This window comes from Devosia sp. Leaf420, assembly GCF_001425445.1.
GTDB lineage: Bacteria > Pseudomonadota > Alphaproteobacteria > Rhizobiales > Devosiaceae > Devosia.
Window position 1 is genome coordinate 1 of record NZ_LMQU01000013.1, and the last position, 230,686, is coordinate 230,686.

The following is a 230,686-nucleotide window of genomic DNA, read 5'->3' on the forward strand; positions in this document are numbered from 1 at the left end:
AACCTAGACCCTTGACCGCAGCAGCCGACCCGAAACAAAACTAACAGGCGGGTCACTTCTCAATGGAAAACCCGGGGCACTTCTCGGCGGAAATCAACAGCCAGCACGATGCTGCGGTGCTTCGGCTGCACGCTGCGATCGACGATGACGACGTCTCCCGGGAATATGCGGACATCAATCATGCAATCGCCAACCACGCGCCAGAGGAACGTGGCGGTCGGGTTGGCGATCAAGACCTGGTTCAGATCGATCATATCTTCGATAAAATCGTCCGCAGGGCTGGGGAAGCCCGCGTGGACGGCCTGACCGACGAGAGGCACGCGCAGCGCGATCATGCTCGAGACGGGCACTGGCATGCCGCCGGGTGCCATTACAATTCTCGAGATGCGCATTCCGACTCCTTGGCGGGGGCTGTTGCCAAGGCTCGGATATAGGCACGAACAAATGGAGAACGAAAGTCACGATTGCAGTCTGTGGAGAACTCCATCCTATGAATACAAATTATTTTCAAAACGCCCTTGAACCTCGCATCGATTGAATACATTTTATATTCAAGAGCGACGGAGAGGCCGGCGCGAGGCATCTGAAAGGGCCATAGTGTGACTGAAAATGCATCCATCGAATCCATCCAGATCGGCCGCTGCACGATCACCGAAAGTCTCATTTTCGTTGGGGAAGTCATCGGGGGCGGGACGGGCGGACCGGGAAAGGTTACGAAGTTTGTGGACTTCAATCGGACCGCCCCGCTGTATTTTTTCAAGGACAACCGGAGTGGGTCTAAGCGTTCGGGAACCTGCCTCTGGCAGCTTGAAGCTGACGCGCTTTACCGCATCGATAACGTGGCCATCTCCAGCCGCAACACGGACACATTTTATGTCTCGACGATTGGCGGACAGCCGAAGGAACTGAGCCGGGACGAGTTCAATGCCGAGCGTGCTCGTATCTGGCCGTTGGGCGCTCAACTGGCTGCCGAGGCAGCTGCGCAGTTCAAGATCGACGAAGCGGCACGGATCGAGCGTGAAGCTGCCGAGGCCGAGCGTCGCCGGATCGAAATGGAGGCTCGGCAGGTCGAGACCGAAGCGCTTAAGGAAATCAACGCAGAACGCGCTGCCGAGATCGCCGAGAAGGGGCAGCCTGTCGTCGATGGGTTGCCGGAACTTTCTGGAACACCGAAGCAGATCGCGTATGCGTTGAACATCAGAGCCGCATATGCTGAGAAGCATCCGGACAGCCCATCACTTAAGAAGGGCACCACGGCCAAATACTGGATCGAAAATTATCGCTCGATCCTTTTTAGGTGAGGATCGGTCATGACTCCCGAATACATCGAGGAGATCGCCCGCGCAGTCGTGGGCGATCATAAGGGCTGGCAGGCGCGGTTCGCCGAATCTTCCGGCATCAGTCCAGCCCACCTTAGCAATGTCCTGAAAGGCACCAGACCGGTAACCTCTGATTTCAAAGCAAGGGTGCGCGGCGTCTGTATCGTTCAATCGCTGGCGCTGCGGGAAAGAGCGGATAAAGTCGAGCGCTTCGCGATCGACCTAGGATAGTTGAGGGAAGTGGTGGGCGCGGAGGGACTTGAACCCCCAACCAGAGTGTTATGAGCACTCGGCTCTAACCATTGAGCTACACGCCCGCCGGAGGCCTTGTGCGATATCCGGGGGGATGTCGCAAGACCCCATAAATTGAGCCTACCGGTCCCCGTACTGGTCCCCGAAGTCCTCGAAAGTGGCACCGTGAAGCTTGGAAATCCCAGAAATCATGGTGCGCCCAGAGGGACTTGAACCCCCAACCAGACCGTTATGAGCGGTCGGCTCTAACCAATTGAGCTATAGGCGCGTTGCGTGCCTCTTAGCAGGGTCGGGGCCGCTGTCAAAGGGGGAAGAGGACAGGCTTGTGTCCTTTTCCCGAGCGCGCTAATTTGCGGAACGGTCTGCAGTTCACCGAGGCGTCGCCGTCCCCAAGAGGGAAGCTAAACCTGCGTTCAAATAGAATTCGACGACACCTTGTGCCTCGTCGAAAGCCGGTGACCATCGAGCCGCCCCCATGCGGTTGAGGCATGTTCAGCAAGGATGTGTCATGTCGCGCGAAATTCACGCACTCACTATTTCGGATCTGTCTTCTTTTGCCCGCGCCCTGCGCGAAAGTCTTGGTAAGCGCGAGGCACCGCCGAGCCATGTCGAGATGGTCAATCTTTTGAGCAAGTCGGCAGGGTATCGAAACTATCAGCATTTTCGGGCGCAGGAGGAGCGGCGGAGCGAGGTGCCTAGGCCTGAGCCGGTCGATCATGATTTGATCGAACGGGTGGCTCGGCATTTCGACGGGGCTGGGGTGTTGATGCGCTGGCCGGCCAAGAACAGTCTGCAACCGCTTTGCCTTTGGGCCCTGTGGAGCCGGATGGAGGCGGGGCGGACCTATCCGGACGCGGAGATGACGGCGCTGCTCAATCGCTGGGCGAGTTTTGGCGATCATGCGCTGTTGCGGCGGGCGCTTGTCTCGCTGGGGTATGCCGTGCGCAGCAAGGACGGGCGGATTTATCGCCGGATCGAGCAGAAGCCGCCGGCGGAATTGTCGCCGCTGTTGCGCAGGGTGATGAGAACGCAGGGAGCTGTCTAGGCGGTTTTCTTGACGCCACGCTGGTAGGCGATCTTGGCGGCAAGATTGCCCATGCCCTGAGATTCGCTGAGCTTTACTGTCATCAATCCGGTGGCCTGGCTGCTCATGGATTGGACCTGCGCGAGAGCGGCGGTGCGCTTCTCGCGGTAGTACTTCATCTGCTCATAGCGCGACATCTGGGAGATGGTGCTGATACTGGCCATGGAGAAAGCATGGCAAGAAATGGTTAGCCGGCCCTTAATGCTGCATGACGACGAGGCCGGCGGCGGCGGCCATCATGGCGCCGGCGGTCTTGTTGAGACGGCCAAGAGCCTTTTCGCTGCGGAACATGTCACGGGCGGCTGAGGCGAGCCAAGCATAGCCGCAGCCGATCATCAGCAGAACCACGACGACGATGGCGGTGAGCTCGATGAAGGCGATGGGGTTCATCTGATCGAGCGGGATCACCGTTGGCAGGATGGCGAGATAAAAGACGATGGTCTTGGGATTGCCCATGGTGAGCGAGAAACCAGCAAGGAAGGTCTTGAGCGGGGCTTCGCTCTTCGGCTTCATCTGCTCGGCGCCGGGTTTGGCAGTCCAGAATTTGTACGCGATGTAAAGAAGATAGGCGGCGCCGGCACAGCGGATGATGACGAAGACCGGGCCAAACCAGGTGGCGATGGCCGCGAGGCCGAAAACGGCGAAGACGAAATAGACGAGATCGCCAGCCAAAATCCCCAGAACCATGGGGAAGGCGCCCTTGAAGCCCCCGCCGAGGGCGCGTGCAACGACGGCCGCAACGCCGGGGCCGGGCACGAGCACGGCAATGGCATAGGCAAGGGTGAAGGCGGCGAGGGTGAAGAGGTCCATGGGGCAGTCCGGCAAATGATGCCGGACACTACTCCCGCGCCCGGGGCTTGACCAGTGGGGCGGTTGACGCCCGCGCTGGCCGCGCTATCGTAAAGGGATCGTAACTCGACCGGATGGTGCCGAATGGAACGCTTCTCCACTGCAATGCCGACCTGCCTTGCTCTTGGAGAAACTCTTGTCCATGCCCGTTTCCGTAACGATTGCGAACCTTTCTTATACCGGCCCTGACGGCCACAAACTCTTTTCCGATCTCGATCTGACGTTTGGCCAAGGCCGCACAGGCCTTGTGGGGCGCAATGGCGTGGGCAAAACCACGCTGCTGCGGTTGATCGCGGGCGAACTGACGCCCAGCGCCGGCACGATCGGCGGTACCGGGCGCCTGGGCGTGTTGCGCCAGCAGGTGCAGCCGCGGGAAGGCGAGACCATCGCCGATCTCTTCGGGGTGCGTGCGGCGCTGGCTTTGCTCGCCAAGGCGGTCAGCGGTGATGCGGATATAGATGAACTGGCCGAGGTAGATTGGACGCTCGAGGCGCGGCTCGATGCGGCGCTGGCGCAGTTGGGTCTGCCGGTGACGGCGGAAACGCCGCTCTCTACGCTGTCGGGTGGTCAGCGGACGCGGGCTGCGCTGGCGGCCTTGGTTTTTGTTGAGCCCGATCTGATTCTTCTCGATGAGCCGACCAACAATCTCGATGTCGAGGGGCGACAGGCTGTCGCAGGCTTGCTGAAGGGCTGGCGCGGTGCGGCCCTGATCGTGAGTCACGATCGTGGTTTGCTCGAGGAAGTTGATGCGATTGTTGAGCTGACAAGCCTTGGCGCCAAGACTTATGGCGGCGGGTGGAGCCACTATCGTGAACGCAAGGCGCTGGAGCTCCAGGTGGCGGAGCGGGATCGCGATGTGGCCGAGCGGCAGGTGCGCGATGTGGCGCGCAAAGCGCAGGAGGCGCGGGAGAAGCAGGCCCAGCGCGATGCCGGCGGGCGCCGAAAGGCGGCCAAGGGCGATATGCCGAAAATCATGATGGGTGGCCTGAAGCGCCGCGCGGAAGAAACGGCAGGTGGGCTCGATACGCTGGCTGAGAAAATGGCTGGCGCAGCGCAGGAGCAGGCCGCGGCGGCGCGCGCGAAGATCGAGGTTTTGACGCCGTTCTCGGTGAAGCTGGCGCCAAGCAATCTGCCGCAGGGCAAGGTGGTGTTGCGGGCCAAGGGGGTGAGCGGAGGCTACGAGCCTGAGGCGCCGGTGATCCGCAGTGTGGATCTTGAGATCATCGGGCCGGAGCGGGTGGCTGTAGTTGGGCCAAATGGTTCGGGCAAGACGACGCTGATCAAAATGCTGACCGGGGAATTGACGCCTTTTACCGGGTCGGTGGAGCTTGGCGGGCCACTGGCGCTGCTCGACCAGCAGGTGGGGCTGCTGGATCGGCAGGAGAGCATTGTCGAGAATTTTCGAAGGCTCAATCCCGAGAGTTCGGAGAATGATTGCCGGTCGGTGCTGGCGGCGTTCGGGTTCCGGGCCGATGCGGCGCTGCAGCTGGCGGGCACGCTGAGCGGTGGCGAGATGCTGCGGGCCGGGCTCGCGGCCGCGCTCGGCGGCAAGACGCCGCCGATGCTGCTGGTACTCGATGAACCGACAAACCATCTGGATGTCGAGGCAATCGAGAAGATCGAAGCAGGGCTGCGGGCCTATGATGGCGCGCTGCTGGTCATCAGCCACGATGCGGTATTTTTGGAGAATATCGGGATGACGCGGGAGGTGCGGCTGACCCCCACCTAACCTCCCCCTGGCAGGGGGAGGGACGGACCGGGATTGGCTATGGCAGCCGTGCCAGCCGTTCGGTCAGCAGATCGTAGAAGCGATCGGCGTTGCCGGAGCGGATGTAGCTGGCGTTTTTGGGTTTGTCGGTGACGTGCCAATAGTCGGTGACGGTCATCCCGATCGTGAGTTCGCTTGTCGTTTCGATGGTCACGTTGCACTCGCGGCCTTCGAAGATGGTGGGGTCGATGAGGTAGGCGATGACGGTGGGGTCGTGGAGGGGCGCGCCTTCCCAGCCGTATTTCTTGAGATCGAAGCCTTCGGAGAAGGTCAGCATGTCGTAGACCGCCTGGCCTGACTTGTTGCCGATGGCCTTGATGGCGTTGAGGCGGGCGGGGGTCGACTGCATCTGGTGGGTTACGTCGAGCGGCAAGACGGTGAGCTTGATGCCGCTGCGGAAGACGATATCGGCGGCGTCGGGATCGACATAGATGTTGAATTCGGCCGCCGGGGTGATGTTGCCGACTTCGAAATAGGCGCCGCCCATCATGACGAGTTCGGCGATGCGCTCGGCGATGCGCGGCTCCTTGACGAGGGCCATGGCGATATTGGTCAGGGGCCCGAGTGTGCAAAGGGTGATCGATTTGGGCTTGGCGCTCATCAGTGCATCGATGATGTAATCGACGCCGTGCTGGGGCTGGAGCTCTATCTTGGGGGCTGGAAGGTCGGGGCCGTTGAGACCGGTGTCGCCGTGAACGTGCTCAGCGGTGACGAGGGTGCGGCGCATCGGGCGGGAGCAGCCGGCATAGACGGGGACATCCGGACGGCCCGCAAGTTCGACGATCTTGCGGGCATTGGTGGCGTTGTGGTGGAGCCCGACATTGCCCGCGACGGCAACAACGCCGACGACTTCGAAATCCTCCGGGGAGGCCAGCGCGAGGAGAATGGCGACGGCGTCGTCCTGACCTGGATCGGTGTCGATGATGATCTTGCGCGGCATGGTCTGTCCCTGAAAGCGAAGCGAAAACAAGGGGACATTAGCTGGCGGAGCGGCAATGGTCGACTATCTGGAACAACGGGGGGAGCGTGACGTTGTAGGTGCATAATTTCCAGCACCCAGAAAGAGATCATGCGCACAGGGCCTGCAGGCGAAGACATGGACGAAAGCCAATTCGAGCGCGTGCTCAATAATGCCGCGCGACTCGCGGTGGTGGCGATTGGCGTCGTCGTGCTCCTATTCGTGCTGCAGGCCGGGCAGGTTTTTCTCGCGCCGGTCACGCTCGCGATCGTCATGGGTCTGATGTTTGGGCCGGTTGCGGATCGACTGGAAGCCATCGGCATTCCGCCGGCGCTGTCGGCCGCGGTCGTCGTGCTGTTGCTGCTCGCAATCATTGCGTCGGGGATCGTGCTATTTGCCTTGCCATTGAGCGAATGGGTGGCGCGGGCACCGCTCATCTGGGACAAGCTGCAGGGCCAGTTGGCTAATCTCAAGGAGCCGATGGAGAGCCTTTCAGGGCTGCAGACGCAGATCACCGAGATCTTTGGCGGTGGCGCGGCGATGAGCGTCAATGTCGAGGATGGGAGCGCCATGGCCAGCGTTGCCATGCTCGCGCCGGCGCTTTTGGCGCAAATCCTGATTTTTCTCGCCAGCCTCTATTTCTTCGTTGCGACACGCGACCATATCCGCATCTCGGTGCTGGCGCTTTGCGTGACGCGGCGGATGCGGTGGCGCACGGCCCATGTGTTTCGGGACGTCGAGGCCAAGGTCAGCCGGTTCCTCCTCTCCATAACGTTCATCAATGCCTGCGTCGGCATTGCTGTGACGACCGTGATGTGGCTGATCGGAATGCCATCGCCCATCCTCTGGGGCGCGCTTGCCGCGGTGCTGAACTATATCCCCTATGTGGGACAGGGCACGATGATCCTGATCCTTCTCGCGGTCGGTCTCGGCACGCAAACCGAGTTGCAGCACATCCTGATGCCGGCGCTTTGCTATATGGGCATCAACTTCATCGAGGGGCAGATCGTGACGCCGCACTTCATCGGCCGCACGATGACGCTCAATCCCTTCATTATCTTTCTCTCGATCACCTTCTGGCTTTGGGCCTGGGGACCGGTAGGTGGGCTTGTCGCCGTTCCGACCCTGTTGATTGCGACGTCCATCCTGACGCATGCGCTGCCGAGCAAGCCGGTCAAGCCCAAGCGGCCGGTGCGGCGCACGCGCTATATGAGCGAACGCGAGGTGGTGCTGGCCAATGCTGCGCAGGCGATCCACGAGCAGAAGGAAGAGGCCGAAGACGGCAACGAAAAGCGCAAGCAGGAACGGCTGGAGCCGCCGGACGGCACAGCGCCGACTGGCGTTGAAGCATCGAGCTAGTTTCGTCCGCGCGTGGCTCGTCTGCGTGCAGCCGCCTTGACGGCGCAGGGCCTGCGGCACAAGTGTCTCCCCTAAACGTGCCTTTGGGGGACTAGAATCATGGCAGGTGAAGCAGTGGCGCAGGCCGCCGAGGCGGCACACCACGGGATCGACCTTTTCCCCATCGTTGCCTTGCTGGCGGCCGGTGTCATTGCCGTGCCGATCTTTCGCCGGATCGGTCTTGGGTCCGTATTGGGCTACCTGGCGGCTGGGCTTTTGCTTGGGCCATCGGGCATCGGTTTGATCCGCGATCCGGCCTCGGTGCTGCAATTGGCCGAGCTTGGCGTCGTGATGTTCCTCTTCATTATCGGGCTCGAAATGGAGCCCAGCAAACTCTGGGCGCTGCGCAAGCAGATCTTTGGGCTGGGCGTGATTCAAGTCGTGAGTTGCGGATTGTTGCTGACCGGGGTGGGCGTCGTCCTTGGGTTTTCGCCCGTTGTCGCCTTCATTTTCGGCATGGGCTTCGTGCTGACATCGACGGCCATCGTCATGCAGATCTTGGGCGAGCGGGGCGAACTTGCGAGCGAGGGTGGACAGAAGATGGTCTCCATTCTTCTCCTCGAAGATCTCGCGATCGTGCCGCTGCTCGCCATCGTGGCGCTCTTGGCGCCGACGGGCGAGGACCAGTCGACGGTGACGCGATTGATCGGAGTCGCTGGCGCGATCGGCGCGATCCTTTTGCTGATCTGGCTTGGGCGCCGCGTGATGAACCCCTTCTTTGCGGTTTTGGCCTCGGTCAAGGTGCGCGAAGTGATGACGGCGGCGGCGCTGCTGGTGGTTTTGGGCGCGGCGCTGCTGTTTCAGGTCAGCGGCCTTTCCATGGCCATGGGCGCATTCCTAGCCGGTGTGCTGCTCTCGACCTCGGCCTTTCGGCATCAGCTTGAAGCGGATGTGGAGCCGTTCCGCGGGCTTCTCTTGGGGTTGTTCTTTCTGGCGGTCGGCATGTCGCTCGATCTCGCGACGGTGTCGGACAATTGGCAGATCATCGCGACCTGTGTCGTGCTGTTCATGGCGATCAAGGCGATCGCGATCTATGTCATCGCGCGGGTGTTGAAGTCGGACCATGGCGAGGCGCTGGAGCGCGCGGTGCTGATGGGGCAGGGCGGCGAATTCGCCTTCGTGCTCTACACAACCGCTGTTTCGGCCGGAATCATCGACGCGCCAAGCAATGCGATTTTTACCGCGACCGTCATCATTTCAATGGTGGTGACGCCGTTTGCGCTGATCCTGATGCGCCAGTTCATGCCCAAGAAGGTCGTTTCTTTCGACGGCATCGAAAGGGCCAATGGGCTGTCGAGCCGCGTGCTGATCATCGGTTTCGGCCGCTTTGGCCAAATCGCCAGCCAGCCTCTCTTGGCGATGCACCACTCGGTCTCGATCATCGACAACGACACGGAAATGATCCGTGCTGCAGCTTCAATCGGGTTCAAGGTCTATTATGGTGATGGCACGCGTCTCGACGTGTTGCGCGCTGCGGGCGCCGGGACGGCCGATCTGATCCTTCTTTGCACCGACGACAAGGCACAGACCAACCGGATCGCCGAATTGGTACGGGATCAGTTCCCATTGGCGCGGGTAATGGCGCGCGCTTATGATCGTCAGCACGGCATCGAACTTCTGAGGGCAGGGGTCGAGTATCAGATCCGCGAGACCTTCGAATCGGCCGTCGCATTCGGCGGTGAAGCGGCGGAAATGCTCGGCGCCAGCGAGGAAGAAGCGCACGAAGTGATCGAGGGCGTGCGTGAGCGCGACCGTCGCCGGTTTGAACTGCAGTTCAACGGCGAGGACTGGCGCAACCTTGGACGGCTTCTCCTCAGCAATGCCGAGGATCAGGCCCGCGAAAGCGGAATTACCGTTTCAGAACAAAACGCTGAGGAGGCAGTCGCACAATCGACGCCTCGTACAGGTAACTAATTTCCCTGCCCTTCGAGGGGGCTTTCCGATGCACAAATTAAGTGCAAGAGTGATGCTTCTAGAGGGGAACATCGTCATGAACACTGGATTGCGATATGCCGCAAAAGCCGATCGTCTACGATGCTCCGACGCCAGAGCCCCGCGCCACTACCGTTGAAGCGATTCAAGCCGAGATCCTTGAAAGGCTGATCTATTCAGTCGGTAAGGACCCGATTGTCGCTCGCCCGCATGACTGGCTGCGCGCCGCGATCCTCGCTGTTCGCGACCGGATCATGGACCGCTGGATGGAGAGTTCTCGCGAGACATGGCGGACTTCGCACAAGCGCGTCTATTATCTCAGCCTTGAATTCCTGATCGGCCGGCTCATGCGCGATGCGATGAGCAATGTGGGCCTGATGGAGCCGGTGGCTCAGGCGCTCAAGAACCTCAATGTCGATCTTGGCGACCTGATCAATCTCGAGCCCGACGCAGCGCTGGGCAATGGTGGCCTCGGCCGTCTTGCGGCGTGTTTCCTTGAGTCCATGTCGTCGCTGAAAATCCCGGCTTACGGCTATGGCATTCGCTATGTGCACGGGCTGTTCCGGCAGGAAATGAGCGAGGGCTGGCAGGTCGAATTGCCTGAAGACTGGCTCGCTCACGGCAATCCTTGGGAATTCGAGCGCCGCGAAAGCGCCTATGAAGTCGGCTTTGGCGGTCATGTCGAGCCGGTGACCGATGCCGACGGCACCGTGCGCCAGGAATGGCGACCGAATGAGCATCTGCTTGCGGTGGCCTATGATACGCCGATCGTTGGCTGGCGCGGTTCGCGCGTCAACACGCTGCGACTCTGGAGCGCGCAGCCGATCGATCCGATCCTGCTCGACAAGTTCAACTCGGGCGACCACATCGGCGCGCTTGAAGAAAGCTCGCGCGCAGAAGCGATTACCCGGGTTCTCTACCCCGCCGATTCAACGCCGGCTGGGCAGGAATTGCGGCTGCGGCAGGAGTTCTTCTTCTCCTGCGCCTCGCTCCAGGACATCGTTCGCCGGCATCTTCAGCAATATGGCGATCTCGGCTCGCTGCCGGATAAGGTCGCGATCCAGCTCAATGATACTCACCCCGCGATTTCTGTGGCCGAACTCATGCGCATTCTCGTCGATGAGAATGGCCTTAAATGGGAAGAGGCGTGGAAGCTGACCAAGGGCACGTTTGGTTACACCAACCATACGCTCCTTCCAGAGGCGCTCGAAAGCTGGCCGGTGGCGCTGCTCGAGCGACTGCTGCCCCGGCACATGCAGATCGTCTACCAGATCAACGCTGCGGTTCTGACCGAAGCGCGGGCCAAGGCGTCATTCAGCGACCAGCAGGTTGCGGCAGTGTCGCTCATCGACGAGCATGGCGGGCGTCGCGTCCGCATGGGGCAGTTGGCCTTCGTCGGCTCGCATTCGATCAATGGCGTTTCTGCGCTTCATACCGAACTCATGAAACAGACGGTGTTTGCCGATCTGCACAAGCTCTATCCCGAGCGCATCAACAACAAGACGAACGGCATCACGCCGCGGCGCTGGTTGATGCAGTGCAATCCCGGGCTGACCAAGCTGATCACCGAGCGCATCGGCCCTGAATTCCTCGACGATATCGAGAAGCTGCATCAGCTCGACGCCCATGCGCAGGATCCCGGTTTCCAGAAGCAGTTTGCGGCCGTCAAGCACGCGAACAAAGAGCGGCTGGTCAAGCTCATCAAGGATCGTGTCAACGTCAAGGTTTCGCCCGACGCGCTGTTCGACGTGCAAATCAAGCGCATCCACGAATACAAACGGCAATTGCTCAACATCATTCACGCCGTGGCGCTCTATGATGAAATCCGGGCGCATCCGGAGCGGAACTGGGTGCCTCGAGTCAAGATTTTCGCAGGCAAGGCCGCACCGAGCTACTGGAATGCCAAGCTGATCATCAAGCTTATCAATGACGTGGCACGCGTGATCAACAATGATCCGGCGGTGCGCGGGCTGCTCAAGGTGGTGTTCCTGCCCAATTACAATGTCAGCCTTGCCGAGCTGATCGTGCCGGCCGCCGATCTGTCCGAGCAGATTTCGACGGCGGGCATGGAAGCATCGGGCACCGGCAACATGAAGTTCATGGCCAATGGCGCCTTGACCATCGGCACGATGGACGGCGCCAATGTCGAAATGCACAAGGAAGTCGGCGACGACAACATCTTCATCTTCGGACTTACGACCGAACAGGTGGATGAAAAGCGGGCCAAGGGCGAGGCACCGGCTGAGGTGCTCCAGAGCACGCACCGGCTGCGCGAGGCGCTTGACGCCATATCGTCGGGTGTCTACTCGCCGGACGATCCGAACCGCTATCGCGATCTGATCGGTGGGCTGCGCGACCATGACTGGTTCATGGTGGCCCGCGATTTCGACGCCTATTGGGATGCTCAGGCCAAGGTCGAGAAAACCTGGCTCGACCGATCGCGTTGGGATGCCATGGCCATCCGAAACACCGCCAATGTGGGCTTCTTCTCGTCCGACCGGACCATCAGGCAATATGCCCATGACATCTGGGATGTGCAGACGGCTTGAAAAATAAGTCAGGCCGCGGATCGAATTTCGCTCTGCGGCCTTACCGAATGACGACCACCTGAATGAATTTGGCTGGTCATGGGGGGATGCAAGGCGTGGCAAAAGAAGCTTGGCAGGCTGAGGGCAGGGATATCGAAGACATCGTGGCGGGTCGCCACGGCAATGCCTTCGGCGTTCTCGGACTGCACGAGATAGGCGGGGACTGGGTGCTGCGCGCCTTTATTCCGCATGCGGAGTCAGTCGAGGCCTTCACGCTCGACGACAAGCCGCTTGGCAATCTCTATCCCCGGCATGGCGGTGGTTTTTTCGAAGGCAAGGTGAGCATCGACGCGCGCCAGCCGATCCGGTTCGAGGCCAAGAACGCCGGCGGCGTTTGGACGGTGTTCGATCCGTTTTCCTTCGGTCCCGTGCTCGGGCCGATGGATGATTATTACATCAAGGAAGGCAGCCACCTCAGGCTCTTCGACAAGCTCGGCGCGCACGAGATGGAATTCGAGGGCATCCACGGGACGCATTTTGCGGTGTGGGCGCCTAATGCGAGACGCGTTTCCGTCGTCGGACCGTTCAACCAGTGGGATGGGCGCCGCCACCCGATGCGCAATCGCGATGGGATCTGGGAAGTATTCATCCCGGTTTTGGGCACGGGGACGATCTATAAATATGAAATCGTCGGCGCCGACGGGCAGGTCTTGCCGTTGAAGGCCGATCCGATGGCGCGGCAGGCTGAACTGCGGCCGCGCAATGCGTCGGTGGTTCCTGATCCGACGCCGTTCACCTGGACAGACGATCGCTACATGGAAGAACGGGCCAAGCGCGATTGGCGCCGCTCGCCCATGTCGATCTATGAAGTGCATCTGGGTTCGTGGCGGCGGCGGCCGGATGGCTCGTTCATGAGCTATGACCAGCTTGCCGAGCAGCTTGTGCCCTACGCCGCTGATATGGGTTACACCCATCTCGAATTCATGCCGGTCAGCGAGCACCCCTATGATCCGAGCTGGGGCTATCAGCCGACGGGCATGTTTGCGCCCACGGCGCGCTTTGGCGATCCGGCCGGATTTGCGCGGCTGGTGAACGCGGCGCATGAGGCGGGGCTCGGGGTCATTCTCGATTGGGTGCCGGCGCATTTCCCGACCGACGAATTCGGCCTGGCGCATTTTGACGGCACCGCGCTTTATGAGCATGCCGATCCGCGGCAGGGCTATCATCCTGACTGGAACACCGCGATCTACAATTTTGGGCGCAAGGAGGTTTCCGCCTTCCTGACCAATAGCGCGCTCTATTGGTTCGAGACGTTCCATATCGACGGCATGCGCGTCGATGCGGTGGCGTCCATGCTTTATCTCGATTACTCGCGGCAGGCGGGGCAGTGGGTGCCAAACCAGCATGGCGGCAACGAGAACCTCGATGCGGTGGCGTTCTTGCAGCGCGTCAATGCCGAAGTTTACCGGCAATTCCCCGGCGCTTTCATGATTGCCGAGGAATCGACTTCGTGGCCGGGCGTCAGTGCGCCGACCTATGCGGGCGGGTTGGGGTTCGGGTTCAAGTGGAACATGGGCTTCATGAACGATACGCTGCGGTTCATGAGCCGCAACGCGATCCATCGCCGCTATCACCACAGCGACATGACCTTCGGGTTAGTCTACGCCTTCAGCGAAAACTTCGTCCTGCCGCTCAGCCATGATGAGGTGGTGCATGGCAAGGGTGCGCTCCTGACCAAGATGCCGGGAGACGATTGGCAGCAATTTGCCAATCTGCGGGCCTATCTCGCCTTCATGTGGGGGCACCCGGGCAAGAAGCTTTTGTTCATGGGCCAGGAGTTTGCGCAGCGCGAAGAATGGACCGAGAGCCGCAGCCTTGACTGGTGGCTGCTCGATTCAGCGCCGCACGAAGGGATGCGCCGCCTCGTGGCCGATCTCAATGCGGCCTATCGCAGCCTGCCGGCCTTGCATGAGCGCGATTGCGAGCCGGATGGCTTCGAATGGCTGATCGGCAACGATCAGACCAATACGGTTTTTGCCTGGCTGAGAAAGGCCGAAGGCGCCGACCCGGTCGTCGTCATCTCCAATATGACGCCTGTTCCACGCAGCGGCTATAAAGTGCCGGTGCCGCTGACCGGGCGCTGGGTTGAACGGATCAATACCGATGCGGGTTGGTATGCCGGGGGCAATACCGGCAACCAAGGCGCCGTGACCGCGTATCCCGTCGAGGGCCGACATCTGCCTGCAGAGATGGAAGTTTTCCTGCCGCCGCTGGCGACAGTTTTCCTGAAATACGAGCCTGAATAACACGTTATCGAGTGAATACGTCCCGCGGGAGCGGCGGGCACTAGTGGAGGAAGTGAATGGCTGATTATCGGGCACCGTCGCCATTGGCGCGTGAGGCTATGGCCTATGTTCTGGCTGGCGGACGCGGCACGCGTCTGATGGAACTGACCGACCGGCGCGCCAAGCCCGCCGTCTATTTTGGCGGCAAGTCGCGTATCATCGACTTCGCGCTCTCCAATGCCATCAATTCGGGCATTCGACGCATTTCTGTGGCGACGCAATATCAGGCGCACAGCCTCATTCGCCACCTGCAGCGCGGCTGGAACTTCCTGCGCACCGAGCGCAACGAAAGCTTCGACGTGCTGCCCGCGAGCCAGCGCGTCAAGGAAGACATGTGGTACGCCGGCACGGCCGACGCCGTGTATCAGAACATGGACATCATCGAGGATTACGGTCCGCGCTATATCGTGCTCCTGGCCGGCGACCACATCTACAAGATGGACTACGAAATCATGCTGCGGCAGCACGTCGATACGGGCGCCGACGTGACCATCGGCTGTCTCGAAGTGCCGCGCATGGAAGCGACGGGCTTTGGCGTGATGCATGTCGACGGGCGCGACCGCGTCGTCGATTTCGTCGAAAAGCCCAAAGATCCGCCGGGTATTCCGGACAAGCCGGATATGGCTTTGGCATCAATGGGCATCTATGTGTTCGAGACGCGTTTCCTCATGGAACAGCTCCGTCGCGACGCGGCGACCGAAGGGTCTAGCCGCGATTTCGGCAAGGACATCATCCCCTATATCGTCAAGAACGGCACGGCCTGGGCACACCGATTCCCGCGCTCCTGCGTGCGCTCGAGCAACGAGACGGTTTCCTATTGGCGCGACGTCGGCACGGTCGATGCCTATTGGAAAGCCAATATCGATCTCACCGACATCAATCCGCAGCTCGATCTCTATGATCGCGACTGGCCAATCTGGACCTATGCCGAGATTACGCCGCCGGCCAAGTTCGTGCACGACTTCGACGGACGTCGCGGCTCGGCGGTCAATTCGCTGGTTTCGGGCGATTGCATCATTTCGGGTGGCCATCTGCAGCGCACACTGATGTCGACGGGTTCGCGCGTGCATTCCTATTCAGCGCTCGATGAGGCCGTGGTGCTGCCCTATTGCGATATCGGGCAGAATGCGAGGCTGAGAAAGGTCGTCATTGACCGCGGCGTCAATATCCCGGCGGGTCTCGTCGTGGGCGAAGATCCGGAATTCGATGCCAAGTGGTTCCGGCGGACGGAAGAGGGCGTGACCTTGATCACCCAGGCCATGGTCAACCGCTATCTGGCCGATCGATGATCGAAGTCCTTTCGGTCGCTTCCGAGGTCTATCCGCTCATCAAGACCGGTGGTCTTGCTGACGTCGTCGGCGCTTTGCCGGCGGCTCTGGCGCAAAACGGCGTTTCGATGCGGACATTGCTGCCGGGCTATCCGGCGGTGACGGCAAAGCTCGGCGCGGCGCGCGAGGTCCATCATTTCGATGACCTGTTCGGGGTCACGGGACGGCTGCTGGCCGGGCGCGTCGATGGCATGGACCTGATCGTGCTCGATGCGCCGGTGCTCTATGACCGGCCGGGCAATCCATATGTGGGTCCGGAAGGGTGGGACTGGCCGGACAATTGGAAGCGCTTTGCTGCGCTCTCCTGGGTCGCTTCGGAACTGGGCCTCGGGCTTGTCGAAGGCTATAAGCCGCAGGTCATTCATGCGCATGATTGGCAGGCGGGGCTTGTGCCGGCCTATGTAAAATATGGTCCGTCCTCGACGCTCAAGACCGTGATGACGGTCCACAATATGGCGTTTCAGGGCACCTATGGCTACGATATTTTCCCGCAATTGCGCCTGCCGCAGCATGCGTTTTCGGTGGAAGGTGTCGAATATTATGGTGGGGTCGGTTACCTCAAGGCCGGCGTCGAATGCGCCGATGTGGTGACTACCGTATCGCCGACTTATGCCGCTGAAATCCGCACGCCAGCGTTTGGCATGGGGCTCGATGGGCTCCTGAACAATCGCTCGGAAACCGTCTTCGGCGTGCTCAACGGCATCGATATGGAGGCCTGGAATCCGGCGACGGATATGAGCCTCAAATCGACCTATACCGCCAATTCGCTGATGGGCCGCAATGCCAATAAGGCAGCGATCCAGGAGGCGTTTGGGCTTGAGCCATCGACCGGGCCACTCTTCGCGGTTGTCAGCCGCCTGACCTGGCAGAAGGGCATCGACCTCCTCGTCAACACCATCGACCTTCTGGTCGAGGGTGGCGGGCAGTTGGCGGTGCTGGGTTCGGGCGAGGCCGAGCTCGAGAATGCCGTGCGCGGGGCGGCGATGCGCCATCCTGGGCGGGTGGGTCTCGTTACCGGCTATAATGAGCAATTGAGCCATCTGGTGCAGGGCGGGGCGGATGTGATGGTCGTGCCGTCGCGGTTCGAGCCATGCGGGCTGACCCAGCTTTATGCACTGCGCTATGGATGTATTCCGCTCGTCAGCCGCGTCGGCGGGCTCAATGATACCGTGATCGACGCCAATGTTGCCGCATTGCAGGCAGAAGTCGCGACGGGCGTACAATTTGCGCCACCGAGCGAAGACGCCCTCGCCAATGCCATAAGGCGCACGCTGGCGCTCTTTGCGGATGATAAAACCTGGAAGAAAATGCAGAGACGCGGCATGAAATCGGATGTGAGCTGGGAAACCAGCGCCGCCCGCTATGCCGAACTCTATGCTTCGCTGATTGGACTGAAACGCGATGACACTGCAGACGATTAAGACCACGCCCTATGCCGACCAGAAGCCGGGGACCTCGGGCCTGCGCAAGCGCGTCACGGTCTATCAGCAGCCCAACTATGTCGAGAACTATATCCAGGCGATTTTCGACAGCCTCGAAGGCTTTGCCGGCCAGACCTTGGTGATCGGCGGCGACGGGCGCTATTACAACGATGTCGCCATCCAGAAGGCCATCCGCATTGCGGCGGCCAACGGGTTCGGCAAGGTGCTGGTCGGGCAGGGCGGTCTGCTTTCGACGCCGGCAGCCAGCCATGTCATCCGGCACTACAAGGCCTTTGGCGGGCTGGTGCTCTCGGCCAGCCACAATCCGGGCGGGCCGGAAGGCGATTTCGGCATCAAGTACAATATCGGCAATGGTGGACCGGCGCCCGAAAAGATCACCGATGCGGTGTTCGACCGCACCAAGGTGATCGACAGTTACAAGACGCTCGATACGCCCGATATCGATCTCGGGAAGATCGGCACGCAGCAGATTGGCGACATGGTCGTGGAGGTGATCGATCCGGTCACGGACTATGCCGCGCTGATGGAGACGCTGTTCGATTTCGACGCGATCCGGGCGCTGTTCAAGTCTGGTTTCACCATGACGTTCGACGCCATGAATGCCGTGACCGGACCTTATGCCAAGGCGATTATCGAGGGCATTCTCGGGGCGCCTGCCGGGACAGTGATCAATGGCGTGCCGTCGCCATCGTTCAACGACGGACACCCCGATCCGAACCTTGTCTATTGCAAGGATATGTATGACCTGCTGATGACCCCTGAGGGGCCGGATTTCGGCGCGGCCTCGGATGGGGACGGCGATCGCAACTTGATCATCGGCAAGAACCGCTTTGTGACGCCATCGGATTCGCTGGCCCTCCTGGCCGCGAATGCGCATCTGGCGCCGGGCTACAAGGGCGGGATCGCAGGCATTGCGCGATCGATGCCGACGAGTGCGGCGGCCGATCGTGTCGCCGAAAAGCTCGGCATCGAAATGCACGAGACGCCGACGGGCTGGAAGTTCTTCGGTAACCTCCTCGATGCTGGTCGCGTGACGATCTGTGGCGAGGAAAGCGCCGGCACCGGCTCTGACCATGTGCGCGAGAAGGACGGTCTTTGGGCCGTGCTGCTCTGGCTCAACATTCTCGCTGTGCGCAAGCAGGGTGTCGACGAGATCGTGCGCGAGCATTGGGCGACCTATGGGCGCAACTATTACACGCGCCACGACTATGAAGAGGTCGATAGCGCCATCGCCAATGCGCTGGTCGATGATCTGCGCGGGCGGCTATCGAGCCTGCCCGGCCAGGTGATCGACGGGCTTGAAATCGCCTATGCCGACGACTTCACCTATCATGATCCGGTGGATGGTTCGACGAGCGCCAAGCAGGGCATTCGCATTGGCTTCAAGGATGGCTCGCGCATCGTGCTGCGCCTCTCGGGCACCGGTACGGTCGGGGCGACATTGCGTGTCTATCTCGAGCGATATGAACCAGCCGATGGCCAGCACAACCTGGACACGCAGGAGGCGCTGGCGCCGCTGATCTCGATCATTGAAAAGCTTGCCGGCATCCAAAAGCGCACCGGCCGGAACGAGCCGAGCGTGATCACCTGAGACCAGTTTGTTGAGCGAACCAACACTCGTTCCGGGCGCCGGGAGCATTGCAAAGCTCGGCGCCACCATCACGGAGAACGGCGTCAATTTCGCCGTTTACTCCGAAACTGCCAGTGCCATCTGGGTTTCGCTCTTTGATGAGCAGGACCAGGAAATCGCGCGGGTCGAACTCGACGTACACGAGGACAATATTCGGGCTGGCCTGATTGCCGGCCTTGGCGCTGGTGCCCGCTATGGGCTGCGCGCCGATGGAAGGTATGACGAGGAGCAGGGGTTCTTCTTCGATCCGCAAAAGCTGCTGGTCGATCCCTATGCACGGCGGCTCGACCGGGTCTTTGTGCGCTCGCCGCGTTTGCGGCTTCGACGAGAAGAGGCGGTGGATACGGCGCCGCTGATCCCCAAGGCGATCGTCGTCGGGGAAGGCAATGAAAATGCACTGCCACGTGGGGAGCCGCCGGGCCTTTTTTATGAGCTCAATGTTCGCGGCTTCTCCATGCGCCATCCGAGCGTGCAGGGGCCGCTGCGCGGCACGATCGCGGCGCTGACGACGCAACGTGTAATCGATCATTTCAAGTATCTCGGTGTCGACACCTTGCAGTTGATGCCAGTGGCCGCGTGGATCGACGAAGGGCATCTGCCGGCTCTGGGGCTTACCAATGCCTGGGGTTATAACCCCGTGGCTTATTTCGCCATAGACCCGCGCCTCGCGCCGCGCGGGCCGCAAGAATTGCGCGTGATGACCGATCTCTACCGGGAGAACGGCATCTCGGTGATCCTCGACGTCGTCTATAACCACACCGGCGAAAGCGATGCCGAAGGGCCGATGCTGAGCATGATGGGGCTCGACGCGCAGACCTATTATCGCTTCGTTGAGGTCGATGGGAAGAAGGTGCTGGTCAACGATACCGGCACTGGCAATACGCTGCGGTGCGATCATCCGGCGGTGCAGCGGCTCGTCATCGAGAGCCTCCGCTATTGGGTCGAAGAGCTTGGCGTTTCAGGCTTCCGCTTCGATCTCGCGACAATTTTGGGCCGCGAGCCCGGCTTCAATCCGGACGCCGAAATGCTGCGGCTGATCAAGACCGATCCGGTGTTGAGCCAGTGCATTCTTGTCGCTGAGCCGTGGGACCCCGGGCCGGGCGGCTATGGCTTAGGAAAATTTGGGCCCGAATTCCAGGAACACAACGACACGTTTCGCGATGAGGTGCGTTCGTTCTGGAAGGGCGAGCCCTATACAATAGGGGCGCTGGCGGGGAAGCTTTCTGGATCGGCAGAGGTTTTCAATACGCCGGGCAGGAGCCCGAGCGACAGCGTCAATATGCTGGCGGTGCATGACGGTTTCACGCTGCGCGATCTCGTCAGCTACAACGACAAGCACAATGAGGCCAATGGCGAGAACAATCGCGATGGGCACGGCAACAACCATTCGTGGAATTGCGGCGTCGAGGGCGAGACGGAGGACGAGGGCATCAATGCCGTGCGGCGCCGGGACGTCCGGGCACTGCTCGCGACGCTGTTCTTTTCGCGCGGAACACCGCTGATCCAGCAGGGCGACGAGCTTTATCGCACGCAGCAAGGCAACAATAATGCCTATGCGCAGGACAATGAGATCACGTGGCTCGATTGGGACAATGCCGATGGGGCACTGGTGGATTTCGTCGCGGCTGTGAATGCCTTTCGCAAGGCGCATCCAGCGTTGAGCGCGGACGCGTTCTTCACGGGCCAGGACAAGGACGGCGGGCGCGATGTCGTCTGGCTGCACCCGGACGGGCGCGAGATGACCGAGGGCGACTGGAACGATGCCGGCGCCTCGGTGCTCGGCATGCACCTGCGCTATGAGGGTGACGAGGTGCTGGTGTGGTTCAACCGGCGAATCGATCCTGTGGAAGCCAGGCTGCCGGAGGGCGATTGGGCGCTGGGCATCCAGTCGGATCCGGGATTTGAGGTTTCGGTGTCCGAGAGCGTCGCGAAAGTTGGGCCCCGGTCGGTCGTGGCGCTGGTTCGGCCGTAACGACCGAGTTACGAAAGCTTAGGATAGGCCCCGGCTTTCGCCGGGGTGACGATCTGGGGGTAGGGTGGCGGCTATTCGGCGGCCATGGCCTGGAAGCCGCCGTGTTTTTCGATGAAGCCGATGATCTGGTCGAGGCTTTCGCGGCGGAGGAGGTCGGTGAAGACGTAGGGACGGCCTTCGCGGACTTTTTGGGTGTCGCTTTCCATCACGTCGAGGCTGGCGCCGACATGGGGCGCGAGGTCGGTGTGGGTGATGACCAGAAGATCCGAGCGAGAGATGGCCGGGCCGCCCTTGCGCGGGATTTTTTCGCCCTGGGCGACCGAGATCACATAAATCGTGAGGTCAGCGAGATCGGGCGAGAAGGTCGCGGCGAGATTGTCGCCGCCGCTTTCGATAAGAATGATGTCGAGATCGGGGAATTTGCGGTTGAGATCGTCGATCGCCGCAAGGTTGAGCGAGGCATCTTCGCGGATGGCGGTGTGGGGGCAGCCGCCGGTTTCGACGCCGACGATACGGTCTTCGGAAATGGCCTGGACGCGGGCGAGGATCAGCGCGTCCTCGCGCGTGTAGATGTCATTGGTGACGACGGCCATGGAATAGCGGGTGCGCATGGCCTTTAGCAGCATTTCGCAGAGGGTCGTCTTGCCCGAGCCGACTGGCCCGCCGATGCCGATGCGAAGGGGACCGTTAAGGCTTTTGGTCATGAAATGCTCCGGGGTTCAAAGGAAGCGCAGGACGACAAGGGCGAGAAAGCCGAGGCCGATGGCGAGGCAAAGCGGGGAATAGACGCGGCGGTCGTTGAGCCGGAAATTGGGTTCTGGCGTGAGCTCGGCCCACTTGGCGGTGTAGCCGAGAATGCCGCGGCCAAGGAAAACCACCGCGATAGCCAAGCCGCCGAGATTGAGCAGGGTGCCACCGGAATCGTGGTCGGCCAGCGCCAGGGCGTAGATCGCGGCGGCGGCCGTGGCGAGGGCGATGGAGAGCGAGGCGAGGCGCGGGGGCATGCGCTCGATATCGCGGAAGCCGACGACGGTTTGCGCGAGGAGCTTTTCGTTGCGGATCGGCCAGGTGCGCCCGATCGACCAGACGAAATGGGCGAGCGACACGGTGAAGAGCGCAATGAACAGGAGGGACGCGATGAACATGTTCACGAGCGGAAAATCCTTGTGGGCAGCGTTTCGTGCTGCATCTGGGCGATATCGGCGCCATAGGCGACGCTACCGATTTCGTCCAGTGTGGCATGCTGGCACAGATCGGCGAGTTGGGCGATCTGTGGCTCAAGCGCAGCCATAATGGCAAGGCCATCTGTCTGGCCAATGGGCACGAGGCGCACGGCGACCGAGACCTGGCCGTGCACGGTCGCGGTGAGATAGCCGACGAGTGTGTCGCGCAAAGCAATGGCATGCACGCCGGCAAGGGCGCCAACCGCGATGGGATAGGGGCAGGGTTTCGGGAGGTCGAACGGCGGGTCGACGGGCCATGCCGCAGCAGCGGTAACGAAGGCATTGCCGGTCATCGTGGTTTCGGCGTGGCGTTCGCGGGCTGGGGTTAGGGCGAGGCAGAGATCGGCGAGATCGCGCAGGGTTCTGGGGTCGCGCGGAGCGCGGTGGGCGTGCGCCATGAGGATGGCGTCGGTGCGGAGGGCACCGTGAAGGAGTGCGCCGCTGATCCAATCCTGTGCCGTCAGGCGATCGTGCACCGCGCGGGAGACGATCGCGGTTTCGAGGCCAGCAGACCAGGCAAAGGCCCCGACCGGGAAGGCCGGCGAGAGCCAGGTTAGAAGTTTCTGAAGATCGGCGCTCACGGTCTACCGCGCGAGCAGGGCATGGCCGGGTTCGGCATGGTTGTGACTGTGATAGGCGCCATGTTCGGCAAAGAACGGTTCGGTGACGTCGGTCACCTTCGCGCCGAGGCCTTCAAGCATGCCTTTGAGGACATGGTCGCGCTTGATGAGGATGCGGTCGGCGTCGAGCTGGGCGGGGGTGTGGCGATTGCCGATATGCCAAGCGAGGCGCAGCAGATGAGCCGCGTCCTTGGCGGTCACGGCGTAGAGGATTTCTTTCGCAGCCAGCACTTCGATGATGCGGCCGTCTCCGAGTTCAAGGCCGCCTTGATGGTCAAGCGTCACGGAATTTGGGAAGTCGACCATGACTTCCGTGCCGTTCTTGCCCGTCAGCAGCTTGCGGCGCACCCGGCGCTCGTCATGCGCCAGAGTGATCGTGTCGATGGGGGCGCCGCGGCCGTGATTGGCAGGAAGATGGGCGACGGCACGGTGCATGGACGGCTTATCCTTGGAAATTACGGGGTGTTGCTGGCGGCAAGGCAGGTGGCGAGCGGCGGGGCGCCTTCTTCGGCCTGTAGATCGCTGAGTGTCGCGTCATCGCCCTTGGTCGACCACTCATAGGGGCCAGAGACATAGCGGGCTCCGGACGCGGATACGGTCGTTACGAAGACATGGACTTCGCCTTCGACCGGCACGAGCGCCAGGAAATTGGGCGCGGCGTTGATATATTGGACGCGGAAACCTTCGCCATTGTCGCACTGATAGATGGCGACGGTGCGCTCGATGTCGCTGGCGCTCGAAAGGGTCAGGGTCATGTCGGCGACCGCTGCAGGCGGCGCGACGGGCACCGCGGCTGGCGCGGCTTCGGCCGGAGCTTCGGTCGTGTCCTGAGCCAGCAGCGGAGCGCTGCCGAGGCTGAGCAAGGCGACGGCGAGAATTGTGCGCGCTGAGATCATGGTCTTCCCTCCAATGATGTCGTGATGTCGAACCGTGTCGAACTCAAGCGCACAATCATGGTGTTCGGATGTTCTGGCAACGTCGATCAGGCCCGTCGCAGGAGAAATATCGCGCCGGGAAGCGGCACTTCGCGCTCGAGGCGAATGGGCTGATCGCGCTCGGCGATGATGGTGAGGTCATGGCGGGCCGCGAGGTCGCGAATATAGGCGGCGCCGTGGGCGAAACGGCCGCTGGAGCGGACGGCGATGCCGTCGCCGTCATGGGTTTCGATTGAGAAGGCGATGTGCGCGCCGGGTGAAAGGCGCGGCATGAGCGCCTGAAACAGTGGTTCGATGTCGCCGATATAAATGAACACGTCTGTCGCGACGACGAGGGCATAGGGACCGGCGAGGGCGTCATTGGTAGCGAGAACCGTTGCGGCGTCGCCGACGACGAGGTGACGATAGAGGCCTCGCGCTTCGGCCTTCGCCACCATTTTGTGCGCGATGTCGATCCCGTCGATCGGGTAGGCTGACTGCGGCAGTGCGGCGCCCATGAGGCCGGTGCCGCAGCCGAGATCGAGGGTGGGACCGGTTTGGGCATTGTTCGTGGCCAGAAGATCGGCGATGGCCTGCGGCACGCGATATTCAAGTTTGTCAGTCAGGTGCTCATCGAAGGTTTCGGCGTAGGAATCGAAGAGTTCTGCGACATAGGTTTTGTCGGGCGCGCCCTCTTTGGAAAGCGCGGCCACCATGTGGGCTGCGTAGAGGTCCTTGGGCTGCAATTTGACGGCGCGGGAGAAGCTCTTTAGCGCAGCGTCACTTTGGCCGAGATCGAGCTGGGCCTGGGCGAGTTCGCGGAAAATGCCGCCATCATTTGGGTGCAGCGTCCGACCTTTGTTGAGAAGGTCGAGCGCGTCTTGCGGTTGCTTTAACGCGAGCAGCGCCTGAGCCAGTGCGATGTGGAGTTCGCCCGAGCGGGGCTGCAGTGCAAGGGCCCGGCGGAAGCTGACGGCTGCGATCTCCGCCGCGCCTGTACGCATGGCAAGGCTCCCCATGAGCTTGTGCCCCTGCGGCAGGCCAGGCGCGACATTGACGAGCTCGGCGCTGAGCCGCGCGGCATCGGCAATCTTGCCCTGCCGCTCAAGCTCCTGGCCCTTGGCCAGAAGCTCGGTCGCGCGGAGGGCGAGGATAGGGTTGGTGGGGAGGCCTTTGAGTGTGCCGGTCGGCTTCTTCATCAGAACAGGAAATATCGTTGCGCCATGGGCAGCACCGTAGCTGGTTCGCAGGTGAGAAGTACACCGTCGGCGCGCACTTCGTAGGTTTCGGGATGCACGTCGATATTGGGGGTGGCGGTGTTGAGCTTCATCGAGGCTTTGCCGATGCCGCCGCGGGTGTTTTGGACCGGGAGAAGGTCCTTGTCGACGCCGAGGCGGTTGCGGAGGCCGGCGTCGTGGGCGGCCTGCGAGATGAAGGTGACCGAAGAGCGGCTGACCAGTTTGCCATAAGCGCCGAACATCGGGCGGTAGTGCATCGGCTGCGGCGTTGGGATCGAAGCGTTTGGGTCGCCCATGGGGGCGGCAGCGATGGAGCCGCCGAGGATAACCATTTCGGGCTTTACGCCGAAGAAGGCCGGGTTCCAGAGGACGAGGTCTGCGCGCTTGCCGACTTCGATAGAGCCGATGTGCTGGCTGAGGCCGTGGGCGATGGCGGGATTGATCGTGTATTTGGCGATGTAGCGGCGGACGCGATAATTGTCGTTGTCGCCGGTTTCCTCGGCGAGCTTGCCGCGCTGGCGCTTCATCTTGTCGGCCGTCTGCCAGGTGCGGATCAAGACTTCACCGACGCGGCCCATGGCCTGGCTGTCGGAGGAGATGACCGAAAGAGCGCCCATATCGTGGAGAATGTCTTCGGCCGCGATCGTTTCCTTGCGGATGCGGCTTTCGGCGAAGGCGACGTCTTCCGGGATCGACTGATCGAGGTGGTGGCAGACCATGAGCATATCGAGATGCTCGGCGATGGTGTTGACCGTGTAGGGGCGCGTCGGATTGGTCGAGGAGGGGATGACGGTCGGGAGGCCCGCGACCTTGAGGATATCCGGAGCGTGACCGCCGCCGGCGCCTTCGGTGTGGAAGGCGTGGATGGTGCGGCCCTTGAAGGCGCCGACCGTATCTTCGACGAAGCCGGATTCATTGAGCGTGTCGGTGTGGATCATTACCTGCACGTCATACTCATCGGCGACCGAGAGGCAATTGTCGATGGCGGCGGGGGTCGTGCCCCAATCCTCGTGTAGCTTGAGCGCAGAGGCGCCGGAAAGGATCATCTCGACGAGTGGGGCAGGGACCGAGGCATTGCCCTTGCCGGCCAGCGCCAGGTTCATCGGGAAAGCATCAAAACTTTCGATCATGCGCTCGACATGCCAGGCGCCGGTGCATGTGGTGGCAAGGGTGCCATGGGCCGGGCCCGAACCGCCGCCGAGCATGGTGGTGACGCCCGACATCAGAGCTTCTTCGATCTGCTGGGGGCAGATGAAGTGAATGTGGGCATCCATGCCGCCAGCGGTCAGGATCTTGCCTTCGCCGGCAATGGCTTCGGTCGAGGGGCCGATAATGATGTCGACGCCCGATTGCGTGTCCGGATTGCCAGCCTTGCCGATGCCGACGATGCGGCCGTTCTTGAGGCCAATATCGGCCTTGAAGATGCCGGTATAATCGACGACGAGCGCATTGGTGATGACGGTATCGACGGCCCCCTCGGCGCGGGTGCGCTGGGACTGGCCCATGCCATCGCGGATCACCTTGCCGCCGCCGAATTTTACCTCTTCGCCGTATGTGGTGAAATCCTTTTCGACCTCGATGAAGAGTTCGGTATCGGCCAGGCGCACCTTGTCGCCGGTGGTGGGACCGTACATGTCGGCATAGGTGTCGCGGGAAATACGGGCGGGCATGGCGGCTCCGGTATCAGGAGAAACGGGACGGCAACGGCAAAAGCGCCCGGCCAAGTTTGGCCGTGCGTCTAAGCTGCGTGAAAGCTGTGGTTTTAGAGTCGGTTAGTGTGCGGTCTTGCGAGATTGAGTCTGGTAGACCGCGACCGAGCGATCGATGATGGCATCGAGAATTTTCTCGCCCTCGGCAATTTGCATATCCGAGCGCATGGTCGCCGCGATCAGCGACATGGCGAGCGCCTGAATAGCATAGGCGTGCTTGGTCTTGTCCGCTTGATGGTATTCGTTGCCGCGCTTCTCGAAGATCTTCAGCAGGTCGTTGTAGACCTCTGATGTCATATTGGCTTTCGCCGTGACCCAGTTTTGCTGCTGCAGGCTGGCGGCAATATCGGAGGCCAGATGGCCGATCATGGCCATGGCTTGGCCGTCCTCGCCGCCCGATGTCACGATGTCGCTGACAACCGCTGTAAAGCGCTGCTTGAATTCGGCATTGCGGGCGGCGTTGTCTTTGGTCTGGGCAGTCATGGTCATCCAGGCAAATGGCAGTGGAATTGGTGGTGGTTAAACCATCAATCGCTGCCGATTGCCACGACGAAGACCGGAAAATGCCCAGACGTCTGCGCATGGTTAGAGGGCGCCCATAATCTTTTGGCGGAAGCCGAAAACTTGGCGGTCACCCCCGATCGGGATCAGGCGTACTTTACGGGCTTGGCCTGGCTCAAAGCGCACCGCGGTGCCTGCAGCTATGTCGAGCCGCATGCCGCGGGTCTTTTCCCGATCAAAGCGAAGGCCGGCATTGGTTTCATAGAAGTGGTAGTGCGAGCCGACCTGGATCGGCCGGTCGCCGGTGTTCGCCACTTCGAGGGTCAGTTGCTCTAGCCCTGCATTGAGTTCGATCGTGCCTTGGGCGGGGATGATTTGTCCGGGTATCATGCCGACCTCACGCTGCAAAAGCGAGCCACAGGCCGCCGAGCGCGGTTGCTGCGCCAGCAATGCGGCCGAGTGTCTTGCCACCGAGGCGGGAGAGCGACAGGCCGGCCCCGATGCCGACGAGGTGCAGCACAGCAGTGGCGATGACAAAGCCCAGCGCGAATTGCCAAGCGCCCGCTTCGCCAAGCTCGCCGCCATGGGCATGACCATGGAAGAAGGCGAAGAAGCCGACCATTGCCGCAACGCCCGCGGTCGGGACCGGGAGGGCGAGTGCCACGGCGATGCCGATGAAGATAACCGAGGCGAGGATGACGGGCTCTACGAAGGGCAAGGGCACGCCAGCAATGGCAGCGGCAAAGCCGACGGCCATGGTGCCGACGAAGGCTGCGGGAACAATCCATACCGCGCGGCCGCCCTGCATGGCGGCCCAGAGCCCGACAGCGACCATGGCAAGGATATGGTCGAGGCCGAAAAGGGGATGGCTGAAGCCGGCAGCGAGGGAACCATGTTCGCCGGGGTCAAGATGAGCAAAAGCGGGCATGGTGGCGGCCGCCAGAATGGATAGAGCGATCAGCGCGCGTTTGAACATTTTTGCCTCTTCAGCGAATGGGTTGGTGAACGGTGACGAGCTTGGTGCCGTCTGGGAAAGTGGCTTCGACCTGCACGTCGTGGATCATCTCGGCAATGCCCTCCATGACCTGGGCGCGCGTGATGACATGGGCGCCGGCTTCCATAAGCTCGGATACGGCGCGGCCATCGCGGGCGCCTTCGACGACGAAATCGGTAATCAGTGCAATGGCTTCGGGATGATTGAGTTTGACGCCGCGTTCGAGCCGCTTGCGCGCGACGATCGCGGCCATGGCGATGAGAAGCTTGTCTTTTTCGCGGGGGGTCAGGTTCATCGGCCGTTTTCCTAAAGGTGCCAGAGACGCGGCAGATCGCCGGCGCCAGTCAATTCGATTAGAGTTGGTACAATAAGGCGGCGCAAGGCAAGCCCAGTTGGCGCCATGGCGCGGATGACGAGACGTTCGCCATTGGCGCTGGCCGCGATCATGTCTTTTCCGGTGTGCTGAAGGCGAAGGCGGTCCAATACGATGTTGGCCATATCCGCATTGGCGGCCAAATGGAGAATGGAGGCGAACGCTCGGCAGCCGTCTAGCAGGGACAAACCATCGCGCTCGCTGCCATCGCCCGTCAGGCGGGTTGCTTCGGCATGGAGCAGGCGGTCTCCGCGATAGATGCGCCAATTGTCGGAGAACATGGCATCGCGGGCTTCCTCGCCCATGGCATCGCGGCCGAGAAGGACCGCCTCGATCGCCGTCAGCGTTGCGGCAGGTTCGAGCGTGATGTCGAGCGTACGGCTCAGTTTGCTGCCAGCAAACAGGATTGTCTCTTGCGGCAGCCAATCGAGATGAGCGCCCGCGCCCACGTGGAGTTTGGCTCGGACAAGCGCCGTATCTCCGGTCGAGCGATAGCTGCGTTCGCAGGCCTGAGTGGTGACAACCAGTTTGCCGCGGGGCGAAACTTCGGCGGACCAGTCAATTTGGTCTCCGCCAGTAATACCGCCCGCTGTATTTATCAGCACGGCTTCGAGTGCTTGGGAGTGCGTATGAGGCAGACGTATCTTGCCGCAGCCTTCTTGGAAAAGCGTATCGAGGCAAGTCTTGCCGTCGCGCTGTTTGGTTTTAATGCGCCCAATGCCCCGCGCTCGTTGCATGAGCGAGGTTGGACGAACTGCCTCTAAATTTGGCTTTACGGCGAAATTCATTGCAACGATCTGGCCTCAGCCCCGTTATTTAGGCGAGCAAGCGCTCTTTCATAAAGAATTTTCAAGAGGGTTATAAATGATCAAGTCCGCTCTTTCTGTTCTCGCTCTTACCGTTGCTTTCTCTGGCGCTGCTTTTGCCCAGGGCATGATGATCAATGGCGTCGCTGTTTCCGAAGCCGACCAGCCGGCTGTTCAGGAACGTTGCGACCAGCTTTCCAATGCTGAGGCAACTGAGTCGCTGAGCCCCACCACCAACGCCACCGATGCTTCTTCTGACGCCTCTAGCTCGGGTACCGCAGGTCTCGACGCTACTGTTGATAGCGCTCCTGCTGTTAACGAAGCTCAGGCAGTTACCGCATCGATCGATCTTGACACCATTTCGCTTCAGGCTTGCATCGACGGTGGCTTCACCACCAAGTAAAAGTTCGCTCATCAGCGTCTTTTGGGCACCTGACTTCGGTCAGGTGCCTTTTTTTATACCATCAGGTGCTTGCGTACGTCCGGCCGGTCGAGATCACTGGCCGGGCCCTGATGCATGATTTCGCCGCGGTCCATGACGTAGATGTTGTCGGAGATTTCGCGGCAGAAATCGAGGAATTGTTCGACCAGCAGTATGGTCATGCCCTTTTCGTCGCGGAGAAACTGCAGGGCGCGGCCGATGTCCTTGATGATCGAGGGCTGAATGCCTTCCGTGGGTTCATCGAGAACCAGAACTTTGGGTCGGGTGACCAGAGCGCGACCGATAGCGAGCTGCTGCTGCTGGCCTCCCGAGAGATCGCCGCCCCGCCGTCCAAGCATGGATTTCAGGACAGGGAACAGCTCGAAGATGTAGTCGGGAATGTTTCTGTCGCTGCGGGCGAGGCCGGCATAACCGGTTTCAAGGTTTTCCTTTACCGTCAGCAGCGGGAAAATTTCGCGCCCTTGCGGCACGTAGCCGATGCCCATGCGGGCGCGCTTGTATGGTGGCGTTTTTTTGAGCACGTCGCTGCCGAAAGTTATGGCACCCGATGAGATGTGGTTGATGCCGGTAATGGCGCGGAGGGTCGAGGACTTGCCGACGCCGTTGCGGCCGAGGACGGCCGTGATCTTGCCCGGCTGGCAGTCGATGGAGACGCCCTTGAGCGCCTGCGCGGCTCCGTAATGAAGGTCGATGGTTGAGATCGAGAGTGCTGCGGTCATCGTCCAAGATACCTTTCGATCACGACGGGATTCGCGCTCACCTGGTCGAGTGTCCCCTCCGCCAGGACGGCGCCTTCGGCGAGGCAAACCACGCGCGAACCGAGCTCGCGCACGAAGCTCATGTCGTGCTCGACCACGACCACCGATCTGGTTTGGGCGATTTCGCGCAGCAGTTTCGCGGTCTCCTCGGTTTCGCTGTCGGTCATGCCGGCGACGGGTTCGTCGACGAGCAGGAGCTTAGGATCTTGTGCAACCAGCATGCCAATTTCGAGCCATTGCTTCTGGCCGTGGCTGAGATTGGCCGCTAGCTCGTCCTTGCGGTGGAGCAGGCGAACGGTTTCGAGGATCTCGGTGATGCGGGCCACGTCATCGTCGCTGGCGGTGTAAAACAGCGTTGCAAAGATGCCGCGGGGTTTTCTGAGCGCCATTTCGAGATTGTGCCAAACTGTGTGACTCTCGAAGACGGTGGGCTTTTGAAATTTCCGACCGATGCCGAGATTGGCAATCGCGGCTTCGTCCAACTTGGTAAGGTCCGTGCGACCGTCGAACATGACGTCGCCCGCATCCGGACGCGTCTTGCCGGTGATGATATCCATCATCGTCGTCTTGCCCGCGCCGTTAGGGCCGATGATGGCCAGCATTTCGGTGGGGCGGACGATGATCGAGAGATTGTTGATGGCCTTGAAGCCGTCGAAGGCAACCGAGACGCCGTCGAGATAGAGCATCGTGTCTTGGGCTTTGCTCATGGCTTACTCCGCCGGCCGGGGTTGGGGATTGTCGAAAGTCGACGGGTCTTCGCCGCGTTCGATGTCAGCGGATTGGGTCGGGGTCGGTGCAGCCGGTTCTGCCTTGCGTCGATTGCCGAAGAGTTGCTTCCAGAGCCCGACAATGCCCTTGGGTAGGAACAGGGTGACGAAGATGAAGAGGGCGCCGAGGGCGAAAAGCCAGAATTCGGGCAGGGCGCTGGTGAACCAGGATTTGCCCAGGTTGACGACGATGGCGCCGATGATCGGGCCGATCAGGGTGCCGCGGCCGCCGACGGCGGTCCAGATGACGACTTCGATCGAATTTCCGGGCTCGAATTCGCCGGGATTGATGATGCCGACCTGCGGAACATAGAGGGCGCCGGCAATGCCAGCCATGATGGCCGAGACGGTGAAGGCAAAGAGTTTTACGTATTCGACGCGGTAGCCGATGAAGCGCGTGCGGCTTTCGGCGTCGCGCACGGCGACCATGACTTTTCCCAGTTTGGAATTGACGATCATCGAGCAGACGAGGACTGAAAGCGCGAGAGCGATGGCGGTGGCGGCGAAGAGGACTACGCGAGTTGATTGGGCCTGAACCGGGGCGCCGAGGATGTCCTTGAAGTCGGTAAGGCCGTTATTGCCCCCAAAGCCCATGTCGTTGCGGAAGAAAGCCAGGAGCAGAGCGAAAGTCATCGCCTGGGTGATGATGGAGAGATAGACGCCGGTTACGCGGCTGCGGAAGGCGAAGAAGCCGAAGATGAAAGCGAGGAGGCCGGGCACCAGCACAACCATGGCCATGGCGAACCAGAAATTGTCAAAGCCCATCCAGTACCAGGGCAGCTCCTTCCAATTGAGGAAGACCATGAAGTCGGGGAGCGTCGGATTACCATAGACGCCACGGGTGCCGATCTGGCGCATGAGATACATGCCCATGGCATAGCCGCCGAGCGCGAAGAAGGCGCTGTGGCCGAGCGAGAGAATGCCGCAATAGCCCCAGACGAGGTCCAGCGCGAGGGCGAGGATAGCGTAGCTGAGATATTTGCCGAGAAGCGAGACGAGATAGGTCGGGACATGGCCGAACTGGCCCGGCGGGATGAGGAGGTTGGCCATGGGCACGAAAATCGCCACGGCGAGCAAGATGCCGATAACCCAGATGGCCTTTTTATCGAGGGCGCGGAACAGGGCTTGGGTCAGCATTTTTTTGTACCTTTCATCTGGGCCATTCGAGCGTAGCTCTCATGGCCTTCGCCCCTAAAATCGCTCCACCGGAGCGATTTTGCCTTCCCGGCCGGGTCGAAGCCCCTCATCCGGCGCTGCGCGCCACCTTCTCCCCGAGAGGGAGAAGAATAAGAGGGGAGCACCATTCCTCTCCCACTCGGGGAGAGGGTGGATCGGGCGAAGCCCGAGACAGGTGAGGGGGCTTTAGAACTCATTGCTCGATCGCCCTTCCCTTGAGGGCAAACAGCCCTCTTGGGCGCCGCTGGATGAAGAGGATGATCAGCACGAGGATCAGGATTTTGCCGAGCACCGCGCCGGCATAGGGTTCGAGGAATTTGTTGGCGACGCCGAGCGTCAGCGCGCCGACAAAGGTGCCCCAGAGATTGCCCACGCCACCGAAGACCACGACCATAAAGCTGTCGATGATGTAGTTCTGGCCGAGATTGGGCGAGATGTTATCGATCTGGGTGAGGGCGACACCCGCAAGGCCCGCGATGCCTGAGCCGAGGCCAAACGTCATGGCGTCGACGAAGGGGGTGCGGATGCCCATGGCCGAGGCCATGCGACGGTTCTGGGTGACGGCGCGCATCTGGAGGCCGAGCGGCGTGCGATTGAGGATCAGCAGCAGCATGAAGAAGACGATGAGCGCAAAGATGACGATCCAGAAGCGGTTGTAGGTGATGGCGAGGCCGAAGAAATCGGTGGAGCCGGACATCCAGGTTGGGGCGATGACCATCTGGTTGGTCGGCCCGAAGATCGAGCGCACGGTTTGCTGCAGGATCAGCGACAGGCCCCAAGTAGCGAGGAGCGTTTCAAGCGGACGGCCATAGAGCCAGCGGATGATGCCGCGCTCGATGCCGACGCCGATGGCACCGGTAACGAGGAAGGCGACGGGCAGGGCGATGAGCAGGGAATAGTCGATGAGGCCCGGGAATGACTGGCGGATAACGAGTTGGGTGAGGAAGGTCGTGTACGCGCCAAGCATGACCATTTCGCCATGCGCCATGTTGATGACGCCCATGACACCGAAGGTGATGGCGAGACCGATGGCGGCGAGGAGAAGGACGGAGCCAAGCGAGACGCCGAACCAGACATTTTGTAGCGCAGCCCAGACGGCGCGGCTTTGTTCGAGGCCGGCAATAGCGGATTGGATGATGGGCTTGACCTCGTCGGGCGCGCTGGCAAGGGCGCTGGTGAGGACCGTGATGGCACCGCGGCCGGCGCCCGAGACGATCTGCGGCACAGCAGCCTGCTTTTCTTCGATCGACGCGTCTTCGCTCGATAGGACGGTGATGGCGCGCGCGGTCTGCATGACGCCGAGCACATTGGCATCGGTCTCGGCGGCAATGGCCTCATCGAGGAGCGGTAGCGCGGCCGGATCGGGATTGGCGAGGAAACCCTGCGCCGCGGACAGGCGGGTGCGCGGATTGTCGCTCATCAGCGTCAGGCCACCGAGAGCCGCGGAAATATCGCGCCTGAGGCCGTTGTTGACGCGAATGCGCGAGAGGTCGGCATCGGCGCCGAGGTCCACCGCTTCGCCAGTGAGGGGATCGGTGATGGCGGAGCCGGTCTGGATGACGACGCGGCCGGAGGTTTCGTCGAGATAAAGGTTGCCGTCGCCGAGAGCGGTGAGGACGGGGACAACGGCGGGGTCGCCGGTTGCTGCGAGGTCAGTCACGATCTGGGTAAGTTCGCGCAAATTGGCTTCGCCCATGGCAGCGATGCGGGCGGGAATATCGGTGGTCTGGGCCTGTGCCAAAGTGGAAATGAGAAGCGACAGGGTGAGTAGCGCCAGGCGGAGAAGTTGAGTCAGCATCGCTTGGGAAGTCCTTGTCGCGGTTTAGGAAGTTGAGGGGGTGGTGTATGCCGCCACCCCCTCCCAGCCTCCCCCATCTAGGGGGAGGTGCAGATTTGTGATTGGGGCTAGATCATGCCCACGTCACCAGCCCTACACCTCCCCCTTTGATGGGGGAGGATGGAGGGTGTGACCCCTTTACTGCGCTGGCGTGCCGCCGCAGGTTTTGGTTTCGGTGTTGTAGTTGCCGCAGTTGATGGGGGCGGTCCAATCGGCTTCCAGCATCTTGGATTCCGGCAGGTAGTCGGACCAGGCGTCACCGGCGACGAGGTCGTCGGTCTGCCAGACCACGAAGAACTGGCCGTCGTCCTGGATTTCACCAATCAGCACGGGCTTGGTGATGTGGTGGTTCGGGAGCATCTTGGCCATGCCACCGGTCAGGTTCGGCGTTTCGAGGCCGACGATGTTCTCGATCACGGCGTCGGCGTCGGTCGAGTTGGCCTTTTCGACGGCAGCAACCCAGAGGTTGAAGCCGATCATGTGGGCTTCCATCGGGTCGTTGGTGACGCGGGTGTCCGAGCCGATGAACTTGTGCCAATCGGCGATGAACTTTTCATTTTCGGGCGTATCGACCGACATGAAGTAGTTCCAGGCAGCAAGGTGACCCACGAGCGGGGTGGTATCGAAGCCGGAGAGTTCTTCTTCGCCGACCGAGAAGGCGACGACCGGGATATCTTCGGCCTTGATGCCCTGATTGCCCAGTTCGCGATAGAACGGCACGTTGGCGTCGCCGTTGATGGTCGAAACCACGGCGGTCTTCTTGCCTTCCGAACCAAAGGCCTTGATGTCGGAGACGATGGTCTGCCAATCGGAATGACCGAAGGGCGTGTAGTTGATCATGATGTCTTCTTTGGCGACGCCCTTGTCGAGCAGGTACTGCTCAAGGATCTTGTTGGTCGTCTGCGGATAGACATAGTCGGTGCCGGCGAGGACCCAGCGCTTCACCGAGCCGCCATCTTCGCTCATCAGATAGTCGACGGCCGGGATAGCCTGCTGGTTCGGGGAGGCGCCGGTGTAGAACACGTTGCGCTGGGATTCTTCGCCTTCGTACTGGACGGGGTAGAAGAGCAGCGAGTTCAGTTCTTCAAAGACCGGCAGAACCGATTTACGGCAGACCGAGGTCCAGCAGCCAAAAACCACGTCGACATCGTCGACTTCGATCAGCTGGCGAGCGAGTTCGGCGGCCAGCGGCCAATCCGAAGCGATATCGACCACGACCGGCTCAAGCTGCTTGCCGAGAACGCCGCCCTTGGCATTTTGCTGTTCGATGAGGAACAGCATGGTGTCCTTAAGGGTGGTTTCGGAAATCGCCATCGTGCCCGAGAGCGAGTGAAGAATACCGACCTTGATGGTGTCGTCCTGCGCCTGGGCAGGCACCATTGGCATTGTGAGGCTGCCGGCGAGTGCCGCAGCGAGCAAGGCGCTTTTGGCGCGCGAGAAATTCATGTGTTCGTCCCTCTAGTTTCGTTGAGCCCCAGGAGACAGCCAAGGGAGGCGCCTCGATGGGGTCAACTGAGACGATTTCGGCTTCGCGCCCTATACGTCGATTGACGTAACTGCCGGCACGGGCACCGCGGGGAGGTGGAAAACCACTTTGATCAAACGATGTAGCATGGCTGTCATATGAGACCTTTATGGGCGGGCCGCGAAACCTAACTCAGTGAGGCCGTTCATGATTTCTCTCAAAACCCTGATACGCTCCAGCGCGCTGGGGCTGCTGCTGGCCACGGGCGCCGTGGCCCAGGATGCGCCAGCGCGGCCGACAGGTCTCGGCTTTGAAGGCACAGCGCCGACCGCTGAGAACGTCCCCGCCTATATCGAAAACGGCGCCACCAACCAGCGCGGCGACGCTTGCATGGCAACGGTCGATACCAATGCCGGCGTGCGGCTGCTGTCGGGCTTTCTGAAGGTTTGGGAACCGTCGACGTTGCTGGTCGATGCGGGTGTTGAGGCCGAGGCAAATGGCGATTGCCCCGCGATCGTCAAAAGTGATTGGGACGGCATTCCAGGCTCCGCGACCGATGGCAAAATCCTCGATCAGGCTGTGCATGATCACAACATGGATTATGTCGTGCAGGTGACGGCGTCGCGCAGCGCCCAGCAGGCAATCGGCGCCTATCTCGATGACCGCCGCGGCAAGAATATCAGCATGCTCGATGGGCTCGGCCCGCTTGCAGACGCGTGGAAGAACGGCGCGCATCAGTTCACGACGATCACGCAGGTGCAGCCGGACGCGACGAGCGTCAAATATGATGACCATGGCAATAATCGCGGTCTCGGCAGCGTTGGAAACGAAGAGGCCGAGGTCGATGCCAATGAAGATCTTGGCCTCGCAGTCGATTTCATCAATGCGATGAGCGGCGCTGGTTCGACCGAGCCGGCAAAGCGCTTTTACAAGTATGGCCGTCCGTGGCGTTGGGACAGCGACGTGTTCGTCGTGCCCGCGCTCGAGCCGGCCAAGAGCGGTTCGGCTGGGACGGATGGCGGGTTCCCGAGTGGTCACACGGCTGAAGCCTGGCGCGATGGCCTGGCCATGTCCTATCTGGTGCCGGAGCGTTTTCAGGAAATTCTGACGCGGTCCGTGGAGATGGGCGATAGTCGGATCATCGCCGGCATGCATTCGCCGCTCGATGTGATCGGCGGTCGTATGCTGGGGACGGCGACGGTCGTCTATAATCTCAATCTTGCGGATAATGCCGAGCTCAAGGTCAGCGCCCGCGCACAGGCACTGGCTTGGTTGCAGCGCCAGACCGGCACGGAAACTGAGGCCCAGCTCTATACGGCGGCTCACGCTTGGCCGCTGACCGAGGATCGCTTTGCCGATGCTGAGCTGAACGTCGCCTATGTCGCGCCGCGCCAGTCCTATGGCTTTGAGGCTGTGGCTTCAGACGCAGGGGCCAAGGATGTCGTGCCGACCGGGGCCGAGGTTATGCTCGAAACCCGCCAGCCGTATCTCACTGCCGAACAGCGTCGCGTGGTGATCAAGTCGACGCTGCTGCCAGCCGGTTTCCCGGTCATGGATGATGCCGAGGGTTTTGGCCGTCTCGACTATATCCGTGCGGCTGATGGCTATGGTGCCTTCGATGGGGATGTTACAGTTACCATGGATGCGAGCCTTGGTGGCTTCAATGCCCGTGACACCTGGCGGAATGATATCGTTGGTGCAGGCATGCTGACCAAGGCCGGGAGCGGCGCGCTTACACTTGCGGGTGACAACGGCTTTACCGGTGGTGTTGTCGTCGAAGGCGGCGAACTCGTCGCGGCAAGCCGTTCTGCGCTGGGTGCGGGCGACGTCTATGTCGCGGGCGGCACGCTTGCAGTTGGTGCGAGGGGAGTCGACGTCGGTGGCGATCTGACTGTGCTCGACGATGCCGGTTTGGCGATCCGTGGCCTTGCGGATGAGGCGGTTGCGGTGGCCGTCGAAGGGAATGTGACGCTGCTCGGCGGGACACTCGACATCACGCTTCCTGAATCGGCAGAAGGCGTTACGCTGGTTTCTGCAAGCGGTATCGAAGGCACCTTCAACGAAGTCCGTCTCAATGGCGCGGCTGTCGAAGTGACCTATAGCGCGGATGCCATCACGCTGGCTGCTGCCCAGTAAACTCCGGAGAGGGGCCGGTTCGCCGGCCCATCTTCTCTGCTTGCCAAGTGGCGCTTTTGCCGAGACAATGCCTAAGCGATAACCAATCCTTGGCTTCGGTACTTCTTTAGGCATGCCTCCTCGCCAGCGCATCATTCCCATTCGGCGCGACTATAATCGCTGGGTCGCAAACCAGACTTTGGAAGATTATGCGCTGCGCTTTACCGCGAAATCGGCACGGCGATTCTCGAATGATCGCATCTCGCAGACGGCGATCGGGGCGATATCGTTCCTCGCTTTGGAGGCCATAGGCGGTAGCATTACGTTATCGTATGGGACAACCAATGCGCTGATCGCGATATTCGTCGCGTCCATCGCCATCCTCCTCGTCGGCGTGCCGATTTCGCGTTATGCGACCCGGCATGGGGTGGACGTCGATCTCCTCACCCGTGGCGCGAGTTTTGGCTATATCGGCTCCACCGTCACCTCACTGATCTATGCGAGCTTCACCTTCATACTTTTCGCCATAGAAGCCTCGATCATGTCGAGCGCCTTGCAACTGGCTTTCGGTATTCCGCTCTGGATCGGGCACATCATCTCGGCGCTGATCGTTATTCCGCTGGTGACGCATGGGATCAGGATGATCTCGAGTTTTCAGGTGCTGACGCAGCCGATCTGGATCGTGCTCAATGTCCTGCCCTTCATCTTCATCGCCTTCATGGATTGGGAAAAGTTTGATCTCTGGCGCGCCTTTGCCGGGCTTGGTCAGCCAGAGGGTGCGGCGGGGACGATTTCGCCGTTCGATATCGCCAAGTTCGGCGCGGCCTCGGCGGTCATCCTGGCGCTGATGACCCAGATCGGCGAGCAGGTGGACTTCCTGCGCTTCCTGCCGGCCGAGGGGGCGCCGAAGTGGCGGCAGAAGATCGGGATTTTTCTGGCTGGGGCAGGGTGGGTCGTCGTCGGCGCGCCGAAACTGATCGCGGGGTCGTTCCTGGCGTTTCTGGCACTGTCGACCGGCGTGTCGCCGGATCACGCGTCAGAACCCGGTTACATGTATGCCGTGGCCTTCGACTACATGATCCCCAACCAGTTTGTGGCGCTGATGCTGATGGCGGTGTTCGTCGTCGTCAGCCAGCTCAAGATCAATGTGATGAATGCTTATGCTGGGTCGCTGGCCTGGTCGAATTTCTTCTCGCGGCTGACGCATAGCCATCCCGGGCGGGTGGTGTGGCTCTTGTTCAATGTGGCCATCGCGCTGTTGCTGATGGAGCTCGGGATCTATCGGCTGCTTGAAGAGACGCTGGGGATTTTCTCGATCATTGCCATGGCCTGGCTCTGTTCGATTTCTGCCGATCTATTCGTCAATAAACCGCTCGGGTTGGCGCCGCCGGGGATCGAGTTCAAGCGGGCTCATCTCTATGACATCAATCCCGTTGGTGTGGGGTCGATGGTGCTCTCGGTGAGCATTGCGCTGGCCGCGCACTTTGGAGCCTTTGGCGACATGGCTGCGGCGCTGGCGCCTTATATCGCGCTTATCGTCTGCTTCATTGCCTCGCCCGCCATCGCCTGGGCGACCAAGGGGAAATATTATCTGGCGCGCAAACCGCGAAAGTCTTGGCAGTCGAAAACATCGCTGACCTGCTCGATCTGCGAGCATCCATTCGAGCCCGAAGACATGGCCTGGTGCCCGGCCTATGCGGCGCCGATCTGCTCGCTGTGCTGTTCGCTCGATGCGCGCTGCCATGACATGTGCAAGCCGCATGCGCATTTTCGCGCGCAGACGCATGCTGTGGCCTCAAGCGTGTTGCCGCAATGGGCGATCGAGAAGTTGCAGACGCGGCTCGGGCGCTATGGGATTTCCATGGGGATCGCCACGGCGATCCTGGCCAGCATTCTGGCGCTGATTTATTCGTTCGCGAGCCAATCGGCGCCGGAGACGGCGGAGGTAGTGGGCGGAACGCTCTTGGTCGTCTTCTTCGTCTTTGCGGTGGCGGCGGGGATCATGACTTGGTTCCTGGTGTTGGCGCATGACAGCCGCTTGGTCGCCGAAGAAGAGAGCACGCGGCAGAATACGCTGCTGCTCAAGGAAATCGATGCGCACGGAAAGACAGACGCTGAACTCCAGCGCGCCAAGGAGAAGGCCGAGGCGGCCAATCAGGCAAAGTCGCGCTATGTCGTGGGCCTGAGCCACGAGCTTCGCACGCCACTCAATTCGGTGATGGGCTATGCGCAGATCCTCGAGCGCGATCCGGACGTGCCGGAAAACCGGCGCGGATCTGTGCAGGTGATCAAACGCAGCGCCGAGCATCTGTCCGGGCTGATCGATGGGCTCCTCGATATTTCCAAGATTGAGGCAGGGCGGCTGCACGTCTATTCCAACGAGATCAATATCCAGGATTTTCTCGATCAGATCGTCGACATGTTCAGTCTGCAAGCCGCCGCCAAGGGGCTCGAATTCCGGCATGCACGCGCCAAGGCGCTGCCGCTTTATGTGCGGACCGACGAAAAGCGGCTGCGGCAGATTTTGGTCAATCTCCTGTCCAATGCCATAAAGTTCACCCAGTCAGGGCATGTGAACTTTGACGTCGGCTATCGCATGCAGGTGGCAATATTTACGGTGAGCGATACCGGCAGCGGCATTTCCGCTGACGATCTCGACCATATTTTCGAGCCCTTCGTGCGGGGCGAGGCGGAGCATAACCGGTTCACGCCGGGGCTTGGCCTGGGGCTGACCATTACCAAGCTGCTGACCGAGACGCTGGGCGGCGAGATCACCGTTAGGAGTGCTGTGGGTGAGGGGACCCGATTCCAGGCGCGATTGATGCTGTCCAAGGTCGAGCGGCCGGCTTTGCGACGGGCCGACCCGCGACGCATCACGGGCTATATGGGTGCGGCGCGGACTGTCATGGTTGTCGATGACAATGATGATCATCGCGAGCTGGTGCGCGAAATGCTGTCGCCGCTTGGCTTTGTGGTGCTGATGGCGGAGAGCGGATCGGCATGTCTTGATATGCTGGATGCGGCGGAGCCTGATATGTTCTTCGTCGATATTCGGATGCCGGGGATGAGCGGTTGGGAGCTGGTTTCGGCCCTCAGAGCCCGCGCCATTGCCGCGCCGATCGTCATGCTCTCGGCCAATATTGGCGACGGGGCAGGGCCGGCAAGCGCCGATGCCGGGCACAGTGATACGCTCGCCAAGCCATTTGATCTTGCGCAATTGCTCGACAAGATCAACGCGCACCTGGCGCTTGATTGGGTCTATGACGAGGCCGTGTCGGCAGTGCAGGAGGCCGAAAAGCCCCTGCACTCGCCGGGGATCGAGCACTTGCGCGAATTGGCCAATCTGGGGCAAATCGGGCATGTACGGGGGATAGAGGCGAAGTTGGCGGAATTGGCGAACGAGCCAGACAACGCACCGCTTGTCGCCGCGCTGCGCAAGCGGATGGAAACGTTCGACTTCGACGGCTATGCCGATATTTTGGAGCGGGTCGGTCATGAGCCGCATTGAGAAAGACCAGGACATTGTCCTTCTCGTTGACGACTCGCCAGAATCACTTGGCTTTCTGACCGAGGCGCTGGAGGCTGCGGGCGTTACGGTGCTGGTGGCGCGAAGCGGCGAGATGGCGCTCAATATCGTGCAGCGCGTGGTTCCCGATGTCGTCCTTATGGACGCAGTCATGCCGGGGCTCGACGGGTTCGAGACTTGCCAGAGGCTCAAGTCCATGGCGCCGCTGGCGCATGTCCCCGTTATCTTCATGACTGGTCTGACGGAAACCGAGCATATCGTTCACGCGCTCGAAAGCGGTGGGGTCGACTACTTGGCCAAACCGATCAATGTCGATGAATTGCGGGCGCGGATCCGGGTACATCTTGCCAATGCACGGCGGGCGCAAAGCGCGCGGATCGCGCTCGATGCGGCAGGCCGCCATCTCGTCGCCTTTGGTGCCGATGGGACCGTGTTGTGGTCGACGCCGCAAGCAACGAAGCTGCTTGAAAGCTCGAGCCTTGATCTTGGCCGCGCCGATCGACTCTCGCCAGGATTTTTGCACTGGCTGCTCGAACACGGCGATGGCGCGCCGGGCAGTGGTTTCGATCTTGAAATCGAGAGTGGGCCAAATCTGCAATTTTCGTTTCTGGGTCTCGTTGGTGGGGCCGAATATCTGTTCCGGCTGTCGCACGCCCAGGTGGCCGGACAAGAGGATAATCTGCGCCAGCATTTCAGCCTGACCCAACGCGAGAGCGAGGTGTTGCTCTGGATCGCGCGGGGGAAATCGAACCGCGATATCGGCGAGATTTTGGGCCTTAGCCCACGCACCGTGAACAAGCACCTCGAACAGGTCTACACCAAGCTCGGCGTGGAAAATCGCGCCTCCGCGGCGATCAAGGCTATTCAGGCCATGCAGGCGCTCGACCTCTAACGATCCGCGCAGATCCATTCATGTGAACGGTTTAGCGGGAACCCAACAACACATCTGTCGTTGTGCAGACGAACCGCAATTAACGCGGGACGGGAAATCGTCGCGATCGCTATCGCGGCATGAAAATCGGTTGCGGCGAGGAGGCTGACGCTCCTTCTTGTAGCTCCCGATGGGGCGCGGAACTTCGGTTCCGCGCCTTTTTTGTTCGCCGTCTTACTTTAAAATTTCCAATATTTAAAATCGTTAACCAGTTCATTTTTGTGTAAGTGTTAGTGCGGAACTAGAAGGCGATTTGAATCGTCCCTTCTATGCGGCAATTGGTCGCTAAGATGGAGACGAGTTATGAAAACATCCAAATTTTCGTTGCTTCCTCTGGTCTTGCTTGCGAGTGCAGTAGTACCTGCACACGGCCAGAACTTGCTTGGTGTCATCGGGGCTAGTGGTGAGAATGCTCTCATCACGATTGGCTCCGGCGACGCGTCAGATACCGGCCTCGTCAATGTTGGCGTTGGCGGGGGAAATCAGGTCCTCGATGTTCAAGTCGGTGGCCAACATTCCGATATCGCGCGGACCACTGTCGGGGTCGGTGGCGATAGTCTAGTCGATGCCAATGCGGGCCTGTTGAACGATACTGTGAAAGCCAATGCCACTGTGGGCGGTAGCAGTCTCGCAAATGTGGGCGTGACGATCGGCAATCCGGGAACGCCGGGGAATCCTGGCAACCCGGGGAATCCCGGTAACCCAGGTAACCCTGGCAATCCCGGTAACCCTGGTGGACCGGGCACGATGTTCCCGCCCTCTTTGTCTGCATCCAATGGCGGGAACATGCCGAGCTGCAGCGGGACCAACCCGCGCGAGGTCGAACGCCTGATCCGCAACACGCAGATCGGCGGCAGCTGGCAGAGCGCCAGCAATGTCACGATCCGTCGGGTCGACCTCTGCCCGGAACTGCAGGCCTGGCTTGCTGCCGCCCTGCAGGGTTCGAACCTGCGGTCGGCCATTGCTTCGGACAGCCTACTCAGCGCTTCGCTCGATCGCTCGTCCTATAACACCGATCGTGTGTTTGCGGTCCAGCAGCGCGGCAACCAGTTGACGATGTTCGTTTACTGATCCGACGAGGTGGGCCGTGCGCGGCCCACCTTCTCAAGTGGTGCGAAAGACCGCATAACGGCTCTGCGCGGCGCTTGTCACAAAACTGCAATCCGGTTGTGGCCAATGGAGCCGCACCCGGAGGGACCCGCTGTGAACGACTTCGACCAAAACGCGCGTTTCGAGCAATTCGAGGCTGAACTCAACCGCATCCGCGCCGAGATCACCGACAGTTTCGACGAAGAACTCGAACTACAGTTCGAAGACGACCAGCTTGAAGCCTTAGCCGAAGACGGCGAGCGCGCCGGTCGAAAGTCCCTCGACCGCAATGTCTATTTCCGCGAACTGTTTCGCCTGCAGCACGAACTCGTGCGGCTGCAAGACTGGATTGTGCATAATAAACTGAAGGTTGCGGTCATTTTCGAAGGCCGCGATTCTGCCGGCAAGGGCGGGGCGATCAAGCGCATCACCCAGCGGCTCAATCCGCGCGTTTGCCGCGTCGTCGCGCTTCCCGCGCCATCCGACCGAGAAAAGACCCAATGGTATTTCCAGCGCTATGTGCCGCACCTGCCGGCGGCTGGCGAAATGGTGCTGTTCGATCGCTCCTGGTACAATCGTGCGGGCGTCGAGCGTGTCATGGGGTTCTGCAATCCCGACGAACTGGAAGAGTTCTTCCGTACGGTGCCCGAATTCGAAAAGATGCTGATCCGCTCGGGGATCATCCTGATAAAATTCTGGTTCTCCATCACCAATGAAGAACAGGAATTCCGCTTCCGCATGCGCATCCAAGATCCGCTGAAGCAATGGAAACTATCGCCCATGGACATGGAATCACGCCGCCATTGGGAGGATTATACCAAGGCCAAGGAAGATATGTTGGCGCGGACCCACACGGAAGATTCGCCCTGGTGGGTGGTGCAGGCCGACGACAAGAAGCGCGCACGCCTCAACTGCATCGCCCATCTTCTTGAAGCTATTCCCTATGCCGAAGTGCCCAAGCAGGAAGTCGTGCTGCCCGAGCGCATCCGCCATCCTGACTATCACCGTGGACCCGTGCCGCAGGATATGTATGTGAAGTCGATCTACTAAAGCGCAACGACTTGCCTGCGCTGGCTGAAAAGTCGAAAATGCTGGCGCAGCAAGTCGGAGACCGGTTTTGGCCGAAACCAGCGATATCGTGGGCGGTGGGCCCAAGAAGGTTCTTTATACGCTTTCCACCATCAGCAAGATCGGGGTGGGCAAGGCGGCCAAAGCGCTGACGGCCAAGAATACCTGCAAGGCCTGTGCCTATGGCATGGGTGGCCAGCATGGCGGCATGACCAACGAACTCGATGAGTTTCCCTCGGTCTGCAACAAGTCGGTCCAGGCGCAATCGACCGATATCCAGCCGGCCATTCCTGAGCCGGTGTTTCAGCACACGATTGCGGAACTGGCCGAACTTTCGGGGCGTGAAATGGAGCGTCTGGGGCGGCTCGGCACGCCGCTATTCCGGCGGACGGGATCGGATCGGTTTGAGCCATTGGATTGGGAAGCGGCGCTTGATCATGCCGCGCATCGGCTAGCCGAGACCGATCCGCAGCGGACGTTCTTTTATTCGTCGGGCCGCTCGTCCAATGAGGCCGGGTTTCTGTTCCAACTTCTGGCGCGGGCCTATGGGACGAACAACGTCAACAACTGCTCCTATTATTGCCACCAGGCGACGAGCGAAGGGCTGGCGACTACGATCGGCAAGGGTACGGCGACGGTCGAGCTTGAGGACCTGACGGGCGCGGACCTGATCTTCGTTATCGGGGCCAATCCATCGTCGAACCATCCGCGCTTCATCCACATGCTCAAGAACTGCCGCGAGCGCGGCGGGCAGGTGATCGTCATCAATCCGGCCAAGGAGCCGGGGCTGGTGAGGTTTTCCGTGCCGAAATCGCCCCTCTCCATGCTCAAAGGCGGCAGCGAGATCGCGTCGGATTATCTGCAGCCGCGCATCGGCTCGGACATTGCGCTCCTCAAGGGACTGGTGAAGGCGGTGCTGGAGCAGGGTGCGGAGGACGCGGATTTTATCGCTCGGCATGGGGCGGATTTTGAGGCGTTCGCGCAGGATATCTCGGCGCTGACTTGGGATGAGGTGGTTGCGGCCACTGGTATTGCGCAGAGCGATATCGAGCGCGTCGCGGCGGCCTATGGGCGCTCGAAGGCGGCGGTGTTCGCTTGGGGCATGGGCATGACCCACCATGTTCATGGCACGGCCAATGTCGAGGCCATCGCCAATCTGGCGCTTGTCCGCGGCATGATCGGCAAGCGGTTTGCAGGGCTTTTGCCGCTGCGTGGGCATTCCAATGTGCAGGGGATCGGCACGATCGGGGTGAAGCCTGTGCTGGCCAAAGATGTGCTCAAGCGCATGGAAGAGGTGTTTGGCGTCAGCTTTCCGGAAGAAAAAGGCCTCGATACCATGGCCTGCCTCAAGCGGGCTGAGGCCGGTGAGGTAGATGCGGCCGTGATCATGGGCGGCAATCTTTGGGCTGCGACGCCGAACACGGGCTTCTCGACCCGCGCCATGGGCGCTATCGGGTTCAAGCTCTTTCTCACGACGACGCTCAATCAGGGCCATGTCCATGGGCTGGGCGAGGGCGAGGTGATGATCCTGCCCGTGACGGCACGCGACGAGGAATGGGAGTCGACGACGCAGGAATCGATGTTCAACTTCGTGCGTCTCTCCGATGGCGGTATCAAGCGCATCGGTACGGTACGGCCGGAAAGCTGGATCCTGGGGCAGTTGGGCAAGCGCATGCTGCCCGGTTCACCGATCGATTTCTATGCCTTCTCGGGCCATGCCAAACTGCGCGACGCCATCGCTGCGATCGTACCGGGCATGGAAGAGCTGGCGGACATCGATGTCGCCAAGCGCGAATTCCACATCCGCAATCGCGTGCTGCATGTGCCCGAGTTCGGCACGGCGGACGGGCGCGCGCATTTCGTGGTGACACCGATCCCGCAGCGGCAGGCCGGGGAGTTGATGCTCGCCTCGGTGCGTAGCGAGGGGCAGTTCAATTCGATCATCTACGAAGAAACCGACAGCTATCGCGGCAAGGCGGGACGCTATGCCGTGTTTCTCAGTGCGGGCGATATGGAGGCACGCGGACTGAGCGAGGGGCAAAGGGTGCGGGTTCGCTCTTCAGTGGGCGAGATGGAGGGCGTCGCGACGCGCTTTGATCTGCCGGCAGGCTCGGTGCTGGCCTATTATCCGGAGGCCAATGTGCTGATCGGCACCGAGGTCGATCCGCGTAGCAAAACGCCGGCGTTCAAGTCGGTGCCGGTGAGTGTTGTGGCGGCGTAGAGTTATCTAACCATCACTAAGCCACCGGGTGTCATCCCGGCCTTGAGCCGGGATCCATCTTGAGATCTCAGGATGGGCCTCGGCCTTCGCCGGGGTGACAGCCGATGGTTGGGCTACTTCGCAGCGTCCTCTTCTTTGGCGCCGGGGCCGACGATCAGGACGCTTGGCTCGGCTTCGAAAATGCGCTTGGCGACGGCTTGGACTTGTTCGGCCGTGACAGCCTCGATCGATTGCTGGCGCTCCACCACGTAGTCGAGGGGAAGGCCTTCGATCTGCTGGCTAACCATGGTCGTGGCGATAGCGACCGAAGAGCGGAGCTGATTGATCGGATAGGCGCCGACGAGATAGCGCTTGGTGCGTTCGAGCGCTGCCGGATCGGGACCGTCCGCCGCCATCTTGGCGAGGGTCGTCCGCATCACCTCGATGGCCTCGTTGGCCTGATCGGGGCGGGTCGAGGTGCCGATGGTGAGCGCTTCGGCCTCGGCCAGATTGACGAGGCCACCGGACACGCCATAGCTGAGGCCGCGCTTTTCGCGCACTTCGACATTGAGCTCGGAGAGTAGACTGCCACCGGCCAGCATTTCGGTCATGACGAAGGCGGGGAAGTAGTCCGGGTCGGTTTCGACCACGCCGGGATAGGCGAGGTTGATTGAAGTCTGCGGCAGAGGATAGTCCACCGCAACTTCCTGGCCGAAGCTGAGGGGCGCCGGGGGGATTTCAGCCAGCTTTGGCTCAGCCGGAAGCTTGCTAAAGATCGCGTCGATCATCTTGCCTGCGGCTGCTTCATCGAGTGCGCCGACAATGCCGACCTTGAGCGTCTTGCGGGCAAAAATATCCTTGTGGAACTGGCGCAGGTCGTCCGCCGTGATTGTCTTCAGGCTTGCCTCTGTGCCTTCGAGCGGGCGCGCATATGGATGATTGCCGAAGAGCGTTTCGTTCCACAACCGGCCGGCGGCATAGCCGGGGTCCTGCTTGCGGGCGGCGAGACCGGCGAGGATCTGGTCGCGCATGCGATCGATTGCCGATTGGTCGAAGCGCGGTTCGTTGACGGCCAGCGCCAGCAGATTGGTCGCGTCATCCTTCTGATCGGTCAGCATGCGAGCAAAGCCGGCGAAATAGTCAAAATTGGCGGAAAAGCCCATTTCGAGGCCAGCTTCATCGAGCTTGATCTGGAAAGCGTCACTATCGAGGTCGCCGGCGCCTTCATCGAACAGCGAGGACATCAGCGTTGCAAGGCCCACCTTGTCGGTCGGGTCCTGTGCGGCGCCCCCTTCGAAGGCAAAGCCGATTGTGACGATGGGAACGGTATAGTCTTCGACCATCCAGGCTTCGATGCCGCCGGGGGAGGTGATGGACTTGAAGGCCACCTCGGCCTGGGCCGGCAGGGCAAGGGCGAGCGCGAGGAGCGGCGCCACCAGTGCGGGCAGGGCGCGACGGGTATTCTTGAAAATCGCGATCATGGCTTGGTCTCCGCGGCAGGAGGCAACAGGTAGCCCGTCACCGCAACGGCAGGGCGCAGATATTTGACGGCAACGGCTTTGACCTGTTCGGGCGTTACCGCGCGGATGCGATCGGGCCAGAGCGCGACGTCTTCAACCGAGCGTTCGGTCGTCAGCCACGTGCCATAGGTCTGGGCCATGGCAGACTGATCGTCCTGGGCGAAAATCGTGCTGCGGATGAAGCGGGTTTTGACGCGCTCGAGCTCGGCCTCGGAAATTCCGTTGGCGATCAGTTCGTCCACCTCGGTTGCAACGGCCTTTTCGAGATCGTCGAGCGTATTGCCGGGGCGCGGCACGCCATAGAGCGTGAAGGTGCCATCGTCGAGGGCGCTGCCCCCATAGGCGGCGCCGACCTGGGCGGCCATGCCGGTCTTGACGACAAGCGCCTGATACAGCCGGCTCTGCGGCCCATCGCTCAGAATGGCGGAGAGCACGTCGAGGGCCTCCGCCTCGCCGTTTTCGGCCTGGCGATAGCTCGGGACGAGCCAGGAGCGCGCGAAGTTCGGCAGCGAGACGCGGGCGTCTTCAAGGGTAACGGTGCGGCTCGTGGTAGCAGCCGGCTCCTCGGGGCGGTGGCGTGGCGGCAGGTCCGGACCGCGTTCGACCTTGCCATAGGTGGTCTCGGCCATTGCCTTAACGGCTTCGGCATCGACATCGCCAGCTACGATGACGAGCGCATTGTTGGGCGCGTAAAAGCGATCATAAAAGGCCAGCGCGTCTTCGCGGCTCAGCGTTTCGATCTCGTGTTCCCAGCCGATGACCGGAATACGATAGGGGTGGTTCTGGTAGAGCGTGGCGTTGACCGCTTCGGAGAGAATGGTCCGCGGCTGGGAATCGACGCGCTGGCGCCGCTCGTCGAGGACCACGGCGCGCTCGGAATCGATGACTTCGGGAGCCAGCACGAGGTTCCTCATGCGGTCGGCCTCGATATCCATCATCTCGGCGAGCGCATCGGGCGGGACGGTCTGGAAATAGACGGTCACATCGGCATTGGTGAAGGCGTTGGTTTCCCCGCCAAGTTCGTTGACCTTGCTTTCGAGCGTTCCGGCCGGATATTTCGCCGTCCCCTTGAACATCAGGTGTTCAAGGAAATGCGCGACGCCCGATTGCCCCGCCGGATCGTCGGCGGCGCCCGTGCGATACCACACCATATGGGTCACGACCGGCGCGCGCCGATCGGGAATCACCACGAGTTCAAGTCCATTTTCGAGCATGAAGTGGCTCACCGTAGGCAGCGGAGTTTCCTCAGCTGCCACGGGCAGGGCCGTGAATAGGGCGGCCACAAGGGCAATCATCGGGCGGTGCATGGTTCGGCGCGTTCTCCGTCGGTGGATTTGGCGGCGGCGAGGTTATCCAGATCGGACACAAGCGCAACCGGCAATCCCGTTGCTTATGAAACGATCACGTGTGATCGCCATGAACGCGCACAAGCGCAGATATTGGGCGTGATGATCAAACAACGGGCAGGCTTGGACGTGCTAAATATTTGGGATAGAACAAATATTTACGCAGTGCTTACCATGAGTTGTTAGACTCAATTACAGTCCATCGCGCTGTTCCGAGAATTCCATGTCCAAGCCGGAAGTCCCCGCTTCTCCACGCGCCATGCGCATCGTGATGGACGGCATCAGCCGCGAACTCCATACTTACTCGATCGGCAATCAGCAGATCGTCAAACAAACCAAGCTCCTGGCGGTCAATGCCATTATCGAGGCGGCGCGGGCAGGCGATGCGGGCAAGGGGTTTGCCGTCGTCGCCAATGAAGTCCAGCGGCTCGCTGATAGCGCCGCCGATATCGCGGCGCGGTTTCAGGATGTGCTGGCTGGAAGGCTCAGCATGGGCCGGACCATGTCGGGTACGCTTGTCGATGAAATGGAAGGCGCGCGGCTGACCGATCTGGCGCAGACCCTCGTCCAGCTCATTGTCCGCAATCTCTATGAGCGGACGGCGGACGTGCGCTGGTGGGCGACGGACACGGCCTTTTGGCAAGCGCTGGCGGGTGACGATGCTGCGGCGCGCGATTTTGCCGGTCAGCGGCTCGCAGCGATAAACCGGTTCTATTCGGTCTATTCCGATCTGGTGCTGGCGGACGCGCGGGGCAGGGTGATCGCGAGCGCCAATTCCGCCTTTTCACGCACTATCATTGGCGCGGATTTCTCGCGCGAAACCTGGTTTCGCGAAGCCCTGAAAACGCGGGCGGGCGACGAGTACGCTGTGGGCGAGGTGATGGAAAGCCCGCACCACGATCGCCGCGAAGTGCTGGTCTATTCGACCGCCGTGCGCAGCAATGGCCGCAATGATGGATCGGCCGTCGGCGCGCTCGGCGTCTATTTCGACTGGCAGGCGCAGGGCCGCTCCATCGTCGAGACCGAAGCAGCCTTGCCGCCACAGGTCGCCGAACGAACCGAGGTGATGCTGATAGATGCCAAGGGCCGTGTTATCGCGACCACGCGGCCGCAAAACCGTTTCAGCACATTTTCCCTCCAGAACAATGGCGCCAAGCGCGGCAGTTACCTCTCGCCCAATGGCGATATTGTCGCCTTCGCCCAGACGCTTGGATATCAGGAATATGATGGCCTCGGCTGGTGGGGCGTCATCGTGCAGCGCACCGATTCCGACGACGCGCTGAGGCGCCAGCTCGGGATGGACCGGGGCTGAAAGCAGCCATACAGAGCATCATCGCGCGGAATGACAGGTTCGTGCCCGTTGCTCCCGAATGCTGCTTGCCCTACATAGGCGCCAACTCCCGAAACACCGTCGAAGAGGTTCTTCGCCTATGGCCCGCCAGTTCATCTATCACATGCACGGAATGTCGAAGTCCTATGCGGGCGGCAAGAAGGTGCTCGATAACATCCACCTCTCCTTCTACCCCGATGCCAAGATCGGCATTCTCGGGCCGAATGGCTCGGGTAAATCGACGCTCCTCAAGATCATGGCCGGCATCGACACCGAATTTTCTGGCGAAGCCTGGGCGGCCGATGGCGCCAAGGTCGGCTATCTGCCGCAGGAGCCGCAGCTCGATCCGACGCTGAACGTGCTCGGCAACGTCATGATCGGCGTCAAGGAAAAGAAGGCCATCGTCGACCGGTACAACGAGTTGATGATGGAATACTCGGACGAGACGGCCGACGAAGCCTCCAAGCTCCAGGACCAGATCGACGCGCAGAACCTGTGGGATCTGGAATCGCAGGTCGAAGTCGCCATGGAAGCTCTCGGCTGCCCTCCGGGCGACGCCGAAGTCACCAATCTTTCGGGTGGCGAAAAGCGTCGCGTGGCGCTGTGTGCGCTGCTGCTGTCCAAGCCCGACCTGCTGCTGCTCGACGAACCGACCAACCATCTCGACGCCGAAACCACCGCATGGCTCGAACGCCACCTGCGCGAATTCGAAGGCGCCGTGCTGATCATTACCCACGACCGCTACTTCCTCGACAATGTCACGGGCTGGATTCTCGAGCTCGATCGCGGTCGCGGCGTGCCCTATGAAGGCAACTACTCAGCCTATCTCGATGCCAAGGCCAAGCGCTTTGCGCAGGAAAAGAGCGAAGACGCAGCGCGTGCAAAAGTGCTCGAGCGTGAACGCGAATGGATGGGCCAGAGCCCGCAGGCGCGCCAGTCCAAGTCCAAGGCCCGTCTCAAGGCCTATGACGAATTGGTCAAGATCAACGACGCCCGCACCCAGTCGCACACGGCGCAGATCATCATTCCGCCCGGCGAGCGCTTGGGCCACAACGTCATTGACGTCGAGAACATCTCGAAGTCGTTCGGCGATCGCGTGCTGATCGAAAACCTCAGCTTCAAGCTGCCGCCCGGCGGCATTGTCGGCATCATCGGGCCCAACGGTGCGGGCAAGACCACGCTGTTCAAGATGCTTACCGGCCAGGAGAAGCCCGATAGCGGCTCCGTCACGGTCGCTGAAAACGTGCACCTCGGCTATGTCGACCAGAGCCGCGATACGCTGAGCGCCAACAAGACCGTTTGGGAAGAAATCTCGGGCGGCGACGAAGTGCTGATGCTCGGCAAGCGCGAAATGAACTCGCGCGCTTACACGTCCACCTTCAATTTCAAGGGCGGCGATCAGCAGCAGAAGGTCGGCAATCTTTCGGGTGGCCAGCGCAACCGCGTGCACCTTGCCAAGATGCTGAAGTCGGGGTCGAACGTGCTGCTCCTTGACGAGCCGACCAACGATCTCGACACCGAAACCCTTGCAGCCCTCGAAGAAGCGCTCGAGGAATTCGCCGGCTGCGCCGTGATCATCAGCCACGATCGCATGTTCCTCGATCGTCTGGCGACCCACATGTTGGCCTTTGAAGGCGACAGCCATGTCGAATGGTTCGAAGGCAACTTCCAGGACTACGAAGCGGACAAGGTCCGTCGTCTCGGCGCCGACGCGGTGAACCCGAAGCGGGCGACGTACAAGCCGCTGACGCGGTAATGAGCAAGAGGCGCGGTGAGAACCGCGCCTTTTTCTTTAGCGCCTGAGGATAATCTTTTCTCTTTGGCCGACCGATTAGGCCATTTTTGTCTTATCGCCGAGACATTTGGGCCGTCCTCCGTCGCTTTCTCGACCTGGCCTGTCTAGTATCATGCCAATTCATGTCTTGGAGGATTGCCGTGCGTCTCGCATCATTCGCCGCTGCTGCCGCTTTTGTCGTTGCTGCTCCCGTTTTCGCTCATGCTCAGGATGTCACGCCGCTCGTGACGGCTCAGTGGTTGCTTGAACATGCGGGCGATGAGAATGTGAAGATCATCGACATTCGCGACGAAATCGAAGGCACCGATCTTGGCGATCTGCCTTATGTGGCGGGTGCGGCGGTGGCGCCTTATGCGAGCTATGGCTGGCGCACCGAAGTAGAGGGCGTGCCCGCGCAGATCCCGCCGCCCGAACAGATCGGCAAGCTGATCGGCGATCTCGGCATCGATGGCGACGACCATGTCATCATCCTGCCCTGGGGCACGGATTCGTCCGAGTTCGGCGGTGCGACGCGCGTATACTGGACCTTTAAATATCTCGGCTACGACGCGGTTTCGATCCTTGATGGCGGTTGGCGCCAGTATGATGCGGCGGGCGGCGAGCGCGTTGCCGAAGCGGCTGTGCCGGCCAAGGCCGAATTCCCGGTCAATGTGCGTCCGGAACTGCGCGCTACGACGCCTGATGTGGAAGCGGCGCTGGCTGCAGGTACCAAGCTGATCGATGGACGTCCGGAAGCGCAGTATCTGGGCCAGTCGAAGAGCCCCGTCGTGCGGATCGAAGGCACGATCCCCGGCGCGATCAACCTGCCGCATTCCAAGCTCTACAGCGCTGAATTTGCGAGCTTTGCGCAGCCTGAAACGGTTGCTGCGCTCGAACAGGCGATAGGCCTTGGCAAGGACGAGAAGAATATCGTCTTCTGCAATACCGGCCACTGGGCGTCGATTGCCTGGTTTGCCCTCCATGAAGTGGGCGGTAACAAGAACACAGCCATGTATGACGGCTCGATGGCCGAATGGGCTGCCGATCCGGCCCGTCCGATCCAGTAAGATCGCGACACTTCATCACTGATCGGGATTTGGATGTTGCACCGCAAGGCTGCAGCATCCAAACCTTTTAGACGACCCGAAATAATCGAGAATCATGAGCGATATTTCCGCATCCGTGCCCAAGTTTCTGCCGCCAGCGGCGGTGGATCGATCTCCGCTGTTCATCGCCGCAGCCATGCTGCTTGTCGGCTTTGCCTTCATCACCTGGCAGGTGGACCTGCGTCAGGGCGCGCTGTTCCTGATCGGCGGCGGGCTGGGCGTCGCGCTTTACCATGGCTCGTTCGGCTTTACCGGCGGCTGGAAGCGTATGGTCGTCGAGAAGCGCGGGCGCGGCATGCGGGCGCAGATGCTGACGATCGGCGTTGCAGCGCTCGCCATGATCCCACTCGTCGCGGCAGGCAATATCGGCGGTCAATCCATGGTCGGTGCGATGGCGCCCGTCGGTGTCTCGGTGCTTTTGGGCGCCGGTATTTTTGGCCTTGGCATGCAGCTTGGCGGCGGGTGCGGCTCGGGCACGCTCTTTACTGTCGGCGGCGGCTCGGCGCGCATGCTGGTGACGCTCGTTTTCTTTATCGTCGGTGCGCTGCTGGGCACGGCGCATTTGCCGTTTTGGTTGCAGCAGCCGGCGCTGCCCGCGATCAGCCTTGGCGCCGAACTCGGCGTAGCCTTTGCTCTCGCCGTCACGATCGCCGTACTGGCGCTTGTCGCGCTGATTACGGCGCTGATCGAAAAACGCGTCCACGGTTCGATCGAGGCCGAACCGGCGCCAGCGCGGCAGGGTTGGAACTGGGTTCTTTATGGTCCATGGCCGCTGGTCGGGGCAGGGCTGGTGCTGGCGCTTCTCAATATCGCGACGCTGCTTTTGGCCGGGCACCCCTGGTCGATCACCTATGGGTTTGGGCTCTGGGGCGCCAAGATCGCTTCGGCCGTCGGTATTCCCATCGGTACTTGGGAGTTCTGGACCTGGCCCGCGCAGGCGCAGGCGCTCAATTCGAGCGTCTTGGCCGATAGTGTTTCGGTGATGGATTTCGGTCTGGTTCTGGGCGCGGCCTTAGCGGCGGCGGTTGCCGGCAAATTCGCACCGAAGGCCAAGCTGCCGCTCGGTTCGCTGATTGCGGCCATCATCGGCGGCTTGTTGATGGGGTATGGCGCGCGCCTCTCCTTCGGCTGCAATATCGGGGCGCTTTTCTCCGGTATCGCGACGGGCAGCCTTCATGGCTGGCTGTGGTTCGCTGCGGCCTTTGTCGGCTCGTTCGCGGGTGTGTGGCTGCGGCCGGTTTTTGGTCTTGATGGATTTGCCAAGAAATGAGCACGCGCAACACTCTGCTTTTCGGCGCGGCTCTCGCAGTCACTACCGCTGCCGTGGCCTATGATCATGTGACCAATCCTGTGCCGGCGCGACCATCCGCTCAGGTCGCGGCGAGCAGCGGCTCGGCTGCCCCTTGTGCAGCCGGCGCGGCGCCGTGCGCCGCGGGTGCCGTCGCGCCTTGTGCGGCCGGGGCGCCCGCTGCTCCATGCGCTGCAGGTGCGCCGATGAAGGCTGCGCCTCCGCCGCCGCCAGCCGTGCCGCAGGCAACAAGTCAGAAGGCTTCGCCGCCACCGCCCCCGGCGCAAAGACCGGTTGCGGAGACGAGCGAGCCGGCAAAAGCCGCACCGCCGCCGCCACCCAAGGTGAAGCCTGAGGGTGAAGAAGCGCCCGAGCTCGTCGTGGACGCAAACTGATGGACAGCGAGCGGGATCGCGCGTTGGCGGAGATCGCCTATTGCGAAAGCATCCTCGCCAAGGGCGGTCTCACCGTTCTCAGCGATCTCTTTCGCGGCGTATCGGACATCGCTGCCTGGGATCATTATCCGGCGGGCGATGTGTTCGATCCCGTCAGCGGGTCGCAGTGGTATTATCATTGTCACCCTGCGGAAGAGGGCTCAAGCGAGCACGGCCACTTTCATTGCTTCATCCGCCCCAAGGGTGCGCAAGGGCCAATCCATCATCTCATCGCCGTCGGCGTCGATCAGAACGGCAAGATGTTGCGGCTCTTCACGGTGAACCAGTGGGTCGTCGGTGACGATTGGGCGGATGCTGTTACCATCGTCGGATTACTCGACCGCTTTGATATGGCCATGCCCAGCCCGTCCTACCTCGTCAATCGCTGGCTGACCGCCGTGCTCGTCGCTTACAAGACGGAGATTGAGGGGCTGCTGAATGAGCGCGATAGAGTCCTTGCGGCGCATCCTAATGCCGATGTGCATAACGATCGCAGTCTTGAAGTCACGTCCTCTTTCAGCGTCTAATTAATCTTGCGCTAGGCGGAACCGCAGCGCGGATTCGGCGTTTCGTCGAATGGCTAAGTGGTTTGTGCGTGGCTTTTCTGGGGATGGGGTACACATGGGCGAGGTTGACTACGCACGCATATTCGACGTGCTCCCCAGCCCGTTCATGGTCGTCGATAAAGAACTTCGCTACATCGCGGCAAACCGTGCCTATCTCGAAACAACCGGTCGCAGCTTCGACGAAATCGCTGGGCAAAAGGTTTTCGAACTTTTTCCAAATCCAGGAGAGAGCGGCGATCGCTTAAGGGCATCGATCGATAAGGTTATGGCCACGGGCCAGCCCGATACGCTCGCGTATCTGGCCTATCCCATTTCGCGGAGCTCTGGCGGGGAAGTCGAGAACCGCTATTGGACGGCAGTGCATGTCCCGGTGCTCGATGCCGATGGTTCCGTGAAATACGTGATGCAGAACACGGTCGATGTCACAGAATTCGCGCGCATTCGCGCCGCCGCGACGGTGCCGTTTACCTCGCTCTCCGCCGAGACGCGGTTGATCGAGCGCACGCGCGAAGTCGAAGCGGCCAATGCCGATTTCCGCCGGCTGTTTCAGCAAGCGCCCGCGTTCTTCGCGATTCTGTCCGGGCCCACCCACGTTTTCACCTTTGCATCGGATTCCTACCTACGCCTAGTCGGTGGACGACGCCTTTTGGGCTGTTCTGTCGGCGAGGCGATGCCTGAGGTGCGCGATCAGGGCTTTATCGAATTGCTCGATCGGGTCTTCGTCGAAGGCTATGTGCATCAGGCAGAAGGCGCGCGGCTCATGCTGGTGCGCGACGAGGGCAAAGCGCCAGAGGAGACGTTCCTCGATTTTTCCTATCACCCTATTCGCGATCCCTCGGGCGAGATCACCGGTGTGTTCGTGCAGGGCACGGACCGTACGGAATCCGTGCGTGCGGCACGGCGCCAGCGTCTCTTGATCGATGAGCTCAATCATAGGGTGAACAATACGCTGGCAACCGTGCAGTCGATTGCCGCGCAGACGCTGCGCAGCACCGCCGATACGATCAAGGCGCGGGAAGCGTTTCAGGCGCGCATCCAGGCATTGTCGAAGGCACACAGCATGCTCAGCGACCGAAGCTGGCACGATACCGAGATCGGCCGGCTCGTCTGCCAGGAACTGAGCGCCTATGAAGGCGCGCAGGTGCGCTATGCCGGGCCCGAACTGGTGGTCAATTCCAAATGCACCATCGCGCTGGCCCTGCTGTTGCATGAGCTGGCGACCAATGCGGCAAAGCACGGTGCGCTTTCCGTGCCCGATGGGGTCGTGGCGGTGTCGTGGCGGGAAGATCCTGAAAAGAATTTGGTTTTGGAGTGGTCCGAGAACGGAGGTCCCGCCGTATCCGCCCCGTCACGTCGTGGCTTCGGATCGCGACTTCTCGACACAGTCGTAACCGGTGAACTTGGCGGGCAACTCGATGTCCGCTATGAGCCCACGGGTATCTTCGCGCGCCTCGTCATTCCGCCGGCCGCCTACATCGCTCAGGAGTTGGCCCTTGGCTAAATTTGCTGGAAGCCGGATATTCGTCGTCGAAGACGAGACGCTGGTCCTCTTCAACCTCGAGGACATCCTTACCGATCTCGGCTGCGAAGTTGCCGGGCAGGCCATGCGGCTCGACAAGGCTGTCGAATTGGCAAAGACGGTCGGCGAAGTCGACGCGGCCATTCTCGACGTTAATATCGGCGGGACCACGGTGTTTCCCGCCGCGCAGATCCTCGCGGAGCGGGGCGTGCCATTGCTGTTTGCCACGGGCTATGGCCGCGATGGGCTTCCCGATGAGTGGCAGGGCCATGCCGTCATCGTCAAACCCTATTCGCCGCAGGATGTCGAACGCGCACTCGGACCGCTGCTCGACAAGCAATAGTCGCCTTCGCTTTTACCGTTCGACGCAAAATCCAAGAAAACCCATTGGTTCTGCTGCCATTTCTGCCATAAGCTCGACAGTTAAGGCTCAATGGGCCTTAAAGATCCGGCGTTCTGGGGGAATGCATGAACATCTATTTGACGGGGGCTGCGCTTGCACTTGGCCTTGCCCTCGCGTCACCGTCACTCGCGGCCACCGGCCAATGTTCGCTTACCGGCTTTGGCACCTTCGATTGCGATGTCGAAACCGATGGTAGCGGCCTGACTTTTGGCCTTCCCGATGGCCAGACATTTGCCTTTGCAGCCGTAAACGAAAGCGAAGGCCTCGGCTATCTGATCGCCGCCGATGCTTCACCAGGTCAGCGGCCAGAGGAGCTAGGCGAATTTGCGCCGCTCGCCAATGAGGCTGGTTGCTGGCAGTCCCAGAAGGACGAGACGAAATTCTGCGCCGCGGTGTCGCAATGATCGGCCGCGTTGCCTGCGTGTGCTTCGTTCTTGTCGCAGGAGCCACGGGTGCTTTCGCCAAGGACGCGCGCTGTTTCACCACCGATGACGGCGAATATGATTGCGACTTTGAAGCCACCGACGATGCGGGCAGTTTCCGCATTTCTGCCGAAGGCAAGCCCACCTTCGAGGTCTTTATCGAGGGTGGTCAGGCCTATGCCGGTGCTGTCTTTGAACCGGGTGGTCGCAGTGTTTCGCTGCCGGGGACTTATTTTCGCTCCGAAGAAGATCCAGCCTGCTGGGTGAGCGATGCGACCGAAACCCAAATCTGTGCGTGGTAATGGACGAATTCAGTATTGAGATCGATGGCGCCGAACTGACCGGCGTCGAGCTTGGTGATGGCCTGCCGGTGGTTTTTCTTCACGCCGGCGTTTGCGACAATCGCATGTGGCACGAACAGATGCGTGTGGCCGCCGAGAGTGGCTGGCACGCGATTGCCTATGATCGGCGCGGCTATGGCGACAGCACCAGCCCCGACGAGCCCTTTAGCCATGTCGACGATCTCGAAGCTCTTCTAGACGCCTTCGACATTCACGCCGCCATTTTTGTCGGCTGTTCGCTCGGCGGTGGTCTCGCCATAGATTTTGCCCTGCGCCATCCCGGCCGCGTCATCGGCCTCGTCTTGATCGGCACATCGGTCACCGGCGCACCATGGAGCGCCACCGAGGAAGAGCGCGCCATCGAGATGGTGGAGGAAGACGCCTGGGAGCGGGGCGATCTAGAGTTCATGAACAAGGTGCAGGCGCATGAGTGGCTCGATGGGCCGCGCGCACAGAGCGGCCGTGTCGGCGGGGAGGCGCGGAAGCTCTTTCTCGATATGAACGCCAAGGCGCTGGCAAAGCCCGAACTGACCCAGATCGCGCGCGAGCCGGAGGCCTGGCCGCGCGTGCAGGAGATCACGGCGCCAACCATGCTGATCGTCGGCGATGAGGATTTCACCGCACTGATCGAGCGGCATGAGCATTTGTCCGAAACCATGCCCAATTCATTCGCGGCCGTTCTCGAAGGCGCTGCGCATATTCCGAGCATCGAACAGCCGGCCATGATCAACCGCATGCTCGAGGAGTTTCTCGATGCGTTGGCGGGCGATGAAGGCGAATTCGATGTGGATGAAGAGGGCGAGGAGCCGCTGCCGGAATGAATCCGCCCATGCAGTCAACAGATTGAAAGATAAAGAAAAGGCCGGAGTTTTGCTCCGGCCTTTTGCGTCAGACGGCGATGATGCCATCGAGATGTTTGTCGATGGCAGGCGTCGGGATGTTGGTCAGGTCCTTGTCGAGTTCGGCGACGATTGTTTTCTTCACGTGGTCCGACATGACCTTGCGGAAATTACCCAGTGCGATCGGTGCTGCGGCCACGACGAGGCGGTCGTAGGCGCCTTCGAGGGCCTTTTTATCCAGTACAGCGGCAACGGAGCGCACGAATTCGGCTTCGCGGTGCTGAGCCGGATCGGTCTTGGGCTCCATGGAGGAGCGGGCAGAGCCGCCCGACGAATGGCCGCGGCCCGGCTTGTCGCTATCGATGTCCTGGCTCTGGAGCGGTTCGATGGACCAATCGAGCCCCTTGATGGTCGTTAGGCCCTTGCCTGGTCCATGGTGTTCGAGGACGCGGGCCTGGGTGCCATCGGCGATCAAGATCCAGGTGACGGTCTTTTTCATCTGCTGCTCCTGCAAGTATCTGGTGTGGTCCGCATTGCACGGACCACTCACCAAACGCAGCCAAACGGCAAAAGGTTGGCGTCTCCGATCAGCAAAGGCGGTTGGTGCGATCACAAACTATGATTGGCGGCTCAGTTATTTGGCTGCTAGGTGTGCCTGGCGCCCAAGTGGGGCGGAGTCCTTCCATGACCTTGCCTGAACAGGCTCCCGAAGTCGCCGCAACTACGGCCGCGCCTTTGGTTGCAGATCCCATCCAGAGCCGTAATGGCGTCCTCGCCGCCTTAGCCGCTTACCTCTTCTGGGGTTTCCTGCCGATCCTCTTCCGCGCGCTCGATTCCGTCGGGTCCGTGCTGATCGTGGCGGAGCGCACGCTGTTTTCGCTGGTGCTGCTTGGGATCATTCTTGCCGTCGGTGCAGGATTTCGCGAAGTGCGCCAGCTTCTGACCAATTGGAGGACGCTGCGGATTATCGCGCTTTCGACAGCGCTTCTCGTCGCCAATTGGTTGCTCTATGTTTGGGCGGTCGAGACCGGGCAGGTGCTGGAAGCAAGTTTTGGCTATTTCATCAATCCGCTGGTCAATGTCGCCATCGGCATGATCTTTCTCGGCGAGCGGCAGAACCGGTTGCAGACCATCGCGATCGCAATTGCTGTGGTGGCGATTGGCATCCAAGCGGTTGGGCTCGGGAAATTTCCGTCCATCGCCGTCAGCCTCGCGCTGACCTTTGGGTTTTACGGCTTCTTCCGCAAGACCGCGCCATCGGGTCCGACGTCCGGGCTTTTCGCCGAGACCATGGTCGCCGCGCCGTTTGCACTGGCTTATGTGGCGTTCGATATCGCGACCAAGGGTTTGGGACCGCATGCCGATCCGACCATGATGACGCTGCTGGTGCTGACGGGTCCGGCGACCGCTGTGCCGCTCTTGCTCTTTGCTTATGGGGTGCGCCGCCTGCGTCTAACGACCATCGGCATGTTCCAGTATCTCGCGCCGTCGATCCAGTTTTTGGTGGCGGTCATGCTGTTTGGCGAGCATCTCAACGGCACGCGCCTTGTCAGCTTCGGGCTGATCTGGCTGTCCCTGGCGGTCTTTTCCTATGACAGTTTCCGGCAGCGCGGTGCCAACCGCGCCGCCGCTTAGCGGTCTTAGAACGCCATCTTGGTTGCCGAATCCCAGTGCTCGTCGGCCTTGCCGTCGACGATGCGCCAGGTGTCGTACCAGGTTGTGGTGTATTTCTGGCCCGGATTTGCTGGATCGTCCTCGGTGCGCACTGTGCCGACGGTCACGAGATCGCCCTCGGCCGTCACGAAGACGACCGGTGACTTGATCTTGTCCTCGACCGCAGTCGGCTGAACCTTCAGCGTCTCGGTGAAGAATTTGACGACGCCATCGAGGCCGGAAGCGGCATTGGGATTGTGCTGGATATAGCGTTCGGTGAGCAGATCGCCGGCCTTGTCCCAATTGTTGGCTTCGAGCAGCACGCGGAAGATATCGTAGACCACCTGCTTGTTGGCGTTGAGCTGCGGATCGGTGCTCGTAAAGAGCGCATCCTTGTCGGCGGCTTCCACCACTGCTTCCTGAGCATGGAGTGCGGTTACGCCGGTGATGCTCGTGACGGCCAGGGCAATGGCCATCATGCTGGTTTTCAAATTCATCGTTCTCTCCGTGTCGGCATTGGTCGACCCACGCAGAGAATTAGATATGACGAGGCGCTTCGTTAAGGAGGCACTTTACCGGCTAATAGGAACCTGAGGGTGCGTGCGTGCCGCGCGGATCACCCGGCCGATCTGCTCAAATGTGTCCGTCAGCGGGGTTGCCTCGCGCCAAACCAGAGCCAGTTGCCGCCCGGCCTGCGGGTCGTCGAGCCGGTGGACCGCAATGCGCGGGTCGCTGGCTTCCTTGCGCAGCGCAATCTGGGGCAGCAGCGTCACGCCTTGACCATTGGCGACGAATTCGACGATCGTCGAGAGCGATGTCGCGGCGAAAGTGCGGGTCGAGCGCTCCCCTTCAAGGCGGCAGGCCGAAATAGTCTGGTCGCGAAAGCAGTGACCCTCGTCGAGCAGTAGAATACGCCCAGGCTCGAGAGCCTCGAGCGAAACGGGCCCATCTGGCATTTCCGACTGCGATGTCGCCAGAACGAATGGGTCTTCGAACAGTGGAAAGAGCGCGAGCTTCGGTCCGCCCGGCGGGGGCAGGGAGGCGATCAGCGCCAGGTCCAGCGCGCCGCTCTGCACGCTTTCGAGCATGGCTTCAGTGCGGCTCTCGCTGACGGTGAATTTGATCTGCGGCAGGGCTTCGGTCAGCGCCGGAAAAATCTCCGGCAGCAGATAGGGCGCCACCGTGGGAATGAGCCCGAAGCGGATCGGCCGATCGAGCCGCCCTCCGCGGCGCAAGGCGAAGTCATCGAGCGCTTCTGCAGCAGCTACCGCAGGTTTGGCGCGTTCGATGAAATCGCACCCAAACGGGGTCAGGCGGATGCCTGATTTCAACCGATCGAAAAGCTGTGTCCCGCAAAGCGTTTCGAGCGACAGGATCTGTTGGGAGAGGGCCGGTTGGGAGACGGCGCATTCCTCGGCGGCCTGCCCGAAATGCCCTGTCCGTGCCACAGCCAGCGCGTATTTCATCTGCTTGAGCGTAATCGTCACGATAACTTTTTCCTATCGGTGGAGAAAGAATTATCGATTGGCCGAATGGTTGTCACCTGCTTATAACCCGTTCAGCAGCATAGGAGCCCCCTCATGGACGACACTTTTTCCAATTCTCCCGCCGACGCGTCAGGCGGCAAGTGCCCAGTCGATCATGGTGGTAATGGCGGCAAGGGCCGGGGCGGCGAGGGTCGTGGCCATCGCAACCGCGACTGGTGGCCGACCTCGCTCGATATCGGCATGCTCCACAACAATTCGGACCTGTCGAACCCGATGGGTCCGGACTTCGACTATGCCGAAGAATTCAAGAAACTCGACCTCGCGGCAGTGAAGGCCGACCTCACCGCGCTGATGACCGATTCCAAGGATTGGTGGCCGGCCGACTTCGGGCACTATGGTGGCCTTTTCGTCCGCATGGCCTGGCACAGCGCCGGCACCTATCGCATCACCGACGGCCGTGGCGGCGCCGGCATGGGCCAGCAGCGGTTTGCCCCGCTCAATTCCTGGCCGGACAATGCCAGCCTCGACAAGGCGCGCCGCCTCGTCTGGCCGATCAAGCAGAAATACGGCAACCGGATTTCCTGGGCCGACCTGATGATCCTGACCGGCAACGTTGCCCTCGAATCCATGGGTTTCAAGACCTTTGGTTTCGCCGGTGGCCGTGCCGACGTGTGGGAACCAGAAGAACTCTATTGGGGTCCGGAAGGCACCTGGCTCGGCGATTCCCGCTATTCGGGTGAGCGCCAGCTCGAAGAGCCGCTGGGCGCGGTGCAGATGGGTCTCATCTACGTCAATCCCGAAGGCCCGGCCGGCAATGCCGATCCGATTTCGGCAGCGCGCGACATTCGCGAAACCTTCTCGCGCATGGCGATGAACGACGAAGAAACCGTGGCGCTGATCGCCGGCGGTCACACGTTCGGCAAGACCCATGGCGCGGGCGATCCGTCGCTCGTTGCGGCTGAGCCGGAAGGCGCTGATCTCGAAGACCAGGGCCTTGGCTGGAAGAGCAAGCACGGCACGGGCATAGGCAAGGATGCGATCACCTCGGGCCTCGAAGTCACCTGGACGCAAACGCCGGTCCAGTGGAGCAACTTCTTCTTCGAGAACCTCTTCAAGTATGAGTGGGAACTCTCGGCCAGCCCCGCTGGCGCCAAGCAGTGGGTCGCCAAGACCGACGATGCTGTTATCCCGGACGCGTTCGATACCGCGAAGAAGCATCGCCCCACGATGCTGACGACCGACTTGTCGCTGCGCTTCGATCCGATCTACGAAAAGATCTCGCGCCGCTTCCTCGAAAATCCGGCCGAGTTCGCCGATGCTTTTGCTCGCGCCTGGTTCAAGCTGACTCACCGCGATATGGGCCCCAAGGTCCGCTATCTCGGCCCCGAAGTGCCGGCAGAAGACCTGATCTGGCAGGACGTTATTCCAGCCGTTGATCATCCGCTCGTGGATGACGCCGACATCGCCGTGCTCAAGACCAAGATTCTCGACACCGGTCTTACCGTGTCGGAGCTCGTCGGTACGGCATGGGCCTCCGCTGCCACGTTCCGCGGTTCGGACAAGCGCGGTGGCGCAAATGGTGCGCGCATTCGCCTTGCGCCGCAAAAGGATTGGGAGGTCAACCAGCCGGCCCAGCTCGCCAAGGTTCTTGCCAAGCTCGAAGGCGTGCAGGGCGACTTCAATGCGGCTCAGTCGGGCGGCAAAAAGATCTCGCTGGCCGATCTGATCGTCCTCGCTGGCGGCGTCGGCATCGAAAAGGCGGCCCGCGCGGGTGGCCAGGATATTTCCGTGCCGTTCACGCCGGGTCGCATGGATGCCTCGGAAGAGCAGACGGACGTCCTTTCGTTCCAGGCGCTGCAGCCGCGGGCCGATGGCTTCCGCAACTACTACAACAAGGTCCGCTGCTTCATGCAGCAGGAGGAAGCGCTGGTCGACAAGGCGCAGCTGCTGCGTCTCACCGGCCCGCAGTTGACGGTTCTGCTCGGCGGCCTCCGCGTCCTCAAGGTTGGCGTGAACGATCACGGCGTCCTCACCGATCGTCCGGAAGTGTTGAGCAACGACTTCTTCCTCAATCTCCTCGGCATGGACACCGTCTGGCAGCCCAAGGCGGGCGAGGAGGGCGTTTACACCGGCCACGACCGCGCCACCGGCACCCAGAAATGGACCGGCACGCGCGTCGATCTGATCTTCGGCTCGCACTCCCAGTTGCGCGCGTTTGCCGAGGTCTATGCTCAGGCTGACTCGGCACCGAAGTTCACCAAGGATTTCGTCGCGGCCTGGGTCAAGGTGATGAACGCGGATCGGTTCGACCTCCGCTAAGCCTCTGAAAATCTTCGACGCCCCGGCTTGGTCCGGGGCGTTTTGATTCAGCTTGTGTTAATTTGAATTAATTGCCGGACTTGCCTTTCAGCCATCCCAAGGAGATTTGGCGGCATCGTTTCTACTCATCGTATTTCCCTCCCGGAGAAGAGAATGAGTGGATTCGAGGAAGGGCACCGTGCCGTCGCGAACATTCGCAGGCTGAACGGCGAAAACGGCAAGTCGGAGCGCGACAAGCTGTTCCGCAATATGGCGCGGCTGTTCAGCTACGTTTCCGACCGCTGCGATGACCAGCAGCTTGCCCAATATGACGAGGCGCTCTGTCTTCTCGCCGAACTGGTCGAACTTGAAGCGCGTGCCCATGTCGCGCGCGTTCTCGCCCCGCTCAAGCGCGCGCCGTCGACGGTGGTCTTGAAGCTTGCCAATGACGACATTGAGGTCGCCCGGCCGCTGCTCGAATTCTCCAACGTGCTCAGCGATGATGATCTGATCGACATCATCCAGAACCAATCCGAGGCACACCGCGCCGCGATTGCCGGTCGCGCAGCCGTGGCCGAGCGGGTAGGGGCCGCCATCGTCGAGCACGGCGAAACCGAGTCGGTGCTGCAACTCGTGCGCAATGCAAAGGCTGAACTCGGACGCGCGACGATCGAGAAGCTGGTGGCGCTCGCGGCCGACCACGCGGACCTGGCCGAGGATCTGCGCAATCGCTCGGATATCGATTGGAAATCGCTGCGCGGAGAGATCGAGAGTGCTGCGGACAAAGTCCTTGAAACTCTGGCCGAATCCGAGGGTCACTTCGATCCGGTCACGGCCGACAAAATCAATGCCGTTGTCTATAAGCGCATGCGCAATCGCGCGGGCTTCAATTCGCAGGAGTGGAAGCAGGCCTATAATCAGGTGCGCGCCCTCAGCGAACGCCGGCAGCTCGATGATCGGGCTTTGGCCCGGTTTGCCCGCTTTGGTTATGGTCACCACGTTGCGGCATCCATCTCGGTTTTGCTGCGGGTGCAGCCCGAGATCGTCGTCAAATGGCTCGCGAGCCAGGATTATGCCGCTATCACCGTAGCGCTGCGATCTGCCGGCTTTACTGCCGAGCTCTTTACCGCCTTGACCCCCACGCTGCCTTGGCGTGATCTGCCCACGCCCGAGCATGAGGCGATGATGGCGAGCCGGTTCAAGGTGCTCGACGAGGCTGAAGCGCGCAACATCTTCGAACTTTGGCGCACGCATGGTTTCCGCCGTCGGAATGCCGCGCCAGAGCCGCAAGCGCTTTCCGCCTAGCGCAAAATCTGCTGGACCCGCCGCACGAACCGGATATAAAGATATCTTTATATCATCCGGAGTTCGTCTGGCGTGTCTAGTCTGGTCAATATCTTGAAGGCTGCGGGGGAGAGCACGCGTTTGCGGCTTCTCTCCTTGCTCGCCGATGGCGACCATTCCGTCAAGGACCTGACGGAAATTCTCGATCAGTCGCAGCCTCGCGTCTCCCGCCACCTCAAGCTTCTGGCCGATGCAGGGCTGGTGCAGCGCCATGCGGAAGGCGCCTGGGCCTATTATGGCCTCGCACCCCACGGAGACGGCGCGGAACTGGCGCGGTGGCTGGTTGCACGCATCGACCCGACGGACCCCGCCTATAGCCGCGATCGCAACCGGCAGGCGGTAGCTTTGGCCGATCAACAGGCGCTGGCAACCGCGTACTTTGCCAAGGTCGCTGATAGCTGGGATCTGCTGAAAACCCTCCACGTGCCCGAAGAAGCGGTGGAAGCCGCTTTGCTCGAGGCCATGGCCGGGCGGGTCGTCGATCTGCTGCTCGATCTCGGCACCGGCACCGGGCGCATGCTGGAACTGCTGGCACCGGCCTATAAGCGCGCCATAGGCGTCGATTCGAGCCGGGAGATGCTGGCTGTGGCTCGATCGCGCCTAGCCGCGGCAGGGCTCACACATGCGCAAGTGCGCTTGGGCGATATTGGGTCGCTCGATCCATCCGTCGGTCTCGCCGACGTCGTGGTCATCCATCAGGTGCTGCATTATTTTGATGATCCGGGCCGGATGGTGGCTCAGGCGCGGCGCATGCTGACGCCGGGCGGCGAAATCCTTATCGTCGACTTCGCGCCCCACGATCTCGAATTCTTGCGCACCGAACATGCCCATCGCCGCCTTGGTCTCTCGCGGGAGCAGATGACGGGCTGGGCCGAGACCGCCGGATTAGAGGTTCGATCGGTCCGCGAGTTTCCCAGCAAAAACAAAAAGGACGGCCTGACCGTGTGCCTCTGGCACCTCCAGGACCGCGAGAAAACGGAATAGAGCCATGATTGCCGACGAAAGCCGAGCCAGCCGCCAGACCGCCGACCAGCGTCCGGACCTGCAGATTTCATTCGAGTTCTTCCCGCCCAAGACCGATGCGATGGAAGAAAAGTTCTGGGAATCGATCGGCAAGCTTGCCCCGCTCAAGCCGCGCTTCGTCTCGGTGACCTATGGGGCAGGCGGCTCAACGCGCGAGCGCACGCTGCGCATGGTGCGGCGCATCACGACGGATGCCGGCGTGCCTGCCGCAGCGCATCTCACCTGCGTTGGCGCAACGCGCGATGAAATCAACGAGGTCATCCGCGGCTTTCAGGAGGTCGGTGTCAAGCGCATCGTGGCGCTGCGTGGCGATCCTCCAGAGGGCGTCGGCCAGCCCTTCGTGCCGCATCCCGATGGCTATCAGAACGCGGCCGATCTCGTCGCCGGAATCAAGAAGCTCGGCGATTTCGACATTTCCGTTGCTGCCTATCCTGAAAAGCATCCGCAAAGCCCCAGTTGGGAAGCCGATATCGACAATCTGAAGCGCAAGATCGACAACGGGGCCGATCGCGCCATTACGCAGATGTTCTTCCGCAATTCTGATTACCTGCGGTTTGTCGAGCGCGCCCGCAAGGCAGGCATCACCGCGCCGATCGTGCCGGGTATCCAGCCGATCCATTCCTTCAAGCAAATCTCGGGTTTTGCGGCCCGGTGCGGTGCGTCGATCCCTGATTGGCTGGCAGAGCGGTTCGAAGGGCTCAACGATGATCCCGAGACCCACGCGCTGGTTGCGGCGGCCGTCGCGGCCGAGCAGGTGACCGAGCTTTTGGACGAAGGCGTCACGGAATTTCATTTCTATACGCTAAACCGTTCCAACCTGGTTTTGGCGCTCGCACGGCTCCTCGGCCGCCGTCCAGACTGATCGTTCAGACGGCGTTCACCTTAAGTCGGGCAATATGTTGTGATGCAGTGGTTCATAAAATGGCCACCAAGTTCGCCTTGAACGGCGAGCAAATCGCGACGGAATTCGGAGCCGCAGAGACTTATGAAACTGGATCGCCGCCTGACCAATGGCCTCGCCTGGGCCGGTGCCCTGCTTGTTATTGGCGTTCCGACCGCCGATTATCTCACGGGATCATTTGGCAATTCCGGCAGGCCGAGCGTTGCCGTCGTTGATGCCGAGGCCGAAGCGCCGGTGGCCAATGTGGCCAAGCCCGCCGCGACGTCGACGACGAAACCGCAGTCTGTTGCCAATGCCGATCCGGTTGGCGGCATGCTGCAATCGGGCAAGCCACTGCCGAGCTATATCACTGGCGGCGACGCGCCTGCATCGCCTGCGAAGCCGGTTGCCGCAACGCCAGCAAAACCTGCTGCAGTGGCGCCTGCGACCCAGCAGCCGACCCAGCCGGCCCAGGCATCGACGCCGACTGCGACTCCGGCCCGCCCGACGATCACGACGCCAGATCAGCAGGTTGCAGCCTTGCCCGCCAAGACCGCACCAATGCCGATGCCGCTTTCGATGCGTCCGCGCCCTGTTACGGTGCCTTTGGCCTCCAATCAGCCGCTGATCATCGATCAGCCGACCGTGCCGGCAAATTTGCCGCCAGCGAGCCTGCCTCAGGCACAGCAGACGCAGAATGACTTTGTCACCGCGGATGATCTCAACACTTGGGAGTCCGGCCCCCTCTCGGATTTTCTAGCCAACCGCAATCGTCGCAGCACCGCCAATTATACCGTGCAGCAGAACGTGCCGCCCGCCCCTGTTCCTGCATATGGATACGATTCGAACGGCGTCTGGCTCGATCAAGTGCCGCAGGGCGATCGGCCGGTTGGTCGTTATGAGGACGACGTTATCTATCTCCCGTACTGATCTGTCTTAGCCGGTCAGCTTGCATGCAATCGCCGCAATGGACCGGCAATCTGCTTGGGTTTAATATTCGCGCTCGTCGCCGAGGCGGACTCGGCGACAACAAAAGGCAGACCCATGCTGTGCTGCGTACGCAAAGCGGAAGAAAATCGGGATATCTGGCACAAGCTGGCGAGCTTCCTCGGCTCGTTTTCGCAGCGCACCGGCGTTGTCGGTCACATCGCCAATATTCTTGATCCGGACACTTGGCTGCCGGGCGGCCGTGATGCGGCCTTCACTCTGGCCTTGATCGCGCTCTCGGCCAAGATGGCGGTTGCCGATGGTGCCGTGACAGCATCCGAGGTGCGCGCGTTCAACGCGACCGTCGAGATCACCAAGGGCCAGGAGCCGCAGGTCGAACGGCTGTTCAATCTCGCCAAGCAAGATGTCTCGGGCTACGAATCCTACGCCCGAAAGGTGGCCCGGTTTTTCTCGGATTCTCCGGAAACACTCGAGCACGTGCTTGATGGCCTTTTTTTTATCGCGACGGCTGATGGGCTCGTGCATGAGGCCGAGCTCGATTACCTGCGCTCTGTGAGTTCGATCTTTGGCTTCGACGAAGTAAGGTTCGAGCAGATTGCGTCCCAGCACGTCATGCTGGAAGAGGGCGTCGATCCCTATATCGTGCTCGGCCTGTCGCATGATGCGCCGCCCGAAGAGGTGCGCCGGGTTTATCGCCTGCTCGTGGCCGAGCACCACCCCGATCGGCTTATCGCCAAGGGCGTACCCGGCGAGCTGATCGATGTTGCGACAGCGCGCATGGCCGCAATCAACCTTGCCTATCAGGCGATCACCAAGCCAAAGCCCCAGCCGCTGATTGCCTGATCTTCGCGCTTGACGCGGAGCAGGGCGCCCCTCTACATCGGCGCGCCAGTTGACCGGGTGACCGCTGGCATGAGGGTAACTTCATGCTGGAGGAAAGTCCGGGCTCCTTCGAAACACGGTGACGGCTAACGGCCGCCGGGGGCGACCCCAGGGAAAGTGCCACAGAAAGCAAACCGCCCCGGCATGCCGGGGTAAGGGTGAAAGGGTGCGGTAAGAGCGCACCGGGCCGCTGGCGACAGAGGCCGCACGGTAAACCCCACCGGGAGCAAGACCAAATAGGGATGACGCGGGGCTAGCCCCAGCCGGTTTTGAGGCCATGTCATCCGGGTTGGTTGCACGAGTGGCCTGGCAACAGGCGCCTCAGATGAATGGTCACCACGTCGCGGCAACGCGGCCCTACAGAACCCGGCTTATAGGTCAACTGGCGTTGCCTCTTCCATACATGCCACAGTTTCGCCTCGGGGCTGAACCGGGCTTAATCTACATTGCGCGAAGATTGCAGCGCATTGCCGTAAGTTCATGATTTTAATCATCTTTTTCTCTGTCATGCAATGTTCATGCAATGCTGGCGGCGCATTCTCTGTCTCGTGAACAACACACCAACGGAGACCTCCAAATGAAGAAGATCATCACTCTCGCAATCGCCTCGCTCGTCGTTGCCGGCGTTGCCACCCCATCCTTCGCTGCCACCTCCGGCGCGAACTGCGTGTTCAAGGACAAGGCTCTTTGCACCACTGAATCGCTCTCGCCCACAACTGGCGAAAACTCGTAAGTTTTCCCAGCTTCTGCTGACGTGATTTATGCTTCGGGCTTTCGCCCGGAACTGTCTGCTGACGGCTCGATCTTTGGTTTACCATGACCACTTGATCTGGGCCGTCTCGGACAATTTTTCTATTGCCGGTAAGGTTTTAGAAAATCGACGGCCCTAGGTGTTGGCTCAAGTCAAACACGGGTCTAACAACTATGAAAATCGTTCTCGCCACTCTGATCGCCGTTGCCTTCGGTGCCTCTGTTGCCGCGCCGAGCTTTGCTGCGTCGGTGTCGGACCCGAGCAATTGTTATTTCAAGGACGTATCGCTTTGCGTCACCGAGAGTCTGTCGCCCACGACGGGCGCTGAACCCGTGAGGATCATCAACGTCGTCTAAGGTCGTTCGACCTCTCATCCTTGGAAGCCCCTCGACGAAAGTCTGGGGGCTTTTCGTTGTGTGCAGGGCAGGGTGCGGCAGGCCTTACTCTTGCACATGACGGATCATCGCTTTATGGCGATGCCTTTGGTTTCCGCCGCATATCCGGCGGCACACGCTGTTGGAGTTGAGCGCGATGCCTCTGGCCACCCCGCATTATTTGATCGACGAAGTTGCGCTGGCGAGAAACCTTGCGCTGATCGACCAGTTGCGCGCCGCATCGGGCGCCAAATGCCTCCTTGCGCTCAAATGCTTTGCGACCTGGGCCGCCTTTCCGCAAATCGCCCCACATATGGATGGCACGACCTCGTCCTCGCTTAACGAGGTAAAGCTCGGACGCGAGAAGTTCGCTGGCGAAACGCATGCCTATTCGGTCGCGTGGTCCGATGACGAGATCGACGAATCGATCGCAAATGCCGACAAGATCATCTTCAATTCCTCGTCTCAGCTAAAGCGCTATGCCGATCGCGCGGGGCATCTGCCGATCGGGCTGCGCGTCAATCCCGGCGTCAGCCATTCCCATTTCGATCTCGCCGATCCTGCCCGCGCCTTCAGTCGCCTCGGCGAATGGGATCATGGCCGTATCGAAGCGGCGATGAAAAATGTCTCGGGCTTCATGCTCCACTGCAATTGCGAGAACGACTCGCTCGAAGCCTTTTCGGCTCTTCTGGACGAGATCGAAGCAAAGCTCGGCCACTTCCTCGAGCGGCTCGATTGGGTCAGCCTCGGTGGCGGCATTCATTTCACCAAGCCCGGCTACCCGATCGAGGAATTGGCCGCGCGATTGCGCGTTTTCGCCGCGCGGTTCGGCGTCCAGGTCTATCTCGAGCCGGGCGATACCGTCGTGACCGATACCACCTCGCTTGAGGTCAGCGTGCTCGATGTCGTCGACAACGGAAAAGCCATCGCCATTGTCGATAGCGCCGTCGAAGCCCATATGCTGGATCTGCTCGTATATAGACAGGATGCAGCCGTGGCACCAAACGCGGGTGCGCATCGTTACATCATCGCCGGCAAGTCGTGCCTCGCCGGCGATATCTTCGGCGAATTCGATTTTCCGCAGCCGCTTGATGTGGGCAGCCGTATTTCCCTCCTCAATGCGGGTGGCTACACGATGGTGAAGAAGAACTGGTTCAATGGCGTTGCCATGCCAGCGATCGCCATTCGACGAGAAAATGGCGCAGTCGAACTCATTCGCGAGTTCGGTTACGCCGATTACGTCTCCAGCCTCTCCTGATCGAGGCTGGGCAATATCCACCACCAAGAAGGTGTTTCGTGCCAATTGAAAAAGAACATTCTGATCATCGGTGCCGGAGGTGTCGCGCAGGTTGCAGCCGTTAAGGCTGCCATGCACAACGATATCCTCGGGGATATCAACATTGCCTCCCGCACACTTGAAAAGTGCGAAGCCATCGTCGCCGGCATCGTCGAGCGCAAGGCGCTGAAGCGCCCGGGGCTGATTGCTGCCCATCAGCTCGACGCCATGGATATCGAGGCGACCAAGGCGCTTATCCGCCAGACCAAGAGCCAGATCGTCCTCAATGCCGGCTCGGCCTTTCTCAACATGTCAGTGCTGCGCGCCTGCATCGAAGCGGGCGTTGCCTATATCGATACGGCCATCCATGAAGACCCGTCCAAGGTCTGCGAGCAGCCGCCCTGGTATGGCAATTACGAGTGGAAGCATCGCGAAACGTGCGAGCGCAAGGGCATTACGGCTATCCTCGGCGCTGGCTTCGATCCGGGCGTCGTCAATGCCTATGCCGCACTCGCCGCTCAGCACTATTTCGATGCCATCGACTCCATCGACATCATCGATGTGAACGCTGGCAGCCATGGGCGCTATTTTGCGACGAATTTCGACCCCGAGATCAACTTCCGCGAATTCACCGGCACGGTCTGGAGCTGGCAGAACAGCCAGTGGACACCCAACCAAATGTTCGAGGTCAGCCGTGAGGATGATCTGCCCGTCGTAGGTACGCACAAGACCTATCTGACCGGCCACGACGAAGTGCACTCGCTCTCCGCCAATCTCGGCGTGCCCGACATCCGGTTCTGGATGGGCTTTGGCGAGCACTATATCAACGTGTTTACCGTCCTGAAGAATCTAGGCCTTCTGTCTGAAAAGCCGGTGGTCACTGCCGAGGGCCAGGAAGTCGTGCCGCTCAAGCTGGTCAAGGCCGTGCTGCCCGATCCAGCCTCGCTGGCGCCCGGCTATAGCGGCAAGACCTTCATCGGCAATCTGATCAAGGGCCATCGCGGCGGCGCTGAGACGGAGATGTTGATCTACAATATCTGCGATCATGAAGAGACCTTCGCCGAAACCGGCAGCCAGGCGATCTCCTATACCGCAGGTGTGCCCGCAATTGCCGCGGCCATGCTGGTCGCGCGTGGCGAGTGGGATTGCCACCACATGGCCAATATCGAAGAACTGCCGCCGGTGCCGTTCCTCGAATTGCTCGAAACCATGGGCCTGCCAACGCGTCTGCGCGATGGGGCAGGCGATCGCAGCTTTGCGGTGGACAAGCTGCCGGTTCCCAAGAAGGCGCGGCTCGGGGCGTCGTAGGTCACCCCCTCCCAACCTCCCCCCATCAAGGGGGAGGTGCCGGGCCGGCGGCTTTCAATAGGTTTTGCGTCAAACTCGATTTGACACCTCCCCCTTGATGGGGGAGGCCGGGAGGGGGTGGAGCAACACCCGCAAAAACCCTCAAACGCTGAACGTCACCCGAACGCACGTCCCGCCACCGGCCGTCTCATAGGCGACCTCGGCCTCGAGCGAATGGGCCATGGCCTTAACGATGCGGCTGCCGAGGCCGGTGCCCTGCGGCTTGCCCGTGCCAGTCCAGCCGATGCCGTCGTCTTCGACGCACATTTCCACGACGCCCTCGCGCCGCGTCATGTGGATGCGCACTTCGCCCGCTTCGCGTCCGGCATAGGCGTATTTCAGCGCATTGGTCACGAGCTCGGTCAGCATCACGCCCAGTGACGCGACCTTCTCGGTCGACATCGTAAAAGGCTCGACATCGACCTGCAGCGTCGCCGTCTGGCCCTCGAGCTGCACCGAGGCTTCAAGTTCATCGACCAGCGACTTGATATAGTCGGCAACCTGCACTGAACGGACGTCGTCGCTGGTGTAAAGATGGCGGTGGACGCCTGCGATGGCGTGGATGCGGGCCTGCGTCTCGGAGAGCGCGCGTTTGGCCTCTGCATCGGTCACTGCATTGGCTTGGAGGCCGACAAGAGCCGCCACCATTGCCAGCGAATTGGCGACACGATGATTGACTTCGCCAAGCAGCATTTCCGCGCGTTCTCGCGCCTCGAGAATATCGCGTTCGGCTTTGACCTTGGCGCGGTTGAGACGCACGCGGTCGATGGCATGGTCGATCGCAGTGAGAAGAAGTTCCATGAACTCCTCGCTCAGCGTTTTCGGCACATAATCGGTCGCGCCGGACTTGAGCGCAGCGACGGCAACGTCAGTTTCGGCGGACCCCGTCACATAGACTACCGTTGGCCGGTCTTCGAGCGCGGCGATCTGCGCGAGCACGTCGAGCCCGGTGCCGGTTGGCAGGTAATGGTCGAGCACGACGACGTCGATGCCGCCATTGTGGATCAGCGCTAGGCCTTCTTCGCCGCTCGTCGCGTGATCATAATTATAGCCGCGTCGCTGCATGGCTTTTTCGACCAGCCGGGCGAGCCCGGGGTCGTCATCCACGTAAAGCACATGCGGCGTGCGGTTTGGCATGATCTCAGTCAGCTTCGGGAATTTGCATGACGGAGAAGAAGAGACCGAGCTGGCGGATGGCATTGGCGAATCCGTCATAGTCGACAGGCTTGGTGATGTAGACATTGGCACCCAAGTCATAGCAGCGCTGGATCTCGCGCTGGTCGTCGGTGGTCGTCAGGACGACGACAGGAGAGCGCTTGGTGTGCTCGTTGCCTTTGACCTTTTCGAGGATGTCGATGCCGGTCATGTCGGGCAGGTTGAGATCGAGCAGCACCAGGAGCTGCCGGCCCTTGTTGACCGCGCCCGTGCCGTCGGGGCCGAGGAGATAAGCCAGGGCTTCGGTGCCATTGGTGAAGGGCACGATCTGGTTGGCGACACCGGCGCGCCGGATATTCTTTTCGATGAGGCGCGCATGGCCCTCATCGTCTTCGATCATGATGATCGTGACTGGCCGTGCGTCATTCATTGCCGGAAGTCCCCAAATGGCTACGCAGGTCGCGCGGCAGGTTGATGATGAAAGTCGTGCCCTGGCCCAACGTCGAGCGCAGCGTCACGTCGCCGCCAAGGCTTCGCACCATGGTGCGCACATGGGCAAGGCCAATTCCCTCGCCCGGCTGGGTTTGTTTGCCTGAGCGTCTAAACAGTTCGAACACGCGCTCGTGGTCGGTATCGGCAATGCCGCGGCCATTGTCCTCGACTTCGATCTCGACGCGGTTTCCCGGCACATGGCGAGCGCGGATCGTCACCTTGAGCGGACGCTCCGGCTCCTGATATTTTATGGCATTGTCGAGGAGATTGCCGAGTACCTGTTCGAGCGAAAGCCGGTCGGTCATGATTTTGCCGACGCGGATATCGACATCGATCTTGCCCTCGCCCTCGGCCACCTGATGGTGGAGAGCAGCGCTCGAATTTTCGGCGAGCTCGCGGATATCGACCTGTTCGGGCTTGAGCTGGCGGCGGCCCTCGCGGGAAATCTTGAGAATGGCGTTGATGAGGCCATCCATTTTCCGCGTCGCGGCGCGGATGAAGGAGATTGCCTCGGGCAGCTCCTCGGTCGCCGCCTCCTTGGCCTCGGCAAAATAGGGGTCGGTATCGGCCGGCTTGGCTTCCATATAGGTGCGCAGCGAGCCGATGCTGGTCTCGAGTTCGCTCGTAAAGCCCATGATATTGACGAGCGGCGCGCGCAGATCGTGCGTCACGATATAGGCAAAGCGCTGGATCTCTTCATTGGCTTTGCCAAGATCCGATGTGCGTTCGCGCACGCGCTGTTCGAGCCCGGTATTGGCTTCCTGCACTTCGCGCCGTGCTTTGGCGAGTTCGGCAGTGTAGGAAATGACGGCCCAGATGGCGCCTGACACGACCACCAGAATGATGAGCCCGCCGCCGATCGAGACCCAGCGCAAGGCTTCGATCGTGCTGCGTTGATTGGCGACGCCCTCGGTCAGGCGCGCGTCGATGGCTTCGATAAATCCGTCGACAAAGGCGCGGCTGCGATCCATCGCCTCCTTGCCCTCATTGGTATTGATCAGCGCCACCGCGGCGTCGCGATTGCCGCTGCGGGCCTCGGCGATCGTGCGGTTCATTTCGTCGATCTTGAAGGCGACGTCGGTCTTGAGCTGGGCAAATGGCGCCGCGGCTTCGGGGTAGGGCGCCAGAATTTCGCCCAAACGAGCCAATTGCGCATCGACCAGAGGACGGGCCTCTTCAAATGGCTCGAGATAGGTCTCATCAAGCGTGATGATGTAGCCCCGTTGTCCCGTCTCCATGTCTTGCAATTGCGTGCGCAGGTCGACGATGACGCGTCGCGCGATGCGGCCTTCGATGACTTCGTCGAAATACCCTTGCGAGCGCTCGACCAGCCACACATTCGCGCCCACGATCCCGAGCAGGGCGAGAAGCCCGACGAGCAGGAGCACGGCTGTGGACCTGATGAAGGTCTTGCTGGTGATTGGCATAAAAAATTCCGGTGACGCTTTAACCTTCATCGCCCGAATGGGGGGCGAGGGCAATATAGTAGATTAACTCGCGGCCGGTTTCCCTTTGTTCTCCCGCGACATTCGCCATGGGAAACAGAATCTTAAGCGTCGTCGTGCAAGTTTAGCCACTGTTTGCAAGGTCGGTTGCTGCGACCGAAGGTGGAGTTAAGGTCAGTATGGGCAAGCGTAACCTGCCCGAATCCCCGGTACCCGATGCGCCACACGTGCCTGTCCTGTTGGACGAGGTCGTGGCTGCGTTCGCGCCGATGGCTGGCCGCCGTGTCGTCGATGGCACGTTTGGCGCGGGTGGATATTCGCGCGCTCTGCTCCTTGCGGGTGCCGATGTCGTCGCGATCGATCGTGATCCATCGGTCAAAGTTCATGCAGACCGACTCACTGGCGAATTCCCCGGCCGTTTCCAATTCGTGCCCGGGACATTTTCCGAACTCGATACGCTCGCCGCGCCACACGGGCCCATCAATGGCGTCGTACTCGATATCGGCGTCAGCTCCATGCAGCTCGATGAAAGCGAGCGCGGCTTTTCCTTCATGCGCGAGGGGCCGCTCGATATGCGCATGAGCCAGTCGGGTGAAAGCGCTGCCGATCTGGTCAATGGGCTTGAGCAGGACGCGCTTGCCAATCTCCTCTATGCCTTTGGCGAAGAGCGCAAATCGCGCCGCATTGCGCAGTTCATCGTCGCGGCACGCGAGCAGGCGCCGATCACGACGACGCTCGAACTTGCCCGCATCATCGAAAAGGCCATCGGCCGCAAACCGGGCGACGCGCACCCCGCAACGCGCTCGTTCCAAGCGCTCCGCATTGCCGTCAATGGCGAGTTCGACCAGTTGGTCGAAGGGTTGTTTGCCGCCGAACGTCTCCTCGGCGAGGGCGGAATTCTTTCCGTCGTCACCTTCCATTCCCTCGAAGATCGAATCGCGAAGCGCTTTTTTGATCCGGACAAGGGCGGTCCGGCACAGTCCCGTCACCTCCCGCAGGTTCAGCTTGAGCCGCGCCGCTGGGATCCGGTGGCTAAAGCCATCAAGCCCGGATCGGCAGAACTCGATCGCAATCCGCGCGCGCGCTCGTCTGTGTTGCGCAGCGCCGTGCGCACGGATGTCCCGGCGCGCGAAGCATCCTATGACCAGTTGAGCGTTCCGGTCGTGCGAGGTGCCGCATGATCCGGCGCATCAATATTTTCCTCATCTGCACCAGCATCGTCATGCTGGTTGGCGTCTATATGCTCAAATTCTCGATCGAGAGCACGGCAACCGAGCGTACCTCGCTGCAGTCGCATATTTCCGAACAGGAAGATGAGCTGACGGTGCTCAAGGCCGATTGGGCCGTGCTCAACCAACCCGCTTATGTCGAGCCCATCGTGCGCCGCCATCAGGCTGAATTGGCGATCGATCAGGTGAAGCAGGAGCAGTTCGGCTCCTTTGCCGATTTGCCCATGCGCCCCGCCAAGCCCGACACCGCCGCCATGGATGCGCTGTTCCAGGCGATCGACGCCGGCATCGACCCGATCGATGCCATTCTTGAACTGGAAGGGATCGAATGACGATCACGGCTGACGGTCTCCCGCAAACCATTTCTCTCGACGGCGTCCGCAAGGCGCGCGTCAATCTCACCCAGGCGCGCATCCGCTGGATGGTGCTCGCGGTCGTCCTCGGCTTTGCCGCTGTCGGCGGGCGCCTCGTGCAGCTCGGCATGGTCGAGACCGACACGACCATCGAAGGTCAGACCCGCGACGCCATCACGGCGACCCGTCCGCCGATTCTCGATCGCAACGGCCTCGAAATGGCCGTCGATATCCGCGTGCCCTCGCTCTATGCCGAGCCGCGCCGCATCATCGATGTCGAAGAAGCCGTCACCAAGCTGCGCACCGTTCTGCCCGATATCGACGAAAAATGGCTCCGCAATCGCCTCTCCGGCGATCAGGGCTTTGTCTGGATCAAGCGCGAGTTGACGCCAGCCATCGAAGAACAAGTGATGCGCCTCGGCATTCCCGGCGTCGATTTCATCACTGAATCCAAGCGCTTCTATCCAGCGATGAATGAAGCCTCGCACGTTCTGGGATCGACCAATGTCGACAACCAGGGCATTGCCGGCATCGAGCGCGCCATGGACAACGAATCCATCTCGCTGCTGCAGGATCTCGGCCTCGCGCGCGGCAATGCGCTGACCCCGGTCGATCTCAGCATCGACATGCGCGTCCAGCACGTTCTCCACGACCAGTTGGTCGATGCCATGACGCGCTATCAGGCCATCGCTGCGGCTGGCGTCATGATGGATATCTATACCGGCGAGATCATCGCGCTCGCCTCGCTGCCCGATTTCAACCCCAACGATCCCGCCTCGGCGCTCGTCAAGGACACGTTCAATCGCGTAACGTCGGGTATTTTCGAGCCGGGCTCTATCTTCAAGACCGTCACGCTCGCCGGCGCTCTCGATGAAGGCACGGCCAAGATCACCGACGAGTTCGATGCTCGCTACGGCGTCCGCTTCGGCCGCTTCACCATCGACGATTTCCACGGCAAGCACCGCATTCTGACCATGCCGGAGGTGTACAAGTACTCCTCCAATATCGGCACGATCCGCATCATGCAGACCATGGGCAAGGAAAATTACCGCGCTTTCTTAAGCCGCATGAAGTTCGACCAGCGCGTGCAGTTCGAACTGCCCGAAATGCGCGTCCCGAGCGTGCCCAAGGATTTCTCCGAAGTCGGCGCCGCCACCGCGTCCTTCGGCCATGGCCTCTCGGTGTCGCCGCTCCACATGCTCACGGCCTATGCCGCTTTCGTCAACGGCGGCAATTATATCGCGCCGACGCTCTATAAGCGGAGCGTTGCCCAGGCAGAGCCGCTCTATGAGCGCGTCATTCGCCCCGAAACCAGCGCGGAAATCCGCTACCTGATGCGCCTCAACGCCATTTCGTCCGGCGGCTCCGGCTCGCAGATGAACAAGGCCGCGCTTGGCTATCGTGTCGGCGGCAAGACCGGTACGGCTGAAAAGGTCGTCGATGGCCGCTACTCGTCCAACAAGGTGACCAACTTCTTCGCCTCGGCGTTCCCGCTCGATAATCCGCGCTATGCCATGGTCATCATGGTGGATGAACCCAAGGCGGAAAATCCGCAGTCGGGTACCACGGCCGGCTGGAATGCCGGCTCGCTGACCGGCCGCGTGGTGCAGCGCGTTGCGCCAATGCTCGGCGTCGCCCCCGATTTCTCGCAAGTGCTCGACCAGTCGATCGTCCCGCCAGAAGTGCGGCGGATCTTTCCAGAAGGATATTAAGCCGTGTCTATCAGCGTCTCTCAACTGCTCGAAGGTTCGGGCGCTCGCCCCAAAAAGGGCCTGGGCACCGTCTTCGGCCTGAATTCTGATAGCCGCCGGATCGAGCCGGGCGATATCTTCTTTGCGCTGCCGGGCCATAAGGTTCATGGCAATGAATTCATCGCCGACGCCGTCCATCGCGGCGCTCTGGCCATCGTCACCGACATCATGCCGGTGGGCGATCCGGGCGTGCCCGTCGTCGTCGTCAAGGATGTGCGCGCCTCCTATGCCCGCGCCGCCTCGCGCGTCTTCGAGCCGCAGCCCGAAATTTCGGTCGCCGTCACCGGCACCAATGGCAAGACCTCGGTCGCCTCGTTCGTGCGCCAGATCTGGGACCATTCCGGCGTTCCCGGCGCCAGCGTCGGCACGCTCGGCGTCCAGACCGCGACACGCACCATCGAAGGCGCGCTGACGACGCCCGATTCCCGCACGCTGCACCAGGCCCTCCGCGCTCTCCGCGCCCAGGGCGTCGATCACGTCGCCGTCGAAGCCTCGAGCCATGGCCTTGATCAGCGCCGTCTCGATGGCATCCATTTCGAAGCCGTCGCCTTCACCAATCTCAGCCGCGACCACCTCGACTATCACAAGGATATGGACGAGTACCGCAACGCCAAGCTGCGGCTCTTTTCCGATCTCCTGGTCGATGGCGGCGCTGCCATCGTCAATGTCGATGATCCCGAATACGAACCATTCATGTTCGCCGCGCTGTCGAGCAACGCGACGCTGCTGACGGTCGGGCGAGAGGGGGCCTATATCGAGATCATGTCGATTAAGCCCGAGGGCTATGGTCAGCGCGTGCAGATCCGGCACATCGGCGAACTCGTCGATTTCCATCTCAATATCCCGGGCGAATTCCAGGTCTCTAACGCCCTGATCGCTGCGGCCCTCGCAATGTCCTCGGGTGTCGATAAGGCCGATGCCTTTGCTGCCTTGCCCAAGCTCGTTGGTGCCGTCGGCCGGCTCGAACTGGTCGCCGAGCATAATGGTGCGGCGATCTTCATCGACTATTCGCACAAGCCAGAGGCCCTGCGCACTGCGCTCAATTCGCTGCGCCCATATGTCAAAGGCAAGCTGCGTGTCGTCTTCGGCTGCGGCGGCGATCGCGACAAGGGCAAGCGCCCGCAAATGGGTGCCATCGCCAGCGAACTCGCCGATGAGGTTATCGTCACCGACGACAATCCGCGCACCGAAGACGCCGCCTCGATCCGCAAGCAGATCCTCGCCGAAGCCAAGGGCGCCAAAGAAATCGCCGACCGCAAGAAGGCGATCGAAACGGCGGTAAAATCGCTCCAAAAGGGCGATGTGCTGCTGGTCGCCGGCAAGGGGCACGAAACCTACCAGATCATCGGCACAACCAAGCACCATTTCTCGGACCACGAAGTCGTGGCCGAGGCGGTCAAAGGCTGAGGTACTCTTGCTCGACGTCGTTCCCGCGAGAGCGGGAATCTCTTGCTGAAGACAAGATTCCCGCTTTCGCGGGAATGACGCAGCGCGTAGTGAACAGGTCTGAAGCGTGCCCAGAAATGGTCACCACAACGGGATGTCACCCCGGCGAAAGCCGGGGCCCATCTTGAGATCTCAGGATGGATCCCCGCCTGCGCGGGGATGACAGCCGGAGGCAGGCCCTGGTGTTCGAGACGAACACGCCAACGCGGAAACCGTCATGACCCAACCCCTCTTCACCCTCGACGCCATTCTCGCCGCCACCAATGGCCGCGCCGAATCCGTCAGCGCAAAGTCCATCGATTCGATAACCATCGATTCCCGCGAAATCGGCCCCGATGCGCTCTTCGTCGCCATCAAAGGTGACCGCTTCGACGGCCATGATTTCGTCGATACGGCACTCGCCAATGGCGCCGTCGCCGCGCTGGTCAGCCGCGGCGATGGGGCAGGGCGCATCCATGTCGGCGACCCGCTCGATGGCCTCGTCGATCTTGCCCGCGCCGCCCGCGCCCGCAGCCGTGCGCTGATCGTCGGCGTCACCGGTAGTGTCGGCAAGACCACCACTAAGGAAGCGCTGCGCATGGTCTTCGAGGCAGCGGGCCAGACCCATGCCTCGATCAAGAGTTTCAACAATCACTGGGGTGTGCCGCTGATGCTGGCGCGCATGTCGGAAGCCACGCAGTTCGGCGTCTTCGAAATGGGCATGAACGCGCCGGACGAAATCCGGTCGCTCAGCCAGCTCGTCCGCCCCCACATCGCCGTCATCACAACCGTCGCCGCCGCCCATCTCGAAAAGCTCGGCAGCCTCGAAGCCATTGCCCGCGCCAAGGCGGAAATCTTTGAAGGCCTCGAACCCGGCGGCACCGCCGTCATCAATGCCGACCATCCGCAGATTGGCCTGCTCATCGACGCGGCAAAAGCCGCTGGCGTTGGACGGATCGTCACCTTCGGCTTTTCGCGCGGCGTCGATTGGCAGATCCTGGAGGCGGAAACCGCGGGCGACCGCAGCTTTGCCACCGTCGTCAACGGCAATGAACGCTATGCCCTCGCCATTGGCGTCGCCGGGCGGCACATGTTGAGCAATGCCACCGCAGCTCTCGCCGTCGCGACGCTTGCCGGCGTCGATCCCGCCATTGCGCTCAAGGCGCTCGCCGGTTTCGGTCCACAGCCGGGCCGCGGCCAGCGTATTCTTCTCGGCAATCCAGAAAAGCCGCTGCTGCTGATCGACGAAAGCTATAACGCCAATACCGCATCCATCATGGCGGCGCTCGATGTGTTCGGCACGGTCTCTGCGCCCGGCGGCAAGAAGGTCGTCGTCCTCGGCGACATGCTCGAACTTGGCGAAGCGGGGCCATCGCTTCATGCCGGTCTTGCCCAATCCGTCGTCGCAGCCCAGCCCGATGCGGTCTATCTTGTGGGCGCAAACATGGCACATCTCGCCGATGCACTGCCGCAACAGATTTTTTCCCGGCATTTCACAGGGGTCGACGCGGCAACGCCCGAGCTGCTCGCCACCCTTGCCTATGGGGACGCAGTTATGGTCAAAGGGTCGAACGGTGTCGGGCTGTCGCGCCTCGTCGCCGCGGTCAAGGACACGTTCCAACAGCGCTAAGACGCCTCAAGTAGGACATCAAGAACAGCATGCTCTATTTTCTCGGCCAGCTGGGTGACACCCTCGCCGCGTTCAACGTGTTCCGGTACATCACCTTCCGCACTGCGGGGGCGGTGATTACGGCGCTGTTCTTCGTTTTCATGTTTGGTCCCGGCATGATCGCGCTTCTGCGCCTCAAGCAGGGCCGCGGCCAGCCGATCCGCGAGGATGGTCCCCAGGGCCATCTGCTGACCAAAAAAGGCACGCCCACCATGGGCGGCCTGATGATCCTTTCGGGCGCCGTCATCTCGACGCTGCTCTGGTCGAACCTTTCCAATGGCTATGTCTGGGTGGTGCTTTTCGTCACCATCGGCTTCGGCGCCATCGGCTTTTACGATGACTATCTCAAGGTCAAGCGGATGAGCCACAAGGGCTTTGGCTCGCGCCAGCGCCTGCTCCTCGAAGCCGCCATCGGCTGCATCGCGGCCTTCGCCATTTCTCAGCTCGCCTCGGGCGCCTATGGCACCTCGCTGCAGTTTCCGTTTGTCAAAGACCTCGCGATAAACCTTGGATATTTCTACATTTTGTTCGGCGGCTTCGTCATGGTCGCAGCCGGCAATTCGGTGAATCTCACGGACGGTCTCGATGGTCTCGCCATCGTCCCGGTCATGGTCGCTGCGGCCTGCTTCGGCTTCATCGCCTACCTCGTCGGTTCGCAAAACTACGCCGATTATCTCTTCCTCAATCCCGTCCCCGGCACGGCCGAACTTGCCGTCGTCTGCGGTGCCCTCATTGGTGCTGGTCTCGGTTTCCTCTGGTTCAACGCGCCACCGGCCCAGATTTTCATGGGCGATACCGGTTCACTCGCCCTCGGCGGCGCGCTCGGCACCATCGCCGTCGCCACCAAGCATGAAATCGTCCTCGCCATCATCGGCGGCCTCTTCGTGCTCGAAGCCGTCTCGGTCATCGTGCAGGTGACCTCATTCCGATTGACCGGCAAGCGCGTCTTCCGCATGGCGCCCATCCACCACCATTTCGAGCATCTGGGCTGGACTGAGAGCCAGGTCGTCATCCGGTTCTGGATCATTTCCTTTGTCCTCGCACTGATTGGCCTCTCGAGCCTCAAGCTGCGCTGAGCCGTTCTCTCTCCCCGCGTCATTCCCGCGAAAGCGGGAATCTCCCTATCGGTGCAATGGGATTCCCGCTTTCGCGGGAATGACACCGAGGTTCGGAAGGCTTTTGGCTGCCCGGGGCGAAAGACCCATCACGCCTCAGTGATCGCCAAATCCCTCCACCCGCTGAAACTTCCGCCTCCTCCTCCCGTATCTCCTCGTGACGATAGCAATCGTCCCCCCATTGCTCACGGGGCCCGGCGTGCATTCCGCGCGTCTCGGCCGTGTCCTAACGAGGAGACCTCAATTGCCTGCTACCGCCCGCATTTCCCTTGTCGCCGCCCTTGCACTTGCAACGTCCGGCCTCGCTCTCGGCGCCGCTCAGGCCGCCACGGCCATCGCGCTTGTCGATGGCACCAAGCTCGTGACTTTCGACACCGAAACCCGCGCCGTCAGCGCCACGGTTGACGTGACGGGCGCCGATGGCCTCGCCGGCATCGACCAGCGTCCAGCCGATAAACTGCTCTATGGCGTCACGCTTGCCGGTGAGGTCGTCACGATCGATCCAGCAACCGGCGCTGCAACCGCCAAGTCGAGGCTTTCCGAAAAGCTCCCGAGCTATGAAGGCGCGATTGTCGACTTCAACCCGATGGCCGATCGTCTCCGCCTGATGGGCACCGATGGCACCAATCATCGCGTCAATGTCGATGATGGCGCCGTGACCGTCGATGGTTCGCTCGCCTTTGAAGAAGGCGACATGCATGCCGGCGAAACCCCGGCCATCGTCGCAGCGGCTTACACCAACTCGTTCGGCAAGCCCGAAGCGACGGCCATGTACGACATCGATGCGACCATCGTCGCGCTGATCCAGCAGACCAAGCCAAATGACGGCACGCTCGCGGCCATTGGCAAGCTTGGTGTGGATGGCGGCTCCTCCTACGCGTTCGATATTCACGCAACGGAAGACCTGACCAACACGGCTTATCTCGTCATCGGCAGCACGCTCTACACAGTTGATCTCGAGACCGGCGCTGCCACCGAGCAGGGCGCCATTGAAGGCGTAGACGGCACCATTTCCGATATCGCCGTCTGGAACTGATCTTGCCGTATGGAGGGCTGGGCCTCCCGACAGTCCTCCACTGGCTTGTAAGAGAGGCGACCTACGGGTCGCCTCTTTCACATTGAGCACTATGACTCGCAAAACGCGAGACCCTTACCAAATCGGTAACCACCAGCCGGTACAGTTCGATTCAATCTGTATCGAGTACGTGGCCCCAGCCGATGATGTTTTCCCGTGCTGAAAAGACGCCTCTGGCCGAGTGGTGGTGGTCGATCGACCGCGAATTGCTCAGCGGGCTGATCCTTCTCCTCATCTGTGGCCTCGTATTGAGCCTGGCGGCGAGCCCGCCGGTGGCCGAGCGCATCGGCCTCAACGAGTGGCACTTCGTCATTCGCCACGCCATGTTCTGCGGGCTCGCCGTGCCCGTCATGCTCGCGACATCGCTGCTCACCCATCGTCAGGCGCGCTTTGCCGCCCTCGGTACATTGATCGTCATGACGCTGCTGCTGTACGCGACCCTGCGCTTCGGTACGGAAGTGAAGGGCGCCCGGCGTTGGGTGACCTTTGTCGGCCAATCGGTGCAGCCATCCGAATTCGTCAAGCCGGCCTTTGCCATTATCGGCGCCTGGCTCTTTTCCGAATATATGATCCATCGCAACGTGCCCGGGCGCCTCATCGCGACCGCGATCATGCTCATCATCGTCTGCGGCCTGCTGTTGCAGCCCGATATCGGCCAGACAGCGCTGATCCTCGCCACCTGGGCCGTCCTGCTGTTCCTCTCGGGCATTTCCTGGTGGATCATCTTTGGCCTCGCCGGTGCGGCCGGTGGCTTGCTCTTCGGCGCCTATCTCTTCTTCCCGCACTTCGCGCGCCGTATCGATACCTTCCTCAACCCCGAGGGCGGCGGCAATACCTATCAGATCGACCGCGCGCTGCAGTCGGTCGCCGAAGGCGGCTGGTTCGGTCGCGGCCCGGGTGAGTCGATCGCCAAGAAACTCATTCCCGACGCTCACGCTGACTATGTCTTCTCCGCCGCTGCAGGCGAATATGGCATCTTGTTCTGCATGGCGCTGGTCGGGCTTATCTGCTTCATCGTGCTTCGCGCCATGATGGGTGCGCAGCGCCAGCAGAGCCTTTTTGCCCGCCTTGCTGCGTCCACACTCGCCATCCAGTTTGCCATGCAGTCGGGCATCAACCTGTCGGTGAATCTCAATCTGATTCCCCCCAAGGGCATGACCCTGCCTTTCGTGTCTTATGGCGGCACCTCCATGCTCGCCGTTGCCTTCGGCATGGGGTTGATGCTGGCCATGACGAGAACCAAACCCGAGGAGCGCATGACCACAGGCCTTCCATCTTTCCGCAGCGCCGTGGTCGCGCCAGCCGAATGAAAACCTTCGTCCTTATGGCCGGCGGCACCGGGGGGCATCTCTTCCCGGCCATGGCCCTCGCTCAGGAATTGCTGCGCCGCGGCCATGTCGTCGAGCTGATGACCGATCATCGTGTCGAAGGCTATGGCCAGGATTTTCCCGCGCGGAAAATCCACATGGTCCCTTCGGCCACGCCGAGCCTGTCCAACCCGATCAAGTTCGCCGGCGCCAGTTTTACCATCGCCCGCGGCGTCGCCAAATCCTTCGGCATTCTGCGCGCGCTGAAGCCCGACGCTGTCATCGGCTTTGGCGGCTATCCCACCTTTCCGCCCTTCATCGCGGCGAGCCTCTTGAGCGTGCCAGGCATTCTTCACGAGCAGAACGCCGTCATGGGCCGCGCCAATCGCGCTCTCAGCCGCTTCGCCGATATCCTGGCCCTCAGCTTTGCCCAGACGCGCTTTGCCGACGATCAGGGCATCGACAAGGTGCTGACCGGCAATCCCGTGCGCGATCGCGTCCGCGCCATCGCCGCCAAACCCTATCCGCCCCTGTCCGTCACGGACCCGATCAATCTCGTCGTCTTCGGCGGCAGCCAGGGCGCCCGCGCGCTCTCCGATATCGTTCCCGACGCCATCGCTCTGCTGCCCGATGCCATCCGGTCGCGCCTGCGTCTCGTGCAGCAGTGCCGGCAGGAAGATCTCGACCGCGTCACCAAGATTTATCGCCAGTCGCGTGTCAGCGTCGAACTCGCGCCGTTCTTCACCGATCTGCCCGAGCGCATCGCGCAAAGCCATCTGGTCATCGGCCGCTCCGGCGCCTCGACCATTGCCGAACTCACGGTCATTGGCCGCCCCTCGATCCTCATTCCGCTGCCCGGATCGCTCGATGCCGACCAGAAGAACAATGCTCTTGTGGTCGAATCGGGTGGAGCGGGCTGGGTGATGGAACAGGCCGCGCTTTCGCCGCAATCGCTTGCCACTCGCCTCACGGATCTATTCAACGATCCAACCCAACTCATCGAAGCCGCCCAGGCCGCACAAGGCCTCGGGCAGCCGCGCGCCGTCGAGAAGCTGGCAGACCTTGCCGAAAGCCTCGCCGGTCAAGGCACCAGCACATTGGAATCCGCCTCATGAAAATGCCCCGCAATATCGGCCCGGTCCACTTCATCGGCATCGGCGGCATCGGCATGAGCGGCATTGCCGAAATCCTGCATAACCAGGGCTACACCGTCCAGGGCTCCGACGCTTCGCTCAACCCGAACGTCCAGCGCCTCCGCGACATGGGCATCAAGGTCGAGATCGGCCAGAACGGCGATAATCTCGGCAAGGCCGAAGTCGTCGTCGTCTCCTCGGCGATCAAGAAGGATAATCCCGAGCTCGTCGCCGCGCGCGCCAAGGCGCTGCCCATCGTGCGCCGCGCTGAAATGCTCGCCGAGATCATGCGCTTCAAGACCGCCATCGCCATCGGCGGCACCCATGGCAAGACAACCACGACTACGCTGGTCGCGACGCTCCTTGACGCCGGCAATCTCGATCCCACCGTCATCAATGGCGGCATCATCAATGCCTATGGCACCAATGCGCGCCTCGGGGCAGGGGAATGGATGGTGGTCGAAGCCGACGAATCGGACGGCACCTTCATCAAGCTGCCTGCGGACGTCGCCATCGTCACCAATATCGATCCCGAGCATCTCGACCATTATGGCGACTTCGAAGGCGTAAAGCGCGCCTTCCACCAGTTCGTCGAAAACGTGCCGTTCTACGGCTTTGCCGTGATGTGCTTGGATCATCCGGTCGTGCAGTCGCTGGTCGGCGAAATCCGCGATCGCCGCGTCATCACCTATGGGCAAAACCCGCAGGCCGATGTGCGTCTGATCGATCTCGAGAATCGCGACGGCGTGCAGCATTTCTCCGTCGAAATCCGCGACCGCATCCGCCAGACCCAGCTTCGTATCGATGGGCTCGAAATGCCCATGCCCGGCATCCACAACGCGCTCAACGCCACGGCCGCCATCGCCGTCGCTGATCAGCTCCACGTCCCCGCCGAAGCCATCCGCAAGGGCCTCAAGGGCTTTACTGGCGTCAAGCGCCGCTTCACCAAGACTGGCGAAGTCGGCGGCGTCACCGTCATCGACGATTATGGCCATCACCCGGTCGAAATCGCTGCCGTCCTCAGCGCTGCGCGCCAGTCGGCCCGCCGCGATGTCGTCGCCGTCGTGCAGCCCCACCGCTATAGCCGCGTCAATGACCTCTTCGACGATTTCGCTGCCTGCTTCAACGATGCCGACACCGTCATCGTCGCCCCCATCTATGCCGCGGGCGAACAGCCCATCCTCGGCGTCACCCACGAAGAACTGGTCAACCGCATCCGCAACCGCGGCCACCGCGACGCCCGCGTCATCGACCGCCCCGAAGCGCTTGCGCCACTCCTGGCCTCGCGGGTCGCGGACGGCGATTACGTCGTCTGTCTCGGGGCCGGCAATATCACCCAATGGGCCGCAGCGCTGCCGGGTGAACTGGAAGCGTTGATGGGGGAAAAGGCCGAGTGAGCTCAGGCAATTCCCCACTCCCAGCCTCCCCCACAAGGGGGGAGGTGCCGCATCCAGTCTTTGGCACGTTCTGCTCTCCAACTCCGTCCCTGCACCTCCCCCCTGATGGGGGAGGTCGGGAGGGGGTGATCCCCACGCTCAATCCCACCGGAGCCACCCCATGACCAAGCATGTCGCCGTTCTCATGGGCGGTTGGAATAACGAACGCCCCGTCTCCCTCATGACTGGCGCCGGCTGCGCTGCCGCGCTTCGCCGCGCCGGCTATCAGGTCACCGAGGTCGATGTCGGCCGCGACGTCGCCGAAGTTCTCGCGGCCCTCAAGCCCGATGTGGCCTTCAACGCCCTTCACGGCCCCTTCGGCGAGGGCGGCTATATCCAGGGCGTGCTCGAACTCCTCCAGATCCCCTACACCCATTCGGGCGTCCTCGCTTCGGCGCTTGCCATGAACAAGCACCAGGCCAAGATCCTCTTCAAGGCCGCGGGCATTCCGGTCACCGACCACACCGTCGCGACGCGTGGCGATATCGCGCGCAGCCACATCATGGCGCCGCCCTATGTGGTCAAACCCATCGCCGATGGGTCGAGCTTCGGCGTCTTCGTCGTCAAGGGCGATGCCAGCCACCCACCGCAGGAAATCCTCCGCGAGGATTGGAATGGCGGCGAAGAACTGATGGTCGAGCGCTTCATTCCCGGCCGGGAATTGACCTGCGCCGTCATGGGCAATGTTGCCCTTGGCGTCACCGAAATCGTCACCGACCTGACCTTTTTCAACTACGAAGCCAAGTACAGCCAGGGTGGCGCGCGCCACATCTTACCTGCTCAGTTGAAACCGAAAATTTACGACAAAGTGCAACAATTCAGTCTAGCCGCCCATGCGGCTCTCGGCTGCCGAGGTCTGACGCGGTGTGATTTCCGCTACAATGACGCGGCAGGTGAGGATGGCGAACTGGTGCTCCTCGAAATCAACACCCAGCCGGGTATGACCGAGGTGTCGCTAGCCCCGGAACAAGCTGCCCATGCGGGCCACTCTTATGAAGAGTTGTGCGCCTGGCTGGTGGAGGATGCGAGTTGCAACAGGTAAAGAGCGAGGCCTTTTTCGCCGGGGCCCGTCCCGTCGATCCCCGCACACTTCCTGTCCCCGCACGGCGCTCGCCGCTGCAGCGGGTGAGCAATCGCTTCAATCGTGCCCTCGTGCTGCATGGCACGGGGCTTCGCCGCACCGGCATGGTGCTCGCGCTGATGGTTGCCGCAACGGCGATCTATCAGGTGCGCGACCATATCGGCCTTGGCGTCACTTCCCTCGGCTCCCTTGCTCAGGTGCAGTTTGCAGAAGCCGGCCTATCGGTGGGCAAGATTGCCATTTCCGGCCAGACGCTGACGTCCGAACAGGCGATCTTTGATTCCCTCGGCATTATGCCCGACACATCCACCTTGGCCTTCGATGTCGAAAGCGCACGGTCGCGCATCGCCGAATTGCCAGCCATCGATACTGTCACGGTCCGCAAGACCTATCCCGCCGACGTCTCCGTCGTCGTGACCGAGAAAACCCCGGTCGCGCGCTGGCGCGTCGATGGGGTCACTTTCGTCATTGATGCTGGCGGCGAGCAGATCGGCGAAGATGGCGGCGCCTATGGCGACCTGCCGCTCGTCATCGGTGATGGCGCGGCCGACGATGCGCTCGTGATGATCCGCGCGCTCGACCATTATCCCCAATTGCAGAATGGCTTGGTTGCGCTGTCGCGCATTGCCGATCGCCGCTGGGACATGATCTACCAAACCGGATTGCGCATCCAATTGCCGGAGCAGGGCGTGGCTCAGGCACTTGGTAAGCTGTCCAATTATCAAGCCGAATACCAATTGTTGGATCGCGACCTCACCGTAATCGACCTACGCGTCGATTCCGTCGTGGCCGTGCGGCCGACCAAACGTGAAGACGCCGAACCATCATGATGACCGATGCGATGACATCACGGCTCCGCGCCGTTCAGCCCGGCAAGACCACCCTCGTGGCCGTGCTTGATATTGGCTCGACCAAGATCTGCTGTGTCATCGCGCGTCTCATCCCGCGTGCCGAGGGCAAGGCCCTGCGTGGCCGTTCGCACCGCGCCGAAGTGATCGGCTTTGGTTACGGACCGTCCTCGGGCGTCAAGAGCGGCGTCGTTACCGATATCGAAAAAGCCGAGCACGCCATCCGCAATGTCGTCGGCATGGCAGAGCGCGCCGCGGGGCTGACGCTTGAGTCGGTTCTCGTCAACGTCACCGCGGGCCGTCTCGGCTCTGAAACCTTCTCCGCCGCCGTCTCGCTCGATGGCCAGGAAGTCGAAAAGACCGACATCGTCCGCGTCTTGAAAGCCGTTAATTCCCGCTCGGTTCGTCCCGAGCGCTCCATCATTCACGCGTTGCCGATCGGGTACGCGCTCGATGGCCAGAAGGGCATTCGCGATCCCAAGGGCATGGTCGGGGAAAAGCTAGGTGTCGATGTTGCCGTGGTCTCGGCGGAAACCCTCGCCATGCGCAATCTCGAACTGGTGCTGCATCGCTGCCACCTGCAGATCGAAGCGCTTGTTGCCACGCCCTATGCCTCGGGTCTTGCGAGCCTTGTCGATGATGAAGCCCAGCTCGGCGTCGCCTGCCTCGATTTCGGTGGCGCCACCACCACCGTTTCCGTCTTTAACGACGGACACCTCGTCTATGCCGACGCCATCGCCATCGGCGGCCATCACCTGACCCTCGATATCGCGCGCCAGCTCTCCGTCAGCGTCGCCGATGCCGAGCGCCTCAAGACGCTTTATGGCTCCGTGCTGCCCGGTCAGGCCGACGAGCGCGACATGATCGCGATCCAGCCCGTCGGCGCCGCGCTCGACGAAGCGCCGGGGCAGGTGGCCCGCTCGGTCCTCACCCGTATCATGCGCCCGCGCATCGAAGAGATTCTTACCGCTATCCGCGATCGCATGCAGGCTACCGGGATGATGGACGTCTGCGGTCGCCGTTTCGTTCTCACGGGCGGTGGCAGCGAGCTCACCGGCCTGCCTGAAGTCGCTCGCCGAACCTTGGCGCGCAATGTCCGCAATGGCCGCCCCATGGGCATTGCTGGCCTCCCCGAAATCGCGAAGAGCGCGGCCTTCTCGACCGTTGCCGGCATGCTGGTTTATCCGCAGGTCTGCGCCCAAGAATATACCGAGCCCCGCAGCACCCGTAAGCTCACCGGTACCGATGGCTACATCGCCCGGGTCGGCAATTGGCTGCGTTCGAGCTTTTAATCTCGGGCCGGCGCTCTTAAGTTTGCCTCCATGAGCAAGCATATCTTCAAAGACCGCGCCGCCCACGTTCCCGATTTCTGCCGGCCAACGGTTGATGTGCTCGCCCAATTCAGCGGTAAGTGGTTCCTCCACGTGCTCGGCGGCTTGCAGGGCGGCCCCAAGCGCTTCTCGGAACTTGAAGACAGTATCGACGGTATCTCCCAGCGCATGTTGACCCTGACGCTGCGCACGCTCGAGCGTGACGGCCTCGTTACGCGCCATATCACTGCCTCCATCCCGCCGCGCGTCGACTACGAGCTGACCGAGCGCGGCCACAGCGTTATGGAGCCGCTGGCGGCGATCCACTCGTGGGCCCACCAGCACACGGACGGCATAGTCGAGTCGCGCCGCCTTTTCGACGAACGCGAGGTGTGACCGGCCGACATTTTTGTTCGTGCCGAACAAAAATCTCCCGGTCTTGAGGATAGGTTGGGGCAGGGACCATTTCCGGTCTGGTTGAACACCAGTCAGGAAATTATCAAGTGACCAACAGACCGCGCATCGGCATTGTCATCAGCACCACCCGTGCCGCCCGCTTTGCCGACAAGCCAACCCAGTGGCTCCAATCCATCGCCGAGAGCCGCAGCGACCTCGATATCGAGATCGTCGATCTCCGCGATTATCCGCTGCCGTTTTTCGATGAATCGCTCGTCCACGACGACGGCCCCGCCGGCGCCAAATGGGCGACCAAGATGGCCGAGCTCGATGGCTACATCTTCGTCACCGCCGAATATAATCACTCGATCCCGGGCGTGCTCAAGAACGCCCTCGACCACGCGCACGCCGAATACAATCGCAAGCCCGCCGCCTTTGTCGGCTATGGCGGCGTCGGTGGTGCCCGGGCCGTCGAACAACTGCGCCTGATCCTTGCCGAACTCCAGATTGCGACGCTCAAGCATGCGGTCCACATCAACGCCAACGAACTCGTGCCGCTGATGAGGAGCGAAAAGACCTTTGCCGACTTCCCCTATCTGACCGAAGCCGCAAACGTCATGCTCGACCAGCTCGTCTGGTGGGCCAACGCCCTCAAGACGGCGCGGGCGGCGTAGGCTCGTAAACCCTCCCACCGGGAGGCGAAGCGTCCAAAAGAGAATCGGCCGAGTATCAACCGGCTGATTCACCCTCGTGACATTCCGGTCACCGGTGAAGGGCAGGGCGATCATAACTGCGTTGGTGGTTAATGACGCACACGCTCGTTTAACCTTGGCCAGTTAACCTTGAAAACCAGCCTCTCAAGCGGCTTTCCGGCGATTTTGCCGGTTAATGGCGCGTAAACGCATAACGCCACTGTCTCGCAATTTGCGCCATTCTTAACGCAATCGGGACACTTGTTAGGCTCTGGTTAACGAATAGGCGGGTAAATCTTAATCAACCACGCCACCTATGGGGCCATGCCATAAATGACCATCAATCTGACGATCCCCGATATCCAGGAACTCAAGCCCCGCATCACCGTGTTCGGTGCCGGCGGCGCCGGGGGTAACGCCGTTAACAACATGATCGAGTCCGGTCTCAGCGGCGTCGATTTCGTGGTTGCCAACACGGACGCCCAGGCTCTCTCGCTCTCCAAGGCCCAGCGCATCATCCAACTCGGCGTCGGCGTCACCGAAGGTCTCGGTGCCGGCTCGCACCCCGAAGTTGGTCGTGCCGCTGCCGAAGAAAGCTGGGACGAAATCAACGACCACCTCTCCGGTTCGCACATGGTGTTCATCACCGCCGGCATGGGTGGCGGCACCGGCACCGGCTCTGCCCCGGTCATCGCCCGTGCAGCCCGCGAACAGGGTATTCTGACGGTTGGCGTGGTCACCAAGCCGTTCAATTTCGAAGGCAATCGCCGCATGCGTCTGGCCGATGACGGCATCGACGAGCTGCACCGCCATGTCGATACGCTCATCGTCATCCCGAACCAGAACCTCTTCCGCGTTGCCAACGAGAAGACCACCTTTGCCGACGCCTTCTCGATGGCCGACCAGGTGCTGTTCTCGGGCGTTGCCTGTATCACTGACCTCATGGTCAAAGAGGGCCTGATCAACCTCGACTTCGCCGACGTTCGCGCCGTCATGCGCGGCATGGGCAAGGCAATGATGGGTACCGGCGAAGCCTCCGGCGAAGATCGTGCCCGCCACGCCGCAGAAGCTGCCATCGCCAATCCGCTCCTCGATGATGTATCGATGCAGGGCGCCCGTGGCCTCCTCATCTCCATCACCGGCGGCCCGGACCTCACCCTTTACGAAGTCGATGAAGCTGCTTCCCGCATCCGCGAAGAAGTCGACTCAGACGCCAACATCATCCTTGGCGCGACCTACGATCCCGATCTCACCGGCACAATCCGCGTGTCCGTCGTCGCCACCGGCACCGACGCGACTATGGTTCAGGCTCTCGAGCCTGCCAAGCCGCATGCATCGCGGACCCCGCTCGCCGTTCGCCGCCACGTGCCGGTCGAACCGTCCCGCGCTGTTCCGGCACCAGCTCCCGAGCCCGCACCGGTCGCCATGGAAGACATCGGCTTCGAGGTCGAATCGGCAGTCGCTCAGGCTTTTGTTGCCGACCGTACCGCTGCCTCCGCGCACAGCCACCACATGGCTGAAGACGACGGCATCCTGGTCGAGCCCTATGTTCCAGCAGCCGAAATGATGGCCGAGCCTGAAGAGGCTCCGATGGTCGAAGAAAAGCCGATTCCCAGCGTCTATGTGCCCTCTCACGCTGCCCGTCCGGACGGTTATCGCCGTATGCCGCGCACCGAGGAGCTTCCGGTTGTTGCACGCCAGACACAGCAGGCTCAGGATCGTCAGGTCGAAGAGCCCCGCAATGCCCGTGCGCTCTTCAAGCGTCTGGCCTCCAATGTCGGCCTGAACATCGGTCAGCAGCAGCCAGAACAGCGTCAGGAACCCGTCGCTCGTACCGCCGATGATGCAGCTGCCCGCAGCGCAATTGAAGCAGGCGGCGCAAGGACTTCGCGTGTTCCCCCGGCTGCCGAAGGCGCCCGTGGCAACCTCGACAACCATGGTCGTGCTCCAGCCGCTGCACCCCAGAAGGATAGCCTCGAAATCCCGGCCTTCCTCCGCAAGCACGGTTAGAACCCGTTAAATTCAAGTCTGTAAACGTGACTCGGCGCGACTTCCGCGCCGAGTTTTTTTTGGCTAACAGTCGTGCGAGCGTGAGACCCTTGGGGTGGAGTAAATAGAGTATGAAAAAAATGTCCACACGCCAGCGCACGCTTGCCGGTGAAGTGACCTTTTCGGGCTATGGCGTACACACCGCTGCACCCGTCAATCTGTCCATCGGACCAGCGCCGGCTGATAGTGGCTTTCTCATCCGCCGCGATATGGGCGATGGCCGGATTACCCAGCCGGTCTCCGTGCATTTTTCGCGCGTCAGCCGCACCACACTGTGCACCACTCTCGACCTCGGCGACAGCGTCAGCGTCGCAACTGTCGAACATGTGACCTCGGCCCTGTCAGGCATGGGCGTCGACAATGCTCTCATCACACTTGATGGCCCGGAATGCCCCATCCTCGATGGCAGCGCGCATCCCTTCGCTGCGGCCATCATGGACGTCGGTCTCGACACCCAGCCGGCCCACCGCAAATTCCTCAAGATCATCCGCGCCGTCACCGTGCGCAACAACGACGCCTTCGCTGCGCTCGAGCCCTATAATGGCCGCGCGCTCGATCTCGAGATCGACTTCGATTCCAAGGTCATTGGCCGCCAGCGCATGATCTTCGATTGGACGCCGCGCCGTTATCTCGAAGATGTGTCCCGCGCCCGTACCTTCGGCTTTGCCCGCGATGCCAAGGCGCTGCGCCAGGCCGGCTACGCCCTCGGCTCCAGCGTCGACAATTCCATCACCGTCGATGAGGACCGCGTCCTCAATCCCGATGGCCTGCGCTACGAAGACGAATTCGTGCGCCACAAGCTGCTCGACGCGATCGGCGACCTCTCGCTCGGTGGCCTGCCCATCTGGGGCCGCTTCCGCTCTTACAAGGGCGGCCACGCGCTCAACGCGCATGTGCTTGCCGGTCTCTTTGCGAGCGAAGCCAATTATGAGATAGTCAACGCCGAGGATCTGCCGCTGGAAGTCGAGAATTTCGACGATCAGCCCGAGGGTCTTGGCGTACGTCATTATCTCCGGTCCGTCCGCTGACCGCAGCGAGATAGTCGCAAAACGCGCCCGAAAGGGCAGGGTGATCGGGGCAGGCGGCTCAGCCTGCGCCACAGTTTTGATCCAATTGCTAATTACGCCGCAAGCGATTGTGGATGAATGAAGAACGGGGCACTGCGTGACTGTTAACGTTGTAAGCCAGATGACAGGTCGGATTGCCCGATTTGCCGCCATGGGTCTTTTCGCCGCCGTGCTCACCGCCTGCGCGGGCGGCGGGCTCTTTGGTCCACCCAAGCTCAAGGAAGAACCGATCGTTCCCGCAGCCTCGCTCTATCAGGGCGCGCTGGACGATATGGATCGCCAGTATTTCCAGACCGCGGTCAAAAAGCTCGAACAGCTCGATCGTCAGCATCCGCGCGATGCGCTGACCGAAAAGAGCAAGCTGATGCAGGTCTATGCGAACTATCGCATGGGCAAGTTCGATCAGGCCATTCTCGCGGCCGATCGCTTCATGGCGCTGTACCCCAATGGCAAGGACGTTCCCTACGTCCTCTGGCTCAAGGGCACGTCTTATTACGCGCAGATCAAGGACATCACCCGCGATCAGCAGCTCTCGCGCGATGCGATCGACACCTATAACCTTCTGATCTCGAACTACCCGAACTCCGAGCACGCCAAGGACGCCAAGGAAAAGCTCCTCGTCGGTTATGACCAGCTCGCGGGCAAGGAAATGTCGGTCGGCCGCTACTATCTCGGCAATGGCGACTATACCGGCGCCATCAACCGCTTCCGCGAAGTCGTCGAAAAGTGGCAGACGTCCACCCACATCGAAGAAGCGCTCTATCGCCTGACCGAAGCCTATCTGCTGCTCGGCCTCACCAACGAAGCCATGTCCGCAGCCGCTGTCCTAGGCCACAACTACCCATCCAGCGACTGGTACAAGCGCGCCTTCGCCCTCCTCGGCAAACAAGGCCTCGCCCCCCAGCTCAACTCCGGCAGCTGGCTCGCCGCCCACCAAAGCTGAGTTTTTCATTTTTGAGTTGAAGAGGGCCCTTCGGGGCCCTTTTTGTTTGACCGCCGTTAACGAGTCGAGTGTTGGCCACTCACGCCGTGAGCCACCGTCTTCCCTCGCCCCTTGTGGGAGAGGGACCGGGCAATCTGCGTTCAGCAGATTGGCCAGGGTGAGGGGTCCTCTCTCCCCACGCGGCAGGTTGGTGTATGAAACCCAGCCTTCACTTCTGACGTTTACGCTGTCGCCCAATCACAGTCCTCAGGCCGACATAGATGTGGCACTTCGCCAAATTGCTGATCAAGGACACGACCGGTCTCACGGATCCGGTACTGCACCTGCTCGTCGGCACCGTGCTCTATCTCGGCCTAGCCCTCGCTCTCCGCCGACCCTTCCTCGCTCTGGCGATCGTCGTTACTCTCCAGCTCACCAACGAGATCATCGACCTCATCGAAAATCTCAACGGCGCCGGCCTCTCCGGTGCCCTCGAAGACACGGCACTGACGCTGATCCCTGCGGTCCTGATCGCTCTCCTTCTTAGCGAGCTACAAAAGGCGCTGCTAAAGCTGGTGTGAGTTCTCCCAAGCCGGTGCTTTGACTTCCCCGCCGCCGCGCCTATCTCTGGTCACCCCCAGCTAGGACCCTCCCATGCCCGCACCCTTCGACGCCGAAGCCGCTCGCCACTATGCCGATGGCCCGCCGCGGCAGGTGCCGGGCTTTGCGGGCATCCACCGCATGATGAACCTGCTCCTCGCCGAAACTGTGCCGGAAGAGGCGGAAATCCTCGTGCTCGGCGCTGGGGGTGGTCTCGAACTGAAGGCCCTGGCCGATTTCCGCTCCGGCTGGCGACTATCGGGCGTCGACCCCTCTGCCGACATGCTCTCCCTCGCACGCCACACCGCGGCCGAGCATCTTGATCGCATCACCTTGACCGAGGGCTATATCGACGCAGCGCCCGAGGGCCGGTTCGATGCGGCGACAAGCCTCCTGGTCTTTCACTTTATCCCGCGCGAGCAGCGCCTCGAAACGCTCCGCCAGCTCCGCCGCCGCCTCAAGTCTGGCGCTCCGCTCATCCTTGCCCATATCAGCTTCCCGCAGACCGAGCCCGAACGCTCTCGCTGGATTGCCCGCCACGTCGCTTATGGCCAGGCCGACGATGTCGATCCCGCGACTGCAGCCAAGGCCCGCGAAGCGATCGCCACTCGCCTCAACATCCTCGCGCCGGAAGAGGAAGAGGCCATGCTCCGCGAGGCAGGATTTGCCGATATCAGTCTTTTCTATTCTGCCTTCAGTTTCCGTGGCTGGGTGGCGTATGCGGAATAGCCTCAAAGTCGGCATGTCACCCCCTCCCAGCCTCCCCCATCAAGGGGGAGGTGCCGAGCCGGTGGTCGTGAACCGACCGAGCCACAAACTCGATCTTACACCTCCCCCTTGATGGGGGAGGCGGGAGGGGGTGTCCACCGCGCCCTCATTCATTAGCCTGAGCCACCCCCCACAAATCTCTCCACCGCCCAGTTGCCATTTTGTTCTTTTTCGATATCATGCCTGCCGTTCGCATTGCTGTGCGAAAGTGAATTGCCGCAGACGCCGGGCGGCCCTCAAATGCTATGAGGCAAGCCCGATAGGCCCTGGATAGATCCGCATGCTGAACGCGCTTTCGGTTCGCAATATCGTCCTCATCGACCAGCTCGATCTGGCGCTCGACGAGGGCATGACCGTTCTCACCGGCGAGACCGGGGCCGGTAAGTCCATCCTGCTCGATGCGCTGACGCTGGCCCTTGGCGGGCGCGGCGATGCCTCGCTGGTGCGGCAAGGACAGGACAGCGGCCAGGTCGTCGCCATGGTGCAATTGCCGCCCAGCCATCCGGCGCGGACGCTGCTGCGCGACAATGCCATTGCCGATGATGAAGAGGTCATTCTCCGCCGCGTGCAGTTCGCCGATGGCCGCACCCGTGCCTTCATCAACGACCAGCCGGTTTCCGCCTCGCTGCTGCAAAAGATCGGCACGCAGATTATCGAAATCCACGGCCAGCACGATGATCGTGCGCTGGTCGATGTCGCCACCCATCGCGCCGCGCTCGATGCCTTCGGCGAACTCGCTGCGCCCGCTGCTGCCGTGCGCGAAGCCTGGGCCGATCTCGTCGAAATCCAGCAGGCGGTCAAGGAGCAGCAGGCTAAAGTCGCCGAAGCCGTCGCCGCCGAGGACTATGCCCGCCACACGGTCGAAGAGCTGGGCAAGCTCAAGCCTTCGGAAGGCGAGGAGGGCGAACTTGCCGAGCGTCGCATCCAGCTCCAGCAAGCTGAAAAGGGCGCTTCCGATCTCGTCGAGATCGACGAGATCCTCAATGGCCCCAATGCCCCATCGCCAGCGCTCGCGGGCCTCATGCGCCGCCTATTGCGAAAGCTCGATAATGGCGGCGAAGTTTTCCAGTCCATCGTCGAAGCGCTCGATGCGTCGCTTGTCACGCTCGACCGCGCCGGCGAGGCGTTGATCGAATTGCAGCGGCAGATGGCTTACGACCCAGCCGAGCTCGAAGCGGTCGAAGAACGCCTCTTTGCTCTCCGCGCCGCCGCGCGCAAGCATCAGGTGACCTGTGACGAGCTGCCGGGCGTGCTCGAAAAATACCAGGGCGATCTCGATACGCTCCAAAGCGGGGAAAGCCGCCTCAAGGCGCTCGAGGCTGATGAAGCCCAGGCTCGCGCGCGCTATCGCGAAGCCGCCGAAACGCTCACTGCTGGCCGCACCAAGGCCGCCAAGGCTCTGAGCAAGGCCGTCGAAGCCGAATTGCCCGACCTCAAGCTGGGCGCGGCAAAATTCATCGTCGACCACCAGATCGAGCGCGACCGCGTCGCTGCGGCCGGTTTCGACCAGATCGCCTTCCACGTTCAGACCAATCCCGGCACTGCCGCCGGCCCGCTCCTGAAAGTCGCCTCTGGCGGCGAGTTGAGCCGTTTCCTCCTCGCGCTCAAGGTTGTGCTGGCCGACCGCGGTTCTGCACCCGTCCTGATCTTTGACGAAATCGACACAGGCGTTGGTGGCGCCGTCGCCGATGCTATCGGCCGTCGTCTCGCTCGCCTTGCGAAGACCGTGCAGGTGCTCACCGTCACCCACGCTCCGCAGGTCGCCGCCCGCGCTAATCGCCATCTGCTCATCGAAAAGCAATTGGTGGAAGAGGGCGCCTTCACCCGCACCCATGTCCGCCCGCTCGAACCTTCTGCCCGCCAGGAAGAAGTCGCCCGCATGCTCGCCGGCGCTGAAATCACCTCGGAAGCCCGCGCTGCTGCCAAGAAATTGCTCGGCGCGGTGAAATAGTCGCTGCTTGGGTCGCCGCTGCGCCACCCATCACCACGGCGACATTCGCGCGAAAGCGGGAATCTCTGGTGACCCATCGTCATTCCCGCTTTCGCGCGAATGTCGCCGTGGCTAGAACCGTTCTGCAGCCAGAGTTGAGTGAGCCATGTCCGACCTGTCCCAAAAGTCCGTAGCCGATCTCACCGAAGACGAGGCCCGCCAGGAGCTGGAACGGCTGGCTGCAGCCATTTCCGCTGCCGACATCGCCTATCACCAGAATGACGCGCCCGAGCTGACGGACGCCGAATATGACGCGCTGACCATACGCAATAACGAGATCGAGGAAGCTTTCCCCGAACTCGTCCGGCCCGATACGCCCACCGGCAAGGTCGGCGCCGCCCCTGCCGAAGGCTTTGCCAAGGTCCGCCACGCCGTGCCGATGCTCAGCCTTGCCAAGGCCTATACCGATGAGGATGTAGTCGATTTCATCGAGCGCGGCCGCCGCTTTTTCAAGCAGGACGAAGGGCTCGAAATCGCCTTCACCGCCGAGCCCAAGATCGATGGCCTCTCTGCTTCGCTCCTCTACGAAGACGGCGTTTTCGTCCGTGGCGCGACGCGCGGCGATGGCGCCGTGGGCGAGGACATCACGGCAAATCTCCGCACCATCAAGGATATCCCCGAAAAGCTTCACGGCACCGGTTGGCCCAAAAGCATCGAAATCCGTGGCGAGGTCTATATGACCTATGCCGAATTCCAGGCCCTCAAGGAACGGTCCGCCGCCGCCGGTGGCCAGAACTACGTCAATCCGCGCAACACCGCCGCCGGCTCCCTGCGCCAGAAAGACCCGTCGATCACCGCCAGCCGAAACCTGAGATTCTTCGCCTATGCCTGGGGCGCGACAACGGAAGATCCGGCGCCGACCCAGTATGACGCGGTGCAAAAATTCAAGGCATGGGGCTTTGCCATCAGCCCGCTCATGGCCCGCGCCAAGACGGTCGAAGAACTGATCGCCCACTATCACGCCATCGAGGAACAACGCTCCTCGCTCGGCTACGATATCGATGGCGTGGTCTACAAAGTCGACCAACTCGAACTGCAGCGCCGCTGGGGCTTTGTCACCGGCGAGCCGCGCTGGGCGGTGGCGCACAAATTTCCCGCCGAGCAGGCGACCACCAAAGTCCGCGATATCGAAATCCAGGTCGGCCGCACCGGCACCCTGGCCCCCGTCGCCCGGCTCGATCCTGTCAGCGTCGGTGGCGTCACCGTCGTCAATGTCACCCTCCACAACGAGGATTACATCGCCGGCCGCGACAGCAATGGCCTCCCCATCCGCGATGGCAAGGATATCCGCATCGGCGACACCGTCACTATCCAGCGGGCAGGGGACGTCATCCCCCAGATCGTCGATGTCCTGCTCGACAAGCGCCCGGCTGATGCTGAACCCTATGCGATGCCCGAAACCTGCCCGGTCTGCGGTTCGCCGGCCATTCGCGAAATCAACGAAAAAACCGGCAAGGAAGATTCGCGCCGCCGCTGCACCGGCGAATTGATCTGCCCGGCCCAGGCCGTCGAAGGCCTCCGTCATTTCGTCTCGCGCGGCGCCCTCGATATTGAAGGCCTAGGCGCGGAAAACATCGACACCTTCTTCAATGCCGGCCTCGTCCGCACCGCCGCGGATATTTTCACCCTTCGAGACCGCCGACCCGAAGTGCAGCGCGCGCTCGCCGAGCGCCGCGAGGTGCAGGCAAAGGCCCGCGAAGCCGCCTCCGGCAAGACGCGCAAGAATGTGCGCGGCGTCGAGGATCGCAACTATGAAGGGCTCGACAAGCTCTTCGCCGCCATCGACGCGCGCCGCGAGCCCGAACTCGACCGCTTCATCTTCGCCCTCGGCATACGCCATATCGGCGAAACCACGGCCGCAGTCCTCGCCCGCACCTTTGGCACGATCGAGGAACTGATCCGCGTCGGCAAGGAGACCGCCGCTGCCGAGGACCCAACCACGGTCTTCCCCTCCGTTGACGGTATCGGCAGTACGGTCATCGAGGCGCTGGTCAGCTTTTTCGGCAATGAGCGCAATGACGACGTGCTCGATGCTCTGCTGGCCCAAGTCCACCCAAAGCCCTATGTCGTCACGGTTTCCGCCGATAGCCAGATCGCGGGAAAAACCGTGGTCTTTACCGGCACGCTCGAAAAAATGTCACGATCCGAAGCCAAGGCTATGGCCGAACGGCTTGGCGCCAAGGTTGCAGGCTCTGTCTCGGCCAAAACCGATATCCTGGTTGCCGGGCCAGGCGCCGGCTCGAAGCTGAAGACCGCGCAGGAGCACGGCGTCGAAGTCATCACTGAAGACGAGTGGTTCGCGCGCGTCGGAAAATAGGTTTGGAGAGACGATGAGAAAGACATGGATCGCGCTGGGACTGACCCTCTTGTCGGCCCCGGCCTTCGCCGGCGAAACCGGCGATGCCATCGTCTCCGCCGCCTATGAGGGCAAACTCTCCGAAGGGCGCCAGGTCTTTGCCAATATCTGCGCCACCGGCGATTCCGAAGCCTGCTTCGGTGCCGGCCTCGGCGAACTGGTCTTTGCCTACGAATCGTTGGCCCAGGCCATGTATCGCCATGGCGGCGTCGCGCCCGGCAATACGCCCGCAGCGCTGATTTTTGGCCTTGGCGTCGAGGGACCAACCCAGCCCAAGCCCGCCAATCCCAAGCCCGAGCCGCTCACTTATGATCAGTTCCGTGGCTATCTCGATGCCACCGTCGCCTCCCTCGATACCGCGCGCGGCTATTTCGAGAAAGCGGGCGAGACCGGGGATTATGTCATCCTCCTCGATCCCTTGCGCCTCCGCTTCGATATCGATGGCGATGGCACGGTTGGCGAAACCGAAACGCTGTCCGGCCCCGCGCTCGAAGCCTTTGGCATGTACGGCATGCTGCCGGTTGAGGAAGGCCACAAGACCAAGGACAAGACCGGCAGCGCTGCACCCGATACGTCCGTAGGCCTCGATCGCGCAGATGCCTTCTGGCTCGCAGGCTATACACAGGTCGTCGCCTCGCCCGTCGATTGGCTGATGGCCCACGATTTCACCGAATTCTACAATGCCTATTTCCATCGCTTCTTCCCCGAAGCGGGGCTGCCCATGCAGGCCTACAATCGGGGCGGCATTCTGTTTCTCGATGGCGACAGCGATACCGGCATTGCCGATATGGTTGCGGCGCTCCACACGCTGAGTTTCCCGGTCAGCGATGGCGCACGCCTCGCCGGCGTCCTTGATCGGCTCAAGTCCATCCCCGCGCTGTCACGCAAAAATTGGGACGCGATTCTCGCCGAGACCGACGACACCAGAGAACTGCTGCCATCTCCAAGCCAGACCTCCATCTTCCCCGATATGAACATCACCGAGGAGATGGTTGCGGCATGGCGCGAAACGCTCGATGGGGTCGATAAGGTTTTTGCCGGCGAATTGCTGCTTCCCCATTGGCGCTTCAAGCAGGGGTTCGATCTCGCCGCTTATTTCAACACGGCGACCGAAACCGACATCGTCATGATGTTCGTCGGGCAGGGCGCCTTGCCCTATATCAAGCCCGGCCCGATCGCCGACGCCGAAAGTTTTGCGGCCGCTAACCGTGTCTTTGGCGAAAACTGGCCACTTTTCGCGCTGTGGTTTAACTGAGACCAACGGCCGGATCGTCGGCCACAGGAGTTTTTCATGCGTCGCCTCCTTGCCCTGTCCGGCCTCTTTCTCGCGCTCGTTGCGCCAGCCGCCGCCCAGCCCTTCGATACGCCTGAGGCGCTGCTCGAAGCGTTTTACGCGCCCTATCTCACCGACGATTTCCCCGAAAACGAGGAGAGCTTCCGCTCCGCCGCGCTCAATGCGCTCTATGAGGCCGATGCTGAAAGCACGCCGGAAGGCGAAATGGGCGCGCTCGATTTCGATCCCTATATCGATGGCCAGGATTATCAGATCGCCAATCTCGAAATCGGCGAGCCGGTCTATGGCGGCGATACGGCGACTGTCGTCGTCAGCTTCACCAATTTCGATGAGCCTGTCGAAATCACCTATGACCTCGTCAATGAAAACGGCGGCTGGGTGATCGATGATCTCGAGGGCAAGAATGGCGAATTCGCCTATCGCCTCAGCGAAATCTTTGCCGCCGCGCAAGAGTAGGCGGCTTTCCAAGATTTAATCCGCCAGCCGCATTTCGGCCGCCAGCGCCAAGCAATCGTGTCCTCGTTCATTTCTCGAGGGCACGATGAGAGCGATTCTCTCCCTGTTGATCATCCTGGCGCCGATGGCCCAATCCGCCATGGCCGAAGAGACCTATGCCGATCCTAAGGCTTTGGTTCAGGCGATCTACGATGGCTACAAACCGGGCGCCGCCAAGGGCGATCCGACAGTCCACTACTCGGAGCGCCTCAAAGGCATCGCGCAATTGGCGGCCGATACGGGGACCGGGGCGACCCCCGCCTTGAGCAGCGAGCTGGAGCCGGTCGCCGACCCCAATTTCAATCCGTTTCTACCCGACGATAACGCGCTGCTCTTCGATCTCGTCATCAGCGAGCCGATGCGCCTCGATGACCGCGCCGTTGTGACGGTCACCTACCACAATTTCGATCAGCCCCGCCTCTTGTCGGTTTCCCTCGTCGAAGAGAGTGGAATCTGGAAAGTCGACGACGTCGCCTCACTGGGCAGCGAAGTCCCCTGGCTCCTCAGCTGGGCACTCGCCGCCGACCCCTATGCTATGTGACGTCTGGCTTGCGATTGTTTCACCCACCGGCCCAACACCTCCCCCTCGACGGGGGAGGCCGGGAGGGGGTGAGTGAGCCACGATGCCCGTGCCCCAGAGCACACCTCTCCCCACTCACCATTCTTCCCTCGGGCTCGACCCGAGGGCCAGTGCGGGAGCCACAAACGTTTGAGCCTGCGCGAGAGACCCTCGGGTCACGCCCGAGGGAAAACCGGTGCGTGAGTTAGAAACCCCTCAAATCGCCGCGATCGCCTCTTCCAGCCAAGCTTTCACGTCACCCGTAACCCTCGGCCCAATCTCCGCCCAAATCTGCTGGTGAAACGCATTGAGCCAAGCCCGCTCCGCATCCGTCAGCAGGCTCAAATCGATTAACCGCTTATCTATCGGCGCCAGCGTCAGCGTTTCGAATTCCAAAAAACCGGCAAAGTCCGATTCCTTGACCACGATCAGGTTCTCGATGCGGATGCCGTACTCACCCGCCTTGTAATAACCCGGCTCGTTGGAAAGCACATTGCCCACCTCGATCGGCAGCGTATAGCGCGAGGAAATGCCCACCGGGCCCTCATGAACCCCGAGATAAGCGCCGACCCCATGGCCTGTCCCGTGGCTATAGCTCACGCCATCGGCCCACAAAAACTGCCGCGCCAGCACATCGATCTGCGCGCCGCTCGTGCCCCTGGGAAAGCGCGCCATCGAGATCGCGATCATGCCCTTGAGCACGCGCGTATAGCGGTCCTTCTGCTCGGCGGTCGCGGAGCCGGTGAAGAGCGTCCGCGTTATATCGGTCGTGCCCGAGAGATACTGCGCGCCACTATCGACCAGCATAATCTCACCGGCATTGAGCCGCCGGTCGGTCTTGGTCGAAACACGATAATGGACGATGGCGCCGTTCGGTCCAGCGCCGGAAATCGTGTCAAAACTCGCATCGACGCAGCTTTCCTCTTCGCGCCGGAACGCTTCGAGCGCCGTCACGATGCCGATTTCGGTCAGTTCGCCCTTCGGCGCTTCGCTGTCGAACCAGTGCAGGAACTTGGCAAGCGCCACGCCATCAAGCTTATGCGCCTCGCGCATCCCGGCCAGCTCCGCCTCGTTCTTGCGCGATTTGGGCAGCAGGACGGGATCGCGTTTTTCGATCAGTTGAGCGCCGGCATCCCTAAGCGTATCGGCGATGGCAATCGGCGCCGAAGCCGGATCGACCAGTACGGCCTTGCCATTCTTGCCAAGCTTTTCGAGCGTCTTGGTCAGCTTCTTTGCCGGTTCGATTTCCGCGATGCCATCGAGCGCATTTTCCAGTTCCGGCGTCACCTTGGCCGGATCGAGAAACAGCGTCGGCTCCCCCTTTTTCGGCACCACGGCAAAGCCAAGGACGAATGGCGTATTGGGTACATCGCGGCCGCGAATGTTGAACAGCCAGCAGATGGATTCGGGCAGGGTGAACACCACCGCATCAGCGCCATCGTCGCTCAGCGTCTTCTGCAAGTCCGCGATCTTGTCAGCAGCCGATTTCCCGGCCCGATTGTGGCCCAGAATCTCGATCTGGCCAGCAGGTGGGGCAGGGCGATCGTCCCAGACGACATCGATCAAATTGTCATGCGCCACGACCTTGGCATGGCCCTTCAGCTTTTCGGTGAGGTCGCGCACCTCGCCCGGCGTATGCAGCCACGGGTCATAGGCGACGATGCTATCCTTCTTCACATAGTCCTTGGCGTCGATGGCCAGCGAAGCCACTTCATGCACGTTCACCAGTGCGGCGTCAGTCTGCGCCGGTGCCTGCAGCGTGTAGCGGCTATCGACGAAGAGATGCGCGTCCTTGGTGCCCACCAGCGCCAAACCGGCAGAGCCGGTGAAACCCGTCAGATAGGCCAGCCGCGCTTCGCTGGCCGGCACCGATTCTCCGCGATGCGCATCGGCGCGGGGCACGAGGAAATAGTCGACGCCCGCCGCCTTCATCGCCTGGCGCAGCGCCGCTAGCCGTGGCGCCACCTGGCTCGGGTCGGACTTTTCGTCAAAGCTCTGGAATTTGGCGGGCGGGAAGGCGGAAGTGGTCATGGATATACCTCAGCCGGGTGCGCTCCCGGCATGGCTCTGTTGTCGGATTGTCGGTGGTCGCCACCGTCTTGTTTCCTATCTTAGCTATAGAATGATGGAGACGAAAATGAGCAAGCCCGACAATCTCTTTACCCGCGCACTCACTGCCCTGGTCGAGGGCCGGGCGCGTCGCGCGGAGCGCTATGTGGCGCAGTTCGAGCGCGATTATGGCAAGAACCGGGATAGGGTAAACGGCCGTTAATCGTGCCCTGCATGATCGGCATGGCAGGTCTGTCGCTAGCCCCCTAACACACCTCGCCGGAATTGAGTAAAAAGCTACCAGACGATAGGCAATAGACCTCTCGTCGCATGGAGTGAAAGATGACTGAGAGCAAGAATGGTTTCCGCAACGCACTGGGTGGTCTGATTGACGCTCGTGGTCGCGAAGCATCTCGCCAGGTTAGCTACCGCATGCAGCACCAGCTGATCGGCGCTGTTACCAAGCGCCCATAACGGCAGCTCGTACCAAACGACGATCGTTTCGATCCCCGAAGTCCGCTTCGGGGATTTTGCTTTTCTGGGGTTTGCCTCTGCGCAGCCACATAACGAAAAGGGCGCCGAAGCGCCCTCGATGTTAGCGGAATGCTACCAGTTTCAGCGCTTTTGCAGCACCAATGTCGTCCAGTCCTTGCGCTTGAGGTGATCCACCAGATGGAACCCCGCAAGCTCATAGGCAGCGATGACGCCATCGGCCTGCGTGTTCAAAATCCCCGATAGAATCGCCGTCCCACCCGATTGCGCAATGCCGCCGACGCCGGGCGCCAGCTCGGTCAGCGGACCGGCCAGAATATTGGCGACGATCAGATCATAAGGCGCGCGCGCGGCGATTTCGACATGGTCGAGCCCGGTCGCCTCGATCGAGTCGATATTGTCGCCAACACCATTTTCCTGAGCATTTTCAATGGTCGTCGTCACCGCGATCGGATCGATATCGGTTGCGAGGATTTTCCCGCCCAGCCGCTTGGCAAGCGCAATCGCCAGCACGCCGGTGCCCGTGCCGATGTCGATCATCGCCTTGGGCGTCGTATGCGCCAGGAGCATTTCGATGGCTTCGAGACACCCCGTCGTCGTCTCATGATGCCCCGTGCCAAAGGCCTGAGCCGCATCGATTTTCATCGGGATCAGGCCTTCGGGAATCGGCGCCGTCTCATGGCTGCCATAGACATAAAAGCCGCCCGCGATCACTGGCGCCAAACCTTCCAAGGACTTGGCAACCCAGTTGATTTCTGGATCGATTGGGTCGACCGAGAAGTCGACCGTCCCGCCCAGCACCATCTCGGCCAGCCGCCCGAAAGCCTCGACGTCTGGCGGGCTGTCGCAGGTGGCCTCGAACACCCATTCGCCGGTGTCTTCGATCTCATGCGCGGATGCCGTGAGCGCCAGATCGTCCCGCTCCATCACGGCATCGACAAGCGCATAGGCCTGTTCCTTGGTGAGCGTCGCGGATAGCTGATCGACGGACATGGTGCTGTTTCCTTTATTCTTTCCGCCTAGTTGCTGCAGCCAAGCGGCCGAGTCAATCCTGACGGATCAGACGCGAACCGCAGTGCCCGAGATGGAAACCATCAGCATCGAGCCGTTCTGGCCGACGACTTCATAATCGATATCGACACCAACCACGGCATTGCCGCCCAGCCGCTTTGCCTCGGCCTCGAGTTCGCGGAAAGCTTCCTGGCGCGCACTGCGCAAGGTCGACTCATAGGCGCCCGCGCGGCCACCGACGATGTCGCGGATGCCGGCGAACAAGTCCTTGAAAATATTGGCGCCGACGATGACTTCGCCGGTCGCGACCCCGAGATATTCGCGGATCGGCTGGCCTTCGAGCGTCGGTGTGGTCGAGATGATCATGCGGTCCTCCATCTGAATTGATGTCAGATGGGGAAGGGTGGTCCGGCCTGCAATGGGCTCAGCCCTTTTGCACGAAGCTTTCGAGCACCTTCTTCATCCCGGCCTTTTCGAATTCGATGGTCAGCTTATTGCCCTCGACGCTTTTCACGTCGCCATAGCCGAACTTGAGGTGGAACACCCGCTCGCCAACCGTATAGCCGCTTGATTGCCCACCAAGATCGACAGACCGCGCAACCAGTTCGCCCTCGATCGTCATCGGCCCGCCGCCCTTGCGATTGGCCTGATTGGCCCGCGCCCGCTGCCAGCCCGGCGTTTCGTAAAGGCTTTCGAACGGATCAGCCTTGTTGAACCGCGATGTCGCCCCGCCGCCATAGCCATAACCGCCATAGGCCGAGCCACGGTCGGTGACTGTAACGGCGTCAGGTGGCAACTCATCGACGAAACGCGAGGGCATTGCCGATTGCCAAAGCCCATGGATGCGCCTGTTCTGCGCCGCCGAAATCCGTACACGCTTCCGGCCGCGGGTAATGCCGACATAAGCCAGCCGCCGCTCTTCCTCGAGCCCGGCGCGGCCGTTTTCGTCCATCGAGCGCTGGCTCGGAAACGTGCCTTCTTCCCAGCCGGTGAGGAAAACCGTGTTGAATTCCAGGCCCTTGGCCGAATGCAGCGTCATGATGGTGACGGCATCGCTCGCCTCGGCGCTGTCGCGATCCATGACGAGGGAGATATGTTCGAGAAAGCCGCCAAGGCTCTCGAATTCTTCCATCGAGCGGCTGAGTTCCTTGAGGTTTTCCTTGCGCCCCTGCGATTCCGCCGATTTGTCGGCGGCCAGCATATCCATATAGCCGCTTTCTTCGAGGATCTGCTCGACGAGCTGATAGGGCGCCAGGTTTTCCGCGCGATAGGCCCAATTGTCGAATTGATCCACAAGGCCCCGCAGCGTCGTCCGCTGCTTGGGTTTCAGCTCCTCGGTTTCGGTCAGCATGCGCGTGGCCGAGAGAAGGGACACGTTTTGATGGCGCGCCGTTTCCATCAGCGTCTTAACGGTCGTATCGCCAAGCCCGCGCTTTGGAACATTGATGATGCGCTCAAACGCCAGATCGTCCGCTGGCTGCGCGACAAGCCGCAGGTAAGCCAGCGCATCGCGGATTTCCTTGCGCTCATAAAAGCGCGGACCGCCGACGACGCGATAGTTCAGCCCGAGCGTGATGAACCGCTCTTCAAGCTCACGCATCTGGAACGAGGCGCGCACCAGGATCGCCATGGAATTGAGCGGCTCGCCGGCCCGCTGATACTGCTCGATCTCTTCGCCAACCGTCCGCGCTTCCTCTTCGGAATCATAGACTTGCGTGAACGAGATTGTCTCGCCCGCTTCGGCGATATCCGTGTGGAGCGTCTTGCCCAGCCGGTCTTCGTTGAAGGCGATCAGGGTCGAGGCAGCTTTCAGGATATTGGCTGTCGAGCGATAATTGCGCTCGAGCTTGATGACCTTGGCGCCCGGAAAATCCTTTTCGAAGCGAAGGATATTGTCCACTTCCGCCCCGCGCCAGCCGTAGATCGATTGGTCATCGTCGCCGACGACGCAAATATTGGCCTCCGGTGCCGGCTTCCCCTGCGCTAGCAATCGCAGCCAAAGATACTGCGCCGTGTTGCTGTCCTGATATTCGTCCACCAGCATGTATTTGAATTTGCGGTGATATTCGGCGAGCACTTCCGGATTTTCGAGGAACAGCCGGATACATTCGAGCAGCAGATCGCCGAAATCGGTGGCGTTCAGCGTCTTCAGCCGCGCCTGGTAATCGTAATAAAGCTGCCCGCCCTTGCCATTGGCGAAGTAGCCGCTTTCCGAAGCCGGAACGTCCTTGGGCAGCCAGCCGCGGTTCTTCCAGCCGTCGAGCATGTTGGCAAATTGCCGCGCCGGCCAACGCTTTTCGTCGATATTGTCCGCCGCCAGAAGCTGCTTGATCAGCCGGATCTGGTCGTCGGTATCGAGAATGGTGAACTGCGGCTTGAGGTCGACCAGTTCGGCATGCGCTCGCAAAATGCGCGCCGAAACCGAGTGAAAGGTCCCCATCCATGGCAGGCCCTCGAAATTGGGCACAAATTCGTGGATGCGCTTCTTCATCTCGCTGGCGGCCTTGTTGGTGAAGGTCACCGCCAGAATCTGGCTTTCCCAAGCCATCCGCTGGTTGAGAATATGCGCAATGCGCGTCGTCAGCACGCGCGTCTTGCCCGTGCCCGCTCCTGCCAGCACCAGCAGCGGCCCCTCGGTCGTCATCACCGCGTCTTTCTGCTCGGGGTTCAGCCCGCGCAGATAATCCGGCACTTGCCGGTTCAATTGACTGGTGATCGGCCCGCCGGCGGGGCGGGGCAGAGGGGCGGGTTCGACCATGGGCAAATCTTTCAGACCGTCGCAGGGGGCAGCGCGGCGAGCTTGACGAATCTCATTTTGTTCTCGTCGCAATATAGGGATGCAAGGCGTCCATGTATAGAAGCCGGGATCGTCACCCAAACGTCACAAGCCCGTCATGGCTTTGTTTTGCGCCGACCATAAGCGGAGCGGGCATCTTATAGGGGACCCGCAAATGCATGCTTCCAAGCATCTTGGCGCGCTGACCGCAGCGCTGCTGCTTTCGACAGCCGGCGCGCACGCCGCCGAATACTTCAATCGCGTTTCGAGCTTCCCGGTTGCGCTCAATGCGCCCGAAGCCGAAGCCACCTCGGCCGAAATCATCACCGCCACCGACGACGGCATGACGCTGATCTATTCCGATAGCCCCAATGGCGGCATCGGCTTTGTCGATATCACCGACGCCAAGGCCCCCAAGCAAGCCGGCTATCTGGACATGGGCGGCGAGCCCACCTCCGTCACCGTCATCGGCGGCAAGGCCTATGTGGCCGTCAACACGTCGGAATCCTTCACTGAACCGTCCGGCAAGCTCGTTGTCGTCGATATCGCCGGCCAGTCCGTCGATGGCGAATTCGAGCTCGGCGGCCAGCCGGATTCCATCGCCCACAACAAGGACAACACCATCCTTGCCATCGCCATCGAAAACGAGCGCGATGAAGACGTGAACGACGGCGCTATCCCGCAAGCCCCTTCGGGCTACCTGACCCTCGTCGCGCTGGATAACGGCGCCGTCACCGAAGCCGGCATCAAGAAAGTTGAGCTCACCGGCCTCTCGAAAATCGCGCCGGAAGATGCCGAGGCCGAATTCGTGTCGTTCAACGACAATGACGAAGTCGCCGTCACCATGCAGGAAAACAATTACGTCGTCATAGTCGACGCCAAGACGGCCACCGTCACTGGCGGCTTCGAAGCGGGCGAAACCGGTGTTGCCGGCGTCGATACCAAGAACGATGGCAAGATCGATTTCTCCGCCGATCTTAAGGTCGTTCCTCGGGAGCCCGATGCTGTCAAATGGCTCGACAATGATCGCCTGATCATCGCCAATGAGGGCGATTGGAATGGCGGCTCGCGCGGCTTCACCATCTTCAATCGCGATGGTTCGATCGCCTTCGACTCGGGCAATGCGCTCGACGTCAATGCCGCTCAGCTCGGCCACTATCCCGACTTCCGCAACAAGAAGGGTGTCGAGCCCGAAGGCCTCGAAGTCGCAACCTTTGGCGAAACCAAATATATCTTCATCGCCGAAGAACGCTCCTCGCTGATCGCGATCTACAAGGACACCGGCGCCGAGCCTGAATTCGTCCAGTCCGTCCCCTCGGGCATTTCTCCCGAGGGCCTAGTCGCCATTCCGGAACGCAACCTTTTTGCCACGGCCAATGAAGCCGATCTGCGGGAAGATGGTCTCGCCGGCTCGCATGTCATGATCTATGAGCTCGGCGAAGGCGAACCCGCCTATCCGCAGCTTATCTCTGATCTCGACGCAGACGGTCACCCGATTGGCTGGGCCGCCATTTCCGGCGCCGTTGCCGATGCTGAAAAGCCCGGCATTCTCTATGCCGTCAGCGATAGCGTGCTTTACGGCGAACCGGCGATCTACGAAATCGACGCGACCGCCCAGCCGGCCCGCATCGTCAAGAAGACCGTCATCGCCCGCAAGGGCGAAACGGCCCAGAAGCTCGATCTTGAAGGCATCACGCTCGACGGCGAAGGTGGTTTCTGGCTCGCCAATGAAGGCGATAGCGACAAGCTTGTGCCCCATGGGCTGATCCATGTCGATGCCGAAGGCGCCATTCAGGCGGAAGTCGGCTTCCCGGTCGATCTCCTCGCCGGCCAGAAGCGCTTTGGCGCCGAGGGCGTTGCCGCCATCGGTTCGGGCGACGACCTGACCCTCTGGGTCGCGGTCCAGCGCGAATGGGGCGACGACGAGAAGGGCTTCGTGAAGCTCCTGTCCTACACCCCGGCCACCAAGGAATGGGCTGCGGTCCGCTATCCGCTCGAAGCCGCGCCGGAAGGTGTCTGGGTTGGCCTCAGCGAAATCACCGTCTATGGTGACTATGCTTATGTCGTCGAACGCGACAACCAGATTGCCGACAAGGCTGGCCTCAAGGCCATCTACCGCGTGCCGGTTGCCGACCTCGTCGGTGCCGAACTCGGCGGCGAACTGCCAGTCGTCACTAAGGAACTGGTTCGCGACCTGATCCCGGACCTCGCTTCCAACAATGGCTATGTCGTCGACAAGGTCGAAAGCTTTGCCGTGGACTCGACCGGCAAGGGCTTTGTCATCACCGACAATGACGGCACCGACGACTCCTCAGGCGAGACCTTCTTCTGGTCCATCGATCTCCAGTAAGCACTGGCCGCACTCAAATGGCCGGGCAATGGCCCGGCCAGCATCATTTGTGCGGGAGCGGGCACGCGCGCTCTGGATTCACCTGTCGGATTTGTGGCACCTCCACTTGCACAAGGGCGGTAAGTGCCTACACTTCCCGCGGGAATCTGACAGGCAGTCCGAAAAGCCGTGCTCAACCGCATCTACATCATCGTTGGTCTGGTCCTGATCCTGGCGCTTGCCGGTGCCTTCATCGTGCCGCGCTTCATTCATTGGGGCGATTATCGCGATCGCATGGAAATGCTTGCCGAAGGCGTCTTCGGCACCGAAGTGACGATCCGCGGCGATATCGATTTTGCGCTGCTGCCTGCGCCGCGCCTCGCCTTTTCGGATGTCGTCATCGGCCCCGCCGATAAGCCTGTTGCCACCATCGGCAGCGTCGAAGCCCAATTCGGGCTCATGGAATTTCTCCGCGACCAATATAATCTCTCGGCGCTGACGCTGAAGAACCCGTCCATCGATCTGGCGCTCGACGAGAGCGGTCTTCTTGTCAGCGGCATCGACCTATCGGGCGCAGGCGATGGCGTTGCGCTCGAACAGGCCCGGATCGAGGGCGGCCGCATGACGCTGACCGATAAGCGCTCCGGCGATAGCTATGTCCTTTCCAGCATCACCGGCGATTTGCGGTTGGCAAGTTTTGCCGGCCCTTTCCAGTTCCAGGGCAATGCCAGCCACGACGGTGCGTCCTATAGCTTGAGGCTCAATAGCGCCGCCGTCGACGAATCTGGCTCCGCTCGCGTCTCCGCTTTCATATCCGATGGCGCTGCAGGTACATCGCTGACCCTCGATGGCGCCCTTACGGCCAGCGTCGCGCCAAAGTTCGATGGCACGATGGTCTTGAAGCAGGCGCCGCCAGTCGCGGAAAATGCCGAGCAAATCCGCGGCAATCTCGTGCTCGAGAGCAAGGTTACTGCCTCGACGGACCGCGTCGTTCTCAATGGCTATACGCTCATGCTCGATGAAAACCGGGCGGGCATGCGTCTCACCGGCGCGGCCAGCATCCAGCTTGGCGCGCGCAATACGTTCGAAGCGGTGGTCTCGGGCGGCGCTTTCACGCTTCCGCCGCGCGATGCCGATGAAGACGGCAGCCAGATGCCCTATGAGCTGGTGCGGCTCCTGGGCGAATTGCCCGCGCCACCGCTGCCGCCCATCCCTGGCGAAGTCGGGATCGACCTTGCCGAGATCGGCCTTCGCGGCACGGCTTTGCGCAATGTGCGGATCGACGCGAGCACCAATGGCACGATCTGGACCATTGCCCGCGCGCAGGCCGAATTGCCCGGCAATTCCAAGCTCAATCTGTCGGGCGCGCTGCGCAACGATAATGGCGTCGTTGGTTTCAACGGCGATCTTAGCCTCGCCACGCAGCGCCTCGATGCCTTGAGCCAGCTTTGGCGCAAGCCCGAAGAAAATACGCCGCTCTTTAACGTGCCGGCCGAGCTGACCGGTCAGGTCATGCTCGCTGGCGACGCCCTCGGTTTCTCGCATGGCCGTCTCGCGCTCAACGGCAAGACCCATGCGCTCGAAATCCGCCTCGGTTTCGGCACCGAGCCCCGGCTTGATCTCGTCGGCCGCCTCGACGATCTGGGGCAGGGCGACAGCGCTATCCTCGGTGCCTTGCTGCCCGATCCCAGTACAGATCGCACCTTTGCCATCAGTTTCCCCGAAGGCAGCTTTTCGCTCGATACACAAACCATCCGGGTCTTGGGCCTTCAAGCATCCGATCTCGTCGCCGAAGGCGCGTGGTCGCCGACTGGCATCAGTTTCTCTAAACTCGTCAGCAGCGATCTCGGCGGCGTCGCGGTGGATGCCAAAGGCGACCTCGCCGGCACGCTCACCGCGCCATCGCTGACCGGATCGGGTCATGTCGATGTGTCCGAGGCCACAGCTCCAGCGCTCGACGCGCTCTATTCCTATCTCAATGTTCCGGCGTCCTGGCGCCCCAACATCGGCCGCTCCGCGCCTGCCGCGCTCGATTTTGTCCTGGCTGCGGGCGATGAGGCCGGCAGTCAGCGACTGACGCTCAATGGCGATGCCGGCGCCGGCAAGCTCGATCTCTCGCTCGACTTTGATGCCAATTCAACCGCGCCCAGCCGCATCATCGGCTCGCTCGATGCCACCGATGGCACAGCGCTGTCCGACCAACTCCTCGGCGCCGATGTACCGCTCTTTGCAACGGATGGCCCTGCCTTTGTCAGCCTATATGCCCAGCGCAACCAAGCCGGCGCCTATGACGCGCGGGTATCGCTCAGTCACGGCGAGGAAATGCTGGCCTATGCCGGTTCGGTGTCCGCCTTGCCGTCAGGCGAGTTGAGCGGGGCAGGAACGATCGATGCATCGCTCAGCGATAGTTCGGGTCTTGCTGCCCTTGTCGGCGCCACCGGCGTCGGGCTTGGCGGCATGGAAGCAAGTGCCGGTGTCACCTTTACCGGCCTCCAGAAGCTCACGATTTCAGGCATTGCCGGCTCCAGCACGGGTTCAGCCTTTTCGGGTGACCTTACCCTGACGCAGGTTGCGCAGCGCATGAGTGTCGATGGCGCGCTGAAGTTCGATAACCTCTCGGGCCAAGGTCTAGCCGCCGCGCTGTTTTCCCCTGCGGCTCTCGTGCCCGGTAGCGGTGTATGGCCTGATGGTCCGCTTGCGGTGGCGACATCAACGCGACCAAGCCGGGGCAATATCGCGATTACATCCGGTGCCATCACCCTCGGCGACGCGTCGCTCGCCAATGCGGCTTTCGATCTGACTTGGGATCAGCAGAACCTGGCGATTTCCAACCTCACCGGGTCGATCGGCGGTGGCACGGTTACGGCCGCTCTCTCCCAATGCTGTGCCGGCCCCCTGACCGATCGCACCATCACCGGCCGCCTTTCGCTCGACAATGTCGATGTCAAAGCCATTGCGCCCGCTGCGACGACTGCGGGCATTGCCGGGCGCTTGACCGCGAGCACCAGTTTCGAAGGTTCCGGCGCGTCGCTTGCTGATGTGATGGCAGGCCTCGCCGGCGAAGGAAACTTCACCGTCGCCGGCTTCTCGGCCGATCGCCTCAATCCCGGCGTTTATCCCGCGCTCTCCCAATTGACTGATGTCCTCAATATCGACGCTGACGCGCTCAACATTCTCATCGATCAGTCGCTCGGGCAGGGCTCCTTCACCGCGTCTACCGCCACCACGGCGTTTACAATTGCCGGTGGCACGGTGCGCCTTGCCAATCTCATCGTCGACGGTACCAATGCGCGCCTCGCGGGTGGCGTCGATATGGCGCTCGAAACCCTCGGGCTCAACGGCAGCTTCGTTTTGACCCCGCTCAACTTCACCGACCCATCCGGTCTGATCGAGAACGACGCCGCGCGCGTCATCGCCCGCCTGAGCGGCACGCTGCCGGCCCCGGTGGTCACCGTGGACACGAGCGAACTTGTTGCAGCAATTCAGGTGCGGGCCAATGAGTTGGAAGTCGATCGGCTTGAGGCTCTGCGCCTCGAAGACGAAGCGCGCCAACGCGAGGCAGCCGAAGCGCGCAATCGTTTGATCGAGGAACAGCGCCGTCAGGCTGCGGCGGAAGCGGCTGCAAGGGCTGCCGCCGAAGAAGCGGCGCGTCAGGCGCAGGAATCACAGCAGCCGCAGACCACGCCGACAAATCCGGTCCCGCCCTTCAGCATGACGCCGGAAACAACGACGCCGAGCCAGCCACTCGATCTGACCTTCCGGCCCAACATTTTCAGCGGCAGTCCGGTCAATCAGCCGGCGCAGTAGCGGCGCGGTCCCGATACCAGCGCAGAATATGGAGCCTTATAACGGAGGAGAGGTTCGCCGCCTCTCGCGTCTCGTCGATTTCGCGCACGAGCGCAGCAAGGCTCAGCTTGCGGTGCGACGCAATCTCTTCGAAGGCCGTCCAAAATTCGGCCTCAAGCGCGATGGAGGTGCGGTGGCCGGCGATGGAGAAGGAGCGCTTCTGCATCTTCGGCTAGATATCAGGGCTTTTTGCGGAAGGCGTCGAGGCTGACGACCTTTTCACCGGTCTGTTCGGCGCCCTCGGCTTCGCCTTCGCCGCGTTCGGCGCGCTCTGCCTTGGCATCGGCTTCGTCCTCGACCGAGCCATCTTCGCGCGGGGCGGTGGCCGGGTCGAACTGCAGGCCGAACTGCACCGAGGGGTCGAAAAAGCCCTTGATGGCAGCAAAGGGGATAACCAGCGTTTCGGGAATACCGTCAAAGCTGAGGCCGACTTCAAAACCCGTTTCGGTGACCTTGAGGTCCCAATACTGGTTTTGCAGCACGATGGTCATTTCCTTGTCGTACTGGGTCAGCAGTTTCTCGCTGAGGCGTACGCCGGGCGCGCGGGTCGCAAAGGAAATGAAGAAATGGTGCTCGCCGGGCAGACCGGTGCGGGAGACTTCGGCAAGGACCTTGCGCACGACGCCGCGCAGGGCTTCCTGAGCGAGAATGTCATATCGCATGTGGTCTTCGGCCATTTTACTTCCTAACGCGTCGCTGCCCAGGAGAATCCCGAACGGCCCATATCAGCCCCACGTTCTGGACATTTTCAAGAACAAAGGCGTCCACGAGCGTGCTGAAAAGGGTGAAAGTGCAGGCTTCTGTTGCCAGGTGCCTGCGAACCCCGCCTGTCACCCGGCGAAGGGTGGAGGACTTAATTTCCCAATGCTAGCACTGCTTACGCAGCGAGAGCGACTGGAGCCTTATTGTTGTCATTTGCAACTATAAGTTTTGGACCGATAACGGTGGTACCTCACCGAGCAAAAGCACACTCTTTACGCCCTCGTCGATCCTGTTTCGTCCCCATTGGCTCCTCTCAGCGAGGGGAGATGGTGGAGACGCCGGGTACTGCCCCCGGGTCCGAAAGGTTTATTACAATGACCATTTATCGCCATATCCCCGAAGGGCAGTTCCTATATAGGCGAGCCATTCCCGCGATGCAAATGGCGGGAGTGATTTTTTGCCCATCCGGTTTCGCACCGATGCCTGAGACCCTTCCGCATTAACCCCAAGTACACCCCGCCGATGCCATCTGCCAAACCACGCAGTTTTCTCCGTGGGATTGGCGGCAGATGGCAACAGGCAGGCGAATCCTCGGCGGTATCCGCATCGGTCGCCGCTTGCCGCGCTGGGCCAATGGCTCGGTCCTGGCCTTCGCGCTCGCCTTGATCGCGCTGGGGGTAACGGCAGGCCTTCGCGATACGGGACTTGCCTCGTTTCTTCTCGATCCTCCGGCCGAAATCGTCGCCGAAATTCCCGCGCGCAGCCTGCCGCTCTGTGGCAGCGGACCGCGGAAAACCTGCGTCATTGATGGCGATACGTTCTGGCTCGACGGCGAGAAAATCCGCATCGCGGATATCAATACGCCGGAGATCGGCAGTCCCTCTTGTGCGGCTGAAGCACGCCTTGGCCATCAGGCAGCCGAGCGCCTCAGCCAGATATTGAGCAGTGGCGGCTTTTCGCTCGCAGCCGCCGATCGCGACGAAGATCGCTATGGTCGCAAACTGCGCGTGGTCATGCAGGGTGGCACGTCCATCGGCAACACGCTTATTGCCGAAGGCCTCGCCCATCCTTGGCAAGGCCGCCGGCTTGATTGGTGCGCCGGCTAGGGCGACATGTGCTCGAGCACGAGGCCGCGGGTGGTCCGCTCGGTAAAGCCGGGCCAGGCGCGATCGCCCGCTTGGACGGTCCAGTCGTCCGCATCGACCTTCAGATAGTTGCTCATCGCGGCGTCGCCCTTAAGGTGCAGCCCGAGGAAGGCCGTAGCGAAATGCTGAGCGATATTGTTCATGCGCGCATTGGCCCAGACAAAATCAGCATAGTGCTCGAAGGGACTGCTGGGTCCGCCCTGCGTCGCTTCGTCCGGTGGCGGCATTGGCGCTCCGGCATTGTGGCCAGCCCCTTGGAAGGTCAGCAGATAGCGATCCGAATTGGTCGCGCCTTCGAAAATCTGGCGAATGCCGCTTTCATAGCTCGACACCTCGTCGAGCGTGCCGCCCATGACAAAGAGAGGGACCTTGATACCGGCAAGGCCTGCTTCGTCCCAAAGCCCAACCTGCGCGCCCCAGGGCGCAATAGCGATAACCGCCTTGACGCGCGAATCGCGGCTTTCGGTGAAAGCCTCCGAACCAGCCATCAACCCCGCTAGCGCTTCTGCAGGCGCCATGCCGGTATTATTGGCGGTTTCCGCCAAACCAGCGCCTGCAGTCAAAACCGCGCCATAGCCGCCCATCGAATAGCCGATGACCGCACTGTTCTCGGCATCGACGAGACCGCTGAGGAAGCCATCCGATCCTGCCGACAGACCGGCGATTTGATCGAGCACGAAAAGCTGGTCCGGCGAACGATTGGCCAGCGTGCTGGCAAAGCCAAGCCGGTTTTCATAAGTGCTTTCGAAGTGGTCGATGCTGGCGACAACATAGCCCTTGCTCGCAAGGTTCTCGCCGAAATGCGAGATCAGGAAGCGATTGCCGGGATAGCCATGCGAGAGGATGACGAGTGGGTAGGGGCCATTGGCCTTGAGCGGCTCGGCATCGCGCACCGCCTGGCCGTGCAGCGTGATCTTCTGGTCGCTGTTGGCCATCTGCACATTGAGATAATCGCCACCCGGCGCTGCACCTTTGAGGTCGGCCGGATACCAGACTTCCACCGTCAAAGGCCGGTCATATGTCGCGCCATTGCCGGTCAAAACATCCGCCTGCCCCTCATGCACCAGCTCGATCGTCTGCACCCCGATCGCTAGATCGCCGGGCGCCGCGAGCATAGGCGCGTCTGGCCGCTGAATGTCGATGCGATTGCCTTCGGCCATAGCCGGCCCTCCTGCGCTGACGAGGAGTGCCATAATCAGAATCCACCGCATGCCTACCTCCACTTATTGCCAGGGAACCTAACGGCAGAAAGCGAAAGCGCAAGTCTTTCTCATTCTTTCGAAGGGCTTTCGCTTTCCGTCTTCCAGGACATTTTCATATAGACGCCGCCGCCTTCGAGTTCGTCCAGCATCTGCTTGAGCCGCTTCGCCTTCGTCGCGTCCAGCTTGGCCTTATTGATCCAGAGCAGATAGTCGTTGCGCTGGTAATTCGGCCGCGCCGCATAGGCATCCATCAGCCCATGCTCCTCCAGCGCCTGCCGCACGAAGTCAGGCATGTCCTCGCGTCTGCGCAGAGGTCTTAAAACCGGGCTCATCATGCTCTCCTTTCACAGGTTCATGTTGATCCTAAGACGGATATGCTGACATGCCGCGTCAGCGTATCGCGCGGTATTCACCTACCGCCCATGGCAGCGAGCTTTCCATGTCCAACGACAAATCAGCCAAGATCAATCATGCGTCCGAGACGTTCATGGGCAAGGCCTTCAGTGCCTTGACCTCCACCGAGCGCCGCGCCGTCGAAAAGGCAATCCGCCGGGAGACCCTCGCGCGTGATCCAAACGCTGCCTTCGATGATCGGCTCACCCTTGGCCAAAAACTCGCCGATGGCGTCGCCGCCTTCGGTGGCTCCTGGACCTTCATCGGTGGCTTCGGCGTGTTCCTCGTGCTCTGGACCGGGCTCAACGTCGCGCTGATGTCCCGCGCCTTTGATCCCTATCCCTTCATCTTCCTCAACCTGATGCTCTCCATGCTTGCCGCCATCCAGGCGCCGGTGATCATGATGAGCCAAAACCGCCAGGCGGCCAAGGATCGCGAGGTCTCCGCCCATGATTACGAGGTCAATCTCAAGGCCGAGATCGAGATCATGGCCCTCCATGAAAAGCTCGACCAGATGCGCAATGCCGAGATGCGCGAGCTGATCGAAAAGCAGCAACAGCAAATCGAACTGTTGACGACGCTTGTGGAGGGGCATCTCAAAGCGGTGGAATCGAAGTAGGGTAGGGCCATGCAGCCCTATCTCAAGCTCCTCTCCGATATTCTTGAACACGGCACCGACAAGTCGGACCGCACCGGCACCGGCACGCGGAGCCTTTTTGGCTACCAGATGCGCTTCGATCTTTCGAAGGGCTTCCCGCTGGTCACCACCAAGAAGGTGCACCGCAAATCAATCATCAATGAACTGCTCTGGTTCATCCGCGGCGAGACCAATGTGCGCTGGCTGCAGGAGCGGGGCGTCAAGATCTGGGACGAGTGGGCCGACGAAAACGGCGATCTTGGCCCCGTCTATGGCTCACAATGGCGCTCATGGCCCGCGCCGGATGGCCGCCATATCGACCAGCTCGCCAATGTCGTCGAATCGATCCGCACCAAGCCCGATAGCCGCCGCCACATCGTCAGTGCCTGGAATCCTGCCGAGGTTGATGAAATGGCGCTGCCGCCATGCCATTGCCTCTTCCAGTTCTACGTCGCCAATGGCAAGCTGAGCTGCCAGCTCTATCAGCGCTCCGCCGACACCTTCTTGGGCGTCCCCTTCAACATCGCGTCGTACGCACTCCTCACGCACATGATGGCGCAGGTGACCGGGCTCGAAGTCGGCGATTTCGTCCACTCCTTCGGCGATGTGCACCTCTACAACAATCATTTCGAGCAGGCACGCCTGCAGCTCACGCGAGAGCCGCGGCCGCTCCCCAAGCTCATCATGAACCCCGAGCGCAAGCGGCTCGAAGATTTCGTCTACGAGGATTTTGTCTTCGAAGGCTACGATCCCCATCCGCACATCAAGGGCGCCGTCGCGGTATGACCCGCTCGATCGCTGAACTTACGATGCTCGTCGCGCGTGTCTCGGACATGTATGCGGCTGAGACCGGTGTTCAGCGCGATGACGACTGGTACGCGCTCAAGATGCAGGAAGAGCTGGGCGAACTCATCGCCGAGCATTTGCGCCTGACCAATCGCGGCCGCCGCAAGGATTTTACCGACGCGGAGATCACCGCGCGCCGCGATGACGAAGCCGCCGATCTCCTCGCCTTCCTCCTTCTCTACGCCCAGCGCCACGGCATCGACCTCGACGCAGCGCTTGATAGAAAATGGTTTGCCTATCTTCGCCGCGACGGCGAAACCGGCTAAAACCTCTGCCGGAAGTTGCGGGCGAGATTCCAGTTCTCGTCCTAAGCCTTTGATTTCGGGAGAGAGACTGTGCTGAAGCATTCCCTTGCCAGTGCCATCGCGCTGGGTTGCCTGAGCCTGCCGGCACTTGCCAACGACACCTCCGCGGTGCTGACCACGGGCGGGCTCGACTTCGTCCAGCACGGCGATATCTCCATGGAAAGCGAAGAGCTTTTCATCTCCATGGACGAAATTCGCGTCACCTATACGTTCAAGAACAATTCCGACACCGATCAGGATGTGCTCGTCGCCTTCCCGATGCCCGAGATCGTGCCGAATCCCTTCTCGCCCGTCTCATACCCGACCGGCCCGGCCGATAATCTCTTCGAGTTCCAGACGACCTTCAACGGCCAACCCGTCGACGCCGAACTTCACGAATATGCCTATTCCGCCGGTGTCGATCGCACCAAGCTCGTGCGTCAGCTCGATCTGCCCATCGTTCCCTTCACCGACGAAGCCATGAGCGCCACCGACGCGCTCAGCGAGGAGGACAAGGCAAACCTGCTTTATCTCGGCATGGTCATTCCGGATGAATATGACGCGGGGCAGGGCTGGGAAAAGCATTTCTGGCCAAGCTGGTCCTATCGCGCCACCTATACCTGGAATGCGACCTTCCCGGCCGGGGAAACCGTCACCGTCGAACATCGCTACAAGCCCAGCGTCGGCGGCACGGTCGGCGTTTCCATGCTCGCCGAACCCTCAGAAGGCTATGATCCCGGCGCCGAATACCGCGAGCGCTATTGCACCGATGATGGCTTCCGCGCCGCCGTCCGCAAGACGCTCAAGGACCCCAAGGATCTCTGGTCCGCCCCGTTCACCGAAAGCTGGATTTCCTACATCCTGACGACGGGCGGCAATTGGGCCGGCGGTAGCATCGGAAAATTCCGCCTCGTGGTCGATAAGGGCAGTGAAGACAATCTCGTCTCCTTCTGCGGCGACGATATCAAGAAGATCGGCCCGACCACCTTCGAAATGGTCAAAACCGATTTCTTCCCCGAAGACGAGATCAACGTCCTGATCCTTGTCCGCCAGGAAGACCAGTAAGCCTTGACCAACCTCGTCATCCGCGCCGCCATTCCCGGCGACGAAGCCATCATATTGCAATTCGTGCGCGATCTCGCCGAATACGAACAGCTCTTGCATGAAGTAGAGGCGAGCGAAGCCGATTTGGCGCGTGATCTCTTTGGTCCGGCGCCCAAGGTTTTTTGTGACATCGCCGAATGGGACGGAAAGCCGGTGGGCTTCGCGCTCTGGTTCTACACCTATTCGACCTTCCAGGGTCGCCACGGCATCTGGCTCGAAGACCTCTATGTCGACCCAAACCTGCGCGGCAAAGGTCTGGGCAAGGCGCTGCTCGTCCATTTGGCGCAGCGCTGCGCCAGCGAAAAGCTCGGGCGCTTCGAATGGTGGGTGCTCGATTGGAACGAGCCCTCGATCAAATTCTACAAGAGCCAGGGTGGCGTCATGCAGGACGAGTGGACCAAGGTGCGCATCGATGGGGCAGCGCTCGAGGCGCTGGGCAAATCATGACCATCCGCCGCTCGCTCATCGCGGCCGTCGCGCGCAACGGAGTCATCGGCAGGGACGGGGACATGCCCTGGCGTATTCCGTCCGATTTTGCCTGGTTCAAGTCAACCACTATGGGCAAGCCCATGATCATGGGCCGCAAGCAGTTCGAGACCTTCCCGAAACCCTTGCCCGGCCGCCCACACATCGTCGTCACCCGTCAAGGCGACTACGTGGCAGAGGGCGTGACCGTCGTCCATGACCTCGCCGCTGCCTTCACGGATGCAGAAACCCAGGCAAATGCCCTTGGCACCGATGAAATTATGGTCATCGGCGGGGGCGACATATACGCGCAGGCGCTGCTGTCAGCCGACCGGCTTTACATCACCCATGTCGACCTCGAACCCTCAGGCGACGTGCATTTCCCGGCCATCGACCCCGAAATCTGGGCTGTTGTCGACGAGCCCCCGGTCACCCCGTCCGTCAAGGACGCGGCAACCTATGTGATAAAAGTCTACGAAAGACGGTCCAAGCCCACGCATTGATCGTTCTCAAGCCTTGCCTATATATGTTTCCAACGACAATGCGCAGGAACCGAAAGGAACGAGATGCCTTGGGAGAATAATGGAGGCGGAGGTGGCCGCAATAATGGCGGTCCCTGGGGCCAGGCACCCGGTGGAGGTGGCGGCGGCCCGCGCCGTCCCGGTGGAAACACTCCCAATCTCGAGGAAATTCTCAATCGCGGTCGCGACCAGTTTCGCGGCGGTGTGCCCGGCGGCCGCTGGGCGATTGTCGGCGCCGTTGTCGCGCTGCTCGCCTTCTGGGGCGTCAATTCGGTCTATACGATCAATTCGAGTGAAGTCGGCGTCGAGCTGCGCTTCGGTTCGCCCAAGCCCGAACTCTCCGGCGAAGGCCTGCATTTCCTGATCTGGCCGATCGAAACGGTGGAACGCGTTCCCCTGACGCTCAACCAGACCCAGATCGGCACGGCCAATTCCAATGCTACGCCGACATCCAACCGCCCCCAGGCGAACAATGCGCCGGCGAGCGAAGGCATGATGCTTTCGGGCGATCAGAATATCGTCAGCGTTCAGTTCTCGGTCTTCTGGGCCGTCAACGATCCGATCGCCTATCTCTTCAACGTGCGCGATCAGGAAGCCATGATCCGCTACGCCGCCGAAAGCGCCATGCGCGAAGTCGTCGGCCGCCGTCCGGCTCAGGAAGTCTATAGCGACGACCGCGCCGGCATTCAGCAGGAAGTGCTCGGGATCATCCGCAACGTCGCCGAAAGCTATGGCCTCGGCGTAAACGTTTCGCAGGTGCTGATCGAAAACGCCGGCCCGCCTGCAGAAGTCATCGACGCCTTCAACGAAGTGCAGCGTGCCCGCCAGGACGAAACCCGTCTTCAGGAAGAAGCCCGCTCTTACGCCAATACGCTCCTCGGCGATGCCCGTGGTCGTGCGGCGGCTCAGCGCGAAGACGCTGCCGCTTACACCAACCGCGTGGTGCAGGAAGCAACCGGTGAAGCCGAGCGTTTCAACGCCGTCTATGCCGAATACGTCAATGCGCCTGAGGTGACGCGTCAGCGTCTCTATCTCGAAACCATGGAAGAGGTTCTCGGCGGCTCCGAAAAGGTGCTGATCGAAAGCGGCGCCAATGGTTCCGGTGTCGTTCCCTACTTGCCGTTGCCTGAGCTCCGTTCGCGGACCACGACGACAACCACGCCGAACGCGACGGGGAACTGATCATGACGAACCGCCTCTTTATCATCGGTGCCGTCATCGTTGCGGCACTCTACGTCCTCTTCTCGTCGATCTACGTGGTCGATGAGCGTGAGCAAGCCATTGTCACGCGCTTTGGCCAGATCACCGATATCCGCACCGAGCCGGGCGTCTATTTCAAGATCCCGACCGATTTCGTCGATCGCGTCCAACTCGTCGAAGACCGGCTCCTGCGCTACGATATCGCCAATATGCGCGTTCAGGTTTCGGGCAACGCCTTCTATCAGGTCGATGCTTTCCTGACCTACCGCATTGCGGACGCTCGTCTCTTCCGTCAGCGCGCCACCGGCCAGCTTTCGGTGGTCGAAGATCGTATCGGCGCCAACCTCGACTCGGCCCTTCGCCAGGTCTATGCGGCCCGCGAATTCAACGCGGCTCTCTCGGACCAGCGCGCCCAGATGATGCAGGAAACCCGTGACCTTATCCGTCCGGACCTCGCTGAAATCGGCGTCGATGTCGTCGACGTGCGTATCCTCCGGACCGATCTAGATGCCGACGTTTCGGCCACGACCTTCGAGCGTATGCGCGCCGAACGTCTTGCCGAAGCGGCACTCCTCCGCGCTCGCGGCGAAGAGCAGGCCCAGAGCCTTCGGGCTATCGCCGATCGTCAGGCTGTCGAAATCGTCGCTGCCGCCACGCGTGATGCCGAAATCATCCGTGGTACGGGTGATGCGGAACGCAACCGCATCTTCGCGGCTGCGTACGGTCAGGATCCCGAATTCTTCGAGTTCTACCGCTCGATGGAATCTTATCGCACGGCTCTCTCGAACACCGGGACCACGATGGTCCTCTCGCCCGATAGCGCCTTCTTCCGCTATTTTGGTTCGAGCGGCGAACTGCCGGCGGCCAATACCAACTTCGCGACGCCAATCGCGCCGCAGCCGCTTCCCGAAAGCGCGCTGCCAAGCACGGAACCCGCTCTTGACGGCCTCGGCATCGAAGAGACGATCGCCCCTCCAGCCGTCACGCTGGAAGACGGCTCCGAACTGACCCCCACGGTCGGCACGGAAGCCCCGGCACCGGTGGAAGCTCCGGCAACCACGACGCCCGCTCCAGCCACCACACCGGCCCCGGCAACGGGCACGGGCGGTTAGTCTGGACCCGACGAAATGAGAAAAGCCCGGCACCGCTGCCGGGCTTTTTGTTTTTGAGTGCGGCGAAGACCCCACCTAGCCTCCCCCGGTAGGGGGAGGGATATGCCGGTGGCCCACAATCACCAAGGCAAACTCAATGTGTCCCTCCCCCTACCAGGGGGAGGTCAGGTGGGGGTAAACCCCCAACCCCCAAAAAAACTTATCCATCTTCTCCCCGCGCCCCAAAACCTCGCCCATACTCTCCCCATTCCGCCAGTCACACGGCTCCCACGCAGGGTCGGGCGGAATGGCCGGTGGATGGGGGCGCCTATCCGGGCGGGGAGTTGAAATACGGCAGCCGCGACTGAAATAACGTTCGCGCCTGATCCCGGACCCGCTGCAAACTCCGGATCCTGTGACGGGCGGCCTTTGGCTCCCAATGTCTAAACAGGTAGAGCCAATGGCCGCCCGTCACCGTGAAACCGCAACGCCAAAAGGCCGGGCGGCGCTTCGGCACGTCCGGTGCTTCAGCGCACGAAATCTTCGTCCGAATACCCCTGCAGGTAGAGCAGTGCGGTGAGATCGCCGTGGTCAACCCGACAGCCGGCAGCAGCAGCAACGGCAGGTTTGGCATGGAGCGCCACGCCAAACCCGGCAATGCCGATCATGTCGAGATCATTGGCGCCATCGCCGACGGCAACCGTCTGCGCCAGCGTCAAGCCGCGCTCAGCCACCAAAGCTTCGAGCCGCTCACGCTTGGTGTTCTTGTCGACGATCGGCTTCTGCACCGTGCCGGTCAGCGCGTCGCCATCGAATTTGAGCACATTGGCGATTGCTTCGTCAAAGCCGATGCGCTTGGCAAAATAGTCGGCAAAGAACGTAAAGCCGCCCGAGACCAGCGAGGTGTAGGCGCCATAGGCCTTCATCGTGTGGACGAGCGTCCGTCCGCCCGGGGTCAGGGTGATGGCCTCGCGGCGGATGGCTTCGATCGTCGCGCGCTCCAGCCCCTTGAGCAGCGCCACGCGCGTATCGAGCGCCTCGGCAAAATCCAGTTCGCCCCGCATGGCGCGCTCGGTGATCTCCGCAACCTGCGGCTTCAAATCCAGGGCAGCCGCCAGTTCGTCAATGCACTCCTGCTGGATCATCGTCGAATCCATATCGGCAATCAGCAGCAGCTTACGGCGGCCTTCGGAGGGCACGATATTGACGTCGACCGCGCGACTGCCAATGATTTCGCGAGCGATTTCGGCCGCGTTCGGCGCCTTGGGTTCGAGAATATCGCAGGCGACCTGATGGGTCAGCCAGTTGAGTTCTCCGCCCGTTTGCTGCACGACTGCCGCCGCGAGCGAAACGTCCAGTTCGGAATCGGCAGGATTGGCAATGAGGCTGAGAACCGGCATGGCGGAAGCGACTTTCGGAGGGCTGAAGCATGTCTCCCGAAAGTGGGGACCGGTTTCGGGATAAAGACATGCGTGAAAACAAAGAACCAAAGCCCTTGGGCTTTGGGATGACGCGCCAGAGAAGCGCCGTCCTGATAGCGGGTCCCACCGCAAGCGGCAAGTCGAGCCTCGCTTTGGCGCGCGCCCGGGAAAGCGGCGGCGTCATCGTCAATGCCGATTCCATGCAGCTCTACGACACGCTCCGCATCGTCACGGCCCGCCCGTCCGAAGAAGACGAAGCGCAGGCCCAACATCGGCTCTACGGCACGGTGCCGGCAGCGACCCGCTTTTCGACCGGCCAATGGCTCACCGCTGTCCGCGCCATTCTCGATGATATCGACCCCGCCCGCGAAGTCATTTTCGTCGGCGGCACCGGCCTCTATTTCGATGCGCTCATCAAAGGCTTTGCTGATGTTCCGGAAATCTCCCCCGAACTGACACGCGCTGTTCAGGACGAAATCCTGCACCTCGATGAAGCCCGCCGCATGGCTTTGCTGCAGCGCGAAGACCCCAAGGCCGCAGAACGGCTCGGCGTCGCCGATCCCCAGCGCGTCATCCGCGCTCTCGCCGTCAAGCGCGCCACCGGCCGCCCGCTCTCCGACTTTCAAGACGATCTACAGCCCGGCCTTCTCGATGGCTGGGCGATCGAGCGCTTTGTACTCTCGCCCGATCGGGACGTGCTCCGCGCCCGCATCGCCCAACGCTTTGAAGCCATGTTCGCCAGTGGCGCTGTCGAAGAGGTGAGGGCGCTCTTGGCGCAAAATCTCGACCCATCTTTGCCGGTCATGAAAGCCATCGGCGTCCGCGAAATCGGCGATTGGCTCGATGGCGTCCAAAGCCGCGACGACGCTATCTCGCTCGCCACCATCGCCACGCATCAATATGCCAAGCGCCAGCGCACGTGGTTCCGAAACCGCATGGGCGATTGGCCGCGCCTCGGCCTCGAAGGCACACCCCTGGTTTAGACCGGTTGGCCTATCCCGCGCATCAGACCGATGCGCTCGCGTAGCGCAAACCGCGTCACCAGCACCACCGCGACGAATGCCAAACCCGCTGCCAGACCGATCCAAATGCCGACGCCACGCCACTCCGCCACGAAGCCCAGGAAATAGGCGATCGGCAGCCCGACCATCCAGTAACCCACGATCGCCAGAATCATCGGTGTCTTGGTGTCGCTCAGCCCGCGCAGCGAGTGCGCCGCGACGACCTGCGCGCCGTCCACCAGCTGGAAAACCCCGGCCACCACAAGGAACGACGCCGCCAGCGTCAGCGAGGTGACATTGGCATCGACATGCGGATCGAGAAACACCTTCACGATATGCGGCCCGAAGGTCAGGAACGATATGCAGGATACGGTCATGAAGGCGGTGCCCATCATGAACGACGTCCAACCCGCCTTGCGAATGCCTTCCACATCGCCGCGCCCATAAGCCATGCCGACACGCACCGTCGCGGCAACGCCCAAGCCGAGCGGCACCATGAAGGCGATGGACGCGCATTGCAGCGCAATCGCGTGCGCCGCGACCTCGTCCGTCCCGAGCCGGCCCATCAGCAAGGCAGCAGCGGTAAACATGCCAACCTCGGCGACGACCGTCAGCCCGATCGGCGTGCCGATGCGGAAAATCTCGCGGAAGCGCGGCCAATCCGGCTTCCAGAATCGCAGCAGCACATGAAAGCGCTTCAGCCGCCGATGCCGAACGACATAGGTCACCATGGCGATGAGCATCACGACATTGGTCAGCGTGGTCGCGATCGCCGCCCCGCGCAATTCCAGCCGCGGAAAGCCGAAGTGGCCAAAGATCAGCACATAGGCGGTGAGGGCATTCACCAGCACGCCCATCACGGTGATGACGAGAATCGCCCGCGTCGCATCGAAAGCGGACAGCAGCGAGCGGAACGCGATGATGCCGAGGGCAGGGAACAGCGACCAGGCAGCAATCTGGATGAACTGATTGGCCAATTCCGTCGCCTGGGGATCTTGGCCCAGCGCCTGATAGATCGGCTTGATCTGCAGCACGATCGGCACCAGCACCATGGCCAGAACGATCGCCGCCCAGCAGCCTTGCCGCACGATGCGGCGCACCGCCTTGATGTTGCGTGAGCCGCGCGCCTGCGCCACGAGCGGAGCTACAGCGCCGACGACACCGATGCCGCCAACCAGAAATGGCATGAGAAATGTCGTCGCCAGCGTACCGGCCGCGAGATAGTCGGAGCCGAGCCAGCCTAAAAGAATCACGTCGGTGGTATGGAGCGCATTCTGGGCCAATTGAGCGATGACCAGCGGCCAGGCGAGCGCAAAGGTCGCGCGGAATTCGCTCGCCCAGCTGCTCAAGCCGGTTTGTTCGGCGTCGTTGCCAACGCCCGCGACATTATCGGTCATTTCCATTTCCCACCTTCAGGCGTCATGCTCTAGTCCAAAGCGGCTGCCGCTGGAAGATGGAGACGAAATTGACGCTCGCATGGCGCAGATCATTCATGGTGCTGGCAGGTTTGCTGGGTGCACTCGGCGTCGCGAGCGCGGCCGCGGCGTCCCATGGTTCCGACGTCCGCAATGTTGCCGCCATATCCACCATCGCACTAGCCCATGCTCCGGTGCTCTTGCTTCTCGCACTGGCCGGACGGGGTAGGGCCCTTGTCGCAGCCGGCGTAATTCTCTCGATCGGCGTAATCTTATTCACGGCTGACCTCGCCATGCGACAATGGCTGGGCGCGCCATTGTTCCCCGGCGCAGCGCCGCTTGGAGGTGGAGCCTTGATCGTTGGCTGGATTGTGATGGCGATTTCAGCCGCGTTCCGGTCATCCTTTAACAATTGATTCAAACTTTCTTGAGCGCGATCCGGAACCAAGCCCAAAATTCCGCATTATGTGATCGATCAGTTCCCTGGAGGATCCTATGCATAAGTTCTTGATTATCGCCGCCGCCACCCTCTCCCTGGCTGCCTGCACGACCACACAGCAGGGCGCTACGGTTGGCGCACTCGGCGGTGCCGTTGTTGGTGCTGCCGCAACCGGCGGTAGCGGTGTAGGGACCCTCGTTGGCGCCGGCGTTGGCGCAGTCGTCGGTGCAGCCGCTGGCGACGTCCTCGGCCGCGTTGAAGGCAGCAACGACCGTTGCGTCTATCAGCGTCCGAACGGCACGCGTTACGTCGATACCTGCCCACGCGGCTAATTTCGCTGAGGCGGTTTAAGACCTAAACCGCTGATGTGGTGCAAAGGCACCCGGTCGGATCCCCCACCGACCGGGTGTTTTGCCGTTCACGATTGCACACGCGTGCAATTGAAGCCGACACAATGGTTCGCTATTGGTTAATGTCAGCATCCGAATCATCGATCCGGATTTATGTCTAAGGGCGTGAAGTCCCCACTGTTTTTCTGGCGCCACCGTGAGATGGCGTTGCACCGGAGCCAGAGTTATCGCGCCATTGACCAGTCCGTCTGAAACCATCCCGCCAGCTCCTGAGCAGTGTGAAGTCCGACAGTCGGGCGCGCTGCCCTATGCCTATATCAATGGTAACCTTCACTTTCTGATCGTCACCACAAGACGGTCCGGGCGCTGGATATTTCCAAAGGGCGGTGTGAAGCAGGGCTATACCCCATGGGATAGCGCGGCCTGCGAGGCGGAAGAAGAAGCAGGGGTCGCGGGCGAGATTTCCGATCTGCCGATCGGCGCATATCAGGCGCGGGTCGGGTCAGATGCACTGCTGGTCACCGTCGATATCTATCCCCTCGAGGTGACGCGCCAGTATGATCAATGGCGCGAAAAGGGCCAGCGGCTGCGCCATTGGGCGACCCTGACGGAAGCGCAGCGGCTGCTGGGTGAGCCGGTGCTGTGTGACCTGGCCGAGAAGCTGGCGCGGCAGTTGAGTTCTGGCGGTAGAGCCGCTGGTCTTGACATGGACGATCCAAAACCTCTATCAAGACGCATCTGATTTTTAGGAGAGGTCCCGTGCGGGCACTCATTCTCGTAGTACGCTGGCGCATCGGCAACGTGGGGTAAGTCCCCGCGCGATAGCTGGTGCGCCGAACACAGGTCCCGAAAGGGGCCTTTTTTATTGCCTTTTTTTCGCAAAAGCGGTTTGAAGGCGTCAAGAAACGTAATGCCCGGTACGGTGGGCTCGAGGAGTAGGAAGCGCAAATGGCCGAGAAAATGACCGGCGCGGAAATGGTGATCCAGGCGCTTGCGGATCAAGGTGTTGAACATATCTTCGGCTATCCCGGTGGTGCCGCCTTGCCGATCTACGATGCGATGTTCCAGCAGGAGCAGGTCAAGCACATCCTGGTGCGCCACGAGCAGGGCGCCACGCATATGGCCGAAGGCTATGCCCGCTCGACCGGCAAGCCCGGCGTTGTGCTAGTGACCTCCGGCCCCGGCGCGACCAATGCGGTGACAGGCCTCACCGATGCGCTGATGGATTCCATCCCGCTCGTCTGCATCACGGCCCAGGTTCCGACATCGCTGATCGGCACCGACGGCTTCCAGGAATGTGACACCGTCGGCATCACCCGCTCCTGCACCAAGCACAACTATTTGGTGAAGGATATCAAGGACCTGCCGCGCGTGCTGCACGAGGCCTTCCATATCGCCACGACCGGCCGTCCCGGCCCAGTTGTCGTCGATATTCCAAAGGACATCCAGTTCGCCCTCGGCGACTACTATAAGCCCGAGATCGAAACGCTGCGCCACGCGTCTTACCGCCCCCAGGTGGATGGCGATTTGAAAGCCATCGAAGCAGCTGTCGATCTCATGCTCAGGGCCGAGCGTCCGGTGTTTTACACCGGCGGCGGCGTGATCAATGCTGGTCCCGAAGCCTCTGAAAACCTGCGCGAACTCGCCGAACTCACCGGCTTCCCGGTGACCTCGACGCTCATGGGTCTCGGCGCTTTCCCGGCATCCAATTCGCAGTGGCTCGGCATGCTCGGCATGCACGGTACCTACGAAGCCAATTGGGCGATGCATGATTGCGACGTCATGATCAATATCGGCGCCCGCTTCGATGATCGTATCACCGGCCGCATCGACGCGTTCTCGCCCAATAGCCGCAAGATCCATGTCGATATCGACCCGTCGTCGATCAACAAGATCATCCGCGTCGATATCCCGATCGTCGGCGATTGCAATCGTGTGCTCGAAGAGATGATCCGCGTCTGGCGTAGCCGCACCAATCAGCCGCGCACGGAGGCCATTGCGCCGTGGTGGAAGCAGATCGAAAAGTGGCGCAGCGTCGGCTCGCTCAATTTCAAAAACTCCGAGACGACGATCAAGCCGCAATGGGCGATCCAGCGTCTTTATGAAGCGACCAGGAACCAGTCCAAGGACGTCTTCATCACCACAGAAGTCGGTCAGCACCAGATGTGGGCTGCCCAGCACTTCCACTTCGACAAGCCCAATCGTTGGATGACTTCGGGTGGCCTCGGTACCATGGGCTATGGCCTGCCGGCTGCGGTCGGCGTGCAGGTGGCGCATCCCGATGCGTTGGTGATCGACATTGCCGGCGAAGCGTCGGTGCAGATGACCATGCAGGAGATGTCGACGGCGGTGCAATATCGCCTGCCGATCAAGATCTTCATCCTCAACAATGAGCGCATGGGCATGGTTCGCCAATGGCAGGATCTGCTGCACGGCTCGCGCTACGCGCATTCCTATTCGGAATCGCTGCCCGATTTCGTCAAGCTCGCCGAAGCCTATGGCGGCAAGGGGATCCGTTGCGAAAACCCGGCTGAACTCGACGCGGCCATTGCCGAAATGCTCGATTATGACGGCCCGGTTCTCTTCGACGTCATCGTCGAAAAGGACGAAAACTGCCTGCCGATGATCCCATCGGGCAAGCCGCACAACGAGATCATCCTGCCCGATACGGCCAATCTCGGTTCGATCATCGACGAAAAGGGGCGCGCGCTGGTCTAAGCCGGCGGCGGAGGAACGAGAAATGAACGCACATATGCAGCCGACCGGGTCCGCTTATTTCCTGACCCAGGAAACGCAACAGACCGAGCGCCATACGCTGTCGGTCCTCGTGGACAATGAGCCGGGGATCCTCGCGCGCGTCGTCGGCCTCTTTTCGGCGCGTGGCTATAATATCGAGAGCCTGACTGTCAGCGAGACGGAACACGGCCGGCGACTTAGTCGTATCACTGTCGTCGTGGTCGCAACGCCAAAGGTGCTGGTGCAGATCAAGCTCCAGCTCGAGCGTCTGGTGCCCGTCCATCGGGTGCATGACCTGACGGCCGAGGGCAACTATGTCGAGCGCGAGCTGGCGCTGATCAAGGTGAAAGGCACGGGCGAACACAGGGCGGAAACCCTGCGTCTGGCCGATGCCTTCCGCGCCCACATCGTTGATGCCACCGTCGAAAGCTTCGTCTTCGAAGTGACCGGCAAGCCGGACAAGATCGACAGCTTCATCGCCTTGATGGGCCCGCTCGGTCTGGTTGAAGTGGTGCGTACCGGGCTCGCTGCCATCGGCCGTGGTCCAGAAGGCATGTGATTGAGTGCCGCCGCGGGCAACTGCGGCGGTCTTTCTATCCACGTGGTCATGCGTGAACATATGATGATGCCGGGCACATAATCTGACTGGTTCATAAAAGGTTGGCTTGGGCGGCTCGCTCTGCTTGGTGTAAGGCAGGGGCAATCACTCGGGGCCGTGCCATGACTCTTCTGTCCGTCAATCTCAACGCCGTCGCACAATTGCGCAATCGCCGCGATTTGCCGTGGCCCAGCGTCACCGGCATTGCGCGCGTGGTTCTCGATGCGGGCGCGAGCGGCATCACCATCCATCCCCGGCCAGATGAGCGGCATATCCGTCGCACCGACGTTTACGACCTCAGCACTCTGCTGCGGCAGGACTATCCAGACGCAGAATTCAACATCGAGGGATATCCCAGCGATGACTTCCTCGAACTGATCGAGGACGTCAATCCGCACCAGGTGACGCTGGTCCCGGACGATCCGGCTCAAGCGACTTCCGATCACGGGTGGGATTTTGTCGGCAAGAACAATTTTCTGACGTCTGTCGTCCAGCAGATGCGGCGGCCCGATCGGCGTATTTCCCTCTTCTGCGATCCCGATGCCGGAAGGGAAGGGGTGGCGGCTGCAAAAGCCACAGGTGCAGACCGGATCGAATTGTTCACCGGCCCCTATGGTGCCTGTTATGCCGATCCTGAACAGGCACTGGTCGAACTCGAAGCCCTGGCCATAACCTGCCAGGCCGCTCTCGACGCCGGCCTTGGAGTCAATGCTGGCCACGACCTCACGCTTGCCAACTTGCCAGCCTTTCAACTCGCCGTTGTCGGCGTTGCCGAGGCATCCATCGGCCACGGCATTACCGCCGATGCTTTGCTGATGGGGTTCGATGCAGCGACCAGGCGGTATATCGAGGTTCTAGCCTGACCCTCATTGTTTCGGCTCTGCGAACGCTTCGTCGCCGCCTGGACGACGGAGCCAAGGCGCCGCGTCACAACTCCGCCTGACAATCGCTAAACATCAGCCAGATCCAATACTTACATGAATGTGCCTTAGGCAATGGTGTGACCCTGGATCACACGTCGGTGCCCTCTTGAGGAAAATACTCTCAGGCACATATATCGCCTCAGTTACCTTTTGTGACCAAGGAGGGCATCAAATGTCCAAGCTCAAGATCGGCGTCATCATCTCGTCCACCCGTCCCACCCGTTTCGGCGATGTCCCCGCCAAGTGGATCCTCGAAAAGGCGAACGAGCGCCCCGAAATCGAAGCCGAGATCGTTGACCTCCGCGATTTCGACCTGCCGTTCTTCGACGAAATGGCCTCCAATGCCTGGATGCCGTCGCAGAACCCGGAAGCTGTTCGCTGGCAGAAGAAGATCGGCGAATTCGACGGCTTCATCTTCGTCGTTGCTGAATACAACCGCGCTGTCACCGGCGCGCTGAAGAATGCTCTCGACCAGGCCTATGTCGAGTGGAACAGGAAGGCTTTCGGTGCAGTCGGCTATGGCACTGTCGGTGCTGCTCGCGCCATCGAAAACCTCCGCACCATCGGTATCGAACTCCAGATGGTTTCGACCCGCTCGGCCGTTCACATTGCCGGCGGTGACTTCTTTGCCGTGCACCCGCTTGGTCAGCAGAACAAGCCAATGTCCGACATCGAGCCGTCGATCGGCGCTTCGACCAAGGACATGCTCGACCAGCTTATCTGGTGGGGCAATGCAGCCAAGGCTGCTCGCGGCTAAGCCGCAGCGCCAACCGGAATAACGAAGACCTCCAAGTCTCGTTTGCCTTGCAGGGGTTGTGCCGAAAGGTGCAACCCCTGCATGCCTTTGTAGTTCTGTAACTCTAATGGTGTTGTGTGTGGGAATGGGCGGGTGTATAGCGGCGCCCGCCCTTAACAGCGAGAGCCCAAAAGCTCATGACGCAAGTGGATTCGACCGGTCATGCCGGTGTGGCAGCGACCGGTGACGCCGGGCACTCACACAATAATCTCCCCATTCTCACCCTTGGCGCCATCGGCGTCGTCTATGGGGACATTGGTACCAGCCCGATCTACGCCTTTCGTCAGGCCATGCAGGTCAGGCCCGGAGCCGCAGCGTCGAACATCGAAGTGCTGGGCCTTCTCTCGCTGATCGTCTGGGCGCTGACCCTGACGGTGGCCGTCAAATACGTGTTCTTCGTGACCCGCGCCGATAATAATGGCGAAGGCGGTACGCTGTCGCTGATGGCGCTTGCGCGCAAAACATTTACCAATCCGCCGATCTGGATCACGACACTCGGCGTCCTCGGCGCGGCGCTTTTCTTTGGCGACGCTATCATTACGCCAGCAATTTCAGTCCTTTCGGCCGTGGAAGGTATCGAACTGGTTCAGCCGGGCATGACCCGCTGGGTCGTACCGATCACCCTTGTGATCATCCTTGGCATTTTTGCCGTCCAGAGGTTCGGCACGGCCAAGGTCTCGATCGTTTTCGGCCCGGTCACCATGGTCTGGTTCTTGACGCTCGGCATCGCCGGTTTGGTCAACATTTTCCAACACCCCGATGTGCTCCAGGCGCTTAACCCGCTGCTCGGCCTGCAGTTTCTGACCACCCATATCGGCATCGCTTTCGTCGTCGTTGGTGCCATCTTCCTTGCCGTGACCGGCGCCGAAGCGCTCTATGTCGACCTCGGTCATTTTGGCCGCAAGCCCATCGTCCTCGCCTGGTTCGGCCTCGTCTTTCCCTGTCTGCTGCTCAACTATTTTGGCCAGGGCGCCTACGTCATCGGCCATGGCGTCGATAACGTCGCGAGCCCGTTTTTCGAAATGATCCCGGAGTGGGGCCTTTTGCCCTTCGTCGGCCTCGCTACCCTCGCGACGATCATTGCGAGCCAGGCGGTAATCACCGGCACCTATAGCCTTACGCAGCAGGCCATCGCCCTCAATATGCTGCCGCGCATGGTCGTGCATCACACCTCGGCGACGCAGAGCGGCCAGATTTACATGCCGCAGATCAATTCGATGCTGATGATCGGCGTGCTGGTGCTAGTGGCGGCGTTCAGAAGTTCTGAAGCCCTTTCAAATGCTTACGGTATCGCCGTTTCCGGCGTGATGATCGTGACGCTGCTGCTTCTCGTTGTCGTCATGTGGCGCAACTGGAAATGGAACCCCATTGTCGTCGTCCTCTTCGGTGCCGTCTATCTGTGCATCGATGGCGGCTTCTTCGCCGCGAACGTGTCCAAGCTTTTCCAAGGCGGCTGGGTGCCGGCGGCAGTTGCACTCGGGGTCGCACTCCTGATGTGGAGCTGGATGGCCGGACGGAAGCGCCTGGCGGACAAGACGCGGCGCGACGAAGTTCCGCTGGAGTTTCTAGTCAACAATCTGGCCAAGAAGAAACCGACCACGGTGCCCGGGACCGCGATCTTCCTCACCAGCGATATCGAAGGCGCGCCGACGGCGCTCTTGCACTCTCTCAAGCACTACAAGGTGTTGCACGAGCAGAACGTCATCCTGACGGTCAAGACCTCGGCCTCTCCGCGTGTGCCAGATGATGAGAAGGTGACGATCGACGCCTACAACGAGCTGTTCTTCCGTGTCGTCGTGACCTTCGGCTATATGGAAACGCCGAACATTCCCAAGGCCTTGGCGCTCGCCCGCAAACTAGGCTGGAAGTTCGATATCATGTCGACCTCGTTCTTCCTGTCACGCCGGTCGCTCAAGGTCGGCAACAAGAGCGGTATGCTGCGCTTCTGGCAGGATCGCCTCTTCGTTCGCCTGGCACGCAACGCCAGCGACGCGACGGAATATTTCCATATTCCGACGGGGCGAGTTGTCGAGATCGGCACTCAGGTGGTGATTTAGTCCGCTTATTTCGGCATGTCAGGGCAGACATAGGGAACGTCGGCCAGCACGAAGCGCTGTTCGACATTCTCGCTTACCAGATGCAGGTTGAGGACAAGTTCGCTCGGCGACACGCTGACAATGTCCGCATTGATGGTCATGCCATCTTCGTCCCAGGAAATGGCTGTGTCAGAAACCTGCTGCCATTTGGAGAGGCGGTAAGTCTCCCAGCAGCTATCGGTGACTAGCGTGCCGTCGGCGAGAAAGATCTGCGCCGCACCGGGGCTAGCGGTATCACCCTGCTGTATCCAGACTTTGTTGAGCAATGGGTTGTCGCTGTCAGTATCGACGTCGCCATCGATCGCAGTGTCTTCTGCTGCTGCCGGAATGCACCCCGCGGCGCCGACGCCCCAGACGGTGAGCAGGGCAATGATTGCTGCCTTGGTATCCATGCACTTCTCCCTTTATGCAGCCAAGATGGTCACCTCAAATGACAGGTACAAGGCTGTTCCCGCCTTGCGGCGAAATTTCGATGGCTGAGAGGATTTTTGGGGGCGGCCGGACGAGATAGCTATTGGCGGTGAGATAAACGAAAGCCCATCTAACCTCACGGTCGGATGGGCTTATTTTGTTTCAGGCCGGACGAGAGGTTGTGCCGGGCCTGAGATTGTTAGGCGCGTTGTAGGCCGAGGATGCGGTCGTGATCGGAAACGCGTTGCGTTTGGACCGGCCAGAGCGAATAGTCGACGCTGCCCAGTTCGCGCTGGGCGTGGACGGGCCAATTGGGGTCGTTCATTGCGCCACGTGCAAGGGCGATGAAATCGGCGTCGCCGCGCTGGATGATCGCTTCGGCTTCATGCACATCGCCAAGAAGACCGACGGCCATAGTGGGGATATCGGCGCCTTGCTTGACCGCCCGGGCGAAATCGACCTGATAGCCGGGCGCCGAGGCGATACGGCCCTGCGCAAACCCGCCGCTCGAACAATCGATGCCATCGACGCCGCGTGCCTTAAGTTCGCGCGAGAGCACGACGCTGTCCTCGACCGTCCAACCGCCTTCGGCATTGTCGCTGACCGAGATGCGCGCGAGGAGCGGCTTGTGGGCCGGCCAAGCGGCGCGCACAGCCTCGGTGACCTCAAGCACCAAGCGCATGCGGTTCTCTCGGCTGCCGCCATATTCGTCGGTCCGATGGTTGGCGAGCGGCGAGAGGAACTGGTTGAGGAGGTAACCATGGGCGGCGTGGATTTCGACCGTGTCGAAGCCCGCCTTTTCGGCGCGAAGCGTCGCGGCGACGAACCCATCAATCACATGCTGGATGCCAGCCTTATCGAGTTCTGTCGGGACCTGAAAGCTCGGATCGGCGGGGTTGGCCGATTCTGCGCTCGGCGCAACAGGCTGCCAGTGTTCGTAACCGGCCCCCTTCTTCTGCTCCTCGGTCTGCAGCTCTTCCGGACCGCGCCAGGAAACGGGGGTCGAAGCCTTGCGGCCGGCATGGGCAAGCTGAATGCCCGCGGCCGAGCCCTGCGTGTGGAGGAAATCAACGATACGGGCGAGGGGGGCGATATGGTCGTCTTTCCACAGGCCCAGGTCGGCGTAGGAAATACGGCCTTCTGCAACGACCCCAGTCGCCTCGAAAATAACGAGCCCAAAGCCGCCGATGCCGAAGCGGGCGAGATGGGCGAAGTGCCAATCATTGGCGAAACCATCGATAGCGGAATATTGGCACATGGGGGCGACAACCGTCCGGTTGCGCAGCGTCAGGTCGCGCAGGGTGATGGGGGAAAATAGTTCGGTCATGAAATTCTCTCGAAACGCGTCGCCGGAAACGGCATCGCTGGATAGATGCACTTCGTTCGCTCTATCGGCAAGTGCCGATGAACATATTCGTTGGCCGGCATTGCAGGGGTGCGTGTTAAGCAGCTCTGGCATGGGCAGAATCGCAGCGTTACACTAACGTTGAACGGCGCACTGGGAGAGGGCGATGAAGATTACGCTAGACCTCGATGCGCTTGTCGCGGCAGGCAAAATCTCGCCCGAGGAAGCCGAACGTCTCAAAGGGTTTGCTGCAGCCGATACTGGCGCCCTCGGCGCCAATATTCTCTTCGCGCTCGGCGCCATTGCGGTTTGCGGTGGCATCGGGGCATTGCTCCCGACGCTCGAGACTTTGGTCGCGCTCGGCGCTGTGCTTTTTACGACTGGCCTCGTCGTGCGGCTGCGCGCCTTGCCGCGGATGCAGCTCTTCGCGCAAATCATCATGACGATTGGCGCTCTGGCATTGTGCAGCGGCGTCGGCGGCCTCTATGGCGACAATCCGCTCGTGCGCGTGGCGCTGACGCTTGGATTGGCCGCCGCGTCAATCGTTGCGCGATCCGGCCTTCTGGCTGCGTTTGCGGTGCTCGGCTTTGCAACTGTTCTCGTCTTCAACGATGTGTCCTGGCCGCCAAACCACATGATGGTCACCGTCATCGTCGGTTTGTGCGCACTGATCCTTGCCCTTTATATGATTTCGCTGCGCCTGCGGCCCGCAGAAGAAGGTCTGGCGATCGTCGCCATGCGCGTGGCGATTGTGCTGGTCAACGGGGCCTTTCTCCTCGGTTCTCTCTTTGGCGACGATAGCGCCGGCATCAGTTCGACGTGGTTTTCAATCGTCTGGGCGCTGGCTCTGCTCGCATTTGGCGCCTGGGCCGTTGCAGCAAACCGGCGCTGGGTCGTCAATAGCGTCGCCGTTTTCGGCGCCGTCCACTTCTTCACGCAGTGGTTCACCTTCCTCGGCGCGCAACCTCTGTCGATCCTTGGCGGCGGGCTGCTGCTGATCGTTTTCGGTCTTGCCCTCGCGCGTTTCAACCATTGGGTCGGCGACCGGCCTACAAAAGGCAAAGCATAGATGACGTTTACCGCTGAGAGATTTCGCGCGCTTCTAGGTTTCGAGCAACGGTCGGCTGTCGAAACCGATCGGCAGATCGAAGACTACGGCGATTATGTCGTCGAATATTTACGCCTGCAGATCTGCGGGCAGGATGTGCGTGGAATTCTGACGCGGCCTACCGTGGTCGATGGGACACTGCCAGCAATCCTTTATGGCCATTCGCATGGCGGCGGCTATGCGATCGGCGCGCGTGAATTGCTCGATGGGCGCGAATATCTGGTGGGGCCGCTGGGGCCGGTTTTTGCGCGCGCCGGCTATGTAACGCTCTGCATCGATATGCCGATCTTTGGCGAGCGGGCCACGGTGAGCGAAAGCGCTGCGGCCAAGGCGTTGCTTTGGCACGGCAAATCGCTGTTCGGTGAAATGTTGTCTGATCACGCAGCGGCGCTGACTTATCTTGCAGGACGCGACGATGTCGACGCCAAGCGCATCGGGGCATTCGGGCTCTCGATGGGGTGCGTGTTGAGCTATTGGCTTGCCGCGATCGATGATCGGATCGCCGCCGTCGCACATCTCTGCTGCTTTGCCGATTTCCGAACCATGATCGAACTCGGCGCGCATGACGGGCACGGGATTTATCTGACCGTGCCGGGCCTGTTGCGCGAGGCCGATGGCGGGACGATTGCGGCCCTGATCGCACCGCGGCCGCAATTGATCTGCGTTGGCGAGGCCGATCATTTGAGCCCGCCGCTGGCCGTGCAGCGGGCCGGGGCAGAATTGCAGCCGGCTTATGCCGGAGCGCCGGGAAAACTGGAGCTTGTGAGTGAGCCGGGTATCGGGCATCAGGAAACGCCGCGCATGCGGGAGGCGGTGCTGGCGTTTTTTGGGAAGTGGCTGGGGTAAGCCTCTCTAGGCGCCGTCACTCTCGCCCGGCACCAATTCCATCGGCCAAATCCTCTGTGTTCGGCCCAGGGGATAAGCCTCCGCATAGGCCGGCATCGTGGCTAGCAGCGCCTCACCGATAGCAGCGCCGAGGCCAGTAAGGGACAGGCGGAAGCAGGTGAGGCGGGGGGACATGTAGCGAGAGACGGGATTTTCGCGGAAACCGATCACTGCGAGATCTCGCCCGGCTTGCAGGCCAGCTTCTCCAAGTTGGCGATAGAGGCCGAGCGCCAGCAATTCATAATTGAGGATGACGGCGCTGGGGCGGTCCTTCATGGCCAAGAGCTCGTGGCCGAGTTGATACCCGCCAAGCTCTGATGACGGCACACGGAAGACCATGGACGGGTCGAAGGCGATGCCGTGGCGGGCCAGCGCGGCCTTATAGCCATCAAGGAAGATGAAGCCGAGATTGATGTCATTGCTGGGCACGGCCACGGCGATGCGGCTATGGCCGGCCGAGACCAACCGATCGATGGCGCGGCGGGCGGCGCCATCGAAATCAAGGTCGATCCAGGGATAATCGCCCGGGGTGTTGGAGCGCCCCAGGGTGATGAAAGGGATGCGCATCTTGGTCAGCATATCAATGCGCGTGTCCTTGCGGTGCGTTGCCGAGATGATGAGACCATCGACCAGGCGCCGCGCCATCATGCGCTGGAGATAGACCGCAGGGTCTTCGCCCGTGGGGCAGGGCAGGACGATAAGATCGAGATGGTGGCGGGCGAGCACGGACTGCACGCCATCGAAAACGCCCATGAAGAAGTTGTCATTGCCGCCATTCACATCGGCGCCAAGCTCGATCATGAATCCGATGGCGTTGGTGTTGCCCTGGCGTAGGCTGCGGCCTGCCTGATTAGGCACATAGCCCATGGCGGCGGCGGCTTCGAGAACGCGCTGTCGGGTCTCCGCGCTAACATCGGCTCGGCCGTTGAGGGCGCGAGAGACGGTGCCGATCGAAATGTCGAGTTCTTGCGCGAGCCGTCTGATGCCCTTCACTTGGCCCCCCCAAGAAATTTCCAGAAACGTTTACGGCGATGTCTTGACATGAAATCGCTCCCGATTGTAGCGTCGTAAACGTTTACGGCAACGCGTGCAGGACGCCCATAAGAGGCCCGCCGACTGTTGCAGGGGAGAGGATCTTTGCAGTTTACTGCCGTTCTTGCGGGTTGCGGAGCCATGTCCAAAGGCTGGCTCAACGCCCTGACCGAGCACCCTTTGCTCAAGGGGCGGGTGCGCATTGTCGGCCTCGTGGATCTCGACCCGAAGGTGGCCGAGGCGCGGGCTGCGGAATTTTCTCTTTCGGACGTGGTGATCGGTAGCGATCTCGATACGGTTCTCGCCGAGACCAAGCCCGATCTTCTGTTCGATGTCGTCGTGCCCAATGCGCGGCCTGCACTTGTTGCGACCGGGTTGCGCCATGGTTGTCATGTGCTGACGGAAAAGCCGATGGCGCCGACGCTCGATGCTGCGCGGCAGATGGTGGCTGAAGCCAATGCAGCCGGGAAAATCCATGCCGTGGTGCAGAACCGGCGCTATGTACCGGGCGTGCGGCGCATTCGGCAGGTGATCGAGAGCGGCGCGCTGGGGCAGTTGACCTCGATCAATTGCGATTTCTTCGTCGGTGCACATTTCGGCGGTTTCCGCGAGCAGATGGAAAACGTGCTACTACTCGACATGGCGATCCACACGCTCGACGCGGCGCGGTTCATGGCTGGCACGGCGCCAAAGGCAGTCTATTGCCTTGAGGTCAATCCGCCGGGCTCCTGGTATGCCCATGGCGCGGCGGCCAATGCGATCTTCGAATTCGAGGACGATATCGTCTTCAACTATCGCGGCAGCTGGAGCGCTGAGGGCGCCAATACGAGCTGGGAAGCCTCCTGGCGGATCGTCGGGACCAAGGGCACGCTGCTTTGGGACGGCTACGACATATTCGAAGCGCACCAGGTGGCAGGGACCGAAGGCTTCTTCCGCGATCTGCAGCCGCTCGACATTCCCGACATGCCCGATGCGTCGAAGACCGAGGGGCATGCCAGCGTCATTGCCGATTTCCTCGACGCCATTGAAGCCGGCGCTGCACCCGAAACGGTCGGCAGCGACAACATAAAAAGCCTCGCCATGGTCTTTGGGGCCATCGAAAGCGCGCGGCTCAAGCAACGTGTTCAGATTTCAGCTTAAGGTTTTTGTTCGTGTCCAACCCCGCCAAATCCATTCGCATCGGCACCATGATCCAATCCACGGAGGGGAAGGCGCCGGAGAATATCGCAAAAATTGCCGACCTCGGCTTTGAGAGCTTTGAGCCGTTCTTCTGGCAGACGACGAATGGCCAGGACCTGGCGGAACTGGGCAAGCGCTGTCTCGATGCGATCGGGGGTCGCGACATCACCATTTCGACCATCGGCATGTTCGGTAATCCGCTCGAAGACCAAGAGATGGACCGCCAGACGCTCGAAGGCTGGAAGCAGTGCATCGACAATGCGCACCATTTTGGCGCGACCTGCGTCGCTGGTTTCACCGGGCGCATTCGTAACAAGGTGCTGACGGATAGCCTGCCGCGCTACAAGGAAGTGTGGAGCGAACTGGCGAAGCGCGCTGCGGACAAGGGCGTGAAGATCGCCTTCGAAAACTGCGCCATGGACGGGAATTGGGCGAGCGGCGACTGGAACATCGCGCACAATCCCGATGCCTGGGAGTTGATGTTCAACGAGACGCCGGACGACAATATCGGGCTCGAATGGGAGCCATGCCATCAGATGGTCTATCTGATCGACCCCATGCCGCAGATCCGGAAATGGGCGCACAAATTCTTCCACATCCACGGCAAGGACGCGACGATCCGCTGGGAGGTCATCAAGGAGCATGGCGTCTTCGGCAAGGAGAAGTTCGTCTTCATGCGCACGCCGGGTTTTGGCGATAGCAACTGGACCGATGTGATCTCGGAATTGCGGCTCGCGGGCTATCAGGGCTCGATCGATATCGAGGGCTGGCATGACCCGGTTTATCGCGGCGATCTCGAGATGACGGGGCAGGTGCATGCGCTCAATTATCTCAAGGCCAGCCGGGGCGGAGAATTTGTTGCCGCATAAGTCATACTTAACTTGACGTAGGCAAGAAAAACGTTTTTTCTGGATGAGAAAACGGTTTCTCGGGAGGGTTTCGTGAGCGCTGGGGGAGGTCGAGTTCGCATTTACGATGTCGCACACCTCGCCGGCGTGAGCGTTGCGACGGCCTCGAAGGCCTTAAACGATACGGGCCGCATGACCGACGAGACGCGGGCCAAGGTTAAGGTCGCTGCGGCAGAACTGGGCTTTCGGCCCAATGCGATGGCGCGGGGGTTGATCCAGCGCCGCAGCTTTACCATTGGGCTGCTGACCAACGACAGCTATGGCCGATTTACGTTGCCGGTTATGGCTGGGATTTCAGAGGCGCTGGTTGATCAGGGTGTGTCGGTTTTCCTGTGCGGGATCGAGGACGATCCGGCGCTGGGCAAGCTTCATCTCGATGCCATGCTCGACAAGCAGGTGGATGGAATCATCGCCTCGGGCAAGCGTGTGGACCGACGGTTGCCGGTGGACCTCAGCAACCTGCCAGTGCCGGTGGTCTATGCCTTTACAGAAGGGCATGAGGGGTCGGTGACGCTGGTTTCAGACGATGCGCAGGGGTCGGCCGAGGCGGTCGAGCATCTCAAGCGTCTGGGTCGAAAACGTATTGTCCACGTTACCGGTCCTGAGACCTTCGCCTCGGTGCGTGAGCGCGCGGCAGCCTATCGCAACGCGCTGGGAGGCGAGGGCATCGTGCTCCATGGCGAGTGGTCTGAGCATTGGGGACATGCGGCCGTCGATCTTCTGTGGACCGCTGAAGGCGCGCGGCCGGATGCGATTTTTTGCGGCAATGACCAGATCGGTCGCGGCGTCGTCGATGCCTTGCGCGAGCGCGGGGTCAGCGTGCCGGAAGATGTCGCCGTGGTCGGGTTCGACAACTGGGACATCGTTGCGAGCCAGACGCGACCGCCGATGACGTCGGTCGACATGAACTTGAAAGCCATCGGGCGGGAAGCCGGGCGGCTGGTCCTGGAATTGGCGGAGGGGAGGGCAGTTGAGCCGGGGATCCGGAAACTGCCGTGCCGTCTCGTCATCAGACAATCCTGCGGCGGAAACGCTGCGGTTACGCATCGACGCGGAGGGGTAGAAGCCACCGTCGACTAAAGCCTGGCTGGGGCTGGAGGGCCCCAATCGGAGCAATTTGCGGCGCTTGTGCCGCTTGGGAGAGGAACGACATGAAACTGCATTTTGCCGCACTGATGGCTGCCGCCAGCATTGGCGCAATGAGCCTTGCGACGCCTGCCTTCGCGCAGGTCACGCTGAAGATCTGGTCGATCGATGGCGTCGATCGTCCCGGTATCGCCGACACCTGGTCCAAGGAATTCGACGAAGCCAATGAAGATATCGTCGTCGAATATCGCGCCGTTCCATTCGATGAGCTGGTCAACGAAACGCTGCGCGCCTTCGCGACCGGCAATGCGCCCGATATCGTCTCGTTCGACAATCCGGACTTTGCCATGTTCTCCTCGCGCGGGGCGATGCTCGACATCACCGATCGCGTGAAGAACTCGGAAATCCTGAGCAAGGCGCAGTATTTCGAAGGCCCGCTCAATTCCGTCACCTGGGACGGCAAGCTCTACGGCATTCCGAAATATACCGACACGATCGGTGTCTTCTACAACAAGGATCTTTTCGCCAAGGCCGGCATCACCGAGCCGCCGCAGACCTGGGATGAATTTGCTGCCGACGCTGAAAAGCTGACCGATAGCGCCGCTGGCGTCTATGGCGCGACGTTCTCGGCCCGCGCCGGCGAAGAAGGCACATTCCAGTTCCTGCCCATCATCCAGATGTCGGGTGGCGGTTATGACCACGTGAACACCGAGGGCGCGGCCCAGGTGCTCGATCTGTGGAAGAAGATGATCGACAATGGATGGGCCTCCAAGGACGTTCTCAGCCTGGGTCAGTGGGATTCGACCGGTACATTCAACTCGGGCAATGCCGCCATGGCCGTTTCTGGTCCATGGGAAGTCGATCGCATGATCGAAGACGCCAAGTTCGACTGGGGCGTGACATTGCTCCCAACCATCACCGAAGGCGGCGATCGCTCTTCGGCTCTCGGTGGCTTCGACTGGGGCATCATGTCGACGACCAAGCATCCGGACGAAGCCTTCCGCGCGCTCGAGTTCTTCTCGAGCAAGGACGGCACGATGTTTGAAGACTTCGGTAACCTTCCAGCCCGCGCCGATATCGCTCTGCCCGCCAGCGGCGATGCGCATAAGGACGCTGCTCTCAAGGTGTTCCAGGAACAGCTGAAGTACGCTCAGCCGCGCGGTCCGCACCCGGAATGGCAGAAGATCTCCAAGGCGATCTATGATGCCATGCAGGCAGCCCTGACCGGCCAGATGTCGTCCAAGGACGCGCTGGATCAGGCTCAGGCTTCGATCGACACCATCCTCGGAAAGTAAGGTCTTCGCCTCTCTCTAAGGGGAGAGGTCGACATGAAGCATCACCGAATTCGCGTCAGCGAATTCGGTTGGGGTGAGGGGGCTTTCTCGTCCTCCCTGAAGAGAAGGCTCCTTCACCCCAAGTGCTTTGCAATCCGACTGCTCCCGCAAAGGGAGGGGTGGTCTGCGGCCCGCCTTGGAGGTCTTATGCAACGATTTCTTTCTGGCCTGCGCGATGGCGTGGGATTCGATATTCTTCTGATCAGTATCGCGATGCTCTTTCTCATCGCCATGGCGGGCTTGCCGCTGGTCTATAATGTGCTGATGAGCTTTCAGCAGGTGGACATGTTCACCCTGGGCTCATTCATCCGGCCATTTGCCGGCATCCAAAACTATATCGACGTGGTGCGTCAGCCCGAATTCTGGCTGGTGACGCGCAATACGGCCGTCTTTGTTTTCTTCTCGATGGCCGGACAATTTGTGCTTGGCTTCGCGCTGGCGCTGTTCTTCGCGCAGAAGTTTCCGGGCGCTGCCACCATTCGCGGACTGTTCCTCGTCTCCTGGGTCATGCCCGGTCTCGTCGTCGGCGCGATCTGGAGCTGGATCCTCGCCGGTGACTTCGGGGTGCTCAACGCCATCCTCAAGAGCCTTGGCATCATCCAATCCAATATCTTCTGGAAGTCGGATCCGAGCGTTTCGATCTGGGCCGTGATCATTGCCAATATCTGGCTTGGCCTTGCCTTCAATATGCTGCTGCTCTCGGTGGGTCTCGCTGGTATTTCGCGCGATCTCTATGAGGCTGCGGAACTCGATGGTGCCAATGCCTTTCAGCGCTTCTGGACCATCACGCTGCCGATGATGCGGTCGACGATCGGCGCGGTGCTGTCGCTTGGTTTGATCGGCACCTTGCAGCAGTTCGACCTTTTTCCCGCGATCACCGAGGGTGGCCCGGCCAATACCTCGACCGTGGCGCAATACTGGTCCTGGCAGATGAGCTTCCAGCTCTACGATTTTGCCAAGGGCGCGACGATTTCCGTGATGATGCTGGTGCTCGTGCTGTTCGCCTCGATCATCTATGTGCGTTCAACCCGGCACGAGGTGCGCGGATGACCCGGCCTTATGTTCCTTGGCTGCTGCTGGCCGTCGCTTTGGCGCTGGCTGCGGTATATCTCTTCCCGCTCTATTGGATGTATATCACCAGCCTCAAATCGGGTTCGGAGATCTTTGCCAATCCGCCGACCTTCTGGCCGCGCGAAGCCGATCCGTCCGTCTATGGCGCCGTCTGGTCGCGCCGGACGATGTCGACCTTCCTCTGGAACTCGACGCTGATCGCGGCGGGCGTGACGGCGATTACGGTCATCTTCGGCACGGGCTGCGCCTATGTGCTGGCGCGGTATCGCAATGTCTGGGTGGATGTGGGCCTCTTCGCCATTCTGATGCTGCAGGTGTTGCCGGCATCGGTGATGGTGACGCCGCTCTTTGTCGCCTTCAACCAGTTTGGCTTGCTCAACTATCCACGCACCGCCGTAGTGCTGGCCGCGGCCGCCAAGGCCATGCCATTCTTCGTTGTGCTAGTCCGCGCCACATTCATGACTGTGCCGCGGGAGCTTGAAGAAGCGGCGCTCGTCGATGGCAATTCCCGCATGGGGGCGTTCTTCTCGATCGTCCTGCCGCTGGCCCGGAATGGCATTCTGGTCTGCGCCATTCTCACCTTCATGAGCTCGTTCGGCGAATACATCTACTCCAAGTCGATCATCCAAGACCCATCGCTGCAACCGGCCAGCGTCGGCCTTTCCGGCTTCCTCGGTCCCAATTCGACCGACTGGAATTCCATCATGGCCTATTCGGCGATCTATGTGACGCCGATCCTTGCCGTCTTCGTGCTGTTGCAGCGCCGGATCGTCTCCGGCCTCACCTCGGGAGCCCTCAAATGACCGCCCAGATCGAACTCAAGAATATCGAAAAGCACTATGGGTCGTTTCATGCCCTCAAAAATGTGAGCCTGACGATCGACAAGGGCAGCTTCGTTGCGCTGGTCGGGCCTTCGGGATGCGGAAAATCGACGCTGTTGCGCTCGATTGCCGGGCTCGAAACCATCAGTTCGGGCGAATTGTCCATCGCTGGCAAGACGATGACCGGGGTTCCGCCACGGCATCGCGACATTGCCATGGTGTTCCAGAGCTATGCGCTCTACCCGCACATGACGGTGGAGGAAAACCTCACCTATTCGCTGCGGCTCCATGGTGTCGGCAAGGCTGAGGCAAAAGCCAAGGCGGCCGAGGTGGCGCAGACGACGGGGTTGGGCCAGCTTTTGCCCCGCTATCCCCGCCAGCTTTCGGGCGGGCAGCGCCAGCGCGTGGCCATGGGTCGGGCGATCATCCGTAACCCCAAGGCGTTCCTTTTCGACGAGCCGCTTTCGAACCTCGACGCGGCGCTGCGCGTGCAGATGCGCAAGGAAATCCGTGCGCTGCATGATCGGCTTGGCGCGACATCGGTCTACGTGACGCATGACCAGATCGAGGCCATGACCATGGCCGATTGGGTAGTGGTGATGCGCGATGGGATCATCGAACAGCAGGGGCGGCCGCTTGATCTCTACGATCATCCGGTCAACCGATTCGTCGCCGGCTTCATCGGCTCGCCAGCTATGAATTTCATCGAAGGCAAGATTGCGAGTGATGGGCGGGCTGTGAACCTCGTCGGGGGCGAGCGTATTCCGCTGGCGCGACAGGCAGAGCCGAACCAGCCGGTGGTTGCGGGTTTGCGGCCGGAGCATATGAAGCTCGCAACGGGCACGCCGACTTTCCACTTCCCGGTGGGCAATGTGGAGTCGACGGGCTCGGCGACATATCTCACCTCGGCAGACGGTCACCTGCAACTGGTGCAATCGGAACGCTCGACGGTTTCGGTCGGCGATCGGGTTGGGGTCGAGATCGATCCGGCGCTGATTCATCTCTTTGATCCGCAGAGTGGGAAGCGGATTTAGTCCGGCGGTTTCGCCTTTCACTAACTGCCACCCCGGCTCTTCGCGGGGGTGGCATCCAGAAGTCGACTTCGAACGTCTAAAAATCTGTCAGCGAAAAGGTTTTCTCAAATGTCTCGCTATGCTCCCGTGCCGTTTCCGGATGTGCGGCTTGAAGGACAATTCTGGCATGAGCGCCTGGAAACGGTGCTCGACCGGACCGTGCCCAGCCAGCACAAGAAGCTGGGTGAATATGGCATTCTCGACTCGCTGAAGCTGCCGAACCCGCCACCGCCACTGCGTTTTCCGCGTCACGCCAACGGGTTTACTGTCCAGGTCTTTTGGGACAGCGATGTCGGCAAGTGGATCGAGGCTGCAAGCTATGCCCTGGCGCATCGGCGCGACGAGGATATCGAAGCCAAGATCGAGGCAGCAGTCGATGACCTCGAAAAGGCGCAGTCGCCCGACGGTTATCTCAATTGCTGGTATTTGGGGCATGAGCCGCAGAACCGCTGGACGAACCTTCGCGACAATCACGAAATGTACAATGCCGGGCATCTACTCGAAGGCGCGGTAGCTTATTATCGCGTAACTGGCCGGCGACGTTTCCTCGATATCATGGAGCGCTATCTCGACCACATTTATTCGACCTTCGGCACCGAGCCGGGCAAGCGCCGCGGCTATGATGGGCACGAGGAAATCGAGCTTGCGCTGATGAAGCTCTATTACCTCACCGGAGAAAAGAAGCACCTCGACTTCGCTACTTATCTCATCAACGAGCGCGGGCAACAGCCGCCGCACTATTTCGATATCGAACGGGAAGCGCGCGAAGGGGCAGAGTCCAAGCAGCGCTATGTCTTTGCGAATTACGAATATTCGCAGAGCCACAAGCCGGTGCGCGAGCAGGATAAGGTGGTCGGGCACGCGGTGCGCGCCATGTATCTCTATACGGCCATGGCGGACCTTGCGGCAGAACTTAATGATCCCGAACTCAAGCGCGCCTGCGAGGTGCTCTGGGACGATGTGATGGAAACCAAAATGTATGTGACGGCGGGCCTTGGGCCGTCAGCGCATAACGAGGGTTTTACCCATGACTTCGACCTGCCGAACCAGACGGCCTATGCCGAAACCTGCGCTTCAGTTGCGCTGATCTTCTGGGCGCAACGCATGCTGCATCTCGATCTCGACGGCAAATATGCCGACATTCTCGAGCTTGCGATGTTCAATGGCGCGCTTTCGGGGTTGAGCCGCGATGGCGAGCATTATTTCTATGCCAATCCGCTCGAGAGCGACGGCACGCCCACTCGCTGGGATTGGCACACCTGTCCGTGCTGCACAATGAACGTATCGCGGCTCGTTGCATCGGTCGGAGGCTATTTCCTCTCGACGGCTGAGGATGGTGTTGCGTTTCACCTCTATGGTGGGATTTCGAGTGCAGTCGACGTTGCAGGCACCAAGGTCGCTTTCCGCGAAGTGTCCAACTATCCTTGGTCGGGCGACATCAAGATTTCTGTCGATCCCGAGACTGCGGCCGAATTCGACGTGAAGCTGCGTATTCCGGACTGGTGCGAGGGCGCGAGCCTCTCGGTCAATGGCGAGGCTGTGCCGGTGAAACCCGAGAAGGGCTATGTCACGGTGCGGCGGACCTGGGTTAAGGGCGATACGATCGCGCTTGATCTGCCGATGCCGGCCGAGCGGCTCTATTCGCATCCGGGCGTGATCATGAATGCTGGTCGCGTCGCGCTGAAGCGCGGACCACTGGTCTATTGCATCGAGGAAGTCGACAATCCCGGCGGACGCGTCCAGCGGATCAGGATCAAGCGCGATGGCGAAGTAGAGGCGAAGACTGACAGCGGGCTCTTTGATGGTGTGGTGATGCTGAAAGCGCAGGCGCTCGCGGTAGACGAAGGCGAATGGCAAGGGCTCTATCGCAGCAAGCCGCCCGTCGAAAAGGAGTCGAGCCTGACGGCAATTCCTTACTATCTCTGGGCCAATCGTGGCCAGGGCAGCATGGTGGTGTGGATACCGGAAGTGCTGTGATTATTCCGCGCTGATGATATGAGCGTCCCTGCAATTTGCGGGGACGTTTTTATATGGAAAAGCGATCGGGCCTCGGCACGCTCGGGGGGCTGACATCGGTGCTGATCTGGTCGCTGACGGCGCCGGTCATGGCGCTGGCGGTGGGCGTCGATCCGTTTTTGTATGTGGCGTTGGGGGATGGGGTCGGGGCTCTGGCCTTTGTTGTGCTCTGGATCCTGCGGCGCGAAAATCCGCTGCCGGAACTCCGGATCGTGCCGCGCTGGTTTTATGGGCTCGGACTGATTGGCATTGGCCTCCACAACATCACCTGGGTGGCCGCAGTGCAGAACGCGCCGCCGCTCGAAGCGACACTGATCATCTATACCTGGCCACTGCTGGTGATCGTGCTGACGACGATTTCCCTCAAACAGAAGCTGCGGTGGTATCATATCGTGGCTGGGATACTGGGACTCGCGGGTATCGCCGCCCTTCTCGCAGGACGCGGTCTCGCGCTAGGGGAGTTCACACTGATGCCGGGGCATGGCTGGGCAGTGGTGTGTTCGCTGAGCTGGAGCGTCTTCTCGGCAGTTTCCGCGCGCTACTCCTATTTGTCGAGCAAGTTCCTCGGCGTCGTCTTCCTGATGAGCAGCCTGATCAACGGATCGATCTGGCTACTTATCGGCGCACCACCGGCGCCGGGATTGAGCCTGTCGATTGTCGGGGTAGCCTCGATCGGCTTTGCACTCAGCTACGCGGCCTGGGATTTCGGCATGAAGCACGGCAATGCCCAGATGATCGGCGTGTTGAGTTTTCTGACGCCGGTTTTGTCAGCGGTATGTCTTGTGGCGCTCGGGCAAGCGGAGGTGACGGTCAGCCTCCTCCTGGCGCTTGGGCTTGTGATGCTCGGGATCGGCATCGCGCGGTTTGGCGAAGCCCGCGCCAGTTAGGTACCGAGCGTCGCTGCCAGTTTGGCGCATTGCACGCGGATGTCGGGAATAGCTTCGATTTCGAAGAACCGGCCACGGGTGAGCGGACCAACGACGCGGATGTGCTGAGAGACGGTGCCGTCGCCAGCGATGAGTGCAGTCTGTTCATCGACATCGAGGCCGATATGGAGCGGATCGGGACGGGCGCTGCCGGCGGTGATGAGTTGGCGGATGACCGGATTGGCGCTGGCCGTGACATCGACGCTGACGCCGCCGCAATCGTAGACGCGGGCGACATCGATTGTTTCCCGCCGCTCGGTGCCGCGCGGGCGAATGGTGGCGCGTGCGCCGTCGCCCTGGCGCTCGATGCCCACGAACTCGGCGGCAACCAACTCGACCTGGCCGCTTTCAACCGCACGAACGAGGCCAGCATGAAGATCAGGCGGCAAGCGGTGGCGATGAACGTTCCACCATGGGCGCAGATGGCGGAGGAATCGGCGCTTTTCGTGATCGGGCCAGCTCTGCCAAAGGCGCTGATTGAAGGGGCGGAGACCATCGACGACGCTGCGCCAATCGCCGCCATTGGCCTCTGTCTCGGCAATCAATTCGCGGAACCAGCGCGTGATATAAGTCAGGCTCGTGCCGAAGGGGACGTCAGCAGCGTCGATGGTGATAGGGGCGACGTCCTTATGCGCCTGCGGCAGGAGGCCGTTTCGCGAAACGACCGTGACGGGGCCGGTGTGCTTGGTTTCCGAAAGGGAGACCCACGCATCCACCATGCTGAGGCCGGAGCCCAGGATCATCACGGGAGAATCGGGCGGCAGCGTCGTATCTCGGTCGGAAGTCGCGCGAACAGCGATCCCCTTGCCGCGGGCCGGCTGGGTTTCGTGGCCAACGGCAAGCGCCGCCCAGCGGGCGACGAGGCTGGTGCCATTGGCGAGGGCAACTTCGACGCCGGTCTTGCTTTCACGCACCGCATCGACCTCTTCGCTCAACACCCGTAGGCGACCGGGCAGGGATTCCCCGGCCTCGCGCAGGACGTGTTCGAGATAGGCGCCATAGACCCGGCGGGGCACAAAGGTCCAAGATGTAGCATGGCGGCCGGGTTCGCGGCGCTGCAGCCAGCGCCAGAAATGTTCTGGATCATCGGCAAAGGCGCTCATGCCGCGGGCGGGAACATTGACGCGATGATCGCGCTGGAGTGCGGAATAGGCGAGGCCCTGTCCAAAGCGGCCCTGACGTTCAACCAGTGTGACCCGAAGATCTGGATCGGGATTGCGCAAGAGATGTGCCGCGAGCAACACGCCGCTGGCGCCGCCGCCAATGATGATGATCGACTTGTTGGCAGCGCTCATGGGGTGTTCCGCTTGTTCAGGCGGTGAGCGATTGCTCCACCGCTTCGGCGCCGCCCATGGCGGCCATTTGCGTCAGGCTGGTCTGGTCGAGAACCTGCGCGATGGCATTGCGCACGTCGAGCATCAAATGCCGCACCTGGCAGGTTTCCACATCGCAGTCCTCGCAGGGCTGATAGCGCGTGCGGCTGGCGCAGGGAATGGGCGCAAGCGGGCCATCGAGCACGCGGACGACGTGACCGATCATGATTTCCGCCGCCGGTCGGGCCAGACCGTAGCCGCCGAGCTTGCCCTTGCGGCTGCGTACGAAACCCGCATTGCGCAGTTCGGCGAGGATCGCGTCGAGAAATTTCTTGGGGATGGCGTTGGCCTGAGCCAATTCGGCGACGCCCGTCAGCTGACCCTCTGGCAGGCGCGACAGCGCCGTAAGAGCCTTGAGCCCGTATTTGCCCTTTTTGGTCAGCATAATGCGCAGTTCCCGGTCCGATCGCGACGGCGATCAGTATCGCGGGTACCGCTTTAAATTTGATAGACATTCTCGACAAGTCCTTTGCCGATGTCGTGACGCAAGCGCCGATCGGCTTTTGCCTCGATCTGTTGAGCAAGATCATAGCCGCCGGTCCAGCGACCGAAGCCGCTGGCAATATTGATATGGCCATTGTCTCCGAAGCCGAGGAAGGTGGCGCCCCATGCTGAGGTCAGCGAACGCGCCTTTTCCTGGCTCATGTAATCGTCATTGCGGCTGGCAATGACGAGCGCTGGAAAGGGCAGGGCATCGGTGGGCAGCGTGCCGAATTCATAGGTGCGCGCGTGAATGGTCGAGGTGCGCTCGATATCGGCGGGTACGACAAGCAGGGCGCCACCAACCAGCGGCGCGACAGAGCTGGACGCGAGGCGCGCGATCAGGATGGCGCCGAGACTATGACCAACGATAATTGCGCCAGGGTGAGCGATGACGGCGCGCTCAAGCCGGGCCAGCCAGCGTCCCGCATGCGGATTGGACCAGTCGGACTGTTCGACCAGCTCGGAATGCTCGTGATCGGCCATCCAATGATGCTGCCAATCGCCGTCGCCGGATCCATTGAGACCGGGTACGATGATATGGGTGCGGCTCATCGCGTGAGGAGATTTTCTGGATTTTCCAGTTTATCGAAATGCGTGTCTGACGCCTTGTCCTCGACGGTTTGCTCCGGCTCGCTCTCGAATATGGCATCGGGTGTCAGCGCAGACACGCCGCCAAAGAAGCTCAGCTTTTGTGGAGCTTCGGCAGCTCGGAACCGCTGGCTGTGGCTTGGGTCAAGAATTCCGAAGAAGGGCACCATGCTGTTTCTCCTTGAAGTAGACCACGCGAAGCGGTCGTCTTGTTCCAAAACTCTATCAATACAGTCGGGATTGAGAAGGTCTGGTCTTGCGCGCCTTAACGCCGAAGGAGAAAATTTTGCCCCGGCTGTCGTGGTCGGGCGGTTTATTGGCAATGACGTTCTCTTTGAATGCGTTTTGGCCAAAGAGTCTCGCGTTTCATCCATCTATTCGTTAAAGCAGCCCATCTAAGATGTGGCAAAGGCACTGCCGCATTTCGTCGGGAAAGCAACACGAATCCCTCTTGCGCGGAACCGTACCGTACGGTACGCCTGCGGACGGAAAGTGCCGGAAGCGTTCGGCATTGTCGTGCGGGGAACGACGAGTGGCTTTGCCCATCAAGATCAGCGAAGAGACGTTTACGCCGCGCCAGCAGGCTGTGCTGACGGCAGCGCTCGACCTGCTGGTCGAGAATGGCGATGGGCTGACGATGACCGCCGTGGCCCGACGGGCGTCTTGCTCGAAGGAAACACTCTATAAGTGGTTCGGCGATCGCGATGGTCTGCTCACGGCAACCGTGCAGTGGCAGGCCGCCAAGGTGCGCATGCCGACCGTCGATCGCAGCCATCTCAGCGCCAAGGTGCTGCGCGAAAGCCTGCAGCAGTTTGCGCGGGACCTGCTGACGACCATTATCGGGGAAGTGTCCATCACCCTGAACCGCACCGCCATTACCCATGCGGCGCAGGAGAAGGACAGTCTTGGGAACATCGTGCTCGAAAACGGGCCGATGGCGATCCGGCGGCGGCTCAAGCCCATTCTCGAAGCGGCTCGCGACGCACGTTTGCTTCGTTTTCCATCCAGCGAAGATGCATATCGCTGCTTTTTCGGCCTTGTCGTGCGCGATGTGCAGATCCGTCTGCTGCTCGGGGACAAGGGGCTGACCCAATCCAATGTCGAAGCCAATATCGAAGCCGATGTGGTGGCTGCGACAGACCAATTCCTGGCCCTCTATGGGGCCAAGGCAAATCTTTAAAAAAGTTCGCAGTTGAGGGGAGATACCCATGCGCGTTTATTACGATCGTGATGCCGACATCAACATCATCAAGTCCCGGAAGGTCGCCATTATCGGCTACGGTTCGCAGGGCCATGCCCATGTGCTGAACCTGCGCGACTCGGGCATCACCGACGTCGCCGTGGGCCTGCGTCCCGGCTCGCCGTCGGCCAAAAAGGCCGAAGGCGAAGGCCTCAAGGTCATGTCGGTTGCCGAGGCATCCGCCTGGGCCGACGTGATCATGCTGCTGACCCCGGATGAACTGCAGGCCGATATCTACAAGAAGGACATCGAGCCCAATATCCGTGACGGCGCAGCGCTCGCTTTCGCCCACGGCCTCAACGTCCACTTCAACCTCATCGAACCCAAGTCCACCGTCGACGTGATCATGATCGCGCCAAAGGGCCCGGGCCACACTGTTCGCGGCGAATACCAGAAGGGTGGCGGCGTGCCGTGCCTCATCGCCGTGCACCACGACGCGTCGGGCAATGCCCATGACATCGCGCTCGCTTATGCTTCGGGCGTTGGCGGCGGCCGTTCGGGCGTCATCGAAACCAACTTCCGCGAAGAGTGCGAAACCGACCTCTTTGGCGAACAGGCCGTTCTCTGCGGCGGTCTCGTTGAACTGATCCGCGCTGGCTTCGAAACGCTGGTGGAAGCCGGCTATGCGCCGGAAATGGCCTACTTCGAGTGCTTGCACGAAGTGAAGCTGATCGTCGACCTGATCTACCAGGGCGGCATCGCCAACATGAACTACTCGATCTCGAACACGGCCGAATGGGGTGAATATGTCACCGGTCCGCGCATCATCACCTCGGAAACCAAGGCCGAGATGAAGCGCGTGCTGCACGACATCCAGTCGGGCAAGTTCACCTCGGACTGGATGCAGGAATACAAGGGCGGCGCCTCGCGCTTCAAGGCGACCCGTCGCCTCGCCGACGAGCATCCGATTGAAGAAGTCGGCGCCAAGCTCCGCGACATGATGCCGTGGATCAAGGCCGGCGCTCTCGTGGACAAGGCGAAGAACTAAGCTTGGCCTTGCTCCCCGGTCTTTTCGTCGGCGCGCTAACGCGACGCCAGTGATCAAGGCTGACGAGCTGGTCGACAAGGCGAAGACCTAATCGCCATACTCGCAATATAGAGACGGGGGCTTCGGCCCCCGTTTTCGTTTGGCTACAGGAGCGAAGAGCGCATGAGCATCGGCATCGTCCCCATCAAGGGCGTAGACATTCGCTTTGTCGAAGGAGCCTGGCCGCTGCCGGATGAGCTTCGGGCTTCCGTGGCGCCGCGCTGGGCGGAGATGATCACGGCCAATCCGCATCTCTGGGACGGTCGCATTATCGGCGTGACCCCGCCCACGATCGATGCCGACGGTATTTTGCGTGCCGAGGCGAAAGAGGATGCGTTCTCGGCTTTTCTGACCTGGCGCGAGGCGGGGTTCCCACAGATCGGTATTCATAATCTCTTCGGCTCGGCGCTGATCATGTCGAACGACGGCTACATGATCTTTGGGCTGATGGGCGACGATACCGCCAATGCCGGGAAGATTTATCCGGCCGGCGGTTCGCTGGAGCCGCGTGATGTCTTGCCGGATGGGCGGATCGACGTGGCCCGCTCGACGCAGTGGGAGTTGGAGGAGGAAACCGGATTGAACCATGCGGATGCGCGTCTGGGCAACCTCGTGGCCGTTCTCGATGGCCCGCGCATTTCGATTGGTCAGGCATACCATTTCGACACGACGGCAGATGATCTCGTCGCTCAGATCCGAGCAAATCTCGAAACGCAGGACCATCGCGAACTGGCTGACGTGGTCGCGCTACGCCGTGGCGCCGATGCGGCAGGCAGGGGGCAGGTAATGGCTTATGCTGCCGAATTGCTGGATGCCTGGCAGGATGGACGGATCACGCTCTAGGCGCGCTTTTTCATCGACACTGCTTGCACGATCGGCGTTCGACCGGATACCGCTATCAGCATAGTTTGCGCTCGATCAGGACTGACTCGCATGAGCAATGAAGACCATATCGCCAAGGTGAAGCGCCAGGAGCTCGAGCTGGTTCTGCCGGTGCTCGACGAAGCCGTGGCCTACGATATCGGCTCGGCCATTCGGAGGCGCGCTGTGGCTGAGGGATTGTCGCTGGTGGTCGATATCCGCACCTGGGACCGGCAGCTGTTTTTCACGGCCACGCCGGGCACGAGTTCGGACAATGCTGAATGGGTGCGACGCAAGATCAATACGGTGAAGCGCTTTCACCGGGCGAGTTATCGCATGGTGCTGGAGCGTGGCGAGGTGCCGTTTCCGCCGCAGTCCGGCGCCGACGTTGCCGACTATGTCATTGCCGGCGGTGGCTTTCCGCTGCGCGTGCCGGGTGCGGGAATCATCGGTTCGCTGACGATTTCCGGCCTGCCGGGTTGGAAGGATCATGCCGTGGCGGTCGATGCGCTGTGCGACCATCTTGGCCGCGATCGCGCCGATTACGCTTTGCCTGAGGCCTCTTGAGATGAAACTCGACTATTTGCTGCTCGATGTTTTCACCCGCGACCAGCTGCAGGGCAATGCGCTTGCGGTCGTTCTGAAGGCGGACGGGCTCTCCGACCCAGAGATGCAAGCCATCGCACGGGAATTCAATCTCAGCGAAACCGTATTTCTGACCAAGGCGAAGAGCGCGAGCAATGCTGCCTGCGTCCGGATTTTTACGCCCTATCAGGAACTGCCTTTTGCAGGTCACCCGACGGTTGGCGCGGCGGTAGTGCTGGGTCTGCAGGGCGATCGCAGCGCGGTGCGGATGGAAGAGAAGATTGGGCTCGTGACGGCGCTGGTCGAAAAGGCGGACAAGCGGTCGGCCGAGGCGCGGTTCACGCTGCCCAAGCTGCCGGTCAAGGTGGCTGATCTCGACAACCGGCTCGGGATTGCCCAAGCGCTGGGGATCGAGCCCGAAGATATCGGCTGCGATCTTTTTACGCCGGCAGTCTACACGGCTGGCGTCACATTTCACCTCGTTCCCGTTCGCAATGCAGCGGTCTTGGCGCGGGTTCGCCCCAATCAGGCAATGTTCGGCGAGGTGTTCTCGCATGACCACAACTCGGCCTATGTCTTTACGCTGACGCCAGAGGAGCCCGAGAACGATATCGCAGCTCGCATGTTCGGCATGGATATCGGCGAAGATCCGGGCACCGGTTCGGCGGCCGCGGCGCTGATCGGGCTTTTGGCGGATAAGGCCGATCTCGGTACGGGCCAAGCGGATTATATCCTCCGTCAGGGCAAGGAAATGGGCCGGCTTTGCCGCATCACGCTGCAATTGCGCAAGGAAGCCGAAGTGCTGACACATGGCGCGATCGGCGGCTATGCGGTCATCGTCGGCGAAGGGAAGCTCGACCTCGACTAAGCCTTTCGTCGAGAGGCGGCCGAAATTTGGCGACATCAGCCTCTCGACACTTGCATAGGTCAGCAAATTCGCGCATGCTCCCATCGAAATAGAGAGTTTCTCCATGCAGCGCCGTCGCGCCAAAGCCATTGCCATCGCACAGACTCAGGAGCGTAACAGCGCCTTGATGATCGCTGCTGGCATGCTGCTGCTTCCGGCCGCGCTTCTTCTCCTTCTTATCAGCCCCTGATTACCGGCAGCTCGGATTAGCGAGCGGGTCGTCAGGGGATATCGCCACAAACCGAACATCAAAAATGTCCGGTCCGACGAGCCATTGCCTCGGGGCCGATAGGAAAAGAGCCTGAAATGACTGCAACTGCCAACAGCAACAAAGAACGCGTCTTCATCTTCGACACCACGCTGCGCGACGGTGAGCAATCGCCCGGCGCGACGATGACGCTGGAAGAAAAGCTGCAGGTTGCCGAAACGCTCGACGATATGGGCGTCGACATCATCGAAGCCGGTTTCCCCATTGCCTCTAATGGAGACTTCGAAGCCGTCGTTGCGGTGGCGAAGCAGGTAAAGAAAGCGACCGTCGCAGGTTTAGCCCGCGCCATCACAGCCGATATCGACCGCGCCGCCGAAGCCGTGCGCCATGCTCAGAAGGGCCGCATCCACACCTTCGTATCGACCTCGCCGATCCATCTGGCCCACCAGATGAAGAAGACTGAGGACGAGGTGATCGAGATCATCGCGCGGACCGTCGCTCAGGCCCGCAACCTGGTCGAAGACGTCGAATGGTCGGCGATGGACGCGACCCGCACGCCGCTCGAATTCTTGAAGCGCTGTGTCGACACCGCGATCAAGGCTGGCGCGACGACGATCAACCTGCCGGACACGGTGGGCTATGCTGTGCCGGACGAGCATTTCCAGATGTTCAAGACGATCATCGAGAGCGTGCCGAATTCGGATAAGGCCATTTTCTCGGTCCATTGCCACAATGACCTCGGCATGGCTGTTGCCAATTCGCTGGCAGGCGTTGCAGGCGGCGCGCGGCAGATCGAATGCACGATCAATGGCTTGGGCGAGCGCGCCGGCAATGCCGCCCTTGAAGAAGTGGTCATGGCGCTCCGCACGCGCGGCGATGCCATGCCGTTCTTCACCGATATCGAGACGACCCACCTGGCGCGTGCCAGCCGCGTCGTGTCGGCCGCGGCGAATTTCCCCGTGCAGTACAATAAGGCGATCGTGGGCAAGAATGCCTTCGCGCATGAAAGCGGCATTCACCAGGACGGCATGCTGAAGAATGCCGAAACCTATGAAATCATGACCCCGGCCAGCGTCGGCATCAAGGAAACGACCTTGGTGATGGGGAAGCATTCTGGCCGCGCCGCCTTCAAGGACAAGCTCAAGGAGTTGGGCTACGAATTGGGTGACAACGCCTTCCAGGAAGCCTTCCAGCGCTTCAAGGATCTGGCCGATCGCAAGAAGCACGTCTATGACGCCGACATCGTCGCGCTGGTCGATGACGAGGTTGGCTCGGTTGGCGATCGGATCAAGCTCGTCGATATGGAAGTCGTCAGCAAGACCGGTGGAGTGCATCGTTGCTCGATCACGCTTTCTGTCGATGGCGTCGAATCCTCGGTGACCTATGAGGGCACGGGCTCGGTCGATGCTATCTTCAACGCCATCAAGGAAGGCGTCGGGCAGGACCCCAATCTGGTGCTCTATGCGATCGACGGCGTAACCGGTGGCACCGACGCGCAGGCTTCGGCCCATGTGCGTCTCGAAATGAACGGCCGGATTGCTTCGGGCAATGCGGCAGAGCCGGATACGCTGGTGGCTTCGGCCCGCGCCTATCTCAATGCGCTCAATCGCGTGATGATCGAGCGCGGCGCTGCGGCACAGGGTGCTTTGGCGGGCTAAAAAGCGAGGCTGCATCGCCCGTCTGGCGTGATGCAGCCAAACGCCGTGGACGCGAGGAGGCGAGCCATGAGCTACGTTCTGGTCGCGGTGACCGAGCCGCAGGACTGGGTCGATTTCCATGCCATTCGACGGCAGGAATTGTTCGAGGCCAAAGGGCGGTTCGGGGTCTATAACGACAAGCATCCCGATGACCTTGCCGATTTTGCCCATCCCTATTTGCTGAAGAAAGATGGCCGCGCGCTTGGCACCGTGCGGCTTGATCTCTTTGGAGAAGGCAAGGCGGCGGTGCGACTAGTGGCAATTACGCGAGATGCGCAGGGCGCGGGCCATGGGCGCGTGATGGAGCAGCTGTTGACCGATCGGGCGAGGGCGCTTGGTGTGCACACGCTGCTGGTCAATGCGGCGGCGGAGGCGCTGGGTTTTTACGAGAAAACGGGCTGGGAGCGGTTCGAGTGGGACCGCGATGAGCTTGTTGGTATTGCCGAGTCTTGCATCCAGATGAGGAAGCTGCTCTAGCCTTACGGCACGTCGACAGGGGGCAACATGTGGAGCCGGGCGGAGTTTCGTGGCGCTGTCCTCGCCCTTGGCGGGGTGCTTGCCGTCATTCTCATCATCACCTCCATTTCGCCCGGGATTCCGGGCGAATTGCTGTTGCAGTCCCTGCGGTTTCACCTCGTTGCGCTCGGGCTGGTATTGACCGTTCTGATGGTCATCTTCGGTGCAAAATGGCGGGCGGCGCTGTTTTTCGTTTTTCTCTGCGGCGCGTTTGCGCACGGCGCCTTTTATGTCTGGGAGTTCCAGAAGCGGCGCGAAGTGCCCGTCGGGGCGCTGCAAGCTGAATTTTCGTACTTGAATTACAATGTGTTAGCGTCCAACCAGACTGCCGACGCCGCCGCGCATTACATCGCGACGTCAGGCGCTGACGTGGCGCTGATCATGGAGACGCCGGGGGTGGTCGAGTATCTGCCCGAGATCGAGGCGGTGTTGCCCTATCGGCTGGGCTGCGATCGGGTTGCGACGTGCGATATTTCGCTGTTCTCGCGATTCCCGATCGAGAATGGCGAAATAAGAGATATCCCCCCGTTTCAGAGGGCGCGTCTGGCCATAGCGCCGATGACGGTGGATGGGGTGAAGGTGACGGTCGTCGGCATCCATCTCTCGAAGCCCTATTTCGACGAGGCGTCGCTACAGGAGCTTGGTTATCTGCGTTATACGCTCTCGAAGATTACCGGGCCGATCGTGTTGTCGGGTGATTTCAATGCCGCGGCATGGTCGGCGCCTCTGGCCTTTCTTGGGCGGGCGCAGGAGCTGATTCCGCCCCCGACATATCGCTCGACCTGGCCGGTGGAATTTGGCGAGTTCGGCGTGCCGATTGACAATATCTTCACCAAGGGCGATGCGCGGATCATCTACACAACGTCCGGCAAGGATAGCTTTGGGTCGAACCATCGCTATCTCTTTGCGCGGATTGGCCTTTACGCGCCGCTCTGAGCGGCGGCGATAGCCTTTGGCAGGGTTTCGGCGAGAAGATCCATCTCCGCTTTTGGCCCGACGCTGATGCGGATATGGTGGTCGAGGCCCGGCGTACCAGGCTTGCGGATGAAGACGCCGAGCTTTGCCAGTACTTCGAGGATTTTCGCCGCATACGCGCCATTGCGGCCGCAATCGACGGCAACGAAATTGGTGGCTGAGGGCAGGGGATTGAGGCCGTTTTCCCTAGCAATTTCAGCGATTCGATCGCGGGCGTCGGCGATCTGGGCCTTAGCGTGCGAGAGATAATCCTGGTCGTCCAGAGCGGCCAGCGCGGCGGCGAGAGCGAGCCGATTGACCCCAAAGTGATTCCGGACACGATTGAAGGCGCCGATGATGGGCTTCGGGCCAATCGCGTAGCCGACGCGGATGCCGGCGAGGCCATAGGCCTTCGAGAAGCTGCGGAGGCGCAAGACATTGGTTTTGCTCGTGTGTATGGCGGGCAGGGCGCCTTCTGGCGCCAATTCGCCATAGGCTTCGTCGAGCATGATCAGCGTCTCCTCGGGGATACCTGCGATAAATCTCTCCACGTCTGCAGCCGGCCAGAACGAGCCCATCGGATTGTCGGGATTGGCGAGATAGACGATGCGTGGCTTTAGGCGCTGGGCGGCCTCAGCAAGGGCGGTGAGGTCTTCGTGTGCCCCGGCATAGGGGACGAACTCCAAACGGCCGCCATAGCCAATTACGTGATAGTTTAGAGTGGGATAGGCGCCGAGCGAAGTCAGCAAAACTTCGCCGGGGGCGAGGAAAAGACGAACGATTTGGCCCATCAGGCCATCGACACCTTCGCCTATGACAACTTCTTCGGCGGTTACGGCGTGAAACCTGGCAAGGGCAGTGCGGAGGTCATGATTCTCCGGATCGGGATATTTCCATATCCCCTCCGCGGCATCGCGGATGGCTTCGAGGACTTTTGGGCTTGGGCCGAAACCCGATTCGTTGGCGCCGATTCGAGCGGCGAATTTTATCCCCATGCGCCGCTCGATGGCCTCCGGGCCGACGAACGGTACGGTTTCAGGCAAGCTCTCGGCGATTTCGGTCAGTCTGGGCGGGGCCAATTTTGCGCTCCGAAGGCGTGTGTTGATTCATTTCTAGCGCAGTTCCATGGGGCGCAACATGGCTTTCGCGACGAGCTCCGAGCCGGTTCTCAACAGGCGGTTTTCCTGTTCATAAATCGCGGACCCACTTGCTGCGGGGGGATTCGATGCGCGCAGGCCGATCGCTGGCATTTGAATTAAAAGCGAGCGCAATCAGAAAGTTAGCGACAACTATACGGGTCCACCTTCTGCAACGCGCCGTGTGGACGGCGGGTTACCCATATGCCGGGTATAAAGGAGCAAAACGTGAACCCAACTTACTTGCTTGCACGTGATCACCTGCAACGCGCAGCGATCATCCTGCAAGGCGCCGACCAGCGATCACGTCAATTGCGTCATATCATCGAGCGTACGATCAGCCTGATGGATGATTTCCGACCGGAGGAGACGGGCCAGACCGATAACGTTCTGGAACTGGACGCTTATCGTCAGGCGCGGCGGTAAAAGGCCTTATCTCCGCCGATAGGACGGTTCGGAACGGGGAACTTCAGCGGCGCCAAAGCGTGCCGCAGGAGAAAATGCCAGAAATGTTGGCGGGACCCAGAAGGGTCCCAAAATTTTATCCACAGGTTCGGGCACTTGGCTATAGACAGCCCAAAAGACCCTTGTTACATAGGCGCCACTTTGGTGCCGGTCTTCAAAGACGGGCGCATAGCTCAGATGGTAGAGCAGCTGACTCTTAATCAGCGGGTCCAAGGTTCGAGCCCTTGTGCGCCCACCAAAGTCTTCTTAAGCCCCTGACATGGCTATCAAATGACAGGGCGGCACGAGAGACGTGCCGCTTCTTCCCAGGCGTGGCAGTTCGGGTGCCTTCCACTAGCATTCCGGTAACGTTGAGCCCGTTTCTAGTTAAATAGGCTAATCTGCGTGGGATGCGCTTTTCTCCCGCGGCGGCGCGTCGTATAGCCGCAGCAAGAATTGCTCACTGAAAGTCATCCCCACATGTTCGGAATCGATCCGAGTTTCTTCACCTCGCTGCTCCAGGTCATCATGATCGACCTCGTGCTGGCCGGTGACAATGCCGTGGTCATCGGTCTCGCCGCGGCGGGCCTTCCGGCCGATCTTCGTCGCAAAGCCATCCTGGTCGGTATTGCTGCAGCGACCGTGCTCCGCATTATCTTCGCGCTCATCACCTCGCAGCTCCTCGCGCTGGGTGGCGGCTTGCTGATTGCCGGCGGCATTCTGCTGCTCTGGGTCTGCTGGAAGATGTATCGCGAGCTCAGCGTCAGCCACGAGGAAGAGGGCGAGGCGACCGAAGCCCTCGCCGGCAATGATCTCAATGCCGATGGTACCGTTGCCGGCAAAGCGCCGCGCAAGACGCTGCGTCAGGCCGTCACCCAGATCATCATTGCCGACGTGTCGATGTCGCTCGACAACGTGCTGGCCGTGGCCGGTGCAGCGCAGCATCATACCGAGGCGCTGATTTTTGGTCTCGCGCTCTCCGTCGTCATGATGGGCGTTGCTGCGACCTTCATCGCGCGGCTGCTGCATCGCTTCCGCTGGATCGCCTGGGTCGGCCTCGCGATCATCCTGTTCGTGGCGGTGCGCATGACGCTCGAAGGGGCTGGCGCCTTCGTCACCATCCCCGAAATCCCGCTGCTTTACACGCCGCATGCAGTGGGCGCGGCCGCTGCACATTGATCCAATGATTTGAGCTTTCGCTAACCACGCCCCCAAATCCGGGGCATTTGCGAGAGCTCAATAGGGATTTGCTCATCTAGAGGCACTAGCTTTCCCCGCAAACACCAAGTTGCGGGGATTTTTATGTCCGTCATCGCCGAAGATTCGTATGACCAGAGCCGGGCTGCTTCCACCGTTGGAGCATCCGGCATCGTCTTGGCCAGCAAGCAAGTTGCAGGCGCCGACTGGGATGCGATCATCGGCAGTTTCGACGAGGTCTGCCAGGAGCAGATGCACGCCTTCGCCTCGACGCGTTGGCCGGGCGTGAGCCAGGAACCGCTGGTCTTTTCGCGCGGCGGGACGGTGATTGGTGGGGCGCTGGTGATGATCCAGCCGCTGCCGCTCGGGTTGGGCAAGATGGCTGTGGTCAAGTGGGCGCCGATGCTCGCTTCGCGCAAGGTTGCGGATGCGGACGCCTTGCGCGTCGCGATGACTGAATGCCTCATCAAAGATTATGCAGAAACCCGGAACATGATGCTCTCGGTGCTGCTGCATGCGGCGCCGGAGGAAACCAATGCGGGCTATGTGGCGCTGCGCCAGCGTGGCTTTGCACGCGGGTCGACGCTGCTGTTTCCAAACCGCTATATGGTCAAGCTCCAGCTTCCTGATGCCGATCTGCGCAAAAGCTTCAGCCAGACTTGGCGGCGTCAGCTTAATAAGGCTGACAAGGCCGGGCTCGAGTTCTGGCGCGCGGAGCCGGGCGAGATAGAAGCGTTCAAGACGCTTTATGCGGCGATGACCGAGCGCAAGCAGTTTCCCGATCATTCGGCTTACGAAACGCTCGATGCGCTGATGGCGCTCGACGAGCCCCTGCGGCCCGAACTGTTCTTCGTGCGTCAGGGGGACGAGACGGTCGCTGGGGCGCTGGTCTTCAAGGCGGGTGAGCGTGCGGTTTATCTCTATGGCGCGACCAATGACAACGCATTGCCACTGCGTGCCGGTTACTTCCTCCATTGGCACGTGATCCGTTGGCTGCGCGACAATACGCGAGGCCAGTGGTATGACCTCGGGGGGACCGATGGTTTCCAGGGGCTGCACCAGTTCAAGACGGGCATGGTGGGCGATGCAGGGGTGATCCGGCCCGTGCCGCCCGTGCTCAACTATGCGACCTCGCCTTGGGCCAAGCTGATCGGCACGGCGGCGTTTACGCTGCGCGATCTTTATCAGCACACGCGTCGGCATATCGATGGCTTGCGGAGCAGCAAGGCCAAGCCGGATCAGACGCCACATATCTGGGACGAGTATCTGAAATGAGCCTCGCCCGGAGACTAGCGTCGCAGTCGTCGGTTATCTTTGCGGCCCGAATCTTTGGCGCCGGTTTTATCTTCGCCACACAGGCGCTCATCGCCCGGCTCTGGGGCGCGCAACTGCTTGGCGAGTTTTTGCTGACCGTGGCCAGCGTCAATCTCGTCGCCGTGGTGATGCCGCTCGGCTTTCATACGGTCGGCACCTATTTTGCCGCCGAATATCGGGCGCGCGGCAGCCGGCAGCAATTGCTAGCTTTCCTGGCGCGGGCCTATGGCCATGTGCTGCTCACCTTCGTCGGACTGATCATAGCCGGGCCGATGCTGCTCGACCTGATCGGGCAGGGGCAGGGTACGCTGGCGCTGCATTTCGTGCCCTTTGCGCTGCTGACGCTGGGCACTGCGATCGTTTATGTCAACAGCGCCATGCTGGTGGGGCTCAAGCGCCCCTTTGCCGGCTTCTTCGCCGATGCGCTGCTGCGGCCGATGATCGTGCTGGCCTCCTTCCTCTTTGCGCTGGGTGTGGGCTTGCCGGAGGCTGGCTTTACGCAGATGCTCTGGTGCTTTGGGCTCGCCTATATCGTCGTGTCGCTGGTGCAGTTTGGTCTTGTGATCAAGAGCCTGCCGCAAGTGCCGCTGAGTGCGGACCCGGCACCGGTGGACAGCAAGCGTTGGTGGCGCTTTGCACTGCCATGGGTGATCATCAGTCTTGCGACCGATTTTTTCTTCGACATCGATCTTCTGTTGCTGAGCCATTTGCTGAGCAAGGAAGAGCTGGCAATCTTCGGCGTCTGCACGCGCATCTTCTCGCTTGTTTCCTTCGGCGTAGCGGCGGTTTATGCCGTGACCATGCCAGATATGTTCGAAAGCGAGGCCAAGGCGGACCGCAGCGAATTCAACCGGAAGGTGGGCGAAGCCAATGCCGTGGCGAGCGGCGTGGCGCTGCTGTTGTTTGGTGGCGCCGTGGTCGGCGCGCCCTTTGCGCTGATGCTGTTTGGGCCGGACTTTGCCGCCGGCGCGGCACCCCTCGCGATCCTCTGCCTATCGCTGGTGGTGCGATCGGTCCTGGGGCCGGCCTCGATCGTGCTCTCGATCCATGATCGGCCCTGGGCAAGCCTGCCGGCGATCGCACTGGGGATTGTGTCCCTGTTCGTCAGTAATCTCGTGCTGGTGCCCGCCATGGGGCTGGTCGGGGCTTCGCTGGCGGCGATCCTGTCGATTACGATCTGGTCGATGGCGCTGTGGATGACCGCGCTGCACACCGCGCGGGTGGATGTGTCCATCCTGCAGTGGTTCAGGAGCCGGCGGGTTGTGGTGGCGGCGGAGTAGGGTTTAGGGCTGGTGGTTGGGTACGAAGCCTGAGGCATGCTCCACCTCTCCCTTTGGGGGAGAGGTCGGCCCATTGGGCCGGGTGAGGGGGCCTTAATTGGTCAGGTGCTTGCCGAAGGCCCCCTCACCCGCCGCTTCGCGTCGACCTCTCCCCCAGAGGGAGAGGTGGTGGCTCCCGGCCTTTCGCTGTAGCTATCCAGCTAGCGACTGGCTCAGGCTCCCACCAAACCCTTGATGCTGTTCTTCAACCGACCCAAACGGCCGATGTTGACGCCGTTGTCGTAGTCGTCGCCGACCTTGGTGTAGAACTTTTCGATCAGCAGATAGTCCTGGCCGAAAATGTGCTGCTCGAGGAGCGCCGTCTCGCGATAGCCGTAGCGCTTGAGGAGCATGCGGGCGACTTCGTTTTCCGGGCGGACAAAAGTGTAGGCCTTGTGGAAGCGGTTTTCGTTCCAGTGTTCGTCGAAGGCGCGCATGCCGAACATGCCGAGCTTTGTCTGGCGATGGGACGGAAAGACCCAGCTCCAATAGCGGAAGACGGCGCCGAATTCGGGGCCAGAGACCATGGCGCCGCCGGGGACGCCATCGGCGCACATGATCATGATGTGCCAGGGATCGATGGCGAGGAGATTTTGCAGATAGGTCTTGTTGAGCCGCGCCGTTTCATAGGCCTTGAAGCGGTCATTATAAAACGGGGACGTCGCGATGACGTCTTCCAGTTCCGCATGAATGAGGTCGATATCTTTGGGCCCGGCGGCCCGGATGGTCATTTCTGCCATTGATCTCTTCCCTTGCGCATATCTGCGAGAGGCAAGAATAGCCGAGGGCCGTTAATGGACCGTGGCGTTTGCACGCAGCTTTGCCTCGAATGGTCAAGGGGTTGCGGGCGGTTGCCGGGCTCTCTAGAACGGATAGCGGGAGAGACTAGGAGGACGACAATGAGCGAAGAGCTCTTGTTTCAGCCCAATGCGGCTGCACTCGCGCATACCAGGACCACGGAAGCCGATTACGAAGCGCAATATCAGCGCTCGATCGACGATCCCGATGGATTCTGGGCCGAGCAGGCAAAGCGCCTCGATTGGGTGACTTTCCCAAAGACTATCAAGAACACGAGCTTTGCCTATCCCGATATCTCGATCAAATGGTTCGAGGACGGGGTGCTTAACGTTTCGTATAATTGCCTCGACAGGCACCTCGAAAAGCGCGGCGACCAGACGGCGATCATCTGGGAAGGCGATACGCCGGGCACGGATGGCAAGGCGACCTACCGGGAGCTGCATGAGCGCGTCTGCCGCTATGCCAATGTCCTGAAGGCCAATGGCGTCAAGAAGGGCGACCGCGTCACGATCTATATGCCGATGGTCATCGATACGGCTGTCGCCATGCTGGCTTGCACGCGCATCGGCGCGGTGCATTCGGTGATCTTTGGCGGCTTTTCGCCCGATTCCATTGCCGGACGCGTGGAGGATTGCGGCTCGAAGATCATTCTGACGGCCGACGAAGGTCGCCGCGGCGGCAAGACCATCGCGCTCAAGAAGAATGTCGACGCGGCGCTGGCCAAGGTCGGCGGCGTCGAGCGGGTTATCGTCACCAAGGTGACCGGCAATGCCGTCGCCATGGAGGCGGGCCGGGACGTCTGGTATGACGCCGAGGCGGCCAAGGTGAGCGCCGACTGCCCGCCCGAGCCGATGAATGCGGAAGATCCGCTGTTCATCCTCTATACCTCCGGTTCGACCGGCAAGCCCAAGGGCGTACTGCATACGACGGGCGGCTATCTCGTTTATGGGTCACTGACGCATCAGCTGACCTTCGATTATCGCGATGGCGAGGTTTTCTGGTGCACGGCTGACGTGGGCTGGATCACCGGGCACACCTATATCGTCTATGGGCCGCTGGCGAACGGCGCGACGACGCTGATGTTCGAAGGCGTGCCGAGCTATCCCGACGCCAGCCGCTTCTGGCAGGTCGTCGAAAAGCACAAGGTGAACGTGTTCCACACGGCGCCAACGGCGATCCGCGCGCTGATGGGCGCGGGGCATGACTTTGCCGACAAATACGACATGCCGAGCCTGCGATTGCTGGGCTCGGTGGGCGAGCCGATCAACCCGGAAGCCTGGATGTGGTATTATAAGCATGTCGGCAAGGAGCGCTGCGGCATCGTCGATTGCTGGTGGCAGACCGAGACCGGCGGGCACATGATCGCGCCATTCCCCGGCGCTTTCCCGACCAAGCCGGGCTCGGCGACCAAGCCATTCTTTGGGGTGCAGCCGGTGGTGCTCTCGCCAGAGGGCGTCGTGCAGGAGCAGACCAAGGCCGAGGGCGTGCTGGCGATTGCCGATAGCTGGCCGGGGCAGATGCGCAGCGTCTATGGCGATCATCAGCGGTTCGTCGACACCTATTTCAGCCAGTATAAGGGCTATTATTTCACCGGTGACGGCTGCCGGCGGGATAGCGATGGCTATTATTGGATCACGGGGCGTGTCGACGACGTGCTCAATGTGTCTGGGCACCGGCTCGGGACGGCCGAGGTCGAAAGTGCGCTCGTGGCGCACCCAAAGGTGTCCGAGGCGGCCGTGGTGGGCTATCCGCACGACATCAAGGGGCAGGGCATCTACTGTTATGTGACGCTGATGGCGGGCGAGCAGAGTTCGGACGAGCTGCGCAGCGAACTGCGGAACTGGGTGCGCAAGGAAATCGGGCCGATCGCGACGCCGGACTTGATTCAGTGGGCACCAGGCTTGCCCAAGACCCGTTCGGGCAAGATCATGCGACGGATTTTGCGCAAGGTGGCCGAGAATGATTTCGGATCCTTGGGGGATACGTCGACATTGGCTGATCCGGCTGTCGTGGATGATCTGATTAGCAATCGGCAAAATCGGTAATTCGTCACGGGGGTGGTGATTGCCGGTCACCCCCTCCCAACCTCCCCCATCTAGGGGGAGGTGTCACATCGAGTTTGTGGCGCCATACAGTCAAATCCACCAGCCTGCACCTCCCCCTTGATGGGGGAGGCTGGGAGGGGGTGACACCCGTCCATAACCACAGTCATCGTCTCGCCCGCTTTCCATGGCCAGTGTCGGCCACTAGATTCGCACTCCGGAGCCGTCGCTTGCGCCCGCTATTTCTTGCTGCCTTTACCAGCCTTGCCTTGGCTGCGCCGATCCATGCCGCGACGCTTGAGGACATGGCGGGGCAGATGATCGTGATCGGGTTCGATGGCGATAGTGCGAGCGATGCCAGCGTCAAGGCGATTGCTGCGGAGCTGAAAAGCGGGCAGCTCGGCGGCGTCATGTATCTCAAGAAGAACGTGAAGTCGCTCGGGCAAGTCCGCGATATGAATGCGCAGTTTCGTGCGGCGTCACCGGACCTGCCGCCGTTTGTCACGCTCGATCAGGAAGGGGGCGCGGTCGAGCGGTTGACGGAGGATGTCGGTTTCAAGGAGATCGCGCGGGCATCGACGATTGCCGCCGAGAACACCCCGGAGCAGGCCGAGGGCATCTATGAGACCATGGCCAAGAGCGTTGCTGCGCTTGGTTTCACCGTCAATTTCGGGCCGGTTGCCGATCTCAACGTCAATCCGAACAATCCTGTCATTGCGAAGTTTGGCCGGGCGTTTAGCGCCGATCCGGAAATCGTGACCGCCTATGATCGGGCCTTCATCGAGGGGCATCATGCAGCGGGGCTGGCGACGGCGCTGAAGCATTTCCCGGGGCATGGGTCTTCGACGACTGACAGCCACGAGGGTTTTACGGATATTTCGAAGACTTGGTCGGAGACCGAACTCGAGCCCTATAAGGCGTTGATCGGCGAGGGCGTGCTGGACATGGTCATGGTCGGGCACCTGTTCCATTCGGACTATGCAGAGGGCGCTGAGCAGACGCCGTCATCGCTCTCAAAGCGTTGGATCGACGGGGTTTTGCGCACCGATCTTGGCTATAAGGGCGTCGTGATCAGCGACGATCTCGAAATGGGCGCCATCCGCGATCATTTCACACTCGAAGAAACCGTGGTCGAGGCCGTATCGGCGGGCATGGATATCCTGCTCTTTTCCAATACCGGCTATCAGCGGCCGACCTTGGGCAAGGAAATTCTCGACATTCTCGTCGAGCACGCCGAGGCCGATCCTGTGTTCAAGGCGCGGATCGAGGAGAGCTATGAGCGCATCGTCGCGCTCAAGCGGCGCTTAGGTTAAGCCTTTCCACCTCTTTCTCATGAAGCCCGTTTCCTCCGAAGGCCCGCAACGCTAAGGTGAGCGCCTGATTGGAGGCCAAAGAGCAATGACGGATGATCGCGAGGTCCGGCACGTCCGGGCGTTGTTCCTGTCCGACGTGCACTTGGGCATGAAGCCGACGCGCGTTCGGCAGTTGATCGAATTCCTGCGCCTCCACGATGCCGAGACCATTTATTTGGTCGGTGATATTTTAGATGGCTGGCGGCTGGCCAAGGCCTGGCACTGGCCCGAAGACTACAATGTACTGACGCAGATTCTGCTCGATAAGGCCACGACGGGGACGCGCGTCGTCTATCTGCCGGGCAATCACGACGAGTTTTTGCGCGAATACCTCGGGACCTATTTCGGCGAGATCGAGCTCGTCGATCGCACCGTGCACACCTCCGCGACGGGACGGACCTATCTCGTCATCCATGGCGATCAGTTCGATGTGGTCGTGATGAATGCCAAGTGGCTCGCCCATGTCGGCGACTGGGCCTACAACTTCGCGCTACGGGTCAATATTCTGATCAACTGGGTGCGGCGCCGGCTTGGGCTGCAATATTGGTCGCTGAGCGCCTGGGCGAAGCAGAAGGTGAAAAACGCTGTTTCCGTCATCGGGCGTTTCGAGGAAGCGCTGGTTCATGAGGCCAAGGAATCGGGTGTCCATGGCGTGATCTGCGGCCACATCCACTTTGCCGATATGCATGATCGGCTTGGCATCCATTATATCAATACCGGCGACTGGGTGGAAAGCTGCACGGCTGTGGTGGAGAATCACGATGGGCAGTTCGAGATGATCAAATGGACCGAAATGATCGTCGGCGAGCCGCGGCGTGCAAAAGTGCGAAAGTCTCTAGGCGAATAGGCTGTCGCGCGCCCGTCGCAATAGGGTCATCGCAGCGCAATCCAGGCAGAGCAGGCTGAAGACGGTTACATCAGCCCCGCGGTGCCGCCATGGCCAAGACCGTTTCGCCTGCCTCCTCCCGCCGGATCGTCATCGTCACCGACGCCTGGCGTCCCCAGATCAATGGCGTGGTTCGGACGCTCGAAAGCACCGGCAAGGTGCTGCGCGAATGGGGCCACAGCGTCGACTATCTGACGCCGGAAGAATTCTGGACCGTCCCGGTGCCGACCTATCCGGAAATCCGGCTGTCGCTGGCCTCCCGCCGGGCCGTGTTTCATCGGCTGGCGCATGCCCGCGCGCATCACATTCATATTGCGACGGAAGGCCCGCTGGGGCTGTTGGCGCGACGTTATTGTCTAGAGCGCGGCAAGGCGTTCTCGACGAGCTTTCACACGCGCTTTCCCGAATATCTCTCGGCGCGGCTGCCTGTGCCGCAGGACTGGGGCTATGGCTATCTACGCTGGTTCCACGATCCGGCCGCCAATACGCTGGTGCCGACGCCATCGCTGCGGGATGATCTCTTGAACCGCGGATTTTCGCATCTGCGGCTTTGGGGCCGGGGGGTCGATATGGAGCGGTTCAAACCGGGACGGTCGGACGTCTTTGCGCATTTGCAGGGGCCAAAACTGCTGCATGTTGGGCGCGTGGCGGCGGAGAAGAATATCGAGGCTTTCCTCAGCCTTGATGTGCCGGGGACCAAGATCGTCGTAGGTGATGGGCCCGATCGGACGAGGCTCGAAAAGCTTTACCCTGAGGCGGTGTTTTGCGGCTATCGACACGGCGAGGACTTGGTCGATGCCTATCGCGGCGCGGATGTGCTGGTTTTCCCGAGCCGGACGGACACGTTTGGCAATGTCATTACCGAGGCTCTCGCCTGCGGGACACCGGTGGCAGCTTATCCGGTGACCGGGCCGAAGGACATTCTGACCGACGGCCGAGCGGGCGTCGTGCATCAGGATCTTGCTGTGGCGGTTCGGCGTGCGCTCATGCTGACAATGTCGGATGCTAGCGCGCACGCGGAGAATTTCACCTGGGCCGCTAGCGCGCGGCAGTTTCTGGACGGCTTAGTGCCGGCGACGAGCCGTGTGGCGGAAATGGCGGCGGCAGTTTAAGCAGGCGTAACTTACGTTACACCTTTGTCACATCGCGGCTGCAACGTTATTTTTCCGGCATATTCGGTCTTGCATTGTCGTTCGCTGCGATGCACCAAGGGGATCGGACGCATGATTTGCGTCCGGAGTTTTTTCCATGCCCCCCGCATTATCCCGCCTCGATACGCCCGAGGCGCGCGCATCCCTTTATCAATTCACCGTCTACCTGCCGGGTGCGGTCGCTTCGGTTTATCTTGGCATCTGGCTGAGCCAGCACGGGATTCCCGCCGACCAGATCGGGCTGATCAATGCCCTGCCGATGCTGGGGCTGCTGGTCCTCAACATGGTCATCGGGCGTATCGCCGACAGGGCCGATGACTGGCGCACGGCGATCATCGCGATTTCGCTGGTCGCGACGATCGTGCCGTTCGCGCTTTATTTCACCACTGAATTCTGGGGAATTCTGCTGATCTGGGCGCTGACCGGCATGTCGAACGGCCTCGTCGCACCGATCATCGATGCCGCAACGGTGCGCATGACTCAGCGGAACGGTACGGACTTCGGGGCGGTGCGAGCCTGGGCGACGGTCGGTTATGTGCTTGGGGCGTCGGGCATTGGCATCCTGCTGACGCTTCTGGGGCCAAGTGCGTTCATCACGCTCTATATTCTGATGACAGTGCTCCGAGCCGCGCTCGGCTTTCTGCTGCCGCGGTTCAGGGCACCAACGGCCGAACCGACAGTGGCTGGCGTGACGCAGGCGTTGCCGCAGACGGCGCGGCTCAAAGATTCGCTCAAGCTCTGGTTTGTGCTGCCGCTGATTGCTTTTGCGCTGGTCAACTCGAGCAATGCGGTGATCGGCAGCTTTGGCGCGCTGCTCTGGCACCAGCAGGGAATCCCTGACTATTTCCTCGGACCGCTGCTCGGGAGTGCAGCGATCGGGGAAGCGGTGCTGATGTTTGCGTGGCGCCGGTTTGGCGGACGGGTAACGGCGCGCAATATGATCCTGGCAGCTGCCATCGCCGGGCTCTTGCGCTTCACTGTCCTGGCGTTTTCGCCGCCTGTGGAAGTGTTGTTCGCCGTGCAATTGCTCCACGCCTTCAGCTTCGGCATGGGTTATTTCGGTGTCGTGCACTTCATCGCCAACTGGACGCATGAGAGCAACGCTGCCGAAGCACAGGGCTTTGCCAATATGCTGAACCAAGGCGCGGCCATGGTCATGCTGATTTGCTTTGGCTGGCTGGTGGAGTTTTTTGGGTCCGCCGCGTTTTATTCGTCGACGGTGACATGCTCGATCGCGATTGGGTGCGTGTTGCTGTCGCTAAAGCTGCGGCCGCCGAAGGATGCGGTGCGGTAGGGGCCGCCGCTAGCCCGTAGCCCGCTTCTCTAGACGCGCTCATCACATTCTCTGTCTTCCCTCGGGCTTGACCCGAGGGTCTCCAGTCTGCGCAGAATTGTCTGTGGCTCCCGCATTGGCCCTCGGGTCGAGCCCGAGGGAAGAGCGGTGTTTCGAGAGGCATATGCGCGTCTCACTGCTTCGCGGTTGATGGTTTTACCAGTGCAGAGTGACGTGCCGCGGGCTGCAGACCTGTTGGACGTCTTTAGGCCTTCGGACTAACAACCAATAAAAAAGCCCCGGATGGTCCGGGGCTTTTTGTTTGTCATCGCAGGCTTCAGGCGCTGAGGCGGCCGCTGGCGTGGGCGAGGGTTGTGTAGACCTTGCCGCGATCCGAGAGCAGGTATTCGCGGGTCTCGGCCGCAGCGCGGGGCCCGGCGGCGGCGCGCTTCAGGAGCTGCTCGAAGTCACCCATATAGGCCTGGGCGGTGCGGGCGAATTCCGGATCGCGCTGCAGGCGCTTGCGGACTTCGTCATAGGTGCCTTGGCCGGTCAGCGTGTAGATCCGCCTCGAGAAGACATTGGATTCGCCATTCTGGTAACGGCCCCAGGCATCTGCGAGTGCATTGTCGTCGATAGCGTTGGCGATTTCCTCGGTCAGCGTCGAGAGGCCCTGGGCAGGCTGCTGGCCGGCCTGGCTGGCCGAAGCGTTGCGCAGGACGTCGCGGAGCCAGCCGCCACCTTCGGCACCAGCTGCCGGAGCCGTCTCAGGCTGCTGGCGTGGCGCGGGGGCCGGGGTTGGCGTTACGGTGCGCTGTGGCGCGACTGGTTGCTGAGCGACAGGCGCGGCCTGGACGGGCTGCTGGGCCTGCACCGGCTGACGGACAGTTGGGCGCGGTGCTTCAACCGGGCGGGTGCGGATTGGATCGACCAGGGTCTGTGCGGCCGGTTCCGGACGGTAGGTTTCCGGGGCCGGCTCGGGCTGGCGCGGCGGCTGGTAAGGCGCCGGCTCGGGCTGGCGGGCCGAGACGCGGGGCTGGCTGCCGCGACGATCGGTGAGATCGTGGGTTGCCGGCTGGCCGCGAACGATGGCGTTGAGTTCGCTGAGGGCTTCGATCTGCTCGGCAACGACGCGACGCATGGCGGCCGCGCTGGCGCGGGTTTCCTCGGGCAGCTCGTTGACGCCGCGGGCGAGTTCGGCGCGGGTGGCTTCGAGTTCGTGACCGACTTCACGAGCCGTTTCGCGCATGGCGCGAGCTGTCTCGCCGAAGCGCTGGGTCGCGTCTTCAATGGCCTGTTGCATTTCGGCGACCAGACGGCGCTGAGCTTCCTGCAGGGCGGCATTGGTGCGGCGGCTTTCGCCATCTGCGGTCTCGCGGAAATCGCCAAGGCGGCCAGTGACCTCTTCGGCGGTTTCGTCGAGTGTCTGGCGGAAGACGCCAGTCGACTGATCGATGGCCTGACGCAGCTGTCCGGTATTGCTGGTGATGGCATTGCGGACGGAGCTGGTCGATTCCGCGATGGTTTCGCTCAGCGAGCTCGTCGTCGAGTTCAGAACATCGGTAACGCTGCCAGCCGTCGAAGCGAGAAGATCGCTGACGCGGTTGGAGTTTTCTTCGAGGCTCGAATTGACATGATCGGCCTGGGCTGCAAGCGCGGCACGCACCGAAGAAGAGGTGTGCGTGAGGGCGGCAGCGGCAGCTTCGGCAGCGCGCTGGACGGCGTTGTCGACCTGGGCGCTGCGTTCTTCGAGCGTCGCAGTGAAGTGCTCATTGGTGGAATAGAGCGCGTCGCTGACGGTCGATGTGGCCGAGGTGAGAGCTTCGGTGACGGTGCTGCTGGTCGCGGCTAGGGCCTCGTCCATGGCGCGGCGTGCCGAGATCATGCGGCGTTCGGTATCGTTGACGGTATCGGCGATCGACTGCGCGAAGAGGCGCATACGGTTGTCGATATCGTCGGCGCGGGTCGTGAAGCTGTGCGCGAGGGCATCCATGGCGCCGCGGCGGTCTTCGAGCGAATCGAGGGCCGTGGAGCTGGTGGCTTCCAGGGCACGCGACGCTTGGGACATGGAAACGACTTCCATATCGAGCTTGCCAAGAATGCCGGCGAACTCGTCGACCATGGACTGGATGGTGCTCTGGAGCGCGCCGACATGGCGGGTAACCATGACGCCGGCTTCCTCGGTCTGGCCAATCGCGTCGCGCATGGTGCCGGCATAGCTGGCGGTCTGCTGAGCAATGCTGGTTTCGAGCGTTGCGAGATTGGTGGTCGATGCGTCGAGCACGCGCTGCAGCAAGAGATTGGAGTCGTTGAGCTTGCTGAGGGCCGAGGTGACATCGGTGAGGATGCGGCTCGATGAGACGGCCATGATCTCTTCGGCGTCGCGTGCAGTGCCGGTGAGGGCCTCGCGGAGGAGGTTGCCGTGGCTGCGGAGCGCCATCTGCAGTTCGCCCGACTTTTCATCGACCAGGGAAGCAAACTGGCTGGTGTGGGTCTCGACCGAATTGTTGATTTCGCTGAGGCGATTTTCGAGCGATTCGACGGTCTGGACGGCGCGGACCGAGACGATGTCGTCGATGGAGCCAGCAGCCAGACGGATCTGGTCGAGTGCGTTGCGAACAGCCGAATCCATGCGGGTGGCCGTGGCGGCAACGTCGGCCGAGATATTTTCGGTGGCTGCGGTGATGCGCGTCGAGATGGTTTCTTCGATGCGATCAGCGCCGGCTTCGAGATCGGCCATGGACTGGGTGATCGAGGTATTGATCGACGCATTGAGCGCTGCGAGGCGCTCGGCCGTGATGTCGGCGCGGGCAGTGATGGCCTCGGGCAGGGTGCCAAGGCGCGAATCAACCAGGTCGACCATTGACTGGCGTGCGGCATCGACGCCAGCTTCCACGATCTGTGTGGCCTTGCGGACGTTTTCGTCGAAACTGACGCTGGCGGCATCGATACGCGACGTGACGCCGGCCTGGGCTTCGTCCACGCGGGCGAGCGCCGAGGACAGGTTCTGTGTCATCGCCGTGCCGATTTCGGCAACCTTGCCGGCAACCGTCGAGGACATGTCGTCCATGCGGGTCGACATGGTTTCGGTGACTGTGCGGAGCGATTGGTCGATGGATTCGCGAGCAGCCGCACTGTGCTGGTCGAGCGTCTGGGCGAGCTCGGCCGTGTGCATGCCGATGGTTTCGCCCATCGAGGTCGTGTGGCTCGACAGCGTATCGGACAGCGCCTCGGTACGGGCGGTGAGGGTGCTGGCAAGCTGCGTGGTACGGGTGCCGACGGCCTGCGCGAGTTCGAGCGTCCGTGCATCGAGCGCGGCGGTGAGCTCTGTCGTGCGGCGATCAAAGGAGGCGTTGAGCTCGTTGGTGCGGGTATCGAGAGCGCCTGCCATGGTGGCGGTGCGCGCATCGAGATCGCCGACGAACCGGCCGGCACGTTCCTCGATAGCCGAGGTGAACTGTGCCTGCTTTTCTTCAAGCGTGGTGGTGAGCGAGGCCTGGCGCTCATCGAGCGTCGAGGCGAGAACGCCCTGGCTGGCGTCGAGGGTCGAGGCCAGCGTCTGAGTGCGCTCTTCGAGCTGGCCGCTCAGCGCATTGGTGCGGCTTTCGATTTCGAGCGAGAGCGTATTGGTGCGCTCCGAGAGCGTATCGGCGAGGCGCTGCGTGCGGCCGGCAACGGCCTGATCGAAGGCCTGGGTGCTGATTGTGAGCGTCTGACCCAGTTCCTGAGAGCGGGTGCGGATCGCTTCGCTGAGTTCGGTTCCGCGACCAGCAAGGGTCTGTTCGAGCGATTCAGCGCCTGCGGTGACCGCCTGGCCGATTTCGCCGATGCGCGACTGCAACTGGTCGTTGAGTTCGGCGGCGCGGCTTTCGAGGCTGAGGTCGAGGGTCTGCGCGTAGGAATCAAGGCGATTGGACAGCTCATGCGAACGTGCATTCAGCACGTCGTCCATGCGGGCAGTGCGGCTGTCGAGGCTGACATTGAGCGTATCGGCATAGGCATCGAGCTTGTTGCCGAGATCCTGGCCGTGGTTCGAGAGCACGGAATCGATGCGTTCGGCGCGGCTATCGAGGCCCGTGTTGAGGGTATCGACATAGGCGTCGAGGCTATTGCCGAGGTTCTGGCTATGGGTCGATAGCACTTCGTCGATGCGGTTGGCGCGACTATCGAGGCCGGTATTGAGGGTATCGGCATAGGTGTCGAGACGGCTCGTCAGCGTCTGAGCGCGCGAGGAGAGGACCTCGTCGAGACGGCCGGCGCGGGTGTCGAGAGCCTCGGTCAGGGTCTGCGAGCGCGAAGAAAGCACTTCGTCGATGCGGCCGGCGCGCGTGTCGATGGCTTCAGTCAGGGTCTGCGAGCGTGAGGAGAGGACCGCGTCGATGCGGCCAGCACGGGTGTCGAGGGCTTCGGTGAGGTTCTGAGACCGCGAGGAGAGAACTTCATCGATGCGGCCGGTGCGCGTATCGAGGGTCTCGGTGAGGGTCTCGGCATAGGTGTCGAGACGCTCGGAGATTTCGCGGGTGCGGGTCGCGAGGCCTTCTGTGATGGCGGCGGTCTTGGCGCCGATCACTTCGTTCATCTCACGTGTGCGTTCGGTGACGACTTCGTTGAAGCGGCCCGATTCTTCGTTGAGCGCCATTTCGAGGACATTGGCGCGCGTAGCAAAGCTAGAGCCGTGCTGATCGAGGCGGTTGAGGAGCTGATCGCCCTTGTCGCCGATGACATTGTCGAGCGCGGAGAGGCGCTGGTCGAGCTGACCGGTGATGTCACTGAGGCGGGCGTCGAACTGGCCGAGCGAATCCTGGCCGGCCGACGATACGGTAATGCGCGCGCGTTCGGCCGTGTCATCAAGAGCGCCATTGATTTCGATGAGCGCGGACTGCAGACGGCTTTCGAGCGAATTGAGCTGGATCGACACCGACTCGTCGAGCTGGCGGGTAAGGGCGCCGAGCATGGCTTCGGCTTCGCGGGCGCGTTCGGAGACATCTTCGCCGACACGGCTACCGAGCTGTTCAAGCGCGCGGTTGACCAGATCGCCGCGCTCGCCCCACTGGTCGATCAGCTTGGTCGAGTTGACGGCAAGAAGATTGGCCAAGGCATCGGTCTTGTCCTGAATGGCCGTGGTCAGCATCAAGGTCTGGGAATCGAGCGAGGACCCGATGGTGCCGGCACGGGCGTCGAGCGCTTCGGTAAGGCTCTGGATGTGGCGCTCGATATTGGCCTGGAAATCGCGGGTGCGGCTTTCAAAGCTCGAATCGACGCGCGACGCGCTGTCTTCGACAACGCCGGAGACGCGACCAGCGGATTGTTCGAGCGAGGCGAGGAAATCGGTGGTCCGATTGTCCATCAGGCGTGTGAAATTTTCTGCACGTTCGGAGAAAGCGCCGTTGAGAACATCGCCGCCGCTTTCGAGGGCGCGAGCCAGGGTACCGCCGCTCTCGTTGATGGTTCCAGCAATGCGCTGGCTGATCATATCGAGATCGAAGACGAGACCGGTATGGCTTTCGGTGATCGCCTCGCGCACGCGTTCGGTGTTGGAGAGCACGCTTTCGCGCTGGTTGGCCAATTCGGCGATCAGCGCGCGCATGCGCGATTCATTATCGGAATAGGTCCGTTCGAGCGCAGTGACCTCGTTGTGGATCATCACTTCGAGTTCGCTGGCGCGTGAAAGGGCGCGTTCGAGCCCATCGCCCAGGGCATTGACCTCGCGGCGCACGGCCTGGCCGACAGAAGCGACCTTATCGGCTGCGGTCACTTCTGGCTCGGCAAGGCGAATAGCGGCCTGGGTGATCGAGGAAGCGGCATTGCGCAAATCCTGCGCGCGGCGAATGAGCGTGGCGACCGCAAAGAAGCCGAGAACGGGCAGAAGAATGATCGCGACAATGGCGATGAATTCGATGGAGCCTGCGAACTGGCCGAAATTGGCCATTTCCGGACCGTAGCGGAAGACGGCGGCAGTGCCTGCCACTGCGACCCAGAGAACGGACAGAACAGTCGCGAGCCAAGTCGGCGTCGCCGACGAGCGATTCTGGAGGCCATAAAGGAGGCGGGCCGCAGAGGCGCGATCGTCATTGGCGACCGAACCGGCCTGCTGCGCGATCTTGTCGGCGGCGCGAAGACGCTCGGATCGTGGCTGCTCCGGCTTCTTTTCGGTCCGTGGCCGATTGGCTGGATCGAGGCTGAACACCGATTCCTTGAGCGCGTCTTCTACGGCCGAAAAGGCCAACGCAGCCGGATCGTTCGGGGTGTTCTGATTATTGGCCATACTCTTTACAACTCTCGCGTCGGCACTGCAGCGCATAGCGGGCATTAGGAGTATATCTAGCCCCGAACACCTTTCGGTGCCCGTGGTCAAATAGGAACAATTCGATGCAAATGCCTCGACGGTTCCGACCCCTCGCCGCCGCGCGCTGGCTCAACGTTCACTATTACATTCAATTTGATGCAAACCGAAGGATTTCCGAACGAAAGGTTAATTTTAACGTTGAAACGAGAGGCATTTAGATGTTCGGTTTTGCTCAGAACACTCAAAACAACTCGATTTCCAGCGTTTTAGCTCTTTCGGCCCCGAGAATCCCGTCAACTTTTGCCCGTATTGCTCTGGCCCTCAAATCAAGGCGAAGTTGGGGCTTAAGAGGCTGTTCATCCACCCATTCTAAGCTGAAGGTTCGAGTATCGCCCGGCTACGAGTTTTGGCCGAGCCATGATGGAGCATTTTATGGCCCCCTTGAGCACTGCAGTTGAGGCAGAGCCGTTCACCGAAATTCGCACGCGCGCTGCCCGGCCAGTGGATCTGGTCCACCTCGCCAAGCAATGCCTCGGCGATGAGGCGCTGGAGCGCGAGGTTCTCCGTCTCTTTGATACGACGATCACCGATTACTATGGTCGCCTCAAGCTTGCGACGTGCTTTGACGATCTCAGCCTTGTGCTGCACTCGATCAAGGGCGCGGCCGGTGGCGTCGGCGCCTGGTCCATCGCCGAGCAGGCCAAGGCCATGGAACACGAAATGCGCAGCGGCCGGCCGCTATCGCAGGAAAAGATCGACGATCTCGGGATTGTCGTCGGCGACGTTCGGGATTTTATCGCGCGCATGGTCGGGCAGGACGCGGCCTGAGGCGGTATTGCTTCTCTAGCCTTTTCGATGAGAGCATCATCGAATGAAGATCACTATTGTCAGAACGCCTTTGGGCGAAGCGCCGCAATGGGTGCGTGAGGCCTGGATTGGCCTTACCTTTCCCGTCATTGGCGAAAAGCAGCGGATGGCGGCCTATGGCGTGCTCACCCGGCCGCGAAACTGGCTTGCCCAAGTGTGGGCCAATTTGACCGGCAAGAGTTTTGAGATGACGGGGTATCTCGTCAACGCCAAGCTCGCTGTCGACTTGCTGGCCGAGCACCAACTCGAGGCAGCGGTATGGTGGCGTGAGCATCTGCCGGATCGACTCGACGGCGAAGGCCAGTTCCTTTTCGATGCAGAAGCTTGCGAGGAACTCACTTCAAGCGCTGATCGCGCGGTTTGACCATGTCCTTGTCACGCCATATACAGCGCCCAATATCTTAAACGTGCCGCGCGGGATGCTGCGGCCGCATTTGTCAAAAAGCCCATGTCCCTTGCCAGTGCCGCCGAGGTTTCTCCTCGGGTCAATCTTGAACCTTTTCGTACCCGTCGGACCTTTGCGATCATTTCGCACCCCGACGCCGGTAAAACCACGCTGACCGAACGGTTGCTGGCGGCGGCTGGCGCCATTCAGCAGGCGGGTGCGGTGCGCGGAAAGTCCGGCGCGCGTTCGACGCGGTCGGACTGGATGGAAATGGAGCAGCAGCGCGGCATTTCGATTTCGTCATCGGTTATGACGTTCGAATTCGACGGGCTCACCATGAACCTGCTCGACACGCCGGGCCACTCCGACTTTTCCGAGGATACCTATCGCACGCTGACGGCCGTGGACGCGGCCATCATGGTGATCGACGCGGCCAAGGGCATCGAAAGCCAGACGTTGAAACTGTTCGAGGTGTGCCGCCTGCGCGACATTCCGATCATCACCTTCATCAACAAGGTGGACCGCGAGGGCCTGGCGCCGCTCGATCTGATCGACGAAATCCAGAGCAAGCTGGCGCTCGACCTGACGCCGGTGCTGTGGCCGATCGGGCAGGGGGTGGATTTCCGGGGTTATATCGACCTCCTGGAAAAGCGCGTGGTGACGCCGCAGGGCAAGACGCTGGCCGATTTCGAGGTGATCGACGATCTGCTGGAGGTCGAAAGCCTCGTCGATGATCCTGTGTTCATGGTGGCGCTCGAGACGCTAGAACTGGCGCGGGCCATGTTGCCCGAATTCGATCTGCCGACCTTCCATGCGGGGCATATGAGCCCGGTGCTGTTTGGCTCGGCGCTCAAGGGCATTGGCGTCGCTGAACTGCTGCGCACGCTGGGCGATTGGGGCCCGGAGCCGCGGCCGCAGCCTGCGCTGCCAAACCCGATTGCGCCCGATGAAAAGAAGGTCTCGGGCTTCGTGTTCAAAGTGCAGGCGAATATGGACGCGAACCATCGCGACCGTATCGCCTTTGTGCGCCTCTGCTCCGGCACCTTTACGCGCGGCATGCGCTTGAAGAATGTGCGTTCGGGCAAGGATATGGCGGTCGCCAATCCGATGTTCTTCTTCGGCAATAATCGAGAGCTGGCGGAAGAAGCCGTGGCGGGCGATATTGTTGGCATTCCCAATCACGGGACGCTGTCGGTGGGCGATACGTTGACCGAAGGCGCGACGATCAATGTGACCGGCATTCCGAACTTTGCGCCGGAGATCATTCGCCGTGTGCGTCTCGTCGACGCGATGAAGACCAAGCAGATGTCGAAGGCGCTATCCGATCTCGCGGAAGAAGGCGTAACGCAGGTGTTTCGCCGCATGGTGGGTGCGGACTGGATTGTCGGCGTTGTCGGGCAGTTGCAGCTCGAAGTTTTGGCGAGCCGGGTGAATAAGGAATATGGCGTGCCGATTACCTTTGAGCCGATGGGCTTTGAGGTGGCGCGCTGGGTCGATAGCGATGATGCGGACGAGTTGAAGCGCTTCATTCAGGCGCAGAAGACCAATATGGCCGAGGACCGGGCCAATGCGCCGGTGTTTTTGGCGCAAAACGCGTGGTGGGCGGACCGGGCCAAGCAGGATTGGCCCAAGATCAAGTTCCTGACCACCAAGGAACGGCATTGAGCGCCCCCGATCGCATAGAGGAATTTGTCCTCGCGCTGCAGACCGGCTTTATCGATGGGTCGATCATCAAGCTTAGGCTTGGCGGCTATCATGGCGCCGAGGCGGACTTGAAGAGCGTCGAGGGCCGAAAGGTGGCGCTTAAGGCCGGCGAGCGGATGAGCCTCGTCTGGAGCTACAAGACCCGGGACATCACCAAGAACCTGATCATCGACGAAGCCCTGAGTTTTGTCCGTGATGGCTTGTCGACGTCGTTTCGCAGCGGACGGCTGGAGACGAGGGATTTCGACCTGCAGATCGAGCGGCAGGGCGACAAGTTTCGGCTGAAAAGGACCGAAGTCTCGGGGCGCGAAGTGGCGACCGGCGGGCACGATCGGGTAAAGAACCGGCCGCTTGAGGCGGGTGCAAAGCCGTGGATGCAGGCGCTGGGCATTGCCGGTGCGGACGGCAAGGTCCTGGCGGCGTCGCAGGATAAGTTTCGACAAATCAACAAGATGGTCGAAATTTTTGCGCCTTTGATTCACGAGCTTTCGGCCAAGACGCCGCGCATTGTCGATATGGGCGCGGGCAAGGGCTATCTCGATTTTGCGCTGTTCGATTATCTGCAGGGTAAGGGTGTGCCGGCCGAGGTGATCGGCGTCGAGATGCGGCCCAAGCTCGTGGATGACGGCAATAAGCTGGCAGCGCAGAGTGGGTTCGAGGCGCTGCGGTTCGTGCCGGGGTCGATCCTCGACTATGACGCGAGCGGCGCCGATGCGGTGATTGCGCTTCACGCCTGCGACACGGCGACCGATGATGCGATCTTCAAGGGGATTTCGGCCGGTGCCGAGCTGATTGCCGTGGCGCCGTGCTGCCACAAGCAGGTGCGGCGGCAGATGGAGGCTGGCGCTTCGGACAATCGGCTGGAGTTCCTGCTTCGCCACGGCACCTTCATGGAAAAGCAGGCGGAGATGGTGACCGATGGTCTGCGGGCGCTGTTGCTCGAAGCCTCGGGCTATCGGACCAAGGTGTTCGAGTTTGTCTCGGATGCGCATACGCCCAAGAATAATCTGATCGTGGCGCAAAAGGGCAAGGCTGGCTCGCGCGAGGCGGCGCTGAAGAAGGTGGCTGAGGTGAAAGCCATGTTCGGGATCGAGCGGCATTATCTTGAGGGGTTGCTGGGGCTTTAGGGGCTGCCGAAATATCTGGAGCTGCCTGGACATCCCCCTCATCCGGCGCTGCGCGCCACCTTCTCCCCTAGAGGGAGAAGAATGGTGCGGTGCTTTTGGATGCATAGGGTCCCTCTTATTCCTCTCCCACTCGGGGAGAGGGTGGATCGCGCAAAGCGCGAGACGGGTGAGGGGGCTCTAACGTAGGTCAGCCATTCACCCTTCCGCCTACCCAACCTCGCTCGTGTGGCCTATATCCTCATGCACCAGCAAGCCTAAAAGGTCCCCATGACCAAGATCACCTTTGTTACTTCAAGCGGCGACCGCATCGAGACGGAAGCCGAAAACGGCGCGACCGTGATGGAAACGGCCATCATCAACGCCGTGCCTGGAATTGTCGCGGAATGCGGCGGCGCCTGCACCTGCGCAACATGCCATGTCTATGTCGATGATGCCTGGCGCGAGACTGTCGGCGGGCCTTCGATGATGGAAGAAGACATGCTCGATTTCGCCTTCGACGTGAAGGATGCGAGCCGGCTGTCCTGCCAGATCAAGGTGAAGGACAATCTCGACGGGCTCGTCGTTCACGTGCCGACCCGGCAGGGCTAAGCGCCTCAGGCAATTCCAGCATTTCGCGTAGAGGCGGTTGGCCGCATTTTTTTGCCTGCCACCGCCATTCCACCTTAGCGTCATTCTAAGGTAACCCTGCCAAGGGAAATATAAAAGCGATTGAATTTCAACGCCTTGCTCCAATCCCTTGCCTGCGACTATTTTGGCGCACAATTGGAATAGGACTAGTATGACTCGCCTCAACACATTTCCGTTGAGCTACAAGGTCAAGGGCAAGCGCATCATCATCGTCGGTGGCACCGACGAGGCCCTGAACAAAGTCCGGTTGATCGCTAAGACTACTGCTTCGATAGAGATATATACGCGACAGGTTGAGACGGATTTTTCCGGCTACGATCTGACCATTTTCGAGCGGCCGCTGGCCGTCGGTGATATCGATGGCGCTGCCATGGTGTTCGTGGCTGACGAGGGCCCGGATGGCGCGTTGGCCGCCGCTGAGGCGCGCCGGCTGAACATTCCGCTCAATGTGGTGGACGTCCCTGACCAGTGCGATTTCTATACCCCCTCCATCGTTGATCGGGCGCCGCTGAGCGTCGCCATTTCGAGCGAAGGCGATGCGCCGGTTTTGGCGCGGCTGGTGCGCGCGCAGATCGAGGCGCTGCTCTCGCCCGGTATCGGGAAAATCGCCGGTCTGGCCGGTGGTTTACGCCAGAAGGTTGAGAGCCTGATTCATGATGGCGCCGCCCGGCGTCGCTACTACGAGGATTTGGTGACTTCGCCTGCCATCGAGAGCGCTTTGGCGCAGGGGCATGGCGAGGCTGAGGCAATCAAGCTGCTTGAGAGCCACGTTGCGACGGGTTCTGGCGCCGGCGTCGTCTGGCTGATCGGGGCAGGGCCGGGTTCGGCTGATCTGCTGACCCTCCGGGCGCAGCGCTATCTGCAGCAGGCGGATGTGGTGGTCTATGACCAACTCGTGCCGGCCGAAGTGGTGCAGATGGGGCGGCGCGATGCCGAGCAAATCTCGGTCGGTAAATCCAAGGGCAACCATAGTTTCACCCAAAGCCAGATCAATGCGTTGATCGTGCGGCTCGCGGGCGAGGGCAAGCGCGTGGCGCGGCTCAAGTCGGGCGACCCAATGGTGTTCGGGCGAGCCGGCGAGGAAATCGCGGCGCTGCGTGACGCTGGGATTGGCTTCGAAATCGTGCCGGGCGTGACGTCGGCGCTCGCGGCTGCAGCCGATACAGCGACACCGGTGACGCTGCGGAAAGTGTCGACTGGCTTGGTCGTTGCGACGGCGCATGGGGCTGAGGATAGCGAATTGGCGCATTGGGCGGCTCTGTCGCTGACGGGGCTGACCCTCGCGCTTTATATGGGCAAATCGATCGCGGCGGAGACGGCGGCACGGCTGCTTGCGGCTGGTGCCGAGGCTGATCTGCCAATCGGCATCGTCGTCAATGCGGGACGGGCGAGCAGCCGGTCCTATTCGGGAAATCTGGGCGAATTGGCGCGCGGCGCGGTCGCATTCGAGGATGGCCCTGCCGTCATTCTCGTTGGCCGGGCCGTGGCGCATGGCGATTGGGTTGAGGCCGTCGCCGGAGAATTGGAAAGTTTCAAGGTAGCATGAGCAAGGAAATCCTTACGGGGAACGAATTGATCTCGGGTGCGACGGTTTACCTGTCGGCATCCGGCGATTGGGTGGAAGCGCTGAGCGCGGCGCGTCTTTTTGAGAAGGAAGACGCAGCCGAGCGCGATGGCGCTGTTGCGGCGACCAAGGCGACCGGTCGCGTGATCAGCCTTGAAATCGAAGAAGTCGATGTCGTCGATGGGCAGATCGTGCCCAAGCGGCTTCGCGAACGTATCCGGGCTGCGGGTCCCACCGCGCCATTGACGCTCCACGGGCAGGCTTACGACCGCCAACATTTGGGTGAGGACGGTCATGTATCGATATGACGAATTTGACGCCGCGTTCGTCGCGGGCCGCACGGCGCAGTTCGCCGATCAGGTGAAGCGCCGCATTTCGGGGGAACTGAGCGAGGATCAGTTCCGGCCGCTGCGGCTGATGAACGGTCTCTATCTGCAGCTCCACGCCTATATGCTGCGCGTCGCCGTGCCTTATGGCACGCTTTCGTCCAAGCAGATGCGCAAGCTCGCCCACATCGCGCGGGTCTACGACCGTGGCTATGGCCATTTCACCACGCGCCAGAACATCCAGTACAACTGGCCTAAGCTGAAGGACATTCCGGTCATTCTGGAAGAGCTGGCATCGGTGGAGATGCACGCGATCCAGACCTCGGGCAATTGCATCCGCAATGTCACGACGGACCAGTTTGCCGGCGCCGCTGCCGATGAGATCATCGATCCGCGGCCAGTCGCCGAAATCCTGCGCCAGTGGTCGAGCCTTCATCCCGAATTCTCGTATCTACCGCGGAAGTTCAAGATCGCCATAACCGGCGCACCGCAGGATCGCGCGGCCATCCGTTTCCACGACATCGGCCTGCAGGCGGCCGTGAACGGCGCCGGCGAGATCGGCTGGGAAGTGTGGGTTGGTGGTGGCCTCGGCCGTACGCCGATGATCGCCAAGCTGATCAACAGTTTTGTGCCCAATGAGCACCTGCTGGCTTATCTCGAATCCATCATGCGCGTTTACAACCGCTATGGCCGCCGGGACAACAAGTACAAGGCGCGCATCAAGATCCTGGTGCACGAAGAGGGCCTTGAAACCATCAAGGGCCAGGTCGAGGCCGAATTCGCCGAAGTTCGCGGCGGTGTTCTCACTCTGCCGAGCGAGGAAGTCGATCGCATCAGCGCCTATTTCGCACTGCCGGCCTTTGCGCAGCAAAGCGTGACCAAGATCGATGTGGCATATGAGTCGGTCATTGATCCTGCCTATGGCCGTTGGCTAGACAACAACATCAATGCCCATGCCCAGCCGGGCTATGCATCGGTAACGATCTCGCTGAAGCCAGTGGGCGGGGCGCCAGGCGATGCGACGGATATGCAGATGGAGGTCGTCGCTGACCTCGCTGAACGGTATTCGTATGACGAGCTGCGCGTTACCCATGAACAGAACCTGGTTCTGCCGCATGTGGCGCTGGCCGATCTGCGGGCGGTGTATGATGCACTGGTGGCTGCCGAGCTGGCTGAGGGCAACAACAACCTCATCACCGATATGATCTGCTGCCCGGGCCTCGACTTCTGCGCCCTGGCCAATGCCCGCTCTATTCCGATTGCGCAGGAGATTTCCAAAAAGTTCGCCGAGCCGGCGCGTCAGAAGGAAATCGGTGAGCTCAAGATTAAAATTTCAGGCTGCATCAACGCCTGTGGGCACCATCATGTGGGGCACATCGGCATTCTCGGCGTCGAGAAGAAGGGCGGCGAGCTCTATCAGATCACGCTGGGCGGTGACGCCACAGAGCATGCTTCGGTGGGCAAGATCATCGGGCCGGGTTTCGAGGCCGAGAACGTGCCGGGCGCTATCGAAAAGTTGGTCGATTTTTACATCGCCCAGCGCACGAGCGAATACGAAACTTTCATTGCAGCCTATCGGCGTCTTGGGGAAGCGCCGTTCAAGGAGGCCCTCTATGGGACTGCCTAAACTCGCGCCCGCTAAGGCGGCGCATGACAAGCTGAAGTCGCTGGGCATTCTGGCGCTCAATGGCATGTTTGACGAAATGGATGCGGTCGGCGTCTTGCGCTACGCCGTGTCCGATGTGCTTCCCGGCGATCTTGCTATCGTCTCGTCCTTCGGGGCGGACTCGGCGGTGCTGCTGCATATGGTGGCGCAGGTCGATCCATCGATGCCGGTCTATTTCCTCGAGACCGGCAAGCATTTTGCCGAGACGCTCGATTATGTCGAAACGCTGAAGAAGCAATTCGGCTTGATCAATGTGCGCGCGATCCATCCGGACCCGAAGGATGTAGCGCGGTTCGATCCCAATGGCGACCTTTGGGAGACCGATCCGGATTCCTGCTGCCATATCCGCAAAACCGAGCCGCTTGAGCCGATCACCGAGCAATATGGTGGCTGGGTTACGGGGCGGAAGCGCTATCAGACCAAGGAACGCGGCGTGCTGCCGCATTTTGAATTGACCAGCGATGATCGCATCAAAGTCAATCCGCTGGCCTATTTCTCCGATATCGACGTCATCGAATACCGCCAGAAGCATAACTTGCCCGAGCATCCGCTCTATGCCAAAGGCTACAAGTCCATTGGCTGCGCGCCTTGCACCTCGGTGGTTGCCGAGGGTGAAGATCCGCGCGCCGGACGGTGGCGCGGCCTCAATAAGAAGGAATGCGGCATCCATTATGATTTCAGTGGAGCGATCGCCAATCCGATGACTGCTGCAGCCCGCCATACGCTCTGGAAAGACGGCGCGTTCATCGCCGACCCGTTCAAGGACTGGGTGGAGGGCACTGCGCCATCCGAAGCGCGCTATACCCACGTCCCGTTGCCGGAGTTTCTGGCGAACCGTGCCGAGTATCTTGCAAACCAGCATCCGCTGGGGCTGCTGGTGTCGCCCGGTGAGAAGATCGAGGATGTTGTCGATGAGTTGTCGCGCTTCGCTTCGGTCGCGATAAAATTCCCAGCCTTCTCGGATGGGCGCGGCTATTCGACGGCGCGCCTTCTGGTTGAGCGGTTCAAATATGCGGGCGAAATCAGGGCTGTAGGCGATGTTCTGCAGGATCAGATTCCGCATATGCGCCGCTGTGGGTTCAATGCGCTGGTGGTCACCCACGAGCCGACCCGCGAAGCGCTGATCGAGAACCGCCTGCCGGAGATGGCGCTGTTTTATCAGCCGGTGGGCGTCACCGAAGTACCGGTCGGTACTCGGCCCTTCCTTCGTCGCGTTTCCTAGGATAAGTGGAGCGCGTCGATCAGGTAATCCCTGGGGTTACTTCCAACACCGCGTCATCCCCGCGAAAGCGGGGATCCCTCTCGTCGCGCAGGGAGATTCCCGCTTTTGCGGGAATGACGCCGAGCAAAATTGCGGACCCGGCGTCCGCCAAGGCAGAGACAAATGAGCACTGAGATCACCACCGACGTTGTCGTTATCGGCGCTGGGCCTTGCGGCCTGTTTGCGGCTTTTGAACTCGGGCTCTTGGATATCAAATGCCATTTTATCGACATTCTCGACCGCCCAGGCGGCCAGTGCGCCGAGCTGTATCCGGAAAAGCCGATCTACGACATTCCGGCTTTCCCGATGATCACGGGCCAGCAGCTCACCGATAATCTGATGGCGCAGATCGCGCCGTTTTCGCCCGAATTCCACTATTCGCGCATGGTCAATTCCATCGAGAAGCTGGAAGATGGCTCGTTCAAGCTGCAGACCGATGCCGATGAAACCTTCTTCACTAAGGTTGTGGTGATCGCGGCGGGTGGCGGCTCGTTCCAGCCCAAGCGCCCGCCGGTGCCTGAGATCGAGCTTTATGAAAACAAGTCGGTCTTCTATGCGGTGCGCAAAATCGAGGATTTCCGCGGACAGGACGTTGTCATCGTCGGCGGCGGCGACTCGGCACTCGACTGGACGCTCAACCTGCAGCCGATCGTGCGCACACTGACGTTGGTGCACCGTCGCGATGCTTTCAAGGCGGCGCCGGCTTCGGTCAACAAGATGAAGGAGCTGGTGGGCGAGGGGAAGGTCAACTTCCAGCTCGGCCAGATCGCCAAGCTCGATGGCGAGAACGGCCAGATCAACCATGTGCATCTGACGACCGAAGCGGGCGATCTGTCGATCCCGGCGACGCGCCTGCTGCCCTTCTTTGGCCTCACCATGAAGCTCGGTCCTGTGGCCGACTGGGGGCTTGAGCTCAACGACAACACGATCGTCGTCGATACCGAGAAGTTCCAGACGTCGGTCCCCGGCATTTTTGCGATCGGCGACATCAATTCTTATCCAGGCAAGCTCAAGCTGATCCTTTCTGGCTTCCACGAGGCCGCATTGATGGCGCAGGCTGCGAAGTCGATCATTTCGCCGGGCGAGCGCGTGGTGTTTCAGTACACGACCAGCTCGACCAAGCTGCAGAAGAAGCTAGGTGTGGCTTAGGCCCACCGAAAATGCGATTGTCCCCCGGCCTTGAGCCGGGGGCCATCCCGAGATCTCAAGATGGATCCCGGCTCAAGGCAGGGATGACAGCCGATGGTTTGAGGTGCACTTTGCCCAAACCAATGTCCTACTTGCCTTCCCGCCCCATACAACGCTAAGCACGCCCCGCTGTTGAGGAGCGCCCGATGAAGATTTCCGTTACCGACCAGGCAGGCGAAGTGCACGAGCTCGAAGGGCTCGAGGGCTGGCGCGTGATGGAGGTCATTCGCGATTGGGGTCTTAACATCAAGGCCGAGTGCGGCGGTGCGCTGAGCTGCGCCACATGCCATGTCTATGTCGATGATGATTGGCTCGGTGCGGTCGGTGCGCCGAGCGACGAGGAAGAGGATATGCTCGACAGCGTCGGCGATGTGAAATTGAACTCGCGCCTATCATGCCAGATCCTCTGCTCGGACGATCTCGATGGGCTGAAACTGACGCTGGCGCCGAGCGCTGCCAAAGACGCCTAGAGCGCGTTGATGTCGACGGGCTCGAAGCGGAGCGAAGTCGCTTCGCATTCGTGCCATTCCATTTCGGCGCCGGCCTGATCTTCCTTGCCATAGCACCAGTCGCGCTCATTGAGCGCGGTGCCATAGACCGAGCGGGCCGCGCAATTGGCCCAGGTCTTTACGTCATTGCCGCTATTGCCGCGGCAAATGGCGTTTGCATCCTCATAAAGCTCGATGAGTTCCGGCGTCGTTTCCGACGGATCGGGAAACTGTTTGTCTCCCTGTGCATGGGCGGCGGGGACAATGGCAAGGGTAAGAGCGAAGACGGCGAGGGCTTTCATGGGCAAACTCCGCGTTGGCAGAGAATGCTCGGCGAACATTGCGGCAGGACTGGGCCTGCTGGGCTCAGATTGTCGTTGCATTAAGAGACATCAGGCATATTGGAGGAAATACTAGCAATCATAATAACATAGGTTATTCAAGTGGGTGTTTCTTGTCAGGGTTGCCGCGGCGGAGAGGAGTTTCCTGTCGCCTTTACTATGGCGTTCCAGCCGATCGTCGATGTCAGCACCCAGACCGTATGGGGCTATGAAGCTCTCGTGCGCGGCATGGACGGGCAAGGCGCTGCGAGTGTGCTGTCTGCCGTAACCGACGCAAACCGCTATGTTTTCGATCAGGCTTGCCGTGTGAAAGCCATCGAATTGGCGGGGCACAACCTGCCAATGGCGTCGGACGCGAGGCTCTCGATCAACTTCATGCCCAATGCGGTTTACGAACCCCGAGCCTGCATCCGAGCGACGCTCGGCGCTGCGGCCCGTGCGCAGTTCGACCCCAAGCGGTTGATGTTCGAATTCACTGAGAACGAGCGCATGCCCAATGTAGACCATGTCGCCAATATCGTTGCCGAATATAAGCGCATGGGCTTCATGACCGCGCTCGACGATTTCGGCGCTGGTTATGCCGGCCTCGGGCTGCTGGCAAAATTCCAGCCAGACCTCATCAAGATCGACATGGAATTGCTCCGCGATGTCGATACATCAGTGGCGCGCCAGGCGATCATTGCCGGTATCGTCGGGATCAGCCGGCAGCTCGATATCAAGGTTTTGGCCGAAGGCGTCGAAAGCGAAGCGGAGCTGATGACGCTACGTGCTGCAGGGATCGCTCTGTTCCAGGGCTATTACTTCGCCAAGCCGCGCGTCGAGACCTTTGAAGAGCCAGCGATGCTGCTAGCCGCTTGAGTTGCGGCCGGCATCACCCGTCACCTTGACCAGTTCGGGAATGAAATCCCGAACCATGGGCTGGGGTGAGGTTTCGAACGGCATGGGGCGGACGACGCGCATGGCGGCAATGCCGACGCGCACAGTCATCAAGCCATTGACGACGCCTTCACCGAGCCGCGCGGAGAGCTTTGCCGCCAGCCCTTGGCCGACGAGTTGCTCGACGATCCCGTCGGTGAGGACGAGGCCGCCAGTGACAGCGAGGTGCGCCAGGATGGCGCCGGTCAGCCGCCAAAAGCCGAAAAAGCCGGGGCGGGCGCCGTATAGCGCTGCGATCGCGCCCGCAAGGCGCACGCTTTCATAGATGACGAAGGCGACATCGATCAGGGCGCGGGGCGAAACGGCGGTTACCAAAGCCACGCGGCGGGCCGACGCGGCCGTCAGGATTTTGGCGCGGGCGTCGAGCGAGGCCATGAGATTGCGTTCGGCGAGGGCGATGATTTCGCCGCCATCGAAGAGATGGGGCAGGTTGGTCTTCACCGCCTCGCGGCCGCGGGCCATGTCGGGCCGATCCGCATAGATGGCTTCGAGCTGGTTGACGACATGCTGCGCCGCCTTCTGATCGTCGTCGATGCGGGCGCGAGCAGCATCGGCCTTGAGCGCATCAAGCACCCGCAGGCGCCGCAGGGCAAAGACCTCGCGGGCAACCAAAGCAAGGACCGCGACGATGAAGGCGCCGAGGACACCCAGGCCGACATAGCCGAGCAAGGGTTGGGCAGCGAAGAGATCGCGGATCAGGCGGTCAGCCGCAAGCGCTAGGCCTGCCGAGATCAATATCCCGCCTGTGGTCCAGGCGAGCTTGCCGATCCAGCCCATGCGGCGCGGCGGCGGGCCGACGAGGACTGCGTCGGTTTCCGGCTCGTCAAAACTCGTCTCCACCAATTCGGCAGAGGCTGGCGCAAAGGCGCGTGGGACGCGGATGGCGGCTTCGGCATCGTCGGCGGTGCCGGTAGGGCGAGCTATGGGACGCTTCATGCCATCCAGTCTCCGATGAGATAATCGAGTGCGCGGTCAAAGCGGATGTGCGGCAAAACGGTTTCGCCAGAGCCATTCACCTCGCGCTTCTGCGGCGGGGTGAAGCGCAGGAAGTTAAGCGCGACCGGATTGCCGTCTTCAAATAGAGAATCCGGTCTTTTCGGCAAGTCGCCGGGAAACAATGCTATTTCGGTTTTGCCATCATAGGTGATGCCGTCGAGTTCTTCCCCCGCTTGCGGCGTGCCGATCAAGGTTGGCAGCGTCTCCCCACCTTCGCGAATCGTGCCTTCGCTGGTCGACCGAATGGCGGCAATGGCGATGGATTTGGTGGAGGCGCCGGCAAAGCGGGCACGCTTGGCGGCGTTCGACACCAGCCGATTGAGAATTGCTTCGAGGCGATCATGGCTTGTGTGGTGGACGTGGTCGGCCTTGGTCGCGGCAAAGAGGATGCGATCGATGCGGCGGCTGAACGGGCGCAAGAGCGGATTGGCTTCGCCCTGACGGAAGCAGGAGAGCACCGAGGTCAGCGCGGTTTCGAGATCGGCAACAGCAGCCGGCCCGGTATTGAGCGCGCGCAGCGTATCGACGAGCACCACCTGGCGATCGAGCCGAGCAAAATGGTCGCGGAAGAACGGACGGACCACCTGGGCCTTGTAGGCCTCGTAGCGGTTTTCCAGCATGGCATAGAGGCTGGCATTGCGGATCGGCTGGCTCGGACGCGGCAGCGGCGCAAAGGTCAGCGCTGGCGAGCCTTCGAGATCGCCCGGTAACAGGAACCGGCCGGGCGGCAGGGTCGAGAGCGCGCCATGCTCGCGGCTGCGGCGGAGATAGGTGGTGAAGGCGCCGGCCAGTCGTTCGGCGTCCGGGTCGGTGGCGTCGCGGAGGGCGTCGGTATTGTCGAGCTCAAAGAGGAACCGCCCCGCCTCGTCCGCATGGCCGGGCTGGCGCGCTCGGGCTAGGGCCTCTTCGCTCCATTCGGCAAAGCTCTTGCCTAGGAGCGGCAGGTCGAGCAGCCACTCGCCGGGATAGTCGACGATATCGAGATTGAGTGTCGCGGGACCGCGCATTCCGCTCCACCATTTGGCCGACTGGTATTTCAAAACAATGCGGAGCTGGGAAATGCGTCGCGTACTTTCCGGCCACGTGGCGGGTTTGCCGGTCAGTGCGGCGAGGTGCTGCTCATAGGCAAAGCGCGGAATGGTCGCATCGGGATATTCGGCAAGCTTGGCGCCGATGAAGCGACCTTCTGCCAGCGGCGCGAAGCCGGGCAAGCGGCCTTGGGTTAGCAGATTGTGGATGAGGGAGGTGATGAAGATGGTCTTGCCGGCGCGGCTGAGGCCGGTGACGCCCAAACGAAGCGTCGGCGTCAGGATACCCGTCGCGGTATCGGTGAGATTGGCGAGGGCGATGCCGAGTTCGTCGGTCAGGTTGGTCGGCGGCTGGGGCAAGTTCGGTCCTCTTTAGCACCAAGATAGGCGGCGGGGCGGCGCGATCAAGGGAGCGCGCCCTGACCCAAAGAATAACGGCGGGCACCCGGCCCGCCGTTCCATCACTGACCGATCTCGCCGAGATCGTATGGTGTCGTCTGATAAATCTCGTTGATCCAGTTCTGGAACAGGAGATGGGCGTGGCTGCGCCAGCGGTTTTCCGGTTCGGCCGAGGTGTCGCCATTGGGGAACAGATTTTCCGGCGGCGTCGTTTCAAGTCCCGCTTTCACATCGCGCTCGTATTCGTCGGCGAGCGAGCGGTTGTCATATTCCAGGTGATTGAGGAAATAGACCGCGCGGCCGCTTTTATCGCCCAACATGCAAAGGCCAATATCGCTATCGACCAGCACATCAAGATCGTCGCCGACGCTTGCGCGGTCGATGTCGTTGTAACGCGACACCGGGATCATCGGGCTATCAGACATGCCGCGGAGATAAGGCGAGCGGGTGTTGACGATCCGGTGGCGGAAGACGCCAAAGGCCTTTTCCTCCATGCGATTGCGCTTCACACCATGGAAGTGGTGCAGCGCGGCCTGAGCGCCCCAGCAGATATACATGGTCCGGTGCACATTGGTGCGTGTCCAGGCCATGATCTCCAGCATCTCGTTCCAGTAGCGAACGTCCTCGAACGGGATGTGGGCGATGGGCGCGCCGGTGACGATGAAGCCGTCGAACTTACGTTCCTTCACCTCTTCCCAGGTCTGGTAGAAGGTTTTGAGGTAATCTTCCGAGGTGTGCTTGGACTGATGCTCGGTGATGCGCACGAGCGAGAGATTGACCTGGAGCGGCGTCGCGCCGATGAGGCGGGAGAACTGCGTCTCGGTGCGCTCCTTGTTCGGCATCAGGTTGAGAAGGCCGATTTCGAGCGGGCGGATATCCTGCCGCGAGGCGCGGCTGGTATCCATGACGTTGACGCCCTCGTCCTCGAGGATTTTGCGGGCGGGTAGATTATCGGGAATACGAATAGGCATGTGAGCCTCAGCAATGGGGCAGAAAAAAGCGGCGTGTCGTCAGTTGCGCGTCCCCGTGGGGCACGCGCTAACGCATTCGCTTTTCGATGGCCGAGGCGATGAGATCGACGAATTCGTCGCCGTCGCGCACCAGCGCCAGATCCGAGGCTTCGACAGTGTAGCCGAAATTGTCGGCCAGCGCCTGATAGCGGGGCAGGCGATTATGCAGCAGCGCCTCGAAACCCCAGGCGCCAAACTGGGCGGGGTCGACGTCGTCGTCTTCGAGAATGCCGTGCATATGCTTGAACTCGGCCCATTTTTCCACGAGGAAGGCCGGCCGGTAATACATGGGCTTTGGGCTCTGCTTGAACCTTTGCACCAGTTGGGCCGCGTCCTTGTCCGTGCCCCTTATATAGAGCAGCAGCGAATTGTCTGCGAGGGTGCGGACGACAGGATCTTCGGCATTGTCGTGGTCGATGACCTCGATCAGCGAGCCGCCGGTATCGGCGATGAAATCATCATAGCCATAGAGCGTCTTGGCGCGATCGATGAAGTGGCGAACGTCCAATAGGGCAGAAATTTCCGCCACCCGGTGCTGCTCCTGCCGGCGCTGATATTCGGCGAGCGGCAGGCCACCCTTTTGCGGATTGCCGGGCGTGCCGAGATAGGTCGAGAGCGGATCGAGATTGTCGAAGGTGATGTTGGACGAGATATAGATCGAGTCCGACCGCAGAAGCTCAGCCAAGAACGGCACCTTCATGGCTTCGGCCTTGAAGTTGTCGACGATGTACTCGCCCATATGGCGCGTGCCAATGCGATAATCGACCGAATAGTGGAACCAGCGGTTTTTCCGCAAGAGGTTGGAAAGCCGGGTTTTTCCAACGCCAGCCATGCCGAAAACCGTTACGGCGCGGCGCGGCGAATTGATGAACTGATCAGGCGTTTCAAACAGCATTGGTCGGCAATTTCCCGGTCGGACGATCCAGGCCCAACCCAATAGACGAAGGCGCTCGGCAAGTCAGGCGGCATTTTTTGCCATGTGCCCATTCCTTTTCTGCCGGTCTGCCGGGTGCGGCTCGGCGCCAAAATCCTGAAAGATCAACTAATTCATATGGTTAACGAATTGGCACTCCCCTTGCATTGCTTGGGGCAAACAGGCGCTTGCCTCGTCTATTTGGGGAACTGGAGTTTTAAATGGGTATTTTTGGCGCTCTTCAAAGTGCGGTGTCCGGCCTAAAGGCCCAGTCGCATGCCATGGAGAACATCTCCGGCAATATCGCCAATTCGCAGACCATCGGCTTCAAGCGGATCGATACGAGCTTTGTGGACATGATCCCCGATGCTCCGGTCAAGCAGCAGATTGCCGGTGCCGTTTCGTCCTATTCGCGCTCCATGAATACCCTGCGCGGCGATATTCAGAATGCCGAAACCGAAACCTACATGGCTCTCAATGGCAACGGCTTCTTCGTTGTCGAGCAGGGCGATGGTTCGGGCGGCACGTTCTACACCCGTCGCGGTGACTTCGACATTGATCGCAACGGCTACCTCGTCAACGGCGCCGGTTATCGCCTGACGGGTCTTGGCATGAACAACGGCGTCGTGACCGGTTCGGTCGCCGAAGCCATCAAGATCGACAACTCGTTCCTGCCGGCCAAGCGCTCGACGACGATCGACTATCAGCTCAACCTGCCGCAGATCCCGAAAACGTCGTCCTATGTCTCGACGACGCCGGGCAGCGAGCTCTTCAAGCCGTGGAATTATTCCAACGTCCAGGGTTCGCCAGCCTTTCCGAAGACCCCTGCGGGTTCGGGCGCGACATTGCCAGCGACCACTCCGGCCTATGCCTTCGGCGCGACCGTCAATGGCACGGCAGCAGCCAATTCCATCGTCACCGACAACGATCGTCTCAACGTCACCGTCGGCGGCGTGACCTATGGCGTGCGGTTCAACACCAATGGCGTCTCGACGCCTGCAGCGACGCTGACCAGCGCGACGGCCGGTAATGCTGCCGTCAGCAAACAGACTACGATCACTGTTGCCAGCCGTTCTACCCTAGCTTCGGACGACAATTTCTTCATCGGTTCCACCGCCATTCCACTTGGTGCTGGTGTTACCAACGACGCGCAATTCCAGACGGCGATCGAATCTGCACTTGGTCTTGCGCCCGGCTCCGCCGTACTCACCGGTACATCGCTGGTCATCAGCTATCCTGCGGGCGCGTCTCCGGCCGAAACGTCTGCGGCGGGTACTGGCGTTGCGCTCAGCGCCCCTGGCACCCGCGCTGGTACGCTCGCCACCTCGGCCTCGACCGTCGTCACCGTGCCGAAGGAAGAACTCGCCAACCTCCGCGCTGCCGGCAACTTCAACATCAACGGCACCGCCGTCACCATCCTGCCGGCAACGGGTCCGATCACTCCAGCCAACTTCCAGGCTTCGGTGAACGCGGCTATCGCACCAGCAACGGCGACGTATGATGGCGTGACGGGTCAGTTGACCGTTACGTATCCCGCCGGCGCTCGCGCTGCCGATACGACAGTGACCGGCTCTGGCACCGAAGTGGCTGCCAACGGCAGCATCACCACGATGCTCGCCGATATGGAAACCAAACTGCGCGCTCTCACCGGTGATGCGGGCATGAGCGTCGGTATCCGCAACGGCCGCGTTGCCGTTATCATGGGCGATGCCAGCACGCAGTCCCTGGCGTTCACGACCGATCGCGTCGGCTCCATCAGCGGCGATGCCATGGGCCTCAGCCTCACGACGGACACTGCCTCCGGCGTCGACGTCAAGTCGACCAACACTCTTGCGAGCCTCTTGATCGACCACGGCGATACGCTTTCGATCCAGGTCGGCTCTACCACGCGCACCTACCGCCTCGACACGTCGGGCACGCTCGCCGTCGGCGCGGGTGAAACCCGCATTAACGCCACCGGCACTGTCGCCGACATGCTGGCCTCCATCGAAGCCGACCTCAAGGCCAATGGCGGCCCAGGTGCTGCCGGCGTCGACGTCGACATGGTCGGTGGTCGCCTCAGCGTGACCTTTGCCGGCAACTACACCAATAACGTGATGATCTCGGGCAACGCCGCTGGCGCCACCAAGCTCAACATTGCCGGCAGCTATAACGCGACATCCGGTTCGGTCGACAACATCCTCTCGGCCGACTCCGATCGCTTCGTGTCGGAATCGATCTCGGGCGGCGGTATCACGGTCTACTCGAACACCGGCGAGCCGGTGAACGTGCAGATGCGCTGGGCCAAGATGGGCGGCACGACGGGCAACGAAACCTGGGGCCTCTTCTATGCCTCCGATAGCCGTCCTGGTGCTTCCGTCGCCTGGACCAAGCTTGCCGACTACAGCTATGACAACGGCATCCTGAGCGGCATTGCGCCGGCTGGTGGAGTCGCGACGGCAACGGGCACCGAGCAGCTGACCATCAGCAACCTGACGGTCAACGGCACCTCGCTCGGCCAGATGACTTATAATCACGGTCTCAAGGGCATGACGCAGTTTGCCGACAATAGCGGCGCTGCCAGCACCACAGCCCTCAAGCAGAACGGTTATGGCGCCGGCGAATTCATCTCGGTTGGCGTTTCCGATGCCGGTCGCGTCGTTGCCTCCTACACCAATGGCGAAACTCGCGAAGTCGCACAGATCGTGACGGCAAGCTTCAACAATGCCAACGCCCTCAAGCGCGGCGACGGCGGCACCTACACGGCAACCGTCGAATCCGGTGAGCCGATCGTCGACCAGTCCGGCTCGGGCATCGTGGGTGGTTCTACCGAAGCGTCCAACACCGACATCTCGGAAGAATTCACCAAGCTGATCGTCACGCAGCAGGCCTATTCGGCCAACACCAAGATCGTAACGGCAGCCGACGAGATGCTCAAAGAAGCTCTCAACATGATCCGCTGAGGTTTTCGCAATGCCTTTGGAATGTTGCCCATTCGCTAACCGGCCTCACGGGCTGTCTGACCGGTTAATGCCTCGCCTAGGCAGGCGTTTGAGCAGCATTCCCTTTTTCTCAACGGTCCCGGTGCTTGCGCCGGGACTCGCCGTTTCTCAGATTCTTCGCGCGGTCGCCGTCCTTCGGGGCGGGGCAGGGCGCGGCGCCAAAGGAGACCCGTCATGGGTTTGACAGTAGCGATCGGGAATGCCCTTTCGGGCCTGAAGGCCAGCCAGACAGCGCTGGAAGTCATCTCCCGCAATATTTCCAATGCCGGTACGCCCGGCTACCACAAGCAGACGCTGAACGCGCTCGAAGTCGGCCGGGGTGACAATTCCTATGTCCGCGCCGGCACGATCGAACGCGCCTTCGATAGCATCCTCCAGAACTACTATACCAAGCAGGTTCCCGAGACAGCATACTCGTCCACCCGGGCGACCTTCATGGACCGCCTCCAGACCTCGCTCGGCAAGCCCGGCACCGCCGGTTCGCTCGATACTTCGCTCGGCAACCTGCAGAAGTCGCTCGATGCCCTCGCCACGAGCCCGGACAACTATGCGACCCGCGCCGATGTGGTGACCAAGGCCACCGACATGGCCAACACACTCAACCGCCTCTCGCTCGACGTGCAGTCCATGCGCCGCGAGACGGAAACGCGGATGGCCTCGTCGGTCGATCAGATCAATTCCATGCTCGGTTCGCTCCGCGACGTGAACATGGTTTTGGCCGACTATGGCGTCGACAACAACACGCGCAACAGCCTCCTCGACCAGCGCGATCGCATCGTTTCGGGCGTATCCGAACTGATGGACGTGCGCGTCGACTACAATCCCGACGGCACTGTGCGCCTCGCGACCAAGTCGGGCACGGCACTGATCGACGTGAAGCCGTCGGTCGTGCGTTTCGAGCAGTCCGGTTCCCTGACCCCGACGAGCGAATTCAATGTCGACGATCAGCAGAGCGGCGTCGGCAAGTTCATCCTTGAAACGCCGAATGGCACCAAGGTCGATCTCGTCAAGGAAGGCGCGATCCGCACCGGCACGCTCGGCGCCCTCATCGAAATGCGCGACGTGACCCTCCAGGACGCGCAGAAGCAGCTCGACGACGTCGCTGCCGCGCTCTCGCAGGTGTTCTCGACCGTGCAGGAGCCGGGTGCGGTCGTCACTGGTCCGCCATCGGGCTATGATCTTGATCTGAGCAAGCTCAAGGACGGTGACGACGCGATGATCAAATATCGCGGCGAAGACGGCGTCGAGCGCACGGCGCGCGTCGTCCGCGTTGACGATGAATCGAAGCTCCCGCTCCAGACCCCCGATAGCTTCGGCAATCAGGTCGTGGGCCTCCGCATGGCCGGCACCGGTCCGGCCGGCACGGTCGACATGAACTTCGTCGTCAGCACGCTCAACAGCTCGCTCGCATATGGCCCGAGTTTTTCGGGAACCGGGTCGACGCTGTCGGTGCGGGGCAATGGCAATGCCACCCCGATCTCAGCTTCGACCCGTTGGACTGCCGATGAGCTTTCCGCCGGCTCGCTGGGCATGCCGCTCTTTATCGACTCCGATGGCAACAAGGCTTTCACCAATTCGCTCGGCGGCAACGGCCAGCGTCTCGGTTTTGCCGGCCGCATCACCGTCAATCCGGCGGTGATCACCGACAACAAGACGCTGGTGAACTACTCGGCCACCACAGCCTCTGGCGACAGCAAGCGCGTCGACTATCTCGTCGATCAGTTCGAGAATATGCGCTTCGGCTCCAACACCATGGTCGGGACCAAGAATGGCGGTTTCCGTCTTTCCGGCTCGCTGTCCGACATGGCCACCCAGGTCATGGAATATCAGGGCAGCGCCATCCAGACCGCGCTCGCCACCAGCAAGACCAATACTCAGACGCTCGACGCCATCACCTCGCGGATGGATGAAAGCTATGGCGTCGATATCAACGAAGAAGTCGCGCGGCTGATGGAGTTGCAAAACGCCTATGCCGCCAATGCCCGCGTCGCGTCCGTCGTGCAGGAACTGCTCGACACGCTCATGCAGTCGTTCACCTAAGGGAGCCGCGCAAGATGCTGATCAACAAGTCCATGTATCCGGTCAAGGCAGGCTATAGCGCTATCTCGACCATGCAGTCGCAGCTCGGCAAGCTCCAGACCCAGCTCGGCAGCGGCCAGAAGGCGGAAACGCTGTCCGAAATGGGGTTCGACCGCACGGTGTCGCTGGCCTCGCGCAATCGCCTGACCAAGCTCGATTCCTTCGCTGCCAACATCAACACGGTGAACCTGCGCCTCAATTTCCTCGACCAAGCGTTCACCTCGCTCTCCAAGCTCAAGTCCGAAACCCGGACGTCGGCAACGCCGACGAGCTTTGGTGAGAACAACCTCACCATGGTGAGCCTGCAGAAGGACTCGCAGAACCGTCTGTCGCAGCTCCTTGAAACGCTGAACCTCAGCGTGGCGGGCCGCTATCTCATGGGCGGCAACAAGACGGAAGCTGCGCCCGTCGCGACCTACGACCAGATCATGAATGGCGACGGCACCTCGGACGGCTACCTCAAGGTCGCCGAAGAGCGCCGCAAGGCCGACCTCGGCAAGGATTCTTCGGATACCCTCGCCAATGTCGGCCTGCCGCGCACGACCGTTACCGGCCCCTGGAAGAACAATCTCGTTCTCTCCTCGGCCGAGTTCGAGCGCTTCGGCTATTCCATCACCTCGATCTCAGGCAATTCGGACTCGACCCAGACCATGGGCCCCACGGCCGACCCGCTGGCGCCCACCGTGCAGGTTTCGACCCAGCCGCTCGATGGCGAACTGGTCACCTTCAACATGACTCGCCGCGACGGTACCACGCAGACCCTGACGGCCAAGGCTGTCGCTGCGCCAGCCGTTCCCGATAGTTCGGCGACGCCGCCGGAATATGCGGTCGGTTCGACGCTCGAAGACACTGCCAAGAACCTCGAAAACCTGATGGGTCAGAAGCTTGGCAATCTCGACAACTTCAAGCAGTTCCTGTCCTCGGATGCCGATGTGAAAGTCATCGGCTATTCCGACGGCATGAAGGCCGTGTCGGTTAAATTCCAGACCCAGCCGACCGATGGCGAAACCATCACCATCGGCATCAAGAACGCAGCAACCGGTGTGACCACCGACTATGCGTTCAAGGCCGTTGCCGGTACGCCGGACCCCGCTGCGAACCCCAAGGAATATCAGATCGGGGTGAGCCGCGAGGAAACGCTGAAGAACCTGCAAGGCGCCCTCAAGACCCATCTTGGTGCCCTCGAAGCGCCGATCAAGACCGGTCGGCTTGAAGCTGGTGTGGATGCTATGGCGCCCGAGAAGGTGCGCATTGCGGAAGAATCTCCGCCGACGGTTTTCGGCTACAAGCTCGCATCCGCTTCAACCACCAGCAGCCGGATCAATGTCAGCGCCGTTGCCGGCAATCCGGCCAACATGACGGTCGAGTTCATGGGAGTGCCCCGCTCGGGCGAATCCGTCACTCTCAACCTGACCATGCCAGACGGCACCAGCAAGGCCGTTATGCTGCAGGCGGTCGATCGTCAGCCCGGCACCGGTCAGTTCGTCATCGGCGCCAACAAGGAAGAGACGGCTGCCAATTTCGAAGCTGCCCTCAAGATCAAGCTCGATCAGACCAGCAAGACCGATCTCGTCGCAGCATCGAGCTTTGCCGCGGCCGACGATTTCTTCTCGGCCGATGGGGTGGCGCGCCGCATCGACATGACCGGCGGCGATCCAGAAACGGCGACCGTCTACTCGACGCCCGGCGCTCGCGATACCGTCAAATGGTACACCGGCGAAATCGGCACAGCGGGGGACAATCCCCGTCGCTCGGCAACGGCTGCGGTCGATGATTCCACCAAGGTCGGCTATGGCGTCCGCGCCAATGAGTCCGGTCTCCGCGAACTTGTCAAAACCCTCGCTGCCATGAGCAGCCAGGAATACGACGTCAACGACAACACCGCCCAGGCGCGCTTCAGCTCCATGGTGGAAAAGCAGATGGCGAGCACGTCGAGCGCGACCGCGACCCATGACGGCTCGGTCGAACAGATCGGTCTTGAACTGGGCGTCGTGCGGGCGACTGTTGGCGGCGCCAAGGAGCGCAACACGGCCTTCTCGGGCCAGCTCCAGACGCTGCTGAGCGAAGTCGAAACCGTCAGCATGGAAGAAACTGCCATGCAGCTTCTGGCGCTCAAGACGCGCCTAGAGGCGAGCTACCAGACCACGGCCAGCGTCGCGAACCTGAGCCTCGTTAATTACCTCAAATAGGGCGCCAGAAGGCGAACAGCGAGGCCAGAAGGCCGAGAGATCAAGGGGCGCGAAAGCGTCCCTTTTCTTTTGGGATATCGACTACCGCCTTCGCCTGACTTCCGATCAGGGCAAAGAGCCCTAGAAACAAAAAGGCCCCCGGTTATTTCCGGAGGCTCTTGGCATCGCATCGAGGCGATCTTTGGGGGAGGTGCCTATTCAGGCCTGGTCGGAACCGCGGAGGCCGGCGGCCAACTGACGGTTGATATTGATCAGGGGCAGAAGCTTGGCCTTGATCGGCTCCATATGGAGCTCGCGGGTCTCGTTCATGACGAAGAGACCGAGATTGGCGATGTTCTGCCGAACCTGGGCCGGAAGCGGATTATCTTCGCGGGTGACGGAGGTGAGGAAGATGTTCCAGATGCGGCGGTTGAAAAGCAGTGCCTCGTTGAGGCTCTCCTGCTTCAGGTCCCACGCGTCATGGATAAGCTGGAGGTTGGCAGCCGCCCGCGAAAGCAGATTTGCTTCGCGATCACGCGGGGCTTCCGTCTTGCGGGCCGTCTGCTGATAGGCCTGCGCTCCCTGATGGTACATTTGCTAGAAGGTCCTGTTCGTACTGAATAAGCTTACGGGCTGCCTTGAGAGCTTTGTACAATTGGCCGGTTAAAATCTCGTTGTTGATCCCGTTGATCAGCGTAATCATCGAGGGCGCCGCTTGAATTATGTCGTTGACAAGGCGGAAATATTCTTCGCGCAAACGGGCCGTATCGTCCTCGAGATACATGAGCTGGACGGCCAGGTAGATTCGCTTTGCGGGGGTATCTGCCGTGGCGATGGTGAGGATGTCTTTTTCCCGCAGGATAGGGGCCTTGCCGTCGATGAAGAGGCGTGTGCGCTGGTCTGAATTGGTGATGATGCACTGGCCGATGATAAGGCGTTCACCGGGCTTCAATTCGACTTTCAGCGACATAGGCTCTGTTTCCTGTTCTGGGAATGCCGCCGGTCGTCTGGCGGGCTTGTGCAATCGATAGCAGTCACTTGGCTCACACGCCAGCCACTCGCGCAAATCCCCCAGAAAAGGCCACGGCGACAGGGGCGGCGCGATGCGATTCTTGGAAGGCGTTGGTGGAAAAGGGCAGGGGTACCGGCTCCGATTCCCATATGCCCAAAAGAAGAAGGCGGGCTTGTGGCCCGCCTTCCTTTTATCGTTGTGCTGCTTGCGATTAACGCAGGAGCTGCAGCACAGCCTGGTCCTGCTGCGACGCCATCGACAGAGCCGAAGACGACAGCTGCTGACGGGTCTGAAGAGCCAGAAGGTTGGCCGCTTCTTCATTCGTATCAGCCAAGGTCAGGTTCGCCGCGCCGGTTTCGAGCGTGTTGATCATGTTCTTGGTGAACGACTGACGGTTTTCGACAGACGACAGGTTCGAACCGAAAGCCGAAGCCTGCGAGCGCAGTTCGGTCAGAGCCGAAGAGAGCTTGCCGAGGAAGGCGTCGATCTTTTCGTCGGTGTCGAGGTCTTCAGCAACAAGGCTTTCAACGCCGAGGTTCGAGGCATTGATACCGCGGGTGTTACCGTTGGCATCCTTGGCCTGGATGTCGATCGAGGACGTGCCGGACTCGTTGAAGGTAATCTTCAGCTTGTCGCCACGGAGCAGGTTGATGCCGTTGAAGGACGAGTCATCAGCGAGCTTGTCGAGCTGGTCACGCAGTTCGTTGAACTGCTTGGACAGGTTCGCACGGACCGAGTTGCCATCGATCTTGAGGGCATTCACGGCGCCGTTGCCGTTGGTATCGACACCGATATCGAGAGCCTGGGTCGACAGGTTTTCGATACGGAGCTTGCCGTTGTCGTTCGACGCACGAACCTTGCCGCCATGGTCGCGGTTGATCAGTTCGACGAACTTGTCGACGGTCTTGGTGGCGTTGAGCTGGCTCTTTTCAGCAACGCCGGTGTTCACACCGTTGGTACCGAAGAGGGCAGTTGCATCGTCACCCGAGACAGCCAGGGTCTTGGCTTCTGCAGTCTTGCCAACGAGCTGGAACTTGCCAGCTGCGTCGAACTTGGCTTCGACACCAGTGATGCCAGCAGCTTCGAGATCGGAATTGACCGATGCGATGGTCGCATCCTGCCAGTTCTTGATATCGAGAGCGTTCACCGGAGTACCGACGCCACCCTTTACGCCACCGATCGAAACGTTGGCAGTCTTGCCATCGTAGGAAACGGTGAAGGTGTTCTTTTCGGCAGCGACGGTCGCAACCGAAGCACCCTGCGCGGTGACAGTGGCAGTCTGAACGCCGTCAATTTCCGGCACCATGGGCTGGCCGTTGTTCGACGTAACAGCACCGTTGATACCGGCGGAGAGCGGGGAGCCGTTGGTGACGTCAAGAGTACCAGCAGTAGCGCCGATAGCTGTGCCAAGAGTGCCGGTGGTGGAGATGGAAAAGTCAGTACCATCTGCCTTGGTGATCGAGAACCCGGTAGTCGTAAGCGTGACAGTAAGACCGCTACTACCACCTTCAAGGGCGGTCTTGAGCGCCGTTGCTTGGGTGGTGTTGTCACCACCAGCGGTAAACGTATAGCTCTGAGCACCAACGGAGATCGTCTGACCGGCATAGGCCTGAAGGTTTGTGCCCGTGCTCGTGAAGTCCACGGTGCCCATCAGCGTGCCTGAGTCGGACGCAACTGCAGCTGCAACGTAGGTCTTGTCGGACGTGACGGTCGGAGCTGTTGCAGCGCCGGCAGTCTTTGCAGTCAACGTGAACGTCGAACCGGTGTTGGTGATGTCGTAGTTCGCGTTGATGTTGGCGTCGCCCTGCAGTGCAGAGAGTACCTGTGCGTCCGTTGCGCCGCTGGCGATGGCGATCGGGCCAGATGCGCCAGCGATCGTCAGGTTCTGAGCACCGTTTGAGGTACCGATCGTGAACACCGACGAGGCCTTGGTTGCAGGCGTGCCAGGAGAGTAGTTCGGAACACCGGCAACGGTCGGGACAGCGCCACCCCACTGGGTGCTGGTGAGCTTGATGTCCTTGGTAGTTGCGTCGGCTTCGACGGTGTAACCACCGGCGGTTGCCTTGGCCTGCAGGTTCGCAACGAAGTCGTCGAAGGTTGCACCGGTTGCAACACTCTGGCCACCAGCGGTGATCGAGGTGCTCACAGCCGAGTAGTTGAACGTTACAGCGCCCTTGGTGGCGTTGTTGACGCCAGTTGCAGCGTTGTTGTCCGGATCAAGATTGATCGCGGCAGCAGCAGCCGAGGGATCGACCGTTTCGATGATGATCTTGCCTGCATTGTCGCCAGTGCCAACCGACACAGCGTACTTAGCAGTCGTGGCAGGAGCGGCATCGAGCGTCGTCTGGATGGTGGCCTTGAGACCAGCAGCAGTAACGTCAGCACCAGCAGTGACGGTCACGCCAGCAACAGAGAAGGTGTCACCGGTAGTGAACCCAGCAGGCGAACCCAGCGTAATAACCGAACGAGCACCAGCACCCTGAGCGCCAGCAGTGGTCGACTGTGGGCCAAGGTAGGCGGTAGCAGCTTCAGTCGAGATCTGGGCCTTGGTGCCGGCAACGGTCGCCGAAGCGAGGCTGATGTCGGCGTTGAGGTCGCCGAACTGACCGCCGCCAAGGTTGATCTTGGTGCTGTCGTTGACGTCGAACGACTTGGTCGAGAACGACTTGTCCTGACGGGCCTGGCGCAGCGTCGACTGCATGGATTCCATGTTCTTCGTCAGGGCGGTGATGCCGTTGTTAGCGGCTTCGATGACCTTGATACCCGAGGCCATGGAATCGAGCAGATTGCTCATGTCGGCAGCGCGGCTGTTGAGAGCTGCGGCGGTGAAGAAGCTCGACGGATTGTCGAGAGCCGAGTTCACCTTGTTACCGGTGGCAAGACGGTTCTGCGTCTTGTCCATCATGCCGGCGGTATTCTGGAGGCTCAGAAGGTTCGCGCGAACGGCCTTCGAGAGAGAAACATCGGAACCCATACTAGGTTTTCCTTCTGGACGTGTGGTGCTTCGCCTCAATTCTTGAGACGTCTGCAGCATGGGCTCGACTTGCTAAAATCTTCTTAAATTCGTTCAATCTTTACGCTGTCGGTAAGCCCTTCATTCACCACGGTTTTCCGCGGATTTTCTGGGATTTGCAGGTTGGTTGGTGGAGCTCCAGGGCGCTAAATATTTCGCGCCGGATGATCTTTGGAGGCGGCGGTTTCCCGGATTCTGCTCACATCACGTCGGCAAGATCACACGACTCGCCCCTAGCTCTATTAGCCCAGGGCCTAAATCGCCCTCACGTGTACGCGCGCGATTCGACCTATCAGGCGAGGGGCAAAATCCGGGCTCGGCTGAATTAGATAAAATTTGAAATAAATTGCGATGTTTGCCGAGAGGGGCGCGCAGCTTTTGGACCTTAAACCTGATTTCGCCGGCAAGAAACGCCGGAAGAAAAAAATCTCTGGAGCAGGAAGTCCAAACATGAGCATCAATCTTTCGTCCAACGCCCGTACCGGTCTCACAGTTCTGCGCAACGTTTCTGAGCAGATGGCCACCACGCAGAGCCGCCTGGTAACTGGTAAGGCCGTGAATAGCCCGCTGGATAACGTCTCGAAGTTCTTCACTGCCTCTTCGATGGACACCCGCGCTGCTTCGATCGACTCGCTGATGGACAATATCAACGCTGCTCAGTCCTCGATGAAGGCCGCTTCGGAAGGCATCAAGGGCATCCAGGGCCTCATCAAGGAAGCCCGCGGTCTCACCAGCCAGGCACTGACCTCCTCGGCAACCAATGCGAAGGTCACCGGCACTGCAACCGTGACCGGCACCACGGCGATCACCGCCGCAGATACGCTGGTTCTGACGACCACGAGCGGCACCTACACTTACACTGCACCGGGTGGTGGTGGCACCGTCCAGGGCCTGATCGACGGCATCAACGCTGACGCAGACGTCGGTGTGAAGGCTGCGATCGTCGACGGCAAGCTGACCCTCTCCGGCTCGAACAACGAATCCATCACGATCGCCGGCACCGGCACCGGCCTGACCGCTCCAGGCTTCACCGCCGCGACCACTGCTGCTCCGAAGAATGCGACCCGTGAAGCGCTTGCCAAGCAGTTCGATGCCCTCAAGACCGAAATCGATCGGATTGCCAAGGACGCAGGCATCAACGGCACCAACCTGCTCAATGGTGACAAGATCAAGCTGGCGCTCAACGAAGACGGTTCGTCCTCGACCTCGATCGATGGCACGGTGGTGAATGCTGCAAGCCTCGGCGTTGCCGGTGCAGCCGGTACCTGGCAGTCCGACAAGAACATCACCGACTCTCTCGATGACCTGATCGCTGCTGCCGATACGCTGGAAGCCACTGCCGCATCGTTCAGCTCGACCCAGTCGATCATCAATGCCCGCAAGGATTTCAACGCCTCGCTCTCGGATATCCTCAAGTCCAGCGCCAATTCGCTGACTGCCGCCGATATGGATCAGGAAGCTGCGAACCTCGTCGCTCTCCAGACCCGCCAGCAGATGGCCACCACGGCCCTCTCGATCATGCAGTCTTCCGAGACCACGGCTCTCCGCCTCATCTCGTAATCGCTCACGATACTTCACTGAAAACTTGGCCCGCCATCTTGGCGGGCCTTTTTCGTTTGAGCGCCGTAATCGCGCGCAAGAGAAAACCCGGGCTGAAACTCAGCCCGGGTTTTCATGTTTGGTCGTCAGATGATCTTGTCGGTTACCGGCAAGGTTGAGAGGGGCGACGACCACTCCCGCTTGAGGCGCTGGATATATTCGTAAGCCGTTGGCGGCGCCAAAGCCTGTTCATTACCCAGCAGCCCCGCTTCGAAAATCGTCTCTGCGGGGAGGCTCTCATCGAGTTGCGTTACCGTCGAACCGCCATTTGCATTTTCGGGTTCGTCGTCGGTTGGACGGTCCGTTTGGGGATCGTTCTGGTTTTTTCGGCCCTTTGGCCGCGTAAACCGGGGAAGATGCGGCGAAAATGCGATACCGATCGTATCGGTTTTCGGCGCTATTCTGGCGCTCATATTCCTATCCTGGAGCCACAATTGGCCACTGGCAGGCTATGAGACGGGCTCTGTGTAATCCGTTCGGAGCAATCGTCGGATTTTAAGAAAGTAGTCATCACTCCGGAAGGTTTGGTTCACCATGACAGCGGGCAAAGAAAAAGGGCCTTCGCTCCTGCGAAAGCCCTTTGGCCGGTGATGACAGCAAGCGCTCCTTCTGGAGCACTGGTCTTTCAAGACGCGCGCGCCGGCGATTCCTCAGAGCGCGCGGTTGATGGCGATGCCCTTGGCCGCCGCAGCGCGCGGCATTCTCACTTCGCCGCTGCGATCATAGGTGCGGGTGCGGTCTTTCTGGCCGACGGTTTCGGCGACATCTTCCAGAATATCCTCGGCAATAGTCTTGGCCGTGGCGATGACACGGAGGTTTTCCGCCATTTGCGTTGCAAGGCTATCGTGATTGCTGTGCAGCCGATCGAGCGACACGGGCGCTTCGGCCGAAAGACGCGTCGTCTGGCGTTGCACCGAACGGGCGTAAACCACGTAATCCTGTGCAAGCTGGGTCTTTTCGGCGGTGAGGCCTGCGGCATCGCGAAAACGGCCGGCGCGGAGCAGGGTGGTTTCTTCGTTCATCACGTTGACCAGCGCCTGGAGCGCGGTCTCGGCCTGGGTGCAGAGCTCCTCGGCTGGCAGGCTGTCGAGGGACGCAATACGATCTGCTGCTGCGGACATTAACGGTACACTCCTGTTACACGCGGATTAGTTTGTTGGCTGGCTTCCTGCAGGGCGATCATGTCGCCCATCAATTGGTCGGCAATGCCGAGGCCGCCATTTTGAGCCATGGAATTGGCAAGTTGTTCGGACTGGATCGAGCGCCAGGTCTCTTCACCGAAGCCGCCGCCGAAGCCGTTGTCGGATTTGGCCGTCGCGAACATTTCCTTAGTGAGAAGGTTGAGGAAGACGCCTTCGAAATCCTCGGCCTGCTTACGGATCTTGTCGATCTGGTGGCTGTTGAGGCTGGTCTTGATGCCGTTGACGATTGTGGTTTCCATCAGAGCACCTCGATTTCAGCTTGAAGAGCGCCAGTCGCCTTGATGGCCTGGAGGATGGCGATCAGATCGCGGGGCGAAATGCCGAGCGCGTTGAGCCCGTCGACGAGTTCCTGCAAGGTTACGGATTCGTTGATCACCTGCAGGGCCGTATCGGTCTGGCTGACGCTGAGATCGGTGCTTGGCTGTACGGCGGTCTGGCCCTGGCTAAAGGGTGCTGGCTGCACGACGGTCGGGTTTTCGGCAATCGAGACAGTCAGGTTCGACTGGGCCACGGCAACGCTCGACACGCGGACATCCTTGCCCATGACGATGATACCGCTGTTTTCGTCGATGACGATCTTGGCCGACTGGTCGGTCTGGATGATGAGCTGCTCAACGTCGGTCAGCAGATCGACGATATTGCCGTTGAAATTGACGGGTAGGGTGAGGCGAACGGTGGACGGATCTTCCGGCACGGCTGTCGCTGCACCGATGAAATCGTTGATTGCCATGGCGATGCGGCGCGAGGTGGTGAGATCCGGGTTCCGCAGGGCAAGGCGCAGCGAATGCTGGGCGCCGAGTTCGAAACCGATTTCGCGTTCCACCAAGGCGCCAGAGGAAATGCGGCCGGTGGTTGGCACGCCCGAAACGATGCTCGCCGCGTCGCCTTCCGCGCTAAAACCGTTGATGGTGACCGGGCCCTGCGCGATGGCAAAGACTTCGCCGTCGGCGCCGAGGAGGGGAGTTACCAGCAAAGTACCGCCCTGGAGGCTCTTGGCATTGCCGAGCGAAGCAACAGAAATGTCGATGCGCTGACCCTGCGTGGCGAAAGGTGGCAGGCTGGCGGTCACCATCACGGCGGCAACATTTGCCGTTCGGACATTCTCGCCGGCTGTGTTGACGCCAAGCCGTTCGAGCATGGATTGCAGCGACTGCTTGGTGAATGGCGAATTGTTGAGGCTGTCGCCTGTGCCATTGAGACCAACGACGAGACCATAGCCGACAAGCTGATTCTCGCGGATGCCTTCGACGTCGACGATGTCCTTGATACGGGCAGGCGCTGCGGCTGCCTGGGCGATAGGGCCCAGTGCCAGCGCGGCGCCGACCGCTATAAGAAGGCCAATACGGAAGAAGCTCTTTGGCATCTGTTTCCCCGAGAGTGCGCGGCACCATCCCCATGGCGCTGCAGTTCGCAACACTCAATGCCAGAAGCGTGCCAAACTCGGATTTTCTGCATAAATCATTGTAATGCTTAAGTTTACGGCCGGATATCGCGCTCGGCTGCCCGCCCTAAATGTGCCGGTGTGCAATTCTTGCCGGGAACATTAAGTGGTCCTTAACCATGTCGGGCAGATTTTGCCTGTGACAGGAATTTGGGAGTGACTGAGTCCCGTGCGTATCGAAACCGCCAATCGCATGAGTAGTGTGTCTTCACGTGCCGCCGTGGGGAAATATGCTGCCGGCCAGTCTTTTACGATGTCGGATGTTTCGGGCCCCGCACGGGTGGCCCGCACAGCGCCGGTCGTCGCTTTGACCCCGCTCGACGCGATTCTTGCTATCCAGTCGGTTGGCGATGCCATGGGCGGCAAGCGCAAGGCGGTGAAGCGCGGCAGCAACCTGCTCGACCTCCTCGAAGGCATCAAGGCCGATCTGCTCGTTGGCGATATCACGCCCGATCGGCTCGATGCGCTGGTCAAGGAACTCAGCACCTATCGCGACCGGACCGAACCGGGGCTTGATGACCTGTTGGACGATATCGAACTGCGCGTCCGCGTCGAGCTCGCCAAGCAGGGTCTCTTCCCGCCTTTCTGAGCCAAAGGATAAGTCACAGTTCAGTCAGCTTCATAAAAATGTTGCCTATTACGGGCTATGTGGCTGATGCGAAGGGCCTTTTCTTAGTTAAGGCACTTTAAGAACTTCGCTTGCTCGGGGTTGACGTCCGGCCTATATAGGCCGCCGAGGGGTGCATTGGAGTTGAGTCAGCTAATGTCTTCGGTTGAAGTTATCGAATACCGGCCGAGTGAAGACGAGCCGTTCATGAACCCGCGTATGCGGGAATACTTCCGGAATAAACTGCTTGCCTGGAAAGACGAGATCCTGCGCGAAAGCCGCGGCACGCTCGAAAACCTGCAAGAAGAAAGCCAGAACCATCCGGATATGGCCGATCGGGCCAGCTCGGAAAGCGATCGGGCGCTGGAATTGCGGACGCGTGACCGTCAGCGCAAGCTGATTGGCAAGATCGACTCCGCCATGAAGCGGATCGACGATGGCACTTACGGCTATTGCGAAGAAACCGGCGACCCGATCGGCGTCGCCCGTCTCGATGCCCGCCCAACTGCAACGCTGAGCCTTGAAGCTCAGGAACTGCACGAGCGGCGCGAAAAGGTCTATCGCGACGAATAAATCAAAGCCCGCCGCAAGGCGGGCTTTTTGTTTGCCGTGATGATTCAGACTTCACCAGTCCGTTCGCGGTTGCGATCATGGATGGCCTGAACGTCTGGCGTCAGTTGCTCGGCAAAATCGCTCAGTTCATAGATCGGGCGAATGTCGATATCGCTTTCTTCGAACATCGGATTGGGGCAGCGCTTCACCCATTCGACGGCCTCGTCCATATCGCGCACTTCCCAGATCCAATAGCCGGCGACGATTTCCTTGGTCTCGGTGAAGGGGCCATCCATCACCGTGCGGTCTGTGCCATTGAAATGCACGCGCTTGGCCTGCTTGGTCGGCTTCAGCCCATCGCCGCCGAGCATGATGCCGGCGCTGATTAGTTGCTCGTTATATTTGCCCATGGCTTCAAGCATTTCGGTGGGCGGCATGCGGCCATCTTCACTGTCCTGGGTGGCTTTTACAAAAACGACAACGCGCATTTCTCGTCTCCTTCAGTGCGGCAGAAATTGCCTCTCACCCTGGCGACGAATTCAAGCGAAGCCCTTCGACATTTTTGCGACGTCATTTTTCGAAAAAGACAACGGGGCCGAATGGGCCCCGTCTGACTGGTGACGCTTTGAGAGAAATTTAGAAGCCGAAGACGGTGGTGATGCCGCTCTGGCCGTCGCCGTTCTGCATGCATTGCGCATCGCTGGCATTGCCGAACTGAAAGAGGCCGCAGGTATTGTTGTTGCCGTGCTGGCTGATGGTACCATGGTGGCCATTACCGTCCTGGACGATGAGGCCGGAATTGTTGCTGCCGCTCTGATCGAACCCGGCGGCGTTCCAATTGCCGTTCTGTGCGACATTGCCACCATTGTCAGAAAAACCCTTCACAAGGGAATAGACCCGCAGGCCTAGGCCAAGGGCCTGCGCCTGATCAGGATCGCTCGGCGCAAAGCCGAACGAGATCTGGCCGGCCATGGCAGGCGAAATGCCGATGACGAGAGCGGTGATGGCGGCTGCTGCGGTCTTTGTGAAGGTGGCGGTCATTTGGTTCTCCAAGCGGTTCTGCGTTCCCGGTGCTGGTGGTTCCCAGCGCATGAAAAGAGCTTAGAGCCATTGGGCTGAACCCATCCGGAGCAGGGCGTTCAGAATGCGTTCAGCGATTCCCTGTCGCCAAAAGATAAAGCCCCGGCGGACCGGGGCAATGTCGGATCAGTGGAGCAGATACGGTTAGATGCGGCCGGTGCTCTGCGAGCAATCATAGCTCTTGCCGCCGATCGTGACCGTGAAGCTGACCTTGGCATTGGCGCTTGAATTGATCATCACCTGGCCGATCGAGACTTCGGTATTGGCCATGGCCGCAAAGGGGCCGCCCTGGTTGATATTGCTCGATCCACCGCCGCCCGACGAGCGCAGCGAGAAGGTGTAGTCGCCGGTCAGCACGGTCGGGCTCATCAGCCGGCCCTGATAGGTGGTCATGCCCGATTGTGTCGTCGTTTCAACGCCGCAGGTGAAGTTGCCGCCATCGGCATTGGCCGTCGCGACCGCGCCAATTCCAGCGAGCGCTACGACACCGGCGATAAGGCCTTGGGTCAGTGGGGTAATCATGTCGTCCTCCTGATACGCGGGGAAGGGCGGGGCTGGCGAACCAGCCCCTGGCCTTTGACTTCAGTTGCAGGCCTGCACGAAGGCAGTCACATTGCCAGAACCCTGCTGCACGACGTTGGCATTGCAATTATTGCCCACCTGCACGCCGGCCGTGATGTTGCCATTGCCGTCCTGGGTGATGACCGAGGTGTGGTTGTTGCCGAACTGGCCGACACCAGCCTGGTTGTTCCAGCCGTTCTGGTAGACGTCCCCCTTGTTCCAATTGCCCTGCTGGCCGATGGCGGAGACATTGTTGCCGCCCTTCTGCTGGCTCGTTGCCTTGTTCCACCAGCCGGTCTGCTTGGTCGAAAAAGTCTGGTTCCAGCCCGACTGGCTGCCGCCCACCTGATTGCCCCAGCCGTACTGGTCGATATGGATGCCGGCGGCCATCGCAGGCGCAGCGGCAGAAGCGATGACGGTGGTGGCAAGAGCGGCGATGAAGAGCTTGCGGATCATTTTGTCGTCTCCAGGTGGGGCGGTCCCTCCGACCGCGCTGATGGAAACCGTTTTAGGCTCCTGATCCGGAACCGGGCCTGAAGCGAGAATTCAGAATTCGTTCAGGTGACGCGGTAGTTCGAAAATCGTGGATGCCGTCACCCCCTCCCGGCCTCCCCCATCAAGGGGGAGGTGCGGATCGAGTTTGGGGCTAGATCCAGCCAAAGCCACCGGCCAGACACCTCCCCCTTTGATGGGGGAGGAAGGGAGGGGGTGATGAACAATCACCAACCTCACCTTCAAACCCGCCCATACCGCCGCTTCAAATGGTTCTTGAAGAACTCGGCATTGAGCGGCTCGCCCGTCGCTCGCGTAATCAACTCCGGCGTCGAATAGCGCGAGGCCTCGGACCACACATTATCCGCTCGCCATTGGTTGATCGCGCCGAACTCGCCGCGGCTCATCTGGCTCTTCGCGTCCGGCACGGCCTTTTCCATCGCTGCCCATTGCTGTGCCGCGATCATGGCGCCCAGCGTATAGCTCGGGAAATAGCCAAGCGCGCCGCCCGGCCAATGGACGTCCTGCATCGGCCCGTCCTTGGGGTCGTTGATGGTCGAGATCCCCAGATATTCCGTCATCTTGGCGTCCCAGGCCTCCGGGATCTGGCTCGCCCCCAGCTTGCCCGCAATCAGCTCCTGCTCCAGTTCGTAGCGGAGGATAACGTGGAGCGGGTAGGTGACCTCGTCGGCATCGACGCGGATGTAGCCGCGCTCGACATGGTTCACCTCGTTGAGAATATCGGCGATGTCCCAGCCGGGAATCGCATCATCGCCGAGATGCTGGCGCACCAGCGGCAGCATGAATTCCCAGAATTCGGGGCTGCGCGAGAGCTGCATTTCGACAAAAAGACTCTGGCTTTCATGCATGCCCATGCCACGCGCCTTGCCCAGCGGCCAGTGCGACCAGTCCTTGGGAAGGCCCTGCTCATAAAGCGCGTGGCCGGTCTCGTGCAGTACGCCCATAAGCGAGGACAGAAATTCATCGGTCCGATAGCGCGTCGTCATCCGCACGTCGGTCGGTACGCCACCGCAGAACGGATGATGCGATACCGCAAGCGAACCATGGGTGAAATCGAAGCCAACCGCGCGCATGGCCGCGAGGCCAAGCTCACGCTGCTTTTCGATCGGGTAAGGGCCGTTGAGGCTTTTTCGCGGACGCTTGGCGAGGCGCTCTTCCTGCACCGCCAGTGCCTCGGGCACGAAATCCTTCAGAAAACTCTTGAGGTCGGCAAAGATCGGATCGATGCCGGCAGTGCGATTGCCCGGATCATATTGATCCATCAGGGCATCGTAGGCACCAAGCCCCGTGGCGGCCGAGCGCAGCCCTGCCTCTTCGCGCACGAGTGCGACCACGCCTTCCAGCGCCGGCAGGAACGAATCCCAATCGCCCTTGGCCCGCAATTCGCGCCAGAGCTGTTCCGATCGCATGGTCGCTGCCGTCCGGCGCTCGACGAATTCGGTCGGGAGGCAAGTCGCGTTGACATAACTGCGCTCGAACTCTGCGACCGCCAGTTTCTGGTCGGTGTCGAGATCTTCGTTCTTGGCCGCATCGATCCAATCGGCAATTTCCGGCGCTGTCGCTTGGGCATGGTACATGCCGGCAAGGTTCGACATCGCCTCAGCCCGCTTCTCGCCGCCACCTACCGCCATATGCGTCGCTTCGTCGGCGCCAAGAATGGAAAGCGCGTGCTCCAGCGCTTCAAGCTTGCGGCCAAGGGCATCGAGTTTTTGGAAGGACATGCGGCAGGTCTCCGAAACGAGGTGCCGCGATGTTTTTCATAGGGATGGGGCAGGATCAAGTTCCTCGCGCCGTCCTTAAAAAACAACAGAGGCGCAGCCGGGGAGCCGCGCCTCGTGGGGAAGGCCTTTGGCTTCTGCTTTGGCCTGGGCGATCCTTCTGGATCTGCCCGGGGGAACGGCGGCACGCAGTGGGGACAACATGCCGCCGGAAGAAGGTGGCGCGCCCGTTGGCCGGGCGCTGCCGAAATCAGAATGGCAGGATGGCGTCGAGAACCTGCTGGCCGTAACGCGGCTGCTGCACGTCGGTGATCTGGCCGCGGCCACCATAGGAGATGCGGGCCTCGGCGATCTTGGTCGATGGGATCGTGTTATTGGCCTGGATGTCGGACGGGCGCACAATGCCGGAGACGATGAGGTCGCGGACTTCGAAATTGACGCGCACTTCCTGGCGGCCTTCGATCACGAGATTGCCGTTGGGCAGCACCTGGGTGATCACCGCGGCGATCGAGGTCTGGAGGGCTTCCGAACGGTTCACCGAGCCAGCGCCGGCATCGTTGATGCCAGAGGTGAAGTCGATGGCCTTGGCCGGATCGATCGCACCGGCCGTCACGTTTTCGACCGCGGCGCCGAAGATGCCGCCCATGCCGGCATTGTTGCTCGAAGAGCGATTGCGGTTGGATGTATTGCTGATCTTGGCGCTATCGTCGACGGTCACCATGACGGTGAGGATGTCGCCGACGCGGTGAGCGCGTTCATCCTTGAAGAAGCCCTTGGCCGAGGTGCGGTAGAGCGAATTCGACTGATAGGTGTCCGCGATCGGCTCAGGCATCGGCATGCGCACGGGCTGGTAGCCGGCGAGCGTCGTCGGGTCCTGGATCTGGGTCAGTGGTGGGGCATTGCCGACGCTGGCAAGGCGATCCATGGTGTTGCAGGCGCCGAGGGCTGCCGTCAGGGTGAGGATGGTGGCGATCTTAAGAGTCTTCATTTTCATTCGGTCCTGATTAGAGGCCAGCCATCGACACGGCAGCACCATCGACTTCGACGGTGCCCGGCGATACGGCGGTCGCGGTGATCACGCGATTGGACATGAGATTGAGCACTTGCAGGCTGGTGCCGCGGCTCGCGCTGGTAATCGCCTGGCCCTTGACGGTTAGAGTCATGGGGCCGCGGCGATAGATGATGGTGACGACGTCGTTCTTGGCGACCGTCAGCGGCGCGCTGACATCGCTCGCGCGGAGCAGCATGCCTTCGCGGCTCTGGCGGTTGAGCGCCATGCCCACGAGCTGTTCGATCGGCACATAGCCATAGGCATCGGCCTGACCGACCGGCACCGATTTCATCACGACGTTCTCGGGGCGGAGGATCGTTCCGGCCGGCAAGTTGGCGGCGAGGTGCGGCATGTCGATCGTCATGTCGATCGTGCCGCTGACATCGAGCGTCTGCGTGCCGTCAGCGAGCATGAACCGGACCGAGAAGTCGCGGCCGCCCTTGGTGTAGCGCAGGCTATCGAGCCGCACGGCAACGCCATTGGTCGAGACCTGGATCGGATCGATGAAGCGCGAGAACTGGATGGTGCTGTTGACGCCGGGGCCGATGAGGCCGCGGGTCGACAATTCGGTCATCACCAGATTTTCAAGCGTTGCTTCATCCACCGTCATGCCCGCGCGAGTGACGGTCACGGCGTTGATGCCATTGGCTTCAAAATTGGCGATGCCGACGCGGGCAGCGGCAGCGCGAATGGTGGCGATATCGACCTGGCCGGTGGTGCCGGGGGCAGGGGCGCTGAAGATCGCCGTTTCGGCCAGCGCGCCAGCGTCGTCGAACATGTCGGCAACGGTCACGACCTTGTTGGTCACGGTTACATTGCCGCGCAGCGCGGGCGCTGCTTCGGCGGTGGCAACCGTGAGCGACAGGGCGCTGACGAGAGCGAGGCGGAAGAGGAAGGTCACCATTGCCCCCTATCAGCGCAGCTGGCTGGTGGCCTGCATCATCTGGTCTGCACCAGAGATGACGCGGGCATTCATTTCATAGGCGCGCTGGGCAGCGATCAGGTCAGCGATTTCAGTCACCGAATTGACGTTGGCCATTTCGAGATACGACTGCAGCATGCTGCCATTGCCATCGGCATTGGCGACGCCGATCTGCGGCGCGCCGCTGGCTGCGGTCTCGAGGAAGAGGTTGTCGCCCATCGATTCGAGACCGGACTTGTTGACGAAGCGCGCCAACTGCAGCTGGCCGAGCTGGGTTGCCGGGCCGCCAGTGCCGATAAAGGCTTCGACCGTACCATCGGGCGAGATGTTCACGCCGGTTGCATTGCCGGGAATGGTGATGCCGCCCGAAAGGGCAAAACCGCTCGAATTGACCAGCGTGCCGTCTTCGTTGCGCTCGAACGAACCGTCACGGGTATAGGCCGTGCGACCATCGGGCAGGTCGACCATGAAGAAGCCTTCGCCGCGGACAGCGACGTCGAGTTCGCGTTCGGTCGGGTTGACGCTACCCTGGCTCATTACGCGGGGCGTGGCGACGGTGCGAACACCCGAACCGATTTCAAGGCCGGCCGGCACGAGCGTGCCCTGATCCGAGGTCTGCGAACCGGCGCGCGAGATCTGCTGGTAAAGCAGATCCTCGAACTCGGCGCGCTGACGCTTGAAGCCGGGCGTGCGCATGTTGGCGATATTGTTGGAGATGACTTCGACATTGCGTTCCTGCGCGCTCATGCCGGTCGATGCGATGTAAAGAGCTTTCATGGCAGTTCCTCAATGTCACGCGTTCATGGAGCCGAGGCGCTTGATCGCATCGCGACGCATGTCGTCCTGCTTCTGGCCCAGCGAGGCGATGGATTCGTAGGCTCGCGTCACGCGGATCATTTCGGCCATTTCGGAAACGCTCGAGACGTTCGACTTCTCGGTAAAGCCCTGCAGCACCCGCGAATTGGTCGCCGGCACCGGCGTGCCGCCGGCGAGCAGGTTGTTGCCCTGGCGGGTCAAAGCCTGCGGGTCGGCGAATTCGACGACGCGAAGCTGGCCCTTGGCGCCTTCGCTCGACGAGATCGACCCATCGGCTGCAATCTTGATATCGGTTTCTTCGGGGCCGAATTGGATCTGGCCGCCGGTGCCCATGACGGGGTTGCCGGCGAGATCGACGAGCGTGCCCGCATTGTTGAGCTGGAAGGCGCCGGAGCGGGTGTAGCGTTCACCAGCAGCAGTCTGCACGGTGAAGAAGCCGTCACCCGAAATCGCAACGTCGAGGGGCGCATCGGTCTGAACCATCGCACCGGCAGAAAAGTCCTGCACCGTTGCCCAGTCCTGAACATAGGACAGAGTGCGATCCTGACCCGAGAAGTCGCCATGGCGGGCGACCGGCATCTTATACTCTTCGTACAAGAGCTGTTCGGCCTTGAAGCCACCCGTGTTAACGTTGGCGATATTGTTGGCCACCATGTCCATCTGGCGCTGCAGAGCCATTTGGCGCGACAGGCCGATGAGTTGTGCGTTCTCGATCATTTCGATCCCCGGTTCGTATCCCCGAGATGGCTGACTTCCCCAAGCCTGCCGCCTCGCATCTCAAAATGCAGAAACCATGCCAGATTGGGTTCTTCTGCGTTTTCAATGGGTTATTGAAATGGACCGGTTAACTTTGCCGGGTGCTCGTTTTACTTCGCGGCAAGTAATGCCCGGCAGATATTGCCGACTAGGGGTCAAAAGTAACCAAGCGTTAACCAAGATGGCATTAGGTGGACTCATCGCCGGAATCGTCCGGCATGGTTGCATCTGGCGGGGTTTGCATGGCGACGGAAGCGGAAGTTGGCGAGGAAGTGCCAGCCAAGAAGGGCATCAACAAGCTCTTCATTATTATTGGTGCTGCGGCCATCGTAGTCCTCATCGCAGGTGCCGGCCTGTTCTTCTTCATGTCCAAGGGCAGCGCACCTGCCGAAGCTGCGGCGGAAGGCCACGAAGCTGCAGCCGGTGAACATGGCGCCCCAGCGGGCGAGCACGGCGCAACTGCTGCTGCCGATACCTTCATCTTCAATCTCGAACCGATGATGGTGAACCTGCAGAGCGCTGATGGCGCCCAGAATTACATGAAGCTCACCGTCGCCCTCGAAGTGGCCGACGAGCATATGATGACCGAAATCCAGCCACGCCTTGCCAAGGTGATCGATGCGTTCCAGGTCTATATGCGCGAGCTGCGCAAGTCCGATCTCGAAGGTTCGGCTGGCGTATACCGTCTCAAGGAAGAGTTGCTGCGTCGCGTGAACCTTGCGGTCTATCCCGCTCGGATCGAAAGCATTCTCTTCAAGGAAATGCTGGTGCAGTGATGGCTGGCCCTTCAGATCAAGACAAGCTTTCGGAAAACTGGGGTCTCGACGACCTCGATAGCCCCACGCCAAGCTTCAACATTCCCGGCGAGGGTGAAGACGGCGAAGAAGACTGGGCTGCCATGCTCAAGGCCAGCCAGGAAGGCGCCGCCGACGGTGTCGAGCGCGTTCTCAACCAGGACGAGATCGACAATCTCTTCGGTTTCGATGCGGCAACGGCGAGCAATGTGGAGCTGACCGGCGTTCAGGCGCTGATCAACAACGCGCTCGTCAGCTACGAGCGTCTGCCGATGCTCGAAATCGTCTTCGACCGCCTTGTGCGTCTCGCAACGACGTCGCTGCGTAACTTCACGTCAGATAACGTTGAAGTCTCGCTCGACTCCATCTCTTCGGTGCGTTTCGGCGATTATCTCAATTCGATCCCGCTGCCGGCCATTCTTTCGGTCATCAAGGCGGAAGAATGGGAGAATTACGGTCTTCTGACCGTCGACTCGAGCCTGATCTATTCGATGATCGACGTGCTGCTCGGCGGCCGCCGGACGGGCGTTGCCATGCGCATCGAAGGCCGTCCTTATACGACCATCGAGCAGGCACTGGCCCAGCGGCTGATCGAAGTCATTCTCGAAGACACCAAGCGCGCCTTCGAGCCGGTGACGACGGTCAATTTCAAGCTCGAACGCATGGAAACCAATCCACGCTTCGCGGCGATCTCGCGGCCCAATAATGCCGCGATCCTGATCGAGCTGCGGATCGAAATGGACGAGCGCGGCGGCAAGATCGAAATTCTCTTGCCCTACGCCACGATCGAACCCATCCGCGAACAGCTCCTGCAAATGTTCATGGGTGAAAAGTTCGGCCGCGATCCAATCTGGGAAGGGCACCTCGCCACCGAGATCTATCAGGCCGATGTCGAGATCGACGCCGTGCTGCACGAGCAGGAATTGCCGCTCTCGCGCCTTCTCGCGCTCAAGCCCGGCGATACCGTGATGTTCGAGCGCTCGCCGAATGATCCCATTCTGCTTCGCTGCGGCGATGTCGAGCTTACCGAGGCCATTATGGGCCATATCGGAAACCACGTTTCAGTGCGCGTCACGCGCCCCCTCAATCCGCCCAAGGTCACCATGGCGGCATTTGAGGCAGTTGATGAATCTATGGAAGGTCGCTGATGTTGGGGTTGTCGATGGGATTGTTCATTGAGGCCGCTGTGTCGGTGCTCATGGCGCTTACCCTGGGGTATTGCGTTGTACTCAACCGTAAGCTCGCCCGGCTTCACGCCGATCGGGATGCGCTCAAATTGATGGTCAGCGATCTGGTCGCGGCCACCAATCTTGCCAATCAGGCGATCAAGGAACTCAAGGCCACCGCTGTCGAGGCCGACATGGTCCTCAGCTCGCGGCTTGAAGAAGCCGAGCGCTTCGGCATCGAATTGGCCAATCACGTCAATTCAGGCACCGCGCTGATGCAGAAGATCGTTCGCGTCACCAATGCCGTGCGTCAGAGCCCGGTGATTATGCCGGCCCCTGCAGCCAATGAGTCGATCGGCACAGGTAAGGAAAACAACAAGGTGCGTGCGGCCCTCGAGCAGCTTTCGACCCGCGTGCGGAACCGTGGAGTGGCCGCGTGAACCGGATCCGCCTCCTTCCTGTCGTTATCTTGATGATCGGGGCGCTCCTCGTTCTCAAGACCGTGGGTCTCGTGACCCAGGGCAGCTATGCGCTGACCGGCGTCAACGTTGCCCTCGCGGCAGGTGGTGGCGGTGGTGGCCACGGCGGTTCGTCCGAGCCTGCAGCGACATCGACCCTGTCCCAGCCAACAGTGGCCGATACGTCGCCCACAATTGCCGACACCGCGCCAACGGCGGGTGAACAACCTCCCGTCGCTGCGGGCGGTCACGGCGCACCCGCGCCCGCCAATGATCATGGCGCAACGCCAGCGCCGGAAGCCGGCCATGGCGGTGAGGCGACCCAGGTCGCCGAAGCCAATATCGAAGGCGCGGCCGATGGTGGACATGGCGCCCCCGAAGGCTCCAATAGCGTTGCAGAATTCAATGCCTGCGCGCCGCGTCCGGTGGGCGAGGAAACGCCCGATGGCCAATTGACCGCCGTCGGTGCCGATTGTCCGCCAATCAAAGACGCCACGCCGCAGCTTTCGACGCCCAGTGGCAATGTCGATCTCGGCGCTTCGGACCCGACGCTGACCGAACAGGTGCTGCTCGACCGGCTCTCGGCCCGCCGCACCGAACTCGACAGCTATGAGCAGGAACTGGCTCTGCGCGCTTCGCTCATCGATGCCGCCGAAAAGCGCGTCAACGAACGCACCGCCACGCTCCAGGCCCTCGAATCGCAGATCTCGGGTCTGGTCGAAGAGCGCAAGAAGCTCGAGGAAGATCAGTTCGCTTCGATCGTGTCGATGTACAAGACCATGAAGCCCAAAGATGCTGCCGGCATCTTCAATGCGCTCGAAATGGATGTGCTGCTGCGCGTTGCCAAAATGATGCCGCCTCGCAACATGGCTCCGATTCTGGCGGCGATGGACCGAACCAAGGCCGAGGCCCTAACCGTCGCACTCGCCTCGCAAACCTCGGAAAATCCCGAGCAGATGGGCGCTGCCGACCTCGCCGCCTTGCCCCAGATCGTCGGGCAGTAAACTTCTCAAGGAGCCCGCGGTGTTTACGCTGCGGGCTTTTTGCTGTCTTCCGGCTGCATTTCCCTATCCCACCCAAGACTTAAGCGCCGCGCGTAATCGGGTGTTAAGCATGCTTGCTTAGTCTGCGGCCAGTGCTTGGTTGTTGGCATGTTCTGGGTTTCCAGGGGTGTTCAGCTCTGCGTCGGGGCAGGTGGAAGTCGTGAATAAGACCATCAATTCGGGTTGGCTGAGGCCGCGTCATCTTCTGGCAGCGGCATATCTGTCGGTCAGCCTCCTCACGGTTTCCGTTGCCATGGGGCAGGATCAGGCCCAATTCTTTGCGACGCAGGAAGAAGGTTACGGCCGGCTCGTAATCAGCTTTCCCGATCGCGACACCATGCCGGCCTATTCGATGCGCATGACCAATGGTGTTCTCGCGCTCGAGTTCAGCGAGCCCATCAACGTCTCTCTGCCCGACGTCGCCTCGATTCTCCCCGATTATCTCTCGGTTGCGCGCCTCGATCCCTCGGGCAAAGGGCTACGCATTGGCCTCCGCACGACGCTCAATTTCAACCGCACCGAAGCGGGCACCAAACTTTTCATCGATCTGCTGCCCTCCAACTGGCAGGGCTCGCCGCCACCGCTCCCCGATGACGTCATCGCCGAGATGACCCAGCGCGCCGAGCGCCTGGCGCTCCGCGCCGACCAGCAGCGCAAGGCCAATGTCGTTGCCGAGCAGAACCCCAAGGGCACGCTGCGAATCGGCCGCAATCCGACCTTCATGCGCCTGCAGTTCGATTGGACCATTCCGACCCAGGCCAAGTTCGAGCAGGAAGGCGAGGTCGGCAATCTTGAATTCGAATGGCCGGTCGAGGTCGATCTGCGCGATCTGCTGTCCGATCTGCCGCCCGAAATCGTCACCGCCAAGAACACCGTCGATCTCGATGGCAGCGGGGTCAACCTCCGCTTTGCCAAAGGCATCACGCCGCGATTCTATTCGACCGGGCCCAACCAATATGTCCTCGATATCGACGTTGAGGGTCAGGGCCTGCCGGAATTTTCGGCCGAGGCGCTTGCCGCCGAAGTGCCACATGATACCGCTGATGCTGGCGCCGAGGCCGGGCAGGGCGCCTCCACTGGGCAAGACCTCACCGTTGTGCCGCCCAGCGAAATTACGCCCTTCGTCACCAATATCGGCAGCACCGTCCGCGTCGTCTTTCCGTTCACGCAGGAAACGCCCGCTGCCATTTTCCGGCGCGGCGATTCTGTCTGGCTGATGTTCGATACGAGCAGCACCATCCAGATCCCCAGCGATCTCGAAGAGCTCTCCGACATTTCCGACGAGTTCGTCGTCTCGATGGCGGACAATGCCCAGATCGTTCGTCTCGACCTGTCCAAGGATCGGCTCGCGACCATGGGGTCCGAGGGTCAGTCCTGGGTGCTCTCGCTGGGCGATGTCATGATGGCGCCGACCGAACCGATGGAATTGACCCGTCGCCGCGACATGCGCGGCGATTTCGAGATGACCGCTAATCTCGTTCGCCCAGGCCGTGTCCACCAGTTTCAGGATCCGCTCGTTGGCGACACGCTCGACGTGGTCACCATCTATCCACCGGCGCGCGGCATCACGCGCTCGCTCGATTATGTCGACTTCACCGCCATGACGAGTGTCCACGGCCTCGTCATTCGCCCCAAGGCCGACGATCTCTCGATTTCGCTCGAAAATGCCCTTGCCGTCATCGGCACTAATGAAGGGCTCGAAGTTTCCTCGACCGACAGCCTCCGTCACGGCGTCGCCGCCACCGTGCCAACCGATCGCCCCGGCTATGTTGATTATGAGCCCCTGGTGCAGTCGGACGCGGGAGTCTTCGGCAAGCAGCGCGACGAGCTGGAAGCCGCCGCCGCCGCCAGCGATGGCCGCGCGCGCGATGCGGCGCGCGTCGATCTCGCGGAGTTCTACGTCGCCAA

The 230,686-nt window shown here is 61.1% G+C and carries 209 protein-coding genes, 3 tRNA genes and 2 other RNA genes (1 of these 214 cut by a window edge); 141 read left to right on the top strand and 73 right to left on the bottom strand.

What is annotated here, in order from left to right:
- Window positions 1-59: 59 nt before the first annotated feature.
- The gene (locus tag ASG47_RS15920) at window positions 60-371 is read right to left on the bottom strand and encodes a LexA family protein (RefSeq protein WP_061910847.1); all 312 of its coding nucleotides are present in this window, start codon (window positions 369-371) and stop codon (window positions 60-62) included.
- Window positions 372-599: 228 nt separating this feature from the next.
- Here ASG47_RS15920 and ASG47_RS15925 point away from each other — a divergent pair, with 228 nt between their 5' ends.
- Window positions 600-1,301: a hypothetical protein gene (locus tag ASG47_RS15925; protein WP_061910849.1), complete on the top strand. Its 702-nt coding sequence runs from the start codon at window positions 600-602 to the stop codon at window positions 1,299-1,301.
- 9 nt (window positions 1,302-1,310) lie between these two features.
- Window positions 1,311-1,550, top strand: a complete 240-nt coding sequence (locus ASG47_RS15930) for a hypothetical protein (protein WP_061910851.1) — start codon at window positions 1,311-1,313, stop codon at window positions 1,548-1,550.
- A gap of 10 nt (window positions 1,551-1,560) precedes the next feature.
- On the opposite strand, the gene ASG47_RS15935 is transcribed toward ASG47_RS15930, so the two are convergent.
- Together ASG47_RS15935 and ASG47_RS15940 are read right to left on the bottom strand one after the other, a co-directional pair.
- Window positions 1,561-1,636: transfer RNA gene (locus ASG47_RS15935), tRNA-Ile, on the bottom strand.
- Window positions 1,637-1,762: 126 nt separating this feature from the next.
- Window positions 1,763-1,839, bottom strand: a tRNA-Ile gene (locus ASG47_RS15940).
- Between the two features lie 240 nt (window positions 1,840-2,079).
- Between ASG47_RS15940 and ASG47_RS15945 the strand changes: the two genes are divergently transcribed.
- On the top strand, window positions 2,080-2,616 hold the full coding sequence (locus ASG47_RS15945) for a DUF2087 domain-containing protein (protein WP_061910853.1): 537 nt from the start codon (window positions 2,080-2,082) through the stop codon (window positions 2,614-2,616).
- Here the strand turns inward: ASG47_RS15945 and ASG47_RS15950 are convergent.
- Window positions 2,613-2,819 (bottom strand): hypothetical protein, encoded by a 207-nt coding sequence (locus ASG47_RS15950; RefSeq protein WP_061910855.1) that lies wholly within the window; start codon window positions 2,817-2,819, stop codon window positions 2,613-2,615. The genes ASG47_RS15945 and ASG47_RS15950 overlap by 4 nt on opposite strands.
- 34 nt (window positions 2,820-2,853) lie before the next feature.
- A complete protein-coding gene (locus ASG47_RS15955; protein ID WP_061910857.1) occupies window positions 2,854-3,465 on the bottom strand; it encodes a LysE family translocator in 612 nt (203 codons plus the stop codon).
- A gap of 181 nt (window positions 3,466-3,646) precedes the next feature.
- Here ASG47_RS15955 and ASG47_RS15960 point away from each other — a divergent pair, with 181 nt between their 5' ends.
- Complete coding sequence (locus ASG47_RS15960; protein WP_061910859.1) at window positions 3,647-5,233, top strand: ABC-F family ATP-binding cassette domain-containing protein; 1,587 nt, start codon at window positions 3,647-3,649, stop codon at window positions 5,231-5,233.
- 37 nt (window positions 5,234-5,270) lie between these two features.
- Here ASG47_RS15960 and ASG47_RS15965 read toward each other — a convergent pair whose 3' ends face one another.
- Window positions 5,271-6,212: a nucleoside hydrolase gene (locus ASG47_RS15965; RefSeq protein WP_061910861.1), complete on the bottom strand. Its 942-nt coding sequence runs from the start codon at window positions 6,210-6,212 to the stop codon at window positions 5,271-5,273.
- A gap of 129 nt (window positions 6,213-6,341) precedes the next feature.
- On the opposite strand from ASG47_RS15965, the gene ASG47_RS15970 reads away from it, so the two are divergent.
- The 8 genes from ASG47_RS15970 (at window position 6,342) to glgX (ending at window position 20,805) form a co-directional block, all read left to right on the top strand.
- Entirely contained in the window at window positions 6,342-7,589 is a 1,248-nt protein-coding gene (locus ASG47_RS15970; RefSeq protein ID WP_082461333.1) for an AI-2E family transporter, read from the top strand.
- Between the two features lie 99 nt (window positions 7,590-7,688).
- On the top strand, window positions 7,689-9,542 hold the full coding sequence (locus ASG47_RS15975; RefSeq protein WP_061910863.1) for a monovalent cation:proton antiporter-2 (CPA2) family protein: 1,854 nt from the start codon (window positions 7,689-7,691) through the stop codon (window positions 9,540-9,542).
- A 95-nt stretch (window positions 9,543-9,637) separates the two neighbouring features.
- Window positions 9,638-12,109: a glycogen/starch/alpha-glucan phosphorylase gene (locus tag ASG47_RS15980; RefSeq protein WP_061910865.1), complete on the top strand. Its 2,472-nt coding sequence runs from the start codon at window positions 9,638-9,640 to the stop codon at window positions 12,107-12,109.
- Between the two features lie 86 nt (window positions 12,110-12,195).
- Window positions 12,196-14,394: a 1,4-alpha-glucan branching protein GlgB gene (glgB, locus tag ASG47_RS15985; protein WP_061910867.1), complete on the top strand. Its 2,199-nt coding sequence runs from the start codon at window positions 12,196-12,198 to the stop codon at window positions 14,392-14,394.
- A 56-nt stretch (window positions 14,395-14,450) separates the two neighbouring features.
- Window positions 14,451-15,722, top strand: coding sequence for a glucose-1-phosphate adenylyltransferase (glgC, locus tag ASG47_RS15990; RefSeq protein WP_061910869.1), 1,272 nt, complete (start codon window positions 14,451-14,453; stop codon window positions 15,720-15,722).
- Complete coding sequence (gene glgA, locus ASG47_RS15995; protein ID WP_061911588.1) at window positions 15,722-17,182, top strand: glycogen synthase GlgA; 1,461 nt, start codon at window positions 15,722-15,724, stop codon at window positions 17,180-17,182. Before glgC ends, glgA begins: the two co-directional genes overlap by 1 nt.
- Entirely contained in the window at window positions 17,163-18,794 is a 1,632-nt protein-coding gene (locus tag ASG47_RS16000) for an alpha-D-glucose phosphate-specific phosphoglucomutase (protein ID WP_061910871.1), read from the top strand. Before glgA ends, ASG47_RS16000 begins: the two co-directional genes overlap by 20 nt.
- A 10-nt stretch (window positions 18,795-18,804) precedes the next feature.
- Window positions 18,805-20,805 (top strand): glycogen debranching protein GlgX, encoded by a 2,001-nt coding sequence (gene glgX / locus ASG47_RS16005; RefSeq protein ID WP_061910873.1) that lies wholly within the window; start codon window positions 18,805-18,807, stop codon window positions 20,803-20,805.
- A gap of 71 nt (window positions 20,806-20,876) precedes the next feature.
- On the opposite strand, the gene ureG is transcribed toward glgX, so the two are convergent.
- The 12 genes from ureG to ASG47_RS16065 form a co-directional block, all read right to left on the bottom strand.
- Window positions 20,877-21,509: an urease accessory protein UreG gene (ureG, locus tag ASG47_RS16010; protein WP_061910875.1), complete on the bottom strand. Its 633-nt coding sequence runs from the start codon at window positions 21,507-21,509 to the stop codon at window positions 20,877-20,879.
- Window positions 21,510-21,524: 15 nt separating this feature from the next.
- The gene (locus ASG47_RS16015) at window positions 21,525-21,950 is read right to left on the bottom strand and encodes a DUF3995 domain-containing protein (RefSeq protein ID WP_061910877.1); all 426 of its coding nucleotides are present in this window, start codon (window positions 21,948-21,950) and stop codon (window positions 21,525-21,527) included.
- 2 nt (window positions 21,951-21,952) lie between these two features.
- Window positions 21,953-22,609 carry an urease accessory protein UreF gene (locus ASG47_RS16020; protein WP_061910879.1) on the bottom strand — a complete coding sequence of 219 codons (657 nt, stop codon included), beginning with the start codon at window positions 22,607-22,609 and terminating at the stop codon, window positions 21,953-21,955.
- Window positions 22,610-22,612: 3 nt separating this feature from the next.
- Window positions 22,613-23,083, bottom strand: coding sequence for an urease accessory protein UreE (locus ASG47_RS16025; protein ID WP_061910882.1), 471 nt, complete (start codon window positions 23,081-23,083; stop codon window positions 22,613-22,615).
- Between the two features lie 20 nt (window positions 23,084-23,103).
- Window positions 23,104-23,544, bottom strand: a complete 441-nt coding sequence (locus ASG47_RS16030) for an MliC family protein (protein WP_061910885.1) — start codon at window positions 23,542-23,544, stop codon at window positions 23,104-23,106.
- 86 nt (window positions 23,545-23,630) lie between these two features.
- Window positions 23,631-24,761 (bottom strand): tetratricopeptide repeat protein, encoded by a 1,131-nt coding sequence (locus ASG47_RS16035; protein WP_061910887.1) that lies wholly within the window; start codon window positions 24,759-24,761, stop codon window positions 23,631-23,633.
- On the bottom strand, window positions 24,761-26,470 hold the full coding sequence (gene ureC / locus ASG47_RS16040; RefSeq protein WP_061910889.1) for an urease subunit alpha: 1,710 nt from the start codon (window positions 26,468-26,470) through the stop codon (window positions 24,761-24,763). The genes ASG47_RS16035 and ureC overlap by 1 nt, the downstream gene beginning before the upstream one ends.
- A gap of 102 nt (window positions 26,471-26,572) precedes the next feature.
- Window positions 26,573-26,992 carry a hypothetical protein gene (locus ASG47_RS16045; protein ID WP_061910891.1) on the bottom strand — a complete coding sequence of 140 codons (420 nt, stop codon included), beginning with the start codon at window positions 26,990-26,992 and terminating at the stop codon, window positions 26,573-26,575.
- 102 nt (window positions 26,993-27,094) lie between these two features.
- A complete protein-coding gene (locus ASG47_RS16050; protein ID WP_061911590.1) occupies window positions 27,095-27,400 on the bottom strand; it encodes an urease subunit beta in 306 nt (101 codons plus the stop codon).
- 7 nt (window positions 27,401-27,407) lie between these two features.
- Window positions 27,408-27,986, bottom strand: a complete 579-nt coding sequence (locus ASG47_RS16055; RefSeq protein WP_061910893.1) for a HupE/UreJ family protein — start codon at window positions 27,984-27,986, stop codon at window positions 27,408-27,410.
- Window positions 27,987-27,996: 10 nt separating this feature from the next.
- Window positions 27,997-28,299, bottom strand: coding sequence for an urease subunit gamma (locus ASG47_RS16060; protein ID WP_061910895.1), 303 nt, complete (start codon window positions 28,297-28,299; stop codon window positions 27,997-27,999).
- An 11-nt stretch (window positions 28,300-28,310) separates the two neighbouring features.
- Window positions 28,311-28,982, bottom strand: a complete 672-nt coding sequence (locus ASG47_RS16065) for an urease accessory protein UreD (RefSeq protein ID WP_244487121.1) — start codon at window positions 28,980-28,982, stop codon at window positions 28,311-28,313.
- Between the two features lie 259 nt (window positions 28,983-29,241).
- On the opposite strand from ASG47_RS16065, the gene ASG47_RS16070 reads away from it, so the two are divergent.
- Window positions 29,242-29,586 (top strand): hypothetical protein, encoded by a 345-nt coding sequence (locus tag ASG47_RS16070; RefSeq protein WP_061910898.1) that lies wholly within the window; start codon window positions 29,242-29,244, stop codon window positions 29,584-29,586.
- Between the two features lie 53 nt (window positions 29,587-29,639).
- Here the strand turns inward: ASG47_RS16070 and urtE are convergent, their stop codons facing one another.
- From urtE to urtA, 5 genes are all read right to left on the bottom strand, one after another.
- Window positions 29,640-30,344, bottom strand: a complete 705-nt coding sequence (urtE, locus tag ASG47_RS16075) for an urea ABC transporter ATP-binding subunit UrtE (RefSeq protein ID WP_061910900.1) — start codon at window positions 30,342-30,344, stop codon at window positions 29,640-29,642.
- Entirely contained in the window at window positions 30,341-31,090 is a 750-nt protein-coding gene (gene urtD, locus ASG47_RS16080; protein WP_061910902.1) for an urea ABC transporter ATP-binding protein UrtD, read from the bottom strand. The genes urtE and urtD overlap by 4 nt, the downstream gene beginning before the upstream one ends.
- 3 nt (window positions 31,091-31,093) lie before the next feature.
- The gene (gene urtC, locus ASG47_RS16085) at window positions 31,094-32,287 is read right to left on the bottom strand and encodes an urea ABC transporter permease subunit UrtC (protein ID WP_082511792.1); all 1,194 of its coding nucleotides are present in this window, start codon (window positions 32,285-32,287) and stop codon (window positions 31,094-31,096) included.
- Between the two features lie 232 nt (window positions 32,288-32,519).
- Window positions 32,520-34,124 carry an urea ABC transporter permease subunit UrtB gene (urtB, locus tag ASG47_RS16090; protein ID WP_061910904.1) on the bottom strand — a complete coding sequence of 535 codons (1,605 nt, stop codon included), beginning with the start codon at window positions 34,122-34,124 and terminating at the stop codon, window positions 32,520-32,522.
- Window positions 34,125-34,301: 177 nt separating this feature from the next.
- Window positions 34,302-35,609, bottom strand: coding sequence for an urea ABC transporter substrate-binding protein (gene urtA / locus ASG47_RS16095; protein WP_061910906.1), 1,308 nt, complete (start codon window positions 35,607-35,609; stop codon window positions 34,302-34,304).
- Window positions 35,610-35,835: 226 nt separating this feature from the next.
- Between urtA and ASG47_RS16100 the strand changes: the two genes are divergently transcribed.
- The 6 genes from ASG47_RS16100 (at window position 35,836) to ASG47_RS16125 (ending at window position 46,578) form a co-directional block, all read left to right on the top strand.
- A complete protein-coding gene (locus tag ASG47_RS16100) occupies window positions 35,836-37,764 on the top strand; it encodes an acid phosphatase (RefSeq protein WP_061910908.1) in 1,929 nt (642 codons plus the stop codon).
- Between the two features lie 112 nt (window positions 37,765-37,876).
- Window positions 37,877-41,251, top strand: a complete 3,375-nt coding sequence (locus tag ASG47_RS16105; protein ID WP_061910909.1) for an ATP-binding protein — start codon at window positions 37,877-37,879, stop codon at window positions 41,249-41,251.
- Window positions 41,238-42,161: a response regulator gene (locus ASG47_RS16110; protein ID WP_061910911.1), complete on the top strand. Its 924-nt coding sequence runs from the start codon at window positions 41,238-41,240 to the stop codon at window positions 42,159-42,161. Before ASG47_RS16105 ends, ASG47_RS16110 begins: the two co-directional genes overlap by 14 nt.
- Before the next feature lie 342 nt (window positions 42,162-42,503).
- A complete protein-coding gene (locus tag ASG47_RS20950; protein WP_200940957.1) occupies window positions 42,504-43,271 on the top strand; it encodes a hypothetical protein in 768 nt (255 codons plus the stop codon).
- A 132-nt stretch (window positions 43,272-43,403) separates the two neighbouring features.
- Window positions 43,404-44,339 (top strand): polyphosphate kinase 2, encoded by a 936-nt coding sequence (gene ppk2 / locus ASG47_RS16120; RefSeq protein ID WP_061910915.1) that lies wholly within the window; start codon window positions 43,404-43,406, stop codon window positions 44,337-44,339.
- 67 nt (window positions 44,340-44,406) lie between these two features.
- On the top strand, window positions 44,407-46,578 hold the full coding sequence (locus ASG47_RS16125) for an FdhF/YdeP family oxidoreductase (protein WP_061910917.1): 2,172 nt from the start codon (window positions 44,407-44,409) through the stop codon (window positions 46,576-46,578).
- Window positions 46,579-46,691: 113 nt separating this feature from the next.
- Here the strand turns inward: ASG47_RS16125 and ASG47_RS16130 are convergent, their stop codons facing one another.
- Together ASG47_RS16130 and ASG47_RS16135 are read right to left on the bottom strand one after the other, a co-directional pair.
- On the bottom strand, window positions 46,692-48,038 hold the full coding sequence (locus ASG47_RS16130) for a M16 family metallopeptidase (protein ID WP_061910919.1): 1,347 nt from the start codon (window positions 48,036-48,038) through the stop codon (window positions 46,692-46,694).
- Window positions 48,035-49,384, bottom strand: a complete 1,350-nt coding sequence (locus ASG47_RS16135; protein WP_061910921.1) for a M16 family metallopeptidase — start codon at window positions 49,382-49,384, stop codon at window positions 48,035-48,037. Before ASG47_RS16135 ends, ASG47_RS16130 begins: the two co-directional genes overlap by 4 nt.
- Before the next feature lie 262 nt (window positions 49,385-49,646).
- Between ASG47_RS16135 and ASG47_RS16140 the strand changes: the two genes are divergently transcribed.
- From ASG47_RS16140 to ASG47_RS16190, 11 genes are all read left to right on the top strand, one after another.
- Window positions 49,647-50,735 (top strand): cache domain-containing protein, encoded by a 1,089-nt coding sequence (locus tag ASG47_RS16140; RefSeq protein WP_061910923.1) that lies wholly within the window; start codon window positions 49,647-49,649, stop codon window positions 50,733-50,735.
- Window positions 50,736-50,853: 118 nt separating this feature from the next.
- On the top strand, window positions 50,854-52,509 hold the full coding sequence (gene ettA / locus ASG47_RS16145) for an energy-dependent translational throttle protein EttA (protein ID WP_061910925.1): 1,656 nt from the start codon (window positions 50,854-50,856) through the stop codon (window positions 52,507-52,509).
- 179 nt (window positions 52,510-52,688) lie between these two features.
- Window positions 52,689-53,594 carry a sulfurtransferase gene (locus tag ASG47_RS16150; RefSeq protein ID WP_082511793.1) on the top strand — a complete coding sequence of 302 codons (906 nt, stop codon included), beginning with the start codon at window positions 52,689-52,691 and terminating at the stop codon, window positions 53,592-53,594.
- Window positions 53,595-53,688: 94 nt separating this feature from the next.
- Window positions 53,689-54,903: a YeeE/YedE family protein gene (locus tag ASG47_RS16155; RefSeq protein WP_061910927.1), complete on the top strand. Its 1,215-nt coding sequence runs from the start codon at window positions 53,689-53,691 to the stop codon at window positions 54,901-54,903.
- Window positions 54,900-55,316, top strand: a complete 417-nt coding sequence (locus tag ASG47_RS16160; RefSeq protein ID WP_061910929.1) for a hypothetical protein — start codon at window positions 54,900-54,902, stop codon at window positions 55,314-55,316. The genes ASG47_RS16155 and ASG47_RS16160 overlap by 4 nt, the downstream gene beginning before the upstream one ends.
- Window positions 55,313-55,882 (top strand): DUF6969 family protein, encoded by a 570-nt coding sequence (locus tag ASG47_RS16165; RefSeq protein ID WP_413813471.1) that lies wholly within the window; start codon window positions 55,313-55,315, stop codon window positions 55,880-55,882. The genes ASG47_RS16160 and ASG47_RS16165 overlap by 4 nt, the downstream gene beginning before the upstream one ends.
- Window positions 55,883-55,976: 94 nt before the next feature.
- Window positions 55,977-57,422, top strand: a complete 1,446-nt coding sequence (locus ASG47_RS16170) for a sensor histidine kinase (protein ID WP_061910933.1) — start codon at window positions 55,977-55,979, stop codon at window positions 57,420-57,422.
- Window positions 57,415-57,783, top strand: coding sequence for a response regulator (locus ASG47_RS16175; protein ID WP_061910935.1), 369 nt, complete (start codon window positions 57,415-57,417; stop codon window positions 57,781-57,783). The genes ASG47_RS16170 and ASG47_RS16175 overlap by 8 nt, the downstream gene beginning before the upstream one ends.
- Window positions 57,784-57,908: 125 nt before the next feature.
- Window positions 57,909-58,247: a hypothetical protein gene (locus ASG47_RS16180; RefSeq protein WP_061910937.1), complete on the top strand. Its 339-nt coding sequence runs from the start codon at window positions 57,909-57,911 to the stop codon at window positions 58,245-58,247.
- Complete coding sequence (locus tag ASG47_RS16185; RefSeq protein ID WP_061910939.1) at window positions 58,244-58,567, top strand: hypothetical protein; 324 nt, start codon at window positions 58,244-58,246, stop codon at window positions 58,565-58,567. Before ASG47_RS16180 ends, ASG47_RS16185 begins: the two co-directional genes overlap by 4 nt.
- The gene (locus ASG47_RS16190; RefSeq protein ID WP_061910940.1) at window positions 58,567-59,427 is read left to right on the top strand and encodes an alpha/beta fold hydrolase; all 861 of its coding nucleotides are present in this window, start codon (window positions 58,567-58,569) and stop codon (window positions 59,425-59,427) included. The genes ASG47_RS16185 and ASG47_RS16190 overlap by 1 nt, the downstream gene beginning before the upstream one ends.
- A gap of 67 nt (window positions 59,428-59,494) precedes the next feature.
- Here ASG47_RS16190 and ASG47_RS16195 read toward each other — a convergent pair whose 3' ends face one another.
- The gene (locus ASG47_RS16195) at window positions 59,495-59,944 is read right to left on the bottom strand and encodes a host attachment protein (protein ID WP_061910943.1); all 450 of its coding nucleotides are present in this window, start codon (window positions 59,942-59,944) and stop codon (window positions 59,495-59,497) included.
- 185 nt (window positions 59,945-60,129) lie between these two features.
- On the opposite strand from ASG47_RS16195, the gene rarD reads away from it, so the two are divergent.
- On the top strand, window positions 60,130-61,080 hold the full coding sequence (rarD, locus tag ASG47_RS16200; protein WP_082511795.1) for an EamA family transporter RarD: 951 nt from the start codon (window positions 60,130-60,132) through the stop codon (window positions 61,078-61,080).
- 5 nt (window positions 61,081-61,085) lie between these two features.
- Here the strand turns inward: rarD and ASG47_RS16205 are convergent, their stop codons facing one another.
- Both ASG47_RS16205 and ASG47_RS16210 read right to left on the bottom strand, forming a co-directional pair.
- Window positions 61,086-61,595 (bottom strand): nuclear transport factor 2 family protein, encoded by a 510-nt coding sequence (locus ASG47_RS16205; protein ID WP_061910945.1) that lies wholly within the window; start codon window positions 61,593-61,595, stop codon window positions 61,086-61,088.
- Window positions 61,596-61,670: 75 nt separating this feature from the next.
- A complete protein-coding gene (locus tag ASG47_RS16210) occupies window positions 61,671-62,585 on the bottom strand; it encodes a hydrogen peroxide-inducible genes activator (RefSeq protein WP_061910947.1) in 915 nt (304 codons plus the stop codon).
- 93 nt (window positions 62,586-62,678) lie between these two features.
- Between ASG47_RS16210 and katG the strand changes: the two genes are divergently transcribed.
- The 11 genes from katG (at window position 62,679) to ASG47_RS16260 (ending at window position 73,669) form a co-directional block, all read left to right on the top strand.
- On the top strand, window positions 62,679-64,904 hold the full coding sequence (gene katG, locus ASG47_RS16215; protein ID WP_061910949.1) for a catalase/peroxidase HPI: 2,226 nt from the start codon (window positions 62,679-62,681) through the stop codon (window positions 64,902-64,904).
- Window positions 64,905-65,057: 153 nt separating this feature from the next.
- Window positions 65,058-66,188, top strand: a complete 1,131-nt coding sequence (locus tag ASG47_RS16220; protein WP_061910951.1) for a DUF2336 domain-containing protein — start codon at window positions 65,058-65,060, stop codon at window positions 66,186-66,188.
- A 72-nt stretch (window positions 66,189-66,260) separates the two neighbouring features.
- Window positions 66,261-67,211, top strand: a complete 951-nt coding sequence (locus ASG47_RS16225; protein WP_211197785.1) for an ArsR/SmtB family transcription factor — start codon at window positions 66,261-66,263, stop codon at window positions 67,209-67,211.
- A 4-nt stretch (window positions 67,212-67,215) separates the two neighbouring features.
- Entirely contained in the window at window positions 67,216-68,112 is an 897-nt protein-coding gene (gene metF, locus ASG47_RS16230; protein WP_061910953.1) for a methylenetetrahydrofolate reductase [NAD(P)H], read from the top strand.
- 123 nt (window positions 68,113-68,235) lie between these two features.
- On the top strand, window positions 68,236-69,060 hold the full coding sequence (locus ASG47_RS16235; protein ID WP_061910955.1) for a hypothetical protein: 825 nt from the start codon (window positions 68,236-68,238) through the stop codon (window positions 69,058-69,060).
- 114 nt (window positions 69,061-69,174) lie between these two features.
- Window positions 69,175-69,921, top strand: coding sequence for a J domain-containing protein (locus ASG47_RS16240; protein ID WP_061910957.1), 747 nt, complete (start codon window positions 69,175-69,177; stop codon window positions 69,919-69,921).
- Window positions 69,922-69,966: 45 nt separating this feature from the next.
- Window positions 69,967-70,350: RNase P RNA component class A (gene rnpB / locus ASG47_RS16245), an RNA gene on the top strand.
- 187 nt (window positions 70,351-70,537) lie between these two features.
- Window positions 70,538-70,693 (top strand): hypothetical protein, encoded by a 156-nt coding sequence (locus ASG47_RS20755; protein ID WP_156464143.1) that lies wholly within the window; start codon window positions 70,538-70,540, stop codon window positions 70,691-70,693.
- A gap of 191 nt (window positions 70,694-70,884) precedes the next feature.
- The gene (locus ASG47_RS16250; RefSeq protein WP_061910959.1) at window positions 70,885-71,067 is read left to right on the top strand and encodes a hypothetical protein; all 183 of its coding nucleotides are present in this window, start codon (window positions 70,885-70,887) and stop codon (window positions 71,065-71,067) included.
- Window positions 71,068-71,242: 175 nt separating this feature from the next.
- Window positions 71,243-72,343 (top strand): carboxynorspermidine decarboxylase, encoded by a 1,101-nt coding sequence (locus ASG47_RS16255; protein WP_061910961.1) that lies wholly within the window; start codon window positions 71,243-71,245, stop codon window positions 72,341-72,343.
- 45 nt (window positions 72,344-72,388) lie between these two features.
- Complete coding sequence (locus ASG47_RS16260) at window positions 72,389-73,669, top strand: saccharopine dehydrogenase family protein (RefSeq protein WP_061910963.1); 1,281 nt, start codon at window positions 72,389-72,391, stop codon at window positions 73,667-73,669.
- Between the two features lie 141 nt (window positions 73,670-73,810).
- Here the strand turns inward: ASG47_RS16260 and ASG47_RS16265 are convergent, their stop codons facing one another.
- From ASG47_RS16265 to ASG47_RS16275, 3 genes are read right to left on the bottom strand one after another with little or no spacing between them, the layout of a single operon-like run.
- Window positions 73,811-74,845, bottom strand: coding sequence for a histidine kinase dimerization/phosphoacceptor domain -containing protein (locus ASG47_RS16265; RefSeq protein WP_061910965.1), 1,035 nt, complete (start codon window positions 74,843-74,845; stop codon window positions 73,811-73,813).
- 4 nt (window positions 74,846-74,849) lie between these two features.
- Window positions 74,850-75,293, bottom strand: coding sequence for a response regulator (locus tag ASG47_RS16270; RefSeq protein ID WP_061910967.1), 444 nt, complete (start codon window positions 75,291-75,293; stop codon window positions 74,850-74,852).
- On the bottom strand, window positions 75,286-76,782 hold the full coding sequence (locus ASG47_RS16275; protein WP_061910969.1) for a sensor histidine kinase: 1,497 nt from the start codon (window positions 76,780-76,782) through the stop codon (window positions 75,286-75,288). The genes ASG47_RS16270 and ASG47_RS16275 overlap by 8 nt, the downstream gene beginning before the upstream one ends.
- 197 nt (window positions 76,783-76,979) lie before the next feature.
- On the opposite strand from ASG47_RS16275, the gene rsmH reads away from it, so the two are divergent.
- The 25 genes from rsmH to ASG47_RS16400 all read left to right on the top strand — a co-directional run bounded on the left by rsmH (window position 76,980) and on the right by ASG47_RS16400 (window position 105,702).
- The gene (gene rsmH, locus ASG47_RS16280; RefSeq protein WP_061910971.1) at window positions 76,980-77,981 is read left to right on the top strand and encodes a 16S rRNA (cytosine(1402)-N(4))-methyltransferase RsmH; all 1,002 of its coding nucleotides are present in this window, start codon (window positions 76,980-76,982) and stop codon (window positions 77,979-77,981) included.
- Window positions 77,978-78,361: a hypothetical protein gene (locus tag ASG47_RS16285; RefSeq protein ID WP_061910973.1), complete on the top strand. Its 384-nt coding sequence runs from the start codon at window positions 77,978-77,980 to the stop codon at window positions 78,359-78,361. Before rsmH ends, ASG47_RS16285 begins: the two co-directional genes overlap by 4 nt.
- Window positions 78,358-80,094 (top strand): peptidoglycan D,D-transpeptidase FtsI family protein, encoded by a 1,737-nt coding sequence (locus ASG47_RS16290; RefSeq protein ID WP_061910975.1) that lies wholly within the window; start codon window positions 78,358-78,360, stop codon window positions 80,092-80,094. Before ASG47_RS16285 ends, ASG47_RS16290 begins: the two co-directional genes overlap by 4 nt.
- Before the next feature lie 3 nt (window positions 80,095-80,097).
- Window positions 80,098-81,540 carry a UDP-N-acetylmuramoyl-L-alanyl-D-glutamate--2,6-diaminopimelate ligase gene (locus ASG47_RS16295; protein WP_244484235.1) on the top strand — a complete coding sequence of 481 codons (1,443 nt, stop codon included), beginning with the start codon at window positions 80,098-80,100 and terminating at the stop codon, window positions 81,538-81,540.
- Window positions 81,541-81,796: 256 nt separating this feature from the next.
- Complete coding sequence (locus ASG47_RS16300; RefSeq protein ID WP_061910976.1) at window positions 81,797-83,188, top strand: UDP-N-acetylmuramoyl-tripeptide--D-alanyl-D-alanine ligase; 1,392 nt, start codon at window positions 81,797-81,799, stop codon at window positions 83,186-83,188.
- Between the two features lie 29 nt (window positions 83,189-83,217).
- Entirely contained in the window at window positions 83,218-84,303 is a 1,086-nt protein-coding gene (gene mraY / locus ASG47_RS16305) for a phospho-N-acetylmuramoyl-pentapeptide-transferase (protein WP_061910978.1), read from the top strand.
- Between the two features lie 283 nt (window positions 84,304-84,586).
- Window positions 84,587-85,378, top strand: a complete 792-nt coding sequence (locus ASG47_RS16310) for a DUF4394 domain-containing protein (protein ID WP_244487122.1) — start codon at window positions 84,587-84,589, stop codon at window positions 85,376-85,378.
- A gap of 185 nt (window positions 85,379-85,563) precedes the next feature.
- Window positions 85,564-86,727 carry an FtsW/RodA/SpoVE family cell cycle protein gene (locus ASG47_RS16315; protein ID WP_061911600.1) on the top strand — a complete coding sequence of 388 codons (1,164 nt, stop codon included), beginning with the start codon at window positions 85,564-85,566 and terminating at the stop codon, window positions 86,725-86,727.
- Window positions 86,724-87,839 carry an undecaprenyldiphospho-muramoylpentapeptide beta-N-acetylglucosaminyltransferase gene (gene murG / locus ASG47_RS16320; RefSeq protein ID WP_061910980.1) on the top strand — a complete coding sequence of 372 codons (1,116 nt, stop codon included), beginning with the start codon at window positions 86,724-86,726 and terminating at the stop codon, window positions 87,837-87,839. Before ASG47_RS16315 ends, murG begins: the two co-directional genes overlap by 4 nt.
- The gene (gene murC / locus ASG47_RS16325; RefSeq protein ID WP_061910982.1) at window positions 87,836-89,254 is read left to right on the top strand and encodes a UDP-N-acetylmuramate--L-alanine ligase; all 1,419 of its coding nucleotides are present in this window, start codon (window positions 87,836-87,838) and stop codon (window positions 89,252-89,254) included. The genes murG and murC overlap by 4 nt, the downstream gene beginning before the upstream one ends.
- A 160-nt stretch (window positions 89,255-89,414) precedes the next feature.
- Complete coding sequence (locus ASG47_RS16330; protein WP_061910984.1) at window positions 89,415-90,335, top strand: D-alanine--D-alanine ligase; 921 nt, start codon at window positions 89,415-89,417, stop codon at window positions 90,333-90,335.
- On the top strand, window positions 90,323-91,204 hold the full coding sequence (locus tag ASG47_RS16335; RefSeq protein ID WP_061910986.1) for a cell division protein FtsQ/DivIB: 882 nt from the start codon (window positions 90,323-90,325) through the stop codon (window positions 91,202-91,204). The genes ASG47_RS16330 and ASG47_RS16335 overlap by 13 nt, the downstream gene beginning before the upstream one ends.
- A complete protein-coding gene (gene ftsA / locus ASG47_RS16340; protein ID WP_082511796.1) occupies window positions 91,201-92,514 on the top strand; it encodes a cell division protein FtsA in 1,314 nt (437 codons plus the stop codon). Before ASG47_RS16335 ends, ftsA begins: the two co-directional genes overlap by 4 nt.
- Window positions 92,515-92,544: 30 nt before the next feature.
- The gene (locus tag ASG47_RS16345; RefSeq protein ID WP_061910988.1) at window positions 92,545-92,928 is read left to right on the top strand and encodes a winged helix-turn-helix transcriptional regulator; all 384 of its coding nucleotides are present in this window, start codon (window positions 92,545-92,547) and stop codon (window positions 92,926-92,928) included.
- Between the two features lie 107 nt (window positions 92,929-93,035).
- Complete coding sequence (locus ASG47_RS16350; protein WP_061910990.1) at window positions 93,036-93,602, top strand: NADPH-dependent FMN reductase; 567 nt, start codon at window positions 93,036-93,038, stop codon at window positions 93,600-93,602.
- Window positions 93,603-93,953: 351 nt separating this feature from the next.
- Window positions 93,954-95,630: a cell division protein FtsZ gene (gene ftsZ, locus ASG47_RS16355; protein WP_061910992.1), complete on the top strand. Its 1,677-nt coding sequence runs from the start codon at window positions 93,954-93,956 to the stop codon at window positions 95,628-95,630.
- A gap of 119 nt (window positions 95,631-95,749) precedes the next feature.
- Window positions 95,750-96,697: a UDP-3-O-acyl-N-acetylglucosamine deacetylase gene (gene lpxC / locus ASG47_RS16360; protein ID WP_061910994.1), complete on the top strand. Its 948-nt coding sequence runs from the start codon at window positions 95,750-95,752 to the stop codon at window positions 96,695-96,697.
- A 136-nt stretch (window positions 96,698-96,833) separates the two neighbouring features.
- A complete protein-coding gene (locus ASG47_RS16365; RefSeq protein WP_156352238.1) occupies window positions 96,834-97,679 on the top strand; it encodes an outer membrane protein assembly factor BamD in 846 nt (281 codons plus the stop codon).
- Window positions 97,680-97,939: 260 nt separating this feature from the next.
- Window positions 97,940-98,239 (top strand): hypothetical protein, encoded by a 300-nt coding sequence (locus ASG47_RS16370; protein WP_061910998.1) that lies wholly within the window; start codon window positions 97,940-97,942, stop codon window positions 98,237-98,239.
- 73 nt (window positions 98,240-98,312) lie between these two features.
- Window positions 98,313-98,987, top strand: coding sequence for a class I SAM-dependent methyltransferase (locus tag ASG47_RS16375; RefSeq protein WP_061911000.1), 675 nt, complete (start codon window positions 98,313-98,315; stop codon window positions 98,985-98,987).
- Between the two features lie 319 nt (window positions 98,988-99,306).
- Window positions 99,307-100,977: a DNA repair protein RecN gene (gene recN, locus ASG47_RS16380; protein ID WP_061911003.1), complete on the top strand. Its 1,671-nt coding sequence runs from the start codon at window positions 99,307-99,309 to the stop codon at window positions 100,975-100,977.
- A 145-nt stretch (window positions 100,978-101,122) separates the two neighbouring features.
- On the top strand, window positions 101,123-103,333 hold the full coding sequence (gene ligA / locus ASG47_RS16385; RefSeq protein ID WP_413813470.1) for an NAD-dependent DNA ligase LigA: 2,211 nt from the start codon (window positions 101,123-101,125) through the stop codon (window positions 103,331-103,333).
- Window positions 103,334-103,346: 13 nt separating this feature from the next.
- Window positions 103,347-104,627 carry a hypothetical protein gene (locus tag ASG47_RS16390; RefSeq protein WP_061911005.1) on the top strand — a complete coding sequence of 427 codons (1,281 nt, stop codon included), beginning with the start codon at window positions 103,347-103,349 and terminating at the stop codon, window positions 104,625-104,627.
- A 36-nt stretch (window positions 104,628-104,663) separates the two neighbouring features.
- The gene (locus ASG47_RS16395) at window positions 104,664-105,122 is read left to right on the top strand and encodes a DUF3828 domain-containing protein (RefSeq protein ID WP_061911006.1); all 459 of its coding nucleotides are present in this window, start codon (window positions 104,664-104,666) and stop codon (window positions 105,120-105,122) included.
- 85 nt (window positions 105,123-105,207) lie between these two features.
- Window positions 105,208-105,702 carry a hypothetical protein gene (locus ASG47_RS16400; protein WP_156464144.1) on the top strand — a complete coding sequence of 165 codons (495 nt, stop codon included), beginning with the start codon at window positions 105,208-105,210 and terminating at the stop codon, window positions 105,700-105,702.
- 234 nt (window positions 105,703-105,936) lie between these two features.
- Here ASG47_RS16400 and ASG47_RS16405 read toward each other — a convergent pair whose 3' ends face one another.
- Window positions 105,937-107,751 (bottom strand): aminopeptidase P family protein, encoded by a 1,815-nt coding sequence (locus ASG47_RS16405; protein ID WP_061911010.1) that lies wholly within the window; start codon window positions 107,749-107,751, stop codon window positions 105,937-105,939.
- A 106-nt stretch (window positions 107,752-107,857) separates the two neighbouring features.
- On the opposite strand from ASG47_RS16405, the gene ASG47_RS21215 reads away from it, so the two are divergent.
- Window positions 107,858-107,992, top strand: coding sequence for a hypothetical protein (locus ASG47_RS21215; protein WP_274532532.1), 135 nt, complete (start codon window positions 107,858-107,860; stop codon window positions 107,990-107,992).
- Window positions 107,993-108,384: 392 nt separating this feature from the next.
- Here ASG47_RS21215 and ASG47_RS16410 read toward each other — a convergent pair whose 3' ends face one another.
- The 3 genes from ASG47_RS16410 to ASG47_RS16420 all read right to left on the bottom strand — a co-directional run bounded on the left by ASG47_RS16410 (window position 108,385) and on the right by ASG47_RS16420 (window position 112,030).
- Window positions 108,385-109,254: a 50S ribosomal protein L11 methyltransferase gene (locus ASG47_RS16410; RefSeq protein ID WP_061911012.1), complete on the bottom strand. Its 870-nt coding sequence runs from the start codon at window positions 109,252-109,254 to the stop codon at window positions 108,385-108,387.
- A 66-nt stretch (window positions 109,255-109,320) separates the two neighbouring features.
- The gene (locus tag ASG47_RS16415) at window positions 109,321-109,638 is read right to left on the bottom strand and encodes a heavy metal-binding domain-containing protein (protein WP_061911014.1); all 318 of its coding nucleotides are present in this window, start codon (window positions 109,636-109,638) and stop codon (window positions 109,321-109,323) included.
- Window positions 109,639-109,696: 58 nt separating this feature from the next.
- The gene (locus ASG47_RS16420) at window positions 109,697-112,030 is read right to left on the bottom strand and encodes an ATP-dependent helicase (RefSeq protein WP_061911016.1); all 2,334 of its coding nucleotides are present in this window, start codon (window positions 112,028-112,030) and stop codon (window positions 109,697-109,699) included.
- A gap of 193 nt (window positions 112,031-112,223) precedes the next feature.
- On the opposite strand from ASG47_RS16420, the gene ASG47_RS16425 reads away from it, so the two are divergent.
- Both ASG47_RS16425 and ASG47_RS16430 read left to right on the top strand, forming a co-directional pair.
- Window positions 112,224-114,398 carry an esterase-like activity of phytase family protein gene (locus tag ASG47_RS16425; RefSeq protein ID WP_061911018.1) on the top strand — a complete coding sequence of 725 codons (2,175 nt, stop codon included), beginning with the start codon at window positions 112,224-112,226 and terminating at the stop codon, window positions 114,396-114,398.
- A gap of 168 nt (window positions 114,399-114,566) precedes the next feature.
- Window positions 114,567-118,184 carry an AsmA family protein gene (locus ASG47_RS16430; RefSeq protein ID WP_061911020.1) on the top strand — a complete coding sequence of 1,206 codons (3,618 nt, stop codon included), beginning with the start codon at window positions 114,567-114,569 and terminating at the stop codon, window positions 118,182-118,184.
- Here the strand turns inward: ASG47_RS16430 and ASG47_RS16435 are convergent.
- The 3 genes from ASG47_RS16435 to ssrA form a co-directional block, all read right to left on the bottom strand.
- On the bottom strand, window positions 118,165-118,389 hold the full coding sequence (locus tag ASG47_RS16435) for a ribbon-helix-helix domain-containing protein (protein ID WP_061911022.1): 225 nt from the start codon (window positions 118,387-118,389) through the stop codon (window positions 118,165-118,167). The two genes, ASG47_RS16430 and ASG47_RS16435, sit on opposite strands and share 20 nt — an antisense overlap.
- A 13-nt stretch (window positions 118,390-118,402) precedes the next feature.
- Window positions 118,403-118,900, bottom strand: a complete 498-nt coding sequence (locus ASG47_RS16440) for an SspB family protein (protein WP_061911024.1) — start codon at window positions 118,898-118,900, stop codon at window positions 118,403-118,405.
- 112 nt (window positions 118,901-119,012) lie between these two features.
- Window positions 119,013-119,369: a transfer-messenger RNA gene (gene ssrA, locus ASG47_RS16445) on the bottom strand.
- A gap of 125 nt (window positions 119,370-119,494) precedes the next feature.
- Between ssrA and ASG47_RS16450 the strand changes: the two genes are divergently transcribed.
- Entirely contained in the window at window positions 119,495-120,031 is a 537-nt protein-coding gene (locus ASG47_RS16450) for a thermonuclease family protein (protein ID WP_082511797.1), read from the top strand.
- Here ASG47_RS16450 and ASG47_RS16455 read toward each other — a convergent pair.
- A complete protein-coding gene (locus tag ASG47_RS16455) occupies window positions 120,028-121,281 on the bottom strand; it encodes an alpha/beta hydrolase family protein (RefSeq protein WP_061911026.1) in 1,254 nt (417 codons plus the stop codon). The two genes, ASG47_RS16450 and ASG47_RS16455, sit on opposite strands and share 4 nt — an antisense overlap.
- 59 nt (window positions 121,282-121,340) lie before the next feature.
- Window positions 121,341-121,565, bottom strand: a complete 225-nt coding sequence (locus ASG47_RS16460; protein ID WP_200940959.1) for a YdeI/OmpD-associated family protein — start codon at window positions 121,563-121,565, stop codon at window positions 121,341-121,343.
- 146 nt (window positions 121,566-121,711) lie between these two features.
- Here ASG47_RS16460 and ASG47_RS16465 point away from each other — a divergent pair, with 146 nt between their 5' ends.
- The 8 genes from ASG47_RS16465 to hflC all read left to right on the top strand — a co-directional run bounded on the left by ASG47_RS16465 (window position 121,712) and on the right by hflC (window position 127,834).
- Complete coding sequence (locus ASG47_RS16465; RefSeq protein ID WP_061911028.1) at window positions 121,712-122,284, top strand: DUF1003 domain-containing protein; 573 nt, start codon at window positions 121,712-121,714, stop codon at window positions 122,282-122,284.
- Window positions 122,285-122,293: 9 nt separating this feature from the next.
- The gene (locus tag ASG47_RS16470; RefSeq protein ID WP_061911030.1) at window positions 122,294-123,088 is read left to right on the top strand and encodes a thymidylate synthase; all 795 of its coding nucleotides are present in this window, start codon (window positions 122,294-122,296) and stop codon (window positions 123,086-123,088) included.
- Window positions 123,085-123,414, top strand: a complete 330-nt coding sequence (locus tag ASG47_RS16475; RefSeq protein ID WP_061911032.1) for a hypothetical protein — start codon at window positions 123,085-123,087, stop codon at window positions 123,412-123,414. Before ASG47_RS16470 ends, ASG47_RS16475 begins: the two co-directional genes overlap by 4 nt.
- Window positions 123,415-123,483: 69 nt before the next feature.
- Window positions 123,484-124,497 (top strand): DUF4424 domain-containing protein, encoded by a 1,014-nt coding sequence (locus ASG47_RS16480; RefSeq protein ID WP_061911034.1) that lies wholly within the window; start codon window positions 123,484-123,486, stop codon window positions 124,495-124,497.
- Window positions 124,498-124,500: 3 nt separating this feature from the next.
- Entirely contained in the window at window positions 124,501-124,983 is a 483-nt protein-coding gene (locus ASG47_RS16485) for a GNAT family N-acetyltransferase (protein ID WP_061911036.1), read from the top strand.
- Window positions 124,977-125,504, top strand: coding sequence for a dihydrofolate reductase (locus ASG47_RS16490; RefSeq protein ID WP_413813472.1), 528 nt, complete (start codon window positions 124,977-124,979; stop codon window positions 125,502-125,504). Before ASG47_RS16485 ends, ASG47_RS16490 begins: the two co-directional genes overlap by 7 nt.
- A gap of 63 nt (window positions 125,505-125,567) precedes the next feature.
- Window positions 125,568-126,704: an FtsH protease activity modulator HflK gene (gene hflK, locus ASG47_RS16495; protein ID WP_061911040.1), complete on the top strand. Its 1,137-nt coding sequence runs from the start codon at window positions 125,568-125,570 to the stop codon at window positions 126,702-126,704.
- Between the two features lie 2 nt (window positions 126,705-126,706).
- Entirely contained in the window at window positions 126,707-127,834 is a 1,128-nt protein-coding gene (gene hflC / locus ASG47_RS16500) for a protease modulator HflC (protein ID WP_061911042.1), read from the top strand.
- A gap of 506 nt (window positions 127,835-128,340) precedes the next feature.
- Here hflC and serB read toward each other — a convergent pair.
- Window positions 128,341-129,213: a phosphoserine phosphatase SerB gene (gene serB / locus ASG47_RS16505; RefSeq protein WP_061911044.1), complete on the bottom strand. Its 873-nt coding sequence runs from the start codon at window positions 129,211-129,213 to the stop codon at window positions 128,341-128,343.
- A 68-nt stretch (window positions 129,214-129,281) separates the two neighbouring features.
- On the opposite strand from serB, the gene miaA reads away from it, so the two are divergent.
- Window positions 129,282-130,217 carry a tRNA (adenosine(37)-N6)-dimethylallyltransferase MiaA gene (miaA, locus tag ASG47_RS16510; RefSeq protein ID WP_244487124.1) on the top strand — a complete coding sequence of 312 codons (936 nt, stop codon included), beginning with the start codon at window positions 129,282-129,284 and terminating at the stop codon, window positions 130,215-130,217.
- Here miaA and ASG47_RS16515 read toward each other — a convergent pair.
- Window positions 130,214-131,632 carry an MATE family efflux transporter gene (locus ASG47_RS16515; protein WP_061911606.1) on the bottom strand — a complete coding sequence of 473 codons (1,419 nt, stop codon included), beginning with the start codon at window positions 131,630-131,632 and terminating at the stop codon, window positions 130,214-130,216. The two genes, miaA and ASG47_RS16515, sit on opposite strands and share 4 nt — an antisense overlap.
- Window positions 131,633-131,700: 68 nt before the next feature.
- Here ASG47_RS16515 and ASG47_RS16520 point away from each other — a divergent pair, with 68 nt between their 5' ends.
- The 8 genes from ASG47_RS16520 to ASG47_RS16555 all read left to right on the top strand — a co-directional run bounded on the left by ASG47_RS16520 (window position 131,701) and on the right by ASG47_RS16555 (window position 139,549).
- Entirely contained in the window at window positions 131,701-132,066 is a 366-nt protein-coding gene (locus ASG47_RS16520) for a DUF423 domain-containing protein (protein ID WP_244487125.1), read from the top strand.
- Window positions 132,067-132,145: 79 nt separating this feature from the next.
- Entirely contained in the window at window positions 132,146-132,421 is a 276-nt protein-coding gene (locus ASG47_RS16525) for a YMGG-like glycine zipper-containing protein (RefSeq protein ID WP_061911048.1), read from the top strand.
- A gap of 253 nt (window positions 132,422-132,674) precedes the next feature.
- Entirely contained in the window at window positions 132,675-133,181 is a 507-nt protein-coding gene (locus ASG47_RS20760) for an NUDIX hydrolase (RefSeq protein ID WP_162243270.1), read from the top strand.
- Window positions 133,182-133,387: 206 nt separating this feature from the next.
- Window positions 133,388-135,157 carry an acetolactate synthase 3 large subunit gene (locus ASG47_RS16535; RefSeq protein ID WP_061911052.1) on the top strand — a complete coding sequence of 590 codons (1,770 nt, stop codon included), beginning with the start codon at window positions 133,388-133,390 and terminating at the stop codon, window positions 135,155-135,157.
- A gap of 22 nt (window positions 135,158-135,179) precedes the next feature.
- Window positions 135,180-135,734: an acetolactate synthase small subunit gene (ilvN, locus tag ASG47_RS16540; RefSeq protein WP_061911054.1), complete on the top strand. Its 555-nt coding sequence runs from the start codon at window positions 135,180-135,182 to the stop codon at window positions 135,732-135,734.
- 161 nt (window positions 135,735-135,895) lie between these two features.
- On the top strand, window positions 135,896-136,636 hold the full coding sequence (locus tag ASG47_RS16545) for a pyridoxine 5'-phosphate synthase (protein ID WP_061911056.1): 741 nt from the start codon (window positions 135,896-135,898) through the stop codon (window positions 136,634-136,636).
- Between the two features lie 232 nt (window positions 136,637-136,868).
- Window positions 136,869-137,453: an NADPH-dependent FMN reductase gene (locus ASG47_RS16550; protein ID WP_061911058.1), complete on the top strand. Its 585-nt coding sequence runs from the start codon at window positions 136,869-136,871 to the stop codon at window positions 137,451-137,453.
- Between the two features lie 176 nt (window positions 137,454-137,629).
- Window positions 137,630-139,549, top strand: a complete 1,920-nt coding sequence (locus tag ASG47_RS16555; RefSeq protein ID WP_082461345.1) for a potassium transporter Kup — start codon at window positions 137,630-137,632, stop codon at window positions 139,547-139,549.
- A 5-nt stretch (window positions 139,550-139,554) separates the two neighbouring features.
- Here ASG47_RS16555 and ASG47_RS16560 read toward each other — a convergent pair whose 3' ends face one another.
- Together ASG47_RS16560 and ASG47_RS16565 are read right to left on the bottom strand one after the other, a co-directional pair.
- Entirely contained in the window at window positions 139,555-139,980 is a 426-nt protein-coding gene (locus ASG47_RS16560; RefSeq protein WP_061911061.1) for a hypothetical protein, read from the bottom strand.
- 218 nt (window positions 139,981-140,198) lie between these two features.
- On the bottom strand, window positions 140,199-141,326 hold the full coding sequence (locus ASG47_RS16565; protein ID WP_061911063.1) for an NADH:flavin oxidoreductase/NADH oxidase: 1,128 nt from the start codon (window positions 141,324-141,326) through the stop codon (window positions 140,199-140,201).
- Window positions 141,327-141,510: 184 nt separating this feature from the next.
- Here ASG47_RS16565 and ASG47_RS16570 point away from each other — a divergent pair, with 184 nt between their 5' ends.
- Both ASG47_RS16570 and ASG47_RS16575 read left to right on the top strand, forming a co-directional pair.
- Complete coding sequence (locus ASG47_RS16570; protein WP_061911065.1) at window positions 141,511-142,413, top strand: hypothetical protein; 903 nt, start codon at window positions 141,511-141,513, stop codon at window positions 142,411-142,413.
- On the top strand, window positions 142,414-143,298 hold the full coding sequence (locus tag ASG47_RS16575; protein WP_061911067.1) for an alpha/beta hydrolase family protein: 885 nt from the start codon (window positions 142,414-142,416) through the stop codon (window positions 143,296-143,298).
- A 6-nt stretch (window positions 143,299-143,304) separates the two neighbouring features.
- Here the strand turns inward: ASG47_RS16575 and ASG47_RS16580 are convergent, their stop codons facing one another.
- Entirely contained in the window at window positions 143,305-144,330 is a 1,026-nt protein-coding gene (locus tag ASG47_RS16580) for a LacI family DNA-binding transcriptional regulator (RefSeq protein ID WP_061911069.1), read from the bottom strand.
- Between the two features lie 144 nt (window positions 144,331-144,474).
- Between ASG47_RS16580 and ASG47_RS16585 the strand changes: the two genes are divergently transcribed.
- From ASG47_RS16585 to ASG47_RS16625, 9 genes are all read left to right on the top strand, one after another.
- Window positions 144,475-145,509, top strand: a complete 1,035-nt coding sequence (locus ASG47_RS16585) for a Gfo/Idh/MocA family protein (RefSeq protein WP_156464146.1) — start codon at window positions 144,475-144,477, stop codon at window positions 145,507-145,509.
- 11 nt (window positions 145,510-145,520) lie between these two features.
- Window positions 145,521-146,417, top strand: coding sequence for a sugar phosphate isomerase/epimerase family protein (locus ASG47_RS16590; RefSeq protein ID WP_061911608.1), 897 nt, complete (start codon window positions 145,521-145,523; stop codon window positions 146,415-146,417).
- 72 nt (window positions 146,418-146,489) lie between these two features.
- Window positions 146,490-147,536: a LacI family DNA-binding transcriptional regulator gene (locus tag ASG47_RS16595; RefSeq protein ID WP_061911073.1), complete on the top strand. Its 1,047-nt coding sequence runs from the start codon at window positions 146,490-146,492 to the stop codon at window positions 147,534-147,536.
- Window positions 147,537-147,607: 71 nt separating this feature from the next.
- Entirely contained in the window at window positions 147,608-148,837 is a 1,230-nt protein-coding gene (locus ASG47_RS16600) for an ABC transporter substrate-binding protein (RefSeq protein ID WP_061911075.1), read from the top strand.
- A 186-nt stretch (window positions 148,838-149,023) separates the two neighbouring features.
- Complete coding sequence (locus tag ASG47_RS16605; RefSeq protein WP_061911077.1) at window positions 149,024-149,926, top strand: carbohydrate ABC transporter permease; 903 nt, start codon at window positions 149,024-149,026, stop codon at window positions 149,924-149,926.
- Window positions 149,923-150,750 (top strand): carbohydrate ABC transporter permease, encoded by an 828-nt coding sequence (locus ASG47_RS16610; protein ID WP_061911079.1) that lies wholly within the window; start codon window positions 149,923-149,925, stop codon window positions 150,748-150,750. Before ASG47_RS16605 ends, ASG47_RS16610 begins: the two co-directional genes overlap by 4 nt.
- Window positions 150,747-151,802: an ABC transporter ATP-binding protein gene (locus tag ASG47_RS16615; protein WP_061911081.1), complete on the top strand. Its 1,056-nt coding sequence runs from the start codon at window positions 150,747-150,749 to the stop codon at window positions 151,800-151,802. The genes ASG47_RS16610 and ASG47_RS16615 overlap by 4 nt, the downstream gene beginning before the upstream one ends.
- Before the next feature lie 108 nt (window positions 151,803-151,910).
- Window positions 151,911-153,818, top strand: a complete 1,908-nt coding sequence (locus tag ASG47_RS16620; protein WP_061911083.1) for a glycoside hydrolase family 127 protein — start codon at window positions 151,911-151,913, stop codon at window positions 153,816-153,818.
- 53 nt (window positions 153,819-153,871) lie between these two features.
- Complete coding sequence (locus ASG47_RS16625) at window positions 153,872-154,744, top strand: DMT family transporter (protein WP_061911085.1); 873 nt, start codon at window positions 153,872-153,874, stop codon at window positions 154,742-154,744.
- Here the strand turns inward: ASG47_RS16625 and ASG47_RS16630 are convergent.
- The 4 genes from ASG47_RS16630 to ASG47_RS16645 are packed head-to-tail and all read right to left on the bottom strand — an operon-like array spanning window position 154,741 to window position 157,397.
- Window positions 154,741-156,078 carry an FAD/NAD(P)-binding protein gene (locus ASG47_RS16630; RefSeq protein WP_061911087.1) on the bottom strand — a complete coding sequence of 446 codons (1,338 nt, stop codon included), beginning with the start codon at window positions 156,076-156,078 and terminating at the stop codon, window positions 154,741-154,743. The genes ASG47_RS16625 and ASG47_RS16630 overlap by 4 nt on opposite strands.
- A 16-nt stretch (window positions 156,079-156,094) precedes the next feature.
- Window positions 156,095-156,541 carry an RrF2 family transcriptional regulator gene (locus ASG47_RS16635; RefSeq protein ID WP_061911089.1) on the bottom strand — a complete coding sequence of 149 codons (447 nt, stop codon included), beginning with the start codon at window positions 156,539-156,541 and terminating at the stop codon, window positions 156,095-156,097.
- A gap of 53 nt (window positions 156,542-156,594) precedes the next feature.
- The gene (locus ASG47_RS16640; RefSeq protein WP_082511798.1) at window positions 156,595-157,191 is read right to left on the bottom strand and encodes an RBBP9/YdeN family alpha/beta hydrolase; all 597 of its coding nucleotides are present in this window, start codon (window positions 157,189-157,191) and stop codon (window positions 156,595-156,597) included.
- Window positions 157,188-157,397, bottom strand: coding sequence for a hypothetical protein (locus ASG47_RS16645; RefSeq protein ID WP_061911091.1), 210 nt, complete (start codon window positions 157,395-157,397; stop codon window positions 157,188-157,190). Before ASG47_RS16645 ends, ASG47_RS16640 begins: the two co-directional genes overlap by 4 nt.
- A gap of 362 nt (window positions 157,398-157,759) precedes the next feature.
- Here ASG47_RS16645 and ASG47_RS16650 point away from each other — a divergent pair, with 362 nt between their 5' ends.
- The 9 genes from ASG47_RS16650 (at window position 157,760) to ASG47_RS16685 (ending at window position 165,204) form a co-directional block, all read left to right on the top strand.
- Window positions 157,760-158,407 carry a TetR/AcrR family transcriptional regulator gene (locus ASG47_RS16650; protein WP_061911093.1) on the top strand — a complete coding sequence of 216 codons (648 nt, stop codon included), beginning with the start codon at window positions 157,760-157,762 and terminating at the stop codon, window positions 158,405-158,407.
- A gap of 28 nt (window positions 158,408-158,435) precedes the next feature.
- A complete protein-coding gene (gene ilvC, locus ASG47_RS16655; protein ID WP_061911095.1) occupies window positions 158,436-159,455 on the top strand; it encodes a ketol-acid reductoisomerase in 1,020 nt (339 codons plus the stop codon).
- Window positions 159,456-159,617: 162 nt separating this feature from the next.
- Window positions 159,618-160,337, top strand: coding sequence for a hypothetical protein (locus ASG47_RS16660; protein ID WP_061911097.1), 720 nt, complete (start codon window positions 159,618-159,620; stop codon window positions 160,335-160,337).
- A gap of 90 nt (window positions 160,338-160,427) precedes the next feature.
- Window positions 160,428-160,922 carry a heme-degrading domain-containing protein gene (locus ASG47_RS16665; protein WP_061911099.1) on the top strand — a complete coding sequence of 165 codons (495 nt, stop codon included), beginning with the start codon at window positions 160,428-160,430 and terminating at the stop codon, window positions 160,920-160,922.
- 1 nt (window position 160,923) lies between these two features.
- A complete protein-coding gene (locus tag ASG47_RS16670; RefSeq protein WP_061911101.1) occupies window positions 160,924-161,808 on the top strand; it encodes a PhzF family phenazine biosynthesis protein in 885 nt (294 codons plus the stop codon).
- Between the two features lie 103 nt (window positions 161,809-161,911).
- On the top strand, window positions 161,912-162,037 hold the full coding sequence (locus ASG47_RS21220; protein WP_274532533.1) for a hypothetical protein: 126 nt from the start codon (window positions 161,912-161,914) through the stop codon (window positions 162,035-162,037).
- A 116-nt stretch (window positions 162,038-162,153) separates the two neighbouring features.
- Window positions 162,154-163,713 carry a 2-isopropylmalate synthase gene (locus ASG47_RS16675; protein WP_061911103.1) on the top strand — a complete coding sequence of 520 codons (1,560 nt, stop codon included), beginning with the start codon at window positions 162,154-162,156 and terminating at the stop codon, window positions 163,711-163,713.
- A 66-nt stretch (window positions 163,714-163,779) separates the two neighbouring features.
- Window positions 163,780-164,229: a GNAT family N-acetyltransferase gene (locus tag ASG47_RS16680; protein ID WP_061911105.1), complete on the top strand. Its 450-nt coding sequence runs from the start codon at window positions 163,780-163,782 to the stop codon at window positions 164,227-164,229.
- 27 nt (window positions 164,230-164,256) lie between these two features.
- Entirely contained in the window at window positions 164,257-165,204 is a 948-nt protein-coding gene (locus ASG47_RS16685) for an endonuclease/exonuclease/phosphatase family protein (RefSeq protein ID WP_061911107.1), read from the top strand.
- Here ASG47_RS16685 and ASG47_RS16690 read toward each other — a convergent pair.
- Window positions 165,189-166,301: a pyridoxal phosphate-dependent aminotransferase gene (locus ASG47_RS16690; protein WP_061911109.1), complete on the bottom strand. Its 1,113-nt coding sequence runs from the start codon at window positions 166,299-166,301 to the stop codon at window positions 165,189-165,191. The two genes, ASG47_RS16685 and ASG47_RS16690, sit on opposite strands and share 16 nt — an antisense overlap.
- Window positions 166,302-166,586: 285 nt before the next feature.
- On the opposite strand from ASG47_RS16690, the gene ASG47_RS16695 reads away from it, so the two are divergent.
- The 5 genes from ASG47_RS16695 (at window position 166,587) to ASG47_RS16715 (ending at window position 170,593) form a co-directional block, all read left to right on the top strand.
- Complete coding sequence (locus ASG47_RS16695; protein ID WP_156464147.1) at window positions 166,587-166,784, top strand: hypothetical protein; 198 nt, start codon at window positions 166,587-166,589, stop codon at window positions 166,782-166,784.
- A 201-nt stretch (window positions 166,785-166,985) separates the two neighbouring features.
- A tRNA-Lys gene (locus ASG47_RS16700) sits at window positions 166,986-167,061 on the top strand.
- A 221-nt stretch (window positions 167,062-167,282) separates the two neighbouring features.
- Window positions 167,283-167,981, top strand: coding sequence for a TerC family protein (locus ASG47_RS16705; RefSeq protein ID WP_061911113.1), 699 nt, complete (start codon window positions 167,283-167,285; stop codon window positions 167,979-167,981).
- 123 nt (window positions 167,982-168,104) lie between these two features.
- The gene (locus ASG47_RS16710; protein WP_061911115.1) at window positions 168,105-169,274 is read left to right on the top strand and encodes a lipid II:glycine glycyltransferase FemX; all 1,170 of its coding nucleotides are present in this window, start codon (window positions 168,105-168,107) and stop codon (window positions 169,272-169,274) included.
- Window positions 169,271-170,593: a lipopolysaccharide biosynthesis protein gene (locus ASG47_RS16715; protein ID WP_061911117.1), complete on the top strand. Its 1,323-nt coding sequence runs from the start codon at window positions 169,271-169,273 to the stop codon at window positions 170,591-170,593. The genes ASG47_RS16710 and ASG47_RS16715 overlap by 4 nt, the downstream gene beginning before the upstream one ends.
- A gap of 212 nt (window positions 170,594-170,805) precedes the next feature.
- Here ASG47_RS16715 and ASG47_RS16720 read toward each other — a convergent pair whose 3' ends face one another.
- Entirely contained in the window at window positions 170,806-171,372 is a 567-nt protein-coding gene (locus ASG47_RS16720; RefSeq protein ID WP_061911119.1) for a hypothetical protein, read from the bottom strand.
- 159 nt (window positions 171,373-171,531) lie between these two features.
- On the opposite strand from ASG47_RS16720, the gene acs reads away from it, so the two are divergent.
- The 5 genes from acs to ASG47_RS16745 all read left to right on the top strand — a co-directional run bounded on the left by acs (window position 171,532) and on the right by ASG47_RS16745 (window position 178,155).
- Window positions 171,532-173,475, top strand: a complete 1,944-nt coding sequence (gene acs, locus ASG47_RS16725) for an acetate--CoA ligase (protein WP_061911121.1) — start codon at window positions 171,532-171,534, stop codon at window positions 173,473-173,475.
- Between the two features lie 227 nt (window positions 173,476-173,702).
- Window positions 173,703-174,785, top strand: a complete 1,083-nt coding sequence (locus ASG47_RS16730; protein ID WP_061911123.1) for a glycoside hydrolase family 3 N-terminal domain-containing protein — start codon at window positions 173,703-173,705, stop codon at window positions 174,783-174,785.
- Window positions 174,786-174,870: 85 nt separating this feature from the next.
- Window positions 174,871-175,671 (top strand): UDP-2,3-diacylglucosamine diphosphatase, encoded by an 801-nt coding sequence (locus tag ASG47_RS16735; RefSeq protein ID WP_061911125.1) that lies wholly within the window; start codon window positions 174,871-174,873, stop codon window positions 175,669-175,671.
- A gap of 89 nt (window positions 175,672-175,760) precedes the next feature.
- Window positions 175,761-176,822, top strand: coding sequence for a glycosyltransferase family 4 protein (locus ASG47_RS16740; protein WP_061911127.1), 1,062 nt, complete (start codon window positions 175,761-175,763; stop codon window positions 176,820-176,822).
- A 136-nt stretch (window positions 176,823-176,958) separates the two neighbouring features.
- Entirely contained in the window at window positions 176,959-178,155 is a 1,197-nt protein-coding gene (locus ASG47_RS16745) for an MFS transporter (RefSeq protein WP_061911129.1), read from the top strand.
- A gap of 316 nt (window positions 178,156-178,471) precedes the next feature.
- Here the strand turns inward: ASG47_RS16745 and ASG47_RS16750 are convergent, their stop codons facing one another.
- Complete coding sequence (locus ASG47_RS16750; RefSeq protein WP_061911131.1) at window positions 178,472-184,399, bottom strand: hypothetical protein; 5,928 nt, start codon at window positions 184,397-184,399, stop codon at window positions 178,472-178,474.
- 453 nt (window positions 184,400-184,852) lie between these two features.
- Here ASG47_RS16750 and ASG47_RS16755 point away from each other — a divergent pair, with 453 nt between their 5' ends.
- From ASG47_RS16755 to ASG47_RS16805, 11 genes are all read left to right on the top strand, one after another.
- Entirely contained in the window at window positions 184,853-185,248 is a 396-nt protein-coding gene (locus tag ASG47_RS16755; protein ID WP_061911133.1) for an Hpt domain-containing protein, read from the top strand.
- Window positions 185,249-185,291: 43 nt separating this feature from the next.
- Window positions 185,292-185,651 (top strand): hypothetical protein, encoded by a 360-nt coding sequence (locus ASG47_RS16760; protein WP_061911135.1) that lies wholly within the window; start codon window positions 185,292-185,294, stop codon window positions 185,649-185,651.
- An 84-nt stretch (window positions 185,652-185,735) separates the two neighbouring features.
- Complete coding sequence (locus ASG47_RS16765; protein WP_061911137.1) at window positions 185,736-187,337, top strand: peptide chain release factor 3; 1,602 nt, start codon at window positions 185,736-185,738, stop codon at window positions 187,335-187,337.
- Window positions 187,334-188,503, top strand: a complete 1,170-nt coding sequence (locus ASG47_RS16770; RefSeq protein ID WP_061911140.1) for a class I SAM-dependent methyltransferase — start codon at window positions 187,334-187,336, stop codon at window positions 188,501-188,503. The genes ASG47_RS16765 and ASG47_RS16770 overlap by 4 nt, the downstream gene beginning before the upstream one ends.
- Window positions 188,504-188,770: 267 nt before the next feature.
- Window positions 188,771-189,091, top strand: coding sequence for a 2Fe-2S iron-sulfur cluster-binding protein (locus tag ASG47_RS16775; protein ID WP_061911142.1), 321 nt, complete (start codon window positions 188,771-188,773; stop codon window positions 189,089-189,091).
- Between the two features lie 190 nt (window positions 189,092-189,281).
- A complete protein-coding gene (gene cysG / locus ASG47_RS16780) occupies window positions 189,282-190,676 on the top strand; it encodes a siroheme synthase CysG (RefSeq protein ID WP_061911144.1) in 1,395 nt (464 codons plus the stop codon).
- Entirely contained in the window at window positions 190,673-191,002 is a 330-nt protein-coding gene (locus ASG47_RS16785) for a DUF2849 domain-containing protein (protein ID WP_061911145.1), read from the top strand. Before cysG ends, ASG47_RS16785 begins: the two co-directional genes overlap by 4 nt.
- A complete protein-coding gene (locus ASG47_RS16790; protein ID WP_061911147.1) occupies window positions 190,989-192,647 on the top strand; it encodes a nitrite/sulfite reductase in 1,659 nt (552 codons plus the stop codon). The genes ASG47_RS16785 and ASG47_RS16790 overlap by 14 nt, the downstream gene beginning before the upstream one ends.
- Window positions 192,634-193,908 carry a phosphoadenylyl-sulfate reductase gene (locus ASG47_RS20445; RefSeq protein ID WP_082511807.1) on the top strand — a complete coding sequence of 425 codons (1,275 nt, stop codon included), beginning with the start codon at window positions 192,634-192,636 and terminating at the stop codon, window positions 193,906-193,908. Before ASG47_RS16790 ends, ASG47_RS20445 begins: the two co-directional genes overlap by 14 nt.
- A 162-nt stretch (window positions 193,909-194,070) precedes the next feature.
- Window positions 194,071-195,096 carry an NAD(P)/FAD-dependent oxidoreductase gene (locus tag ASG47_RS16800; protein ID WP_061911149.1) on the top strand — a complete coding sequence of 342 codons (1,026 nt, stop codon included), beginning with the start codon at window positions 194,071-194,073 and terminating at the stop codon, window positions 195,094-195,096.
- Between the two features lie 185 nt (window positions 195,097-195,281).
- Window positions 195,282-195,605: a 2Fe-2S iron-sulfur cluster-binding protein gene (locus ASG47_RS16805; protein ID WP_061911151.1), complete on the top strand. Its 324-nt coding sequence runs from the start codon at window positions 195,282-195,284 to the stop codon at window positions 195,603-195,605.
- Here the strand turns inward: ASG47_RS16805 and ASG47_RS16810 are convergent.
- The gene (locus tag ASG47_RS16810) at window positions 195,602-195,925 is read right to left on the bottom strand and encodes a hypothetical protein (protein WP_061911153.1); all 324 of its coding nucleotides are present in this window, start codon (window positions 195,923-195,925) and stop codon (window positions 195,602-195,604) included. The two genes, ASG47_RS16805 and ASG47_RS16810, sit on opposite strands and share 4 nt — an antisense overlap.
- Before the next feature lie 198 nt (window positions 195,926-196,123).
- Here ASG47_RS16810 and ASG47_RS16815 point away from each other — a divergent pair, with 198 nt between their 5' ends.
- A complete protein-coding gene (locus tag ASG47_RS16815; RefSeq protein ID WP_061911155.1) occupies window positions 196,124-196,822 on the top strand; it encodes an EAL domain-containing protein in 699 nt (232 codons plus the stop codon).
- On the opposite strand, the gene ASG47_RS16820 is transcribed toward ASG47_RS16815, so the two are convergent.
- From ASG47_RS16820 to ASG47_RS16835, 4 genes are all read right to left on the bottom strand, one after another.
- Window positions 196,811-197,836, bottom strand: a complete 1,026-nt coding sequence (locus ASG47_RS16820) for a YcjF family protein (protein ID WP_061911157.1) — start codon at window positions 197,834-197,836, stop codon at window positions 196,811-196,813. The genes ASG47_RS16815 and ASG47_RS16820 overlap by 12 nt on opposite strands.
- Window positions 197,833-199,284: a YcjX family protein gene (locus ASG47_RS16825; protein WP_061911159.1), complete on the bottom strand. Its 1,452-nt coding sequence runs from the start codon at window positions 199,282-199,284 to the stop codon at window positions 197,833-197,835. Before ASG47_RS16825 ends, ASG47_RS16820 begins: the two co-directional genes overlap by 4 nt.
- 101 nt (window positions 199,285-199,385) lie before the next feature.
- Window positions 199,386-200,294, bottom strand: coding sequence for a homoserine O-succinyltransferase (locus ASG47_RS16830; RefSeq protein WP_061911161.1), 909 nt, complete (start codon window positions 200,292-200,294; stop codon window positions 199,386-199,388).
- Window positions 200,295-200,361: 67 nt separating this feature from the next.
- The gene (locus tag ASG47_RS16835; RefSeq protein ID WP_061911163.1) at window positions 200,362-201,228 is read right to left on the bottom strand and encodes a hypothetical protein; all 867 of its coding nucleotides are present in this window, start codon (window positions 201,226-201,228) and stop codon (window positions 200,362-200,364) included.
- Window positions 201,229-201,467: 239 nt separating this feature from the next.
- On the opposite strand from ASG47_RS16835, the gene ASG47_RS16840 reads away from it, so the two are divergent.
- The 3 genes from ASG47_RS16840 to ASG47_RS16850 all read left to right on the top strand — a co-directional run bounded on the left by ASG47_RS16840 (window position 201,468) and on the right by ASG47_RS16850 (window position 208,495).
- The gene (locus ASG47_RS16840; RefSeq protein WP_061911165.1) at window positions 201,468-204,188 is read left to right on the top strand and encodes a flagellar hook-basal body complex protein; all 2,721 of its coding nucleotides are present in this window, start codon (window positions 201,468-201,470) and stop codon (window positions 204,186-204,188) included.
- A 213-nt stretch (window positions 204,189-204,401) separates the two neighbouring features.
- Window positions 204,402-206,267: a flagellar hook-associated protein FlgK gene (gene flgK, locus ASG47_RS16845; protein ID WP_061911167.1), complete on the top strand. Its 1,866-nt coding sequence runs from the start codon at window positions 204,402-204,404 to the stop codon at window positions 206,265-206,267.
- Window positions 206,268-206,281: 14 nt separating this feature from the next.
- Entirely contained in the window at window positions 206,282-208,495 is a 2,214-nt protein-coding gene (locus ASG47_RS16850) for a hypothetical protein (protein ID WP_061911169.1), read from the top strand.
- Between the two features lie 198 nt (window positions 208,496-208,693).
- On the opposite strand, the gene flaF is transcribed toward ASG47_RS16850, so the two are convergent.
- From flaF to ASG47_RS16865, 3 genes are all read right to left on the bottom strand, one after another.
- On the bottom strand, window positions 208,694-209,068 hold the full coding sequence (gene flaF / locus ASG47_RS16855) for a flagellar biosynthesis regulator FlaF (RefSeq protein ID WP_061911171.1): 375 nt from the start codon (window positions 209,066-209,068) through the stop codon (window positions 208,694-208,696).
- Window positions 209,007-209,444 carry a flagellar biosynthesis repressor FlbT gene (gene flbT, locus ASG47_RS16860; RefSeq protein ID WP_061911173.1) on the bottom strand — a complete coding sequence of 146 codons (438 nt, stop codon included), beginning with the start codon at window positions 209,442-209,444 and terminating at the stop codon, window positions 209,007-209,009. The genes flaF and flbT overlap by 62 nt, the downstream gene beginning before the upstream one ends.
- Before the next feature lie 253 nt (window positions 209,445-209,697).
- Window positions 209,698-212,460: a flagellin gene (locus tag ASG47_RS16865; protein ID WP_061911174.1), complete on the bottom strand. Its 2,763-nt coding sequence runs from the start codon at window positions 212,458-212,460 to the stop codon at window positions 209,698-209,700.
- Window positions 212,461-212,949: 489 nt separating this feature from the next.
- Between ASG47_RS16865 and ASG47_RS16870 the strand changes: the two genes are divergently transcribed.
- Entirely contained in the window at window positions 212,950-214,059 is a 1,110-nt protein-coding gene (locus ASG47_RS16870; protein WP_061911176.1) for a flagellin, read from the top strand.
- 125 nt (window positions 214,060-214,184) lie between these two features.
- On the opposite strand, the gene ASG47_RS16875 is transcribed toward ASG47_RS16870, so the two are convergent.
- From ASG47_RS16875 to ASG47_RS16890, 4 genes are all read right to left on the bottom strand, one after another.
- Window positions 214,185-214,511 carry a hypothetical protein gene (locus ASG47_RS16875; RefSeq protein ID WP_061911178.1) on the bottom strand — a complete coding sequence of 109 codons (327 nt, stop codon included), beginning with the start codon at window positions 214,509-214,511 and terminating at the stop codon, window positions 214,185-214,187.
- A gap of 237 nt (window positions 214,512-214,748) precedes the next feature.
- Complete coding sequence (locus tag ASG47_RS16880) at window positions 214,749-215,219, bottom strand: hypothetical protein (RefSeq protein ID WP_061911180.1); 471 nt, start codon at window positions 215,217-215,219, stop codon at window positions 214,749-214,751.
- Complete coding sequence (locus ASG47_RS16885; RefSeq protein WP_061911182.1) at window positions 215,219-215,539, bottom strand: rod-binding protein; 321 nt, start codon at window positions 215,537-215,539, stop codon at window positions 215,219-215,221. Before ASG47_RS16885 ends, ASG47_RS16880 begins: the two co-directional genes overlap by 1 nt.
- Complete coding sequence (locus tag ASG47_RS16890; protein WP_061911184.1) at window positions 215,539-216,663, bottom strand: flagellar basal body P-ring protein FlgI; 1,125 nt, start codon at window positions 216,661-216,663, stop codon at window positions 215,539-215,541. Before ASG47_RS16890 ends, ASG47_RS16885 begins: the two co-directional genes overlap by 1 nt.
- Before the next feature lie 247 nt (window positions 216,664-216,910).
- On the opposite strand from ASG47_RS16890, the gene ASG47_RS16895 reads away from it, so the two are divergent.
- Together ASG47_RS16895 and dksA are read left to right on the top strand one after the other, a co-directional pair.
- The gene (locus ASG47_RS16895) at window positions 216,911-217,330 is read left to right on the top strand and encodes a flagellar assembly protein FliX (protein ID WP_062630425.1); all 420 of its coding nucleotides are present in this window, start codon (window positions 216,911-216,913) and stop codon (window positions 217,328-217,330) included.
- A gap of 174 nt (window positions 217,331-217,504) precedes the next feature.
- The gene (gene dksA / locus ASG47_RS16900; RefSeq protein ID WP_061911188.1) at window positions 217,505-217,921 is read left to right on the top strand and encodes an RNA polymerase-binding protein DksA; all 417 of its coding nucleotides are present in this window, start codon (window positions 217,505-217,507) and stop codon (window positions 217,919-217,921) included.
- Window positions 217,922-217,965: 44 nt separating this feature from the next.
- Here the strand turns inward: dksA and ASG47_RS16905 are convergent, their stop codons facing one another.
- The 9 genes from ASG47_RS16905 to flgF all read right to left on the bottom strand — a co-directional run bounded on the left by ASG47_RS16905 (window position 217,966) and on the right by flgF (window position 225,275).
- Entirely contained in the window at window positions 217,966-218,388 is a 423-nt protein-coding gene (locus ASG47_RS16905) for a YciI family protein (RefSeq protein WP_061911190.1), read from the bottom strand.
- A 148-nt stretch (window positions 218,389-218,536) separates the two neighbouring features.
- Window positions 218,537-218,941, bottom strand: coding sequence for a hypothetical protein (locus ASG47_RS16910; protein WP_061911192.1), 405 nt, complete (start codon window positions 218,939-218,941; stop codon window positions 218,537-218,539).
- A gap of 183 nt (window positions 218,942-219,124) precedes the next feature.
- Complete coding sequence (gene csgH / locus ASG47_RS16915; protein ID WP_061911194.1) at window positions 219,125-219,502, bottom strand: curli-like amyloid fiber formation chaperone CsgH; 378 nt, start codon at window positions 219,500-219,502, stop codon at window positions 219,125-219,127.
- Window positions 219,503-219,562: 60 nt separating this feature from the next.
- Entirely contained in the window at window positions 219,563-219,997 is a 435-nt protein-coding gene (locus ASG47_RS16920) for a curlin (protein WP_061911196.1), read from the bottom strand.
- Between the two features lie 278 nt (window positions 219,998-220,275).
- Window positions 220,276-221,775: a carboxypeptidase M32 gene (locus ASG47_RS16925; protein WP_061911198.1), complete on the bottom strand. Its 1,500-nt coding sequence runs from the start codon at window positions 221,773-221,775 to the stop codon at window positions 220,276-220,278.
- A gap of 247 nt (window positions 221,776-222,022) precedes the next feature.
- Window positions 222,023-222,760, bottom strand: a complete 738-nt coding sequence (gene flgH / locus ASG47_RS16930) for a flagellar basal body L-ring protein FlgH (protein WP_410494034.1) — start codon at window positions 222,758-222,760, stop codon at window positions 222,023-222,025.
- 16 nt (window positions 222,761-222,776) lie between these two features.
- The gene (gene flgA, locus ASG47_RS16935) at window positions 222,777-223,724 is read right to left on the bottom strand and encodes a flagellar basal body P-ring formation chaperone FlgA (protein ID WP_162243271.1); all 948 of its coding nucleotides are present in this window, start codon (window positions 223,722-223,724) and stop codon (window positions 222,777-222,779) included.
- Window positions 223,725-223,736: 12 nt separating this feature from the next.
- Window positions 223,737-224,522, bottom strand: coding sequence for a flagellar basal-body rod protein FlgG (flgG, locus tag ASG47_RS16940; protein ID WP_061911204.1), 786 nt, complete (start codon window positions 224,520-224,522; stop codon window positions 223,737-223,739).
- Window positions 224,523-224,537: 15 nt separating this feature from the next.
- The gene (flgF, locus tag ASG47_RS16945) at window positions 224,538-225,275 is read right to left on the bottom strand and encodes a flagellar basal-body rod protein FlgF (RefSeq protein ID WP_061911609.1); all 738 of its coding nucleotides are present in this window, start codon (window positions 225,273-225,275) and stop codon (window positions 224,538-224,540) included.
- Window positions 225,276-225,559: 284 nt separating this feature from the next.
- On the opposite strand from flgF, the gene ASG47_RS16950 reads away from it, so the two are divergent.
- The 5 genes from ASG47_RS16950 to ASG47_RS16970 form a co-directional block, all read left to right on the top strand.
- On the top strand, window positions 225,560-226,093 hold the full coding sequence (locus ASG47_RS16950; protein ID WP_061911206.1) for a flagellar basal body-associated FliL family protein: 534 nt from the start codon (window positions 225,560-225,562) through the stop codon (window positions 226,091-226,093).
- Window positions 226,093-227,259: a flagellar motor switch protein FliM gene (gene fliM / locus ASG47_RS16955; RefSeq protein WP_061911208.1), complete on the top strand. Its 1,167-nt coding sequence runs from the start codon at window positions 226,093-226,095 to the stop codon at window positions 227,257-227,259. The genes ASG47_RS16950 and fliM overlap by 1 nt, the downstream gene beginning before the upstream one ends.
- 14 nt (window positions 227,260-227,273) lie before the next feature.
- Window positions 227,274-227,717 carry a DUF6468 domain-containing protein gene (locus ASG47_RS16960; RefSeq protein ID WP_156464149.1) on the top strand — a complete coding sequence of 148 codons (444 nt, stop codon included), beginning with the start codon at window positions 227,274-227,276 and terminating at the stop codon, window positions 227,715-227,717.
- Window positions 227,714-228,739, top strand: a complete 1,026-nt coding sequence (locus tag ASG47_RS16965) for a MotE family protein (protein ID WP_061911211.1) — start codon at window positions 227,714-227,716, stop codon at window positions 228,737-228,739. Before ASG47_RS16960 ends, ASG47_RS16965 begins: the two co-directional genes overlap by 4 nt.
- Window positions 228,740-228,938: 199 nt before the next feature.
- Window positions 228,939-230,686, top strand: partial view of a hypothetical protein gene (locus ASG47_RS16970; protein WP_156464150.1) — the 5' portion only. The gene runs 1,597 nt beyond the window's last position; only the first 1,748 of its 3,345 coding nucleotides appear in the window; the start codon lies at window positions 228,939-228,941; its stop codon lies beyond the right edge, outside the window.

Excerpts from the sequence above, each read along its gene's own strand:
- ASG47_RS16550 (WP_061911058.1), top strand. The coding sequence starts at position 136,869 with ATGTCCAAGCTCAAGATCGGCGTCATCATCTCGTCCACCCGTCCCACC.
- metF (WP_061910953.1), top strand. The coding sequence starts at position 67,216 with ATGATTGCCGACGAAAGCCGAGCCAGCCGCCAGACCGCCGACCAGCGT.
- ASG47_RS16830 (WP_061911161.1), bottom strand. The coding sequence starts at position 200,294 with ATGCCTATTCGTATTCCCGATAATCTACCCGCCCGCAAAATCCTCGAG.
- ASG47_RS16630 (WP_061911087.1), bottom strand. The coding sequence starts at position 156,078 with ATGAGCGCTGCCAACAAGTCGATCATCATCATTGGCGGCGGCGCCAGC.
- ASG47_RS16870 (WP_061911176.1), top strand. The coding sequence starts at position 212,950 with ATGAGCATCAATCTTTCGTCCAACGCCCGTACCGGTCTCACAGTTCTG.
- ASG47_RS16420 (WP_061911016.1), bottom strand. The coding sequence starts at position 112,030 with ATGGTCGAACCCGCCCCTCTGCCCCGCCCCGCCGGCGGGCCGATCACC.
- ASG47_RS16160 (WP_061910929.1), top strand. The coding sequence starts at position 54,900 with ATGAGCACGCGCAACACTCTGCTTTTCGGCGCGGCTCTCGCAGTCACT.
- ASG47_RS16045 (WP_061910891.1), bottom strand. The coding sequence starts at position 26,992 with ATGACTGCCCAGACCAAAGACAACGCCGCCCGCAATGCCGAATTCAAG.
- ASG47_RS15930 (WP_061910851.1), top strand. The coding sequence starts at position 1,311 with ATGACTCCCGAATACATCGAGGAGATCGCCCGCGCAGTCGTGGGCGAT.
- ureC (WP_061910889.1), bottom strand. The coding sequence starts at position 26,470 with ATGCCCGCCCGTATTTCCCGCGACACCTATGCCGACATGTACGGTCCC.
- ASG47_RS16405 (WP_061911010.1), bottom strand. The coding sequence starts at position 107,751 with ATGACCACTTCCGCCTTCCCGCCCGCCAAATTCCAGAGCTTTGACGAA.
- ASG47_RS16560 (WP_061911061.1), bottom strand. The coding sequence starts at position 139,980 with ATGGATACCAAGGCAGCAATCATTGCCCTGCTCACCGTCTGGGGCGTC.
- ASG47_RS16100 (WP_061910908.1), top strand. The coding sequence starts at position 35,836 with ATGATTTCTCTCAAAACCCTGATACGCTCCAGCGCGCTGGGGCTGCTG.
- ASG47_RS16475 (WP_061911032.1), top strand. The coding sequence starts at position 123,085 with ATGACCCGCTCGATCGCTGAACTTACGATGCTCGTCGCGCGTGTCTCG.
- ASG47_RS21220 (WP_274532533.1), top strand. The coding sequence starts at position 161,912 with ATGCAGCGCCGTCGCGCCAAAGCCATTGCCATCGCACAGACTCAGGAG.
- ASG47_RS15950 (WP_061910855.1), bottom strand. The coding sequence starts at position 2,819 with ATGGCCAGTATCAGCACCATCTCCCAGATGTCGCGCTATGAGCAGATG.
- ASG47_RS16070 (WP_061910898.1), top strand. The coding sequence starts at position 29,242 with ATGATCAAGTCCGCTCTTTCTGTTCTCGCTCTTACCGTTGCTTTCTCT.
- ASG47_RS16205 (WP_061910945.1), bottom strand. The coding sequence starts at position 61,595 with ATGAATTTGAAAACCAGCATGATGGCCATTGCCCTGGCCGTCACGAGC.
- ASG47_RS16610 (WP_061911079.1), top strand. The coding sequence starts at position 149,923 with ATGACCCGGCCTTATGTTCCTTGGCTGCTGCTGGCCGTCGCTTTGGCG.
- ASG47_RS16250 (WP_061910959.1), top strand. The coding sequence starts at position 70,885 with ATGAAAATCGTTCTCGCCACTCTGATCGCCGTTGCCTTCGGTGCCTCT.
- ASG47_RS16525 (WP_061911048.1), top strand. The coding sequence starts at position 132,146 with ATGCATAAGTTCTTGATTATCGCCGCCGCCACCCTCTCCCTGGCTGCC.
- ASG47_RS16415 (WP_061911014.1), bottom strand. The coding sequence starts at position 109,638 with ATGATCATCTCGACCACACCGACGCTCGAAGGCCAGCCGATCCGCGAA.
- hflC (WP_061911042.1), top strand. The coding sequence starts at position 126,707 with ATGACGAACCGCCTCTTTATCATCGGTGCCGTCATCGTTGCGGCACTC.
- ASG47_RS16410 (WP_061911012.1), bottom strand. The coding sequence starts at position 109,254 with ATGTCCGTCGATCAGCTATCCGCGACGCTCACCAAGGAACAGGCCTAT.
- dksA (WP_061911188.1), top strand. The coding sequence starts at position 217,505 with ATGTCTTCGGTTGAAGTTATCGAATACCGGCCGAGTGAAGACGAGCCG.
- ASG47_RS16805 (WP_061911151.1), top strand. The coding sequence starts at position 195,282 with ATGAAGATTTCCGTTACCGACCAGGCAGGCGAAGTGCACGAGCTCGAA.
- ASG47_RS16815 (WP_061911155.1), top strand. The coding sequence starts at position 196,124 with ATGGCGTTCCAGCCGATCGTCGATGTCAGCACCCAGACCGTATGGGGC.
- ASG47_RS16015 (WP_061910877.1), bottom strand. The coding sequence starts at position 21,950 with ATGTTCATCGCGTCCCTCCTGTTCATTGCGCTCTTCACCGTGTCGCTC.
- ASG47_RS16865 (WP_061911174.1), bottom strand. The coding sequence starts at position 212,460 with ATGGGTTCCGATGTTTCTCTCTCGAAGGCCGTTCGCGCGAACCTTCTG.
- ASG47_RS16675 (WP_061911103.1), top strand. The coding sequence starts at position 162,154 with ATGACTGCAACTGCCAACAGCAACAAAGAACGCGTCTTCATCTTCGAC.
- ASG47_RS16440 (WP_061911024.1), bottom strand. The coding sequence starts at position 118,900 with ATGGCCGAAGACCACATGCGATATGACATTCTCGCTCAGGAAGCCCTG.
- ASG47_RS16180 (WP_061910937.1), top strand. The coding sequence starts at position 57,909 with ATGAACATCTATTTGACGGGGGCTGCGCTTGCACTTGGCCTTGCCCTC.
- ASG47_RS16000 (WP_061910871.1), top strand. The coding sequence starts at position 17,163 with ATGACACTGCAGACGATTAAGACCACGCCCTATGCCGACCAGAAGCCG.
- ASG47_RS16745 (WP_061911129.1), top strand. The coding sequence starts at position 176,959 with ATGCCCCCCGCATTATCCCGCCTCGATACGCCCGAGGCGCGCGCATCC.
- ASG47_RS16455 (WP_061911026.1), bottom strand. The coding sequence starts at position 121,281 with ATGCGGTGGATTCTGATTATGGCACTCCTCGTCAGCGCAGGAGGGCCG.
- ASG47_RS16170 (WP_061910933.1), top strand. The coding sequence starts at position 55,977 with ATGGGCGAGGTTGACTACGCACGCATATTCGACGTGCTCCCCAGCCCG.
- ASG47_RS16535 (WP_061911052.1), top strand. The coding sequence starts at position 133,388 with ATGGCCGAGAAAATGACCGGCGCGGAAATGGTGATCCAGGCGCTTGCG.
- ASG47_RS16235 (WP_061910955.1), top strand. The coding sequence starts at position 68,236 with ATGAAACTGGATCGCCGCCTGACCAATGGCCTCGCCTGGGCCGGTGCC.
- ASG47_RS16605 (WP_061911077.1), top strand. The coding sequence starts at position 149,024 with ATGCAACGATTTCTTTCTGGCCTGCGCGATGGCGTGGGATTCGATATT.
- ASG47_RS15945 (WP_061910853.1), top strand. The coding sequence starts at position 2,080 with ATGTCGCGCGAAATTCACGCACTCACTATTTCGGATCTGTCTTCTTTT.
- ASG47_RS16105 (WP_061910909.1), top strand. The coding sequence starts at position 37,877 with ATGCCTCCTCGCCAGCGCATCATTCCCATTCGGCGCGACTATAATCGC.
- ASG47_RS16545 (WP_061911056.1), top strand. The coding sequence starts at position 135,896 with ATGACTCTTCTGTCCGTCAATCTCAACGCCGTCGCACAATTGCGCAAT.
- ASG47_RS15920 (WP_061910847.1), bottom strand. The coding sequence starts at position 371 with ATGGCACCCGGCGGCATGCCAGTGCCCGTCTCGAGCATGATCGCGCTG.
- ASG47_RS16565 (WP_061911063.1), bottom strand. The coding sequence starts at position 141,326 with ATGACCGAACTATTTTCCCCCATCACCCTGCGCGACCTGACGCTGCGC.
- ASG47_RS16660 (WP_061911097.1), top strand. The coding sequence starts at position 159,618 with ATGAGCATCGGCATCGTCCCCATCAAGGGCGTAGACATTCGCTTTGTC.
- recN (WP_061911003.1), top strand. The coding sequence starts at position 99,307 with ATGCTGAACGCGCTTTCGGTTCGCAATATCGTCCTCATCGACCAGCTC.
- ASG47_RS15960 (WP_061910859.1), top strand. The coding sequence starts at position 3,647 with ATGCCCGTTTCCGTAACGATTGCGAACCTTTCTTATACCGGCCCTGAC.
- ASG47_RS16800 (WP_061911149.1), top strand. The coding sequence starts at position 194,071 with ATGAGCACTGAGATCACCACCGACGTTGTCGTTATCGGCGCTGGGCCT.
- flgH (WP_410494034.1), bottom strand. The coding sequence starts at position 222,760 with ATGAAGACTCTTAAGATCGCCACCATCCTCACCCTGACGGCAGCCCTC.
- ASG47_RS16685 (WP_061911107.1), top strand. The coding sequence starts at position 164,257 with ATGTGGAGCCGGGCGGAGTTTCGTGGCGCTGTCCTCGCCCTTGGCGGG.
- flgK (WP_061911167.1), top strand. The coding sequence starts at position 204,402 with ATGGGTTTGACAGTAGCGATCGGGAATGCCCTTTCGGGCCTGAAGGCC.
- ASG47_RS15955 (WP_061910857.1), bottom strand. The coding sequence starts at position 3,465 with ATGGACCTCTTCACCCTCGCCGCCTTCACCCTTGCCTATGCCATTGCC.
- ASG47_RS16570 (WP_061911065.1), top strand. The coding sequence starts at position 141,511 with ATGAAGATTACGCTAGACCTCGATGCGCTTGTCGCGGCAGGCAAAATC.
- ASG47_RS20445 (WP_082511807.1), top strand. The coding sequence starts at position 192,634 with ATGGGACTGCCTAAACTCGCGCCCGCTAAGGCGGCGCATGACAAGCTG.
- ASG47_RS21215 (WP_274532532.1), top strand. The coding sequence starts at position 107,858 with ATGAGCAAGCCCGACAATCTCTTTACCCGCGCACTCACTGCCCTGGTC.
- ftsA (WP_082511796.1), top strand. The coding sequence starts at position 91,201 with ATGATGACCGATGCGATGACATCACGGCTCCGCGCCGTTCAGCCCGGC.
- ettA (WP_061910925.1), top strand. The coding sequence starts at position 50,854 with ATGGCCCGCCAGTTCATCTATCACATGCACGGAATGTCGAAGTCCTAT.
- ASG47_RS16600 (WP_061911075.1), top strand. The coding sequence starts at position 147,608 with ATGAAACTGCATTTTGCCGCACTGATGGCTGCCGCCAGCATTGGCGCA.
- ASG47_RS16395 (WP_061911006.1), top strand. The coding sequence starts at position 104,664 with ATGCGTCGCCTCCTTGCCCTGTCCGGCCTCTTTCTCGCGCTCGTTGCG.
- serB (WP_061911044.1), bottom strand. The coding sequence starts at position 129,213 with ATGCCGGTTCTCAGCCTCATTGCCAATCCTGCCGATTCCGAACTGGAC.
- ASG47_RS15980 (WP_061910865.1), top strand. The coding sequence starts at position 9,638 with ATGCCGCAAAAGCCGATCGTCTACGATGCTCCGACGCCAGAGCCCCGC.
- ASG47_RS16840 (WP_061911165.1), top strand. The coding sequence starts at position 201,468 with ATGGGTATTTTTGGCGCTCTTCAAAGTGCGGTGTCCGGCCTAAAGGCC.
- ASG47_RS16155 (WP_061910927.1), top strand. The coding sequence starts at position 53,689 with ATGAGCGATATTTCCGCATCCGTGCCCAAGTTTCTGCCGCCAGCGGCG.
- ASG47_RS16330 (WP_061910984.1), top strand. The coding sequence starts at position 89,415 with ATGACCAAGCATGTCGCCGTTCTCATGGGCGGTTGGAATAACGAACGC.
- ASG47_RS20950 (WP_200940957.1), top strand. The coding sequence starts at position 42,504 with ATGAAAACATCCAAATTTTCGTTGCTTCCTCTGGTCTTGCTTGCGAGT.
- ASG47_RS16960 (WP_156464149.1), top strand. The coding sequence starts at position 227,274 with ATGGGATTGTTCATTGAGGCCGCTGTGTCGGTGCTCATGGCGCTTACC.
- ASG47_RS16640 (WP_082511798.1), bottom strand. The coding sequence starts at position 157,191 with ATGAGCCGCACCCATATCATCGTACCCGGTCTCAATGGATCCGGCGAC.
- ASG47_RS16035 (WP_061910887.1), bottom strand. The coding sequence starts at position 24,761 with ATGAAGAAGCCGACCGGCACACTCAAAGGCCTCCCCACCAACCCTATC.
- ASG47_RS16880 (WP_061911180.1), bottom strand. The coding sequence starts at position 215,219 with ATGTCCGCAGCAGCAGATCGTATTGCGTCCCTCGACAGCCTGCCAGCC.
- ASG47_RS16750 (WP_061911131.1), bottom strand. The coding sequence starts at position 184,399 with ATGGCCAATAATCAGAACACCCCGAACGATCCGGCTGCGTTGGCCTTT.
- fliM (WP_061911208.1), top strand. The coding sequence starts at position 226,093 with ATGGCTGGCCCTTCAGATCAAGACAAGCTTTCGGAAAACTGGGGTCTC.
- csgH (WP_061911194.1), bottom strand. The coding sequence starts at position 219,502 with ATGATTACCCCACTGACCCAAGGCCTTATCGCCGGTGTCGTAGCGCTC.
- ASG47_RS16470 (WP_061911030.1), top strand. The coding sequence starts at position 122,294 with ATGCAGCCCTATCTCAAGCTCCTCTCCGATATTCTTGAACACGGCACC.
- ASG47_RS16135 (WP_061910921.1), bottom strand. The coding sequence starts at position 49,384 with ATGCACCGCCCGATGATTGCCCTTGTGGCCGCCCTATTCACGGCCCTG.
- ASG47_RS16765 (WP_061911137.1), top strand. The coding sequence starts at position 185,736 with ATGTCCCTTGCCAGTGCCGCCGAGGTTTCTCCTCGGGTCAATCTTGAA.
- ASG47_RS16390 (WP_061911005.1), top strand. The coding sequence starts at position 103,347 with ATGAGAAAGACATGGATCGCGCTGGGACTGACCCTCTTGTCGGCCCCG.
- ASG47_RS16755 (WP_061911133.1), top strand. The coding sequence starts at position 184,853 with ATGGCCCCCTTGAGCACTGCAGTTGAGGCAGAGCCGTTCACCGAAATT.
- ASG47_RS16635 (WP_061911089.1), bottom strand. The coding sequence starts at position 156,541 with ATGCTGACCAAAAAGGGCAAATACGGGCTCAAGGCTCTTACGGCGCTG.
- ASG47_RS16890 (WP_061911184.1), bottom strand. The coding sequence starts at position 216,663 with ATGCCAAAGAGCTTCTTCCGTATTGGCCTTCTTATAGCGGTCGGCGCC.
- ASG47_RS16625 (WP_061911085.1), top strand. The coding sequence starts at position 153,872 with ATGGAAAAGCGATCGGGCCTCGGCACGCTCGGGGGGCTGACATCGGTG.
- ASG47_RS16060 (WP_061910895.1), bottom strand. The coding sequence starts at position 28,299 with ATGAACCTGACCCCCCGCGAAAAAGACAAGCTTCTCATCGCCATGGCC.
- ASG47_RS16620 (WP_061911083.1), top strand. The coding sequence starts at position 151,911 with ATGTCTCGCTATGCTCCCGTGCCGTTTCCGGATGTGCGGCTTGAAGGA.
- flaF (WP_061911171.1), bottom strand. The coding sequence starts at position 209,068 with ATGTACCATCAGGGAGCGCAGGCCTATCAGCAGACGGCCCGCAAGACG.
- ASG47_RS16055 (WP_061910893.1), bottom strand. The coding sequence starts at position 27,986 with ATGTTCAAACGCGCGCTGATCGCTCTATCCATTCTGGCGGCCGCCACC.
- ASG47_RS15965 (WP_061910861.1), bottom strand. The coding sequence starts at position 6,212 with ATGCCGCGCAAGATCATCATCGACACCGATCCAGGTCAGGACGACGCC.
- glgB (WP_061910867.1), top strand. The coding sequence starts at position 12,196 with ATGCAAGGCGTGGCAAAAGAAGCTTGGCAGGCTGAGGGCAGGGATATC.
- ASG47_RS16740 (WP_061911127.1), top strand. The coding sequence starts at position 175,761 with ATGGCCAAGACCGTTTCGCCTGCCTCCTCCCGCCGGATCGTCATCGTC.
- ASG47_RS16050 (WP_061911590.1), bottom strand. The coding sequence starts at position 27,400 with ATGATACCCGGACAAATCATCCCCGCCCAAGGCACGATCGAACTCAAT.
- urtD (WP_061910902.1), bottom strand. The coding sequence starts at position 31,090 with ATGAGCAAAGCCCAAGACACGATGCTCTATCTCGACGGCGTCTCGGTT.
- ilvC (WP_061911095.1), top strand. The coding sequence starts at position 158,436 with ATGCGCGTTTATTACGATCGTGATGCCGACATCAACATCATCAAGTCC.
- ASG47_RS16275 (WP_061910969.1), bottom strand. The coding sequence starts at position 76,782 with ATGCCAATCACCAGCAAGACCTTCATCAGGTCCACAGCCGTGCTCCTG.
- ASG47_RS16255 (WP_061910961.1), top strand. The coding sequence starts at position 71,243 with ATGCCTCTGGCCACCCCGCATTATTTGATCGACGAAGTTGCGCTGGCG.
- ureG (WP_061910875.1), bottom strand. The coding sequence starts at position 21,509 with ATGACCAAAAGCCTTAACGGTCCCCTTCGCATCGGCATCGGCGGGCCA.
- ASG47_RS16400 (WP_156464144.1), top strand. The coding sequence starts at position 105,208 with ATGAGAGCGATTCTCTCCCTGTTGATCATCCTGGCGCCGATGGCCCAA.
- rarD (WP_082511795.1), top strand. The coding sequence starts at position 60,130 with ATGACCTTGCCTGAACAGGCTCCCGAAGTCGCCGCAACTACGGCCGCG.
- hflK (WP_061911040.1), top strand. The coding sequence starts at position 125,568 with ATGCCTTGGGAGAATAATGGAGGCGGAGGTGGCCGCAATAATGGCGGT.
- mraY (WP_061910978.1), top strand. The coding sequence starts at position 83,218 with ATGCTCTATTTTCTCGGCCAGCTGGGTGACACCCTCGCCGCGTTCAAC.
- rsmH (WP_061910971.1), top strand. The coding sequence starts at position 76,980 with ATGGGCAAGCGTAACCTGCCCGAATCCCCGGTACCCGATGCGCCACAC.
- katG (WP_061910949.1), top strand. The coding sequence starts at position 62,679 with ATGGACGACACTTTTTCCAATTCTCCCGCCGACGCGTCAGGCGGCAAG.
- ASG47_RS16720 (WP_061911119.1), bottom strand. The coding sequence starts at position 171,372 with ATGGCAGAAATGACCATCCGGGCCGCCGGGCCCAAAGATATCGACCTC.
- ASG47_RS16370 (WP_061910998.1), top strand. The coding sequence starts at position 97,940 with ATGTGGCACTTCGCCAAATTGCTGATCAAGGACACGACCGGTCTCACG.
- ASG47_RS16300 (WP_061910976.1), top strand. The coding sequence starts at position 81,797 with ATGACCCAACCCCTCTTCACCCTCGACGCCATTCTCGCCGCCACCAAT.
- ASG47_RS15975 (WP_061910863.1), top strand. The coding sequence starts at position 7,689 with ATGGCAGGTGAAGCAGTGGCGCAGGCCGCCGAGGCGGCACACCACGGG.
- murC (WP_061910982.1), top strand. The coding sequence starts at position 87,836 with ATGAAAATGCCCCGCAATATCGGCCCGGTCCACTTCATCGGCATCGGC.
- ASG47_RS16345 (WP_061910988.1), top strand. The coding sequence starts at position 92,545 with ATGAGCAAGCATATCTTCAAAGACCGCGCCGCCCACGTTCCCGATTTC.
- ftsZ (WP_061910992.1), top strand. The coding sequence starts at position 93,954 with ATGACCATCAATCTGACGATCCCCGATATCCAGGAACTCAAGCCCCGC.
- urtA (WP_061910906.1), bottom strand. The coding sequence starts at position 35,609 with ATGAATTTCTCGCGCGCCAAAAGCGCCTTGCTCGCTGCGGCACTCGCC.
- ASG47_RS16785 (WP_061911145.1), top strand. The coding sequence starts at position 190,673 with ATGAGCAAGGAAATCCTTACGGGGAACGAATTGATCTCGGGTGCGACG.
- ASG47_RS16810 (WP_061911153.1), bottom strand. The coding sequence starts at position 195,925 with ATGAAAGCCCTCGCCGTCTTCGCTCTTACCCTTGCCATTGTCCCCGCC.
- ASG47_RS16110 (WP_061910911.1), top strand. The coding sequence starts at position 41,238 with ATGAGCCGCATTGAGAAAGACCAGGACATTGTCCTTCTCGTTGACGAC.
- ASG47_RS16950 (WP_061911206.1), top strand. The coding sequence starts at position 225,560 with ATGGCGACGGAAGCGGAAGTTGGCGAGGAAGTGCCAGCCAAGAAGGGC.
- ASG47_RS16850 (WP_061911169.1), top strand. The coding sequence starts at position 206,282 with ATGCTGATCAACAAGTCCATGTATCCGGTCAAGGCAGGCTATAGCGCT.
- ASG47_RS16555 (WP_082461345.1), top strand. The coding sequence starts at position 137,630 with ATGACGCAAGTGGATTCGACCGGTCATGCCGGTGTGGCAGCGACCGGT.
- ASG47_RS16285 (WP_061910973.1), top strand. The coding sequence starts at position 77,978 with ATGATCCGGCGCATCAATATTTTCCTCATCTGCACCAGCATCGTCATG.
- urtC (WP_082511792.1), bottom strand. The coding sequence starts at position 32,287 with ATGCTGACCCAAGCCCTGTTCCGCGCCCTCGATAAAAAGGCCATCTGG.
- ASG47_RS16885 (WP_061911182.1), bottom strand. The coding sequence starts at position 215,539 with ATGGAAACCACAATCGTCAACGGCATCAAGACCAGCCTCAACAGCCAC.
- ASG47_RS16240 (WP_061910957.1), top strand. The coding sequence starts at position 69,175 with ATGCTGTGCTGCGTACGCAAAGCGGAAGAAAATCGGGATATCTGGCAC.
- ASG47_RS15970 (WP_082461333.1), top strand. The coding sequence starts at position 6,342 with ATGCGCACAGGGCCTGCAGGCGAAGACATGGACGAAAGCCAATTCGAG.
- ASG47_RS16760 (WP_061911135.1), top strand. The coding sequence starts at position 185,292 with ATGAAGATCACTATTGTCAGAACGCCTTTGGGCGAAGCGCCGCAATGG.
- ASG47_RS16025 (WP_061910882.1), bottom strand. The coding sequence starts at position 23,083 with ATGCACCGTGCCGTCGCCCATCTTCCTGCCAATCACGGCCGCGGCGCC.
- ligA (WP_413813470.1), top strand. The coding sequence starts at position 101,123 with ATGTCCGACCTGTCCCAAAAGTCCGTAGCCGATCTCACCGAAGACGAG.
- ASG47_RS16460 (WP_200940959.1), bottom strand. The coding sequence starts at position 121,565 with ATGCCTGACTTCGTGCGGCAGGCGCTGGAGGAGCATGGGCTGATGGAT.
- ASG47_RS16910 (WP_061911192.1), bottom strand. The coding sequence starts at position 218,941 with ATGACCGCCACCTTCACAAAGACCGCAGCAGCCGCCATCACCGCTCTC.
- lpxC (WP_061910994.1), top strand. The coding sequence starts at position 95,750 with ATGTCCACACGCCAGCGCACGCTTGCCGGTGAAGTGACCTTTTCGGGC.
- ASG47_RS16820 (WP_061911157.1), bottom strand. The coding sequence starts at position 197,836 with ATGAAGCGTCCCATAGCTCGCCCTACCGGCACCGCCGACGATGCCGAA.
- ASG47_RS16835 (WP_061911163.1), bottom strand. The coding sequence starts at position 201,228 with ATGCTGTTTGAAACGCCTGATCAGTTCATCAATTCGCCGCGCCGCGCC.
- ASG47_RS16290 (WP_061910975.1), top strand. The coding sequence starts at position 78,358 with ATGACGATCACGGCTGACGGTCTCCCGCAAACCATTTCTCTCGACGGC.
- ASG47_RS16670 (WP_061911101.1), top strand. The coding sequence starts at position 160,924 with ATGAAACTCGACTATTTGCTGCTCGATGTTTTCACCCGCGACCAGCTG.
- ASG47_RS16615 (WP_061911081.1), top strand. The coding sequence starts at position 150,747 with ATGACCGCCCAGATCGAACTCAAGAATATCGAAAAGCACTATGGGTCG.
- flgG (WP_061911204.1), bottom strand. The coding sequence starts at position 224,522 with ATGAAAGCTCTTTACATCGCATCGACCGGCATGAGCGCGCAGGAACGC.
- ASG47_RS16265 (WP_061910965.1), bottom strand. The coding sequence starts at position 74,845 with ATGCCAAACCGCACGCCGCATGTGCTTTACGTGGATGACGACCCCGGG.
- ASG47_RS16925 (WP_061911198.1), bottom strand. The coding sequence starts at position 221,775 with ATGTCCTTCCAAAAACTCGATGCCCTTGGCCGCAAGCTTGAAGCGCTG.
- ASG47_RS16575 (WP_061911067.1), top strand. The coding sequence starts at position 142,414 with ATGACGTTTACCGCTGAGAGATTTCGCGCGCTTCTAGGTTTCGAGCAA.
- ASG47_RS16130 (WP_061910919.1), bottom strand. The coding sequence starts at position 48,038 with ATGATCGCGATTTTCAAGAATACCCGTCGCGCCCTGCCCGCACTGGTG.
- ASG47_RS16220 (WP_061910951.1), top strand. The coding sequence starts at position 65,058 with ATGAGTGGATTCGAGGAAGGGCACCGTGCCGTCGCGAACATTCGCAGG.
- ASG47_RS16665 (WP_061911099.1), top strand. The coding sequence starts at position 160,428 with ATGAGCAATGAAGACCATATCGCCAAGGTGAAGCGCCAGGAGCTCGAG.
- miaA (WP_244487124.1), top strand. The coding sequence starts at position 129,282 with ATGCGTGAAAACAAAGAACCAAAGCCCTTGGGCTTTGGGATGACGCGC.
- ASG47_RS16705 (WP_061911113.1), top strand. The coding sequence starts at position 167,283 with ATGTTCGGAATCGATCCGAGTTTCTTCACCTCGCTGCTCCAGGTCATC.
- ASG47_RS16195 (WP_061910943.1), bottom strand. The coding sequence starts at position 59,944 with ATGAAAAAGACCGTCACCTGGATCTTGATCGCCGATGGCACCCAGGCC.
- ASG47_RS16140 (WP_061910923.1), top strand. The coding sequence starts at position 49,647 with ATGTCCAAGCCGGAAGTCCCCGCTTCTCCACGCGCCATGCGCATCGTG.
- ASG47_RS16645 (WP_061911091.1), bottom strand. The coding sequence starts at position 157,397 with ATGGTGCCCTTCTTCGGAATTCTTGACCCAAGCCACAGCCAGCGGTTC.
- ASG47_RS16515 (WP_061911606.1), bottom strand. The coding sequence starts at position 131,632 with ATGACCGATAATGTCGCGGGCGTTGGCAACGACGCCGAACAAACCGGC.
- flbT (WP_061911173.1), bottom strand. The coding sequence starts at position 209,444 with ATGTCGCTGAAAGTCGAATTGAAGCCCGGTGAACGCCTTATCATCGGC.
- ASG47_RS16875 (WP_061911178.1), bottom strand. The coding sequence starts at position 214,511 with ATGAGCGCCAGAATAGCGCCGAAAACCGATACGATCGGTATCGCATTT.
- ASG47_RS16905 (WP_061911190.1), bottom strand. The coding sequence starts at position 218,388 with ATGCGCGTTGTCGTTTTTGTAAAAGCCACCCAGGACAGTGAAGATGGC.
- cysG (WP_061911144.1), top strand. The coding sequence starts at position 189,282 with ATGACTCGCCTCAACACATTTCCGTTGAGCTACAAGGTCAAGGGCAAG.
- ASG47_RS16775 (WP_061911142.1), top strand. The coding sequence starts at position 188,771 with ATGACCAAGATCACCTTTGTTACTTCAAGCGGCGACCGCATCGAGACG.
- ASG47_RS16185 (WP_061910939.1), top strand. The coding sequence starts at position 58,244 with ATGATCGGCCGCGTTGCCTGCGTGTGCTTCGTTCTTGTCGCAGGAGCC.
- ASG47_RS16920 (WP_061911196.1), bottom strand. The coding sequence starts at position 219,997 with ATGATCCGCAAGCTCTTCATCGCCGCTCTTGCCACCACCGTCATCGCT.
- urtB (WP_061910904.1), bottom strand. The coding sequence starts at position 34,124 with ATGCTGACTCAACTTCTCCGCCTGGCGCTACTCACCCTGTCGCTTCTC.
- ASG47_RS16190 (WP_061910940.1), top strand. The coding sequence starts at position 58,567 with ATGGACGAATTCAGTATTGAGATCGATGGCGCCGAACTGACCGGCGTC.
- ASG47_RS16735 (WP_061911125.1), top strand. The coding sequence starts at position 174,871 with ATGACGGATGATCGCGAGGTCCGGCACGTCCGGGCGTTGTTCCTGTCC.
- ASG47_RS16715 (WP_061911117.1), top strand. The coding sequence starts at position 169,271 with ATGAGCCTCGCCCGGAGACTAGCGTCGCAGTCGTCGGTTATCTTTGCG.
- ASG47_RS16450 (WP_082511797.1), top strand. The coding sequence starts at position 119,495 with ATGGCAACAGGCAGGCGAATCCTCGGCGGTATCCGCATCGGTCGCCGC.
- ASG47_RS16270 (WP_061910967.1), bottom strand. The coding sequence starts at position 75,293 with ATGAATGACGCACGGCCAGTCACGATCATCATGATCGAAGACGATGAG.
- ASG47_RS16465 (WP_061911028.1), top strand. The coding sequence starts at position 121,712 with ATGTCCAACGACAAATCAGCCAAGATCAATCATGCGTCCGAGACGTTC.
- ASG47_RS16030 (WP_061910885.1), bottom strand. The coding sequence starts at position 23,544 with ATGATCTCAGCGCGCACAATTCTCGCCGTCGCCTTGCTCAGCCTCGGC.
- ASG47_RS16790 (WP_061911147.1), top strand. The coding sequence starts at position 190,989 with ATGTATCGATATGACGAATTTGACGCCGCGTTCGTCGCGGGCCGCACG.
- urtE (WP_061910900.1), bottom strand. The coding sequence starts at position 30,344 with ATGACCGCAGCACTCTCGATCTCAACCATCGACCTTCATTACGGAGCC.
- glgC (WP_061910869.1), top strand. The coding sequence starts at position 14,451 with ATGGCTGATTATCGGGCACCGTCGCCATTGGCGCGTGAGGCTATGGCC.
- murG (WP_061910980.1), top strand. The coding sequence starts at position 86,724 with ATGAAAACCTTCGTCCTTATGGCCGGCGGCACCGGGGGGCATCTCTTC.
- ASG47_RS16680 (WP_061911105.1), top strand. The coding sequence starts at position 163,780 with ATGAGCTACGTTCTGGTCGCGGTGACCGAGCCGCAGGACTGGGTCGAT.
- ASG47_RS16315 (WP_061911600.1), top strand. The coding sequence starts at position 85,564 with ATGTTTTCCCGTGCTGAAAAGACGCCTCTGGCCGAGTGGTGGTGGTCG.
- acs (WP_061911121.1), top strand. The coding sequence starts at position 171,532 with ATGAGCGAAGAGCTCTTGTTTCAGCCCAATGCGGCTGCACTCGCGCAT.
- ASG47_RS16425 (WP_061911018.1), top strand. The coding sequence starts at position 112,224 with ATGCATGCTTCCAAGCATCTTGGCGCGCTGACCGCAGCGCTGCTGCTT.
- ASG47_RS16710 (WP_061911115.1), top strand. The coding sequence starts at position 168,105 with ATGTCCGTCATCGCCGAAGATTCGTATGACCAGAGCCGGGCTGCTTCC.
- ASG47_RS16435 (WP_061911022.1), bottom strand. The coding sequence starts at position 118,389 with ATGCAGAAGCGCTCCTTCTCCATCGCCGGCCACCGCACCTCCATCGCG.
- ASG47_RS20755 (WP_156464143.1), top strand. The coding sequence starts at position 70,538 with ATGAAGAAGATCATCACTCTCGCAATCGCCTCGCTCGTCGTTGCCGGC.
- ASG47_RS16375 (WP_061911000.1), top strand. The coding sequence starts at position 98,313 with ATGCCCGCACCCTTCGACGCCGAAGCCGCTCGCCACTATGCCGATGGC.
- ilvN (WP_061911054.1), top strand. The coding sequence starts at position 135,180 with ATGAACGCACATATGCAGCCGACCGGGTCCGCTTATTTCCTGACCCAG.